The sequence below is a fragment of the Massilia sp. LXY-5 genome (assembly GCF_059801075.1).
The window spans coordinates 458,017-681,849 of sequence record NZ_JBNNEH010000002.1 but is presented as its reverse complement, the minus strand read 5'-3'; the positions used below and the strand labels follow the sequence as shown (position 1 = coordinate 681,849).

At 65.2% G+C, this 223,833-nt stretch carries 211 protein-coding genes, 4 tRNA genes and 1 riboswitch (1 of these 216 only partly in view); of the genes, 69 read left to right on the top strand and 146 right to left on the bottom strand.

What is annotated here, in order from left to right:
• From ACI48I_RS06595 to ACI48I_RS06580, 4 genes are all read left to right on the top strand, one after another.
• On the top strand, window positions 1-47 hold the 3' end of the coding sequence (locus tag ACI48I_RS06595) for a DUF3460 family protein (RefSeq protein ID WP_193685137.1). It extends 154 nt beyond the left edge of the window; the window shows 47 of its 201 coding nt (coding positions 155-201); the start codon falls outside the window, past its left edge; the stop codon is at window positions 45-47.
• A 12-nt stretch (window positions 48-59) separates the two neighbouring features.
• The gene (locus ACI48I_RS06590; protein WP_498573680.1) at window positions 60-935 is read left to right on the top strand and encodes a segregation and condensation protein A; all 876 of its coding nucleotides are present in this window, start codon (window positions 60-62) and stop codon (window positions 933-935) included.
• Between the two features lie 37 nt (window positions 936-972).
• On the top strand, window positions 973-1,812 hold the full coding sequence (gene panC / locus ACI48I_RS06585) for a pantoate--beta-alanine ligase (RefSeq protein WP_193685135.1): 840 nt from the start codon (window positions 973-975) through the stop codon (window positions 1,810-1,812).
• A gap of 143 nt (window positions 1,813-1,955) precedes the next feature.
• On the top strand, window positions 1,956-2,732 hold the full coding sequence (locus ACI48I_RS06580; protein ID WP_227496405.1) for a PilZ domain-containing protein: 777 nt from the start codon (window positions 1,956-1,958) through the stop codon (window positions 2,730-2,732).
• 41 nt (window positions 2,733-2,773) lie between these two features.
• Here ACI48I_RS06580 and ACI48I_RS06575 read toward each other — a convergent pair whose 3' ends face one another.
• The 15 genes from ACI48I_RS06575 to flhD all read right to left on the bottom strand — a co-directional run bounded on the left by ACI48I_RS06575 (window position 2,774) and on the right by flhD (window position 15,334).
• A complete protein-coding gene (locus ACI48I_RS06575; protein WP_498573679.1) occupies window positions 2,774-3,979 on the bottom strand; it encodes an EAL and HDOD domain-containing protein in 1,206 nt (401 codons plus the stop codon).
• Between the two features lie 66 nt (window positions 3,980-4,045).
• Window positions 4,046-4,693 (bottom strand): protein phosphatase CheZ, encoded by a 648-nt coding sequence (gene cheZ, locus ACI48I_RS06570; protein ID WP_193685133.1) that lies wholly within the window; start codon window positions 4,691-4,693, stop codon window positions 4,046-4,048.
• 2 nt (window positions 4,694-4,695) lie between these two features.
• Window positions 4,696-5,088, bottom strand: coding sequence for a chemotaxis response regulator CheY (gene cheY / locus ACI48I_RS06565; RefSeq protein ID WP_192052371.1), 393 nt, complete (start codon window positions 5,086-5,088; stop codon window positions 4,696-4,698).
• Between the two features lie 135 nt (window positions 5,089-5,223).
• Complete coding sequence (locus tag ACI48I_RS06560) at window positions 5,224-6,285, bottom strand: protein-glutamate methylesterase/protein-glutamine glutaminase (protein WP_498573678.1); 1,062 nt, start codon at window positions 6,283-6,285, stop codon at window positions 5,224-5,226.
• A 29-nt stretch (window positions 6,286-6,314) separates the two neighbouring features.
• A complete protein-coding gene (cheD, locus tag ACI48I_RS06555) occupies window positions 6,315-6,917 on the bottom strand; it encodes a chemoreceptor glutamine deamidase CheD (protein WP_193685131.1) in 603 nt (200 codons plus the stop codon).
• A gap of 20 nt (window positions 6,918-6,937) precedes the next feature.
• Entirely contained in the window at window positions 6,938-7,792 is an 855-nt protein-coding gene (locus tag ACI48I_RS06550) for a CheR family methyltransferase (RefSeq protein ID WP_498573677.1), read from the bottom strand.
• A 63-nt stretch (window positions 7,793-7,855) separates the two neighbouring features.
• Window positions 7,856-8,350, bottom strand: a complete 495-nt coding sequence (locus ACI48I_RS06545) for a chemotaxis protein CheW (protein WP_193685129.1) — start codon at window positions 8,348-8,350, stop codon at window positions 7,856-7,858.
• 47 nt (window positions 8,351-8,397) lie between these two features.
• On the bottom strand, window positions 8,398-10,539 hold the full coding sequence (cheA, locus tag ACI48I_RS06540; protein WP_193685128.1) for a chemotaxis protein CheA: 2,142 nt from the start codon (window positions 10,537-10,539) through the stop codon (window positions 8,398-8,400).
• Window positions 10,540-10,584: 45 nt separating this feature from the next.
• On the bottom strand, window positions 10,585-10,950 hold the full coding sequence (locus tag ACI48I_RS06535; protein WP_193685127.1) for a response regulator: 366 nt from the start codon (window positions 10,948-10,950) through the stop codon (window positions 10,585-10,587).
• Window positions 10,951-11,003: 53 nt separating this feature from the next.
• Window positions 11,004-11,552 carry a chemotaxis protein gene (locus tag ACI48I_RS06530; protein WP_193685126.1) on the bottom strand — a complete coding sequence of 183 codons (549 nt, stop codon included), beginning with the start codon at window positions 11,550-11,552 and terminating at the stop codon, window positions 11,004-11,006.
• Window positions 11,549-12,511, bottom strand: coding sequence for a flagellar motor protein MotB (gene motB / locus ACI48I_RS06525; protein ID WP_193685125.1), 963 nt, complete (start codon window positions 12,509-12,511; stop codon window positions 11,549-11,551). Before motB ends, ACI48I_RS06530 begins: the two co-directional genes overlap by 4 nt.
• 44 nt (window positions 12,512-12,555) lie before the next feature.
• Entirely contained in the window at window positions 12,556-13,416 is an 861-nt protein-coding gene (gene motA, locus ACI48I_RS06520; RefSeq protein WP_498573676.1) for a flagellar motor stator protein MotA, read from the bottom strand.
• A gap of 143 nt (window positions 13,417-13,559) precedes the next feature.
• Complete coding sequence (locus ACI48I_RS06515) at window positions 13,560-14,318, bottom strand: class I SAM-dependent methyltransferase (protein ID WP_498573970.1); 759 nt, start codon at window positions 14,316-14,318, stop codon at window positions 13,560-13,562.
• A gap of 12 nt (window positions 14,319-14,330) precedes the next feature.
• A complete protein-coding gene (flhC, locus tag ACI48I_RS06510; RefSeq protein WP_193685123.1) occupies window positions 14,331-14,915 on the bottom strand; it encodes a flagellar transcriptional regulator FlhC in 585 nt (194 codons plus the stop codon).
• Window positions 14,916-15,016: 101 nt separating this feature from the next.
• The gene (gene flhD / locus ACI48I_RS06505) at window positions 15,017-15,334 is read right to left on the bottom strand and encodes a flagellar transcriptional regulator FlhD (RefSeq protein WP_047826184.1); all 318 of its coding nucleotides are present in this window, start codon (window positions 15,332-15,334) and stop codon (window positions 15,017-15,019) included.
• A gap of 618 nt (window positions 15,335-15,952) precedes the next feature.
• Between flhD and kynU the strand changes: the two genes are divergently transcribed.
• Genes kynU through ACI48I_RS06485 form a run of 4 tightly spaced genes read left to right on the top strand, consistent with a single transcriptional unit; the run spans window position 15,953 to window position 19,808 of the window.
• Window positions 15,953-17,209 carry a kynureninase gene (gene kynU / locus ACI48I_RS06500; protein WP_498573675.1) on the top strand — a complete coding sequence of 419 codons (1,257 nt, stop codon included), beginning with the start codon at window positions 15,953-15,955 and terminating at the stop codon, window positions 17,207-17,209.
• Between the two features lie 7 nt (window positions 17,210-17,216).
• Window positions 17,217-18,059 (top strand): tryptophan 2,3-dioxygenase, encoded by an 843-nt coding sequence (gene kynA / locus ACI48I_RS06495; protein WP_498573674.1) that lies wholly within the window; start codon window positions 17,217-17,219, stop codon window positions 18,057-18,059.
• A gap of 52 nt (window positions 18,060-18,111) precedes the next feature.
• Window positions 18,112-18,657 (top strand): RBBP9/YdeN family alpha/beta hydrolase, encoded by a 546-nt coding sequence (locus tag ACI48I_RS06490; RefSeq protein WP_498573673.1) that lies wholly within the window; start codon window positions 18,112-18,114, stop codon window positions 18,655-18,657.
• A gap of 41 nt (window positions 18,658-18,698) precedes the next feature.
• The gene (locus tag ACI48I_RS06485) at window positions 18,699-19,808 is read left to right on the top strand and encodes an acyltransferase family protein (RefSeq protein WP_498573672.1); all 1,110 of its coding nucleotides are present in this window, start codon (window positions 18,699-18,701) and stop codon (window positions 19,806-19,808) included.
• Between the two features lie 331 nt (window positions 19,809-20,139).
• On the opposite strand, the gene htpG is transcribed toward ACI48I_RS06485, so the two are convergent.
• Both htpG and ACI48I_RS06475 read right to left on the bottom strand, forming a co-directional pair.
• A complete protein-coding gene (gene htpG / locus ACI48I_RS06480) occupies window positions 20,140-22,059 on the bottom strand; it encodes a molecular chaperone HtpG (RefSeq protein WP_498573671.1) in 1,920 nt (639 codons plus the stop codon).
• A gap of 70 nt (window positions 22,060-22,129) precedes the next feature.
• Window positions 22,130-22,918 carry a hypothetical protein gene (locus ACI48I_RS06475; protein WP_193685117.1) on the bottom strand — a complete coding sequence of 263 codons (789 nt, stop codon included), beginning with the start codon at window positions 22,916-22,918 and terminating at the stop codon, window positions 22,130-22,132.
• Between the two features lie 298 nt (window positions 22,919-23,216).
• On the opposite strand from ACI48I_RS06475, the gene ACI48I_RS06470 reads away from it, so the two are divergent.
• The 4 genes from ACI48I_RS06470 (at window position 23,217) to ACI48I_RS06455 (ending at window position 28,300) form a co-directional block, all read left to right on the top strand.
• Window positions 23,217-24,851: a methyl-accepting chemotaxis protein gene (locus ACI48I_RS06470; protein WP_498573670.1), complete on the top strand. Its 1,635-nt coding sequence runs from the start codon at window positions 23,217-23,219 to the stop codon at window positions 24,849-24,851.
• Window positions 24,852-24,969: 118 nt separating this feature from the next.
• Window positions 24,970-25,431 (top strand): RidA family protein, encoded by a 462-nt coding sequence (locus ACI48I_RS06465; RefSeq protein ID WP_136218632.1) that lies wholly within the window; start codon window positions 24,970-24,972, stop codon window positions 25,429-25,431.
• Between the two features lie 115 nt (window positions 25,432-25,546).
• Window positions 25,547-26,740: an aminotransferase-like domain-containing protein gene (locus tag ACI48I_RS06460; RefSeq protein WP_498573669.1), complete on the top strand. Its 1,194-nt coding sequence runs from the start codon at window positions 25,547-25,549 to the stop codon at window positions 26,738-26,740.
• 201 nt (window positions 26,741-26,941) lie between these two features.
• Window positions 26,942-28,300: a diguanylate cyclase gene (locus ACI48I_RS06455; RefSeq protein WP_193685114.1), complete on the top strand. Its 1,359-nt coding sequence runs from the start codon at window positions 26,942-26,944 to the stop codon at window positions 28,298-28,300.
• Here ACI48I_RS06455 and ACI48I_RS06450 read toward each other — a convergent pair.
• Entirely contained in the window at window positions 28,297-29,862 is a 1,566-nt protein-coding gene (locus ACI48I_RS06450; protein ID WP_498573668.1) for an FGGY-family carbohydrate kinase, read from the bottom strand. The genes ACI48I_RS06455 and ACI48I_RS06450 overlap by 4 nt on opposite strands.
• A gap of 152 nt (window positions 29,863-30,014) precedes the next feature.
• On the opposite strand from ACI48I_RS06450, the gene dapC reads away from it, so the two are divergent.
• The 3 genes from dapC (at window position 30,015) to ACI48I_RS06435 (ending at window position 33,326) form a co-directional block, all read left to right on the top strand.
• The gene (gene dapC / locus ACI48I_RS06445; RefSeq protein WP_193685112.1) at window positions 30,015-31,238 is read left to right on the top strand and encodes a succinyldiaminopimelate transaminase; all 1,224 of its coding nucleotides are present in this window, start codon (window positions 30,015-30,017) and stop codon (window positions 31,236-31,238) included.
• Window positions 31,239-31,256: 18 nt separating this feature from the next.
• Window positions 31,257-32,081, top strand: coding sequence for a 2,3,4,5-tetrahydropyridine-2,6-dicarboxylate N-succinyltransferase (dapD, locus tag ACI48I_RS06440; RefSeq protein ID WP_193685111.1), 825 nt, complete (start codon window positions 31,257-31,259; stop codon window positions 32,079-32,081).
• A 105-nt stretch (window positions 32,082-32,186) separates the two neighbouring features.
• On the top strand, window positions 32,187-33,326 hold the full coding sequence (locus tag ACI48I_RS06435; RefSeq protein WP_498573667.1) for a PilT/PilU family type 4a pilus ATPase: 1,140 nt from the start codon (window positions 32,187-32,189) through the stop codon (window positions 33,324-33,326).
• Window positions 33,327-33,338: 12 nt separating this feature from the next.
• On the opposite strand, the gene ACI48I_RS06430 is transcribed toward ACI48I_RS06435, so the two are convergent.
• On the bottom strand, window positions 33,339-33,644 hold the full coding sequence (locus ACI48I_RS06430; RefSeq protein ID WP_193685109.1) for a hypothetical protein: 306 nt from the start codon (window positions 33,642-33,644) through the stop codon (window positions 33,339-33,341).
• Window positions 33,645-33,843: 199 nt separating this feature from the next.
• On the opposite strand from ACI48I_RS06430, the gene ACI48I_RS06425 reads away from it, so the two are divergent.
• Genes ACI48I_RS06425 through ACI48I_RS06410 form a run of 4 tightly spaced genes read left to right on the top strand, consistent with a single transcriptional unit; the run spans window position 33,844 to window position 38,293 of the window.
• Window positions 33,844-34,200: an ArsC family reductase gene (locus ACI48I_RS06425; protein WP_193685108.1), complete on the top strand. Its 357-nt coding sequence runs from the start codon at window positions 33,844-33,846 to the stop codon at window positions 34,198-34,200.
• On the top strand, window positions 34,197-35,351 hold the full coding sequence (gene dapE / locus ACI48I_RS06420) for a succinyl-diaminopimelate desuccinylase (protein ID WP_193685107.1): 1,155 nt from the start codon (window positions 34,197-34,199) through the stop codon (window positions 35,349-35,351). Before ACI48I_RS06425 ends, dapE begins: the two co-directional genes overlap by 4 nt.
• Window positions 35,352-35,387: 36 nt before the next feature.
• Window positions 35,388-36,278, top strand: a complete 891-nt coding sequence (gene prmB, locus ACI48I_RS06415) for a 50S ribosomal protein L3 N(5)-glutamine methyltransferase (RefSeq protein WP_193685106.1) — start codon at window positions 35,388-35,390, stop codon at window positions 36,276-36,278.
• A 17-nt stretch (window positions 36,279-36,295) separates the two neighbouring features.
• Window positions 36,296-38,293: an ATP-binding cassette domain-containing protein gene (locus ACI48I_RS06410; protein WP_193685105.1), complete on the top strand. Its 1,998-nt coding sequence runs from the start codon at window positions 36,296-36,298 to the stop codon at window positions 38,291-38,293.
• 54 nt (window positions 38,294-38,347) lie between these two features.
• On the opposite strand, the gene ACI48I_RS06405 is transcribed toward ACI48I_RS06410, so the two are convergent.
• The 3 genes from ACI48I_RS06405 to ACI48I_RS06395 form a co-directional block, all read right to left on the bottom strand.
• Window positions 38,348-38,824 (bottom strand): chemotaxis protein CheW, encoded by a 477-nt coding sequence (locus ACI48I_RS06405; protein ID WP_193685104.1) that lies wholly within the window; start codon window positions 38,822-38,824, stop codon window positions 38,348-38,350.
• Between the two features lie 91 nt (window positions 38,825-38,915).
• The gene (locus ACI48I_RS06400) at window positions 38,916-40,802 is read right to left on the bottom strand and encodes a flagellar assembly protein A (protein ID WP_498573666.1); all 1,887 of its coding nucleotides are present in this window, start codon (window positions 40,800-40,802) and stop codon (window positions 38,916-38,918) included.
• A 210-nt stretch (window positions 40,803-41,012) separates the two neighbouring features.
• Window positions 41,013-41,438: a hypothetical protein gene (locus ACI48I_RS06395; protein ID WP_193689165.1), complete on the bottom strand. Its 426-nt coding sequence runs from the start codon at window positions 41,436-41,438 to the stop codon at window positions 41,013-41,015.
• A gap of 218 nt (window positions 41,439-41,656) precedes the next feature.
• Between ACI48I_RS06395 and ompR the strand changes: the two genes are divergently transcribed.
• The 5 genes from ompR to ACI48I_RS06370 all read left to right on the top strand — a co-directional run bounded on the left by ompR (window position 41,657) and on the right by ACI48I_RS06370 (window position 45,696).
• Window positions 41,657-42,418, top strand: a complete 762-nt coding sequence (gene ompR, locus ACI48I_RS06390) for an osmolarity response regulator transcription factor OmpR (RefSeq protein ID WP_193688995.1) — start codon at window positions 41,657-41,659, stop codon at window positions 42,416-42,418.
• Window positions 42,419-42,453: 35 nt separating this feature from the next.
• Entirely contained in the window at window positions 42,454-43,788 is a 1,335-nt protein-coding gene (locus ACI48I_RS06385) for a sensor histidine kinase family protein (protein WP_193688994.1), read from the top strand.
• 35 nt (window positions 43,789-43,823) lie between these two features.
• A complete protein-coding gene (locus ACI48I_RS06380) occupies window positions 43,824-44,789 on the top strand; it encodes a threo-3-hydroxy-L-aspartate ammonia-lyase (RefSeq protein WP_498573665.1) in 966 nt (321 codons plus the stop codon).
• Window positions 44,789-45,160 (top strand): RidA family protein, encoded by a 372-nt coding sequence (locus tag ACI48I_RS06375; protein ID WP_498573664.1) that lies wholly within the window; start codon window positions 44,789-44,791, stop codon window positions 45,158-45,160. The genes ACI48I_RS06380 and ACI48I_RS06375 overlap by 1 nt, the downstream gene beginning before the upstream one ends.
• Before the next feature lie 137 nt (window positions 45,161-45,297).
• Window positions 45,298-45,696, top strand: coding sequence for a DUF4124 domain-containing protein (locus tag ACI48I_RS06370; RefSeq protein ID WP_498573663.1), 399 nt, complete (start codon window positions 45,298-45,300; stop codon window positions 45,694-45,696).
• A gap of 41 nt (window positions 45,697-45,737) precedes the next feature.
• On the opposite strand, the gene ACI48I_RS06365 is transcribed toward ACI48I_RS06370, so the two are convergent.
• The 4 genes from ACI48I_RS06365 to ACI48I_RS06350 form a co-directional block, all read right to left on the bottom strand.
• A complete protein-coding gene (locus tag ACI48I_RS06365) occupies window positions 45,738-48,698 on the bottom strand; it encodes a putative bifunctional diguanylate cyclase/phosphodiesterase (RefSeq protein ID WP_498573662.1) in 2,961 nt (986 codons plus the stop codon).
• A 115-nt stretch (window positions 48,699-48,813) separates the two neighbouring features.
• Complete coding sequence (locus ACI48I_RS06360; RefSeq protein WP_498573661.1) at window positions 48,814-49,611, bottom strand: N-acyl amino acid synthase FeeM domain-containing protein; 798 nt, start codon at window positions 49,609-49,611, stop codon at window positions 48,814-48,816.
• Window positions 49,612-49,773: 162 nt separating this feature from the next.
• Window positions 49,774-50,634 carry a PhzF family phenazine biosynthesis protein gene (locus ACI48I_RS06355; RefSeq protein WP_498573660.1) on the bottom strand — a complete coding sequence of 287 codons (861 nt, stop codon included), beginning with the start codon at window positions 50,632-50,634 and terminating at the stop codon, window positions 49,774-49,776.
• A gap of 123 nt (window positions 50,635-50,757) precedes the next feature.
• Window positions 50,758-51,681 carry a pirin family protein gene (locus ACI48I_RS06350; RefSeq protein WP_498573659.1) on the bottom strand — a complete coding sequence of 308 codons (924 nt, stop codon included), beginning with the start codon at window positions 51,679-51,681 and terminating at the stop codon, window positions 50,758-50,760.
• Between the two features lie 468 nt (window positions 51,682-52,149).
• Here ACI48I_RS06350 and mntP point away from each other — a divergent pair, with 468 nt between their 5' ends.
• Complete coding sequence (mntP, locus tag ACI48I_RS06345; RefSeq protein WP_498573658.1) at window positions 52,150-52,725, top strand: manganese efflux pump MntP; 576 nt, start codon at window positions 52,150-52,152, stop codon at window positions 52,723-52,725.
• Window positions 52,726-52,756: 31 nt separating this feature from the next.
• On the opposite strand, the gene ACI48I_RS06340 is transcribed toward mntP, so the two are convergent.
• Entirely contained in the window at window positions 52,757-53,230 is a 474-nt protein-coding gene (locus ACI48I_RS06340) for a VOC family protein (protein ID WP_498573657.1), read from the bottom strand.
• Window positions 53,231-53,351: 121 nt separating this feature from the next.
• Entirely contained in the window at window positions 53,352-54,254 is a 903-nt protein-coding gene (locus ACI48I_RS06335; RefSeq protein WP_193685095.1) for a LysR family transcriptional regulator, read from the bottom strand.
• 98 nt (window positions 54,255-54,352) lie between these two features.
• Here ACI48I_RS06335 and ACI48I_RS06330 point away from each other — a divergent pair, with 98 nt between their 5' ends.
• Together ACI48I_RS06330 and dkgB are read left to right on the top strand one after the other, a co-directional pair.
• Window positions 54,353-55,564: an MFS transporter gene (locus ACI48I_RS06330; RefSeq protein ID WP_498573656.1), complete on the top strand. Its 1,212-nt coding sequence runs from the start codon at window positions 54,353-54,355 to the stop codon at window positions 55,562-55,564.
• 20 nt (window positions 55,565-55,584) lie between these two features.
• Window positions 55,585-56,385, top strand: a complete 801-nt coding sequence (gene dkgB, locus ACI48I_RS06325) for a 2,5-didehydrogluconate reductase DkgB (protein ID WP_193685093.1) — start codon at window positions 55,585-55,587, stop codon at window positions 56,383-56,385.
• Between the two features lies 1 nt (window position 56,386).
• Here dkgB and ACI48I_RS06320 read toward each other — a convergent pair whose 3' ends face one another.
• Window positions 56,387-57,085 (bottom strand): glutathione S-transferase, encoded by a 699-nt coding sequence (locus tag ACI48I_RS06320; RefSeq protein WP_498573655.1) that lies wholly within the window; start codon window positions 57,083-57,085, stop codon window positions 56,387-56,389.
• Between the two features lie 278 nt (window positions 57,086-57,363).
• Here ACI48I_RS06320 and ACI48I_RS06315 point away from each other — a divergent pair, with 278 nt between their 5' ends.
• Window positions 57,364-58,335: a DUF535 family protein gene (locus ACI48I_RS06315; RefSeq protein ID WP_193685087.1), complete on the top strand. Its 972-nt coding sequence runs from the start codon at window positions 57,364-57,366 to the stop codon at window positions 58,333-58,335.
• 89 nt (window positions 58,336-58,424) lie between these two features.
• Window positions 58,425-58,522, top strand: a riboswitch (TPP riboswitch).
• Between the two features lie 90 nt (window positions 58,523-58,612).
• Window positions 58,613-60,763, top strand: coding sequence for a TonB-dependent siderophore receptor (locus ACI48I_RS06310; RefSeq protein ID WP_193685086.1), 2,151 nt, complete (start codon window positions 58,613-58,615; stop codon window positions 60,761-60,763).
• 9 nt (window positions 60,764-60,772) lie between these two features.
• Here the strand turns inward: ACI48I_RS06310 and ACI48I_RS06305 are convergent, their stop codons facing one another.
• Window positions 60,773-61,309 carry an AAA family ATPase gene (locus ACI48I_RS06305; RefSeq protein WP_193685085.1) on the bottom strand — a complete coding sequence of 179 codons (537 nt, stop codon included), beginning with the start codon at window positions 61,307-61,309 and terminating at the stop codon, window positions 60,773-60,775.
• Complete coding sequence (pnuC, locus tag ACI48I_RS06300; RefSeq protein ID WP_498573654.1) at window positions 61,306-61,914, bottom strand: nicotinamide riboside transporter PnuC; 609 nt, start codon at window positions 61,912-61,914, stop codon at window positions 61,306-61,308. Before pnuC ends, ACI48I_RS06305 begins: the two co-directional genes overlap by 4 nt.
• Window positions 61,915-62,153: 239 nt before the next feature.
• Between pnuC and ACI48I_RS06295 the strand changes: the two genes are divergently transcribed.
• Window positions 62,154-64,112: an alpha/beta hydrolase family protein gene (locus tag ACI48I_RS06295; RefSeq protein WP_498573653.1), complete on the top strand. Its 1,959-nt coding sequence runs from the start codon at window positions 62,154-62,156 to the stop codon at window positions 64,110-64,112.
• 138 nt (window positions 64,113-64,250) lie between these two features.
• Here the strand turns inward: ACI48I_RS06295 and ACI48I_RS06290 are convergent, their stop codons facing one another.
• Window positions 64,251-66,386 carry a S46 family peptidase gene (locus tag ACI48I_RS06290; protein WP_498573652.1) on the bottom strand — a complete coding sequence of 712 codons (2,136 nt, stop codon included), beginning with the start codon at window positions 66,384-66,386 and terminating at the stop codon, window positions 64,251-64,253.
• A 165-nt stretch (window positions 66,387-66,551) separates the two neighbouring features.
• Between ACI48I_RS06290 and ACI48I_RS06285 the strand changes: the two genes are divergently transcribed.
• Entirely contained in the window at window positions 66,552-67,583 is a 1,032-nt protein-coding gene (locus ACI48I_RS06285) for a bile acid:sodium symporter family protein (RefSeq protein ID WP_498573651.1), read from the top strand.
• Window positions 67,584-67,948: 365 nt separating this feature from the next.
• Here the strand turns inward: ACI48I_RS06285 and ACI48I_RS06280 are convergent, their stop codons facing one another.
• The 10 genes from ACI48I_RS06280 to ACI48I_RS06235 form a co-directional block, all read right to left on the bottom strand.
• Window positions 67,949-68,467, bottom strand: coding sequence for a PEP-CTERM sorting domain-containing protein (locus ACI48I_RS06280; RefSeq protein ID WP_498573650.1), 519 nt, complete (start codon window positions 68,465-68,467; stop codon window positions 67,949-67,951).
• Between the two features lie 238 nt (window positions 68,468-68,705).
• Window positions 68,706-68,873, bottom strand: a complete 168-nt coding sequence (locus ACI48I_RS06275; RefSeq protein ID WP_498573649.1) for a hypothetical protein — start codon at window positions 68,871-68,873, stop codon at window positions 68,706-68,708.
• Between the two features lie 54 nt (window positions 68,874-68,927).
• Complete coding sequence (locus ACI48I_RS06270; RefSeq protein WP_498573648.1) at window positions 68,928-70,295, bottom strand: efflux transporter outer membrane subunit; 1,368 nt, start codon at window positions 70,293-70,295, stop codon at window positions 68,928-68,930.
• A 47-nt stretch (window positions 70,296-70,342) separates the two neighbouring features.
• Entirely contained in the window at window positions 70,343-73,576 is a 3,234-nt protein-coding gene (locus ACI48I_RS06265; RefSeq protein ID WP_498573647.1) for an efflux RND transporter permease subunit, read from the bottom strand.
• On the bottom strand, window positions 73,573-76,671 hold the full coding sequence (locus ACI48I_RS06260) for an efflux RND transporter permease subunit (RefSeq protein ID WP_498573646.1): 3,099 nt from the start codon (window positions 76,669-76,671) through the stop codon (window positions 73,573-73,575). The genes ACI48I_RS06265 and ACI48I_RS06260 overlap by 4 nt, the downstream gene beginning before the upstream one ends.
• Before the next feature lie 28 nt (window positions 76,672-76,699).
• Window positions 76,700-78,070 (bottom strand): efflux RND transporter periplasmic adaptor subunit, encoded by a 1,371-nt coding sequence (locus tag ACI48I_RS06255; protein WP_498573645.1) that lies wholly within the window; start codon window positions 78,068-78,070, stop codon window positions 76,700-76,702.
• 268 nt (window positions 78,071-78,338) lie between these two features.
• Window positions 78,339-80,207 (bottom strand): signal peptide peptidase SppA, encoded by a 1,869-nt coding sequence (gene sppA / locus ACI48I_RS06250; protein WP_498573644.1) that lies wholly within the window; start codon window positions 80,205-80,207, stop codon window positions 78,339-78,341.
• A 28-nt stretch (window positions 80,208-80,235) separates the two neighbouring features.
• Complete coding sequence (locus tag ACI48I_RS06245; protein ID WP_498573643.1) at window positions 80,236-81,705, bottom strand: sodium:solute symporter; 1,470 nt, start codon at window positions 81,703-81,705, stop codon at window positions 80,236-80,238.
• A 173-nt stretch (window positions 81,706-81,878) separates the two neighbouring features.
• Entirely contained in the window at window positions 81,879-82,310 is a 432-nt protein-coding gene (locus ACI48I_RS06240; RefSeq protein WP_227496400.1) for a hypothetical protein, read from the bottom strand.
• A gap of 109 nt (window positions 82,311-82,419) precedes the next feature.
• Entirely contained in the window at window positions 82,420-83,913 is a 1,494-nt protein-coding gene (locus tag ACI48I_RS06235; protein ID WP_498573642.1) for an NYN domain-containing protein, read from the bottom strand.
• A gap of 390 nt (window positions 83,914-84,303) precedes the next feature.
• On the opposite strand from ACI48I_RS06235, the gene ACI48I_RS06230 reads away from it, so the two are divergent.
• Window positions 84,304-85,956, top strand: coding sequence for a phosphoethanolamine transferase (locus ACI48I_RS06230; protein WP_498573641.1), 1,653 nt, complete (start codon window positions 84,304-84,306; stop codon window positions 85,954-85,956).
• 131 nt (window positions 85,957-86,087) lie between these two features.
• On the top strand, window positions 86,088-87,431 hold the full coding sequence (locus tag ACI48I_RS06225) for an ATP-binding protein (RefSeq protein ID WP_498573640.1): 1,344 nt from the start codon (window positions 86,088-86,090) through the stop codon (window positions 87,429-87,431).
• A 43-nt stretch (window positions 87,432-87,474) separates the two neighbouring features.
• Here the strand turns inward: ACI48I_RS06225 and ACI48I_RS06220 are convergent, their stop codons facing one another.
• Window positions 87,475-87,894, bottom strand: a complete 420-nt coding sequence (locus ACI48I_RS06220) for a DUF1810 domain-containing protein (RefSeq protein WP_498573639.1) — start codon at window positions 87,892-87,894, stop codon at window positions 87,475-87,477.
• 61 nt (window positions 87,895-87,955) lie between these two features.
• Between ACI48I_RS06220 and ACI48I_RS06215 the strand changes: the two genes are divergently transcribed.
• From ACI48I_RS06215 to ACI48I_RS06195, 5 genes are all read left to right on the top strand, one after another.
• Complete coding sequence (locus ACI48I_RS06215; RefSeq protein ID WP_193685071.1) at window positions 87,956-88,171, top strand: DUF3820 family protein; 216 nt, start codon at window positions 87,956-87,958, stop codon at window positions 88,169-88,171.
• A gap of 145 nt (window positions 88,172-88,316) precedes the next feature.
• A complete protein-coding gene (locus ACI48I_RS06210; protein ID WP_498573638.1) occupies window positions 88,317-88,712 on the top strand; it encodes a response regulator transcription factor in 396 nt (131 codons plus the stop codon).
• 20 nt (window positions 88,713-88,732) lie between these two features.
• Complete coding sequence (locus tag ACI48I_RS06205) at window positions 88,733-89,785, top strand: HEAT repeat domain-containing protein (RefSeq protein WP_498573637.1); 1,053 nt, start codon at window positions 88,733-88,735, stop codon at window positions 89,783-89,785.
• Window positions 89,782-91,215 carry a glycosyltransferase family 2 protein gene (locus ACI48I_RS06200; RefSeq protein WP_193685068.1) on the top strand — a complete coding sequence of 478 codons (1,434 nt, stop codon included), beginning with the start codon at window positions 89,782-89,784 and terminating at the stop codon, window positions 91,213-91,215. The genes ACI48I_RS06205 and ACI48I_RS06200 overlap by 4 nt, the downstream gene beginning before the upstream one ends.
• Window positions 91,212-92,873 carry a hypothetical protein gene (locus ACI48I_RS06195; protein ID WP_498573636.1) on the top strand — a complete coding sequence of 554 codons (1,662 nt, stop codon included), beginning with the start codon at window positions 91,212-91,214 and terminating at the stop codon, window positions 92,871-92,873. The genes ACI48I_RS06200 and ACI48I_RS06195 overlap by 4 nt, the downstream gene beginning before the upstream one ends.
• 20 nt (window positions 92,874-92,893) lie before the next feature.
• Here the strand turns inward: ACI48I_RS06195 and ACI48I_RS06190 are convergent, their stop codons facing one another.
• Window positions 92,894-95,212 (bottom strand): ATP-binding protein, encoded by a 2,319-nt coding sequence (locus ACI48I_RS06190; protein ID WP_498573635.1) that lies wholly within the window; start codon window positions 95,210-95,212, stop codon window positions 92,894-92,896.
• A 133-nt stretch (window positions 95,213-95,345) separates the two neighbouring features.
• Here ACI48I_RS06190 and ribA point away from each other — a divergent pair, with 133 nt between their 5' ends.
• The 3 genes from ribA (at window position 95,346) to ACI48I_RS06175 (ending at window position 98,516) form a co-directional block, all read left to right on the top strand.
• Entirely contained in the window at window positions 95,346-95,996 is a 651-nt protein-coding gene (gene ribA, locus ACI48I_RS06185) for a GTP cyclohydrolase II (RefSeq protein WP_498573634.1), read from the top strand.
• A gap of 110 nt (window positions 95,997-96,106) precedes the next feature.
• Window positions 96,107-97,540, top strand: a complete 1,434-nt coding sequence (locus tag ACI48I_RS06180; RefSeq protein WP_498573633.1) for a S1 family peptidase — start codon at window positions 96,107-96,109, stop codon at window positions 97,538-97,540.
• Window positions 97,541-97,550: 10 nt separating this feature from the next.
• Window positions 97,551-98,516: an FHA domain-containing protein gene (locus ACI48I_RS06175; RefSeq protein ID WP_193685063.1), complete on the top strand. Its 966-nt coding sequence runs from the start codon at window positions 97,551-97,553 to the stop codon at window positions 98,514-98,516.
• An 85-nt stretch (window positions 98,517-98,601) separates the two neighbouring features.
• Here ACI48I_RS06175 and ACI48I_RS06170 read toward each other — a convergent pair whose 3' ends face one another.
• From ACI48I_RS06170 to ACI48I_RS06155, 4 genes are all read right to left on the bottom strand, one after another.
• Entirely contained in the window at window positions 98,602-99,216 is a 615-nt protein-coding gene (locus ACI48I_RS06170; protein ID WP_193685062.1) for a phasin family protein, read from the bottom strand.
• A gap of 264 nt (window positions 99,217-99,480) precedes the next feature.
• Window positions 99,481-100,035, bottom strand: coding sequence for an NADPH-dependent FMN reductase (locus tag ACI48I_RS06165; RefSeq protein ID WP_498573632.1), 555 nt, complete (start codon window positions 100,033-100,035; stop codon window positions 99,481-99,483).
• A 77-nt stretch (window positions 100,036-100,112) separates the two neighbouring features.
• Window positions 100,113-100,418, bottom strand: a complete 306-nt coding sequence (locus ACI48I_RS06160; protein ID WP_498573631.1) for a hypothetical protein — start codon at window positions 100,416-100,418, stop codon at window positions 100,113-100,115.
• Window positions 100,418-101,668: an MFS transporter gene (locus ACI48I_RS06155; RefSeq protein WP_407943902.1), complete on the bottom strand. Its 1,251-nt coding sequence runs from the start codon at window positions 101,666-101,668 to the stop codon at window positions 100,418-100,420. The genes ACI48I_RS06160 and ACI48I_RS06155 overlap by 1 nt, the downstream gene beginning before the upstream one ends.
• Window positions 101,669-102,046: 378 nt before the next feature.
• Here ACI48I_RS06155 and ACI48I_RS06150 point away from each other — a divergent pair, with 378 nt between their 5' ends.
• Window positions 102,047-102,277: a hypothetical protein gene (locus ACI48I_RS06150; RefSeq protein ID WP_498573630.1), complete on the top strand. Its 231-nt coding sequence runs from the start codon at window positions 102,047-102,049 to the stop codon at window positions 102,275-102,277.
• 82 nt (window positions 102,278-102,359) lie between these two features.
• Here ACI48I_RS06150 and ispF read toward each other — a convergent pair whose 3' ends face one another.
• The 23 genes from ispF to ACI48I_RS06035 form a co-directional block, all read right to left on the bottom strand.
• A complete protein-coding gene (gene ispF, locus ACI48I_RS06145; protein ID WP_193685058.1) occupies window positions 102,360-102,869 on the bottom strand; it encodes a 2-C-methyl-D-erythritol 2,4-cyclodiphosphate synthase in 510 nt (169 codons plus the stop codon).
• 7 nt (window positions 102,870-102,876) lie between these two features.
• A complete protein-coding gene (ispD, locus tag ACI48I_RS06140; RefSeq protein WP_193685057.1) occupies window positions 102,877-103,590 on the bottom strand; it encodes a 2-C-methyl-D-erythritol 4-phosphate cytidylyltransferase in 714 nt (237 codons plus the stop codon).
• The gene (locus ACI48I_RS06135; protein ID WP_498573629.1) at window positions 103,587-104,279 is read right to left on the bottom strand and encodes a hypothetical protein; all 693 of its coding nucleotides are present in this window, start codon (window positions 104,277-104,279) and stop codon (window positions 103,587-103,589) included. The genes ispD and ACI48I_RS06135 overlap by 4 nt, the downstream gene beginning before the upstream one ends.
• A gap of 4 nt (window positions 104,280-104,283) precedes the next feature.
• The gene (locus ACI48I_RS06130) at window positions 104,284-104,841 is read right to left on the bottom strand and encodes an NUDIX domain-containing protein (RefSeq protein ID WP_193685055.1); all 558 of its coding nucleotides are present in this window, start codon (window positions 104,839-104,841) and stop codon (window positions 104,284-104,286) included.
• Between the two features lie 31 nt (window positions 104,842-104,872).
• Window positions 104,873-105,193, bottom strand: coding sequence for a DUF2818 family protein (locus tag ACI48I_RS06125; protein WP_193685054.1), 321 nt, complete (start codon window positions 105,191-105,193; stop codon window positions 104,873-104,875).
• Window positions 105,194-105,200: 7 nt separating this feature from the next.
• Window positions 105,201-106,703, bottom strand: coding sequence for an NADH-quinone oxidoreductase subunit NuoN (gene nuoN, locus ACI48I_RS06120; RefSeq protein ID WP_193685053.1), 1,503 nt, complete (start codon window positions 106,701-106,703; stop codon window positions 105,201-105,203).
• 15 nt (window positions 106,704-106,718) lie between these two features.
• Entirely contained in the window at window positions 106,719-108,221 is a 1,503-nt protein-coding gene (locus ACI48I_RS06115) for an NADH-quinone oxidoreductase subunit M (RefSeq protein WP_498573628.1), read from the bottom strand.
• Between the two features lie 22 nt (window positions 108,222-108,243).
• Window positions 108,244-110,355: an NADH-quinone oxidoreductase subunit L gene (nuoL, locus tag ACI48I_RS06110; protein ID WP_498573627.1), complete on the bottom strand. Its 2,112-nt coding sequence runs from the start codon at window positions 110,353-110,355 to the stop codon at window positions 108,244-108,246.
• Between the two features lie 36 nt (window positions 110,356-110,391).
• Window positions 110,392-110,700, bottom strand: coding sequence for an NADH-quinone oxidoreductase subunit NuoK (nuoK, locus tag ACI48I_RS06105; RefSeq protein WP_056333562.1), 309 nt, complete (start codon window positions 110,698-110,700; stop codon window positions 110,392-110,394).
• Entirely contained in the window at window positions 110,697-111,362 is a 666-nt protein-coding gene (locus ACI48I_RS06100; protein ID WP_498573626.1) for an NADH-quinone oxidoreductase subunit J, read from the bottom strand. Before ACI48I_RS06100 ends, nuoK begins: the two co-directional genes overlap by 4 nt.
• Window positions 111,363-111,383: 21 nt before the next feature.
• Window positions 111,384-111,872 (bottom strand): NADH-quinone oxidoreductase subunit NuoI, encoded by a 489-nt coding sequence (gene nuoI, locus ACI48I_RS06095; RefSeq protein WP_193685049.1) that lies wholly within the window; start codon window positions 111,870-111,872, stop codon window positions 111,384-111,386.
• Window positions 111,873-111,886: 14 nt separating this feature from the next.
• On the bottom strand, window positions 111,887-112,972 hold the full coding sequence (gene nuoH, locus ACI48I_RS06090) for an NADH-quinone oxidoreductase subunit NuoH (protein WP_498573625.1): 1,086 nt from the start codon (window positions 112,970-112,972) through the stop codon (window positions 111,887-111,889).
• Window positions 112,972-115,308 carry an NADH-quinone oxidoreductase subunit NuoG gene (nuoG, locus tag ACI48I_RS06085; protein WP_498573624.1) on the bottom strand — a complete coding sequence of 779 codons (2,337 nt, stop codon included), beginning with the start codon at window positions 115,306-115,308 and terminating at the stop codon, window positions 112,972-112,974. Before nuoG ends, nuoH begins: the two co-directional genes overlap by 1 nt.
• Before the next feature lie 21 nt (window positions 115,309-115,329).
• Window positions 115,330-116,625 (bottom strand): NADH-quinone oxidoreductase subunit NuoF, encoded by a 1,296-nt coding sequence (gene nuoF, locus ACI48I_RS06080; protein WP_193685046.1) that lies wholly within the window; start codon window positions 116,623-116,625, stop codon window positions 115,330-115,332.
• Complete coding sequence (gene nuoE / locus ACI48I_RS06075; protein ID WP_193685045.1) at window positions 116,622-117,110, bottom strand: NADH-quinone oxidoreductase subunit NuoE; 489 nt, start codon at window positions 117,108-117,110, stop codon at window positions 116,622-116,624. Before nuoE ends, nuoF begins: the two co-directional genes overlap by 4 nt.
• 20 nt (window positions 117,111-117,130) lie before the next feature.
• Entirely contained in the window at window positions 117,131-118,384 is a 1,254-nt protein-coding gene (locus tag ACI48I_RS06070) for an NADH-quinone oxidoreductase subunit D (protein WP_193685044.1), read from the bottom strand.
• Window positions 118,384-118,977, bottom strand: a complete 594-nt coding sequence (locus tag ACI48I_RS06065) for an NADH-quinone oxidoreductase subunit C (RefSeq protein ID WP_193685043.1) — start codon at window positions 118,975-118,977, stop codon at window positions 118,384-118,386. Before ACI48I_RS06065 ends, ACI48I_RS06070 begins: the two co-directional genes overlap by 1 nt.
• 16 nt (window positions 118,978-118,993) lie before the next feature.
• Window positions 118,994-119,473 (bottom strand): NuoB/complex I 20 kDa subunit family protein, encoded by a 480-nt coding sequence (locus ACI48I_RS06060; RefSeq protein ID WP_056333529.1) that lies wholly within the window; start codon window positions 119,471-119,473, stop codon window positions 118,994-118,996.
• A 3-nt stretch (window positions 119,474-119,476) separates the two neighbouring features.
• A complete protein-coding gene (locus ACI48I_RS06055) occupies window positions 119,477-119,836 on the bottom strand; it encodes an NADH-quinone oxidoreductase subunit A (protein WP_193688989.1) in 360 nt (119 codons plus the stop codon).
• A 242-nt stretch (window positions 119,837-120,078) separates the two neighbouring features.
• Window positions 120,079-120,163 (bottom strand) — tRNA-Leu (locus tag ACI48I_RS06050).
• A 249-nt stretch (window positions 120,164-120,412) separates the two neighbouring features.
• Entirely contained in the window at window positions 120,413-120,880 is a 468-nt protein-coding gene (secG, locus tag ACI48I_RS06045) for a preprotein translocase subunit SecG (protein ID WP_498573623.1), read from the bottom strand.
• A 70-nt stretch (window positions 120,881-120,950) separates the two neighbouring features.
• Complete coding sequence (tpiA, locus tag ACI48I_RS06040) at window positions 120,951-121,697, bottom strand: triose-phosphate isomerase (RefSeq protein ID WP_498573622.1); 747 nt, start codon at window positions 121,695-121,697, stop codon at window positions 120,951-120,953.
• Window positions 121,698-121,803: 106 nt separating this feature from the next.
• Window positions 121,804-122,784, bottom strand: coding sequence for an NAD(P)H-quinone oxidoreductase (locus ACI48I_RS06035; protein ID WP_498573621.1), 981 nt, complete (start codon window positions 122,782-122,784; stop codon window positions 121,804-121,806).
• Between the two features lie 280 nt (window positions 122,785-123,064).
• On the opposite strand from ACI48I_RS06035, the gene ACI48I_RS06030 reads away from it, so the two are divergent.
• Window positions 123,065-124,438: an SGNH/GDSL hydrolase family protein gene (locus tag ACI48I_RS06030; protein WP_498573620.1), complete on the top strand. Its 1,374-nt coding sequence runs from the start codon at window positions 123,065-123,067 to the stop codon at window positions 124,436-124,438.
• 153 nt (window positions 124,439-124,591) lie between these two features.
• On the opposite strand, the gene ACI48I_RS06025 is transcribed toward ACI48I_RS06030, so the two are convergent.
• The 3 genes from ACI48I_RS06025 to ACI48I_RS06015 all read right to left on the bottom strand — a co-directional run bounded on the left by ACI48I_RS06025 (window position 124,592) and on the right by ACI48I_RS06015 (window position 126,003).
• On the bottom strand, window positions 124,592-125,158 hold the full coding sequence (locus tag ACI48I_RS06025; protein WP_498573619.1) for a DUF6438 domain-containing protein: 567 nt from the start codon (window positions 125,156-125,158) through the stop codon (window positions 124,592-124,594).
• A 127-nt stretch (window positions 125,159-125,285) separates the two neighbouring features.
• Window positions 125,286-125,543, bottom strand: a complete 258-nt coding sequence (locus ACI48I_RS06020; RefSeq protein WP_193685037.1) for a hypothetical protein — start codon at window positions 125,541-125,543, stop codon at window positions 125,286-125,288.
• Window positions 125,544-125,616: 73 nt separating this feature from the next.
• Window positions 125,617-126,003, bottom strand: coding sequence for a hypothetical protein (locus tag ACI48I_RS06015; protein ID WP_498573618.1), 387 nt, complete (start codon window positions 126,001-126,003; stop codon window positions 125,617-125,619).
• 319 nt (window positions 126,004-126,322) lie between these two features.
• On the opposite strand from ACI48I_RS06015, the gene budC reads away from it, so the two are divergent.
• Complete coding sequence (gene budC / locus ACI48I_RS06010) at window positions 126,323-127,084, top strand: meso-2,3-butanediol dehydrogenase (protein WP_498573617.1); 762 nt, start codon at window positions 126,323-126,325, stop codon at window positions 127,082-127,084.
• A 50-nt stretch (window positions 127,085-127,134) separates the two neighbouring features.
• On the opposite strand, the gene ACI48I_RS06005 is transcribed toward budC, so the two are convergent.
• From ACI48I_RS06005 to ACI48I_RS05995, 3 genes are read right to left on the bottom strand one after another with little or no spacing between them, the layout of a single operon-like run.
• Entirely contained in the window at window positions 127,135-127,602 is a 468-nt protein-coding gene (locus tag ACI48I_RS06005) for a GNAT family N-acetyltransferase (protein ID WP_498573616.1), read from the bottom strand.
• The gene (locus ACI48I_RS06000) at window positions 127,602-128,222 is read right to left on the bottom strand and encodes a tetratricopeptide repeat protein (RefSeq protein WP_498573615.1); all 621 of its coding nucleotides are present in this window, start codon (window positions 128,220-128,222) and stop codon (window positions 127,602-127,604) included. The genes ACI48I_RS06005 and ACI48I_RS06000 overlap by 1 nt, the downstream gene beginning before the upstream one ends.
• A 53-nt stretch (window positions 128,223-128,275) precedes the next feature.
• Window positions 128,276-129,043, bottom strand: coding sequence for a GIN domain-containing protein (locus ACI48I_RS05995; RefSeq protein WP_498573614.1), 768 nt, complete (start codon window positions 129,041-129,043; stop codon window positions 128,276-128,278).
• A gap of 368 nt (window positions 129,044-129,411) precedes the next feature.
• Here ACI48I_RS05995 and ACI48I_RS05990 point away from each other — a divergent pair, with 368 nt between their 5' ends.
• The 4 genes from ACI48I_RS05990 (at window position 129,412) to ACI48I_RS05975 (ending at window position 133,784) form a co-directional block, all read left to right on the top strand.
• Window positions 129,412-130,845, top strand: coding sequence for a M16 family metallopeptidase (locus tag ACI48I_RS05990; RefSeq protein ID WP_498573613.1), 1,434 nt, complete (start codon window positions 129,412-129,414; stop codon window positions 130,843-130,845).
• Window positions 130,846-130,856: 11 nt separating this feature from the next.
• Window positions 130,857-132,275, top strand: a complete 1,419-nt coding sequence (locus ACI48I_RS05985; protein ID WP_498573612.1) for a M16 family metallopeptidase — start codon at window positions 130,857-130,859, stop codon at window positions 132,273-132,275.
• A gap of 102 nt (window positions 132,276-132,377) precedes the next feature.
• Window positions 132,378-133,505 carry an acyltransferase family protein gene (locus ACI48I_RS05980; RefSeq protein ID WP_498573611.1) on the top strand — a complete coding sequence of 376 codons (1,128 nt, stop codon included), beginning with the start codon at window positions 132,378-132,380 and terminating at the stop codon, window positions 133,503-133,505.
• 30 nt (window positions 133,506-133,535) lie between these two features.
• Window positions 133,536-133,784, top strand: coding sequence for a hypothetical protein (locus ACI48I_RS05975; protein ID WP_193685028.1), 249 nt, complete (start codon window positions 133,536-133,538; stop codon window positions 133,782-133,784).
• 9 nt (window positions 133,785-133,793) lie between these two features.
• Here the strand turns inward: ACI48I_RS05975 and ACI48I_RS05970 are convergent, their stop codons facing one another.
• From ACI48I_RS05970 to rpsO, 9 genes are all read right to left on the bottom strand, one after another.
• Window positions 133,794-134,759 (bottom strand): hypothetical protein, encoded by a 966-nt coding sequence (locus tag ACI48I_RS05970; protein WP_193685027.1) that lies wholly within the window; start codon window positions 134,757-134,759, stop codon window positions 133,794-133,796.
• 208 nt (window positions 134,760-134,967) lie between these two features.
• Window positions 134,968-136,857 (bottom strand): hybrid sensor histidine kinase/response regulator, encoded by a 1,890-nt coding sequence (locus tag ACI48I_RS05965; protein WP_193685026.1) that lies wholly within the window; start codon window positions 136,855-136,857, stop codon window positions 134,968-134,970.
• A gap of 12 nt (window positions 136,858-136,869) precedes the next feature.
• Entirely contained in the window at window positions 136,870-138,204 is a 1,335-nt protein-coding gene (locus ACI48I_RS05960) for an ATP-binding protein (RefSeq protein ID WP_498573610.1), read from the bottom strand.
• Entirely contained in the window at window positions 138,201-139,244 is a 1,044-nt protein-coding gene (locus tag ACI48I_RS05955; RefSeq protein WP_498573609.1) for an ATP-binding SpoIIE family protein phosphatase, read from the bottom strand. The genes ACI48I_RS05960 and ACI48I_RS05955 overlap by 4 nt, the downstream gene beginning before the upstream one ends.
• Entirely contained in the window at window positions 139,232-139,699 is a 468-nt protein-coding gene (locus ACI48I_RS05950; protein WP_498573608.1) for an ATP-binding protein, read from the bottom strand. The genes ACI48I_RS05955 and ACI48I_RS05950 overlap by 13 nt, the downstream gene beginning before the upstream one ends.
• Window positions 139,696-140,055 (bottom strand): STAS domain-containing protein, encoded by a 360-nt coding sequence (locus ACI48I_RS05945; RefSeq protein WP_193685023.1) that lies wholly within the window; start codon window positions 140,053-140,055, stop codon window positions 139,696-139,698. The genes ACI48I_RS05950 and ACI48I_RS05945 overlap by 4 nt, the downstream gene beginning before the upstream one ends.
• A 17-nt stretch (window positions 140,056-140,072) precedes the next feature.
• Window positions 140,073-140,939 carry an STAS domain-containing protein gene (locus tag ACI48I_RS05940; RefSeq protein ID WP_193685022.1) on the bottom strand — a complete coding sequence of 289 codons (867 nt, stop codon included), beginning with the start codon at window positions 140,937-140,939 and terminating at the stop codon, window positions 140,073-140,075.
• Window positions 140,940-141,300: 361 nt separating this feature from the next.
• A complete protein-coding gene (gene pnp / locus ACI48I_RS05935; RefSeq protein ID WP_193685017.1) occupies window positions 141,301-143,403 on the bottom strand; it encodes a polyribonucleotide nucleotidyltransferase in 2,103 nt (700 codons plus the stop codon).
• Between the two features lie 184 nt (window positions 143,404-143,587).
• Window positions 143,588-143,857 (bottom strand): 30S ribosomal protein S15, encoded by a 270-nt coding sequence (rpsO, locus tag ACI48I_RS05930; RefSeq protein ID WP_192055423.1) that lies wholly within the window; start codon window positions 143,855-143,857, stop codon window positions 143,588-143,590.
• Between the two features lie 186 nt (window positions 143,858-144,043).
• Here rpsO and ACI48I_RS05925 point away from each other — a divergent pair, with 186 nt between their 5' ends.
• A complete protein-coding gene (locus ACI48I_RS05925) occupies window positions 144,044-144,532 on the top strand; it encodes a hypothetical protein (protein WP_498573607.1) in 489 nt (162 codons plus the stop codon).
• A gap of 3 nt (window positions 144,533-144,535) precedes the next feature.
• Here the strand turns inward: ACI48I_RS05925 and ACI48I_RS05920 are convergent, their stop codons facing one another.
• On the bottom strand, window positions 144,536-145,396 hold the full coding sequence (locus ACI48I_RS05920) for an alpha/beta hydrolase (RefSeq protein ID WP_498573606.1): 861 nt from the start codon (window positions 145,394-145,396) through the stop codon (window positions 144,536-144,538).
• Between the two features lie 99 nt (window positions 145,397-145,495).
• Here ACI48I_RS05920 and ACI48I_RS05915 point away from each other — a divergent pair, with 99 nt between their 5' ends.
• Window positions 145,496-146,206: a hypothetical protein gene (locus tag ACI48I_RS05915; protein ID WP_193685014.1), complete on the top strand. Its 711-nt coding sequence runs from the start codon at window positions 145,496-145,498 to the stop codon at window positions 146,204-146,206.
• Window positions 146,207-146,392: 186 nt separating this feature from the next.
• Here the strand turns inward: ACI48I_RS05915 and ACI48I_RS05910 are convergent, their stop codons facing one another.
• The 10 genes from ACI48I_RS05910 to ACI48I_RS05865 all read right to left on the bottom strand — a co-directional run bounded on the left by ACI48I_RS05910 (window position 146,393) and on the right by ACI48I_RS05865 (window position 157,444).
• Window positions 146,393-147,937: a 2-isopropylmalate synthase gene (locus ACI48I_RS05910; protein WP_193685013.1), complete on the bottom strand. Its 1,545-nt coding sequence runs from the start codon at window positions 147,935-147,937 to the stop codon at window positions 146,393-146,395.
• Window positions 147,938-147,995: 58 nt separating this feature from the next.
• Window positions 147,996-148,865: a CDP-diacylglycerol--serine O-phosphatidyltransferase gene (gene pssA, locus ACI48I_RS05905; protein ID WP_498573605.1), complete on the bottom strand. Its 870-nt coding sequence runs from the start codon at window positions 148,863-148,865 to the stop codon at window positions 147,996-147,998.
• Window positions 148,866-149,009: 144 nt separating this feature from the next.
• Window positions 149,010-149,777, bottom strand: coding sequence for an SIMPL domain-containing protein (locus ACI48I_RS05900; RefSeq protein ID WP_498573604.1), 768 nt, complete (start codon window positions 149,775-149,777; stop codon window positions 149,010-149,012).
• A 121-nt stretch (window positions 149,778-149,898) separates the two neighbouring features.
• The gene (gene ilvC / locus ACI48I_RS05895) at window positions 149,899-150,930 is read right to left on the bottom strand and encodes a ketol-acid reductoisomerase (RefSeq protein ID WP_498573969.1); all 1,032 of its coding nucleotides are present in this window, start codon (window positions 150,928-150,930) and stop codon (window positions 149,899-149,901) included.
• Window positions 150,931-151,056: 126 nt separating this feature from the next.
• Entirely contained in the window at window positions 151,057-151,548 is a 492-nt protein-coding gene (gene ilvN, locus ACI48I_RS05890; RefSeq protein WP_193685009.1) for an acetolactate synthase small subunit, read from the bottom strand.
• The gene (locus ACI48I_RS05885) at window positions 151,548-153,278 is read right to left on the bottom strand and encodes an acetolactate synthase 3 catalytic subunit (protein WP_498573603.1); all 1,731 of its coding nucleotides are present in this window, start codon (window positions 153,276-153,278) and stop codon (window positions 151,548-151,550) included. The genes ilvN and ACI48I_RS05885 overlap by 1 nt, the downstream gene beginning before the upstream one ends.
• A gap of 545 nt (window positions 153,279-153,823) precedes the next feature.
• A complete protein-coding gene (locus tag ACI48I_RS05880; protein WP_498573602.1) occupies window positions 153,824-154,702 on the bottom strand; it encodes an ABC transporter permease in 879 nt (292 codons plus the stop codon).
• Entirely contained in the window at window positions 154,699-155,532 is an 834-nt protein-coding gene (locus ACI48I_RS05875) for an ABC transporter ATP-binding protein (RefSeq protein ID WP_498573601.1), read from the bottom strand. The genes ACI48I_RS05880 and ACI48I_RS05875 overlap by 4 nt, the downstream gene beginning before the upstream one ends.
• Before the next feature lies 1 nt (window position 155,533).
• Entirely contained in the window at window positions 155,534-156,538 is a 1,005-nt protein-coding gene (locus tag ACI48I_RS05870; RefSeq protein WP_498573600.1) for an ABC transporter substrate-binding protein, read from the bottom strand.
• Window positions 156,539-156,553: 15 nt separating this feature from the next.
• Entirely contained in the window at window positions 156,554-157,444 is an 891-nt protein-coding gene (locus tag ACI48I_RS05865; RefSeq protein WP_498573599.1) for a TauD/TfdA dioxygenase family protein, read from the bottom strand.
• A gap of 222 nt (window positions 157,445-157,666) precedes the next feature.
• Here ACI48I_RS05865 and ACI48I_RS05860 point away from each other — a divergent pair, with 222 nt between their 5' ends.
• Genes ACI48I_RS05860 through ACI48I_RS05845 form a run of 4 tightly spaced genes read left to right on the top strand, consistent with a single transcriptional unit; the run spans window position 157,667 to window position 159,924 of the window.
• On the top strand, window positions 157,667-158,236 hold the full coding sequence (locus ACI48I_RS05860; RefSeq protein ID WP_193685003.1) for an RNA polymerase sigma factor: 570 nt from the start codon (window positions 157,667-157,669) through the stop codon (window positions 158,234-158,236).
• The gene (locus tag ACI48I_RS05855) at window positions 158,233-158,643 is read left to right on the top strand and encodes a DUF3619 family protein (protein ID WP_193685002.1); all 411 of its coding nucleotides are present in this window, start codon (window positions 158,233-158,235) and stop codon (window positions 158,641-158,643) included. Before ACI48I_RS05860 ends, ACI48I_RS05855 begins: the two co-directional genes overlap by 4 nt.
• Complete coding sequence (locus ACI48I_RS05850) at window positions 158,640-159,395, top strand: DUF3106 domain-containing protein (RefSeq protein ID WP_193685001.1); 756 nt, start codon at window positions 158,640-158,642, stop codon at window positions 159,393-159,395. Before ACI48I_RS05855 ends, ACI48I_RS05850 begins: the two co-directional genes overlap by 4 nt.
• On the top strand, window positions 159,382-159,924 hold the full coding sequence (locus ACI48I_RS05845; protein ID WP_498573598.1) for an RDD family protein: 543 nt from the start codon (window positions 159,382-159,384) through the stop codon (window positions 159,922-159,924). Before ACI48I_RS05850 ends, ACI48I_RS05845 begins: the two co-directional genes overlap by 14 nt.
• A gap of 134 nt (window positions 159,925-160,058) precedes the next feature.
• Here the strand turns inward: ACI48I_RS05845 and ACI48I_RS05840 are convergent, their stop codons facing one another.
• From ACI48I_RS05840 to ACI48I_RS05785, 12 genes are all read right to left on the bottom strand, one after another.
• Window positions 160,059-160,805 (bottom strand): rRNA pseudouridine synthase, encoded by a 747-nt coding sequence (locus ACI48I_RS05840; protein WP_498573597.1) that lies wholly within the window; start codon window positions 160,803-160,805, stop codon window positions 160,059-160,061.
• The gene (gene ltaE / locus ACI48I_RS05835) at window positions 160,805-161,836 is read right to left on the bottom strand and encodes a low-specificity L-threonine aldolase (RefSeq protein WP_498573596.1); all 1,032 of its coding nucleotides are present in this window, start codon (window positions 161,834-161,836) and stop codon (window positions 160,805-160,807) included. Before ltaE ends, ACI48I_RS05840 begins: the two co-directional genes overlap by 1 nt.
• A gap of 6 nt (window positions 161,837-161,842) precedes the next feature.
• Complete coding sequence (locus ACI48I_RS05830) at window positions 161,843-162,736, bottom strand: class I SAM-dependent methyltransferase (protein ID WP_498573595.1); 894 nt, start codon at window positions 162,734-162,736, stop codon at window positions 161,843-161,845.
• On the bottom strand, window positions 162,723-162,917 hold the full coding sequence (gene iscX / locus ACI48I_RS05825) for a Fe-S cluster assembly protein IscX (protein WP_498573594.1): 195 nt from the start codon (window positions 162,915-162,917) through the stop codon (window positions 162,723-162,725). Before iscX ends, ACI48I_RS05830 begins: the two co-directional genes overlap by 14 nt.
• Window positions 162,918-162,929: 12 nt before the next feature.
• Window positions 162,930-163,271, bottom strand: a complete 342-nt coding sequence (gene fdx, locus ACI48I_RS05820) for an ISC system 2Fe-2S type ferredoxin (RefSeq protein ID WP_193684995.1) — start codon at window positions 163,269-163,271, stop codon at window positions 162,930-162,932.
• Between the two features lie 45 nt (window positions 163,272-163,316).
• Window positions 163,317-165,206 (bottom strand): Fe-S protein assembly chaperone HscA, encoded by a 1,890-nt coding sequence (hscA, locus tag ACI48I_RS05815; protein ID WP_498573593.1) that lies wholly within the window; start codon window positions 165,204-165,206, stop codon window positions 163,317-163,319.
• Between the two features lie 130 nt (window positions 165,207-165,336).
• On the bottom strand, window positions 165,337-165,852 hold the full coding sequence (gene hscB / locus ACI48I_RS05810) for a Fe-S protein assembly co-chaperone HscB (protein WP_193684993.1): 516 nt from the start codon (window positions 165,850-165,852) through the stop codon (window positions 165,337-165,339).
• Window positions 165,853-165,859: 7 nt separating this feature from the next.
• Window positions 165,860-166,183 (bottom strand): iron-sulfur cluster assembly protein IscA, encoded by a 324-nt coding sequence (gene iscA / locus ACI48I_RS05805; protein WP_193684992.1) that lies wholly within the window; start codon window positions 166,181-166,183, stop codon window positions 165,860-165,862.
• Window positions 166,184-166,212: 29 nt separating this feature from the next.
• Window positions 166,213-166,599 carry a Fe-S cluster assembly scaffold IscU gene (gene iscU / locus ACI48I_RS05800; RefSeq protein WP_498573592.1) on the bottom strand — a complete coding sequence of 129 codons (387 nt, stop codon included), beginning with the start codon at window positions 166,597-166,599 and terminating at the stop codon, window positions 166,213-166,215.
• 40 nt (window positions 166,600-166,639) lie between these two features.
• Window positions 166,640-167,896 (bottom strand): IscS subfamily cysteine desulfurase, encoded by a 1,257-nt coding sequence (locus tag ACI48I_RS05795; protein WP_193684990.1) that lies wholly within the window; start codon window positions 167,894-167,896, stop codon window positions 166,640-166,642.
• Between the two features lie 13 nt (window positions 167,897-167,909).
• Window positions 167,910-168,389 carry a Fe-S cluster assembly transcriptional regulator IscR gene (iscR, locus tag ACI48I_RS05790; protein WP_498573591.1) on the bottom strand — a complete coding sequence of 160 codons (480 nt, stop codon included), beginning with the start codon at window positions 168,387-168,389 and terminating at the stop codon, window positions 167,910-167,912.
• Window positions 168,390-168,682: 293 nt separating this feature from the next.
• Window positions 168,683-169,453 carry a uracil-DNA glycosylase family protein gene (locus ACI48I_RS05785; RefSeq protein ID WP_193684988.1) on the bottom strand — a complete coding sequence of 257 codons (771 nt, stop codon included), beginning with the start codon at window positions 169,451-169,453 and terminating at the stop codon, window positions 168,683-168,685.
• A 150-nt stretch (window positions 169,454-169,603) separates the two neighbouring features.
• Between ACI48I_RS05785 and ACI48I_RS05780 the strand changes: the two genes are divergently transcribed.
• Entirely contained in the window at window positions 169,604-170,050 is a 447-nt protein-coding gene (locus ACI48I_RS05780; RefSeq protein WP_193684987.1) for a CBS domain-containing protein, read from the top strand.
• A gap of 45 nt (window positions 170,051-170,095) precedes the next feature.
• On the opposite strand, the gene maiA is transcribed toward ACI48I_RS05780, so the two are convergent.
• Window positions 170,096-170,740: a maleylacetoacetate isomerase gene (gene maiA, locus ACI48I_RS05775; RefSeq protein WP_498573590.1), complete on the bottom strand. Its 645-nt coding sequence runs from the start codon at window positions 170,738-170,740 to the stop codon at window positions 170,096-170,098.
• Window positions 170,737-171,777 (bottom strand): fumarylacetoacetate hydrolase family protein, encoded by a 1,041-nt coding sequence (locus ACI48I_RS05770; RefSeq protein ID WP_498573589.1) that lies wholly within the window; start codon window positions 171,775-171,777, stop codon window positions 170,737-170,739. Before ACI48I_RS05770 ends, maiA begins: the two co-directional genes overlap by 4 nt.
• 97 nt (window positions 171,778-171,874) lie before the next feature.
• Between ACI48I_RS05770 and ACI48I_RS05765 the strand changes: the two genes are divergently transcribed.
• The 3 genes from ACI48I_RS05765 to ACI48I_RS05755 all read left to right on the top strand — a co-directional run bounded on the left by ACI48I_RS05765 (window position 171,875) and on the right by ACI48I_RS05755 (window position 174,060).
• Window positions 171,875-172,795 carry a LysR family transcriptional regulator gene (locus ACI48I_RS05765; protein WP_193684984.1) on the top strand — a complete coding sequence of 307 codons (921 nt, stop codon included), beginning with the start codon at window positions 171,875-171,877 and terminating at the stop codon, window positions 172,793-172,795.
• Between the two features lie 89 nt (window positions 172,796-172,884).
• Window positions 172,885-173,454: a gamma-glutamylcyclotransferase gene (locus ACI48I_RS05760; RefSeq protein WP_193684983.1), complete on the top strand. Its 570-nt coding sequence runs from the start codon at window positions 172,885-172,887 to the stop codon at window positions 173,452-173,454.
• 156 nt (window positions 173,455-173,610) lie between these two features.
• Window positions 173,611-174,060, top strand: a complete 450-nt coding sequence (locus tag ACI48I_RS05755; RefSeq protein ID WP_193684982.1) for a hypothetical protein — start codon at window positions 173,611-173,613, stop codon at window positions 174,058-174,060.
• 105 nt (window positions 174,061-174,165) lie between these two features.
• Here the strand turns inward: ACI48I_RS05755 and ACI48I_RS05750 are convergent, their stop codons facing one another.
• The 5 genes from ACI48I_RS05750 to ACI48I_RS05730 all read right to left on the bottom strand — a co-directional run bounded on the left by ACI48I_RS05750 (window position 174,166) and on the right by ACI48I_RS05730 (window position 179,153).
• Entirely contained in the window at window positions 174,166-175,293 is a 1,128-nt protein-coding gene (locus ACI48I_RS05750; protein ID WP_193684981.1) for a PA0069 family radical SAM protein, read from the bottom strand.
• 106 nt (window positions 175,294-175,399) lie between these two features.
• Window positions 175,400-176,023 carry a tRNA-uridine aminocarboxypropyltransferase gene (locus ACI48I_RS05745; RefSeq protein WP_193684980.1) on the bottom strand — a complete coding sequence of 208 codons (624 nt, stop codon included), beginning with the start codon at window positions 176,021-176,023 and terminating at the stop codon, window positions 175,400-175,402.
• 29 nt (window positions 176,024-176,052) lie between these two features.
• On the bottom strand, window positions 176,053-176,619 hold the full coding sequence (locus tag ACI48I_RS05740; RefSeq protein ID WP_498573588.1) for an NADPH-dependent FMN reductase: 567 nt from the start codon (window positions 176,617-176,619) through the stop codon (window positions 176,053-176,055).
• Between the two features lie 81 nt (window positions 176,620-176,700).
• A complete protein-coding gene (locus ACI48I_RS05735; RefSeq protein WP_498573587.1) occupies window positions 176,701-178,914 on the bottom strand; it encodes a hybrid sensor histidine kinase/response regulator in 2,214 nt (737 codons plus the stop codon).
• Window positions 178,914-179,153, bottom strand: a complete 240-nt coding sequence (locus ACI48I_RS05730) for a hypothetical protein (RefSeq protein WP_498573586.1) — start codon at window positions 179,151-179,153, stop codon at window positions 178,914-178,916. The genes ACI48I_RS05735 and ACI48I_RS05730 overlap by 1 nt, the downstream gene beginning before the upstream one ends.
• Before the next feature lie 51 nt (window positions 179,154-179,204).
• Between ACI48I_RS05730 and ACI48I_RS05725 the strand changes: the two genes are divergently transcribed.
• Both ACI48I_RS05725 and ACI48I_RS05720 read left to right on the top strand, forming a co-directional pair.
• Window positions 179,205-180,473, top strand: coding sequence for a dienelactone hydrolase family protein (locus tag ACI48I_RS05725; RefSeq protein WP_498573585.1), 1,269 nt, complete (start codon window positions 179,205-179,207; stop codon window positions 180,471-180,473).
• 132 nt (window positions 180,474-180,605) lie between these two features.
• Window positions 180,606-181,787: an esterase/lipase family protein gene (locus ACI48I_RS05720; protein ID WP_498573584.1), complete on the top strand. Its 1,182-nt coding sequence runs from the start codon at window positions 180,606-180,608 to the stop codon at window positions 181,785-181,787.
• Here the strand turns inward: ACI48I_RS05720 and ACI48I_RS05715 are convergent.
• Window positions 181,751-182,707 (bottom strand): pyridoxal-phosphate dependent enzyme, encoded by a 957-nt coding sequence (locus tag ACI48I_RS05715; RefSeq protein WP_193684975.1) that lies wholly within the window; start codon window positions 182,705-182,707, stop codon window positions 181,751-181,753. The genes ACI48I_RS05720 and ACI48I_RS05715 overlap by 37 nt on opposite strands.
• Before the next feature lie 13 nt (window positions 182,708-182,720).
• Window positions 182,721-184,625, bottom strand: a complete 1,905-nt coding sequence (locus tag ACI48I_RS05710) for a hybrid sensor histidine kinase/response regulator (protein WP_498573583.1) — start codon at window positions 184,623-184,625, stop codon at window positions 182,721-182,723.
• A 245-nt stretch (window positions 184,626-184,870) separates the two neighbouring features.
• Between ACI48I_RS05710 and ACI48I_RS05705 the strand changes: the two genes are divergently transcribed.
• Window positions 184,871-187,138 carry an ATP-binding protein gene (locus ACI48I_RS05705; RefSeq protein WP_498573582.1) on the top strand — a complete coding sequence of 756 codons (2,268 nt, stop codon included), beginning with the start codon at window positions 184,871-184,873 and terminating at the stop codon, window positions 187,136-187,138.
• 19 nt (window positions 187,139-187,157) lie between these two features.
• Window positions 187,158-187,613 carry a response regulator gene (locus ACI48I_RS05700; RefSeq protein ID WP_498573581.1) on the top strand — a complete coding sequence of 152 codons (456 nt, stop codon included), beginning with the start codon at window positions 187,158-187,160 and terminating at the stop codon, window positions 187,611-187,613.
• A gap of 22 nt (window positions 187,614-187,635) precedes the next feature.
• Here ACI48I_RS05700 and ACI48I_RS05695 read toward each other — a convergent pair whose 3' ends face one another.
• Window positions 187,636-189,309, bottom strand: a complete 1,674-nt coding sequence (locus tag ACI48I_RS05695; protein ID WP_498573580.1) for a response regulator — start codon at window positions 189,307-189,309, stop codon at window positions 187,636-187,638.
• A 170-nt stretch (window positions 189,310-189,479) separates the two neighbouring features.
• On the opposite strand from ACI48I_RS05695, the gene ACI48I_RS05690 reads away from it, so the two are divergent.
• Complete coding sequence (locus tag ACI48I_RS05690; RefSeq protein ID WP_193684970.1) at window positions 189,480-189,773, top strand: hypothetical protein; 294 nt, start codon at window positions 189,480-189,482, stop codon at window positions 189,771-189,773.
• Between the two features lie 72 nt (window positions 189,774-189,845).
• Window positions 189,846-191,375, top strand: a complete 1,530-nt coding sequence (locus ACI48I_RS05685) for an amidase (RefSeq protein ID WP_498573579.1) — start codon at window positions 189,846-189,848, stop codon at window positions 191,373-191,375.
• A 135-nt stretch (window positions 191,376-191,510) separates the two neighbouring features.
• Here ACI48I_RS05685 and ACI48I_RS05680 read toward each other — a convergent pair.
• A tRNA-Asn gene (locus ACI48I_RS05680) sits at window positions 191,511-191,586 on the bottom strand.
• Between the two features lie 125 nt (window positions 191,587-191,711).
• Between ACI48I_RS05680 and purT the strand changes: the two genes are divergently transcribed.
• Complete coding sequence (gene purT / locus ACI48I_RS05675) at window positions 191,712-192,923, top strand: formate-dependent phosphoribosylglycinamide formyltransferase (RefSeq protein WP_498573578.1); 1,212 nt, start codon at window positions 191,712-191,714, stop codon at window positions 192,921-192,923.
• A 41-nt stretch (window positions 192,924-192,964) separates the two neighbouring features.
• Here the strand turns inward: purT and ACI48I_RS05670 are convergent.
• From ACI48I_RS05670 to ACI48I_RS05660, 3 genes are all read right to left on the bottom strand, one after another.
• Window positions 192,965-193,040, bottom strand: a tRNA-Asn gene (locus ACI48I_RS05670).
• A gap of 85 nt (window positions 193,041-193,125) precedes the next feature.
• On the bottom strand, window positions 193,126-194,472 hold the full coding sequence (locus ACI48I_RS05665; protein WP_498573577.1) for an MFS transporter: 1,347 nt from the start codon (window positions 194,470-194,472) through the stop codon (window positions 193,126-193,128).
• 89 nt (window positions 194,473-194,561) lie between these two features.
• Window positions 194,562-195,095: a 2,4'-dihydroxyacetophenone dioxygenase family protein gene (locus ACI48I_RS05660; protein WP_193684966.1), complete on the bottom strand. Its 534-nt coding sequence runs from the start codon at window positions 195,093-195,095 to the stop codon at window positions 194,562-194,564.
• 154 nt (window positions 195,096-195,249) lie between these two features.
• Between ACI48I_RS05660 and ACI48I_RS05655 the strand changes: the two genes are divergently transcribed.
• Both ACI48I_RS05655 and ygiD read left to right on the top strand, forming a co-directional pair.
• Complete coding sequence (locus ACI48I_RS05655) at window positions 195,250-196,158, top strand: LysR family transcriptional regulator (protein ID WP_498573576.1); 909 nt, start codon at window positions 195,250-195,252, stop codon at window positions 196,156-196,158.
• Between the two features lie 99 nt (window positions 196,159-196,257).
• Entirely contained in the window at window positions 196,258-197,127 is an 870-nt protein-coding gene (ygiD, locus tag ACI48I_RS05650; protein ID WP_498573575.1) for a 4,5-DOPA-extradiol-dioxygenase, read from the top strand.
• A gap of 6 nt (window positions 197,128-197,133) precedes the next feature.
• On the opposite strand, the gene ACI48I_RS05645 is transcribed toward ygiD, so the two are convergent.
• From ACI48I_RS05645 to ACI48I_RS05635, 3 genes are all read right to left on the bottom strand, one after another.
• The gene (locus ACI48I_RS05645) at window positions 197,134-198,219 is read right to left on the bottom strand and encodes an acyl-CoA dehydrogenase family protein (protein ID WP_498573574.1); all 1,086 of its coding nucleotides are present in this window, start codon (window positions 198,217-198,219) and stop codon (window positions 197,134-197,136) included.
• Window positions 198,220-198,280: 61 nt separating this feature from the next.
• A tRNA-Asn gene (locus ACI48I_RS05640) sits at window positions 198,281-198,356 on the bottom strand.
• Between the two features lie 53 nt (window positions 198,357-198,409).
• Window positions 198,410-199,621 carry an amino acid aminotransferase gene (locus ACI48I_RS05635; RefSeq protein ID WP_498573573.1) on the bottom strand — a complete coding sequence of 404 codons (1,212 nt, stop codon included), beginning with the start codon at window positions 199,619-199,621 and terminating at the stop codon, window positions 198,410-198,412.
• 115 nt (window positions 199,622-199,736) lie between these two features.
• On the opposite strand from ACI48I_RS05635, the gene uvrB reads away from it, so the two are divergent.
• Complete coding sequence (gene uvrB / locus ACI48I_RS05630) at window positions 199,737-201,842, top strand: excinuclease ABC subunit UvrB (RefSeq protein ID WP_498573572.1); 2,106 nt, start codon at window positions 199,737-199,739, stop codon at window positions 201,840-201,842.
• A gap of 192 nt (window positions 201,843-202,034) precedes the next feature.
• On the opposite strand, the gene ACI48I_RS05625 is transcribed toward uvrB, so the two are convergent.
• From ACI48I_RS05625 to ndk, 20 genes are all read right to left on the bottom strand, one after another.
• Window positions 202,035-202,496 carry an RES family NAD+ phosphorylase gene (locus ACI48I_RS05625; protein ID WP_498573571.1) on the bottom strand — a complete coding sequence of 154 codons (462 nt, stop codon included), beginning with the start codon at window positions 202,494-202,496 and terminating at the stop codon, window positions 202,035-202,037.
• Between the two features lie 128 nt (window positions 202,497-202,624).
• The gene (locus tag ACI48I_RS05620; RefSeq protein ID WP_498573570.1) at window positions 202,625-203,062 is read right to left on the bottom strand and encodes an FKBP-type peptidyl-prolyl cis-trans isomerase; all 438 of its coding nucleotides are present in this window, start codon (window positions 203,060-203,062) and stop codon (window positions 202,625-202,627) included.
• 74 nt (window positions 203,063-203,136) lie between these two features.
• Window positions 203,137-205,185 carry a hybrid sensor histidine kinase/response regulator gene (locus ACI48I_RS05615; RefSeq protein WP_498573569.1) on the bottom strand — a complete coding sequence of 683 codons (2,049 nt, stop codon included), beginning with the start codon at window positions 205,183-205,185 and terminating at the stop codon, window positions 203,137-203,139.
• Window position 205,186: 1 nt separating this feature from the next.
• Window positions 205,187-205,783, bottom strand: coding sequence for a MarC family protein (locus tag ACI48I_RS05610; RefSeq protein ID WP_193684959.1), 597 nt, complete (start codon window positions 205,781-205,783; stop codon window positions 205,187-205,189).
• A 160-nt stretch (window positions 205,784-205,943) separates the two neighbouring features.
• A complete protein-coding gene (locus ACI48I_RS05605; RefSeq protein ID WP_193684958.1) occupies window positions 205,944-206,483 on the bottom strand; it encodes a phosphoribosyltransferase in 540 nt (179 codons plus the stop codon).
• Window positions 206,484-206,510: 27 nt separating this feature from the next.
• Entirely contained in the window at window positions 206,511-207,827 is a 1,317-nt protein-coding gene (locus ACI48I_RS05600; RefSeq protein ID WP_498573568.1) for an adenylosuccinate synthase, read from the bottom strand.
• Window positions 207,828-207,830: 3 nt separating this feature from the next.
• The gene (locus ACI48I_RS05595; RefSeq protein WP_498573567.1) at window positions 207,831-208,985 is read right to left on the bottom strand and encodes an ATP phosphoribosyltransferase regulatory subunit; all 1,155 of its coding nucleotides are present in this window, start codon (window positions 208,983-208,985) and stop codon (window positions 207,831-207,833) included.
• Window positions 208,986-209,392: 407 nt separating this feature from the next.
• Window positions 209,393-210,265: a protease modulator HflC gene (hflC, locus tag ACI48I_RS05590; RefSeq protein ID WP_193684955.1), complete on the bottom strand. Its 873-nt coding sequence runs from the start codon at window positions 210,263-210,265 to the stop codon at window positions 209,393-209,395.
• Window positions 210,265-211,572 carry an FtsH protease activity modulator HflK gene (gene hflK / locus ACI48I_RS05585; RefSeq protein WP_193684954.1) on the bottom strand — a complete coding sequence of 436 codons (1,308 nt, stop codon included), beginning with the start codon at window positions 211,570-211,572 and terminating at the stop codon, window positions 210,265-210,267. The genes hflC and hflK overlap by 1 nt, the downstream gene beginning before the upstream one ends.
• 6 nt (window positions 211,573-211,578) lie before the next feature.
• Window positions 211,579-212,808 (bottom strand): GTPase HflX, encoded by a 1,230-nt coding sequence (gene hflX, locus ACI48I_RS05580; protein ID WP_498573566.1) that lies wholly within the window; start codon window positions 212,806-212,808, stop codon window positions 211,579-211,581.
• Between the two features lie 5 nt (window positions 212,809-212,813).
• Window positions 212,814-213,050, bottom strand: a complete 237-nt coding sequence (hfq, locus tag ACI48I_RS05575) for an RNA chaperone Hfq (protein ID WP_019141241.1) — start codon at window positions 213,048-213,050, stop codon at window positions 212,814-212,816.
• A 186-nt stretch (window positions 213,051-213,236) separates the two neighbouring features.
• A complete protein-coding gene (der, locus tag ACI48I_RS05570) occupies window positions 213,237-214,580 on the bottom strand; it encodes a ribosome biogenesis GTPase Der (RefSeq protein ID WP_193684952.1) in 1,344 nt (447 codons plus the stop codon).
• Between the two features lie 9 nt (window positions 214,581-214,589).
• Window positions 214,590-215,744 carry an outer membrane protein assembly factor BamB gene (bamB, locus tag ACI48I_RS05565; protein WP_193684951.1) on the bottom strand — a complete coding sequence of 385 codons (1,155 nt, stop codon included), beginning with the start codon at window positions 215,742-215,744 and terminating at the stop codon, window positions 214,590-214,592.
• A gap of 78 nt (window positions 215,745-215,822) precedes the next feature.
• The gene (locus tag ACI48I_RS05560; protein WP_193684950.1) at window positions 215,823-216,488 is read right to left on the bottom strand and encodes a YfgM family protein; all 666 of its coding nucleotides are present in this window, start codon (window positions 216,486-216,488) and stop codon (window positions 215,823-215,825) included.
• Between the two features lie 46 nt (window positions 216,489-216,534).
• The gene (gene hisS, locus ACI48I_RS05555) at window positions 216,535-217,872 is read right to left on the bottom strand and encodes a histidine--tRNA ligase (RefSeq protein ID WP_498573565.1); all 1,338 of its coding nucleotides are present in this window, start codon (window positions 217,870-217,872) and stop codon (window positions 216,535-216,537) included.
• A 143-nt stretch (window positions 217,873-218,015) separates the two neighbouring features.
• Window positions 218,016-219,278 (bottom strand): flavodoxin-dependent (E)-4-hydroxy-3-methylbut-2-enyl-diphosphate synthase, encoded by a 1,263-nt coding sequence (gene ispG / locus ACI48I_RS05550; protein ID WP_498573564.1) that lies wholly within the window; start codon window positions 219,276-219,278, stop codon window positions 218,016-218,018.
• An 85-nt stretch (window positions 219,279-219,363) separates the two neighbouring features.
• On the bottom strand, window positions 219,364-220,371 hold the full coding sequence (locus tag ACI48I_RS05545) for a RodZ domain-containing protein (RefSeq protein ID WP_193684947.1): 1,008 nt from the start codon (window positions 220,369-220,371) through the stop codon (window positions 219,364-219,366).
• Between the two features lie 7 nt (window positions 220,372-220,378).
• The gene (gene pilW / locus ACI48I_RS05540) at window positions 220,379-221,200 is read right to left on the bottom strand and encodes a type IV pilus biogenesis/stability protein PilW (RefSeq protein ID WP_227496392.1); all 822 of its coding nucleotides are present in this window, start codon (window positions 221,198-221,200) and stop codon (window positions 220,379-220,381) included.
• Entirely contained in the window at window positions 221,197-222,366 is a 1,170-nt protein-coding gene (gene rlmN / locus ACI48I_RS05535; protein ID WP_193684946.1) for a dual-specificity RNA methyltransferase RlmN, read from the bottom strand. Before rlmN ends, pilW begins: the two co-directional genes overlap by 4 nt.
• 85 nt (window positions 222,367-222,451) lie before the next feature.
• Complete coding sequence (gene ndk / locus ACI48I_RS05530; protein ID WP_193684945.1) at window positions 222,452-222,865, bottom strand: nucleoside-diphosphate kinase; 414 nt, start codon at window positions 222,863-222,865, stop codon at window positions 222,452-222,454.
• Window positions 222,866-223,120: 255 nt separating this feature from the next.
• Between ndk and ACI48I_RS05525 the strand changes: the two genes are divergently transcribed.
• Window positions 223,121-223,807, top strand: a complete 687-nt coding sequence (locus ACI48I_RS05525) for a Bax inhibitor-1/YccA family protein (RefSeq protein WP_498573563.1) — start codon at window positions 223,121-223,123, stop codon at window positions 223,805-223,807.
• The last annotated feature ends 26 nt before the right edge of the window (window positions 223,808-223,833 follow it).

The following is a 223,833-nucleotide window of genomic DNA, read 5'->3' as shown; positions in this document are numbered from 1 at the left end:
AATCGCGCCTGCGCCAGAACGCCTATCCGTACCAGAACAAGTTCTAAAGACCAACAGGCATGCTGCCGGAGCAGGCCGCGCCGGAAGCGCCGGCCGACCCTATCCTCGACGAAGGCGCCTTGCCGCCTGATGCCGCCGGCCTCGACGATGCCGCCGCGGCCGCGATTGCGCGCCTGTACGGCGAGCCGCTGCTGCGCATGCCGAACGACCTGTACATCCCGCCCGACGCCCTCGAGATCTTCCTCGACGCCTTCGAAGGCCCGCTCGACTTGCTGCTCTACCTGATCCGCAAGCAGAACTTCAACATCCTCGACATCCCGATGGCGCAGGTGACCCTGCAATACCTGGAATATGTCGAGCAGATCCGCAAGAGCAACCTGGAACTGGCTGCCGAGTATCTGCTGATGGCGGCGATGCTGATCGAGATCAAGTCGAGGATGTTGCTCCCCAAGAGGCAGGACGACCTGGTCGAAGACGCCGGCGACCCGCGCGCCGAACTCGTGCGGCGCCTGCTCGAATACGAACAGATCAAGATCGCCGCCCTGCAACTGGGCGCACTGCCGCAGGAAGGACGCGATTTCCAGCGCCCTTCGCTGACCGTCGAGCAAAGCCTGACGCCGGTCTTGCCGCAAGTCGATCCGCACGACTTGCAACGCGCCTGGCTCGACGTTTTGCGACGGGCGAAATTGACCCAGCACCACCGGATCGGGCGCCAGGAATTGTCCGTGCGCGAGCACATGTCGGCGATTTTGCGTACCCTGCAATCGCAGCGCTTCGTCGAATTCGGCGAGCTGTTCGCGGGCCAGGAGACGGTGCCGATCATCGTGGTCCACTTTGTCGCCCTGCTCGAGCTGGCCAAGGAAACCCTGGTCGAAATTACGCAAGCCGAACCGTTCGCGCCCATTTACGTGCGCCTGGCATACTCGCCGGCATGAGCCGAGTGCGAGCCCAACACTTTACGCATCCACACACATGAAAATCATTACCACCATTGACGAACTGCGCGACCAGATGCGCGGCCAGCTGCGCACCGCTTTCGTGCCGACGATGGGCAACCTGCACGAAGGCCACCTTTCGCTGATGCGCCTGGCGCGCAAGCACGGCGACCCGGTGGTCGCTTCCATTTTCGTCAACCGCCTGCAGTTCGGCCCGAACGAAGACTTCGACAAGTACCCGCGCACCTTCCAGGCCGACGTCGAGAAGCTGGAAAAGGAAGGCGTCTACGTGCTGTTCGCGCCGACCGAGAAGGATTTGTATCCCGAGCCGCAGGAATACCGCGTACAGCCGCCTGACACCCTCGGCAACACCCTGGAAGGCGAGTTCCGCCCGGGCTTCTTCGGCGGTGTGTGCACCGTTGTCACCAAGCTGTTTTCCTGCGTCCAGCCACGCGTGGCCGTATTCGGCAAGAAGGATTACCAGCAGCTGATGATCGTGCGTAACATGGCGCGCCAGTTCGCGATGCCGACCGAAATCATCGGTGCGGAAACCTTCCGTGCGGAAGACGGCCTGGCCCTGTCCTCGCGCAACATGTACCTGTCGCCGGAAGAACGCGCCGAGGCCCCGGCCCTGTACCAGGGCCTGAATTTCGTCGCCAACGAGATCCGCGGCGGCCACCTCGACATCTTCTCGGTCGAGCGCGAAGCGATGGCGCAGCTGTCCGCACGCGGCTGGAAGCCGGACTATATCTCCGTGCGCAAGCGCATCGACCTGCAACCGCCGTCGGCCGGCGACCTGGCCCAGGGCACGCCCCTGGTCGTGCTCGCCGCTGCCAAGCTGGGCACCACGCGCCTGATCGATAATCTCGAAATCTGAGTCCCGCCTGAGGCGGCGGCGCAACGGCGGCGCTGACATTCTGCAAACAAGTATTAACTTTTTGCAACACGCGGCACGACCGTTTATACTGGCACTTGCCCGGCGCTCTGCCGGGCAGATTTTTCGCCGCAAGGAATGCCGCCGTGACCGAAGTTCTGACCGAAAACGCACCCCGTCCGCCCCGCAAGGGTTCGCCCCGTCCCAGCGACGTCCTTGACCGCATCGCTGCGACCGCGTCGCCGCACGAGATGCGCGATCCCTTCGACATCGGGGAAACCTTTACCAGCCTGGCCGAGTCCGGCGAAGCGCTGACGATTTATCCGGGCACCCTGGGCGAGCCGATGCTGGCGCGGATCGAATTCGTGCACCCGGAAGAGCCGCATTTCACGCTCGACATCGCCGGCGGCCTGCCGCTGCCTGCGGGCCGCGCCACCTTCGTCGCGGCACTGGGCGGCAACGCCAAGCTCCAGTTCGAGCTCGAAGGCGACTGGATCCCGACGCCTGGCGCATCGAACCTGGTGCCGGCCGTGTTTCCGGAAATGTGCCTGGTCCTGAACCGGCGCGCCGCGCCCCGTCTGGAGACCCCGGTCAACGGCAGCTATGCCGCGACCTTCACCCTCATGAACAAGCAGTTCGAGCTGCCCTTGTGCGACTATTCCGTCGGCGGCGTCGGCTTGCGCGCTACCCCGGACCAGGCGGCGGAACTGTATCTGGGAAGGAAGCTGAAGAGCGTGCGCCTGCAGCTGGGACCGGCGCTGGCGATCGTGGCCGACCTCGAGATCCGGCTGCTGCGGCCTTTCCGCAGTTTCCTGCTGGGCGAACAGGTGCAAGTCGGGTGCAGCATCAGCAATATCGAGATGCAGATGCAGCAGACGCTGCAGCGGTTGGTGACCTCGAACCGGGGACGCTCGGCGGCGTAGGCGGCTTCGCGCGGCGGCTCGGCATGCCCACGCGTTCGCAGTTACTGCGTCACCGCCTGCGCCCACGCGAGCGCCGACAGGTGCGCCTTGTTCACCTCCAGCGGGCTGATATCGAGCGACCCCGCCAGCGCACCGACCAGGTTCGAGCTCAGCTCGCAGGCTTCCGCCAGCGCCAGGTACGGCCCGTACATGCCTTCGCGCGACATCAGCGCGCGCACCACTTCCGGCGGCAGCGGGATGGTCTCCAGCACTTCCTTCATCGGCAGCCCGAGCAGGCGGTCGAGCAGCGAGAACATGCCGGCGACGAACAAGTTCTCGCCCTCGCCCTTCGGCAGCGCATGCAGGCCCAGCAGTTCGGTGAGGCGGCCGCGCACGACGGCCGTTTCCATCAGCACCGGCGAGTAGCCGCTCGCGCTGGCGCTGGCCAGCAGCAGGGTCAGCCAGCGATACAGGGGCGCGTAGCCCATCAGGCTGATCGCCTGGCGGATCGACTGCACGTCGCGCCCTGCCCCGAAGCCGGCCGAATTGATGTTGCGCAGCAGTTTATAGGTCAGCGCCGGGTCGCGCTTCAGCACGCTTTCCAGCTTGGGTATGTCGTCGTTGTTCTGCACCATCTGCATCAGCTGCAGGATGATGGTCTGGGTGGGATTCAGGCCCTTCACCGCGTTGCCGGGGCGCGGGGTCAGGTGCAGCTTGCCGACGAAGGCGTCCAGACCGAGCGCGGCACAGGCGTCGTAGTCGATCCAGTTGGTGACCGGACGGCCGACCATGCGCAGCGCCGCTTGTTTTGCAGCCGCATAGCTGCGCGCCTGGGCGGCGACGTCGATGCCCGAGAAGCGCATCTCGACGTGCGAGGCGTAAGGCGCGAGCGCCGGGGTCAGGTGCTTGACGTCGAGGCCGCGGATCGAGATGCCGACGCCGCCGGCGCGCAATCCCTGCACGGCGGCGCGGGTGCTCGGATCCATCAGGTAGCGCGCCTGCAGGCTCAGCACGGTGCGCTCGGGCGGCAGCGAGAATAACGCGTCGGTGGACAGCATGGCCGGGACGGCGTCGAGGAAGAGCTGCTTGTCGCGCAGCAGCCAGCCGTGCTCATCGTCGTTCACGTGTTCGGCCACGAAAGCGACCAGCTGCTCGAGCTCGGCATCCTGCACTGCCTGGCCGCCCTGCTGCCACAGTAATTCGTAGCCGATGACGCGCTGCGCGGGATCGAGCAGCGGTTCGCGAACAATATAGTTGGTGTGATGCATGAAGTGACCGCGGCCGAACAAAGGCGAACAATGGCGGCCTGGGCCGCCAGCGACGCCGGGTGAAACTTAGAAGCCCAGGCTGTCGAGCAGGTCGTCGACCTGGCCCTGGTTCGCCACCACCTCGACGTTGCCCTCGGGCTTGATCTGCGGGCCGTTCAGCAGGCCATTGTCGAGTTCGCGCCTGATCTCGCTCGGGGCGAAATCGACGAGCACCTGCACCAGCTGCTTCTCCAGGTCCTGGGCGATCGAGGTGATCTTGCCGATCACCTGGCCGGTCAGGTCCTGGAAGTCCTGCGCCAGCATGATGTTCATCAGCTCGGCACGGGTGGCGGTCGCGGCACGTTCGTTCTCGGCCATGACCGCGATGCTGCGCTCGGCCAGCGCGCGCCAGTCCGTTTCGCCGGCACTGCCCTTGTCGAGCAAGGCCTGCCAGGCGCTGCGCAACTCGGCGCTACGGCTTTCCACCGCGTCCTGCAGGGGACCAGCCGCATCGGTGGCGTCGAGCACGCGCTTGGCGGCTTGCTCCGACAGGCGGGCAACATAATCGAGCCGGTCGCGGGCATCCGGGATGTCGCTTGCCGCTTTTTCGACCAGCTTGTCCAGGCCGAGGCCGCGCAGGCTGTCGTGCAGCGCGCGCGTCATGTGGCCGACCCGGATCAGGACTTCATCGTTTGCAACACCATCCAATGCAACTCCGGCGATCGGCTCGAGCATGATCAGGCCTTTTCCATTTTCTCGAAGATCTTGTTCAGTTTCTCGTCGAGCGTGGCGGCGGTGAATGGCTTCACCACATAGCCGCTTGCGCCGGCCTGGGCCGCCGCGATGATGTTTTCTTTCTTCGCTTCCGCGGTCACCATCAGCACCGGCAGCTTGGCCAGGGCGGGATCGGCACGGATGTTTTGCAGCATGGTCAGACCGTCCATGTTGGGCATGTTCCAGTCGGACACCACGAAGTCGAATTGTTCGCTGCGCAGCTTGGCCAGCGCCATGACGCCGTCTTCCGCTTCGTCGACGTTGGCGTAGCCCAGTTCCTTCAACAAGTTCCGGACGATGCGGCGCATCGTCGAGAAATCGTCAACCACCAGGAAACGCATCTTTGGATCAGCCATGAATTACTCCGTTGTTTCTTTTACTGAGGTTAGTGTGGCTTGAGTCGCTGCAACAAGCAAGGCTCAAGAATAGCATTTTTGTTGCCGTACGGCGATAAAACCGAGAGGAAAAGCTGCGATTCGGCGCGATCCGGATCAAACGCGCAACGCTCTTCCGCCGTGCGCCGCCAGGTGGCCGAGCACCAGTCCGGGCAAGGCCGTCAGCGGCGCCACTTCGTGGGCGGCGCCGATCGCAATCGCCTCGCGCGGCATGCCGAAGACGACGCACGAGGCTTCGTCCTGGGCGAAATTCTGGGCGCCGGCGTTTTTCATCTCCAGCATACCAGCAGCACCGTCCTTGCCCATGCCCGTCAGGATCACGCCCACCGCATTTTTACCGGCGGCCGATGCAGCCGAGCGGAACAGCACGTCCACCGACGGCCGGTGGCGATTCACCGGATCGGTCTGCTCGATCCTGGTCATGTAGTTGGCGCCCGAGCGCGCGAGAAGCAGGTGCGAATGCCCCGGCGCAATATAGGCGTGGCCGGGCAGCACGCGTTCGTTGCCGGCGGCCTCGCACACGGTGATCTTGCACAGCGAATCGAGACGGCGCGCGAACGAGGTCGTGAACCCTTCCGGCATGTGCTGGGCGATCAGGATGCCGGGGCAGTCCGAGGGCATCTGCATCAGGAATTCGCGGATCGCTTCCGTGCCGCCGGTCGAGGCGCCGATGATGATCAGCTTTTCCGACGAGGTCAGCGGGCTGCGCAGCTGCGGCAGCGCCGTGGTGGCAAGCGGGCTGGCCACCGTGCGCTTGACGCGGGCGCGCGCCGCGGCGCGGATTTTATCGGTGATCAGCTCGGTGTACTCGCGCATGCCGCTGCCGATCGAGATCTTCGGCTTGGTGACGAAGTCGACCGCGCCGAGTTCGAGCGCGCGCATCGTGATCTCCGAACCGCGTTCGGTCAGCGAGGACACCATCAGCACCGGCATCGGGCGCAGGCGCATCAGCTTTTCGAGGAAGTCGAGGCCGTCCATCTTCGGCATCTCGACGTCGAGCGTGAGCACGTCCGGATTGTGTTTCTTGATCAGTTCGCGCGCGACGAGCGGATCGGGCGCGGTGGCCACGACTTCCATGTCGGCTTGCGAGTTGACGATCTCGCTCATGACACTGCGGATCAGGGCCGAGTCGTCGACGATGAGGACCTTGGTTTTCATTGTTGTTTCCTTCGCAGGTCGGGGCAAGATCAGAACAGGTCGATTTCGCCGCCGACGGGCTCCACCTTGAGGCGCTTGGCGTAGTCGAGTTCGCGCCTGGCGACCGTATCGTTCTGGGTTTGCATGAGTTTCTTGACCAATACCTTCCCTGTCCTGGGGAAGAAATACACCTTGCGCGGGTGGATGTCGTTCAGGTCTTCGGCCAGCACCGGGATGCGTTCCGTTTTCAGGAACTGCATCACGAAGGCGGCATTGCGTTCGCCCACGTTCATGGCGGTAAAGCCGCGCAGCACGGCGCCGCCGCCGAAGACCTTGGCTTCCAGGTTCTCGCGCCGCGCGCCGGCCTTCAGCAGGTCGTTGATCAGCACTTCCATCGCGAAGGTGCCGTAGCGCATCGAGGCCGAGACCGGGCTGCCGGCATCGCCGCCGCCGTCGGGCAGCATGAAGTGGTTCATGCCGCCCAGGCCCGTGATGCGGTCGCGGATGCAGGCCGAGACGCAGGAACCGAGCACGGTCACGATCAGCATGTTCTTGCCGGTGTAGTAATACTCGCCCGGCAGGATCTTCGCCGCGTCGCAATCGAAGGTGCGGTCGTAATAGACGTTGGTGGCGAACTGGTTATTCGAATGCATGGTGTTTCCGCTGGTCCCGCTCAGGCGCGGCGCTCATTGAGTTCGTAGACAGTCTTGCCGCGCAGACGCAGCGAGTCGGAAACATAGAGAAAATTCTCGGAGTGGCCGGCGAACAGCAGCGCGTGCGGCTTCATCAAAGGCACGAAGCGCGCCAGGATCTTGCGCTGCGTTTCCTTGTCAAAATAGATCATCACGTTGCGGCAGAAGATCGCATCGAACTGCCCGTTCAGGGGCCAGCTGTCGGCCAGCAGGTTCAGGGGGCGGAAGGTGACCAGCTGGCGCAGTTCCGGGCGCACGCGCGCCATGCCTTCGTGCCGCCCTTTGCCTTTCAGGAAAAAGCGCTTCAGGCGTTCCGGCGCCATCTTCTCCACCCGGTCCATGCCGTACACGCCTTCGCTGGCCGTGGCCAGCACGTTGGTGTCGATGTCGGTGGCGACGATCTGGACCGGCGGCGTGAGCGTATTGAAGGCTTCGCACAGGGTCATCGCGATCGAATACGGTTCTTCGCCGGTCGAGCTGGCCGAGCACCAGATCGTCAGCGGTCCGGATTCGCGCCCGCGCAGCCCGTTGATGTGGTCGGCCAGCAGCGGAAAGTGATGGGCTTCGCGGAAGAACGAGGTCAGGTTGGTCGTCAGCGCGTTGGTGAACGACTCCCACTCTTCGCCCAGGCGCCCCCCTTCCAGGTCGTCGAGGTATTTACCGAAGGAGTGGATGCCGGTCGCGCGCAGGCGCCGCGCCAGGCGGCTGTAGACCATTTCCTGCTTGCTGTCGGCCAGCGAGATGCCGGCGCGGCGGTAGATCAGGGCGCGCACGCGCTCGAAGTCGGCGCGTGTGAAGTCAAATTCCTTGACCGTGTCGGAGGTGTGTAACGGCACTTTGCCTTACCTGTGTGTTCTGCCGGCCGGAGCCGGCGGTTGTTCTGCTCGGTGCCGGGCGTCTTACGCAGCCAGTTTCTGGTCGATCAAGCCCATTTCGCTTGATGACATCAGGCGGTCGATGTCGACCAGGATCAGCATGCGCTCGTCGACCGTGCCCAGGCCGATCAGGTAATCGGTGCTGAAGGCGCTGCCCATGTCCGGGGCCGGCTTGACCTGGTCCGGGGTGAGCGTGGTCACGTCCGAGACGCTGTCGACCACCATGCCCATCACGCGGCCGGCGATGTTCAGGATGATCACGACCGTGAACTGGTCATAGGTCGGGGTGCCGAGATTGAACTTGATGCGCATGTCGACGACGGGGATGATGATGCCGCGCAGGTTGATCACGCCCTTGATGAATTCCGGTGCGTTGGCGATGCGGGTCACGGCTTCGTAGCCGCGGATTTCCTGCACCTTCAGGATGTCGATCCCGTATTCCTCCGAGCCCAGCGTGAACGCCAGGTATTCGTTGCCGGCGCCGTCGTTGCCCTGGGCAGTGATTTGGGTGATGGACATGGTTTTTCCTTAGTGGTTTCAGCTTATTGATTCAATGCATTTTGCAACTATGAGGCCAGCGCCTCGTCGGCCAGCTGGCGCGACGAGCGCACCAGCGCCGCCACGTCGAGGATCAGCGACACGCCGCCGTCGCCGAGGATCGTGGCCCCAGAAATGCCGGCCACCTTGCGGTAGTTCGCTTCCAGGTTCTTGACGACCACGTGCTGCTGGCCGACCAGGTCGTCGATCAGGAGCGCCGCGCGCTTGCCCTCGGACTCCAGGATCACGACGATGCCCTCGCTCGGGTCCTGCACCTTCGAAGCGATGCCGAACACGCCATGCAGTGCGATCAAGGGCAGGTATTCCCCGCGTACCTTCAGCACCCGGCCGCGGCCGGCGATCTCGCGCACGTCTTCGCGGCGCGGCTGCAAGGACTCGACGACGTAACCTAATGGAAGGATATAGATTTCCTCACCGCAACGTATAGTCATCCCGTCCAAAATGGCGAGTGTGAGCGGTAAAGAGATGGAAATCGTGGTGCCGAAACCACGGGCGGAGCGGATATCGACCGAGCCCCCCATCGAAGTGATATTACGTTTGACAACATCCATGCCGACGCCGCGGCCCGAGACGTCGGTGACGACATCGGCCGTACTGAAGCCCGGTGCGAAGATCAGCTGCCAGACCTCGGAATCGCTCATGTTGTCGGACACGGCGAGACCATTCTGCGCCGCCTTGGCCAGGATCCGCTCACGGTTCAGGCCGCCGCCATCGTCGGCGACTTCGATCACGATGTTGCCGCCCTGATGGCCGGCCGACAGGAACAAGCGCCCTGCTTCCGATTTACCCGCTGCTGCGCGCGCGGCCGGCATTTCGATGCCGTGGTCGATCGAGTTGCGTACCAGGTGGGTCAGCGGGTCGACGATGCGCTCGATCAGGCCCTTGTCCAGTTCGGTCGCGGCGCCATGGGTGATGAAGTCGACCTTCTTGCCGAGTTTACTCGCCAGGTCGCGCACCATGCGCGGGAAGCGCGAGAACACGAAGTCCATCGGCATCATGCGGATCGACATCACGGCTTCCTGCAGCTCGCGGGTGTTGCGCGTCAGCTGGGAGACCGAGGACAGCAGGCGCTCGTGCAGCATCGGATCGAGCTTGCTCGAACGCTGCTCGATCATCGCCTGCGTGATGACCAGTTCGCCGATCAGGTTGATCAACTGGTCGACCTTCTCGACCGAGACCCGGATCGAGGACGACTCGGCGCCCTTCTCGTCCTTTTTCGCGGCCTTCTTTTCGATGGCGTCGACGAGGTCCTGCACCTGTGCGGATTTCGCGGGTGCGGCATCGACGCCGGCCAGCGCGCGGATCTGTTCGATCGGCTGGAAGAAGCCGTAGCCGCGCTCGTCGTCGGAGAGTTCGGCCTGCGCGTCCGGCGCATCGTCTGCCGGGTCGAAGAAGCCGTAGCCCTGCTCCTCCTCGATGCGGGCGCGTTCCGCCGCCTCGATCGCGCGCTGCTCGGGCGTCAGTGGCGGCGCTTCGAAAATCTTCAGGTCTTCAGGATCGAGCACGAAGGAGCAGATGGCGACGATGTCGTCCAGGCTCTCGTGGGTGGTGATGACAAGCGCGCTGCGCCCGCCGTCGAGCGGCGTGACGGACACGCGGCCCATCAGTCCCAGTTCGTCGACCAGGGCGTTCACGTCGCGCTGTTCGACGCTCGGCAGCTCGATCTTGTAGCGGTGCGCGCCCTCTCCGGTCTGCGCTTTCGGTTCGGACAGCAGGAAGGATGGCGCCAGGGACGAAGCGAGTGCGGACGCCGCCGGCACCAGGCCTTCGGACAGGTCGTGCAGCACCATGCGCACGTTGGCGACATTGTCCTGGTCGACGTAGGCGCCGTTGCGGTGGCCGTCGAGCTGGTTCTTGAGCGTGTCCTTGGCGGCCAGGAAGGCGTCCACGTGCTGGCTCGTCAAGGCCATCTCGCCCTTGCGGATGCGGTCGAGCAGCGACTCCAGCACGTGCGTCACCTCGCTCATGTCGGTGATGCCGAAGGTCGAGGCGCCGCCCTTGACGGAGTGCGCGGTCCGGAAGATCGCGTTCAGGTCCTCGGCGTCGGGGGCGGCCACGTCGACGCCCAGCAGCAGCCGTTCCATTTCGGCGAGCAGCTCTTCGGCTTCGTCGAAAAAGACCTGGTAAAACTGGCTGATGTCGATCGTCATGGTGAAATCCTGCAGGAACCCGGGTTACGGCGCAGCCTCATCGCCTCAGCCGATCACTTTCTTGACGACTTCGATCAGGCGTTGCGGATCGAAGGGCTTGACCAGCCAGCCGTTGGCGCCGGCCGCGCGGCCCTTCGATTTCATTTCGTCCGAGGATTCGGTGGTCAGCATCAGGATCGGCACCTTCTGGTACTCGGGCAGGCTGCGCAGGTGCTTGATCAGCGCCAGGCCGTCCATGCGCGGCATGTTCTGGTCGGTCAGCACCAGGTCGACGACCTGGTTTTTCGCCTTGTCCAGGCCATCCTGGCCGTCGACCGCTTCCACCACCTGGTAACCGGCGGCCTTCAGGCTGAACGCCACCATCTGGCGCAGCGAGCTCGAATCGTCGACCGCGAGAATTGTTTTAGCCATGTTGTGCTCCTGCTCTTTTCTTGGATTTCTGGGATGTGGGTTGGACGCGACTGTCAGAACAGTTCGATGTCGCCGCTTTCGAGATGCTGTTGTTCGACCGATTTGCGCAGCACGCTGCGCAGCTCGAGCGACTGGATCGCCAGCGCCATGCTGACCTTGCCCAGGCGCTCGACGATTTCGTCGCTGCCCGTGTCGGCGCGAATACCGGCGCCGTGTTCGTCCAGGGTGCCGAGGAATTCGCGCAAGCCGGTCACCCGCTTCAGGGTACGCTCGATCAACTGGCTCGTCATGTCCTGGAACTGCATGCTGGTGATCGCCGTGTTCACGTGGGTGCCGATTTCGCCCGACATCGCCGCCAGCCTGGCGCTGTCTTCCGGCGTGGGGGTGCCGCCCGCGAGCAGGCGGTCGATCGCTTCCTGGCGCGAGCCGACGGCGCTGTGGATCGCCATGAAGCTGCTGGTGAGCTTGTCGACTGCTTCCTCGAGCAGCAATTCGGTCTGCAGCAGGTCGGTCTCGACTTCGCTCAGGTGACGCCGGCCGTGCGCCGAGACGCCCGACAACAGGCGCTTGACGTGCGAACCCAAAATCTTTTTTCTTGTCATTGTGTACTCCTGACGCTTGTTTTACTTCCCTGCGCGGTCGCTTCCACGACGGCCTGGGCCGCCGCCTTGCCGTTCTCTGACGGCACGTCGAGCGTGGCGGCGTCGCGCATGACGGCGTCTTCGGTGCGCTTGTTCATCACGATGATGCTGATGCGGCGGTTGATCGGGTTGAACGGATCGGCGCGGTCGAGCGGCGCGGCTGCCGCCAGGCCCACCACACGCAGGATCTTGTCGTCGGCCAGTCCGCCCACCACCAGGGCGCGGCGCGAGGCGTTGGCGCGGTCCGCCGACAGCTCCCAGTTGCTGTAGCCGGCATCGCTGAAGTACGGGGTCGAGTCCGTGTGGCCCGACAGGCCGATCCGGTTCGGCACGTCGTTCAGCACCATGCCCAGCACGTGCAGGATCTCGCTCGTGTAGGGCTGCAGCGTGGCTTTCGCCAGCGCGAACATCGGGCGGTTCTGCTCGTCCACGATCTGGATGCGCAGGCCTTCGCTGGTGATGTCGAGCAGCAGCTGGTTCTGGTATTTTTTCAGGATCGGGTTGGCCTCGATGACAGCCTCGATCTTCATCTTCAGCGTTTTCAGGCGCTCGCCCTCGGCCTTCTCGAGCGCGGCCCTGGCGTCGTTCAGGTCGTAGGTTTTCTTGTTGGTCTCCATGTCGCCCTTCTTCACCTGGCCGTTGCGGCGCGTGAGGTCGGCGCCGCCGCCCTTGATGACGGACGAGCTGTCGCCGGAACCGGAGCCGCCCGACATCGCCACCTTCAGCGGGTTCTTGAAGAATTCGGAGATGCCTTCGAGGTCGCCCTTCGAGGTCGAGCCCAGCAGCCACATCAGCAGGAAGAAAGCCATCATCGCCGTCACGAAGTCGGCATAGGCGATCTTCCAGGCGCCGCCATGGTGCCCGCCGGCGGTCTTCTTGATCCGCTTGACGATGATCGGGCGCATTCCTTCGTCAGCCATGGCGTTTCCGTGGGGTGGTCGGGTGGAGAGAGATCAGCAAGTTGTTACTTGCTCTTCGACTTCTTGATGTGCTCTTCGAGCTCGGCGAAGGTCGGGCGCTCGGTCGAGTACAGCACCTTGCGGCCGAATTCGACGGCCAGGGCCGGCGCGTAGCCGTTCAGGCTGGCGAGCAGGGTCACCTTCACGCACTGGAACATCTTGCTCGATTCGTCGAGCTTCTGTTCCAGCAGGCTGGCCAGCGGACCGACGAAACCGTAGGCCAGCAGAATGCCGAGGAAGGTGCCGACCAGCGCTTTCGCGATCAGGATACCCAGTTCGGCCGGCGGAATGCCCACCGATTCCATCGTGTGCACCACGCCCATGACGGCGGCGACGATACCGAAGGCCGGCAGGCCGTCGCCCAGCTTGGCGACCACGTGGGCCGGAACCGCGCCTTCGTGGTGGTGGGTCTCGATCTCGTTGTCCATCAGGTTCTCGATCTGGAAGGCGTCCATGTTACCGGAGACCATCAGGCGCAGGTAGTCGGCCATGAATTCGACGATGTGGTGGTCGGCCAGCACCAGCGGGTATTTCGAGAACAGGGGGCTTGCTTCCGGGGCTTCGATATCGCCCTCGATCGACATCAGGCCCTCCTTGCGCACTTTCGAGAGGACGTCGAACAGCAGCGACATCAGCTCCATGTACATTTCGCGCGTGTACTGCGACCCCTTGAACACGGTCGGCAGCGCCTTCATGGTCGCCTTGATCGACTTGCTGTTGTTACCGACAAAGAATGCGCCGACGGCCGCGCCGCCGATCATGATCAGCTCGATCGGCTGGAACAGCACGGCCGCGTGGCCGCCGGCCATGACGAAGCCGCCGAACACCGACGCACAGACAATGACGTAACCAATAATGACTAACAAGAAGGCGCTCCAGAAGGCGGGTCTGCAGACCCCGGAATCCGAGACAAAGTATCTCAGAAAAAATATTTACGTACGGAACTACTGCAGCTGGAACAATAGCTTGAGAATGGCCTATGGGCAAGTAAAAAGGCCCGATTTGTGGCCTAAAAGTGCCAAATGTAGAGAGTTCGACCAGTATCTTGTAGATAGAGCGATATGGTCGGTGGCGCGTCCTGGATGGCGAATTCATAACTCATCAGCATGCTGCCCGGACGCATCTCGCGCCCTGCCTTGCGCCACAGCGCCGTCATGGCCGCCGGCGACAGGTAGGCGAACACGGCGTCGTAATCGGAAAAATCGAGCGACTCGTAGTCGCCGCGGATGAAGCGGGCGCGACTATTGGTCAGGCGCGCGCGCAGCCAGCTCGCGAGCCAGGGCAAGGGCGCCAGTTCGATGCCGGTGGCCTCGATGTCCGGCCGGCGCCGCGCCAGGTCCATGACCAGGCCGCCGAGGCCGCTGCCGATGTCGATCACGGACACCCTCCTCCCCTGCGGCAGCTGGTCGGCCACCGCCTGCCAGGCCGTCTTGCCCGACGGGTAATACGGCACCTGGGTGCGGAAGGTCGACCAGTACAGGACCAGCATGAACAGGAACACGGCCAGGAACAGCCAGGGCGGCAGCTCGAGTCCGTCGGCTGCGTAGAGGGCAAGCGGAAACAGCAGGCAGATTGCGATCCACCAGGACGCCAGGCGCCAGCGCCAGGTCAGCACGGCGGCAAAGACGCCCTGCAGGATCGCAGCGACAAAATAGGACGGACGGGTGCCGGCACGCGCCAGCAGGTAGACGGCCAGCAGGGTCAGGGGGAAAGCGGCAAGCTGGCAGAGCAGCGCGCGCACGGCCGGCGCGCGCAGGAGCTTGAACATCACGGCACAGGCTTAAGCGTCGCCTGCGGCATCCTGGCGGGACGCAGCCTCGGCGGCGTCGAGCGCGGCGGCATCTTTCGCCTTGCGGGTCTTGCCGGCGCGAGAAGGCATGTGGCACAAGCCGCACAGGTAATCGCGGTTCAGGTCGAAGGTATTGACGACGAACTTGCCCTTGCATTTGCCGCAGGGAGCCAGCGCCAGCATATTGCTCTGGAAGAAACGGACCAGGGTCCAGGCGCGCGTCAGCGAGAGCAGCGGCTCTTCGCCCGGCTCGGCGGGCATCTGTTCGAGGTAGAGTTGATACGCCTTCATCACCGCCTGGACGCCGGAGGCACCGGCGTGTTCGACCAGGAAATTATGGATATTGATGAACAGCGAGGAGTGGATGTTCGGTTGCCAGGTGAGGAACCAGTCGGTCGAGAACGGCAGCATGCCCTTGGGAGGCGACATGCCCTTCAGTTCCTTGTACAGCTTGATGAGACGCTCGCGGGAAAGCGAGACTTCGCTTTCGAGCAGTTGCAGGCGGGCGCCCAGATTGATCAGCTCGATGGCAAGCTGTATTTCCTGCGCTTCAGATACGACGCTTTTTTTACTCATCCCACGGCTCCGGCTTGTGTCCCGGCTATCCTACACTATCAGCTTGAGCTCAGCGGGATTTTACAATGTGTCTCAGCAGAAATAATTAGACTGCCGAACGCTTAAGCAATCTCTTCCGCTGGCTGGCCGGCCATCAGGATGGCGGCGTGCGACTGCGCCAGGGCGCGGTCCTTGCTGTGGCTGGTCAGCATCGACAGGATGGCGGTGTCGTCGAAGCGGAAACGGGCCAGCATCATGTTGCCGCCGGCGAGCTTCAGGATCTGGGCATTGCTCATGCCTTCGATCAGGTCCGCGATGTCGGCCGAGATGCCGAGACGGAAAATGGCGGTGACTTTATCGGCGCGGATCATTTGCTGGGCCAGCATCAGGTAGCTCAGATTCGCGTCCCGGATTTCAGCCATCATGTCGTTTGCAGTCATTTTTCTTCTCCATCCCGTTGAACCTGGCGCTAATGTGTGTTGCCAGTGAGATAGATTCTGACCGTAGAGAAACTTTCGGGAAATCGGACGGACACTGTATTTTGCGTCCGTTAAACGCGGGTATGCCTGTAGGGGTTTGTCTGACAAACCCGGGCTGATGGGGGAGGCGCTCCTATGAAAACAGGAGACTGATGTGTACTGCGAGATGCTCTGAATCAACTTGCCGTTCAGCGCACCGAACTGATCATGTGTTGGTTTACGTCAACCAAATTCAGAACTTTAGGGTCGATTCGAACTTTTTTTCGACCCTGCTACCGGCTTGATGCACCTTTAACGGCAGGTTCCCGAGGAACTTTAGGGTGGTTTTCAAAATATTTTGAATATTTCCGTCACCGTTCTGCTGCCTCTGACTTCTTTACGGCGGCGTTTTCCCGAACTTTAGGGTTGCGAGCAAAATAATTTGAAAAAAGTTCAAAAAATGCGCGACGCTGCCTGGTAGAGCGTGAAAAGATAACAAAGCGTCATCGATAGCCTGCCGCCGGCCGCCTTTTTCTTGTTACACTCCCGCCCCAACGCCACCTGTATAGTCATCCTGCCCCAACCGCTACCCATCCATATATGAGCGAACTCTCGATCACCCGCGCCGACTGCCTCGCGCGCGATGCCCAGGATCCACTCGCGCCGCTGCGCGAACGCTTCGACCTGCCGCCCGACCTCATCTACCTGGACGGCAATTCGCTCGGCGCCCGTCCCCGCGCCGCCCTCGAGCGCGCGCAGCAGGTAGTGGCGCGCGAATGGGGCCGCGACCTGATCACGAGCTGGAACACGGCCGGCTGGTTCGACATGCCGAAGCGCCTGGGCGAACGCCTCGGCCCGCTGATCGGCGCGGCGCCGGGCGAAGTCGCCGTCACCGACACCACCTCGCTGAACCTGTTCAAGGCGCTGGCCGCCGCTGTGCACATGCAGGCACAGGCGAAGCCCGCGCGCCGCGTCATCGTCACCGAGCGCAGCAACTTCCCGACCGATATCTATATGGCCGAGGGATTGACCGAATGGCTGGAGCGCGGCTACCGCGTGCGCCTGGTCGACAGCGTGGACGAACTGCCGGCCGCGATCGACGCCGACTGCGCCATCGTCATGCTGACCCACGTGAACTACCGGACCGGCTACCAGCACGACATGGCGATGCTGACCCGTCACGCGCACCAGAACGGCGCCCTGATCGTCTGGGACCTGGCCCATTCGGCCGGCGCGGTGCCGGTCGACCTGAACGCCGCCGAAGCCGACTTCGCCGTCGGCTGCACCTATAAATACCTGAACGGCGGCCCCGGCTCGCCGGCCTTCATCTGGGTGCCGCAGCGCCACCAGGCGACATTCTCCCATCCGCTCACCGGCTGGTGGAGCCACGCCCAACCCTTCGCCATGGCGCACGGCTTCGCGCCGGCCGACGGCATCGGGCGCGCCCTGTGCGGCACCCAGCCGGTGGTCTCGCTGGCCCTGGTCGAATGCGGGCTCGAAGTGTTCGAAGAGACGAGCATGGAAGCGATCCGCGCCAAGTCGCTGGCCCTCACCGACCTCTTCATCGAGCTGGTCGAAACTACCTGCGCCGACCACCCGCTGGGCCTGGTCACGCCGCGCGACCATGCCCGGCGCGGCAGCCAGGTGAGTTTCACGCATCCGCACGGCTATGCGGTGATGGCGGCCCTGATCGCGCGCGGCGTGATCGGCGATTACCGCGAGCCCGAGATCATGCGCTTCGGCTTCACCCCGCTCTACACAAGGTATGTGGACGTGTGGGATGCGGTGGCGATCCTGAAGGATATCCTCGATCGCGAGGACTACGACGTGGCCGCCGAACGCGGCGCAGTCACTTGAGGGCGACATGGACGACAAACAGAAACAGCCGGCCGAATGGCATGGCGCGAAGATGGATTTCAAGGAGTCGATGAGCTATGGCGACTACCTGGGTTTGAACCAGATCCTGTCGGCCCAGCACCCGCTGTCGCCGAACCACAACGAGATGCTGTTCATCATCCAGCACCAGACCAGCGAACTCTGGGTCAAGCTGATGCTGCACGAACTGCACGCCGTGCGCAGCCACCTGCGCGCGGGCGAACTCGATCCGGCTTTTAAAATGCTGGCGCGCGTGGCCCGCATCATGGACCAGCTGGTCCACGCCTGGGACGTGCTGGCCACCATGACGCCGTCCGAATACACGGCGATCCGCCCCTATCTCGGCGCCTCCTCGGGCTTCCAGTCGCACCAGTACCGCGAGCTCGAATTCATCCTCGGGAACAAGAACGCAGCCCTGCTGGCGGTGCACGAAAAGAATCCGCCGGCCCACGCTACCCTCGACGCCGCCCTGCGTACGCCCTCGATCTACGACGAAGCGGTGGCGCTGCTGGCGCGCAGCGGTTTCACGATCGCGCCCGAACGCCTGGCCCGCTCCCCAAGCGAGCCGACCGCGCACGACGACTCGGTGCAGGCGGCCTGGCTGGCCGTGTACCAGCAGCCGGACAAACACTGGGCCTTGTACGAACTGGCCGAAAAGCTGGTCGACCTCGAGACCGCCTTCCGTTTCTGGCGCTTCCGCCACGTGACGACGGTCGAGCGCATCATCGGCTTCAAGACCGGCACCGGCGGCACGGCGGGCGTCAGCTACCTGCGCAAGATGCTCGACGTGGTGCTGTTCCCGGAACTGTTCGCGCTGCGCACGGCACTGTAAGCGACGCATCATTCGAGCCATGTAGAATGGATTGAATTAACAAGGAGACAGCATGGGTGGCGACGTACTGATTCTTTCCGGCCTGTGGAATTCGGGCCCGCAGCACTGGCAGTCGCACTGGGAAGCGCGCCATCCCGAATGGCGCCGGGTCGCCCACCGCGACTGGAACAATCCCCAGCGGGACGAGTGGGTCGCCGAGCTCGACGCCGCGGTCGCCAGCAGCACGGGCGCGCCGGTGCTGGTGGCGCACAGCCTTGGCTGCATGCTCGCCGTGCACTGGGCTGCCTCCGGCTCGCCCTTGCGCGCGGCCGGCGCCTTCCTGGTGGCGCCAAGCGACGTCGACGCCGCTTCGTATCCGATCGACCCGAACGGCTTCGCGCCGGTGCCCCTCGCCCGCCTGCCGTTTCCCAGCCTGGTGATCGCCAGCACGAACGACGAATTCGTCACGCGCGAACGGGCCCTGGCCTTTGCCGAAGCCTGGGGCAGCCGCTATGTCGAGATCGGCCCGGCCGGTCATGTGAACGCCGACGCCGGCTATGGCGACTGGCCCGAGGGCGAGCGCCTGCTGCTCGAATTCCTCGACCAGCTGCGCACCTAGCCGATCAGGGTATCATGGCCGCTGCACCGCCAGGCATGACCATGACAACCCCGACCGCCCCGCTTCCCCGTCCGCTTCCTCGTTCGTTCTCGCTCTACCTCGACTGCTGCCGCTTCCTGGCGGCGGTGCTGGTCGTCGTCAGCCATGTCGTACCGTATGGCGTGGTCGCGCCCGGCTCCGCCCGCTGGTGGCCGAACCTCGGACGCGAATCGGTGGTGGTCTTCTTCGTGCTGTCCGGCTTCGTGATCGCCTACACGACCGAACACAAGAACGCGAGCCTGCGCGAATACTGCGTGGCCCGCTGCACCCGCATCTATTCGGTGGCCCTGCCCCTTCTGCTGCTCGGCTTTGCGGTGGCCGCCGTGCTTGTCCTGTCCGGCCATGCGACGCTCACGGACTACTACCAGCTGCGCAAACCCTGGCTCTACCTGCCGCTGCACCTGCTGTTCATGGGCGAACTCTGGACCATTTCCGAAACGCCGCCGCTGCTCGCGCCCTACTGGTCGCTCGGCTACGAGGTCTGGTACTACGTCCTGTTCGGCGCGGCCTTCTACCTGCGCGGCACGCGCCGGCTGGTCGTTCTCGGCTCGCTGCTGCTGCTCGTCGGGCCGAAACTCTGGCTGCTGCTGCCGGTGTGGCTGGCCGGCGTGTTGACCTACCACTGGCAAAAGACGCACACGATCGCGCGCCCGCTGGCGCTCGCCGGCTGGTGCGCGACGCTGGCCTTGCTGGCGGCGTTCAAAGTGGCCGACCTGGATGCGGCCTTGCGTGCAGTCGCGCAGGCCAACTGGCCTTTCCCTGGCCTGCCGCTGAAAAGCGCCGACCGCTGCCTGGCCGACTACCTCGTCTGCGTGCTGGTCGTGGTGAACTTCCTGTGCGCGAAGAGTGCGGATTTCGGCGCCTTGTTGCGCGTCGAGCGGCCGGTGCGCTGGCTGGCTTCCTATACTTTTACCTTGTACCTCGTGCATGCGCTGGTGCTGCGGGTGTGGGTGAGCGTGTATCCGCATCGCGCGGCGGATGCGGGCGATGTCGCGCTGCTGGTGGCGCTGATCGCGGGCGCGACCTGGGTGATCGGGCAGGTAAGCGAGCACCGCAAGGGGTGGTTCGAGGGAATGTTCGTGCGCCTGGCAAGCGCCCGCCGAATCGTCTGACCGTAGGGGCCATTAAGGCCATTGGCCTTAATGACGGGTTCACCGGGCATGCCCACGCGGTACGGCGCTCGATCGGAGATATCGCGGAACGCAGCCGTGCGACCGCGTGGGCACAAGTGCCCACCCTACAAAAAAACCGGGTCCTCAGACCCGGTTTTTACAATAAAGACTACGCTTACTTCGCAGACCGTAGGGTTGGCTCTCGAGCCCACGCGGTACGGCGGCCGATCAGAGATGTCCCGGAACGCAGCGGTACGACCGCGTGGGCACAAGTGCCCACCCTACAAAAAAACCGGGTCCTCAGACCCGGTTTTTACAATACAGACTACGCTTACTTCGCAGTTGCCAGCAGCATCTCGTTGAGACGTTTCACGAACGCCGCCGGGTCGCTCAGGCTGCCGCCCTCGGCCAGCATCGCCTGGTCGAACAGGATATGCGACCAGTCGGCAAAGCGCGGGCTGCTCGCGTCTTCGTACTTCAGGCGCGTCACCAGCGGGTGGTTCGGGTTGATCTCGAGGATGGGCTTCGACTCCGGCGCGTTCTGGCCGGCGGCCTTCAGCATGCGCACCAGGTTCGCCGACAGCTCGTGCTCGTCCGCCACCAGGCAGGCCGGCGAATCGGTCAGGCGGTGCGTGACGCGCACATCCTTGGCTTTTTCAAGCAGCGCACCCTTCATCTTCTCGACCAGGTCCTTGTACTGGGTCTCGGTCTCTTCGTGCTCCTTCTTCTCGGCTTCGTCTTCCAGCTTGCCGAGGTCCAGCCCACCCTTGGCCACCGAGGTCAGTTCCTTGCCTTCGAATTCGGTCAGGAAGGACAGCATCCACTCGTCGACGCGGTCGGTCAGCAGCAGGACTTCGACGCCCTTCTTGCGGAAGATCTCGAGGTGCGGGCTGTTCTTCGCGGCGTTGAAGTTATCGGCCGTGACGTAGTAAATCTTGTCCTGGCCTTCCTTCATGCGCGCGACGTAGTCGGCAAACGACACGGTCTGCTCGTCCGACTCGTTCTGGGTCGAAGCGAAGCGCAGCAGCTTGGCGATGCGGTCCTTGTTGGTCGCGTCTTCGCCGATGCCCTCTTTCAGCACCTGGCCGAATTCCTTCCAGAAGATGACGTATTTGTCCTTCGTTTCCTGCTCGTCCGCGTTCGCCAGTTCTTCCAGCATGCCCAGCACGCGCTTGGTCGAGCCTTCGCGAATCACCTTGACGTCGCGCGACTCCTGCAGGATCTCGCGCGAGACGTTGAGCGGCAGGTCGGCCGAGTCGATCACGCCCTTGATGAAGCGCAGGTAGGTCGGCATCAGCTGCTCGGCGTCGTCCATGATGAAGACGCGTTTCACGTACAGCTTGATGCCGCCGCGCTTGTTGCGGTCCCACAGGTCGAAAGGCGCGTGGCTCGGCACGTACAGCAACTGGGTGTATTCGCTGCGGCCTTCCACGCGGTTATGCGTGTAGGCGAGCGGCTCCTGGAAGTCGTGCGAGACGTGCTTGTAGAACTCGTCGTACTGTTCCTTCGTGATCTCGGAACGGTTGCGGGCCCACAGGGCGCTGGCCTGGTTGACGGTCTCGAATTCGTCCTTGAGAACGGTTTCCTTCTTCTCTTCGTCCCACTCTTCCTTCTGCATCAGGATCGGCAGCGAGATGTGGTCCGAATACTTGCGGATGATCGTTTTCAGCTTCCAGTTCGACAGCAGCTCTTCTTCGCCGGCGCGCAGGTGCAGGATGACGTCGGTGCCGCGGCCCGGCTTCTCGATCGATTCGACGCTGTAGTCGCCCTCGCCGGTCGACTCCCAGCGCACGCCCTCGCCCGCCTCGGCACCCGCGCGGCGGGTCTCGACGGTGATGCGGTCGGCGACGATGAAGCCCGAATAGAAGCCCACGCCGAACTGGCCGATCAGGGCCGCGTCGGCCTGCTGGTCGCCCGACAGGCGCGAGAAGAATTCCTTGGTGCCGGACTTGGCGATCGTGCCCAGGTGCGAAATGACCTCGTCACGGCTCATGCCGATGCCGTTGTCCGAAATCGTGATCGTCTTCGCTTCCTTGTCGAAGCTGACCTTGATCTTCAGTTCATGGTCGTTACCGTACAGGGCGTCGTTGTTGATCGCTTCGAAGCGCAGCTTGTCGGCCGCGTCGGAGGCGTTCGAGATGAGTTCGCGCAGGAAGATTTCCTTGTTGGAGTACAAGGAGTGAATCATCAGTTGCAGCAGCTGTTTGACTTCAGCTTGAAAGCCAAGGGTTTCTTTTTCGGCGTGCGCCATCTTGTTCCTCGTGATGTTACGAATTACGGGTTGAACGGATTGCTGCAATATTGGGATAGCGTTACGGTTTTCAAGAGGTTTTCGCGAGCCCGGCCGTGAGGGGCGGCGCCAGCATGCGTCGTGCGACCAGATGCACGACCAGCGCGCAGCCCAGCGCCAGCGCGAACGCGGCCCCGACCGCGCCCTCGCGCAGCTGCATGGCCAGGGTGACACAGAACACGGCAAATCCGAAATACCCGACCACCATGCCGCGCAGCAGGGCCACGGCGCTGCCGCGTCCCGAACCGGCATGGGCGAAGCCGACCAGCACCGTGCTCATCACCGGGAACATGGCGAAGAAGCCGGACAGGCGCGCGCCGAGGTGGGCCGCGCCCGTCGTCACGGCCAGTACCAATGCGGCGGCGGCGAACATGCGCCAAGGGAGGTCGCCGCGGGCCGGGGTGCCGGCCGGACCGGCGGCGTCCTGCGGAAACAGCCGCCTTGCCAGCAGCAACGCGGCCCAGACGAGCACGAAGGCGACGGCAAGCGGCAAGTCCAGCCGCTGCAGCGCGGCGACCGCGGCGGCGTACGCCAGCAAGGCCAGCGCCATCGATCCGGCGACGCCAAAGCGCAGCGCCGCCCATGCGTAAGCAAGGCTGAACACGAGAATCGCCACCACCGCCAGCAGGGTGCCCTGGGCGGCGTTGGCAGCAAAGCCCGCGCCCTGTTCGAGCGTCAGCGTAAACAGGATGGGGCCGGCGACAATCGGGAAGGCCGACAGCCAGCCGGCGACCGCCTGTCCCCAGCGCCGGCCTGCCAGCGTCACGCCATAAATGAGGCAGGGAACGAGCAATAATTTCAGCAGCAGCACGACGTTCATTGACTGTGTCCTTTGGCAGCCGCAGGGCGGCGAGCGCGAATGATACCACCAAGAAATACTAAAGTAACAACAATCGGGCGGTCTCCGGTGCCACTGCGTCCGCAAGAATGACCCGGAAGGCGCGGTGAGCGGTCGGCGATGTTGCGTTCTTGTCTGAGATATCTGCTTGAACGCCTGATCTGCTGGTAACGCACATTTCCATGTGGCAATATACGTCCGCATTTTCAGCACTTCTCAGCACCTGACTCATCCCAAGGCCGACACAACTGCTCGGTTCGTCAATTTTTACTGGTTAATCATGAAATTTTCCGACCTCGATATTGGACCGCGGCTGTACGCCGGTTTCGCCCTGATCGTCGCCATTCTCATCGCGCTGGTGACGACTGCTTACCTCAATTTCACCTCGCTCGAAGCTGCCAACGGCATGAACATCCATACCTATGAGGTCATGGCCGAAGCCAATGCCACGCTCGAGAGCCTGATCAACATCGAAACCGGCCAGCGTGGCTTTTCGCTGACCGGCAAGGACAGCTCGCTCGAGCCGATGACCGCCGGCGTCGCGGCTTTTTCCAGCCACCTGGGCAAGACGCGCGAGCTGACTGCCGATAACGCGGCACAGCAGAAGCGCCTGGCACAACTCGAGCAGGCCCAGAAACAATGGATGAGCGTTGCCATCGAGCCCGCAGTGGCGCAGCGCCGCGCGGTCGCCACCGGCGTGGCCACGCTCGACAACGTGGTCGCGCTCGAGCAGGAAGGCCGCGGCAAGCAGATGATGGATGCGATGCGCGGCCTGATCGCGGATATCGTGGGCGAAGAAGCGGCCCTGCTGCGTGAGCGCGCGCAAACCGCGGGCTCCCTGCATGGCCGCACCGTCGGCGTGCTGATCGGCGGTGGTCTCGTTGCCACCCTGCTGGCACTCGCGATCGCCGCAGTGCTCGCGCGCAGCATCGCACCGCCGCTGCGCGATGCCGTTGCCTTCGCCGAGCGCGTGGCCGGAGGAGACCTGACCGGCCGCGTCGACGTGCGCAGCCGCGACGAAGTCGGCAAGCTGATGACCGCGCTGGGCGACATGAACGCCTCGCTGCTGGGCATTGTGTCGCGCGTGCGGGTCGGCACCGATACGATCGCCACCGCATCGGCCGAGATCGCGGCCGGCAACCAGGACCTGTCCTCGCGCACCGAGCAACAGGCCAGCTCGCTCGAGGAAACCGCGTCCTCGCTGGAAGAATTGACGTCGACGGTGAAGCAGAATGCCGACAATGCACGCCAGGCCAGCCAGATGGCCAACGCGGCATCGGCCGTCGCCAGCGAAGGCGGGGCCGTGGTCGCACAGGTCGTCGAGACGATGAGCGCCATCAATGAGTCGGCACGCAAGATCGTCGACATCACGGGCGTCATCGACGGCATTGCCTTCCAGACGAATATCCTCGCGCTCAATGCCGCTGTCGAAGCGGCGCGCGCCGGCGAGCAGGGCCGCGGTTTCGCCGTCGTCGCCGGCGAAGTGCGCAACCTGGCCCAGCGGGCCGCCAGCGCCGCCAAGGAAATCAAGGTCCTGATTGACCACTCGGTCGACAAGGCCGACGCCGGCAGCAAGCTCGTCGGGCAGGCAGGGGCGACGATGGAACAGATCGTCGTCAGCGTGCGCCGCGTGAGCGACATCATCGGCGAAATCAGTGCCGCCAGCGACGAGCAGCGCCTCGGCATCAGCCAGGTCAACGATGCCATCTCGCAGATGGACACGGTGACCCAGCAAAACGCCGCACTGGTCGAGGAAGCGGCAGCCGCCGCCAGCGCCATGCAGGACCAGGCAAGCACGCTGGCAGATACGGTCGGCGTTTTCGTGATCGAATCGGCCGCGCAGCAAACAGGCCTTGCTGCGGGCGGCGCCATGCGCGCACGCGCACTGCCGGCCCTGCGCCACGAACCGGCCTGATGCCGGAACGCCGTCGTCCGCTTGCGTGCGGGCGGCGGCCCGGCGCCTCCCAATTCTGTGTCCTTCGCGGCTCTCTGGCCGTACAATACCGGCTTCATCCACCGCTACAGAGAACCCCATGTCCGTCTACGACAAACTGAAGGAACTGAACATCACCCTGCAGCAGGCCGCTGCGCCGGCCGCCGCCTACGTCATGTACGTACAGACCGGCAACCTGGTCTTCATTTCGGGCCACATCGCGAAGAACGCGGACGGTTCGGTCAACGTCGGCCAGCTGGGCAAGGACAAGACGACCGCCGACGGCCAGGCCGCCGCGCGTGCCATCGCCATCGACCTGATGGGCACCCTGCAGGATGCCTGCGGCGGTGACCTGACGCGTGTGAAACGCATCGTCAAGCTGATGAGCCTGGTGAACTCGACCCCGGACTTCACCGAGCAGCACCTGGTCACCAACGGCGCCTCGGAACTGTTCGGCGAAGTCTTCGGCGACGCCGGCAAGCACGCCCGTTCGGCCTTCGGCGTGGCCCAGATCCCGCGCGGCGCCTGCGTCGAGATCGAAATGATCGTCGAAGTGGCGTAAAAACCAGGCTTGATTCACGGGGCCGGGCTACCCGCCAGGCCCTTCGCGGGCAAGCTTACCCAGCGCGCCCATCGTGGCCGATCCAGGCCAGCGGTTCATTCTTTATGAGACCAGCATGAAAATCGAGAATCCCAATCCCATCCAGTGGCAGTTTTCCGAGCGCGCGCAAGGGCTGCAAAGTTCCTTCATCCGCGAGATCCTGAAGATCACCCAGCGTCCGGAGATCATCTCCTTCGCCGGCGGCCTGCCTTCTCCCGCCACCTTCCCGGTCGAGCGCATGAAGGCTGCCTACGACAAGGTCCTCTCCGAGACCGGCAAGGTGGCGCTGCAATACGGTCCGACCGACGGCTACGCGCCGCTGCGCGAATGGATCGCGCACTCGCTGTCGACCGCAGGGACGAAGATCCTGCCCGAGCAGATCCTGATGGTGTCGGGCTCGCAGCAGGCGCTCGACTTGATCGGTAAGGTATTGATCGACGAAGGCAGCCGCGTGCTGGTCGAAACCCCGAGCTACCTGGGCGCGCTACAGGCCTTCTCGGTCTACCGTCCGGAGTTCGCTTCGGTCGCCACCGACGACGACGGCCTGGTGCCGTCCTCGATCGAGGGCGTCGCGAAAGGGGCCCGCCTGCTGTATTCGCTGCCGAACTTCCAGAACCCGACCGGCCGTTCGCTGTCCCTGGCGCGCCGCCAGGAGCTGGTCGAGACCTGCGCCCGCATCAAGCTGCCGCTGATCGAGGACGATCCCTACGGCGCGCTGTCGTACTCGGGCGAACCGATGCCGAAGATGGTGGCGATGAACCCGGACGGCGTGATCTACATGGGTTCCTTCTCGAAAGTGCTCACGCCAGGCATCCGCCTCGGCTACGTCTGCGCCCCGCTGCCCCTGGTGCGCCGCCTCGAGCTGGCGAAGCAGGCGGCCGACCTGCACACCGCCCAGCTGACGCAAATGGTGGTGCACGAGGTGGTGAAGGATGGCTTCCTGGACGAGCACATCCCGACCATCCGCACGCTCTACGGCAACCAGTGCCGTGCGATGCTGGACGCGATGGCCGAGCACTTCCCGGCCGGCGTGACCTGGACCAGGCCCGAAGGCGGCATGTTCATCTGGGTGACGCTGCCGCAGCAGATCGATGCCATGAAGCTGCTCGACACGGCCATCGCCGCGCGCGTAGCCTTCGTGCCGGGCGCGCCCTTCTATGCCAACGAAGGCGAGACCAACACCCTGCGCCTGTCCTTCGTCACGGTGCCGCCGGAACGCATCCGCGAAGGCATTGCGATCCTCGGCAAGCTGATCGCGGCCATGCTGTAAGCGGCGTCGGCATCGCCTTTCATGCACGCGGAATAAAACCGGCGTACCCTGGAGACACACTCTTGGTTACGCCGGTTTTTTCACCACACAAGCATTCAATTTCAACAATAAAAACTAGCCTTTGAGCAACAAAGATTACCTTTAGTATTCACATCGGGGTATGATTTTGAACGAAATCAAACTGTCACCGCGCCCACCGCAATGTTCACTCCAGCCCCCGTCCCCGCCGCAACGACGCGCCAGGCCGCCGTCCTGATCGTCGACGACGCGCCCGCCCAGCTTGGGCTGATGCGTTCGATGATGCTGCAGCAGGGCTACCAGACCTTTGTGGCGAACAGCGGCGAGCGGGCGCTCGCGATTGCCCAGCGCGCCCAGCCGGACCTGATCCTGCTCGACATCGTCCTGCCCGGCATGGACGGCATGGAAGTCTGCCGCCGCCTCAAGGCGCACCCGTCGACCTGCAACATCCCCGTCATCTTCATGAGCGCGCGGACCGGGACCGAGGACATCGTCGCCGCCTTCGACATCGGCGCCTCCGACTACATCCCCAAGCCCCTGCGCCTGGCCGAGGTCTGCGTGCGCGTGCGCGCCCAGCTGCAGTTCCGCCGTACCAGCATGTCGCAGCAACAGCAGGCCGAGCGCCTGCGCCTGATCGTCGACAGCATGGACGAAGGCCTGATGGTGATCGAGCCCTCGGGGCGCATCCAGTACACGAATCCCGCCTGCGACCGCTATCTCGGCTATGCGGCGGGCGAGCTGGCCGGCTCCGCGCTCGACGACCTGCTGGCGCCCTCGGTGGCCCAGGAATACCTCGACCTGTTCAGCCAGAGCGTGCGCGACCCGTCGAGCCCGAACGCGCGCGGCGCACGCGAAGTGCTGATCCGCCAGCGCGACGGCATCCTGCGCGCGATGGATTTCACGTTGACGCCGATGGGGGCCGACCAGCCCCTCTTCGTCGCCCTGCTGCACGACATCACCCACCACAAGCAGTCGGAAAACGCGCTGCAGCGCGCGGCCATGGTCGACCCGCTGACCAAGATCGCGAACCGCCGCCACTTCGACAGCTTCCTCGACAAGGAATGGCAGCGCGCGCTGCGCTCGAGCCAGCCGCTGTCGCTGATCGTGCTCGACGTCGACCACTTCAAGGGTTACAACGACAGCCTCGGCCACGCCGCCGGCGACGCCTGCCTGCAGCAGGTGGCGATGGCGCTGCAGTCGCATGCGCTGCGCGCCACCGATCTCGCGGCGCGCTATGGCGGCGAGGAATTCGTGCTGCTGTTCGGCGAGACCGGCTTCGAGGCCGCCTGCGCCCTGGCCGAAACCATCCGCAGCCACATCGAGGCGCTGCACATCCCGAATCCGCGCTCGGCGACCTCGCCCTGGGTCACCGCCAGCCTGGGCGTGGCGACCATCGTGCCGACCCAGCTCGACGACATCAAGGAATTCTTCGTCCACGCCGACCGCGCCATGTATGCGGTCAAGGAAGCCGGCCGCAATGCGGTGCGCGCCGTGAAGACGGGCGTGACCTTCGGCACGATCGCGGCCGTCATCGACGCCTAACAGTGTTCGGGGTAGCCGGTAATAGCCGCGATCTCACGGTAGAGCGGCTGCAACTGGCGGTACATCTCGCGGTACACCTGTTTATAGAGCCGGTCGTAGATCGCGCGGTTGCGTTCGACCGGTTCGAACACGCGGCCCACACGCGTCATCGCTTTCACCGCAGCGCCGAAATCCGGATACAGCCCCAGCCCCACGGCGGCGTCGATCGCCGCGCCGAGGCCCGAGGTCTCGTACACGTGCGGGCGCGCCGTCGGCAGGCCGAAGATGTCGGCGGTGAGCTGCATCGCCGCGTCGCTCTGAGAGCCGCCGCCCGACACTCTGAGTTCCGTGATGCGCACGCCGCTGCGTTGTTCGATGCGCTCCTTGCCTTCCCTGAGCGCGTAGGCCAGGCCTTCGAGGATCGCGCGGTAGACGTGGGCGCGCGTGTGGACATCGCCGAAACCGACGATCGCGCCCTTCGCTTCCCGGCCCGGCACCCGGATGCCGGGCGTCCAGTAAGGCTGCAGCATCAGGCCCATCGAGCCTGGCGGCACCGATTCGGCCAGCTGGTCGAATAACTGTTCCGGCGCCAGGTCGCCGGCCAGGGCGCGCAACTGCTCATGGTGGCCGAACTGCTCCTTGAACCAGTTGACCATCCAGTAGCCGCGAAACACCTGGACCTCGGTGCTGTAGGCGCCGGGAAGCGCCGACGGGTACGGCGGAACGAAAGGCGTCACCTCGACATAGCGGCGGCTGGTGGTGTTGATGGTGGCCGTGGTGCCGTAACTGAGGCAGCCGACATGGGGCTCCACGCAGCCCGCGCCCAGCACTTCGCAGGCCTTGTCGGCGGCCGCGGCGAACAAGGGAGTGCCGGCCGGGATGCCGGTGCTTTCCGCCGCGTCGCCTTCGATCACGCCCAGTTGCGTCCCGGGCGGCTGCAGTTCGGGCAGCATGCGCGCTTCGACGGCCAGCGCCTGCCATTTCCAGTCGCGCTTCGACGCCCAGCGGTGGCGCTTGTAGTCGAAGGGCAGATAGGCGACCTGCGAGCCGCTGGAATCGACGAAGCGCCCGCACAGGCGCCAGTTCAGGTAACCGGAGAGCAGCAGGAATTTATCGGTCGCCTCCCAGACCTCCGGCTGGTGGGCGCGGATCCAGTTGATCTCGGCCTCGCCGCGGAAGAAATCGATGGTCTTGTCGACCCGCGCCAACTTGAAGGCGGCGCGCCAGAAGGGGCCGATCGGCGGCACGGTTCTTGTCCTGCGCTGGTCGAGCCAGGTGATCGCCGGGCGCAGCGGCTTGCCGGCGGCATCCAGGTTGACGACGGTGCCGCGCTGGGTGGTGACGGCCACCGCCTGCACCGCCTCGCGCACCACGCCGGGCTGGGTCCACAGGCCCTGGCAGGCGCGGCAGACGGCCTGCCAGTAGTCTTCCGGCTCGTGTTCGGCCCAGCCGGGCTGCAGGGAAAAATAGGCCTGCAGCGGCACCTGGAATTTGGCGACGATGTTCCCGTGCAGGTCGAACAGCAGCGCGCGCACGCTTTGCGTGCCGTTGTCGATGGCGAGGATGGTGGGTTCGGTCTTCATGCGCTGGTTCGGTCGCCGTGCGGCTGTGACAAATCCGCCATGATAGCCTGCCGCCGCCGGGCTCCTCCAGGCCTGGCAGGGGCGGCTCGCACGGCGCCCGTATTTATCGGCTTATAATGGATTCTTTCGCATCGCGCTGACAGCCAACCGCCGTGAATCCACATCTCGACAAACTCCACCCCTACCCCTTCGAAAAGCTGCGCGAACTCTTCGCCGGCGTGACGCCCAACAGCGCGCTGGCGCCGATCAGCCTCGGCATCGGCGAACCGAAGCACCCGACGCCGCCCTTCATCGAGAAAGCCCTGACGCATGCGGTGGCCGGCCTGTCGAACTATCCCAGCACGGTCGGCGGCGAGCCGCTGCGCGCGGCGATCGCAGGCTGGCTCGAGCGCCGCTACGGGGTCCCAGGCCTCGATCCGGCGACGATGATCCTGCCGGTTAACGGTTCGCGCGAGGCCCTGTTCGCGATCGCCCACTCGACGATCGACGCCAGCCGCCCGGATCCGCTGGTGCTGTGCCCGAACCCGTTCTACCAGATCTACGAAGGCGCGGCCTATCTCGCCGGCGCTACACCGTATTTCGTCAACTCCGACCCGGCGCGCAATTTCGCGCCCGACTACAGCGCCGTGCCCGACGATGTGTGGGCGCGCGTGCAGCTGCTCTACGTCTGCTCGCCGGGGAACCCGACCGGCGCCGTGCTCACGCTGGACGACTGGCGCGAACTGTTCGAACTGGCCGACCGCCACGGCTTCGTGATCGCGGCCGACGAATGCTATTCCGAGATCTATACCGGCGCCACGCCGCCGCTGGGGGCGCTCGAAGCGGCGCACCAGCTGGGCAGGAGTAGCGGCAAGCGCCCGTATGCCAACCTGGTCGTGTTCTCGAGCCTGTCGAAGCGCTCGAACGTGCCGGGCATGCGCTCCGGTTTCGTCGCCGGCGATCCGGCCGTGCTGAAGAAATTCCTGCTCTACCGCACCTACTGCGGCGGCGCGATGTCGCCGGTGGTGCAGGCGGCCTCGATCGCGGCCTGGGGCGACGAAGCCCACGTCCAGGACAACCGCACGCTCTACAAAGAAAAATTCCACCTCATCACCCCGCTGTTGCGCGAGGTGATGGATGTGGAACTGCCCGACGCCGGCTTTTACCTGTGGGCCGACGTGCGCCGTACCGGCCTGTCGGACACCGAGTTCGCACGCCGGCTGTACGCCGAATATAATGTGACGGTTCTACCCGGCTCTTACCTGGCGCGCGACGCGCACGGGACCAATCCGGGCCGCAACCGCATCCGCATGGCACTGGTAGCCGGCGTCGACGAAGGGCTGGAAGCAGCCCAGCGCATCGTCCAGTTCTGCCAGGCCCTCCGCACCGTTTCCTGAAACCGAGATCGACAAATCATGACCCAACAACTCCAGAACATCATCGACACCGCGTGGGAACAGCGCGCGGACTTCAGCCCATCCACCGCGCCGTCCGACGTGCGCGACGCCGTCGCCCAGGTCCTCGCGGGCCTGGATGCCGGCACCCTGCGCGTGGCCCAGAAGGAAGGCGGCGAGTGGATCGTCAACCAGTGGGTCAAGAAGGCCGTGCTGCTCTCCTTCCGCTTGGAGAACAACGTGCCCGTCGAAGGCGGCGGCATGCAGTTCTACGACAAGGTCCCGACCAAGTTCGCCGACTACACCGCCGAAGACTTCGCCAAGGGCGGCTTCCGCGTGGTGCCGCCGGCCGTCGCGCGCCGTGGTTCCTTCATCGGCAAGAACGTGGTGCTGATGCCTTCGTATGTCAACATCGGCGCCTATGTCGATGAAGGCACGATGGTCGACACCTGGGCCACGGTCGGTTCCTGCGCCCAGATCGGCAAGAACGTCCACCTGTCGGGCGGCGTCGGCATCGGCGGCGTGCTCGAACCGATGCAGGCGAATCCGACCATCATCGAAGACAACTGCTTCATCGGCGCCCGTTCGGAGATCGTCGAAGGCGTGATCGTCGAAGAGAACTCGGTGATCTCGATGGGCGTGTACATCGGCCAGTCGACCAAGATCTACAACCGCGAGACCGGTGAAGTCACGTATGGCCGCATTCCGAGCGGCTCGGTCGTGGTGTCCGGTTCGCTGCCCTCCCCGGACGGCAAGTACAGCCTGTACTGCGCCGTGATCGTCAAGCGCGTGGATGCGAAGACGCGCGCGAAGACGGGCATCAACGAGCTGCTGCGCGGGGTGTAAGCTTCACGGCTGATCAGCCGTGCGTTGACGCGTGGGCTCGAGAGCCCACGCGTTACCGCCGCATGACCTGCCTACCATCAAGAGCACCACCCGGGAGAACACCACATGGCCATGGACCGCCTGTTCCAGCTCATGAAAGAAAAAAACGCGTCGGACATGTTCTTCGCGGTGAATTCTCCCGTCCACATCAAGATCAACGGGAACCTCATCCCGATCAACCAGCACAAGCTCGACCCCGACAACATCGATTCGCTGCTGTCGGAAATAACGACGCCCGAGCAGCGGGAAGAACTGAACCGCACGAACGAACTGAACATGGGCATCTCGGTGCCCAACCTGGGCCGTTTCCGCTTGTCCGCCTTCCGCCAGCGCGGCAGCGTCTCGGCCGTGTTCCGCTTCGTGCCGGCCACGATCCCGCCGCTGGGCGAACTCGGCCTGCCGCCGGTGCTGGCCGAACTGATCATGGAAAAGCGCGGCCTGCTGCTGATCGTCGGCGCCACGGGATCAGGCAAGTCGACCACGATCGCCTCGATGCTCGACTACCGCAACGAACAGCGCACCGGCCACATCCTGACGCTGGAAGACCCGATCGAATACCTTTTCAAGAACAAGAAATCGATCGTCAACCAGCGCGAGATCGGCAGCGACGCCCTCGACTTCGAACTGGCCCTGCGCAACAGCCTGCGCCAGGCGCCGGACGTCATCCTGATCGGCGAAATCCGCGACCAGGCGACCATGGGCGCGGCCCTGGCCTATGCCCAGTCCGGCCACCTGGTCGTCGCCACCCTGCACGCGAACAACAGCTACAACGCCCTGAACCGCATCATCGGCTTTTATCCGGTCGAGAACCGCCCCGCCCTGCTGCAGGACCTGGCCTCGGCCACGCGCGCCATCGTCTCGCAGCGCCTGGTGAAATCGAGCGCTGGCGGCACGCGCCAGCCGGCGGTCGAGGTGATGCTGAACACGCGCTACATCGCCGACCTGATCGAAAAGGGCGAACTCAGCGGGATCAAGGAAGCGATGGACAAGAGCCTCTCGCCCGGCTCGCAATCTTTTGAATATGCGCTATTGGCCCTGGTGCAGGCCGGCCTCGTCACGCAGGAAGAAGCACTGGCGAACGCCGACTCGGCAACCAACCTGCTCTGGCTGCTCAACAACGGGCCGGCAAGCAGCCCGGCCGACGACGCCGCCAGGAAGGACGAGCCGCCGGAAACCTCGTTCACCGAGTTCACCCTCAATACCTGAAGCGCTCGATCTTCACCTGCGCTCGACCGTCACCTCGGTCGTGAACGGCAGCGGCTCGAAGCGCAGCTTCAGCCTTCCTTCCTGCGTCACGAACTCGAGCGGCCCGACGGCCACCAGCCGCATGCGTTCGGTGCCGTTCAGCCTGGCCCAGGCACGGTTGCCGCTGCCTTCGATGCGCAGCACGTCGCCATCGGACAGCGGGTAAGTTCCGTAGACCTCGAGCATTTCGGAGGGGGCGATGTAATAGTCCCGCGCGGCAGCGCTCGGTGCGACCAGCAGAGCGAGCAGCGCGGCCAGCGTGACAAGCAATGCTTTCATGGTGTCCTCCAGACTGTCGAGGGCCGCACCATGCGGCCTCTCTGCGTAAGACAGGCGCGCTGCCTCGCGGTTCGATCCGGAACGGCCGTGTGCGACATCGCCGCGCAGGATGGGCCTATGCTATCCTCTCGGCCTTTCCGAACCACCATGCTTGCGGCAACGCTCGTTGCCCTGACTCATTTACGTCCACGTTCCGCCCATGAAAAAGACGCTCTACGGTATTCCCAATTGCGACACCGTCAAGAAAGCCCGCACCTGGCTTGCCGAAAACGGCCACGACTTCACCTTCCACGATTTCAAGAAGCAGGGGCTGGACCGCGAAACCGCGGCGCGCTGGCTCGACGGACTCGATTGGGAAACCCTGGTCAACCGCAAGGGCACGACCTGGAGAAATTTGCCGGACGAGCGCAAGGCGGCCGTGGTCGACAAGGCCTCGGCACTTGAACTGATGCTGGAAAATACGTCCGTGATCAAGCGCCCGGTGCTCGAAGGCGACGGCGCGCTGGCCGTGGGTTTCAGCCCGGACGCCTACACGCGCCTGATGGGGGCCGCATGATCAGGACCTCGCGCACCCAGGCCCTCGCCGCCGAACTGATCGCCCTCGACTCGATCACGCCGCACGACAAGGGTTGCCAGCAGCGCCTGACCGAGCTGCTCGCGCCGCTCGGCTTCGTCTGCGAGAGCATCGTCTCGAACGGCGTGACGAACCTGTGGGCGCGCAAGGGAACCGAATCGCCCGTGTTCGTGTTCGCCGGCCATACCGACGTGGTGCCGACCGGGCCGGTGCAGCAGTGGGCCTCGGAGCCGTTCACGCCGACGGTGCGCGAGGGTAAGCTGTATGGCCGCGGCGCGGCCGACATGAAGACCTCGATTGCGGCGATGGTGGTCGCCTGCGAAGAGTTCGTGGCAAGCCACCCCGACCACAAGGGCTCGATCGCCTTCCTGATCACCAGCGACGAGGAAGGCCCCGCGACGGACGGCACCGTGGTGGTCTGCGAGCTGCTGGAAGAACGCGGCGTCACGCTCGACTACTGCCTGGTCGGCGAGCCGACCTCCTCCCACATCCTGGGCGACATGATCAAGAACGGCCGCCGCGGCTCGCTCTCGGGCCATCTCGTCATCAAGGGCGTGCAGGGCCACATCGCCTATCCGCACCTGGCGCGCAACCCTATCCACCAGGCCGCGCCCGCGCTGGCCGAGCTGGCCGCCGAGGTCTGGGACGAAGGCAACGAATACTATGCGCCGACTTCCTGGCAGGTCTCGAACATCCATGCCGGCGCCGGCGCCAACAACGTCATTCCGGGCCAGCTGACGCTGGAATTCAACTTCCGCTTCTCGACCGCGAGCACGGCCGAGGGCCTGGAAGCGCGGGTGCACGCCATCCTCGACCATCACGGCCTCGAGTACGACCTGGAATGGACCCTGTCCGGCCTGCCCTTCCTGACCCCGAAGGGAACGCTGTCGGACGCGGTATGCGGCGCAATCCGCGCCGAGACGGGCGTGGCCACCGAACTGTCGACCACGGGCGGGACCTCGGATGGGCGCTTCATCGCCCGCATCTGTCCCCAGGTGATAGAATTCGGGCCACCAAACGCCAGCATCCACAAGATCGACGAACACGTCGAGCTGCGCTTCATCGATCCACTGAAGAACATCTACCGCCGCACGCTGGAAAATCTGCTCACCCCCGGCCTGCTGGCCGCTTAACACCAATCCAGAGCCCAGACCACGGGAGAACATGCCATGACCACGACACCTTTCAGCACCCCGCGCGACCTGCTGCGCTACGCCGTCACCCGCTTCAATGCGGCGAAACTGTTCTTCGGCCACGGCAGCGCCGAAGCCTTCGACGAAGCGGCCTATTTGGTCCTGCACACCCTGAAGCTCCCGCTCGACCGGCTCGACCCTTTCCTCGATGCGAAACTGCTGCCGGAAGAAGTGCTGCAGGTGCTGTCCGTGATCGAGCGCCGCACCGTCGAACGGGTGCCGGCAGCCTACATCACGAATGAAGCCTGGCTCGGGACCTATGCCTTCTATGTCGACGAACGGGTGCTGGTGCCGCGCTCCTTCATCGCCGAACTGATCCCGAATTTCTTCAGCCCGTGGGTGACCAACCCCTATGAAGTCGAAAACGTGCTCGAACTGTGCACCGGTTCCGGCTGCCTGGCGATCATGATGGCCGACGTCTTCCAGAACGCCGTGGTCGACGCGGTCGACATCTCGAAGGATGCCCTCGCTGTCGCCGAACGCAACATCCGCGACTATAAACTCGAAGGTCGCGTCAATCCGATCGAGTCGGATTTGTACGAGAACGTCCCCTTTAAAAAATACGACCTGATCGTCACCAATCCGCCCTACGTGAACGCCGATTCGATGGCCAAGCTGCCGCCGGAATACCTGCGCGAGCCGCAGATCGCCCTGCACGGCGGGCTTGATGGCATGGACCTGGTGCGCAAGATCGTCGCCGGTGCCGCCGAACGCCTGACGCCGGAAGGCATCCTGGTCGTCGAAATCGGCAACGAGGCCGAATACGCCGAAGCCGCCTTCGGCCACCTGGGCCTGACCTGGCTCACCACGAGCGCCGGCGACGAGGCAGTCTTCCTGCTCACCGCCGAGCAACTACAGAACGCATAACACAGTAAAGATTACGAATGATCCGCTTCCTGAACGTCAGCCTGATGCGCGGCACAAAGCCGCTGCTGGAAAACGCCGACCTGACCCTGAACCCCGGCGACAAGATCGGCCTGATCGGCGCCAACGGCGCCGGCAAATCCAGCCTGTTCGCGATGCTGCGCAACGAGCTGCACGCTGATCAGGGCGAGATCGATTTCCCCGCCAGGTGGCGCATGGCCTATGTGGCGCAGGAGACCCCTGCGCTCGACCGTCCCGCGCTCGAATATGCGATCGACGGCGACGTCACGCTGCGCCGCCTGCAGGCCGAACTCGAGGAACTGGAGGCGGCCGAACACACCGAGGAGAACGGCATCGCGATGGGCAATGTGCACGGCGCCCTGATGGATGCCGACGCCTACACCGTGCAGTCGCGCGGCGAGCAGCTGCTGCTGGGCCTGGGTTTTACCCTCGACCAGATGCAGCAGCCGGTGGCCAGCTTCTCCGGCGGCTGGCGCATGCGCCTGAACCTGGCGCAGGCGCTGATGTGCCCTTCCGACCTGCTGCTGCTCGATGAACCGACCAACCACCTGGACCTGGATGCGATCATCTGGCTCGAAGACTGGCTGAAACGCTATCCGGGCACCCTGGTCATCATTTCGCACGATCGCGATTTCCTCGACGAGATCGTCAACGTCGTGGTCCACATCGACGAACGCAAGCTGAAACGCTATTCGGGCAACTACTCCTCCTTCGAGCGCCAGCGCGCCGCCGCGATGGTGCTGGCCGCCAGCGCGATGGAGAAGCAGCAGCGCGCGCGCGCCCACCTCGAATCCTTCATCGACCGCTTCAAGGCGAAAGCCAGCAAGGCGCGCCAGGCCCAGAGCCGCATGAAGCAGCTGGCGAAAATGGAAGAACTGGCGCCGCTGCGCGCGGCCGCCGAATTCTCCTTCGAATTCCGCGAGCCGCTGGCCGCCCCGAATCCGCTGCTGGTCATGGAAAAAGTGGACGCGGGCTACCCGATCCTCGACAGCCATGGCGACAAGGTCGGCGCCAAGACCATCGTCAACCACATCGACTTCTCGCTGCAGATCGGCCAGCGCATCGGCCTCTTGGGTGTGAACGGCGCCGGCAAATCGACGCTCATCAAAACCATCGCGGGCGAACTGGCGCCGCTGACCGGCGAATCGACGCTCGGCAAGGGCCTGTCGATCGGTTATTTCGCCCAGCACCAGGTCGAGATGCTGCGCCACGACGAGTCGCCGCTGTGGCACCTGGCGAAGATCGCGCCGACCGTGCGCGAGCAGGAGCTGCGCAACTTCCTCGGCGGCTTCAACTTCCCCGGCACCATGGTGACCAGCCCGATCCGCCCCTTCTCGGGCGGGGAAAAGGCGCGTCTGGCGCTGGCCCTGATCGTCTGGCAGCGTCCCAATTTGCTGCTGCTCGATGAACCGACCAACCACCTGGACCTGGAGACGCGCGAGGCGCTGACGATGGCGCTGGCGCAGTTCGAAGGCACGCTGGTCGTCGTTTCCCACGATCGCCACCTGCTGCGTGCGACGACCGACGAATTCATCATCGTCGCCAACGGCCGCCTGCAGCCCTTCGACGGCGACCTGGACGACTACAAGGACTGGCTGTTCAAGACCAAGCTGGGTAAAGGCACCGACGTGCTGCCGATCCCGAAAGCGGCAGCCGCTGCAGCGCCTGTGGCGGCGCCCGTGGTGGCCGCGCCGCCGGTGCCCCCGGCCGAGCGCAAGGAGCAGAAGCGCCTCGACGCCGAAGAGCGCCAGCGCGTCGCTGCGCTCAAGAAGCCGCTCGAGAACCGCCTGAAGCGGGTCGAGGAGCAGATGGCCAAGCTGAATGCGAAGAAGGCCGACATCGACGCGCGTCTGCTCGATCCGACGATCTACGACGCGGACAAGAAGGACGCCTTGAAGACCCTGGTGGCCGACCAGGCCTTCTGCGTGCGCGACCTGGGGACGCTGGAGAACGAGTGGCTGGAGTTGCAGGAACAGCTGGAAGGATTGGCGGCGTAATGGTGTAGCGCGGGTAATCGAGGCCGATGACCACGATTACCCCCTTATGGACCGTCACGCCACGTGACGGTCGCTGCTCTTCTTGTCGATCGACATCAGCCGGTCGATATCCACCAGGATCAGCCGGCGTCCTTCGGTGACGCCGAGCCCGATCAGGTAATCGATCGCCCCCCCGTCGGTTCCCGGAATCGGCGAAATCTGGTCGGGATACAGCGTCACCACGTCGGTCACGCCATCGACCACCATCCCCATCACGCAGGTCGACAGTTTCAGGATGATCACGTCGGTGGTCGGTGTCGTCACGACCGGGTGGCCGCAAAAGGCGGCGCGCATGTCGACGATCGGCATGATGACGCCGCGCGAGACGGCGACGCCTTCGACGATGGCGCCGTCGGCGGCGAAGCGCTCGAGCGACCTGATGATGCGCAGTTCCTGCACCTTGCCGAAATCGACCCCGTACTCGAGACCGCCCAGCCGGAAGCTGAGGAACTGGTTGGCTGCTGGATGAAACGCCATGGTGTCTTTATGCATGATGGTTCCTTTCGGTAACAGTCACCATGCTAGGGCCTGGCCCTCCTGCCCTCGTTGAGTGCAGTCAATATTTCCTTACACCATTATTACATCAGGGGAGCGCTGGGGCCGCGCCACCCCAGGCGTAGCTGCCGGAGGCCGCGGCGTGCAGCGGCGTGCCCTCATTGCCGCGCAGGCGAGACTTGATCTCGCGCGCCGGCAAGTCGTAGAAACAGGCGCCGTCCGGGTCGAAAGCCAGCTGGCGCACCTGGGTGTCTCCCTGGAGCAGGCGGAGCTTCACTTCGCTGCCCGCGGCGCGTTCAATACGCTGGGCGGTGAAGCGCTCGAGCAGCGCCTTTCCTTCGGCGTGCTCGGCCTCGACTGCCTTGCGCGCGGCCGACACGTCGCCGATCTTCTGCAGCTCGGGACCGACCGCCTGGCCCATCTGCTTGAACTGCTGGGCTTGCGCCGGGGTCAGGCTCATTTCGCCGCTGCGCACGCGTCCGGCGATCTCCAGGTATTTGCGCACCTCGGGCTGGGCGCACAGGTGGGACAGCTCGAGCTTGTGGCGCGTGGCGGCGGCGTCGAATTGCGCCAGGCGCGCGCCGATCTGCTCCAGCATGTCGTCGATGCGGCCGCACTCGGCGCACAGCACATACACCAGCATCTCGCTTTCGCGCCAGGGCGCCGTGCTGTCGATGCTGATGCGGCGCGCGGCCAGTGCGCAGCCTTCGGCATTGCCGATCGAGATCTCGTCGGCCATGATCTCGCAATTGATCGCATGCTCGATGCGCACCCGGGTGCCGGAGATGACGCAGTTCTCGGCGCGCTGCAGCGTCACGGTGCCGGCGCTTGCCTGCAGGATCGCGTTCGCGGTGACACCGTCGACCTGGATGTCGCCGTGCTTGTTGTGGACGCTGCCACCGACCAGGGTGGCGCGCAGGCGCACCATGCCGCCGCGCGAATGGATGTCGCCGTACACGTTGCCGTGCACGGTGATGCCGTTGCCCTCGATGACGCGCTTTTCCTGCACGTCGCCGAATTCCTCGTAGTCGCCGGTGAGCTGCAGGTTGCCGGTGGTCCTGGCGCTGACGCCGTCGCGGCTGACGATCTTGTCGCCGACGGCGATCCGGCGCGTCTTCGGGTCGACGTTCAGGAAACCGGTACGCACGGCGACCAGGAATTCCCCGGCCGCGCTCTTCTCGATGCTGGTGCCCTCGCCCGCGTAGGTCGAAAACTCGAGGTCGCGCGGGGCCGCCGGTTCGATGCGGATGCCCGACAGTTCGAAACCGGGCTTGCCGACCTTGCTCGGCAGCTTTTGCAGCAGGCGCGTGCCACCCTGCACCTGCGGGAAGCGGTTCTGGAAGCACATCAGGTCGAGCTTGCCGTTCGAGAGCTGGCGCGGGGCGTCGCTGCGGTGGATGTCGTCCGAGACCTCGACCACGGTCGCGTCCAGGCCCGCCTCCGGCTCGAGGCGGCGCGCCACCACGACCCGTCCCAGGCCGGGATTGGCGATTCCCGCGCGCACGCCAACGATGTCGATGCCGAAGCGGATGCCCTTGATCCACATGTCGGCCACGAATTCGTCGAAGTCGAGGCTGGTCTGGATTTCCCCTTCTCCGCCCGGCCCGGCCAGGAACACCGGCTCGAAGCAATACTCGGCCTCGCCGCCGGCGATCCTTACCGAGCGGTACAGGCTGCGGCGCTGGGCGTTAAAGGGAACGATGTCGCTCGCGATGCGCACGACGGGCCGGCCATCGGGTCCGGTGGGGAGCGCCGGGCCGCTGTCGTAGATCGCCTTGATCAGTACCGGATAATCGATGCCGGAGAGCACGCTGCCCGAGCGCAGGATGCTGTCGACGGCGGCCAGCACGGTGGTGCCGAGCACGGCCGGGTCGGCATAGATGCCGTCTGGGCGGCGCTGGATGCAATGTTCGGGGCCGGTCGAATCGAACCGGGCAGCCGGTGCGGCGGGAGGTGCAACAGCGGTATCGGACACGTGCGTGCTCCAGGTGATTGAGCGGCCCCTTGACGATGCTTCAAGGTGCGCAAGGTAGGAGCGTATCATGTTGTCACGAATAAATAAATAATCGTTAACAACAATTCTCACCGATTCTCATCAACACGGCCTGGCGTAACACGTGCAGCGCCTGTTCCATGAAAAAAGCCGGGTTGAGCCCGGCTTTCGTTTCGATCACACCCGTGCGGCTCAGCGCCGCTGCGCGTTCGGATAGATGTCCATTCCCGCTTCGTTGATCTGGCGCCGCAGGTCGCGCCGCTCGTCCGGCGTCAGGCGTCCGGCGCGGCGGCCGCCTTCGCGGTTACCCTCTCCCTGCGCCTGGACAGGCTGGCGGCGCTGCTCTTCGTAGGCGCGCTGCTGCTCGCGCACCTGATCGTACATGCGCTGCTCGCGCGGCTGTTCGACTTGCTGGGGCGCCGGTGCCGGGACCCGATCGACGCGGGCCGATGGCGGCGGCGGCAATTGGGCGTCATCGCGCCGGCCATGGTATTGTGCCTGTGCCGCACCGACGCCGGCACAGACGAGCACGCACAGGGCCACACCTTGGCGCGCCAGGCGGGCGAGCCGGCCCTTGGCCTGGGCTGCTGCGTTGGTTTTGTCGAGCGCGTTTGTCATGGTGTTCCTCTTCCGTGGTGCTGGATAAACGGATAAGCTGTGTTGCATTGGTTCCCAGTGTATGTGGAACGAGGATCCGGGATAAGACTGATTGGGTAAAGTTTGTAACACAATGTAATGCCCTGTCTGTAATTCCCAAAATCGGCGCGGACAGAAGTTACCATAGCGATATGAATCTGACAAACTAACAGCATATGAATTCAGCCTCCAACACGAATATGGGCAACGCCTCCGGTACCGCCACGACGGCCACGAATGGCGGCCACAGCGCCAAGATCATGGTCGTCGACGACGACGTGCGCCTGCGCGACCTGCTACGGCGCTACCTGACGGAACAAGGCTTCCAGGTCGTCACGGCCGAAAGCGCGCCGGCGATGAACAAGCTCTGGCTGCGCGAGCGCTACGACCTGCTGGTGCTGGACCTGATGCTGCCCGGCGAGGACGGCCTGTCGATCTGCCGCCGCCTGCGCGGCGCCGGCGACCAGACGCCGATCATCATGCTGACCGCCAAGGGCGAAGACGTGGACCGCATCGTCGGCCTCGAGATGGGCGCCGACGATTACCTGCCCAAGCCTTTCAATCCGCGCGAACTGGTGGCCCGCATCGGCGCCGTGCTGCGCCGCAAGGGTCCGGACGAAATCCCGGGTGCGCCCTCGGAGACGCCGCAGACCTTCGAATTCGGCCAGTTCGTGCTCGATCTCGGCACCCGCACGCTCAAGAAAAACGGCGAGACGGTGCCGCTGACCACCGGCGAGTTCTCGGTGCTGAAGGTGTTTGCGCGCCATGCGCGCCAGCCGCTCTCGCGCGAGAAGCTGATGGAACTGGCCAGGGGCCGCGAATACGAAGTCTTCGACCGTTCGCTCGACGTCCAGATCTCGCGCCTGCGCAAGCTGATCGAACCCGATCCTTCGAGCCCGCTGTACATCCAGACCGTCTGGGGCCTGGGCTACGTGTTCATCCCTGAAGGACAGCCGCGCTAGTGCTCGCATCGATTCCGTCTCCACGCCCGGGCCGCATGAACTGGATGCGCAGCGGGCTGTTCTGGCGCACCTTCTTCCTGCTCTCCCTGCTCACGACGCTGTCGATGGGCTCCTGGATCGGCATGCTCAACGTGTTCCAGCGCGGCCCGCAGGTGCAGCAGACGGCCGAACTGGTGGTCTCGGTGGTCACCATCACCAAGGCGGCGCTGACCCATTCGGCGCCCGACCTGCGGCGCGAACTGCTGCTCGAACTGGTGTCGAACGAAGGCATCCGCATCTTCGCGCTGGAAGACACCGACAAGGTCGATCCGCCGCCGTCGAACGCCCTGATGCCCGAGATCGCCGCCGCCGTGCGCGAAAAACTCGGCCCGCAGACCCGCTTCTCCAGCCGCGTGAACGGCGTGCCGGGCTTCTACATCAGCTTCAACATCGAGGACGACGAATACTGGCTGATGCTGGAACGCGAACGCATCGCGGGCCTGACGCGGGTGCAGTGGTTCGGCTGGGCCAGCGTGGTGGGCATCATGTCGCTGCTGGGCGCTGCCTTCATCTCGAGCCTGATCAACCTGCCGCTGGCGCGCCTGACGGCCGCGGCGCGCGTGATCGCCAAGGGCGAGCGCCCCGCGCCGCTGCCCGAGAAAGGCTCGCGCGAGATCATCGAGGCCAACCGCAGCTTCAACCAGATGGTCGAAGACCTGGCGCAGGTCGAAAAGGACCGCGCCGTGATTTTGGCCGGCATCTCGCACGACCTGCGCACGCCGCTGGCGCGCATGCAGCTCGAACTCGAGATGGCGAGCCTGTCGACGGATGCGCGCGAAGGCATGCAGTCGGACATCGCCCAGATGGACGCGATCATCGGCCAGTTCCTCGACTACGCCAAGCCGACCGAAGCCTCCAGCTTCGTGCCGGTGGAAGTCTCGCACCTGCTGGCCGACTGCGCCCAGCATGCGACCCGCCTGCCCGGCATGCGCGTATCGACCGACATCGAAGACGACGTGCAGGTGCTCGGCAACGAGATCGACCTGCGCCGCGTGATCAACAACGTCGTCGAGAACGCGCGCCGCTACGGCCGCACCCCGGGCGAGGAATTCACGCAGCTCGATTTCGCCTGCCACGTGCGCACCACGGCCCAGGGCCGGCGCGCGGTCGTCGAGATCGCGGACCACGGCCCCGGCGTGCCGGACGACCAGATCAACCAGCTGCTGAAACCCTTCACGCGCCTGGATACGGCGCGCGGCCAGGCGAACGGCGCGGGCCTGGGCCTGGCGATTGTCGAACGCGTCGTCAGCCGCCACAATGCGGAGCTGACGGTACGCAACCGCGAAGGCGGCGGGCTGCTGGTGCAACTGGCGCTGCCCCTCGCCTCCTGATCATTCTCCCGCTCTTTATTCCCATGACCGAATCCATGCTCCAATACAGCGACGTCGAACAGGCCGCCGCGCGCCTCGCAGGCGCCGCCCACCGCACGCCGGTACTGACCTCGACCACCGCCGACGCCCGCACGGGCGCCAGGCTGTTCTTCAAGTGCGAGAACTACCAGCGCATGGGCGCCTTCAAATTCCGCGGCGCCTTCAATGCCATCGCGCGCTTCACGGACGCCCAGCGCGCGGCCGGCGTGCTGACCTTCTCGTCGGGGAACCACGCGCAGGCGATCGCCCTGTCGGCGCGCCTGGCCGGCATCCGCGCCACCATCATCATGCCGAACGACGCGCCGGCCCTGAAGGTCCAGGCGACGAAGGAATACGGCGGCGAAGTGATCTTCTACGACCGCTACACGGAAAACCGCGAAGAGATCGCGAACCGCCTGGCAGCCGAGCGCGGCATGACCCTGATTCCGCCCTACGACCATCCGGACGTGATCTGCGGCCAGGGCACGGCGGCCAGGGAACTGTTCGAAGACGTTGGGCCGCTCGACATCCTGCTGGTGCCGCTCGGCGGCGGCGGGCTGCTGGCCGGCAGCGCACTGGCGGCGAGCGGCTTGTCTCCCGATTGCAAGGTGATCGGCGTCGAGCCGGAAGCGGGCAACGACGGCCAGCAGTCCTTGCGCAAAGGCGAAATCGTCCACATCGGCGTGCCGAAGACGATCGCCGACGGCGCCATGGTGACCCATGTGGGCGAGCACAATTTCGAGGTGATCCGGCGCCGCGTCGACGACATCGTGACGGTGACCGATGCGCAGCTGGTCGAGACCATGAAATTCTTCGCCGAACGGATGAAGATGGTCGTCGAACCGACCGGTTGCCTGGGCGCGGCGGCGGCCCTGTGCGGCGTGGTGCCGGTGGCGGGCAAGCGCGTCGGCGTGCTGATCAGCGGCGGCAACGTCGACCTGTCGCGCTTTGGCGAGCTGGTGACGCGCGAGCTGGTAGCCTGATGGAATTCATCCAGTCGGCCGAACTGCCGCCGCCCGCCGGACACTATTCGCAGGCGGTGGCGGCCGGCGGCCTGGTCTTCCTGTCGGGCATCCTCCCGGCCCGGGATACCGTCGCCCAGGATGCCTTCTTCGAGGTGCAGTGCGATTCGGTCTTCGCGCAATGCGAGCAGGTCCTGCGCGCGGCCGGCTGCAGCTTCAACGACGTCGTGCAATGCACGGCCTACCTGGCGGGCGTCGATCACTGGCCTGCCTTCAACAACATCTACGCGCGCGTGTTCGGCGAGCACAAACCCGCACGCGCGGTGGTGCCGGTCCCTGGCCTGCACTACGGTTATCTGGTCGAGATCCAGCTCGTTGCCCAGCGCCCCTGAGCCAATGTCGCCCGCCATCTACCGCTGAGCGAGCTCATGCGTGGTTTTTTTGACAATATCCGCGCACCGTGCAGCACCTAACAGAGTAAGGCAGTCTCGACTGGGACAATGGGTCCATCATATCGATGGAGGACGCCATGAAACGCCTGGCCTCTCAGCTGACCCTGGTTTTTACGGCAATCGCCGCCGCTCCTGCCGCACTGGCGGGTTCCGAGATTCTGAAATGCGTCGATGCCGGCGGTCATGTGACGCTGACCGACCAGCCTTGCGAAGGCGGCTCCCAGGCAACGCGCCTGGTCAGCGTCGCAGGTAGCGAGAGCACGCAGCCCGCCGCCGACGCCCGTTCGCCGGCCGTGCAGCGCTACGAGGCGCCGCACGCCCTGCAGCGCCAGCAGGCCTGGCGCCCGCGCGTGGCCGAGGCCAGGACCGACCGCCCGCTGGCGCGCGACGTCGCCACGCTCAAGGCAGCGCGTGCCCAATTGCTGGTGATTGATGCCGACCGTCACGCCCGTCCGACCCTGGCGACGATCCAGTAGGCCTGGTGGGCACGGGTGCCCACCGAACCGCGCCCCAGGAATCAATGCAGCTTCATGATCCCATGCAGATCCAGCGCGGCGCCGCGCCCCAGCGTCGGCAACATCTCGATCAGTTCCGGATCCTGGATGAAGCTGGCCGACGAGGCGGCGGTCAGCATGCGCTCCGGCGGCTGCGAGCGCGCCACGGCCCAGCCCTGTACATAGTCGACGCCGATCTCGGCCAGGGTCTGCACGGTGGCGGCATCCTCGGCCCACTCGGCGATCGTCTTCATGCCCAGATTCACCGCCAGGCTGACGATGGCCTCGACGATCGCCACGTTCGCCGGGTGCGCATTGATGTTGACGACGAACTGGCCGTCGATCTTCAGCACGTCGGCCGGGAGTTCCTTCAGGTAGGAGAAGGAGGTGTAGCCGGCGCCGAAGTCGTCGAGCGCCACTTTCACGCCGAAATTGCGCACCTGGTCGATGAAGCGGCGCGTGTTGTCGAGGTCGTGCAAGGCGACGCTCTCGGTGATTTCCATGCACAGGCGGCTGGCCACGTGCACGTGGCGGGCCAGGATCTCCAGCGTATCGGCCACGAAGCGCTCGTCATTGAGCGACGCGCCCGACAAATTCATGCAGACGAACCGGGTATGCGGCAGGCGCGAGATGTTTTCGGCGATCCAGCCCAGGGTCGTGGTCAGCACCCAGCGGTCGATCACGCTGGCGCGTCCGCACTTCTCGGCCGCGCCGATCAGCGGGCCGGCCGGCAGCACGCGGCCGTCGAGCCCGCGCATGCGCAGCAGCACCTCGAAATTCAGCGACTCGCCCGGATTCTTCAGCGACATGATCGGCTGCATTTCCAGGAACAGGCCGTCGGTCGCGTTCGGCCCCTGCAGGCGCGCCACGAGGTTCAGCTCGGCTTCGCGCTCGTGGAAGGCGGCGGCATTGCGTTCGTACACGACCAGGCCGTCGCTTGATTCCTTGGCCGAGCGGCAGGCGCGGTCGGCGGCGGAGATGGCATCCTTCATCGGCATCCCGTTCGACACTTCGATCAAGCCGACCGAACCGCGCACGTGGAAGGCCTTGTCGCCGACCCGGTATGGCGTGCCGCCGATACGGTCGACAATGCCGCGGCAGATCAGCGAGGCCAGCGGGATGGCCGTGTCCGGCATGACGATGACGAATTCGTCGCCGCCGACGCGGCCGATCTGCTGGCCGCCGGCCAGCATCATCGCCATGCGCTCGCAGACTTGTTTCAGCACTTCGTCGCCGGCGCCATGGCCGAACAGGTCGTTGATCAGTTTAAAACGGTCGAGGTCGATGTAGGCGATCGCCATCGGCTTGCCCGCCGCCAGCGAGGTGGCCGCGCCCTCGAACATCTTCTCGATGCCACGCCGGTTGAAGACCTTGGTCAGCGGATCGTTGTTGGCCATGAAGCGCAATTGCTCGGTGGCCTTGTGCTTCTCGGTGACGTCCTGCAGCACGCCTTCGATGCGTCCGCGCGCCAGGGTAGCGCTGACCAGGAAGCGACGGCTGCCGTCGCGGTTGGCGATCTCGAGCTCGGCATCGCTGCGGCCATGCACCTGCTCATGGAGCTCCATCCAGACGTTTTCGCTGAAGAAATGGCGCCAGGCGGTACGGCCGAGCTCGAAACTGTCCGCGCCCAGCATCTTGCGCAGCGCCGGATTGGCACTCTGGAAGTGGCCGTACATATCCAGGGTGAACAGGCCGACCGGCATCGCCTCGTAGGCATGCTCCAGCTTTTGCTGGGCTTCCTCGCGCTTTTCCGTTTCCGCGCGCATCTGCTCGGCCACCGCGAGCGCGGCCAGCAGGCTCGAGGCCAGGGCCGCCGTCACGCTGTTGATCACGCCGATGACTTCGTGCATGCCGAGCGCCGCCGAGACGATCTCGGCCAGCGAGGCGACGAAGGTCAGCGCGAACGAGGCGGCGAACCAGGACGCGACCCGGTTGCGCGATTCGACGATCACCTTGAACAGGCCCACCGTCATCATCGACAGGCAGCAGGCGCAAATCACCCACAGCATCGGTAAATAGACGCGGTAAGGAACCAGCACGGCCGCCGCCAGCATCGGCAGGCACAGCCACTGCATGACGCGCATCGGGGCCGCATAGCGCAAGTCTTCCAGGCTTTCGCGCAGCAGGGTCTGGTACAGGGTGAGCGTCGCGATGCCGTACAGCGTGATCGTCACCGAGCGCGAGGTCAACAGCCAGTCGGCGGGAATGCTCTGCCCCAGCCACTGGATGTCCCAGCCGGCCGAGAGCGCGCCGATGCGCAGGTTCAGGATCAGCCAGCCCGAGAACAGCACATACAAAGGCTGGCGGTTGATCAGCGCGGTCAGCAGTACGAACAGGGCCAGCACGATCATGCCGCCGTCGAGCAGCCCCGACTTGCGGTGATATTGCTCGACCGACAAGGCGAATTGTTCGGATGGCCATTGCGCCACGCTCAAACGGGCGGGACCGGCGAAGGTGCCGCTACACAAAACTTGCGACGGCAGGCGCGCCATGCGCAGCGCGAAGCCGGCTTTGACCGGATCGATCGCGCCGGTCGCATGGCTGCGGCTGGCCTCGCCCAGGGGGCGGAGGGTTGTGGCGTCCCAGCAACGGATCGACAGCGCGTGGCGCGAGGGGAATTCGATGACGTCCTGTTCGACCGAGGCCGACATCGGCGAAAAACTGAACCAGACCGGACGCTCGCTGAGCTTGGTGTCGAAGCCGGGCACGGGCGGCTGGGTGCCGATCTGCGCCAGGATCGCCGCCGGGCTCGGGCCCGGGACGGCGGCCGGCTCGGCTTCGCCTCGCTGCTGCAGCACGCGTAGCGGCAGCCCGGCAGGCTCGGTCACGTTGTACTGGTTATGCCAGAACAACAGGGCGATCACGGAAAACAGGCCGATGCCGATCGGTATCAGGTAATACGCGAATACGCGCAGCACCCGCTCCATGGCCAGGTTGGCCATGAGGGAAACTGGACTGCGTGTCGGGTCGGAGGATTTGGGCATGGGCAATATCACAAGCAACTCAAAAACTGCGGTGGAAGCTTCCGCAGTCTGATCAAGCGCAAGGATACAGCTTTAGCGTGATGCCGTCATGCAATATCGCTGATGAGCTCGAAGCTCAGGCGAATGCCAGGCCCTGGTGGCCCGCGCCGGCGACTGCTGCCGGGGCACGTTGCGGGAAGCGCACGCGGGTCAGGCGCGGCTCGACCTTCGGGCCGACGTCGATGTCCGGATGCTGGGTATCGAAGAAGAACTTGTACAGCGGATGGCGTGCCGCGGCCCAGCGCGCCTCGAAGGTCTCGATCTCGAAGGCCATCACGCGGTGCTCGATGTTGCCGACGTGCGCCAGCGGAATCGCGCCCTGCCCCGGGAACACGTCCGAGAACAGCAGCTGCTCATACTGGCGCGCCACGGTCGGGCGGCCGGTGGCGACCGACCACTCGATATCGTTTTGCTGGCAATACTTGAAGCAGGCCTTGATCAGTGCCATCTTGACCATGCGGCCGGTGCGGCCTTCGTCGATGCCGAGGCGGGTTGCCTCGACCAGGCGGCGGCCCTGCAGCCAGTCCGGCAGCTCGACCGATTCTTCCACCCCCAGCGGACGGAACAGGTTGGTGCGGATGCGCGTGCTGCCCATCGGCGAGCCGTCCAGCTTGGACTCGGCCAGCAGGACGATGGTGTCGCTTTCGTAGTCGGCCGCTTCCGGCAGCGCCAGGGTGCGTGCAAACTCCGGTACGTGGCGTGCGTAGGCGGCGTGGCGGATGCGCACTGCCTTCAGCAGATCATCCTCGGTTTCGACGCGGCGAATCGTGAACGGCAGGCGCTCGATCGCTGGCTGCGTGCCCTGTTGACCACCGAAAGGGCGGATCGCATCAGCGTTTCCTTGGGCGGTTGGGTTGGCTTGGCACAGCTCCATGATCGATAACTCCTTGAATGTTGGGGGAAAACACTTGACTTGTGACAATTATCAATCTTTGGAGAAATATCTAACTGTTGAGCAAGCGGGCTTTTCCCCCTTAATTCAAATTTCATAACAATTAAGAGTCAGTACAACAAGCCACAGGCCGTCTTGTCGTACTTACATGCGCTGCAAGGACCTGGCCGTGCCCGAGACCCGGATCGATCCGCCCGCCTCCGCTCCGATCTCGGCGCGCAGGCGCGAGCGCATGCCCATGTCTTCGCCCTGCACGATGTCGATGGCGCCGCCATGCGGCCAGTCGAGGTCGCGCAGGTAGCCCGCCAGTGCCGCGGTGCCGGCGCCGGTGGCCGGGTCCTCGTAGACGCCGCCGGAGGCAAATGGATTGCGCGTATGGAAAAGCGTGGTGCTTTCCGCGAACACCAGCACGACGGTGACGATGCCGAGTTCGCGCATGAACTGCCGCCCCGCGTCGAGCTCGTAGCGCATGGCCGCCAGCAGCGCGCGGCTGCGCAGCGCCAGCACCAGGTGTCCTGCCCCGCCATGGGCCAGGGCCGGCGGGATGCGCGGATCGAGGTCCTCGGGCTGGTACCCGAACAGGGCCAGCGCGCGCGCGACGACCGCCTCGGGAGCGGGTGCGCTGCGGGTCGGCGGCGACTGCAGCGCGGCCGAGGTCAGCACGGTGCCGCCGGGCTGGATGCTGCGCCGGCCCTCGACCGTGATGGCGGCATCGTTCAGCGCCAGCGGATAGACGCCGTCGCCATGGCTGGCGGCCAGCGCGGCGCCGAGCGCGATGGTGGCGTGCCCGCAGAACGGCACCTCGGATTCGGGAGAAAAATAGCGCACCCGCCAGCCATCGCCGAGCGGCGCGGCGAAGGCGGTCTCCGAGTAGCCGATTTCGTGGGCGATGCGCTGCATCGTGGAGTCGGGCGGCAGGGCGTCGCCGATCCAGACCCCGGCCGGGTTGCCGCCCTGCTGGCCGTCGGAAAAGGCGGCGATGCGCTGGACGTCGGCGGCGTTCATGCTGCCACCTTCGCGTCTGGCTGGTCGATCAGGTTGAGAATCCGGCGCACGGCTTGCTCCTTTGATATGGATGAGCCCTGGATCATAGCGCGCCGGTTCCAGTCTTGCTGGAGGGGACTTATTTCAAGGATAACGTACGGGCTTACCCTGTGACTCCGGCAATGGGATGAATTCGGTTTCGCCCGGCACCTGGGGAAAGGCGCCGGCCTTCCAGTCGCGCTTGGCCTGTTCGATGCGGTCCTCGGAACTGGCGACGAAATTCCAGGACAGGAAGCGCGGCCCATCCATCGGCTCGCCGCCGAGCAGCATGATGCGTGTCGGCCCTGGCCCCGGAGCGCCCAGCATCACTTCGGCACCGGGCTTGAGCACGACCAGCTGGCCGGGCTCGAACACGCCGTCGCGTCCCAGGTCGAGGCGGCCTTCGACAATATAGATCGCCTGTTCCGGGTATTCCGGCGGCATCGCGATGCGCGCCCCGGCTTTCAGCCTGACGTCGACATAGAACATGTCCGACAAGGTGCCGACCGGCGCGCGCCGGCCCCAGAAGCTGCCGGCCACGACGCGCGCTTCGACGCCCTCCGCTTCGATGAAGGGCAAGGCGCCGGCTTCGATGTGGGCAAAGGCGGGATCGGTTTCCTCGTGTTTCGAGGGCAGCGCCACCCAGCATTGCAGGCCGAACAAATTCGACCGCCCCTGGCGCAGCAGGCTGTCGGTGCGCTCCGAGTGGACGATGCCGCGCCCGGCCGTCATCCAGTTCACTTCACCGGGCCGGATCGCCTGCACGCTGCCGAGGCTGTCGCGGTGCAGGATCTCGCCGTCGAACAGATAGGTGACGGTGGCGAGACAGACGTGCGGATGGGGCCGCACGTCGAGGCCGCGCCCGGGCTCGAACACGTGCGGGCCCATCTGGTCGAGGAAGACGAAGGGTCCCACCATGCGCCGCTGGCGGCTGGGCAGGGCGCGCCGTACCTGAAAGCCGTCGCCCAGGTCGTGCGTGGGCGGCACGATCACGATGTCGAGTGCCGAGGGGTCGTCGTGGTGGTCCAAATTGTTCTCCTGAAATGGATTCGGTGCCGCCGGCTGCCAGCTGTCGAAAGCGCCGCGGCGGTCATGCTGCGGTCCAGTCTACGTGGCGATGCAATCTTGTGCAAATGCTCACGTGTGCGTGCATGGACCCTAATTGCTGAGCTTTTCCATCCGGCCTCGGTTACAATACCGCCATCCATTGGGGAGTAGCCTGCTTCCGCCACGTCAGTGCGCAGGAAGTTCCCGTATCAACATACTCGGCGCTTATTTATACCTTGCGCGCCGTGGTACGGGCAGCCGCTCGAGCGTGTGAAAAAATCGTCAGGGCAAGGCGCATTGTCGAAGACAGTACGTAAGTACGGCGAGACGATGCAACGCAGCCATGGCGATTTTTTCACACGCTCTTCGGTTGGCAAGACCTTTGGCATGTCCGCGTGCGTGTTCGGGCCGCGCGGGCCTGCCTCTGCGTTCGCCCGACGGAAAGACCCCATGAATTTCGTAGCTACCGCCTCCCTCGCCCTCGCCATGTCCACCGACGCTTTCGCCGCCGCCGTGGGCAAGGGCGCGGCATTGCAACGTCCGCACCTGCGCGAGGCCCTGCGCACCGGCGCCATCTTCGGCGTCATCGAAGGCCTCACGCCCCTGCTCGGCTGGGTGCTCGGCAACGCTGCTGCCCCCTATGTCGAAGCCTGGGACCACTGGATCGCTTTCGTGCTGCTGGGCGCGCTCGGCCTGCGCATGATCCATGAGGGCTGGGGCGAACCCGAGCTGGAAGAAGAAAAGCCGAACAGCCACTCCTTCCTGCGCCTGGCCGTCACCGGCGTGGCGACCAGCATCGACGCCCTGATCGTCGGCGCCGGCCTGGCCTTCATCGACGCCAACATCTTCGTGGTCGCCGCCGCGATCGGCTGCGCCACCTTTATCATGGTCACGCTTGGCGTGATGCTGGGGCGCGGTCTGGGCGCCCTGGTCGGCAAGCGCGCCGAGATCGTCGGCGGCGTGGTGCTGATCGTGATCGGCAGCCTGATCCTGTACGAGCACCTGCACGCGGCGGGCACGGTCTGACTGTGAGCTCAGGCGCGCCCGCAAAAACCGCTCAGGCGCAGTCGGTCCCCATCGCCTTCATCGCCTCTTCCATTTCCGCGGGCGACACGTCGCGGATATGCGTGGCCATCGACCAGCGGTGGCCGAAAGGATCGTCGAGCTGGCCGTAGCGGTCGCCCCAGAACATGTCGGCCAGTTCCATGCGCACGGTGGCGCCGGCCGCCCTGGCGCTGTTCCAGATCTCGTCCACATTCGGCACCGACAGGTGGATCGTCACCGGGCTGCCCTTCAGGCTCAGCGGGCTGTGGGAACCGTAGTCCGGGAATTCGTCGGCCAGGAACAGGGGCGAGTCGCCGATACGCAGCTGGGCATGGCCGATTTTCCCGTCCGGCATCGGCGAGCGCATGACTTCGATGGCGCCGAAAGCCTTCTTGTAGAACTCGATTGCCTCTGCACAATTGGCGCAGACGAGATGGGGGGTGACCGTGTGCATGCCCTCTTCGACCGGTTTGACCTCGGAATTCATGGCGCTGTTCCTTTCAGGATGGATGGATAGTCATGGGTTTTTATACAGTGCTGCCGTATGAGCGTAGCGCCAGTTGGAAGTTCGTGCAATGAGAATCCATGCTGCGCTGCGCCAGGCCGCATCAGGACCGGCCGCCCAGCACCGCTTCCAGTTCGCGCGCCAGGAAATCGACCAGCGCCGCCACGCGCGGCGCCAGCGCACCCTGTTTGTAGAAGACGGCCCAGACCGGCTGCGACCATGCCAGGGTCGCTTCCTCCAGTACCGGGACCAGCCGCCCCGCGGCCTGGTCGGCGCGCGTCAGGAACTCCGACAGCGCGGCGATTCCTGCGCCGGCGAGCGCCAGGTGGCGCACCGTCTCGCCGCTCGATGCGGTGATGCCTGGGGCGATCGTATAGCCCTCGGCTCCCGCGTGCGCCAGCGGCCAGGTGTTCAGGGTCGCCGGCTTCGAAAAGCCCAGCAGGCGGTGGCGCGCCAGTTCCGCCACGCTGCCGGGCCTGCCATACCGTTCCAGATAAGCGGGGGCGGCCAGCACCTGCACCCGGCTGCTGCCGAGACGGCGGGCGTTCAAGGTCGAGTCCGGCAAGGTGCCGATGCGAATCGCCATATCGGCGCGCTCCTCGATCAGGTCGACCACCGTCTCCCCGCTCGTCAGCTCCAGCTGCACCAGCGGATAGGCGTCGAGAAAGGCCGGCACCAGCGGCGCCAGCAGATGGTCGAGCGTGGGCGTGGCCGCGTTCACGCGCACCAGGCCCGAGGGCTGGGAGCGGCGCGCGGCCGCCTCGGCCTCGGTACTGGCCAGGTCGGCCAGCAGGGTGCGCGTCCGCTCCAGAAACCAGGCGCCCTCGTCGGTGAGCTGCAGGCGGCGCGTGGTCCGGTGCAGCAAGGTCAGGCCGAGATGCTTTTCCAGGCGCGCGATCGTGCGCGAGACGCCCGAGGGCGTCTGGTCGAGGCGGACGGCGGCGCCGGAAAACGACCCCGTATCCATGACGGCGGCAAATGCAATCAGGGCGTCTACGTCGATCATTATTGACTCCCAAGCAAAAGTATATTGTACGGCAAGGGATTTTTCTCCGGCGGCGACTCCTTCAGACTGCGTGCCTGTCCCCCATTTCTGGAGAAATCATGCCACTCGCCCTGTGGGCGCTTACCCTGAGCGCCTTTGCCATCGGCACCACCGAATTCGTCATCGTCGGGCTGATTCCCGACGTGGCCGCCAGCCTCGGCGTGTCCGTCCCTTCCGCCGGCCTGCTGGTGAGCATGTATGCGCTCGGCGTTGCCGTCGGCGCGCCGCTGCTGACCGCCCTCACCGCCCGCGTCCCCCGCAAGAAGTTATTGATCGGCCTGATGCTGCTGTTCACCGCCGGCAACCTGGTCGCCTCGATCGCGCCCGGCTACGGCGCCCTGATGGCCGCGCGCGTGCTGACCGGCCTCGCGCACGGCGTGTTCTTCTCGATCGGCTCGACCATCGCCACCAGTCTGGTGCCGAAGGAAAAGGCGGCCAGCGCGATCGCCCTGATGTTTACGGGCTTGACCGTTGCCCTGGTCACCGGCGTGCCGCTGGGAACCTGGATCGGGCAGCAATTCGGCTGGCAGTCGACCTTCCTGGCGGTCGCCGCGCTGGGCATCGTCGCGATGATCGGCAGCGCGCTGCTGGTTCCCGCCAACATCGCCGGCGCCAAGCCGGCCAGTCTCGGCAGCCAGTTCGCCGTCCTGAAACAGCCGCGCCTGCTGCTCGTGTATGCGATCACCACGCTCGGCTATGGCGGTACATTCATCGCCTTCACCTATCTCGCGCCGATCCTGCAGGACGTGGCCGGCTTTGCACCGGGCAGCGTCAGCCTGGTGATGCTGGTCTATGGCGTGTCGGTGGCGGCCGGGAATATCTGGGGCGGACGCCTGGCCGACCGGAAGGGCCCGGTGCGCGCATTGCAGATCGTGTTCGCGCTGCTGGCCGCCGTACTCGCCGTCCTGAGCTTTACCGCGCCGCATCCGGTGCTGGTCGTGGCCACCGTGCTGGCCTGGGGCGCGGTCGCCTTCGGCAACGTGCCGGCCCTGCAGCTGTATGTCGTACAGCGCGCCGAGCGCGACGTGCCGCATGCGGTGGACATGGCCTCGGGCCTGAACATCGCCGCCTTCAACCTCGGCATCGCGCTGGGCGCTTGGGGCGGCGGCATGGCCATCAAGCACCTCGGCCTGATGGCGACGCCGCCGATCGGCGCCCTGGTCGTGGTCGGCGCGCTGGCACTGACCACGCTGGCGGGCCGGCTCGACCGGCGCGACTCGTCCGATGCCGGCCGCACGCAGGCCGCCGCCAAGGAAGCGGAACTCGTTTAATTTCTGAAAAAGGATCCATCATGCACATGCCCCTCATCGGCGCCGGCACCTTCCGCCTGCAAGGCCAGGCCGCCATCGACAGCGTCGCCAACGCCCTCGACCTCGGCTACCGCCACATCGACACCGCCCAGATCTACGGCAACGAGGCTGAAGTCGGCCAGGCCCTGGCGGAGAGCGGCGTGCCGCGCGGCGAGGTCTTCGTCACCACCAAGATCTGGACCGAACACCTGGCCGGCGACGCCCTGATCCCCAGCCTGAAGGAAAGCCTGCGCAAGCTGCGCCTCGAACGGCTCGACCTCACCCTGGTCCACTGGCCGTCCCCAAGCCGCGCGGTGCCGGTGGCCGAATCGATGGCGGCGCTGCTCGCAGCGCGGGACCTGGGCCTGACGCGCGCGATCGGCGTCTCGAACTTCACGATCCCGCTGGTGAAGGAAGCGATCGATGCAGTCGGGGCGGCGAACATCGCCACCAACCAGGTCGAACTTCATCCTTACCTGCAGAACCGCACGGTGGCCGCCTTCGCCCGCGAACACGGCATTCCCCTGACGGCCTACATGCCGCTCGCCTATGGCAAGGTACTCGCCGACCCGGTCATCGGCAGGATCGCGGCGCGCCGGAACGCGACAGCCGCCCAGGTCACGCTGGCCTGGCTGCTGGCGCGGGGCTACACGGTCATCCCGTCCTCGACCCGGCGCGAGAATTTGGCGAGCAACCTGGCGGCGCGCGCACTGGTGCTGGGAACGGAGGACCTGGCCGCCATCGACGCACTCGATCGTGGCGAGCGTCTGGTCAGCCCGGACTTCGCGCCGGATTGGGATTGATTCAACTGTCGAGTTCCGGATAGCGCCGGAAAATCCCGTCGTCGTTGAACGGAATCCGGCGCGGCGAACGCAGATAAGCGGCGATGCGCGGACGCGCCGTAACGCGCCGCCGCAGCGCCTCCAGGTTCGGATGCTGCGCCAGCGCGCGGGCAGTCGCTTGCGGGAATGCGTAGGCCAGCCCTTCCAGCACCTGGAACAGCGAGAGGTCGGCATAGGTGAGCTCAGGACCGAGCAGGTAATCCTTCTCGCCGAGGACGCGGCTGAAATAGTCGAAGAATTTCGGGATGCGCGCCGACGTGAAATCCTGCGCGCGGCGCAGCGCTTCCTCCTTCTGGTCCTCGTAGTACAAACCGCTGCCGACCGGATGGTGCGTGTCGTGGGCCTCGGCGACCAGGTCGGCGATCGTCAGCTGCAACTGATGCGTCCACAGGCGCCCCGCCGGCTCCCGCGGCGCCAGGCCGTGGCGCTCGCCCAGATACAGCAGGATCGCCGCCGTCTGGCCGATCGTCATGCCGTCGGCACGCAGGAATGGCGGCGCGAAACTGGGCGTCGGGCCTTCCTTCAGCGCTGCCATCAGCGCGTCCGTGCCGCCCGGCCCGCGCGCCACGTCTTCGTAATCCTCTCCCGCTTCCTCGAGCGCCAGCCGGACGAATTCGCCCCGTCCCTGGATGCCGGGCCAATAGAACAGTTCGTATGCCATCGCGTCCTCCTCTGCCTGGGAAAGGCAGTATGGAGCAGAATTTGGCGAGGCAGCGCGCGCGCCGTGCTAATCTTGCAATTGGGAATGTAGATTTTCGACAAGAAAAGCAGACTTGGGAACAGGACACGATGCTGACGATGCGTACGCAAGACGGGGAAGAGCCTGTCCAAAATATTGCTACAGAGAATTTGTTTCCATTGAGCAATCTCACCGCTGGACCCGGCAGGCTGGGACACCATGAAGCTGTCCGCAACCCGCCGTCTACCACGGAGCGTTCCATGATCTTCGCTCACCTGACTCGTTATTGGCTGGCCCGCCGCAGCGCGCTGTCCTTCTCGTCCTGGCTGCTGACGGTACTGCGCAGCGCCCGCGTTCTGCGCTACTACCGGGCCCACGCCGCGCTGTGCCGGCTCGACGTCTACCGCAACCACGTGATGCGCGCGCCGAACGACGACCCCTTTCACCACCTGAGCCACCGCGGCTACCTGCTGCGGGGTCTGAGCGCACGCCAGCGCGTGCAATGCGTGCTGTCGCACTACCGCTTCGAAGAGGCGACCTTCGACGCGGCCTACAAGGCGGCCGTGTATGCCGAGGGCGGCCTGACCCTGTGGCAGCACGGCGTCGGCGAACACGCCTTCCTGATCCGGCTCGAGATGGCCTCGCGCATGAATGCCGAGGGCGACCTGACGATCGCGCTGATCGCCGACGGCAAGGTGCTGCACCGCCTGTCCTTTTCGTGGATCGACGCTGCGATCGCCGGCGTGCCGGCAGCGGCCGGGCCTTCGCTCGTACCTTTCATCGCGCGCAACCAGGGCCGCTGGACCGACTCGGGCGAGGCCTTCGACGCCTTCGAGACCGGCTTCCCGAACAATTCGCCGAGCTTCTTCTGCTTCGCGGCGATGCAGGGCCTGGCGCAGGCGGTCGGCCTGGAGCAGGTCCTGGCCGTGAAGGCCACCTCGCATATCGCCTGGGATCCGGAGGAGGTCAAGCAGTTCGTGAATGCCTATGACGGCTTCTGGAAGATCCTGGGCGGCGTCGAACTGCCCGGCAGGGCCTGGCTGGTCGCCCTGCCCTTCTACCTGAAACCGCTGGCCGACATGCCCTCGAAGCACCGCAAGCGTGCCGCCCAGCGCCGCGAATACTGGCGCGCCATCGGCGAGAGCACGCGCGCGACGCTGCAGCGCCACCTGCTGCATGCGCGCTCGCATCACGAGCATGCGGCGCCGTTGCGGGAGACGGTGGGGGTGTAGGCAAGCCACAAACCCTGGGGCGGACCCGCCCGGCCACCGAACTGGCCATTGGCAGAACCACCACGCTTTTCGCCACCCGTGTTACACTGCTGCCTCGCTAGGGGTCCTGGAACGTTGTTCCGGGTGAGAGATACCCTTCGTACCTGATCTGGATAATGCCAGCGAAGGAAAGCGCGCCAAGCAGTTCACACCTTGTTTGCCCTTCCCCCACGTTGGCTCCGGCTTTTCCAAAAAAGCAGTGCGCCCTCCAATGTGGCGCGCGAAAGCGAGCAAACCAATGAAACCCGTCTTCAAGCATTCCCTCCTCGCCTGTGCCCTCGCGCAGGTATTCGCCGTCCAGGCGCAAACCGCGGAACCGGCGCCGGTCGCCTCGGTGCTGGTCACCGGCAGCAAACCCGCCGCCGACCGCGCCGCCATCGGCAGCTTCGCCGACCTGCCGCTGATGGACGTCCCGGCCTCGGTGGTCGCCATCGACCGCAGCCAGATGCAGGCCCTGTCGATCCGCTCCGCCAGCGAAGCCGTGCAATACGACGCCTCGGTCGGCGACGCCTACAACGCGGTCGGCTATGCCGAGCAGTTCTCGGTGCGCGGCTTCAAGCTGAACACCAATTCGGGCTACCGCAAGGACGGCATCGCCATCCCCGGCGACACCCAGATCCCGCTCGAGAACAAGGAGCGTGTCGAGCTGCTCAAGGGCGTGGCCGGCCTGCAGGCTGGCCTGGCCGCGCCGGGCGGCGTGATCAACTTCGTGACCAAGCGCCCGACCGACACGCCGCTGCGTTCGGTCACGGTGGAAGCGCGCGAGCGCGGCACCCTCCACGCAGAAGCGGACATCGGCGGGCGTTTCGACGACAAGCGCTTCGGCTACCGCATCAATGCCGCCGCCGACCGCCTGCGCTCCTACGTGCGCGGCGCCGACGGCGAGCGCCAGTTCGCCTCCGGCGCTTTCGACTGGCAGATCACGCCGGACGCCCTGCTGCAGCTGGACATGGACTTCCAGCACAAGGAGCAAATCACCGCGCCCGGCTACCAGCTGACCCGCGGCACCGACCTGCCGGCGAACGTGTCGCCGAAGCTGCTCCTCAATGCCCAGCCCTGGACCAGGCCGGTCGACACCGACAGCGCCAACTTCGGCCTGCGCTTCGCCTACCGCCTGAACGCCGACTGGAACGCCACGGTCAGCGCCAACAAGCACTGGTTCAAACGCGATGACTTCACCGCTTTCCCCTACGGCTGCAGCAACGAGGGCGATGGCTACTATCCGGGCTACTGCGCCAACGGCGACTACGACGTCTACGATTACCGGAGCGTGGGCGAGCGCAAGACGCCGTTCGGCGTGCAGGCCCAGTTGCAGGGACACCTGAATACGGGCGCCCTGCGGCACCTGCTGACGATCGGCACCAGCTACGCCGAGCGCCACAACAGCGGGCGCGACTATTTCTACAACGAGCTCAATCACCCGTATTTCTACGAGTACGCCGGCTACAGCAACATTCACCAGCCGCTGGTCACCGATCCGGCGCCTGGCGATCCGATCCTCAGCCCGCGCTACGAGCGCTTCCGCGACCGCGAACGCGCCGTCTATGCGCAGGATATCGTCACCCTGTCGCCGGAACTCAGCGTGCATGCCGGCCTGCGCTACGTGAAGATCGACAGCGCCCAGCGCTTGCAGGCGGACCTGCCATGGGCGAACGACAAGGCGTCGTTCGCGCTGCCGAACGTCTCGCTGGTGTACAGCCCGGCCAGGAACTGGAATGTCTACGGCACCCTCGCCCACGGCCTGGAATCGGGCGGCGTGGCGCCGATGGAAACGACGAACGCGAACCAGGACCTTGGACCAAACCGTTCGAAGCAGCTCGAGTTCGGCGTGAAGGGCATCGCGGGCGAAGGCGTGTCGGTCAGCGCCGCCGTCTTCCAGATCACCTCCGGACTGGAATATACCGATGCGACCAACACTTTTGTGCGTAACGGCCAGCGCAATCACCGCGGCCTGGAGCTGTCGGCCCAGCGCGCCTCGAACGGCCTGGCCTACGGCGCCTCGCTGCTGGCCCTGCGCGCACGCCAGGAAGACACGGGCGACGCCACCCTCGACGGCAAGCGCGTGACCAACGTGCCCGACCTGAAGACGACCGTCTGGGCCGAGTATGCGCTGGCAAGCGTCCCCGGACTGAAAGTGAACGGCCAGTGGCAATACGCAGGCAAGAAGACCTTCGATCCGGCCAACACGATCGATGTGCCGGGCTATCACGTGTTCGGCCTCGGCGCGGCCTATGGCATGAAGATGGGCACGACGAACGTCACCCTGCGCGCGCGCGTCGACAACCTGTTCGACAAGTTCTACTGGCGCGACGTCACCCAGGACCTGGGAGGCTACCTGTTCCCGGGCGCACCGCGGACCTTCCGCCTGTCGGCGCAGGTCGATTTCTGAAGTCGGCTTTTAAAGTGCATCCAGCGGCGCCAGCACCCTGAGCGCCGCCTCGACCTGCCGCAGCCTGTGCGGCAGGTCGCCTTCCACCAGCACGAAGCGGATGCCGCGTTCGTCCAGTTCCCGCTCCACCATCCCGAAGACGCGCTCGCGCACCTCTTCCGAGTCGCGCATCAGGCCGTCCGCTATCCAGGGCGTGTCGGGCGCCGTCACCAGCGTCAGCGCGTAGTCGTGCGTGGCCGCCAGGCGTTCGAGCCCGGCGTCGACCCTGCCCCAGTAGGCGCGGCTGTAGAGCGCCGTCATGAGCGGCGTCGTGTCGCAGAACAGGAAGCGGTTCGCGCGCGCCGCGGCTTCGTCCTCGCGTGCGCGCTGGGTGCGGGCGATCCCGTACTGGTCCGTTTCGAAGGGCACGCGCCCGTGGGTATCGACGAATTCGCGCAGGTATTCGGGCACCCAGAGCGTGCCGTAACGCTGCGCCAGCGCCTGGCACAAGGTCGACTTGCCGGACGACTCGGCGCCCAGCACGGCGATGCGGCGCACGCCGCTCATGGCTGCACCTGCCGGGCTTTCGCCAGATTGCCCCAGGCGACCAGGCCGCGCGCCGCCAGCACCACGAAGACCGCGTACAGCACCGCCGTCACATGCAGGTCCTTGTAGACATACAGGCCGACATACAGCACGTCGACGGCCAGCCACACATGCCAGTTCTCGACTTTTTTACGCGCCAGAAGCACCGTGCCGGCCAGGCTGCCGGCGGTGAGGAAGCCGTCCATGTGGGGGACATCGGTGTTTGTGTACGCCTTCAGGAACCAGGACAGCACGATGAAGCCCACGGCCCAGCCAGCCAGGGTCCAGGCCCAGCCGGCGCGGTTCAGACGCGTGACCACCAGCCGCGCGTCGCCCTCGCCGGCACCGCGCAGCCACTGCCACCAGCCCCAGACCGAGGTCGCGATGAAGACCAGCTGCAGGCCGCTGTCGCCATACAGGCGCGCGTCGAAGAACACGACCGCATACGTGGCGGAGGAAGCGATCGAGAACAGCCAGGCCCAGTGATTCTGGCGGATGTTGAGCAGGACGGTGACGACTGCGAGGACGAAGGAAATCAGTTCGAGCGGGGTGGTGGCGAAGCCGAACAGGGCGAAGGTATCGTTCATGCGTGGGACGCGCCGGCCCGGGCTGCGTCAGGTCGCGCGGGGCATGGCGGCAGGAGGAAAAAGGCGGTGCTCATCGGGCTGGCGAGTATGCACGCACAATCGCGAATATGCAATGGAAGGAGCATGTAGCCCCGGTACTACGTGTTGTCAAAAAGAATTTTGTATATTGAAATATATTGATATACTGAAACACTTCTATGGTTTTTATTTTATCCAGATCCACACATCAGGAGACGTTCATGCGTATGCATCTAGCGGCCATTTGCGCAGCCTTGCTGTGGGTCGTACCGGTCCTCGCCGACGCGACTGTTCCCCTCGCGGACTTCGTCCACGAAGACCAGTTTTCGCAGCCGCGCCTGTCGCCGGATGGCAAGCATGTGGCGATTACGGTGCGCCTGCCCAGCGGCGACCGTTTCATTCCGGTCCTCATGATGTATACCGTCCCGGAAATGAAAATGACCGGGGCGATCCGCATGAAGGCTTTCGAGGTGCCGGCGAACTATTTCTGGGTCAGCCCGACCCGGCTCGTCGTTGCCAAGGCGCGCGAATTCGGGTCGCGCGAGGCGCCGCAGATGACCGGTGAGGTAGTCGCGGTGGAACTCGACGGCAGCAAGCAGGCATACCTGTTCGGATACGACATGTTCATGTATTCCAAACAGGGGGAACGCTACGGTGACGACCATGCCTACGGTAGTATCGAGGGCATGTCGAACAAACGGGATGGGCATGTCTTCGTCGGCAGCTACGCCTGGCGCGGAAAGAACAGCCTGTTGTACGACATCGACTCCAACAAGTCCACGCGCAAGCTGGTGGCCGACCTGCCGGTGCAGGATCTCAGCTTCGTCTTGCAGCACAACGGCACGCCGCGCTTCGCCACCGGCGTCGACGACCAGTCCCGTGCCGTCGAATTCCGTTTCGACGATGCCAGCGGCCGCTGGAACAAGATCGAGAAGCGCGATTTCCGGCGTTACCACCCATTCCAGTTCAGCGCCGACGATCGCGAGTTCATTGCGAGCTACTCGGTCCACGGCGAGCCTGACCAGCTGGTGCGGGAAGACCTGGCGACCGGCAAGCGCAGTATCCTGTTCCAGGACGCCGTCGGCAGCGTTGGCGGCACGCTGTATACGAGCGATTCGCTGCCCTTCGCTGCCTACTCTGCCGTCGGCATCCCCAGCCTGCGCTACTTCGACGAGAACGGCGCTGACGCGCGGCTGCACAAGGAGCTCAGCGCCCAATTCCCTGGCGAGTACCTGAACTTCATCGACTACAGCGACGACGGCAAGCTCCTGCTGTTCAGCGTAAAAAGCGACCGCGACCCGGGGAGCTATTATCTGTTCAACCGTGAGACGATGAAGGCCGACATGCTGTTTTCCGCGATGGAGAAAATCGACCCGGAACAGATGGCCGAACGACGCCCGATCAGCTTCCGGGCACGCGACGGACTCGAACTGCACGGCTTCCTGACCATACCGCGCGGCACCGGCGCAGCCAAGCCACCGATGGTCGTCCTGCCGCACGGCGGTCCGCACGGTCCCTACGACAACTGGTTCTTCGACGAAGACGCGCAATTCCTTGCCAGCCGCGGCTATGCCGTCCTGCAGGTCAACTTCCGCGGCTCGGGCGGGCGCGGGCTGAACTTCCTGGAAGCGGGTTATCGCCAGTGGGGCACAAAGATCATCGACGACCTCGTCGACGGAACGCGCTGGGCCATCGCCCAGGGAATGGCAGATGGCGAACGCGTATGCGCCTACGGCGCAAGCTTCGGCGGCTACGCTTCGATGATGCTCGCGGCGCGCGAGCCATCGCTCTACAAGTGCGCGGTCGGCTACGTAGGCGTGTATGACCTCAAGCTGCTGGCCAAGCCGCAGAACAATCGATACGACACAGTCAAGACGAGCGCCTTCCGCAAATACATCGGCGACGACAAGGAGGAGCTCGACCGCAATTCACCAGTGACGCTGGCGGCCAGCATCAAGGCGCCAGTCTTCCTCGTCCACGGCGGGCAGGACAAGCGTGCCGTCGTGGACCATGCCCATGCCTTGCGCGCTGCATTGACCGCCGCCGGCCGCCCACCGGAATGGTTCCTTGCTCCGAACGAAGCTCACGGCTTCTACGACACGGCCAACCGCACCGCCTTCTACGAAAAGCTCGAGGCCTTCCTCGGCAAGCATATCGGTCCGGGAGCGGCGCCGAAGTAAGCTTGCGCATCGCGCAGCCGATGGCAGAAACCGCGGCCCTGGCGCTGCGGTTTTTTTGGCGCCGGCGGCGGCCGCCCTGGCATAAAAAAACCGCGCCCCGGATCTCCGGGGCGCGGTTTTAACGGTCCATCTGCCCGCTTACTTCTTCGGGTATTTGATCGTCATTTCCTTCAGCAGGTTGTCGGCATGGTCGACTTCCTTCATCACCCACAGCATGTAGCGGATATCGACGTGGATCGCGCGCGTGATCGCGGTGTCGAAGTACCAGTCCTTGGTGATCGACTCGTAGGTCGAGTCGAAGTTCAGGCCGACCAGTTCACCGCGCTTGTTCATCACGGCCGAACCGGAATTGCCGCCGGTCGTGTCCGCGCTCGACAGGAAGTTCACCGGCACCGTATTCAGCACCGGATCCTTGAACACGCCATAGCGCTTCGCTTTCACCGCTTCGGTCAGCGCTGCCGGAACCAGGAACGGGTCCTTGTCGGTCGCCTTCTCGAGGATGCCCTCGACCGTCGTGAACGGTCCCTTGACCAGGCCGTCGCGCGGTGTGTACGGCGCCACGGTGCCGAAGGTCACGCGCAGCGTCGAATTCGCGTCCGGATAGACCGGCTTGCCCTGCGACTTCTTGTACGCGATGACGGCCGCCATGTACTGCGGAATGGTGCGATCGAGGTTGCCGTCGACTTCCTTGCGGCGTTCGTCCAGATTGGTCGCGACCTCGTTCAGGCGCACCGCGAGCACGATGAACGGATCCTTCGATGCGCGGAAGGCGTCGACGTCCTTGCCGATCCAGGCCAGGCGTTTGTTGGTGTCGGCCAGTTCGGTCGACTGGTACAGGGAACCCAGGCTATTCGCGGCCGGCAGCAGCGCGTCCAGCCCTTGCGGGCGCAGCTTCGGATCGATCTTCGCATAGCGGTTCAGGGCAGCGGCATAGCGCGCCTGGTCGACGCCCGGCACGAAGGACTGCTCCAGGCGCGTCAGGCGGGCCTTGATGAAGGAGAGGTCGCGTTCCTGGTAGCCGGCTTCGCGCTCGGCGTCCGGCTTCTGGCGTTCCTGGGCAAGGCGGTACAGGGTGCGCGCGCTTTTCAGCAGGTCGCTATGCGAGGCTTCCGCATAGGCGGCCTCTTCGCGCGAGAGCGCCATGTCGGCGGCGATCACGGCGTCGAGGTCGGCCAGCAGTTGCGGACCGCTTCCATTCTTTGCATACCAGGCACGGAACTCGGCGTCCTGCACGTCCTTGATGGCCGCGACGTCCTTGCGCGCGAAACCGTCCATCAGGCCCTGCGTCTTTTTCAGCACGTTGTTCAGGCTTTTCGCGACGCTGGCGTAGCGCACGTCCCAGGCAGGATTGCCCTTGGTAGCCTCGGCGATCACGGCCAGGTCGGCGGTAATGGTGGCCGCTTTGGCCGGGAAGTCGGTGTCGCGCGCGAAGCGGATCTCGGACGGCAGCTTGTAGCGGCTGGTGCGGCCCGGGTAGCCGGCCAGCAGGATCGGATCGCCGTTCTTCAGGCCTTCGGCGGAGACGACCAGATAATCCTTCGACTTGTACGGGACGTTGTTCGGCGACGGATCGGCCGGGCGGCCGTCCGGGCCGACATAGGCGCGCAGGAAGGAATAGTCGCCGGTCTGGCGCGGCCATTCATAATTGTCGATGTCGCCGCCGAAGTTGCCGATCTTGTCCGACGGTGCGTACACCAGGCGCACGTCGCGGATCATCAGCTGCTTGATGCGGTAGTACTCGAGGCCGCGGTGGAAGGCCGGCACCGAGCAGCGGTAGGCCTTGTCGCTCTCGCACTCGGCGATCAGGGCCTTTACGCGCGAGGAAATCGCTTCGTTGCGCTGGCGGCCGGTCAGGTTCGCGCCCAGGCCCTTCAGCACGCGATCGGTCACGTTCTCGACCTTCTCGGTAACGTAGACCAGGGTGTTCGGACCGCCCGGCAGTTCCTCGGCGCGGGTTTTCGCCAGGAAGCCGTCGACGATGTAGTTCTTTTCCGGGGTCGAATTGCGCTGGATCGCACCATAGCCGCAGTGGTGGTTGGTGACCACCAGGCCGTCGGGCGAGACGAAGGAGGCCGAGCAGCCGCCCAGCGACACGATCGCGCTCATCGGATGCTTCGACAGGTCGGCCAGTTTCTCGGCCGGCATCGTGATGCCGATGCGTTTCAGTTCGGATTTCAGCTGCGGCAGCTGGTGCGGCTGCCACTGGCCTTCGTCGGCCAGGGCATGACCGGCGACGCCCAGGAGAGCGACGGGAAGAACGATCGATTTGAACAAGACAGACCCCGAATGATGAGTAAAAACAAGCCGGGAGTATAGCCCGGTTGGGAAGAGCGGGAAAACGATTTTTTGGCGTCGATACCCGCGTTCCGCGCACGCCGCGGCACGCCGCCATGCTTGAGGCTAGAATGGCCATTCACCGACGTTCCCGCCCGAGATCCCATGCGCAGCCTTGCCACTTCTGTCTCCACCCTCATGCGCCGCCTCGCGCTCGACGCCTTCACCATCGGCCTGATGGTCATGGTCCTGCTGGCGAGCCTGCTGCCGGCCAGCGGCCAGGCCGCCCTCGTCCTCGGCGACGTCACCACGCTGGCAATCGGCCTGCTGTTCTTCCTGCACGGCGCCAAGCTCTCGCGCGAAGCGCTGGTGGCCGGCCTGACCCACTGGCGCCTGCACCTGCTGGTGCTGTCCGCGACCTTCGTCATGTTCCCGCTGATGGGACTGGCCATCGAACCGCTGGCGTTGAAGCTGCTCACGCCGGAGCTGACGATGGGGATCCTGTTCCTGTGCGTGCTGCCGTCCACCGTGCAGTCCTCGATCGCCTTCACGGCGCTGGCGCGCGGGAACGTCGCGGCGGCCGTCTGCAGCGCCACTGCTTCGAACTTCCTCGGCATCTTCCTCACGCCCCTGCTGGTCGGAACCCTGGTGCTGCAGGGTGCGCAAAGCGCCGGGGGCTCGGGCCTGGCGCAAATCTGGAAAATCGTCGAGCAGCTGCTGCTGCCCTTCCTGGCCGGCCAGCTGCTGCGCCCCTGGATCGGCGCCTTCATCGACCGCCATAAACCCGTGCTGCGCTATGTCGACCAGGGCTCGATCCTGCTGGTGGTCTACATGGCCTTCAGCGAGTCGGTCAACGAGGGCTTGTGGCAGCACATCTCGGGCACGGCGCTGGTCGTGCTGAGCGTGCTGTCCTGTGTGATGCTGGCGATTGCCCTCGGCCTGTCCGTCTGGACCAGCCGCCGGCTCGGCTTTTCGAAAGAAGACGAGATCACGATCGTGTTCTGCGGCTCGAAGAAAAGCCTGGCCAGCGGCGTGCCGATGGCCAAGGTGCTGTTCGCGCCGTCGGCGCTGGGGATGATCATCCTGCCGCTGATGCTGTTTCACCAGATCCAGCTGATGGTGTGCGCGGTGCTGGCGCAGAAATGGGCGCGGCGGGCGGAGGAGCCGCAGGCCGTGCCGGAGCAGGTACGGCAATAAGCTCGCGCCGCGCCAGGCGCGGCGCAGCACATCCTGATCGGACACGCCGGGCTGCCCGTTCTCGGCGGGCCGCTCGTCAAGCGACGAGAGCAGAACCAGGGAAAGGGAGGAACGTTTGTCACGGTACAAACAGTTGCGTGCGCAACTGTTGCGCAGTGTCATGGCGTCTGGAACCGGTCATCCATTGTGCATCTCGCGTGGCGATTTCATCGGCCGGACGATCACGCGCGACGAGCCTTCGCGGCGCGCGGGCGCCGCAACGTGGTGTGCGGCGCGCAGAAGTGGGCAGCATCATGTTCGTCCTGGCTGACCTCATTACCGTGCCCCTTCCAGCGTCGTACTACCGGCTGGGAAGCAACGCCTTGTTACGCGCTGCGGCGCTTCATGGATGCGTACAGCAGCCCCAGGCCGGTGAGCAGCATGGCACTGGACGCCGGCTCAGGCACATCCGCAGGCGCGGCGTCGAGGTCCGTCACCGTCAAGATATAACGGCCCGAACCCAGGCGAGGGGGCTGGGTCATGGCAAACGTGCCGAGCCTGAAAGTCGGGCCGGTTTCAGGACCGGTGTACAGCTGGGGGCCGTCGGTAACAAGCAGGAAGCCAGGGCGATCATAAGCGTCGATTTCCAGCCCACCGGCATATTTCGCGTTGTAAAACCAGATGCCGGCGCGATCGGAGGACGACCCTTGAAAACGGCCCTGAACATTCTCCACGAGGAAGGCGTCTCCCATCCAGCTCTCATCCGGTACAACAGTGGAATCGAGTTGCCAGCTGGCCGTGTAATCGCCGGTGAGGTCGAACTGGTACATACCCGCATTGACTACCCCGGCCGACAGCAGCATGGCAACGGCAGCGGCACTTTTCAAACGTTTGATCATATTCATTGAACTCTTCTTGCCCCATGTGACAGGTCCTGGATCTGGACCATTGATTGGATGTCCGGGCAATCGGAGTCATGCTTTTTCGTAGCACCCGGCGTATATCAAGTCTGCAGGACGCACAAAAGCAGGAATTGTGCCTAGGAAAAATTGACAATAGAAAACAAATAGTTAAAGCTTTCCACGGCGCAAAATTGTTGCTGGCGTAAAATTCTTCGACAGTGTGTAGCGGTTACCGGACCAGTCAGTCAGGTCCTTCCGGTTCGATCGTGAGCGGCGGCTCGGTTGGAGCCGCGGGCGCATCGACGATCAGCAGCGTGCGCGAGACCTCCTGCGTGGCCTTCTGCTGCACGACCTGCACGGCCACTGCGCGCCCGTCGATGACGGGCTTGGGATGGCGGAAGAAGAACATGACAGTCCCGGCTAGAGTAGTTGACAACCCAAGCTTGGTACGAATGGCGCTAATTCAAGGCTGGCTGCCCGCATGCCAGCCGCCGCCGAGCGACTGGATCAGGGCCACCGCCACCGTCTGGCGGTCGCTTTGCACCTGCACCAGCGAGCGGCGCGCGCTCAGGGCCGTGACCTGGGCCTGCACCACCTCCGTATAGCCCACCTGCCCCGCCCGATAGCGGTTCATGATCTGCTGCTCGACCAGGTCGGCGGCCTCCGAGGCCTGGCGCCGCAGGTCCTGCTGCTGGGCCAGCACGCGGGTGGCCGTGAGCTGGTCTTCGACGTCGCCGAAGGCCGTCAACACCGTCTGCCGGTAGCGCGCGACGGCCGCCTGGTGGCGCGCCTCGGCGCCGGCGACGGCGGCGCGCGTGGCGCCGGCGTTGAAGATAGCCTGCGCCGCAGACAGGCCGAAGGACCAGGCCGCGTTCGAGAGCTTGAACAGGTCGCCCACGCGGCTGCCGCTCGTGCCGAGCGAGCCCGATAAACCGATGTTCGGGAAGTATGCAGCGCGTGCGACGCCGATCTCCGCGTTCGCGGCGGCGACCTCGCGTTCGGCGGCGGCGATGTCGGGACGGCGCTGCAGCAGCGTGGCCGGCACGCCGACCGGCACGTCCGGCACCGTCACGCGCCAGTCGGGGAGCGGCGCCAGCGCGAATTCGCTCGGCGCCTTGCCGACCAGGATTGCGATCGCGTGCTCGAACTGGGCGCGCTGGCGCCGCAGCGAGAGTTCGTCGCTCTTCGCTGTGGCGAGCTGGGTCTGGGCCTGCAGCACGTCGGTACGGGCGGCGATGCCGGCGTTGAAGCGATTGGTCGTGATCTGCAGCTCGCGCTCGTAGCCGGCGATCGTGCGTTCAAGCAGGGCGCGCTGGGCGTCGAGCGCGCGGATCGTGAAATAGTTCGAAGCCAGCTCTCCCTGCGCCGAAAGGCGCGCGCTGGCGAGATCGGCAGCGCTGGCCTCGGCGCCCGCCTGGGCGCTGGTGACGCCGGCGCGCAGGCGGCCCCAGACATCCGGCTCCCAGCTGCCGCCCAGGTTCAGGCGATAGCGGTTGTCCGCTCCCTGCCCGCGTACGCCGGAACGGTCGGCGCCCAGGGTCAGCGAGAGCGACGGGAACAGGGCGGCGCGCTCCTGCTGCACCGCCGCGCGCGCGGCCGCGTAGTTGGCGACGGCGGCGGCCACGTTCTGGTTCGAGACCTCGACGCCGGCGACGAGCGCATCGAGGGCCGGATCGCCGAACAGCTGCCACCACGGTCCGCGCTCGAGCGCGTCGGCAGGCGCGGCCGGCACCCAGCCCTCGAGCTCCTTGAACGCCACGGGTTCGGGCGTGGCCGGGCGCTGGTAGGCGGGGCCGACGGCGCAGCCGGCAAGGCCGAGGGCAAGGGCCATGGAAAACGCGGTCAATCGGAACGGCTTGGATTTCTGCATACAGGGTCTCATCGTGAAATGGAAGGCAGGGCTTCGTCTTCGACCGGATGGCGCGCCAGTTCGCGCTCGCCCGTCGTCGGACGGCGCAGCTTGTCGAGCAGGACGTAGACCACCGGCGTGGTCAGCAGCGTCAACAACTGGCTCGCGACCAGGCCGCCGATGATGGCGATGCCCAGCGGCTGGCGCAATTCGGAGCCTTCGCCGAAGCCGATCGCCAGCGGCAGCGCGCCCAGCGCCGCAGCCAGGGTCGTCATCAGGATCGGACGGAAGCGCAGCAGGCAGGCTTCGCGCACGGCTTCAAGGGCCGAGACGCCCTTCGAGCGTTCGAGATCGAGCGCGAAGTCGATGATCAGGATCGCATTCTTCTTGACGATGCCGATCAGGAGGAACACGCCGATCAGGGCGATGATCGTGAACTCCATGTTGAACATCAGGAGCGCCAGCACGGCGCCCACGCCGGCCGAGGGCAGCGTCGAGAGCACCGTGATCGGGTGGATCAGGCTTTCGTACAGGATGCCGAGCACGATGTAGATGACGACGATCGCCGCCAGGATCAGCAGCGGCTGCTCCTTGTTCGATTCCTCGGCCGCGCGCGCCGTGCCCTGGAAGCTGCCGCGCACGTTGGAGGGCATGGCGATGTCGGCTTCCGCCTGCTTGACGGCGGCCTTGCCGTCTTCCAGGTTGGCGCCCTCGGCCAGGTTGAACGACACGGTCGTCGCCAGTTCGCCGTCCTGGTGGTTGACGGAGGTAGGCGTGGCGCTCTCGGCGAAGCTGGCGATGGCGGACAAGGGCACCATCGTCGTGGCGCTGCGGGACAGGGCCGAACCGCCCGAGGCGTCGCGCGTGGCCGTGAGGCTGGATGCCGGCGCCGGAGTGGTATTCGCGCTGGCAGCTGCGGTGGCGGTCGGTTTCGCCGGCACGTACACATCCTTCAGCGCCTCCGGCGTCTGCGCATACTTCTGCGCCACGCCCATGATCACGTGGTACTGGTTCAGCTCATCGTAGATGTTCGCGACCTGGCGCTGGCCGAAGTTGTTGTACAGCGCATTGTCGACGTCGCGCGTGCTGATGCCGAGGCGCGAGGCGGTCGCCTTGTCGATCGAGACGTACATCTCGACGCCGTTCTCGGCCTGGTCGGTGTCGACGTCGACCAGCTGCGGCTGGCGCTTCATGGCGTCGGCCAGCTTGCCGGCCCAGTTTTTCAGGTCGCCGGCGTTGTCGCTTTTCAGCGTGTACTGATAGGTCGAGTTGCTCGATCGTCCGCCCATGCGCAGGTCCTGCACGGGATTCAGGAACAGCGAGACGCCGGTCACGCGCGCCAGTTTCGGGCGCAGGCGCGCGATCACGGCCTGGCCCTTGTCGGTGCGCTCGGATGCGGGCTTGAGGTCGATGAACATGAAGCCGCCCCCTGCCCGGCCGCCGCCGGTGAAGCCGACGACGGTGTTGACCGCCGGGTCGCGCTTGATGATGTTGACCAGCTGGCGCATCTTGCCCTGCATCGCCTGGAAGGAGATGCTCTGGTCGGCGCGGATGCCGCCGCTGATCTGGCCCGTGTCCTGCTGCGGGAAGAAGCCTTTGGGGGCCGCCGAGAACAGGTAGACGTTCAGGCCGATGACGAACACGAGAATGACCATCACCAGCGCCATGCTGCCCAGCGCCCAGTCGAGCGAGCGCTCGTAGACGCGATGGATCCAGTCGAAGCCGCCTTCCGCCCAGCGCGCCAGGCGGCCCGGCGGACGCTCGATGGTATGGCCTTTCTTCAGCAGCCAGGCGCACATCATCGGCGTGGTGGTCAGCGAAATGACGAGCGAGATCATGACGGCTGCGGACAGCGTCACCGCGAATTCGCGGAACAGGCGTCCGACCTGTCCGCCCATGAACAGCAGCGGAATGAAGACCGCCACCAGCGAGAGGCTGATCGAGAGGACGGTAAATCCCACTTCGCGCGCGCCGACCAGCGCCGCCTGCATGCGGTCCATCCCGGATTCGATATGGCGCGCCGTGTTTTCCAGCACCACGATGGCATCGTCGACGACGAAGCCGGTGGCGACCGTGAGCGCCATCAGCGACAGGTTGTTCAGGCTGAAGCCCAGCATGTACATGACGCCGAAGGTCCCCAGCAGCGAGACCACCGTGGCGACTGCCGGGATGACGGTGGCGCGGGCGCTGCGCAGGAACACGCTCACCACCAGCACCACCAGCAGGATCGAGACCATCAGCGTGAATTCGATCTCGTGCAGCGAGGAGCGGATCGAATTGGTGCGGTCCGAGGCCACCTGCAGGGTCACGTCGCCCGGCAATTGGGCCTGCAGCGAAGGCAGCAGCGCGCGCACGCCGTCCACCGTTTCGATGACGTTCGCCGCCGGCTGGCGCGTGATCAGCACGATGACTGCCGGCTCGCCGTTGAACAGGCCGAGGGTGTTGATGTTTTCCGGGCCGTCGATGACGTCGGCCACGTCCTGCAGGCGGATCGCGGCGCCGTCGCGCCAGGCGACGACGAGACCCCGGTAGTCGGCGGCGCTGCGGCCATTCGTTGGCGTATCGGCCTGCGAATAGATCTGCAGGCGGTTGCCGTTGCCCTCCAGCGCCCCTTTCGGGCGGTTCGGATTGCTCGACTGGATGGCGGCGCGCACATCCTCGGCCGAGACGCCGTAGCGATTCAGCGAATAGGGATTGAGTTCGACGCGCACGGCAGGCAGCGAGCCGCCGCCGATCTCGACTTCGCCCACGCCCGGCACCTGGGCCAGGCGCTGCTGGACGATGTTCGAGACCGCGTCGTAGATCTGGCCAGGGGTGCGCGATTTCGAGGTCAGCGCCAGGATGATCACCGGCTGGTCCGACGGATTGGCCTTGCGGTAGGTCGGGTTGCTGCGCAGGGTGGACGGCAGGTCGGCGCGTGCGGCATTGATTGCAGCCTGCACTTCGCGCGCAGCCGAATCGATCTTGCGGTTCAGGTCGAACTGCAGGCTGACGCGGGTCGAGCCGCTGCCCGAGTTCGAGGTCATCTCGTTGACGCCGGCGATCGTGCCCAGCCTGCGCTCGAGCGGCGTCGCCACGCTGCTGGCCATGGTCTCCGGGCTGGCGCCGGGCAGCGAGGCCGAGACCGAAATCGTCGGGTAGTCGACCTGCGGCAGCGGCGAGACCGGCAGCACGAAGAAGGCGGCAATGCCCGCCAACGCCAGCCCGATCGTCAGCAGGACGGTCGCGATCGGGCGCTGGACGAAGGGCTTCGACAGGTTCATGCGCCGACCTCACGTGGCCTGGCGGGCGCCTTGCCGCTCCAGCGGCGCGAAAGACGATCGAAAGCGAGATAGATCACCGGCGTGGTGAACAGCGTGAGCAGCTGGCTGAGGATCAGGCCGCCGAAGATGGCGAGACCCAGGGGACGCCGCAGCTCGGCGCCCTCGCCCCAGCCGAACATCAGTGGGACCGCGGCGAACAGGGCGGCGAGGGTCGTCATCAGGATCGGGCGGAAGCGCAGCAGTGCCGCCTGGCGGATGGCGTCGAGCGGGGATTTTCCCTGGTCGCGTTCGGCCTCGATCGCGAAGTCGATCATCATGATCGCGTTCTTCTTGACGATGCCGATCAGGAGAATGATGCCGATGATGCCGATCACGCCCAGGCCCTGCCCCGTAACCCACAGCGCCAGCAAGGCGCCCACACCCGCCGAAGGCAAGGTCGAGAGGATGGTCAGCGGGTGGATATAGCTCTCGTACAGCACGCCCAGCACGATGTAGACGCAGACCACGGCGGCCAGGATCAGCCACAGCTGGTTCGACAGCGAGTTCTCATACGCACCGGAAGCGCCGAGGAAGGTCAGCGTCACCGAGGGCGGCATCCTGATGTCGGCGGCTGCGGCGCGGATCGAATCGACGGCCTGTCCGAGCGAAGTCCCGGTGCTGGTGTCGAAGCCGATGGTCGTGGCCGGGTATTGCGCCACGTGGGTGACCTGCAGCGGGGCCTGCTCTTCGCGGATCGTCGCCACCGCCGACAGCGGGGTCGGCTCGCCGGAACTGGTGCGCAGCTGCAGGCGGCCGAGGGCGGCCAGCGACATTGCCTCGTCCTGTTGCGCTTCCAGGATCACGCGGTACTGGTTGGTCTCGGTAAAGATGGTCGAGACGATGCGCTGCCCGAAGGCGCTGTAGAGGGCGTCGTCGATGCTGGACGCCGTGATGCCGAGGCGCGAGGCGGTGTCGCGGTCGATGTGGACGACGGCGGCCGCACCCATCGCACCGGCGTCGGTGGTGACGTTGCGCAGCTGCTTCTGCCGGGCCATGCGATCGACGAGCTTGCGCGCCCATTGGGTGACGGTGGCATTGTCGGCGCCTTCCAGCGACACGCGGTACTGGGTCGGGCCGCTTTCGGCGTCGATGGTCAGGTCCTGGGTCGGCTGCAGATACAGGGTCAGGCCGGCGACGTTCGCGACACGCCGCTTCAGGCGGGTCATGATCTCGTCCGGGTCGCCGTCGCGGTCGCGCTTTAAATTGATCAGCATGGTGCCGGCGTGGAGCATCGTGTTGTTGGCGGCGTCCACGCCCACGTTCGAGGCCAGCGATTCCACGGCCGGATCGTCCAGGATGGCCTTGGCCGCCGCCTGCTGCATCTCGGCCATGCGCGCGTAGGAGATCGCCTGGCGCGCTTCCACCCGCGCCTGCAGCTGGCCCGTGTCCTGGGTCGGGAACAGTCCTTTCGGGATCACTACCCACAGCAGGGCCGTCAGCGCCAGCGTGGCCAGGGCGACGATCAGGGTCAGGCCCTGCCTTGCCAGCACCCAGTCCAGGCCGCGGTCGTATTTGTGGATCACGCGGTCGAAGAAGGCCTGCGTCTTTTGCGCCAGGCGGCCCGGCTTTTCTTCCTCATGGCTGCGCAGCCAGCGCGCCGACATCATCGGCACCAGGGTCAGCGACACCACGGCGGAAATCAGGATCGTGATCGCCAGCGTCACCGCGAACTCGCGGAACAGGCGCCCGACCACGTCGCCCATGAACAGCAGCGGGATCAGCACGGCGATCAGCGAGACCGTCAGCGAGATGATGGTGAAACCGATCTGCGCCGCGCCTTTGATTGCCGCGGCCATCGGCTTTTCGCCCTCCTCGATATAGCGCGCGATGTTCTCTATCATGACGATGGCGTCGTCGACCACGAAGCCGGTGGCGATCGTCAGCGCCATCAGCGACAGGTTGTTCAGGCTGTAGCCGAGCAGGTACATGACGCCGAAGGTGCCGATCAGCGAGATCGGCACAGCCAGGCTGGCGATCACCGTGGCGCGCACGCTGTGGAGAAAAGCGAAGATCACCAGCACCACCAGCGCCACGGCCAGCAGCAGCTCGATCTGCACGTGTTCGACCGAGGCGCGGATGCCGGTCGTGCGGTCGGAGAGCACGTCCAGGCGCAGCGAGGCCGGCAGGCTGGCCTGCAGTTCCGGCAGGCGCTCCTTGATGGCGTCCACGGTGGCGATGACGTTCGCGCCCGGCTGGCGCTGCACGTTCAGGATGATGGCCGGCTTCAGGTTGGCCCAGGCGCCGAGGCGCACGTTCTCTGCGCTGTCGACGACCTTCGCCACGTTATCCAGGCGTACGGGAGCACCATTGCGGTAGGCGACGATCAGGTTCTTGTAATCGTCGACCGTCACCAGCTGGTCGTTGGCATTGATCGCGTAGGCGCGGGTCGGGCCGTCGAAGCTGCCCTTGGCGCTGTTGGCGTTGGCCGCCGTGATCGCGGTGCGCAGCGAATCGAGGCCCATGCCGTAGGACGCCAGCGCCTCGGTATCGGCCTGGATGCGCACGGCCGGACGCTGGCCGCCCGAAAGCGAGACCAGGCCCACGCCCGAGACCTGGCTGATTTTCAGGGCGAGGCGCGTATTCACCAGATTCTGGATTTCGGTGAGCGGCACCGTGTCGGAGGTGATCGCCAGGGTCAGCACCGGCGCGTCGGCAGGGTTGACCTTGGCGTAGACCGGCGGCGCCGGCAAATCGGCCGGCAGCAGCGAGCCGCCGGCATTGATCGCGGCCTGCACTTCCTGTTCGGCCACGTCGAGCGTCTGGCCGAGGCCGAACTGCAGGGTCACGATCGAGACGCCGGCGGCGCTGGTCGAACTCATGCGAGACAGGCCCGACATCTGGCCGAACTGGCGCTCCAGCGGCGCGGTGACCGTGCGCGCCATGACCTCGGGACTGGCGCCGGGGTACAGGGTCTGTACCTGGATGGTCGGGAAGTCGACCTGCGGCAGCGCGGACAGCGGCAGGAATTTGTAGCCGACCAGGCCGGCCAGCACGATGGCCAGCATCAGCAGGGCTGTCGCAACCGGGCGGCGGATGAAGGGGCCGGAGGGGCTCATGAGCGGCCCCCACCGCCGACGGCGGCACTCATTGCGCTGCTCCCTCGCGCTGGCGGCGCGGACGTTCGCCCTGCGCGCCCTCGCCGGCACGTCCGCCTTGCCGTCCACCTGCCCCGCCCTGCGGCCGGTCACCCGGCAGCGTCACTTTCGCGCCGTCCTTCAGGCGGTCCGCACCTTCGGTGATCACCTGCTCTCCGGCCTTCAGCCCGGTCGCCACCTGTACCTTGTCGCCCGTCGCCTGCCCGCGCGTCACGTTACGCAGCGCCACCGTCTTCTCCTGCGGATTGAGTACGTACACGAAATCGCCGTTTGCCCCATGGCGCAGCGCGTTGACCGGAACCACGACGGCGCCCTCGATCGTGCGCACTTGCAGGCGCAGGTTGACGAACTGGCTAGGGAACAGCTTGTTGTCGGTGTTCTCGAAACGCGCCTTGGCGCGCACGGTGCCGGTCTGGGTGTCGACCTGGTTGTCGAGCGCGGCGAAGCGGCCGGTGGCGAGCGTGGCGCTGCGGGTGCGGTCGAGCGCGATCGCCGGCAGCCTGGCGTTCTGGGCAATGCGGCCCTGCAGTTCCGGCACCTGGTCCTGGGGCACCGCGAATTCGACGTCGATCGGCGAGAACTGGGTGATCACGGCGATGCCGTTGGCGTCGCCGCTGGACACCAGGTTGCCGATGTCGACCGTGCGCAGGCCGACGCGCCCGGAGATCGGCGCCTTCACCTGGGCATAGCTCAGGTTCAGCCGCGCCAGGTTCTCGGCCGCGGTGTCGGTCTTGACCGTCGCCTGCAGCTGTTTTACAAGGGCCGCCTGGGTATCGACTTCCTGGCGCGCAATCGAGTCCTGTTCCAGCAAGGTACGGTAGCGCGACAGCAGCAGGCGCGCATTTTCCAGCTGGGCTTCATCGCGCTGGCGCTGCCCGGTGGCCTGCAGGAGCGCGATTTCCGACTGGCGCGGGTCGATCGTGGCCAGCACCTGCCCGGCGCGCACGACCTGGCCTTCCGTGAAGTTGATCTTCTGGAGCACGCCCGAGACCTGCGGCCGCACCGTGGCCACCGCCGCCGGCGTCACCGTGCCCAGGGCCTCGAGCGTTACCGGGATGTCGACCTGTTCGGCCGTCGCCACGCCCACCGTGGTGGCCGGCGCACCGCGGCGTCCCCCGCCTCCACCAGGACCGCGAGCACCGCCTCCGCTACCCGCTGCCGCTCCTGCCCCGCCGCGCGCACCCGCGGCGGCGCCGGGGCCACCTGCGGCTTGCGGCGGCGTGCGATGGGTCAGGTACCAGGCCAGCGCCGCCAGCGCCGCCATGGCCAGCACGGCGATGATGCCGCCGATGACCTTGCTGCGCTTCCTGGTACGCGTATCGGGACTGGGGGTCTTGTTCGGGGAAACGGTGGAATCCATGCTCATCCTTGATAGTCGGCTTGCTGAATACACAAGTAATCAGCTCGGAATGTAGCACGCCCCACCGCAAGGATATGTTTCGTAACGTACATAGCGCGGCCGTCAAGAAACCCGGCTGGCGGCCGTGCCGGCACGGCCTTTACACCGCTTTACACCATAGGAGGAAGTAGGCAGGAGATGGACGAAAAAAAGGCGCCGGATGTCCCGGCGCCCTTCCTGCAGTTTGTAACAGCCGATACAAATCCGCTACATGGATGAAGCTCCGGCACTATGGCAGCTCGCACAGGCAGTGCGTCACGGCCGCGAACGGCTTCTTGCCGTCGGCCAGTTCCGACAGCCAGCCCAGGTCTTTCGCGGCCCCGGCCACGGCGCCGGCCGGCAGCGCCGCTGGCAGCACACCCTGCAGCATGCCCAGCTTGACCTCGATCTTGATGGCCTGGACGCTGGACACGCCCAGCAGCGACAGCACGCGCTCCAGGCTGGAACCCGGACGCTGGACATAGGCGACGCGGAAGTCGTCCTTCAGGTGCGCGCGCCTGGCGGCCGAACGCAGCGCGTCGCCATAGCTGCCCAGGCGGTCGACCAGGCCGCGTTCCTTCGCCTGGGTGCCGGTCCAGACCCGGCCCTGCCCCACTTCGTCGATCTTCGCCTGCGTGGTCTTGCGTGCGGCGGCGGCCTTGGTCGTGAACTCGCGGTAGACGTTGTTGATGCTGGACTGGACCAGTTGGGCGAAGCGCGGGTCGAGCGGGCGCAGGGGGTTGTAGGCGTCCGCCAGCCAGGTGGTCGTCACGCCGCCCGTGCGCACGCCCAGCTTGTCCGCGACCTTGTCGGCCGTCGGCAGGATCGCGAATACGCCGATCGAGCCGGTGACGGTCGAGGGGTCGGCGATGACTTCATCGGCCGCCATCGAAATCCAGTAGCCGCCGGAGGCCGCGACGTTGCCCATCGAGACCACGACCGGCTTGCCGGCCGCGCGCGTGAGTTCCAGTTCGCGCCGGATCAGTTCCGAGCCGTAGGCGCTGCCGCCGGGCGAATCGACGCGCAGCACCACGGCCTTGATCGCATCGTCCTCGCGCGCGCGGCGGATCATGTTGGCGGTCGAGACGCCGCCGACCACGCCCGGGCCGCCTTGTCCATCGGTGATTTCGCCGGCGGCGACGATCACGCCGACCGCGTCGCCGAAGGCCTTCTGCGGATTGCGCCCGAGGTAGTCGCCGTAGGAGACCTGGCGGAAACTCTTGGCCGACTCGTCGTAGGCGCCGCGCTTGATCATCAGCGCGCGCACTTCGTCCTTGGTCTTGATGCCGTCGACCAGTTTGAGGTTCAGCGCCACCTGCGCCGCATTGCCGCCGGCCGCTTCCATCAGCTGCGGCAACTGCTCGATGCCGCGCGCCACGGAGCCCGGCGCCAGCTTGCGGTTCTTCTCGACGGTGGCCGTGTAGCCGTTCCACAGCGCGCCGTAGAGGAAGGTGTCCGCTTCCAGCGCCGCCTGCGAGGGGCCGTTGGCGATATAGGGCTCGGCGAAGCTCTTATAGGTGCCGACCTTCATCAGGTTGACCGTCACGCCGAGCTTGTCGAGCGCGTCGCGATAGTAGTTGCGGCGCCGGCCGAAACCTTCGATCAGGACCATGCCCATCGGGTGCATATAGACTTCGCTGGCGTGCGAGGCAAGCAGGTAGCGCTTCTGGTCGAAGTTGCCGCCCCAGGCGATGACCGGTTTGCCGGCCGCCTTGACGCGGTCGATCGCGGCGCCGGCTTCGTGCAGCATGGCCAGGCCGCCGCCGTCGAGTTCGTCCAGCAGCAGGTAGACGCTGCTGATGTTCTTGTCCTTCGCGGCCGCATCGAGCACGACCAGCAGGTCGCGCAGCTCGACCGTGCGGCGTACCTCGCCGCCGACATTGGCCAGCAGGGCGTCGCGCAGGCCGCCGCTGTGCTCTTCGACCAGGTCGCCGCGCAGCTCGAGCACCAGCGCCGTTTTCGAGGCGAGCGGCTTGGTGCCGCCGCCGAACATGGTCACCAGCAGGACGATGACGATGAGCAGGAACAGCGCGTTGAGCACGAAGCGGCGGGTGGCATCGAGGCCGCGCCAGAACATGCCGACACCGCGACGCAGGGAAGTGAGAGGCTTGAAGGACATCGGAACTCCGCTAAATGAAGGGGGGACGTCAGGCAGTAACCGTCAGCTTGTTCGCCGTCTCTTTGTGAGAGATCGCAAACAGGCCAACGAATACGAGTATGCCATTGACCATCAACAGTTCAAGTCCCAGCCGATAGCTGCCGAGCAAATATTGCTGATAGAACTCAAGGATGGCGCAAAGAACCGGCGCGCCGACCGTCACGAACGGCACCAGCCGGTCGGTCAGCGTGCGTTTGGTGAGCATGCCGAAGGCGAACAGGCCGAGCAGCGGACCATAGGTGTAGGCCGCCAGTTTCAGGATCACGCCGATCATGCTCGGCTCGTCGACCGCCTTGAAGCCCAGCACCAGCACCAGGAACAGCAGCGCGAAGCCCAGGTGGACGCGGCGGCGCAGGCTTTCCTGGCCCGCCACGTCGAGATCCTGGCGGCGCTTGATGCCGAGGATGTCGATGCAGAAGGTCGAGGTCAGCGCCGTGATGGCACCGTCGGCGCTCGGGAACAGGGCCGAGACGAGCGCGATCAGAAAGATGATCTGCACGGTGGCAGGCAAGTGGCCCATGACGACGGCCGGGAAGATCTTGTCGCCGGTGGCCGTGACGCCGGCCAGCGGCGCGTACAGGTAGAGCAGCCCGCCCAGGAACAGGAAGGCCGAGAGCACGACCACCAGCACCAGGGTCAGGCTCAGCAGGTTCTTTTGCGAGTCGGCCAGGGTTTTCACCGAGATCGTTTTCTGCATCATTTCCTGGTCCATGCCCGTCATCGTCAGCACGATGAAGATGCCGGCCACGAACTGCTTCCAGAAGAAGTTCGGGCTGTCGACATCCATCGTGAAGATGCGCGACAAGCCTTGCGCGCGCATGGTATCGAGGCTTTGCGGGATCGACATGCCGAGTTCGCCCAGCAGGAACCAGACGCAGGCGAACAGGCCGAACAGCATGCAGGTGGTCTGCAGGGTATCGGTCCAGACGATGGTCTTCACGCCGCCCTGGTAGGTGTACATCAGGATCATGGCCAGGATCACCAGCGTTGTCAGCCAGAACGGGATGCCGAGGCTGTCGAGGATGATGGCCTGCAAAATATTCACGACCAGGTACAGGCGCGCGGTCGAACCGAGCAGGCGCGAAACGATGAAGAATCCCGCCCCGCTCTGGTAGGCGCGGCGCCCGAGGCGCACGTCGAGATAGTGGTAGATCGAGGTGAGTTTCAGGCGGTAATACAGGGGCAGCAGGATGTAGGCCACCGCGACATAGCCGAAGACATAGCCGATCAGGATCTGGCCATAGCCGAAGGCATCCTTGCCGACCGCGCCGGGTACGCTGATAAACGTTGCGCCCGACAAGGTGGTGCCGACCATGCCGAAGGCGACCAGCATCCAGTTGCTGCTCTTGTTACCGATGAAGAAGCTGTCGTTGTTGGCGTTGCGGGAGGTGGCCCAGGCGACGCCCAGCAGGAGCGCGAAATAGCCGATGAGGATGCAGAAGAGAAGAACCGGGGACATGTGTTTCCGTGGGTGTTGATGTTTCGCCCAGCAATATACACCCAGACGGGGGAACGGACCATCAACGCTTCGTAGGGTGGGCATTCATGCCCACGCGGTGATAGTCAGCCGCGAGATCAGCGAGCACGAAAGCGCAGCCGACGCGTATCACCGCGTGGGCACGAGTGCCCACCCTACGCCTCCTCTCCCTCCACCCGTTCGAACGGCCCGATGCAGGTCTCCATCGTCTCGTCGCTGCACATCAGGAACAAGGCCCCCGACGGGTGGAAGCGCACGAAATTGGTCGCCTGGGTGCCGACCTTCATGATCTCGCCCGAGCAGTCCTTCTTGCCGTTGTCCTTCACGATGCGGTCCTCTAACTTGTAGAAGCCCTTGACGCTCGGCTTGTCGGGAATCCGGTATTCGCTTTCGGAGACTTCTTCCTTGCTGGTGACCAGGGTGGTGCCGTCGCCGCGGAAGCGGTAGGTTTCGACGCAGTGGAGTTCGGGCAGCGCCAGGCGCCAGATGCCGAGGATGGGGTGGGTCGCCAGCGGCGCGGGTGGCGCCGCCTGGACCGAAGAAGCGAGGGCAACGAGGGACATCAGCAATCCGGCAAGCGCACGCATGACAGCTCCTTCCACCACGGTTGTACCACCAATCGGTCAGACCGCAGGATGCGGGACCGGTTGCCCGTCCCGCACCCGCTTGCTGCCGGGCCCTTCTCCGGCTTCCCTGCTACGCTGCCTTCGGCTTGGCCGGACGGCGGCTGCGCGCGGCCGGCTTGCGTGCCGGACGAGCCGCGCCGCTGCGGACCGGCCTGGCGCCCTCGGCGACATTGCCGTTCACGTCGTCCTCGTGGACATCGTCCTCTTCCAGCTCGCTGTCGGCAGCATGACGGACATCGCTGGCCTCGATCCTGGCAACCGGCGCCGTGATCTCGGCCACCGGCACCTGCGCAGCCGGCGCGTCGGCCTGGCCAGATTCAGCCGCAGCCTCCACGACCGGCGCCGCCGCCTTCTTCGCGGCCGGCTTGCGTGGTGCGCGGCGACGCTCCTTCTTGGCGGGCGCCGGCGCTTCTTCCAGCACGGCCGGCTCGACGGCGGCGATCACTTCTTCCAGGGCAGCCGGCGCGGGCCAGGCCTCGGCCCCTTCGTCCACGGCCGGCTCGCTCACTGCTTCGCCCGGCCCTTCATCGGCTTGCACCGCCTCGACCGCCTCGTCCGGCGTCACCGCCACGAACGGCGCCTCGCCGCGCGCGCTCTTGCGGCCACGGCCGCCGCGGCCGCGCTTGGTCTTGCCTTCTTCCTTCGCCTCGCCTGGCGCGGCTGCCTCGTCGCCTTCGGCATGCGCGTCGGTGCCGGCCATGATGGTCTCGGCCATGCTCAAGCCCTCGGCCGGCTGCGCGGCGTTGGCGCCGCTGGTGCGGTAGACGTAGGTCCCGGATTTTTCGTCGCGGCCGAATTCGAACAGGCCGCGTACCTGCGCTTCTTCCAGCAGGTTGCCGAAGGTGCGGAAGCCGTAATACACCTCCGAGAATTCCGGACGACGGCGTTTCAGGGTGTCCTTCAGCAGCGAGGCCCAGATCTTGCCGGTGTCGCCGCGTTCCGAGACCAGCGCGTCGAAGGTCTCGACCACCATTTCCAGGGCCTGCGTCTTGCGCGCCTCGAGTTCTTCCTTGCGGCGGTCGTCGCTCGGGCGCTTGTTGTTCTGCGGGGCGGCCTTGCGTTCGTCGCGCTTGGCGGCGGCGCGGCGCACTTCGCGTACCAGGTCGTCGTAGAAGATGAATTCGTCGCAGTTGGCCACCAGCAGGTCGGACGTCGACTGCTTGACGCCCACGCCGATCACCTGCTTGTTGTTCTCGCGCAGTTTCGACACCAGCGGCGAAAAGTCGGAGTCGCCGCTGATGATCACGAAGGTGTTGACGTGCGACTTGGTGTAGCACAGGTCGAGCGCGTCCACCACCAGGCGGATGTCGGCCGAATTCTTGCCCGACTGGCGCACGTGCGGAATCTCGATCAGTTCGAAATTCGCTTCGTGCATCGTCGACTTGAAGCCCTTGTAGCGGTCCCAGTCGCAGTAGGCTTTCTTGACCGTGATGCTGCCCTTGAGCAGGAGGCGCTCGAGCACGGGCTTGATGTCGAATTTTTCGTAGTTCGCGTCGCGCACGCCGAGTGCGACGTTCTCGAAATCGCAGAACACCGCCATGCTGATGTTATCGGATGAAGCCATAGTTGTTATTTTCAGTAATTGGGAAGGACAGACACTCCGCGGATTATACGCACAACATCGGTTTGTCCCGCGCATGGCGCGGCATCGGCGGCACGAAATGCATGCCGTCTCTTGAAAACCTGTCCATGCCAAAAAATATTCTTCAATATGGAATATGCATATACAGCTCAAGCGTATACACTTGCCGGCGCGAAGTGAGTTTGTTCCTGCAATGCAATCTTTCAATCCGGAAGCTGGTATTGCGGTTCGACGCTACAACCATAGAGACAGAAGCCTGCATGAATCCATCGAAGCACATCGACGTTCGCCTGCTCAACCTCTTCCCCGGCCGGCCTTCCCGCGCCGGCAGACTCGCCTGATCCGCGCACCCTCAGCCGCACGCTCCAGGCCATGACTTCCTGCATCCACGAACGCGTCGTGCACGCGACGCCGCGCCTGCGCGCGCAGGCCGCGCTGCGCAACCTGGCGCCGCTCCTGCTGCCGATCTGCGCCCTGAGCTTCGCCATATTTGCGGGCCACGACGGCACGCGCGTCTGGCAGATGCTGGTGCTGGCGCTGCCGATCTGGTTCTGGCTGTGGTGGCCCTGCGCGACGCGCGGACGGCGCCTGGCGCAGGCCATCGTCTGCTTCGCCGCCGGCCTGGCCTTCGTGATCGACGGCGCCGTGCGCGGCTTCCTGCTCGCGGCCTACGATGCGCTGCCCAACAGTTCGATGGTGCTCAGCGCCGTGGCCAACACCACGGGCGACGAGTCGATGGAATTCGTCAGCATGTACTGGCGCGACCTGCTGGCCTGGTCCGGCTTCGCCCTCTTGTGCGGCACGCTGCTGGCCTGGGGCCTGGTGCGCTGGTGGCGTTCGCCGCCGCGCGTGCCGGAGCCGCGCGGCTGGACCATCGTGCTTGCGGCGCTGATACTGGCGCTGATCGTCGGCGCCTTCGCCAGCAAGCCCACGCGGCGCCATCATCCGCTGCTGTTCTGGCCCCAGTGGTCGCAGGACGTGACGCAATTGCGCCAGGAATGGGCCAGCCTCGGGCGCCAGCGCAGCGAACTGCTGGCCAGCGCCACGGCGCTCGCGCCGACGCTGTCGAAGAACGGTCCCGACACCCTGGTGCTGGTCATCAGCGAGAGCATGAACCGCAGTAACCTCGGCAGCTACGGCTACCAGCGCGCCACCTCGCCCGCCCTGTCCGAGCGCCAGCGCCTGCTCGGCGACCAGCTGCAGGTGTTCCGCCACGCCTGGTCGGTGAATGCCTCGACCGTGCCGGCACTGCGCAACCTGTTCTACTTCGGGTCCCCGGAAGCGCATTCGCGCGTGCACCTGCTGGCGCTGGCGCGGGCCGCCGGCTACCGCACCTTCTGGATCAGCAACCACAACGACCTCGCGATCGAGCAGGAACATGCGCGCCTGGCCGACAGCGTGCAAATCCTGAACAACATGCCGGGACGCGGCTCGCGCGCGCTGGACGGCCAGGTGCTGCCGGCCGCACGCGCCGCGCTGGCCGACCCGGCGCCGCGCAAACTGATCGTCCTGCACATGCTCGGCCTGCATCCGCACTACCGGATGCGCCACCCGGACGGCGCCAGCCCCTACGCCCACGCGCTCGACCGCGTCGACGCGCGCCTGCGCAGCGAAGGCCGCCCGGCCTGGCTGCGCGAACTGCGCAACGACTACGATTCGGCCGTGCGCTACCACGACAGCACGGTAGCAGCCACGCTCGACCTCTCGCGCCAGGCGGCGGGCAAGCAGACCTGGGTCTTCCTGTCGGACCATGGCCAGGAGGTCGGCCACACGACCGACCGCGCCGGCCACAGCGCCACCACGCCCGACGGTTACCGCATTCCGCTGATGCTGTGGAGTTCCTTCGCCGACCCGGCGCCGGGCCAGGCCCTGACGGCGCCGGTGCGCGGCGACTGGTTCGGTTTCAGCCTGGCGCGCCTGCTCGGCATCGAATGGCGCGGCGCGCATCCGGGACGGGACGTGCTCGATGGGCGTTATCGGTGGCAGGCGCCCAGCTTGCCGTTGACGATCGATTTCGGGACCTGAGGCCTGGAGAATCTGCCAACCAAGCTTGCCGAACCGAGTATAATTCCGTCCAGAAATAGTCATTGCGACTATCCTTCCCGTGGTTCACGGCTTCCTCTTCGCAGAGCCTCCCAGGCAACCACCCATACCGCATGATTGAAAAAATACTGTCCCTTGGTGTCAATACCGAGTTTGACGTTATTGCCGCGCGCCAGCGGGCGCGTCAGATTGCGGAGGCCTGCGGCTTTGGCGCCCTCGACCAGGCGCGCATCAGCACCGTCGTGTCCGAGCTGGCCCGTAACATCTATAACTATGCGCGTACCGGCTCGGTGTCGTTTGCGGTCAGCGGCGCAGTGGCGCCTCAAAAACTGCTGATCACCCTGGAAGACCGGGGCAGCGGAATCGCCGACCTCGAGCTGATCCTCGCGGGGAAGTACCGTTCGACCTCGGGCATGGGCCTGGGCATCCTGTCGGCGCGGCGCCTGATGGAAGATTTCGACATTGCCAGCAGCGCCGCCGGCACCCGCATTACCGTCGGCAAGCCCTTCCTTGTGCACACGCCCTTCATCGGTGCCGACACCTTCCGCGCCGTCGTGGCGAAGTTCGAGGCCCTGCCCGACCAGGCGGCCTTGTCGGAAGCACGCCATCAGAACCGTGAGCTGACCGATGCCCTGAGTGCCTTGCAGGCGCGGCAGGATGAGCTGCTGCTGGTGACGACGCGCCTGGAGGAACGAAATCGCAACATCGAGGCGCTCTACGATCTGCTCGACGATAAAGCCGTCGCATTGCAGCAGGCGGATCGCAGCAAGAACGAGTTCCTGGCCACGCTCAGCCACGAACTGCGCGGCCCGCTGTCGGCGGCCGGCATGGCCGCCACCCTGCTCCAGCCGGCAGGCGTGAGTTCCGAGCGCGCCAACCAGATGGGTGAACTGATCGGCCGCCAGGTCGCGCACATGAGCAGGCTGGTAGAGGACTTGCTGGACGTCTCGCGCGTCAGCCGCGGCCTGGTGCAGCTGGAGCAGGCCCCGGTGGAACTGGCCGCGATCGTGGCCGCGGCCGTCGAGCAGATGCAGTCCCTGGCGGACCGCAAACACCACCGCATCGAACAGCAACTCGGGACGACCCCCTTGCTGGTGCTGGGCGACCGCACGCGATTGATCCAGGTGCTGAGCAACCTCCTCGGCAACGCCATACGCTATACCGCAAGCGGCGGACACATCCGCATCGCACTGGAACAACGCGGGCCGATGGCGGTGCTGCTGGTAGCGGACAACGGCAAGGGCATTACAGCCGAGCTGATGCCGCGCCTGTTCGATCTCTACGCGCAGGGTGAAGTGTCGTCGGACCGCACCGACGGCGGCCTGGGACTGGGCCTGGCCCTGGTGCGCAACCTGGTCGAGGCGCACAAGGGAAGCGTGGCCGTGGACAGCGCCGGAGAAGGAAAAGGGAGTGTGTTCACTGTGCAATTACCTCTGCACATAGAGGCGAGCCTGTAGGCGCCGGCCCATGTGCAGGCTTGCGAAAGCGCGTCGCGTCTTTCTAGAGCCGGTCGAGCGTCGCGCTATCGGGCCGCCCGTCGAAGAACTCGTCGAGACAGGTCTGGAACACGGCTTCGTCGGGCGCGACGTCGTTAAACAGCGTCATCGAGGAATGGAATTTGCGGTCGTCGGGACTGTCGAAGATCTCGCCTATCGTCTTGTCGCGGTGCGATGCAACGAGGCGCGCGCATTCGCGCAGGCGCGGCCCGAGCACGGGATGCGCCAGGTAGGCGGCGGCTTCGTCCCCCGATCCGATCGCATAGGTGCGCGCCATCTCGCTCTGGCCCAGTCCGGCAATCTGGGGAAAGACGAACCACATCCAGTGGGTGCGCTTTTTGCCCGTGCGCAGCTCGGCCAGGACTTCGGAATACACGGGATCCTGGGCGCTGACGAAGCGGTCGAGGTTGAATTCATTGTCCATGGCGATCTCCCAAGAATACTTATGCTACCTCTTTCGCCGTTTTTGCTAAAGTGGCGCCACCATGACACCCGAACACCTGCTCCTGCTGCTGACACGCGAAATGCCCTACGGGAAGTACGAAGGCCGGAAAATCGCCGACCTGCCGGGCCATTACCTGGGCTGGTTTGCGCGAGAAGGCTTTCCGCGCGGCGAACTGGGCGAGCTGCTGGCCCTGATGTACGAACTCGACCATAACGACCTGCGCGCCCTGCTCGATCCGCTGCGGGGTGCGCGCTGAAGCCAGGCTTGCTCCCCTGACCGTTGCTGCTTAGCAACGATCAGCGGCCTCGACCGGCCTTGTCCCGCTCGCCGGCCACATCGAATGGCGCCCCGGGCGCGGGGCCTGGCTATAATCGGCTTCATCCCCTCCTTACCGACACTGCATGCAACCAGATCCGGCCACCGTCCCCACTGTCCTCGTCGTCGAGGACGACGAACATATTTCGCAGGTCCTGCGCTTCATGCTGGAACGGCAGGGTTACCAGGTCGTACACATGGCCGACGGGCGCGCCGCGTCGCAGCACGTCGCCACCTCGAATCCGCCGGCCCTGGTCCTGCTCGACGTGATGCTGCCGTATGTCGACGGCTTCGAGATCGTGGGGCAGATCCGGGCCAGGGACAGCTGGCGCGATGTGCCGGTGCTGATGCTGACCGCCAAGAACACCGAGCGCGACACCGTGCGCGCGCTCGACGCCGGCGCCAGCGACTTCGTCATCAAGCCCTTCCAGCCGCAGGAACTGCTGGCACGCGTGCGCCGCTATCTCCGCCCCAGCGCCTGACGGGCGCGAGGACAGCCCAGTTGACCTTGGCCCCCCATTCCGACCCCTTCGTCGCCGCAGCCATCTGGACCGGCTTCGCGGCGCTGATCCTGACCTTGCTGCTGGCCCTGCAGATCATCGCCATGCGCATGATGCTGCGCCGGCGCCAGCGCAGCGATGCGCGTGCGCTGAGCCGCTGGCGTCCGCTGCTCAACGCCGCCATCGTGGGCGAGATGCCGGCCACCCTGCCCCCGCTGCGGCGCGGCGAACGCCTGCCCTTCCTGCGCCTGTGGGCGCACCTGCAAGGTTCGCTGCGCGGCGAAGCCAACGAGGCGCTGAACGAAGTCGCGCGCCGTCTCGGGATCGACGCCTATGCGCGCGGCCTGCTGGGACGCGGCAGCCGTCCGGCGCGCCTGCTCTCGGCCCTGGTGCTGGGCCACCTGCACGACCTCGATGCCTGGCCCGGCCTGCTGCGCATGGCCGGACAGCCGGACAATACGGTGTCGCTCACGGCCTTGTGGGCGCTGGTGCGGATCGACCCGCAGGCCGCAAGCGACTACATGGTGCCGCTCTTTATCGCGCGCGAGGAATGGGCGCTGTCGCTGGCGGCCGGCATCCTGCAGCAGGCGACCGAACCGGCGGCCCGTGCGCTCACGCGCCTGCTGCCGCAGCTGGGCGAAGACAAGCTGCCGCGCGCGCTGCGCATCGCCGAGGCGCTGCACCTGGCGCTGCCGGCCGGCGTGCTGAAGTCGGCCCTGGACAGCGGGTCGATGCCGGTCGTGATCGCCGGCCTGCGCGGCGTGCGTACGCCCGAGACCCTGCCGGAGGTGCGCGCCCTGCTGGCGCACGAGGACTGGCAGGTGCGGGTGCAGGCCGCGCGCGCCCTGGGCCGGGTCGGCGAACGCGGCGACGCCGAGCGCCTGGTACAGCTGCTCGGCGACCGCGAATGGTGGGTGCGCTACCGCGCCGCCGAGGCCCTGCTCGAACTGCCGGCGCTCACGCGCGCCGACCTGGAGGCCTTGCGCGCCTCCCTCACCGACCGCTTCGCCGCCGACATGCTGTCGCAGGCGATGGCCGAAAGCGCTTCCGTATGAATACCTATCATGTCGTCATCACCTTCGTCACCTGGTTCGTGCTCTGCTTTTTCGTGGCGCTCAACGGCGGCTACCTGCTCCTGAACCTGTTCTCGCTGCGCGCCCTGCACAAGCGCGGCCAGGAGCAGTTCCTGGGCGACCTGCCGCGCGCCTATTCCGGCCTGGAGCCGCCGGTCAGCATCCTGGTCCCGGCGTATAACGAAGAGGCGACGATCGCCGCCTCGATCCGCTCGATGCTGCAGCTGACCTATGCGGAATTCGAGATCGTGATCATCAACGACGGCTCGAAGGACGCCACCCTGGACGTGTTGAAGCGCGAGTTCGCGCTGCTGCCCTTCCCGGAAGCTTACCGGCGCACGATTCCGACGAAAGAGGTGCGCCAGATCTACCGCTCGACGCGCTACCCGAACGTGCGCGTGATCGACAAGGTCAACGGCGGCAAGGCCGATTCGCTCAACGCCGGCATCAACGCCTCGCGCTATCCGCTGTTCTGCGGCGTCGACGCCGACTCGATCCTGCAGCGCGACAGCCTGGCGAAGGTGACGGAACCTTTTCTCCGCGACCCGACCATGGTGGCTACCGGCGGCACGGTGCGCGTCGCCAACGGCTGCGAGGTCTCCGGCGGTTTCCTGACGAAAGTCGGCCTGCCGCGCAGCCCGCTGGCGCTGTTCCAGGTCGTCGAATACCTGCGCGCCTTTCTCTTCGGGCGCCTCGGCTGGTCAGCGCTGAACGGCATGCTGATCATCTCCGGCGCCTTCGGCATCTTCCGCAAGGACGCGGTGGTGCTGGCCGGCGGCTACCGGCCCGACACCATCGGCGAAGACATGGAACTCGTGGTGCGCATGCACCGCACGCTGCGCGCAAAGCGCCAGCCCTACCGCATCGAGTTCGTGCCCGATCCGGTGTGCTGGACCGAGGCCCCGGAAGACCTGGCGACCCTGAAAAACCAGCGCGTACGCTGGCAGCGCGGCCTGGCCGAGAGCCTCAGCGCCAACTGGGGCCTGATGTGTTCGCGTAACGGCGGCGTGGCCGGCTGGGTCGCCTTTCCGTTCATGCTGTTTTTTGAATGGCTCGGGCCGGTGATCGAACTGGGCGGCTATATCTTCATGGTGTTCGCCTTCCTCACCGGCGCGATTTCGTGGGAAGCCTTCGGCGCCTTCCTGTTCGTGGCGCTGGGGCTGGGCATCCTGCTGTCGGCCTCCGGGCTGCTGCTGGAGGAGATGTCCTTCCACCTCTACCCGCGCGGCAAGCAGCTCTTGATGCTGGGACTGGTCGTGATTCTCGAGAACTTCGGCTACCGGCAACTGAATACCTGGTGGCGCCTGGTCGGCCTGTGGCGCTGGGCGCGCGGGAAGGAATCGACCTGGGGCGCGATGAAGCGCAAGGGCATCGGCGAGGAAGCCGCCGGCGTGCCTCCACCTTCGGCATGAAACGGCTGCTGGTGGCCCTGGCGATCCTGATGTCATCCTCCGCCCACGCCGGCACCCTGCACCTGTGCCCGGCAGCGGGGGCGCCGCAGGACGGCGTGCGTGCCACCCTCCCCGACGGCACGGTCCTGGTCGCGAACGCGGCGCCGCAGCTGCCCGGCTGCCGCGCCACCAGCCTCGGGCTCGACGCGGCCCTTGTGGACAGCCTGTACCCGCTGCCCGCCGGCGACACGCCGGCACGCACCATCCTGCTCTACGGCGCGGCCGGCAAGGTCCCCTTCCGGCCGGCGAACCACGACCTGCCCCAGCCGGATCGCCCCGGCACTGCGCCGCAACGGCACTCGATGCCGCTGCACGCCAACCTGCTGAAAGAGGCGCGGGTGCGGCCGTTCGGGGTCGAGGAGCGGGTGCGCATCGAGCACGCGGACGGCAAGCTGCGCCTGGTGTGCGGGCCCGGCCAGCGTGCCGCCGGCGTGCTGGTCGACGGACCGTGGCAGCTGCCGCTCGCGGACCTGCGCCTGGCGGCGCGCTACAGCGCCAGCGGCGATTTCGCCCTGCAGGCAGCGGACGATTCGTCGGAGGCGCGCGAAGCGTCGTACCCGCTCGGCGCGCTCGCCGCCACAGGGCGCGAAACGGTGCTGGCCTTGCCTGCTCGCCTCGAGCGTGCCAGCTGGCGCCAGTTCGTGCTCTTGTGCCCCTCGGGCGCTGCCACCCTCACGCTCGAGCACCTGGCGCTCGAACCGGTCGCCGGCAAGCCGCAGCCGCGCGCGGCCTGGATCTGGGAGCGCACCCAGTGGAGCGATGCGCCGGACGCGCTGCTCGCCTGGGCCGGGCGCGAGAAGATCGGCGAACTGTTCATCGTGGTGCCGCTCGACGGCCCGGCGGTACGCGAACCGGACAGGCTCGCCGCCTTCTTGCGCCGCGCCCACCGCGCCGGCATTGCGGTGACCAGCGTCGAGGGCGATCCGCACATGGTACTGCCTGCGCAGCGCGCGGCCACCGTGGACCGCGCCCGCGCCTATGCGGCGTACAACCGCGCCGCCGCGCCCGAGGAGCGGCTGCGCGCCATGCAGTTCGACGTCGAACCCTATCTGCTGGACGACGCCGTGCTCGACCCGGCCGCGCGCGAGCGCGAATACCTGGCGATGGCCCGCGCGCTGCACGCCGCGGCCGCCGGCACGCCGCTCGAATTCGTCGTGCCTTTCTGGTGGTCGGACAAGCGCGCGCTGCTGGACGGCCTGGCCGCGGCCGCCGATGGGCTGGCCGTGATGGATTACCGTACCGATCCGGACCAGATCGTCCGCTTCGCCGTGCCCTTCCTCGACTGGGGCCGGCTGCACGGCAAGCGCGTGCGCATCGCGCTGGAGGCGGGGCGCGTGGCGCCGGAACTGCAGCGGCGCTATGTGCGGGCAGACGCCGGCGAAGCGGGTTCGCTGCTGCTGGCCCGCGCCGGCGATACGCAGGTGCTGGTGCTGCTGCGCCAGCCGGTGAAGACAGCATCCGGCACCCTCTTCCTCCTCTCCGGCGAACGCACGCTCGACGGCGGCGCCACCAGCTTTTACAAGGACCGCGCTCGCCTGCGTACGCTGCTGCCGGGGCTGGAACGCGATTTTTCCGCCTGGCCCAGTTTCGGCGGCGTTGCCCTGCACGGCTGGCGCTAGATTCAGGCGCGCCTTCGGTGTTACGCCGGCGGCAGGTCGACGTGGAAAACGGTGCCCTGCCCCTGCTGCGTCTCGAAACTGATCTGCCCCCCGTGTTCTTCGACCAGGCTCTTGCTGATCGACAGGCCCAGCCCCGTGCCGCCCTTCTGGCGGGTGTCGGCGCCGTCGGCCTGGGCGAAGCGCTGGAACACGCGCGGCCGGAAGGCCGGCGGGATGCCGGCGCCCTGGTCGCGCACCGACAGGCGTGCGCCGTCCGCATGCCGGCACAGCGCCAGCGTCACGGCCCCGCCGCGCGGCGAGAACTTGACCGCATTCGACAGCAGGTTCGTCAACACCTGCACCAGGCGGTCCTGGTCGATCGTCGCCGACAGGCCGCGCGCCGCCTCCTCGCAGTCGAGCTGGAGCCTGACGCCCAGTTGATCGGCATAGGCCTGCATGCCGGCCAGCGCATGTTCGGCCACCGGCAGCAGCGGCTGGGCGTGGCGCTCGAAGTGCATGCCGCCGGCCTCGATCTTCTGGATGTCGAGCACGTCGTTCACGAGGCGCACCAGGCGTTCGCAGCTCTCGTTCGCAATCCGCACCAGGCCCGCCACATCGGGCGGCAGGTCGCCGGCGATGCCGTCGGCCAGCATCGACAGCGAGGCGCGGATCGAGGTCAGGGGCGTGCGCAGTTCGTGCGAGACGGTGGCCACGAACTCGCTTTTCAGCTGCTCGACTTTCCTGCGCTCGGAGATATCGTGCAGGAAGACGGCGAAGAAACTGCCCTCGCCCCCTTGCGCCAGGCCCGCCGTCATCTCGATCGGGAACTCCACGCCCTGGCGGTCGATCACCACGCGCTCCACGCGGCGCTCCAGCAGCGGGCTGTAGCCGGTGGCGCGCACCATCTCGATGGCTTTATGGGTGCTGGGGCGGAAGCGCTCGGGCACGATCAGTTCCGGCATCGGCCAGCCCAGCACCTCGGCACGCTTCCAGCCGAACATGCGCTCGGCGGCGCTGTTCCAGTCCGTGACCAGGCCGCGCATGTCGACCCCGACGAAGGCATCCTGGGCCGCCTCGACGATGGCACCGATGCGCTGCTCGCTGGCGCGCACCGCGACCAGGGCGCGTTCGAGTTCGCGGGTGCGGTCCTCGACCCGCGCCTCGAGGCTGGCGTTCACGTCCCGCAGTTCGTGGCGGCGCCGGCGCAGGTCGCTGAGCAGGGCGTTCAGGGTCGCCGACAGCGTCTCGACCTCGACATAGCTGCCCGCGCCCGAGGCCAGCTGGACGTTCTCGCCGCCGCGAATGCGCTCGGCCTCGCTCACCAGCCGCCCGAGCGGGCGCGTGATGTAGCGCGCCAGCACCACGCCGACGATCGAGAACAGCGCCGCCAGCGCCAGCCCGCTGACCAGGGCGCGCCGGCGCAGCGCCTTGGCAGGCGCGTAGGCTTCCAGCTCGGCCTGGCGCACCAGCACGGTCCAGCCGAGGCCCGGATAGTCCTCGAAACCGTGGCTGCGGCTGAAGCCGACGAGATAGGAGGTGCCGTCCGGCCAGCGCTCGACCAGGTAGCCGGCATCCTGGCGCTGGGCCGCGCGCAGGCTGGCGAGATCGAGCGTCTTGCCCTGCAGGCCGGCGGGGCCGAGCAGCACGCTGCCGTTGCTGCCGACGATCAGGGCGTCGACCTTGCCGCGCGTGGCCAGCGGCGCGATCACCGAGCGCTCGATCGAGCGCGCCCATTGCCAGGACAGGTGGGCGCCGAGCACACCCAGCGTCTTGCCCTGCGCATCCTTGTAGGGGAAGGCAAGGTCGACGAAACGGCGCGGTTCGCCGTCCTGGCGCGGCAGCAGTTTCGCCAGCAGCAGCGCCTCGTGCACGTCGCCGACGTAGATGCCCTTCTGCGCGTTGCGGAACCAGGGCCGCTGCGACACATCCGCGCCCTCCAGCAGGCCGCCGGCGGCCACCTGCACCCGTCCGTCGAGGCCGGCCATGCCGATCCAGTCGTAGAAACCGTAGGACTCGCGGATGCTGTCGAGCACGGCGCGGCGGTCGGCCAGGGCGTTGCTGCCTGGCGCCAGGTCGCGCCGCTGCGCCAGCAGCTTGACCTCGCGGTAGCGCGTGTACATGCCGCGGTCGAGCTTGTCCGCGGCCTGCACCGCCAGCTCGCGCAGGCCGTTGCCGATGCTGGTCTCGATTTGCCCGGTGGCCGCCACGTCGACCACCTCGACCATCAGCACGGTGAGGATGATCGACAGCAGCGAGAAGGCCAGCGCCAGCCAGGTACCGAGGCCGCGCCGTGCCGGCCTGCGGCTTGCGGGCGCGGGATCGCTCTGCTGTTCGGGAAGGGAGGTCGGGGAACGGTCCATGGGCATCGGATGATTTACTCTGGTGCAAGAGTAACATGCGGACGATGCCCGCAGGCCGGCGCCGCCATCGAATGCACGGCCGCGGCCGATTTCTCTTATACTTACCGGTTACATCCACCGTAACAGAAACAGCATGTCCAATACCGCCACGCCCGCCGCTCCCCTGCTCGACTATGTCACGTCCTGCGCGCTGCCCACTCCCTGGGCCCAGTTCACGCTGCACGCCTTCGTCGAGCATTCGACGGGCAAGGAACACCTGGCGATGGCGCTGGGCGATATCGACAGCGGCGAGCCGGTGCTGGCGCGCGTCCACTCGGAATGCCTGACCGGCGACGTGCTGTTCTCGCAGCGCTGCGATTGCGGCGCCCAGCTCGAGGGCGCCCTGAAACGCATCTCCGCCGAAGGCCGCGGCGTGCTCCTCTACCTGCGCCAGGAAGGGCGCGGGATCGGCCTGGTGAATAAAATCCGCGCCTACCGCCTGCAGGAAGCCGGCGCCGACACGGTCGAAGCGAACCTGCAGCTCGGTTTCCACGCCGATGCCCGCAACTACGAACTGTGCCTGCCGATGCTGGAGCAGTTCGGCATCAGCCAGGTCAAGCTGATGACCAACAACCCGCGCAAGATCGACGCCCTGACGCGCCTGGGCATCGAGGTGACGGAACGGGTACCGCTGCTGGTGAACCGGAATGCCTTCAATACCGGCTACCTCGACACCAAGCAGGCCAAGCTGGGCCACATGATGAGCCCCCAGGCCGCGCTGGTTCCCGAGGATGGCGAACTGTAAGGTTCTGCACGCAAATTAGTGGCAAGATAGCAGTACCGACTTCTGATACGGACTGCTGACTGTGCAGGGCGGCATCGCCCGGGCGATGCCGCCTGCGCCTTGCCACTGCCATGAAACTTGCCGCCAGTCTCCTGTTGACTTGCTGTCTCGGCGCTGCCCTTGCCGCCCCGGCGGGCGAGCGCGCGGCAGCACGTTCCCAGTCCACCTCGCCAGCGCCGGCAACGGCCGCCCCGGTGCCGCCCCTGGTCGTGCCGCCGGCCACGCCGCCCGGCACCACGCCGAGCGCCCCCGGTCCCGGCGAACTCGATACCACGACGCCCCTGCCGCCGCCCTCCTCGGCGGCGCAGCAACTGTATTCCTCGGCCCAGGCCGACCTGCTGCAGATCCGCATGCTATTGCGCAACGGACGCACCCAGTCCACCGTCGGCTCGGGCTTCATGGTGGGAACGAGCAACCTGGTGCTGACGAATTACCACGTGGTTTCGCAGATGGCGCTCGATCCCGAGGTGTATGCGGGCGAGTTCGTCGACACCGACGGCAAGCAGGGGCCGGTCGAATTGCTGGCGGTGGACGTGCTGCACGATCTCGCGGTGCTGCGCGTGCACCGCAACGGCAGCGGTTTCTTCATCGTGCCGGAAAAGCCGGTCAAGCTGATCCAGGGGCAGGACCTGTACTCGCTCGGCAATCCGCTCGACCTGGGCTTCGCCATTTCCGAAGGCGCCTACAACGGCGTGGTCAGCCGCAGCTTCTACGACCAGCTGATTTTCAGCGGCCCCATCAATTCGGGCATGAGCGGCGGACCGAGCGTGACGGCGAGCGGTACCGTCGCCGGGATCAATGTCTCGAAACGGCGCGACGGCGAAGCGGTCAGCTTCCTCGTGCCGGTGAAATATGCGCAGGAATTGCTGCGCCGGGTGGCCAGCCAGCCGGCGGCCCCGAAGGACTTCAATCCCCTCATTGCCGAGCAATTGCTGGCGCACCAGCGCGCGATGGTCGGGCGCCTGCTCGACACCCCCTTCTCGATCAAGAGCATGGGTCCCTACCGGGTACCGGTGCGCGAATCCGGCCAGGTGCGCTGCTGGGGCCGCTCGAACTTCATGGCCGAGGCCTCCTTCAGCTCGGACACCCTCAGTTGCGCGATGGAGTCGGCCATCTATGTATCGGACACCCAGCAGACCGGCCAGGTGTCGATGAGCCACCACTACCTGCGCTCGGCCAGCCTGCATCCGCTGCGCTTCGCGGCCCTGGCCAGCAGCCAGTTCGGCGTCGACCGCCTGGGACGGGCGCGCGACGTGCGCCTCACCAGCCCGCGCTGCAGCGAACGCTTCGTGCATTCGAACACGCTGCCGCTGCGCGCCGTCACCTGCGTGCGCGCCTACCGCAAATTCCCGGGGCTGTACAACTTCACGCTGCTCACCGCCAGCACCGACAATCCGCAGGCCAGCCTGCAAAGCCGGCTCGACGTGTCGGGCGTGTCGTACGATAACGGCATGCGCGTGGCCCGCGCTTTCCTCAGCGCGCTCGGGCGCAGCGGAAAGTTATGAGTAATACCGTATGAAGGGGCCGTGGTTCATCGAAACCCTCGCCCGCAACGGCGACGTGCTGCACCGCCATCGTGTGGAGAAACTGCCGATCCGCATCGGGCGCGGCTACGACAACGATTACATCCTCGACGATCCCTATGCCGCCCCGCATCACGCGCAGGTCGACGCCGGTGAAGACGGCGCCCTGCTGCTGCGCGACCTCGGCACGCGCAACGGCGTGGTCCATGCGGGCAAGCGCAGCGAGCGGCTCGCCCTCGGCGGCAATACGGTCGTACGGCTGGGACACACCACGCTGCGCATCCGCGCCGCCGACTTCCCGGTGCCGGCCGAACTGCGCGACCGCACCATGCACGGCTGGGAAGGCGCGCTGCCGGGCATGGCGGGCACCCTGCTCATCGCCATCGTGGCGCTGTTTACGATGTGGCTGGCCGATACCCAGGCGTATCGCCCGTTCCGCTACCTGCTGGCGCTGGCCTACGGCCTGGGCGCCGGCCTGGTCTGGAGCGGCCTGTGGGCCTTCGGCAACCGCCTGTTCGGACGCCATGCGCGGCTCGGCCGCCACCTGTTCATTTTCGGCTGCGGGGTGGCGGCGCTGATGCTGTACCAGCTGGTCTCGAGCGCCATCGGTTACGCGTATTCGATCGAACTCTTCACCCGCTACGGCTCGCATGTCGCGATCGCGCTGGTGGCGGGCATGGTGTATTTTCACCTGGCGACCGTGAAGCCCGAGCCGCGCCGGCGCCACGCGCTCACCTGCGCGGCACTGGCACTGCTCGGTTCGGGACTGGTCCTGATCAGCAACGAGCAGCGCAATGGCCGCCTGGCCGACGAACTGTACATGTCGGTGCTGCTGCCGCCGGGGATGCGCGCCACGCCCGATTCCAGCGTGGACGAATTCATGACGGACGTGGCGGCGATGAAGGAAAAGCTGGACCGCGAGCGGCGCGACAGGGATGGTGGCGGCGAGGCCGGATGAGTTCACCCGGCCGCCGGCGGAGTTGGCCAGACCCCGCCGCCGCCCTTTCCTGCCCGCGACGCATCACGTAGCCGGCATGGCCCTGTCAGGCCCCGGGCGTGCCCTTCCCGGCCGGGGTGTCCGGACGCTGGCTGCTTCCGCCCTGGCTTGCCCCTGCTCCGCTGCTTTGCATGCTGGCGCCGGCGCCGCTGCTTTGCATGCTGGCGCCCGCGCCGCCATTGCCCTTGGCGCGGTCATGGCCGTTGCCGGTGCTGAAAGGATCGACGAAACGCTGCAGCGTGTCCTGGCCCTGGCGCAGGCCGCGCTGGGTTTCTTCGGAGGCGTTGCGTGCCACCTCGTCGGCCAGCTCGCGCGCGGTACGGGTCGTGTTCTGCACGTGCTGTTCGGTCACGCGCGCGAGCTCGACCTGGGCGTCGGCCGCCACGCGCGAGATGTGCTGCTGGTAGGCGCGCAGCTTTTCGGTAGCAGGCTGGGCACGCGATGCGGCCGCGCTCAGTACTTCGGTCTGGCGGTCGGCCGTCAGGATCTGCTGGCTGGCCAGCGCCGTTTCTTCAAGCATCGTCTGGACCAGCTGGATGTTCAGGTTGCACATCTGCTGGAAGGACTGGAACAGCGATTTCGACATGTCGTTCATGAAGGCGGTCTGCGCGTCCAGGTGGGTGCGCACTGCCGGAGTTACCGATTGGGAAAATGGATACATTCGTTGCCTCATTCATGGGTAGTGGTTATAGGAGTAGTCCGGCGCACGGCCCATGGGCCCGCGCCGGTATCGCCGGCGGCGCCCAATCCCGGAACAGGGTGGGCGTCTTCCGCGCGAAGCCTCAAGGCTAGGGCAGTACGATGTCGTCCGTTTGCGCTCGGTCAAACGTGCGCCGATGCGAAATTGGAGGGAAGAAATGAAAACGGCCCCGTCACCTGCGCGGCACTGCGCAGGCGACGGGGCCGTGAAGGCTGTGGGCCGGGATCAGCCGGCGTGACGCTCGACCCAGGCGGCGAAGGTGTCGACGAAGGTCTGCAGGAAGGCGCGCAGCGACTCGTCCTTCAGGTGCTCGCCATCGAATTTATCGGCGATACCGCCGAGATAGGCTTCCGGCGCCGGCATCGCAGGCATGTTCAGGAAAGGCAGCGTCTGGCGCAGGTGGTGGTTGGCGCCGAAGCCGCCGAGCGCGCCCGGCGACTGGCTGACGATGGCGCAGGGCTTGCCGCTCCAGGCGGCCTTGCCGTAGGGGCGCGAGCCGACATCGATCGCGTTCTTCAGCGCGCCCGGGATCGAGCGGTTGTATTCCGGGGTGATGAAGAGAACGCCGTCCGCCGCGCGGATACGCTCGCGGAAGGCCGTGTAGGCCGCCGGCGGGGTCTCGGTGTCGATGTCCTGGTCATACAGCGGCAGGTCGCGGATCTCGACCACTTCCATGTCGAGCTTGCCCTCGGCCAGCTGGCTCATCACCTTGGCCAGCTTGCCGCTGTACGAACCCTTGCGCAGGCTGCCCACCACGATTGCGATTTTTTTCGATGCCATGCGATCCCCTCTTCCTTGTTTACAAAATCATGATGTTAACCAATTTCACTTGATCACGTACGCACGGCCCGGCCCGCTCATATGCGGCCGCGCCGAAATGCTGCGAGGAATTTACGGGCCTGCGCCGCGCTCAGCACCTGCACCGGATCGCCATGCCAGGCGAACAGGAAGGGCTCGCCGCCGAGGCGGTCGGTCAGCTTGGCGTTGAGCAGGAAACGGGTGCCGGCCGGGTACTTCGCCGGATCGCTCAGGGCGCGCGCGCACTGCACCCGCATCGAGGGCGCAAAGGCCTGGCCCGGCATCGGCCGGATCTGCAGGCGGCCGGTGCGCGCGTCAAGCACCGAGTGGACGGCGACCTCGCGGTAGGCCCAGGGATCGCGCATCAGGCCTTCGCCAGCGGCGCGCCGGCGCGCACCACCGGCGCTTCGCGGATCGGCAGGTTGACCAGGGCGGCTGCGAGCGCCAGCGCGATGTCGGCGTACCACATCCAGCTGTAGTCGCCGAAACGGACAAAGGACAGGCCGCCCAGCCAGGCGCCGAAGAAGCCGCCGATCTGGTGCGACAGCAGGGTCAGGCCGAACAGGGTCGCCAGGTAGCGCGTGCCGAACAGTTTGCCGACCAGGCCGGCGGTAGGCGGCACCGTCGCCAGCCAGGTAAAGCCGAGCGCGGCCGCGAGGATATAGAAAGTCCAGGCGGTCTTCGGCGCCATCAGGTAGACCGCGATGATCAGCGCACGGCTGAAGTACATCAGGGCCAGCAGGTTTTTCATGCGATAGCGTGTCGACAGCGCGCCGGCACTCAGGCTGCCGGCGATATTGAACAGGCCGATCAGCCCCAGCGCCGTGCCCGCCACGCCGACCGGCAGGCCGCACAGCGCCACTTCGCCCGGCAGGTGGGTCACGAGGAAAGCGATATGGAAACCGCAGGTGAAGAAACCGGCGTGCAGGCACAGGTAACTGCGGTCGCGCAGCGCTTCGCGCAGCTGCTGGGTCAGGCCGATGCCCACGACCGGGGCCGCCCCCGCCGCGGCCACCGTCGGCTGCGTGGCCTTGCGGCCGCGCATCAGCCAGGCCAGCGGAATGGTCAGCAAGGTGGTGGCCGCCATCGTGAACATGGCGATGATCCAGCCGGGTCCGGCGATCAGGAATTGCATCAGCGGCGAGAACACGAACTGGCCGAAGGAGCCGCCGGCATTGATGAAGCCGGATGCAAAGGGCCGGCGCGCGGGCGGCAGGCGCTGGGCGGTGGCGCCGATCAGGATCGAGAAGCTGCCCGCCCCGGCGCCCGCGGCCGAGAGCACGCCCATGGTCAGCAGCAGGCCCCATTCGGAACTGACGAAGGGCGTGGCCGCCAGTCCGCCGGCCAGCAGCAGCGCGCCCAGCACGATCACGCGCGCCGGGCCGTACTTGTCGGCAATGGCGCCGAAGACCGGCTGCGAGGCACCCCACATGAACTGGCCGATCGCCAGCGCGAAGCTGATCGAGGCCACGCCCAGGCCGGTGGCCGTGTTCAGCGGCGACAGGAACAGGCCGGTCGTCAGGCGCGCGCCCATCGTAATCATGAGGATCGCGCTGGCGGCAAGGATCAGGAGCCAGGCGGCGCGTGGCGACATCTCGGTGTGGGTGTTCATCATCATCCCGTTTTATTTTTGCCGCGTGCACACGCATGCGGATTGGAATGAGAGTTTAACAACGAAACGCGGGCTTTGCTGGAGCCCCCTGCTTATGGCTGCCCGGTGTCCGGTATGGCTGTGCTGATATCGGACAAACGGATAGCGGGATCGAAAATGGAACTGGGCGATCCAACGATACGTAGCGGCCATGCCGTCCGATGGCCAGCCCCCTATTGGCACCCTCGGCCCATCTCACCAGAAAGCTTCACCCATATGCACGAGCAAACAACAAGGGCAGCCGTGACGAGAAGACCACAGGCTGGTTCCGCGTATGCCGGTCCAGGTGGTCCGCCGCGCGATCCGATTGACACCGCTTTACGACGCGGAGACGATGACAACATGGAACCGAGAATCGCAAGGCTGGAAGGATTTGCCGACGAGTGCCGCCGCGACCTGCGTTGCGTGGATGTGCGCCTGACGAAGATCGACACCGTGACCGACGGGCTTGCCAGCCACTCGGCGATAAAGGCCGACGTCGCGCAGCTTGAGTCCACGCTGATCAAGTGGTTTCTTGGCACCGCCACGGCCATTGCCGGGCTGGCGTTTGCGGCTGCGAAACTCCTGCATTGAGTGTCGCAGCACCGGCCCGACGGCAACGACCCTGTACCTGCGGGGAGCGAGGTGCCGGACATTCCGGCGCCGGTCGGCGCGCTTACGCTGCCCGGATCAGCATCGCCACCGCTTCGGCCGCCATGCCCTCTTCCCGGCCCAGGTAGCCGAGCTTTTCGTTGGTCTTGGCCTTGATGTTGACCTGTTGCGGCGACACGCCCAGGTCCTCGGCGATGCGCGAGACCATGTGCGGAATATGCGGCGCCATCTTCGGTTGCTGGGCGATGATGGTGGCGTCGACATTGCCGATCGTGTAGCCGGTGGCGACGACGCGCGTCGCTGCTTCGCGCAGCAAAACGCGCGAGTCGGCGCCGGCGAACATCGGGTCGGTGTCGGGGAAATGCTTTCCGATATCGCCCAGGGCGGCGGCCCCGAGCAGCGCGTCGATGATCGCGTGCAGCAGCACGTCGGCGTCGGAGTGGCCGAACAGGCCCAGGCGATGCGGGATGGTCACGCCGCCGACGATGAGTTTGCGCCCTTCGACCAGGCGGTGGCAGTCATAGCCGGTGCCGATGCGAAATGGCGGGGTCGGGTTATAGGATGCGAGTGCCATGGTGTGCTTACAATAATTCGGGTTGGGCCGTGGCCAGGTACATTTCGGCGATGCGCACGTCCGAAGGCAGCGTCACCTTCATGTTGCGCGGATGGCCTTCGACGAGCTTCGGCGACAGGCCGAGTGCTTCGACGGCGGAGGCGTCGTCGGTGATCTGGTTCGGGTCGCGCGCGGCCGACAGGGCCTCGCGCAGCAGCTTGTAGCGAAACATCTGCGGCGTCTGGGCCAGCCACAGGCCTTCGCGCGCAACGGTACTGAGGGTACCGAGTTCGCCGCCGATGCTGCGCTTGACGGTGTCGACCACCGGCAGGGCCAGCAGGCCGCCGACCGGGTGTTCGCCGGTCGTCGTGATCAGCTTCTCGATCAGCGCTTCGTCGAGGCCGGGGCGGGCGGCGTCGTGCACCAGCACCCAGTCGTTCTCGCGCAGCGTCGGCGCCAGGGCCGCGAGGCCGTTGCGCACGGATTCCATGCGCGTTGCGCCGCCGCAGCGCAGTACGGTCACGCCGTGGCTGGGCACGATGCTGTCGATGATGGGGTCGTCCGCACTGACCACGACATACGTGTGCGCGATCAGTTCGCTGAACAGGAAAGCATCGATGGCATGGCGCAGCATCGGCTTGCCGCCGATTTTCAGGTATTGCTTCGGTCCGCTCGCGGCCATGCGCGCCCCGACGCCGGCGGCGGGGATCAGGGCGAAATAGCGTGGTGCCTGGGAATTCATGTTCTTCGTTTACTCTTTGCCGGTCTAATAAGAGACTGTACCTCACCTGCGCAAACTTTGCCGAGACGCGCGTACTCTTGCGGCGTGTCGATTGCGGCCTGTAAACGCTCCACTTTCGCCATCTCGTTTTTGATGAACGGCATCCAGCCGGTGTCGACTTCGCGCTGCAACAAATTGCGTACCTGGCCCGCCGGGGCGTACAGCGGCTTGCCCTGGAAGCGGCGCGCCAGCGCGTCGCCGACGACCTTCTCGGCCTGCGGCAGGTACTTCAGGTAGACATCGAGATGGCGCATTTCGTGCGCTAGGATTTCGCGGTAGGAGCAGGTGCCGGGGGCGAACTCGCGCCCGACGTACACGACGATGGGCAGGTAGCTCAGCTTGATGTCGAGCCGCGGCGCCACGCATTCGTAGCCGGTGGCCGGGTCGGTGAGCATGCGGCCCTCGACCTTGACGCCGACCCGGGATTCGGTGCGGGTCAGCCCCAGCACATAACTGCCGGGCGCGCGCTCGCCCTTCATGGCGGAGAGCCCGTGGAAGGAATAGCTGTTGTCGACCCGGTAGCCGTTCTGGTTCGAGCGCATGACCGAGACGCTTTGTCCGATCGTGTCCTCGCAGCGCGCCTGGAAGGCGGTGCGCGCGCTCGCCGGGGCGAGGTCGAACATCAAGGACAGCGCAAACAACCATTTCATGGCTTCAGGCGGGCGACCAGGTCCCGTCCACGATCTTCTCGAGCCAGAAGGCGCCGATGATGGTTTTTACGTCGGTCACCTGCCCCGCCTTGACCATCTCCATCAGTTCCGGCACGGTGGCGGTAAAGGTTTCGAGGAACTCGCCTTCGTCGAGCTTCGCTTCGCCGGCGGTGAGGCCGCGTGCCAGGTACAGTTCCAGGTGTTCGTCCGAATACGCGATCGCATTGTGGATGGTGCAGACGAAGCGCCAGTCGGTCGCCGTATAGCCCGTTTCCTCTTCCAGTTCGCGCTTGGCGCAGGCGAGATGGTCTTCGCCCGGATCGATTTTACCGGCCGGGAATTCGACGAAGACGCGGTCGTTCGGATAGCGGAACTGGCGTTCGAGCAGCACGCGGCCGTCGTCCAGCAGCGGCAGGATCACGACCGCGCCTGGATGGCGGATGTATTCGCGGTGCGAGATGCTGCCGTCAGGCAGTTGAATGCGGTCGCGCGAGACTTTGAGGAACTTGCCGTCGTAGGCAACTTCGCCGTCGAGGCGGATTTCCTTCAGATGCGAATCCATGGGACTCCTGTGTAGAGCGTTGATCGGACAATCAGCGGCGCTTACGCAGGTACCTTACAACGAATCCCGGAAACGCCAGCACGAGGAACAGGCAGCCGGTGACCGCATAGAATTCCCAGCCCTGGGCAAACACATTGCCGATGCGGGATTCGAGCAGGTAGCCGACGAGGCCGACGAGGAAGTATAGAACAAGGAGCTCGAGCAGGCGCGCAAGGAAGGGCTTGGTGCGCGCCTGGCCGGTTTGCGCTGGCTTCAGGGAAACGAAGCCGAACACGCGCTCGTTCGCAAACGGAAGGTTGGCCGCGATGAACGCGACGGCAACCACGATCCAGCTTGCGAACGAGACGTCCATCAGTCGATCAGGACTTGAGGGTCAGCTGCATCGCGTGCAGGCAGACCGCCAGCAGCGTACCCGGCATCAGGCCCAGCAGGACGACGGCGATACCGTTCACCGACAGCACGACACGCATGTCGAACGGGGTGGCGATCGCACTGGTATCGGCGGCTTCGTCGAACCAGATCGTCTTGACGATGCGCAGGTAGTAGAACGCGCCGATCAGCGAGAACATCACCGCGACCACCGCCAGCCAGACGGCGCCGGTATTCGCGATGGCCTGCAGCACTGCCCACTTGGCCATGAAGCCCATCATCGGCGGCACGCCGGCCAGCGAGAACATCAGGATCGTCATGACGACTGCGAACCATGGCGCGCGGCGGCCCAGGCCCTTGAAGTCGGCGATCTGCTCGGCTTCGAAGCCCGAACGCGCCAGCATCATGATCAGGCCGAAACTGCCCAGGGTCGTCAGCACATAGGTGATCGAGTAGTACATCGCCGAGCTGTAGGCGGCGCCCATGTTCGAACGGTCGTCGCCGACCACGCCGGCCAGCATGCCCAGCAGCACGAAGCCCATCTGTGCAATGGTCGAGTACGCCAGCATGCGCTTGATGTTGGTCTGGGCGATTGCGGTCAGGTTACCGATGGCCAGCGACAGCACGGCCAGCACCAGCAGCATCTGCTGCCAGTCGTAGGCGAAACTGCCCAGGCCTTCGACCAGGATGCGGATCACCATGGCGAACGAAGCGAGCTTCGGCGCACCGCCCAGCAGCAGGGTCACTGCCGTCGGGGAACCCTGGTAGACGTCCGGCACCCACATGTGGAAGGGCACCGCGCCCAGCTTGAAGGCCATGCCGGCCACCAGGAACACCAGGCCGAACACGAGGATCGTGCTGTTCGCGCCGGTCGAGGCGGCGGCGGCGATTTGCGGCAGGTTCAGGGCACCGGTGGCGCCGTAGATCATCGAGATACCGTAGAGCATGAAGCCCGAGGCCAGCGAACCGAGGATGAAGTATTTCATCGACGCTTCGGTCGAGGTCGCGTGGTCACGGCGCAGGGCCACCAGCGCGTACAGCGACAGCGACATCAGTTCCAGGCCCAGGTAGATCGACAGCATGCTGTTACCGGAGATCATGATCATCTGGCCCAGCATCGAGAACAGCGCGAGCACATAGAACTCGCCGCCCAGGTTACCCGAGAGCATGCCGCGATCCGTGGCGTACTGGCGCGAATACACGAGCGTGATACCGACCGCGAGGTAGGTGAACAGCTTCAGCAGGTCCGACATCGGATCGGCCACGTACATGCCGTTGAAGGTGTAGACGGTGGCGCCGTTGACGAAGTCCGAACCGGTGATGACCGCGCAGCCGGCCACGGTCAGCAGCGACAGGTAATAGGTCACGTTGCGGCGCGTGCCCTTAAGGTACATGTCGATCAGCAGGATCGCGGAAGCCGCGATCAGGAGAAATACTTCGGCGTAGACCGGCACCAGGTTGGTGTCGATAGCCGGCAATAAAGTGTTATTCATGGCGTTGAGTTCGATTTAGTGTGGCAGCTTGCTGACGGACACATGCTGCAGCAGATCGGCCACCGAAGTTTGCAGGGTCTCGGCAATCGGCGCCGGATACAGGCCCATGTACAGCGTGGCGATTGCCAGCACCGCCAGGATCGCGAATTCGCGCTTGTTCAGGTCGACCAGTTCGGCGACGTGCTTGTTGCCGATCGGACCGAACACGACGCGCTTGACCATCCACAGCGAGTAGGCGGCGCCCAGGATCAGCGCGGTGCCCGATGCCAGGCCGGTCCAGAAGTTGAACTGCACCGAAGCCAGGATGACCATGAATTCGCCGATGAAGCCCGAGGTGGCCGGCAGGCCGGCATTCGCCATCGAGAACAGCACGGCAAAGGCGGCGAACTTCGGCATCGTGTTGACGACCCCGCCGTAGTCGGCGATTTCACGCGAGTGCATGCGGTCGTAGAGCACGCCGATGCACAGGAACATCGCGCCCGACACGAAGCCGTGCGAGATCGACTGCATCAGGCCGCCCTGCACGCCCATCTCGTTGAAGATGAAGAAGCCGAGGGTGACGAAGCCCATGTGGGCGATCGACGAATAGGCGACCAGTTTCTTCATGTCCTTCTGGACCAGCGCGACGAGGCCGATGTAGATCACGGCGATCAGCGACAGCACGATGACGACCGGCGCCAGGTAGTGCGAGGCGTCCGGGGTGATCGGCAGCGAAAAACGCAGGAAACCGTAGGCGCCCAGCTTCAGCATGATCGCGGCCAGCACGACGGAACCGCCGGTCGGCGCTTCCACGTGGGCATCCGGCAGCCAGGTGTGCACCGGCCACATCGGCACCTTCACGGCGAAGGCCATGAAGAAGGCGATGAAGATCAGGATCTGTTCCTTCATGCCCAGCGGCTGCATGTGCCATTTCTGGATGTCGAAGGTGCCCGAGACGTTGTACAGGTAGATGATCGCGACCAGGGTCAGCAGCGAGCCGAAGAACGTGTACAGGAAGAATTTAAACGCCGCGTACACGCGGTTCGGGCCACCGAAGACGCCGATGATGATGAACATCGGGATCAGGGTCGCTTCGAAGAAGAAGTAGAACAGCAGGCCGTCGAGCGAAGCGAACACGCCGATCATCAGGCCCGACAGCAGCAGGAAGGAACCCATGTACTGGGAAACGCGTTCCTGGATCACTTCCCATGCCGCCACGATGACGATGATGTTGATGAAGGCCGTCAGCGGAATGAACCACAGCGACAGGCCGTCGACACCGAGACGGTAGAAGATGTTGAAGGCGCCGATCCAGGGCGTGACTTCATAGAACTGCATGCCGTGGGCGGCATTGTCGAAGTGCGTGATCAGCGGAATCGTCGGCAGGAAGCTGACGACCGCGCCGACCAGCGACAGCATGCGGGCAAAGCCCGGGTTCTTGTCGCGCCCCACGGCGAGCACGAGCACGCCGAACAGGACCGGGAGCCAGATTGCCAGGCTCAGGTAAGGAGGAAATGTAGAGATCGTGGACTGCATCATTTGTCTTTTTCTTTGCCTGTGATTAGCGCCAGAACGGGAAGAAATACACCAGGGTCGCCATGATGCCGACGATCATCACAAACGCGTAGTGATAGATGTAACCAGTCTGGAAGGTGCGGGTCATCAGCGAGAACCAGCCGACCAGCTTGGCCGAACCGTTGACCAGCAGGCCATCGATCAGCGCGCGGTCGCCTGCCTGCCACAGTCCGGTACCGACGGCGCGGGCGCCGCCGGCAAACACGGCCTGGTTGAACTTGTCCATGTAGTACTTGTTGTCCAGCAGCGTGTGCAGGAACTTGAACTTGTTGTAGAACCAGGCAGGAACGCGCGGGTTGACCATGTAGCAGTAGTAGGCCAGGACCACGCCGGCCAGGGCCAGCCAGAACGGAGCCGAGGTCAGGCCGTGGGTGGCCATGCCGACCGCGCCGTGGAATTCTTCACGCAGGACTTCCATCGCAGGGTGGTTTTCGCCGACCGTGATGACGCCCTTGAAGAAGTCGCCATGCAGCATCGGACCGATGGCCAGGAAACCGATGATCACCGACGGGATCGCCAGCAGCACCAGCGGCAGGGTCACGACCCATGGCGACTCGTGCGGCTTCTGGCCCGGGGCCAGGCCGTGGTGGCCGTGGTCTTCCTCGTGCTGCGGCTCCGAATCGTGGCCAGCCAGCGGATCTTCGATGCCATGGCCATGCTTGTCATGGGCGTGCGCATCGTGTGCATGGTGGTCATGATGGTCGTGAGCATGCGCCTTGCCGAAACGCTCTTCCCCGTGGAACACCAGGAAGTACATGCGGAAGGAGTAGAAGGCGGTGACGAAGACGCCAGCCAGCACGGCGAAGTAGGCGAAGTGCGCACCCGGGATGTTCGACGCGTGCACCGCTTCGATGATCGAGTCCTTTGAATAGAAACCGGCGAAGAACGGGGTACCGATCAGGGCCAGCGAGCCAAGCAGCGAAGTGATCCAGGTGATCGGCATGTACTTGCGCAGGCCGCCCATGTTGCGCATGTCCTGGTCGTGGTGCATGCCGATGATGACCGAACCGGCGCCCAGGAACAGCAGTGCCTTGAAGAATGCGTGGGTCATCAGGTGGAACACGGCGACCGAGTAGGCCGAGGCGCCCAGGGCCACGGTCATGTAGCCCAGCTGCGACAGCGTGGAATAAGCGACCACGCGCTTGATGTCGTTCTGGATGATGCCCAGGAAGCCCATGAACAGCGCGGTGATGGCGCCGATGACGATGACGAACGAGAGTGCGCCGTCCGACAGCTCGAACAGCGGCGACATGCGCGCCACCATGAAGATGCCGGCGGTAACCATCGTCGCGGCGTGGATCAGTGCCGAGATCGGGGTCGGGCCTTCCATCGAGTCAGGCAGCCAGACGTGCAGCGGGAACTGCGCCGACTTGCCCATCGCGCCGATGAACAGGCAGATGCAGGCGGCGGTCAGCAGCGGCCAGCCGATGCCGGGCACGGTCATGGCGACCAGCTTGTCCGCTTGCGCGAAGGTTTCGCCGTAGTGCATCGTGCCCGAGGCGGCCAGCAGCAGGCCGATACCGAGGATGAAGCCGAAGTCGCCGACGCGGTTGACCAGGAAGGCCTTCATGTTGGCGAAGATCGCGGTCGGACGGGTGTACCAGAAGCCGATCAGCAGATACGACACCAGGCCCACCGCTTCCCAGCCGAAGAACAGCTGCAGGAAGTTGTTCGACATGACCAGCATCAGCATCGCGAAGGTGAACAGCGAGATGTACGAGAAGAAGCGGTTGTAGCCGTCGTCTTCCGCCATGTAGCCGATCGTGTAGATGTGCACCATCAGGGAGACCGAGGTCACCACGCACATCATCATTGCCGACAGCGCGTCGATCTGGAAGCCGACCGCCAGTTTGATGGTGCCGACCTGCATCCAGGTGTAGATATCCTGGTTGAAGGTGGCGCCGTCCAGTACTGCCATCAGCGTCATCACGGAGATGACCAGTGCGATCGCCACGCCCAGGATGGTCGCCGTATGCGACACCTTGCGTCCGACCACGTTACCCAAAAACTTGGTACCCAGCAGGCCGGCGATTGCCGATCCTGCCAGCGGCGCCAGCGGCACCGCAAGTAAGAGTGAGGAAGAGAGTTGCCCCGCCATGTTGAACCTTAATCGTTATTGTTTAGCCGAGACCGATCAGCCCTTGAGGCTGTCGAGGTCTTCCACATTGATCGTGTCCAGGTTACGGAACAGGACCACCAGGATCGCCAGGCCGATCGCCGATTCGGCGGCCGCGACGGTCAAAATGAAGAACACGAAGATCTGGCCCGCCGCATCACCGAGGTAATGCGAGAAGGCGATGAAGTTCAGGTTCACCGCCAGCAGCATCAGTTCGATGGCCATCAGCAGGATGATGATGTTCTTCCGGTTCAGGAAGATACCGACGATCGAGATCGCGAACAGGATCGCGCCCAGGACCAGGTAGTGTGCGAGCGATAAAGTCACGAGTTCTGCTCCTTGTTCTGCGCCGAGGCTGCAGCCGCGGCTGCAACGGATGCCTCGTCGATGGCGCGCTGGTTCACCGACTCCATCTTGACGATGCGCAGGCGGTCGTTACGCTGGACGCGCACGGCGGCGCCCGGGTCGATGGCCTTGCTGTCCTTGCGCTTGCGCAGGGTCAGCGAGACGGCGGCGATGATACCCACCAGCAGGATCACGGCGGCGATCTCGAAGCCGTAGATGTATTTGGTGTAGATCAGGCGACCCAGCTCTTTCGTGCCGCCGATGTTCAGCGCGGCCGCTTCCGGCGTCTGGGTAAAGCCGCTGTAGCCGTTCCACAGCACCAGCGCCATTTCGATGACGACCACGGCGCCGATCAGCAAGGCCAGCGGCAGGTAGCCGAGGAAGCCTTCGCGCATGCGGTCGATATTAATGTCGAGCATCATGACGACGAACAGGAACAGCACCATGACGGCGCCGACATAGACCAGCACCAGCACGATGGCGAGGAACTCGGCCTTCAGCAGCAGCCAGATGCCGGCGGCGTTGAAGAAGGCGAGCACGAGGAACAGCGCGGCGTGCACCGGGTTCTTCGCGGTGATGACGCGCAGCGCGGACAGCACCATTACGGCCGCAAAGACGTAGAACAACACAGTTGTGAATTGCATGACTGAGGGTACCTTTTCTTGTTAACGGTACTTGGCGTCGGCCGCGCGGGCGGCAGCGATGTCGGCTTCGTAACGGTCGCCCACGGCCAGCAGCATCTCTTTGGTGTAATAGAGATCGCCGCGCTTTTCGCCGTGGTATTCCAGCACGTGGGTCTCGACGATCGAGTCGACCGGGCAGGACTCTTCGCAGAAGCCGCAGAAGATGCACTTGGTCAGGTCGATGTCGTAGCGCGTGGTACGGCGGGTGCCGTCTTCGCGCTGCGCCGACTCGATCGTGATGGCCATGGCCGGGCACACCGCTTCGCACAGTTTGCAGGCGATGCAGCGCTCTTCCCCGTTCGGGTAGCGGCGCAGCGCGTGCAGGCCGCGGAAGCGGTTCGACATCGGCGTCTTTTCTTCCGGATACTGCACCGTGATCTTGCGCGACAGGGCGTACTTGCCCGTCAGGGCCAGACCCTTGAACAGTTCGGACAGCATCAGGCTGCCGAGGATTTCTTTAATTCGGTTCATTTGAATGCGCTTCCTTACTTCCAGATATTCCAGGACGTCTGCATGACGCCGGCGACGAGCACCAGCCAGACCAGCGTGATTGGAATGAAGACTTTCCAGCCCAGGCGCATGATCTGGTCATAGCGGTAACGCGGGAAGGTGCCGCGGACCCAGACCATCATCGAGACCAGCAGGAACATCTTCACGAACAGCCAGAAGAAGCCGCCGAAGGCGCCGCCGAATTCCAGGATCGCGAACGGTGCGTGCCAGCCGCCCAGGAACATGATCGATGCCAGGGTCGCGATCAGGATCATGTTGGCGTATTCGGCCAGCATGAACATCGCGTAGGACATGCCCGAGTACTCGACCATGTGGCCGGCGACGATCTCCGACTCGCCTTCCACCACGTCGAACGGATGGCGGTTGCATTCGGCCAGGCCCGAGACGAAATAGATGACGAACAGCGGCAGCAGCGGCAGCCAGTTCCACGAGAACAGGTTCAGGCCGTGACTCGCAGCCATGCCGACGGCCTGGCCGGCGACGATGTCCGAGAAATTCAGGCTGCCCGAGACCATCAGCACCACGACCATCACGAAACCCATCGGGATTTCATACGAAATCATCTGGGCCGAGGCGCGCATGGCGCCCATGAACGAGTACTTCGAGTTCGAAGACCAGCCGGCGATGATGATGCCGTAGACTTCGATCGAGGTGATCGCCAGCAGCAGCAGCAGGCCTGCGTTGACGTTGGCCAGCGCGGCGTCCGGGCCGAAAGGCACGACCGACCAGGCGGCCAGCGCCGGCATGATCGTCATGATCGGGCCCAGCACGAACAGCTTGGTGGTGGCTTTCGCAGGGATCACGATCTCCTTGAGCAGCAGCTTCAAGGCATCGGCGATCGGCTGCAGCAGGCCCAGGGGACCCACGCGGTTCGGACCGACGCGGATCTGGATCCAGCCGATCAGCTTACGTTCCCACAGGGTGGCGTAAGCGACCAGGCCCATCAGCGGCAGCAGCACGCACAGGATCTTGATCACGGTCCAGATGACAGGCCAGACTGGTGCGATCGGGCTGGTCGCGCCGAGCGTGTAGAAATTATCGATAAAACCGGGCGTTGCCATTACTTGCCCTCCCCTGCTTTTTCAACGGTGATGGCGCCGAACATCGCGCCGAGACTAGCGGTGGCCGGATGCGCGGCGGCGACACGCACGACGTTCCCCGGCAGGCGGGCGTCGATGTCGGCGACCAGCAGCGCGCTGCCATTGCCTTGCGTGACCTTGACGACGTCGCCGGCGACCACGCCCAGCTTTTCAGCCAGCGCCTTCGGCAGGCGAGCCAGCGGCTGCTGGCCGTCGGCCGTACGCAGCAGCGGTTCCGAACGGCGCGCGATGGCGTCGGCGAAATAGATCGGCACGTCGGCCAGGCGCTGGAGCGAACCCGACTCTTCCGAGCGCGAAGCCGCCGACGGGGCCAGCTTGGCCACGTTGTTCAGCTTGCCCGACAGATCGGTCACACCCTTGCCCAGCGCTTCGTCGCGGATCGATTCGGCGGTGTCGTAGTCAAAACCTTGCAGGCCGAGCAGGTTGCCCAGCACGCGCAGCACTTTCCAGGCCGGACGGGTCTCGCCCAGCGGTTTCACGGTGCCGTTGAAGCTCTGTGCACGGCCTTCGCAGTTCACGAAGGTACCGGCGGTCTCGCTGAACGGCGAGATCGGCAGCAGCACGTCGGCGTAGTCCATGCCATGCTTGAACGGCGACATGGCGACGACCATCTCGGCACCGGCCAATGCGGCGACTGCCTGCTGCGGATTCGCAGCGTCCAGTTCCGGCTCGGCGTTAAGCAATACATAAGCTTTCTTCGGTACGCTGAACAGGTCGACATTGCTGGTGGCGCCCACCAGGTAGCCGCCGACCGTGTTCGCCGCCTCGACGAAGGAGCCGAATTTGGCGCCGACGGCATTGGCGATCCACTGCGCAGCCGCGTGGATCTGCGATGCCTGCGGGTGGTGCGATGCGGCGTTACCCAGCAGCACGGCGCCCGGCAGGTCGCCGTCGATGGCAACCAGCGAAGCGGCGATGGCTTTCGCCACGTCGCCTGCCTGTACGTTCTCGAAGCCGCTTGGCGCCGCGACGTTCTTGGCGGCGGCAACGGCGGCCACGACCTCCGACAGCACGGCCAGCCAGTCGGTCGGCGCGGCGATCAGCTTATTTGCGGTCGGGATCAGGTTGTCCTCGTCCGAACCATGCAGGATCGACAGCTTGGCGCCGGCCTTGACGGCGGTACGCAGGCGGGTCGCGACCAGCGGGTGGTCCTTGCGCAGGAAGGAACCGATGACGAAGGCGCGCTTCAGGGTCGACAGCTCGGCGATCGGCATGCCCAGCCATGGGGTGACGGAACCGTCCAGGGCGAAATCGCTCTGGCGCAGGCGGAAGTCGACGGCATTCACGCCGAAGCCGCGCATGGCTTTGTTCAGCAGGAACAGTTCTTCGACGGTCGAGTGCGCGGTCGCAACGGCCGCGATGCTGTCCGCACCGTGCTCGTGGCGAATGTTGCGCAGGCCATGGGCCACGTATTCCAGCGCCGTCTGCCAGTCGGTTTCCTGCCACTGCCCGCCCTGCTTGATCATCGGATTGATCAGGCGGTCGGCATTGTCCAGGGCTTCATACGAGAAGCGGTCCTTGTCCGACAGCCAGCATTCGTTGATGTTCTCGTTTTCCAGCGGCAGCACGCGCATGACTTTGCCGCCCTTGACCTGGACGATCAGGTTGGTACCGAGCGAATCGTGCGGCGAGACCGACTTGCGGCGCTGCAGCTCCCACGGACGTGCGGAATAACGGAAAGGCTTCGAGGTCAGTGCGCCGACCGGGCACAGGTCAATCATGTTGCCCGACACTTCAGAGTCGACGGTCTTGCCGACGAAGGTCGTGATTTCCGAGTGCTCGCCGCGGCCCAGCATGCCGAATTCCATGACGCCGGCCACTTCCTGGCCGAAACGCACGCAACGGGTGCACTGGATGCAGCGGCTCATCTCTTCCATCGAGATCAGCGGGCCGGCCTCTTTCGGGGTCACGACGCGCTTTTCTTCGTTGTAGCGCGACTCGCCCTTGCCGTAACCGACAGCCAGGTCCTGCAGCTGGCACTCGCCGCCCTGGTCGCAGATCGGGCAATCGAGCGGGTGGTTAATCAGGAGGAATTCCATCACCGACTTCTGCGCCGCCACAGCCTTGTCGCTGTGGGTGCGCACGATCATGCCCGGCGACACAGGCGTGGCGCAGGCAGGCATCGGCTTCGGTGCCTTCTCGACTTCCACGAGGCACATGCGGCAGTTCGCTGCGATCGACAATTTCTTGTGATAGCAGAAGTGCGGGATATAGGTCCCGAGTTTGTTTGCGGCGTCCATCACCATGGAACCTGGTGCGACTTCGACTTTTTTGCCGTCTAATTCAATTTCAACCATTTGATCGTTACCTGACCTGGCTTAAAGGTATGCGGGCACCAAGCATTGCTTGTGCTCGATGTGATGAATGAATTCCTCACGGAAGTTCTTGATCATGGCTTCCACCGGCATCGCGGCGGCTTCGCCGAGTGCGCAGATGGTGCGGCCCTTGATGTTGAACGCGACATTGTTGAGCAGCTCGATGTCTTCCGGGCGGCCCTGGCCGTTTTCGATGCGGTGGACCATGCGGTACAGCCAGCCCGTGCCTTCACGGCAAGGCGTGCACTGGCCGCAGGATTCTTCGTAGTAGAAGTAGGACAGGCGCAGCAGCGACTTGACCATGCAGCGCGTTTCGTCCATGACGATGACGGCGCCCGAACCCAGCATCGATCCCGCTTTCGCGATCGAGTCGTAGTCCATGTCCGTTTCCATCATGACTTCGCCACGGATCACCGGTGCCGACGAACCGCCTGGAATCACGGCCTTGATCTTCTTGCCGCCGCGCATACCGCCGGCCAGCTCGAGGAGTTTGGCGAACGGGGTGCCCAGCGGGATCTCGTAGTTGCCCGGACGCTCGACGTCGCCCGAGATCGAGAAGATCTTGGTGCCGCCGTTGTTCGGCTTGCCCATGCCCATGTAGTTCTCGGGGCCGACGTTCATGATGAACGGCACGGCCGCGAAGGTCTCGGTGTTGTTGATCGTGGTCGGCTTGCCGTACAGGCCGAACGACGCCGGGAAAGGCGGCTTGAAGCGCGGCTGACCCTTTTTACCTTCGAGCGACTCGAGCAATGCGGTTTCTTCGCCGCAGATGTAGGCGCCGTAGCCGTGGGCCGCATGCAGCTGGAAGTTGAATTCGCTGCCCATGATCTTGTCGCCCAGGAAGCCGGCGGCACGCGCCTCTTCCAGCGCTTCCTCGAAGCGCAGGTATTCCTGGAAGATCTCGCCGTGGATGTAGTTGTAGCCCACGGTGATGCCCATCGCGTAGGCGCCGATGGCCATGCCTTCGATCAGCGCATGCGGGTTGTAGCGGATGATGTCGCGGTCCTTGAACGTGCCCGGCTCGCCTTCGTCGGTGTTGCAGACGAGGTATTTCTGGCCAGGGAACTGGCGCGGCATGAAGCTCCACTTCAGGCCGGTCGGAAAACCGGCGCCGCCGCGGCCGCGCAGGCCCGAGGCCTTCAGGTCGGCGATGACCTGCTCTTGCGTAATGCCGCCCTCGAGGATACGGCGCAGTGCGGAATAGCCGCCGCGCTTGACGTAGTCTTCGAGATGCCAGTTTTCGCCGTTCAGATCCTTCAGGATCAGCGGATTGATGTGACGGTCGTGCAGGCTGGTCATTGCTTCGCTTCCTTCAGTTCATCCACCAGGGCGTCGATTTTCTCGTTGCTCATGAACGAGCACATGCGGTGGTTATTCACCAGCATGACCGGCGCGTCGCCGCAGGCGCCCATGCACTCGCCTTCCAGCACGGTGAACTGGCCGTCTTCGGTGGTGCCGCGGAACTCGACGCCGAGTTTTTGCATCAGGTGGTGCGCGGCGCGCTCGCCACCGGACAGCGCGCACGGCAGGTTGGTGCATACGGTGATCTTGTGCTTGCCGACCGGGCGGGTGTTGTACATGTTGTAGAAGGTCGCCACTTCCTGCACGGCGATGGCCGGCATGCCGATGTAATCGGCGACTTCCTGCATGGTGTCGGGCGACAGCCAGCCCAGTTCGACCTGGGCGTGGGCCAGCGCGGCCATCACGGCCGACTGGCGCTGGTCGGCCGGGTACTTGGCCAACTCGCGATCGATTTTTTTATAGCACTGCTCGGATAACAACATAATCTTTCTGCCTTGTGGACTTATCGGTCAATGGAGCCGAAAACGATGTCTTGGGTACCGATGATCGTGACGGCGTCGGCGATCATGTGTCCGCGTGCCATCTCGTCCAGGCTCTGCAGGTGTGCATAGTCGGGCGTGCGGATCTTCAGGCGGTACGGCTTGTTGGCGCCGTCGGAAACGATATAAATGCCGAACTCGCCCTTCGGGTGCTCGACCGCGGCATAGGCCTCGCCCGGCGGGACGTGGAAGCCTTCGGTGAACAGCTTGAAGTGGTGGATCAGCGATTCCATGTTCGACTTCATCTCTTCGCGCGCAGGCGGGACGATCTTGTGGTTGTCGATCATCACCGGACCCTGGTTCGCGCGCAGCCAGGTAATGCACTGCTTGATGATGCGGTTCGACTGGCGCATCTCTTCCATGCGGACCAGGTAGCGGTCGTAGGAGTCGCCGTTGGTGCCGACCGGGATATCGAAGTCGAGCTTGTCGTAGACGGCATAAGGCTGCGTCTTGCGCAGGTCCCAGGCCACGCCCGAACCGCGCAGCATGGCGCCGGTGAAGCCCATCGCCTTCGCATCTTCCGGCGAGACGACGCCGATGCCGACCGTACGCTGTTTCCAGATACGGTTGTCGGTCAGCAGGGTTTCGTATTCGTCGACATAGCCGTCGAAACGCTTGGTAAACGACTCGATGAAATCGAGCACCGAACCCTGGCGGTCTTCGTTCAGCGCGTCGATCGCCTTCTTCGAGCGGATGATCGATTCCTTGTGCTTCGGCATGAAGTCCGGCAGGTCGCGATACACGCCGCCCGGGCGGTAGTAGGCCGCGTGCATGCGCGCGCCCGACACCGCCTCGTAAACGTCGAACAGGTCTTCACGGTCGCGGAAGGCGTACAGGAAAGGACCCATCGCACCGATGTCGAGCGCGTGCGCGCCCAGCCACATCAGGTGGTTCAGCAGGCGCGTGATCTCGTCGAACATGACGCGGATGTATTGCGCACGGATCGGCGCTTCGACGCCGAGCAGCTTTTCGACGGCGAGGACGTAGCCGTGCTCGTTGCACATCATCGACACGTAGTCGAGGCGGTCCATGTACGGAACCGACTGCAGGTAGGTGCGGGTCTCGGCCAGCTTCTCGGTGCCGCGGTGCAGCAGGCCGATGTGCGGGTCGGCGCGCTGGATCACTTCGCCGTCGAGTTCCAGCACCAGGCGCAGCACGCCGTGCGCTGCCGGGTGCTGTGGACCAAAGTTCAGGGTGTAATTCTTAAGCTCAGCCATTATTTCATCCCGTAGGTTTCTTCGCGGATCACGCGCGGAATGTTTTCACGCGGCTCGATCGTCACGGGTTGGTAGATCACGCGCTTCTGCTCGGGGTCGTAGCGCATTTCGACATAGCCCGAAATCGGGAAGTCCTTGCGGAACGGGTGGCCGATGAAGCCGTAGTCGGTCAGGATGCGGCGCAGGTCGCCGTGACCGTCGAACAGGATGCCGAACAGGTCGAAGGCTTCGCGCTCGTACCAGTTGGCGGCACGCCAGATCGGGGTAATCGATTCCACGATCGGCATTTCGTCGTCAGGGCAGAACACGCGCACGCGCACGCGCCAGTTGTTCGCCAGCGACAGCAGGTGGGTAGTGACTGCATAGCGCGGGCCGTCATACGTGCCTTCGCCATACTGGGAATAATCGACGCCGCAGAGGTCGATCATTTCTTCGAATGCGAGGGTCGGATCGTCGCGCAGGGTCTGCATCGCCTTGATGTAGTCGGCGGCCTTGACCACCACGGTCACTTCGCCGAGCGCGGCCGAAATGGCGGCGCCCTCGCCCAGTGCTTTTTCCAGGGCGAGCTGGAGGACTTCGAGTTTTGTCGTCATGGTGAATCCGGCAGTGTTAACGCGCGATGGTGTTGGTGCGCTTGATCTTGTTCTGCAGCTGCATGATTCCGTACAGCAGAGCTTCAGCCGTCGGCGGGCAGCCCGGCACGTAGACGTCGACCGGCACGATGCGGTCGCAGCCGCGCACCACCGAGTACGAGTAGTGGTAGTAGCCGCCGCCGTTGGCGCAGGAACCCATCGAAATGACCCAGCGCGGCTCGGCCATCTGGTCATAGACCTTGCGCAGCGCCGGCGCCATCTTGTTGCACAGCGTGCCGGCGACGATCATCACGTCGGACTGGCGCGGCGATGGACGGAACACAATGCCGAAGCGGTCGAGGTCATAGCGGGCTGCGCCCACATGCATCATCTCGACCGCGCAGCAGGCCAGGCCGAACGTCATCGGGAACATCGACCCGGTGCGTGCCCAGTTGATCAGCTTATCGGCTGTGGTGGTAATGAAACCTTCGTTTAGAACGCCTTCATGAATAGCCATGGCTTATTCCCAATCAAGGGCACCTTTCTTCCAGATGTACCAGAAGCCGACGATGAATTCGGCGATAAACACCATCATCGTGACGAAGCCGGCCCAGCCCAGTTCACGCATGGAGACGCCCCATGGGAAGAAAAATGCCGTTTCCAGATCAAACAAAATAAAGAGAATCGCGACCAGATAGTACCGGACGTCGAATTTCATGCGCGCGTCTTCGAAGGCTTCGAAGCCGCATTCATATGGGGAGAGCTTGGCAGCGTCAGGGCGCTGTGGCCCGAGCAGATAGCCGAGCACCTGGGGAGCAACGCCGACACCGACGCCGATCAGGATGAAGAGAAGAACGGGGAAGTAATTTTCGAGGTTCACGATGGAGCCTATTTGAACGATCGCGTTAATGAAACCACTGCATGCCTGCAGCGCCGTATCGCGCAATCCTGGCTGTAAAGCACTTGCCCGTAAATAAATGTGTTTTTGGCTGGCAAAACTCACATGCATTTCCGGCCAAGGACTTAGCCTGCCACCAGGACCGTACGACTGATCCTCGTAAAAAAGCCAGCTCAGGCATGAGAGCAATTGCTCGTTTGCCCTTGCTGGCTTTTTCTGTATCTTGGTGCCGACGGCGAGACTCGAACTCGCACAGCTTGCGCCACTACCCCCTCAAGATAGCGTGTCTACCAATTTCACCACGTCGGCTGGAGACCAGTATTCTACCCTGCTTTAGCACCTTTTTTCAATGCTCAAATTGATGCATCGCAAGAAAAAACAGGGAATTTCTCAAACTTTCTTTCACTAGCCTGTCGAAAGGCGGGGCGAAAGCAGTTCAAGATCCAGACCAGCGCCGAGGTCGCGGCGCGGCTGGGGCAGTTCAAGGGAACGACGATCTTGCGACCGCCCGCGCAAGCGACTCGAAGAGCCCGCTCGCGCAAACAAACGAAACGACGATTACTTCTGCGTTGCCGGAGCAGCCGGGGTCGGCTGCGGGGCCGGTGCCGGCGATACGGTGGCAGGCACGGTCTCGGCAGGACCCGGCGGCACGTCGGCCGTCGGCGCGGCAGGAACACCCGCGGTCGGCGCAGGCGCATCGGCCGGTGGCGTCGTCGTTGCCGGCACACCCTTGGCCGGTGCCGCCATGCGCTCCATCACGCCGCCGCTTGGCACTGCGCCAGGCGTACGGTTGTTGCCCATGTAGGCCAGCGACAGGGTCGCGGCGAAGAAGATGGCTGCGGCCACCGCGGTCGATTTCGACAGGAAGTTCGACGAACCGCTGGCGCCGAACAGGCTGCCCGATGCGCCGGAACCGAAGGCGGCGCCCATGTCGGCGCCCTTACCGTGCTGCAGCAGCACCAGGCCGATGATGGCCAGCGCCGAGATGACCTGCACGACAACCACAAGATTGAACAACACGTTCATTACAGTTCCATTCCAAGTTTAACTACGTTGCAAATTCTGAATTTCTACGTCGTCGCTTATGCTGCCGCTTTTACGCTGCATCGATGATGGCGAGGAAGTCCGCCGCCTTCAGCGCCGCACCACCGATCAGGCCGCCATCGATATCGGCCTGCGACATCAATTCCTGCGCATTGTCCGGCTTCATGCTGCCGCCGTACAGGATCGCGACCTTCTCCGCTGCACCCGCGCTGCGCTCGCGCAGCTGGCCGCGCAGTTGCGCATGCACTTCCTGCGCCATCGCCGGCGTTGCCGTCTTGCCCGTGCCGATCGCCCAGACCGGTTCGTAGGCAACCACGATCCGCTCCACGGCATCGCCGTCCAGCAGTTCCAGCACGGCCGACAACTGCTTGCCGACCACTGCATTCGTCTGTTCCGCTTCGCGCTGCGCGAGCGTCTCGCCCACGCACACGATCGGGGTCAGGCCGGCGTTCAGTGCCGCCAGCGCCTTCTGCGCCACGTGCTGGTCCGTTTCGCCGTGGTAGGCGCGGCGTTCCGAGTGGCCGACGATCACATAGCGGCAGGCGAAATCGACCAGCATCGAGGCGGCGACTTCACCCGTGTAGGCACCGCTGGCGTGGATCGACACATCCTGCGCACCCCAGGCCAGCTTGCTGCCGGCGAGCGTATCGGCGCATTGCTGCAGATACGGTGCGGGCACGCAGACGGCGGCGTTTGCCTTGCCGTTGCCGAGTCCCTCGACAATTCCAGCGAGCAGCGTCGCGTTATTCGCGCGGCTGCCGTTCATCTTCCAGTTACCTACGACGAGTTTGGGACGCATATTACCCCACAGTCAAATAACCCGCTATTCTAGCTGCCGTTCAGGGGGCGGTCAAACAATGGCTGGGCTCGCGTATTGAAAAGACGTCAATGGAATCGTCCCCGCCCTACACCACCTGCAACACGATCTTCCCGACGTGCGTGCTCGACTCCATCAGCGTATGCGCCGCTGCCGCCTGCGCCAACGGGAATACCTTGTAGATCACCGGCTTGATCTTCCCCTGCTCCAGCAACGGCCACACCCGTTCGCGCAACTTCTGCGCAATCGCCCTCTTGAATGCCACCGGCCGCGGCCGCAAGGTCGACCCGCTGATCGTCAGGCGCCGCCGCAGCACCTGCGACAGATCCACATTCGCCTTCGCTCCACCCAGCAGCGCAATGATCGCAATGCGCCCATCGTCCGCCAGGCAATCGATCTCGCGTTCCACATAATCGCCGGCGACCATGTCGAGCACCACATCGACGCCGCGGCCAGCGGTCAGTTCCTTGACGACCGCAACAAAATCCTCGTCCCGATAATTGATCCCGCGCTCGGCGCCGAGTTCTTCGCAGGCGCGGCATTTGTCGGTGCTGCCGGCGGTGGCGAACACGCGGTGCCCCATTGCCGTGGCGAGCTGGATCGCGGTGACGCCGATGCCGGAGGTTCCGCCCTGCACCAGCAGCGTCTCGCCTTCACTCAGGCCCGCGCGGTCGAACACATTGCTCCAGACGGTGAAGAAGGTCTCCGGCAAGGAAGCGGCTTCGACCATGCTCAAACCGGCAGGCACCGGCAGGCATTGCGCCAAAGGCGCTGCGCAATACTCGGCATAGCCGCCGCCCTGCACCAGCGCGCAGACCATGTCGCCCTTCGCGAAACCGCTGTCGCCGAGGTCGCCGTCGACGATCTCGCCCGCCACTTCCAGTCCCGGCAGGTCGGATGCACCAGGCGGCACCGGATACTGGCCGAGCCGCTGGAACACGTCGGGCCGGTTGATGCCGGCGGCATGCACCTTGATCAGGACTTCGCCCGCCTTCAATTGCGGCGTCGGGCGCTCGCACAGCTGCAGGACTTCCGGCTTGCCCGGCTGGGTGATTTCGATTGCACGCATGGTCCGCTCTCCCTTGAGAAAACAACAATTGTACGTCAGCGCCACCGAGCCCGTTTGTGACGCACTCAGTTCCTGATTTGTTGCTTTGCGGAGACTTTATTGAGACTTGCTGTGCTCAAACGCAAACAAATTCCTTGACGCATCAGCTTTGTGAGGAACTGTAGAGCTGGCACAACGAACTCGTCCGTGACCACCTTGCCTGCCCTACCCCGGCCGCATAGATTGGAGGACGCGCACTCAGCAATGAGCCGTTCCTGCCAACCACCGAAGGAGCACGATCATGCATTCGATGTCTGCTGCCCTGTCCGATTTTGCCCGCCGCACCGCTGCCGCCTTCTCTCGTCCCACGCCCGCCAACCGTCCGCGACGCGGCATGCTGCTGGGCGGCGTTGCGCTGGCCATTGCCCTCGCCCTGCCCGGCCACCAGGTCCGGGCCCAGGACTGGCCGACCGAGCACTGGACCGGCACCTGGGGCGCGGCCCCGGCCGGACCGCCGTCGCCCGCCAACCTGCAGACCTTCACCGACCAGACGGTGCGCCTGATCGTCCACACCAGCATCGGCGGCAACCGCGTGCGCATTCGCGTGTCCAACGAGTTCGGCACCACGCCCTTGACAGTCGGCGCCGCCCGCATCGGCCTGCGCGCCACCGGTTCCGACGTCGCGCCAGGCACCGACCGCGCCCTCACCTTCAGCGGCAATGCCTCGATCACGATTCCGGCCGGCGCCCCGGTCCTGTCCGATCCGGTCGAACTCAACGTGCCGGCGCTGGCCGACCTCGCGATCAGCCTCTACCTGCCGGGCACGGCCGAGGCGAACACGATCCACAACATTGCCTCCCAAACGAACTACGTCTCGCTGCCGGGCAATTTCACCGCAGCCGCCACCCTCCCCGTGCAGCGCACGATCACCTTCTGGCCATTCCTGACGGAGGTCGACGTGGACAGCGCCGGCCCCTCGATCGTAACCCTGGGCGACTCGATCACGGACGGCACCCGCAGTACGATCGACACCAATAACCGCTGGCCCGACTGGCTGGCCCGCCGCCTGCAGACCGTGCGCGACCCGGTGCTTGGGGTCAACGGCCGCCTGGGCGTGGTCAACCGCGGCATCAGCGGCAACCGCCTGCTGAGCATCAACCCGGCCAACCTGCTGTCGGGCCGCGGCATCCTCGAGCGTTTTGATCGCGACGTGCTGGCCACCGCCGGCGTGCGCTACATGACACTGATGATCGGCATTAACGACATCGGCAACAGCCCGGCCACCAATCCGATTCCCGCGGCCGACCTGATCGCCGGCTACCGCCAGGTCATCGCACGCGCCCACGCCAGGGGTATCGCCGTGTTCGGCGCCACCCTGACGCCCTTCGAAGGTGCGGGCTACTACTCGCCCGAGAAGGAAGTCGTGCGCGCGGCGGTGAACAACTGGATCCGTTCGAGCGACGAGTTCGACGGCGTGATCGACTTCGACCTCGCCACGCGCGATCCGTCGCACCCGACCCGCTTCCTGCCGGCCTATGACAGCGGGGATCACCTGCACCCGAACGACCTGGGCTACCAGGCGATGGGCAATGCGGTGCCGCTGACGCTGTTCCGGTCGCTGGGGGCTGCGGGGGTGAAGGCGGTGCAGAAGAAGTCTGCTGCCACCGTCGAGTGAGGGATGCGAGCCGCCAGTCGAGCTGGCGGCTCCGCCCGGCTTATTTGGCGATCAGCACCAGGAAGGTTGGCGCCCCATCGGTGGCCCCAGGGTTCTGGATACTATTGCAATTTCCTGATTGCTACAACGGCGACTGCGTGCCGCGGCCCGAGGCTAGGTCGACGGCGCGACCGCCTCGCCATCCGGCCGACGTAGCTTCTTGCGCTGCTCGAGCAGCGCCCCTGTGCCCGTGACCTGGTCGATGGCCTTGATCAGTGCACTCATGCGCGCGCTCGGGATGGCGGGGCCGACACAGCCGGCGTAAAGCACGACGCTTTTATTGCGCTGCCCATGGTCCCGGGTCACGTGGAAACTGAGGGTCGACATATCGGTGATCGCGCCTTTGCATCCCTCGTCCCCGTCCTGGTAGCTATCGCGCATCTCATCGACGCGCGCGTCGCGCAGCGCCTGTGCGATCTGCGCCAGGCCGCGCCTGTCGATGCGGGATTCATGCGGGCCGCCCGTACGCTCGAAGTCCGGGCCGGAATGACGCACCCGTCCGTCGGATGCAATCTCGAGCTCGAAGACGGAGCAGTCGAACAGGCAGGCCGATTGCTCGAACGTGAGCGTATCGAAGTCCGTGAACGGCTCCGGCGCCTTGGGCTCGCGCGAGCCGGCGTTCGAACACCCCGCCAGCAGCGCGGCCAGCGTGAGGATGGTCCGTGTGCGTGCTGATCTCATGGAAGTATTCCGAGTATGTTCGGCAGATTCACTGGCCGTAGTCCCTTGAAATATACATGCCTTCGCTTGCGAAGGAAAAATGCTACACAACTGGTGCGTCTGCTTCCGACCCAAGGCGGGCAGTCAGCTAGACGGGATCCAAATCTGAAGGGAACCGACTAGCTTCCAGCCACTCTTCAGGGTTAAGGCCGTTGGCTTTATCCCGGCGGTGCCATGCGCGGTTTAAATGAGAGAACACGTGCCCGAGCTGTATCCGCAGATCAGCCTCGTCGAAGTCTTCTGTCCCGTTCATATCAGAAATCAGAGCGGCTAGATGCTCATACGCATCGTCAAGTTCATACATCAGCCCGGCCCACTCGACCGGCGCGCTTTTCTGGTTTATCAATGTCACTCCAGTACGTTTGGACTGTCATCTTCTCGGAGCGTGTCGGACGTCCGCTTCTGGGCCGAGTGCGGACCTATTCCGCAGGCTCCTTATACAGGTCCATGATTGCGGCATCATTTGCCTCGCTCGCCTGCTTTAGAGCGAAGCCTTGCAGCCGCATGCGCTTCTTCATATCTCGTACTTTGGCGACTAGTTCCGGGCTTGCGCAACCCGCCTTCCTGAAATAGCTCACCCTTGCTTCTACTTTATCGGCGCTCTGTTTCGAGCGTTTCTCTTCGTCGAAAAGCTGCTGGTCGTGAGGGCTCAACACCGTGTCGGACGAGAGCTTCCATAGCTGATTCCAGTAATTCTGCTCGGCCACTGTGAAAAGCTTGCATCTTTTGCCAGCGAACATGACGGCGTCGTACTCCAATCCCTGCTCGACCAGGGTTGGAAGAGCGACCTTGGTCTGCGTGAACATTTCTGCTGGTGTAGGCGCAGTGGGCTGCGCGGACACGGGTGTCGCAGCGCTTGATGCGAGCGCTGCCCAGACAGGTAGTACGGTAGTCAAAATTCTGCGCATACCTCTCTCCATGACTGACCTGACTTCATGATTGCAAGCCAGAGGTTGTTATACGGTTGCCTACGAGCACTGAAAACCTGTGTTTTCGCGACCGTGATATCGTCAAATTCGCGTTCTGGGGTGCCAGTGATTACGCTCCGCTTTCGCAAGCGCATTATTGTCGCTTTCGCTTTTTGTGCGCCAGTGAATCCATCTTGACCGACATAAAAGGAACAGCATGAACCGTTTTAAAGAAAAAACCGTACTCGTCACCGGCGCCGCGTCCGGCATCGGCCTGGCGACCGCCCGCCGCTTTCTCGATGAAGGCGCCCATGTCGTCATGCTCGACATCGACGAAGCCAGCCTCAAGAAAGCCGCCGCCGGACTGCCGCAGGACCGCGTCCTGGTACAGGTCGGCGATACCGCCGACAAGGAAACGGCAACCACCGCAGTCAAGGCGGCCGTCGACCGTTTTGGCGGGTTGCATGTCCTGATCAACAACGCCGGCATGGCAACCGAAGGCAACATCATGAAGACCAGCGAAGAGGACTTCGAACGCGTCATGGCGGTCAACGTGACCGGCTACTTCCACATGGCCAAGGCGGCGATGCCGGAACTCGTCAAAGTCAAAGGTTCGATCGTCATGACCTCCTCCGTCTCGGGACTCGGCGGCGACTGGAATACCTTCGCCTACAACACCTCGAAGGGCGCGGTCAGCAACATGGTGCGCGCGATGGCGCTGGACGCGGGCAAGGATGGGGTGCGGGTCAACGCGGTCAATCCGAGCTTCACGAAAACCGGCATGACCGAGGATATGCTGAAGGACGCCGAACTGGTCGCCAAGTTCAAGGAACGCATGCCGCTCGGCGCGCCCGAAGATCCGGAAGGCGTTGCGGCAGTCATGGCCTTCCTCGCGAGCGAGGATGCGCGCCTGATCACCGGCGTCAACTTGCCGGTGGATGCGGGTGTGACGGCGTCCAACGGACAGCCGCCGATGTAAGGATTTCTCCGCGGGGTACTTGTGCAATACCTGATGGCCGCAACGCCAGTTCAGCTGGGCGCCCTGGCGCCCGGTCGCATGACCAGGAAATTGCCTTCGTCCGCGACCAGCGCCCACCCTTCCCGCTCATAGAAGCGTCGCGCCGCCGTATTGGTGCGGAACACGCGCAGGTAGAGGCCACGCCCGCGCGCCTTGCTCTCCGCCAGGATCGCCGACAGCAGGCGCGCGCCCACACCACATGAGCGCGCTGCGGGATCCAGTATCAGCATGCTCAGGTAGTCCTCGTCCGCTTCCCTGTCGATCTGCAGGTAGCCGGCAACGCGGCCGTCCAGCTCGACCACCCGCGTCGACATGGCAAGGAAGGCCTGTTCGAAATAGGCCTGCTGCCAGTCGGCGTCCCATCCCCAGATGGTCTCGATATGCTGCCGCAGCGCTTCTTCGTACAGTTGCCAGATGGCGGGCTTGTCGTCGTCGCGGGCCGGCCGCGCGGAAACGAAGGGGCTTATGTTGTCGCGCATTAGCCCCCACCCGTCTTCGACTGCGTCGGCAGCGGCGTCCCCACCTTCCACGTGCGCGACAGCGCCTGCGCCTCCTCGATCTGCTCCTGCGTCATCGTCTTGGCGATCGCCGCGCGCTGCCCCACCGCATTGTGGTTGCCGCCCGCCGCGGCGAGATTCCACAGCATATAGGCAATTACCGGGTCGCCGGGCACGCCGGCGACGTGGTAGCGGTACATCAGCCCCAGCGCATGCTGCGCCTCGCCATGGCCCTGCTCGGCAGCGCGGCGGAACCAGTTGACGGCCAGCTTCTGGTCCTGCGGCACGGCGTTGCCCGTGTAGTACATGGCGCCGACGACATATTGCGCGTCGGCCTTGCCCTGCTGCGCGGCCTTCAGGTGCCACTGGAAGGCCTGCTTGTAGTCGCGCGTGACGCCGCGGCCCATGTAATACATCAGGCCCAGCAGGTGCTGGGCCTCGGCATTGCCGGCGCGCGCCAGGGGCGCGATCTCTTTCAGCGCCTGCGCGTAATTGCGCGCGTTGTACGCGCTCGCCCCTTCGGGGAAACCTGCCAGTGCCGTACCAGGGGGGCCGAGACTCAGGCCAAGCGCCAGCAGGATCGCTACAGTAATTTTTTTCATTGTCTCGTGCGTGGATCGGTCTTGTCGCCTACCTTGTTTGCTCCGAAATTCGCTTATTTCCAGCTGACCTTGCCCAGTCCGTCGACGCTCACCCGGCGATTGAGCGGCTTGCCGTAGACTGTGACCGAACCCATGCCCGACAGGTTCAGGTTGGCGCTCTGGTGCGCGGTCACCGTGGCATTGCCCAGGCCCGACAGTTCGAGCGTGACGCTGTCGGCCGAAAAGGCCTGCCCGTCCAGCCCGCCCAGTCCGCCCAGCTCGGCCTTCAGCGACTTGCTGCGCCCGGCCAGGGTCACGTAGCCGGCGCCCTGCAGGTCGAGCGTGATGCGTTCGCTGTTCATGCCGGACAGCTTCATGCTGCCGACGCCGCCCAGGCTGGCGCTGATGATGCGAAAGTCGGCGTTCACGTTCATCGATCCGGCGCCGTCGAGCGACAGTTCCAGCTCCTCGCCCTTGAAGCCCGTGATCTCGGTGCTGCCCACGCTTTCGGAACTGACTTCGCGCAGGTTCGGCAGCACCATGTCGGCGCGCACCCCGTTCCTGCGCCCCATGCGCATCTCGTGCATCTCGGTGCCGATCACGACCGTGTCGCCGCTTTGCATGGTCGTCATCTGCGCGATCCAGCGCGGGTCGCCGGAGAGCACGAGCGAAGCCGGGCTGCCCTGGCGCACCCGCAGGTCGACCACGCCATCGATCTTGATACGCACCACGCGCGCATCGAGCGGGCGCGTTTCGGTGGTGGTATCGGGCGCGGCCGTTGCCAGGCGCATCAGCGCCAGCATTCCGAGGGCCGCGAGGCCGAACTTCAAGAATTTGTTCATGTGCTTCTCCGTGTTCCGATCCGATGTTCCTGTCCGGACCGCGCATCCGTACTGACGATCGCGGCCAACTTACCAGCAAGCCCTGCCGGGTTCCAGAAAAATGTGAATTCCCGACAATTTTTATACAGTTTGGCAATGAGTTCACTATAACGACCGACCGGCCGCGCCCGGCCCGGATTGCGACAGACTGCAGATTTGCGGGCCTGGACGACAAATTGCAGGGCTCGCCGGCTTGCGCTAAGTCAACATACATACGCAAAAAAGATTACGTTTTGGCATTCCCTTGCGCTAAGATGAAATGCTCCTTTCGCGTGCCCGCGCGGGGAATTTCATTCGACTCAGCCATTCATTTGAGGTCATCAATGCGCATGCGCCAACTTCCCGTCCTGCTGGCCGGGCTCAGCTTGTCCGCCGCCGCCTTAGCTGCTCCAGCTTCGGCAACGGGCGACAAGTGGGACCTGCCGGTCGCCACCAAGAAACTCGACAACGGCCTGACCGTCATCGTCACCGAAGACCACAGTTCGCCCACCGTCGGCGTCTCGGTCGTGTACCACGTCGGCATGCGCCTGGAGCCGAAGAACCGTACCGGCTTCGCCCACCTGTTCGAACACCTGATGTTCCAGGGGACGCCGAACGCGCCGAAGGGCGTGTTCGACAAGACCATCACCGGCGGCGGCGGCCGCAACAACGGCTCGACCCGCGCCGACTTCACGAACTACATCGAGACCGCGCCGGCCTCCTCGCTCGAGCCGATCCTGTGGCTGGAAGCGGACCGCATGAAGACGCTCGACTTCAACAAGGACACGCTGAAGAACCAGCAGGACGTGGTCAAGGAAGAGATCCGCGTGAACGTGAAGAACCAGCCCTACGGCGGCTTCATGTGGATCGACATCGGCCAGCACGCCTTCCAGAAATGGGAGAACAACCACGACGGCTACGGCAGCTTCGAAGACCTCGAGGGCGCGAGTCTCGACGACGTGCGCGCCTTCCACCGCGACTACTACGGCCCGAACAACGCGGTGCTCGCGATCGCCGGCGACGTGACCCCGGCCCAGGGCTTTGCCCTCGCCCAGAAATACTTCGGCGCCATCCCCGCGCGCCCGGTGCCGAAAGGCGGCGACTTCAGCGAGGGCCTGAACAAGGTCGAAAAGCGCGTCCAGCAGGGCGACGCGCTGGCCCAGGTGCCGGCGCTGGCCGCCGCATGGAAGATGCCTGAACGCGGCAGCCGCGACCAGGCGGCGATGGCCGTCCTCGGCGAACTGCTGGCCGGCGGCGACGCCTCGGTCCTGTATCAGGGCCTGGTGAAAGGCCGCGAACTGGCGCTGAATACCGACGTCCTGTTCGGCCTCACCAGCCCGTGGGAATTCGACGGCCCGACCCTGTTCACCGTCTACACGATGTACAAGCCGACGACGAATGCCGACACCATCCTGAACGCGATGGACGAGGAGATCGCGAAGATCGTCAAGGACGGCGTCGACGCGGCCACCCTCAAGCGCGTGAAGACGCGCATGCTGGCCGACTGGAACAACGGCCTGGAGAGCTTCATCAGCCGCGCCGACACCCTGGCGCGCCTGCAGACCCTGTGGGGCGACGCCAACGTCGTCAACAAGATCCCGGGCTGGATCGAAGGCGTGACATCAAGCGACATCCAGCGCGCGGCCTCCACCTACCTGGTGAAGAACAACCGCACCGTCATCGACCGCAAGCCGATCGCCATGGTGGACAAGGTGGACGTGATCGGCACACAGACCGCGCCTGCCGGCGCACAGACCAAGCCGCTTGACGGCGCACGGAAATAAGGAGCGCATCGATGAAAAAACTGATGCTGACACTGGCGATCTCGATGATGTTTGCCCCTGCCGCCTACGCGGCGGATGCGCCGGCGACTGCCAAGGCAGGCGCGATGCCGGCCTACGGCAAGGACAAGCCGATCCCGACACCGAAAATCGTCAAGAAAACCCTCGCCAACGGCATGACCGTCTGGGTCGTGCCCCGTCAAGGCCTGCCGCGCGTGGACTACGTGCTGGCCGTGCGCGGCGCCGGCTATGCCGCCGACGACAGCGCCCATCCGGGCTTTGCCAGCCTGCTGGCCGGGATGATCAACGAAGGCAGCGCCAGGCGCGACTCGCGCGCCATCGCCGAAGCGGCCCAGGGCATGGGCGGCTCGGTGGCGGCCGGCTCGTCCTCGGACGGCATCTCGGTCCAGGCCAATGCCGTCGCGTCGCAGGCGGGGGCGATGATGTCGCTGCTGGCCGAAGTGGCGCGCACGCCGAGCTTCCCGGCCAAGGAAGTCGAGCTGGCCAAGGCCAACGCGCTGCAGGCCCTGCGCGCCGCCGAGGCCACCCCGCGCTTCCGCGCCGAGCGCGCGATCAACGCGGCCGTCTACGGCGAACACCCCTACGGCCACACCCAGCCGACGGAAAGCGCGATCAATTCGGTCACGCAGGAGCTGCTGCGCACCGAGCACGCGAAGCGCTTCCGTCCGGATCGCGCCCTGCTCGTGATCACCGGCCGCATCGGCGAAGCCGAGGCCATGAAGCTGGCGCAGGCCGCCTTCGGCGACTGGAAGGCGGAAGGCCCGGCACTGGCCGAGACCGCACCGGCGCCGCGCGCGGCCAACCCGGCGCGCATCCTGCTGCAGCGCGCCAACAGCGTGCAGTCGACCATCCGCGTCGGCGGCCCCGGCATCCAGGCCAGCGCCGACGAACAGGTGCCGCTGCGCCTGGCCAGCACCATCCTCGGTGGCGGCTTCTCGAGCCGCGTCAACATCAACCTGCGCGAGCAAAAGGGCTATACCTATGGCGCCTCGGCCGGCGCGCGCATGAACCGTGTCGGCGGCGCCATCGTCGGCGGCGCCGACGTGCGCAACGAAGTCACCGGTGCCGCATTGACCGAATACTTCAACGAGTACAAGCGCATCGGCAGCGAGCTGGTCCCGGCGGACGAGATGACGATGAACAAGCGCTACGTCGCTGGCGGCTACCTGATCAGCAACCAGCTGCAGGGGGCAGTGGCCAACACCCTGGCGCAGAACTGGCTGATCGGCCTGCCGCCGGAATTCCTCGGCCAGTACGTGCCGCTGATCCAGAAGGTCACGCCGCAGCAGGTGCGCGAGGTGTCGAAGAAGTATTTCGCACCGGAGGCGCAGTCGATCGTCGTGGTCGGCGACCCGGCCGCGGTCAGCGAGCAGCTCAAGCCCTTCGGCGAGTTCAAGGTAAGCGAGAAGTAAGACCGTTTGTCCGGACCGATGCCCGCCGCGTGCGGGCATTTTTTTATGAGCGCATTGCCTGCCCTTGTGCGGCACGACGCATTCCCACACCTCATCGACTCCATGACCGCAAGCCCTCCCGTCCTGCGTCCCGGCACGCATGCAACGCTCCAGGCGCCGCGCAACTTCGGCATCGACTGCCTGCGCGGCCTGGCCATCCTGCTGGTGATCGTCCATCACCTGGCCCTGCCCTTTCGCCTGCCGCTGGCGCCCAGCCTTGCCGGCGCATGGCTGCCCAAACGCCTGGTCGATGCCCTCAGCTTCAACGGCTACGAGGCCGTGTTCGTCTTTTTCGTGATCTCGGGCTTCCTGATCGCGACCCGCATCATCGAGCGCGATGGCGACCTGGGGCGCGTCGGCCTGCGCCGGTTCTACCTGGCGCGGGCGCGCCGCATCCTGCCCTTGCTCATCCTGGCCCTGGCGCTGCTGACGCTCCTGGCCTGGCTGGGCGTGCCCGGCTTCGCGCCCGAGGAAGGACGGCAGAGTATCAAGGGACTGCTGGGGTCTGCCCTGAGTTTCACCTTCAACTGGTACGAAGGCCGTACCGGCTGGGCGCCCGCAGGCTGGGACGTCCTCTGGTCGCTGTCCATCGAAGAGGCCTTCTACCTGGGCTTCCCCCTGCTTTGCCTGGCGCTGCCGCGGCGCGTCCTGGTCGGCGTGCTGCTGGCCTGGGCGCTGTGCCTTGGACCTTTGCGCTCGCTTGTTCCCGCCGCCGACGAGGTCTGGCGCGAAAAGGCCTACCTGCCCGGCATGGCCGCCATCGCCTGGGGCGTGCTGGCCGCCATGCTCGCCTGCCGCTGGCGTCCGGCGCCGCGCGATGCGCGCGCACTCGCGCTCTTCGGCGCCTTCTGCATCGTGCTGGTCCTCGGCTGGTCCGACCTCGTGCACCGCCATCTGTTCAAGTCCGGCCTGTACGTCCTGTGCGTGGGCAGCTGCTTCCTGCTGCTGGCCTTGCGCGCGCATCCGCCGGCGCCGCGGCGCGGCCTGGGCTGGCTGGCGCGCATGGGTGGCCTGAGCTATGAGCTCTACCTGTCGCATATGTTCATCGTACTGGGGACCGTCGGCCTGTACCGCGCGCTGCTCGGCGAGCTGCAGACCTGGACCTTCGTCGTCTACCTGCCGGTGCTGCTCTGCTGCCTCGCCCTGGCGCTGATCCTGGAACGGATAGGCCGCGCGCTTCCGAAACGGTAAAATGGCGGTTTCCCTCTTCACGCCCTCCCCATGGAACCGATCGACCAGCGTTACCTCGTCCAGCAAAACAAACTCGCCGACGACGGCAAGAAGCCGCCCGTGTTCGCCAAAGTCATGCGCAGCAAGGAGGGCAAGTTCGAAGGCGTCTCCTTCATCAAGAACAAGGAAAAGGCGACCATCATGACGATCGCCGAAGCCCAGGAAGTCATCGACTGGGCCGGCCGCAAGAAGGAAAACGCGCGCGAGTATGCGACGAAAATCATCTGCCTCGGGCAGTAATATGCCTGCTTAGTGCACGAGTGCGCCGCCCTGCGTACGGCGCAGGTCGCACAACACCTGGCGCACCGGCAGGTGCCATTGCAGGTCCGTGTTCGTGTGGTGCCAGGCGTTCTTCGCGTGGTACTCGACGGGGATCGCGCAGTTCGAATTCATCGCCCCGAACCAGTCCAGCTCTCCCATCACGTCGATGATCCTGCGGTAGCGCGGCGGCATGGCGATCGCCGCCGACATCGTGATGATCGCGAGGTCGTCCAGCCCCTCGTCGGCGCCGTCGTCGCGCAGCGCGTACAGCGCTTCCGAAATCACCAGGTTGCCCTTCGAGTGCCCGACCAGGAGCGAGAAATGCGTGCCGGGATCGGCCAGCAGCGTGCACAGCGTGCGCGTGTCGAGGCTGGTGCGGGCGAGGTTCATCGAGGCGGGCATGCTTGCCATCGGATCCCATGCCCGGCCGCGAAACAGGTCGTCGACCTGCTCGAAGGCGTGGCGCATGCGGTTCAGTGTGCCGAACCAGAACCAGCCGCCGGCGGCCTCGGTGACGAGGTCGGCGAGGCCGTAGCCGGAGACCAGCGCCGCCACCGGTTCGCCGAAGGCGTCGGCCACATTGCGGGCAAAGGCGGCCGTGCCGAGGGCCGAGCTGCCGACGCCGGCCACGGTCAGGATGCGCGTGCCGGCCCCGCCGGCTGCGAGGAAGTCGGGGACGGTCGCGCACAGGCGCAGCGCGCCGGCGCCCGAGGGCGGCACGATCAGGAGCGTGCCCTCGCGCGCAAGCCAGGGCGCGACCGTACCGGCCTCGGTGGGCGTGACGACGCCGATGTCGTAGAAGATGCCGTCGAGGACGGCGTTGCGGCGCCGGTAGCCCTCGAGCATCGCTTCGCGCCAGGGCGCCCTGGCCTGGACCACCTCGGCCGGCGTGTTGCGCTTCAGTTGGACGGACGCGAGGACGAGCGGCGCGTTGTGCCTGGTTGTGTCGGGCATGGTATTCCCTCCCCTGCGCTGGCGCGCGTGTGGTCTTCGTAAGAACCTGGGGGAAGGCGGAAGTTCGCGGCTGGGGTGGTTTTTTGGTGACGGCCGGGTAAATTTGGACACGCAGGACGCGTGGGCTCAAGAGCCCACCCTACGGTGCTCGGCCGTTGCAGGGTGGGCATTCGTGCCCACGCGGTGCGGCGCCTGCCTTATCGGGACATCAGCCGCGCAACGCCTTCTCGAGATCCTCCAGCTCGGCCGGTTTGACCAGGTGCGCATCGAAGCCCGCTTCCTGCGCGCGGCGCCGGTCTTCGGGCGAGCCGTAGCCGGTGTGCGCGACCAGGCGGATGTGGGCCAGCTGCGGGTTACTCTTGATCATGCGCGCCAGCTGGTAGCCGTCCGCGCCCGGCAAGCCGATGTCGAGCACGATCACCTGCGGCCGGTGGGCCAGCGCCAGCGTCTCGATCTGGCTGGCGTCCGACGTGGTCCAGGTCTCGTGCCCCATCTCGGCCAACAGGAAGCCCATCATCTCCATGGCGTCGACGTTGTCGTCGACCAGCAGCACGCGCAGGCCGGCGGCCGCGCCGCCCTGCTCCTGTGCGGAACCCACGGCGCACTCGTTGCCCGTCGTGCGCAGCACCGGCAGCTCCACCGTAAAAGTGCTGCCCATGCCGATGCCGGGGCTCTCGGCGCGCAACTGGCCGCCGTGCATCTCGAGCAGGCGCGAGACCAGCGACAGGCCGATGCCGAGGCCCTCCGGCGCGCGGTCGGGCGGCACCGCCGCCTGGGCGAACATGCCGAAGATGCGAGGCAGGTTGTCCTCCGCTATGCCGATGCCGTTGTCGTGGACCGAGATGTGGACGTTCTCCCCGTGCAGCGTGACGGCGAGCGTGATTTCTCCGCCCTTCGGAGTGAACTTGGCGGCGTTGTGCAGCAGGTTGCCCATCGACTGCGCCAGGCGCACCGGATCGCCCGCGACCCAGACCTGGCAGTCCGGCTGGCGCACCTCGAGCTTGTGCGCGCGCGCCCCGATCAGCGGCCCGGCGGTTTCGAGCGCCTGTTCGATGACGGCGCCGAGATTGACCTCTTCGCGGCGCAGCACGATCTTGCCTTCCGAAATACGGGCGACGTCGAGCAGGTCGTCGACCAGGTGCGCCAGATGGTCGACCTGGCGCAGGATGACTTCGCGCGCATGCGCGTGACGCCCGCCCGCGTTCTCGCCGCCGACGCCGAGCAGCGTGGCCGCGTTGCGGATCGGGCTCAATGGGTTGCGCAGTTCGTGCGCCAGCGTGGCCAGGAACTGGTTCTTGTTGGCGTCGGCCGCGCGCAGGAGCGCTTCCATTTCCTTGCGCGCCGAGATGTCGCTCGTGATCCGGGCCACGCGGTACACCTCGCCGCGCGCGTTACGTACCGCGAAGACGCGGTCACGCACCCAGCGCATCGCGCCGTCGGGCAGCATCAGGCGGAATTCCTCGTCATAGTGCGGCTGGGTCGCCAGGATCGCCCAGCGCCCCGCCAGGCGCGCGCGATCGTCCGGATGCACGACCTCGAGCCAGCTTGCATGGTGGCGCTTGAGCGTATCCACGCTGCGGCCCCAGATCGTCGCGTAGGCCGGGCTGACATAGGCCAGCACGCCGTCCGGCGCCGAGAACATCCAGAACACGTCTTCGATGTTGTCGGTCAGCTGGCGAAAGCGCTCTTCTCCCTCGCGCAGCGCGTCCTGGGTCTGGCGCATGCGCAGCAGCGCGTTGACGTTGGCAATGAGCTCGTCGGACTCGATCGGCGCGGCCAGGTAGTTGTCGGCGCCGCCTTCCAGGCCGCGGATCTTGTCGGCGCGCCCGGTCAGCGCGGCCGAGGTCTGCAGCACCAGCACGCAGTTGGTGTCGGGGTCGGCCTTGATGCGCCGGCAGACCTCGATGCCGTTGATGTCGGGGAGCTTTACGTCCAGCAGCACCAGCGCCGGATTGTCCTCGCGGACCATCGCCAGCGCGTCGGTGCCGTTCGCCGCTTCGATCACCTTGAAGCCGGCGCTATGCAGGATGCGGGTCTTGGCGTAGCGCGCGCCATCGTTGTCGTCGACGTTGAGGATCAGGGGTGGATGTGCAGTCATGTTTCGGTTTCGTCAAGCGTCTGGCGGCGACGGATGGGGGAATTGACGCGGCAGCGTCAACATGAAAGTCGAGCCGACACCGGGACGGCTGGTGACGTCGACGCGCCCGCCCAGCAGTTCGGCGAGGCGCCGGCACAGCGGCAGGCCCAGGCCCGTGCCCTTGCTCTTTCGCTGCAGCGGGTTTTCCACCTGGGTGAACTCCTCGAAGATGAGCTGCAGGTGCTCGGCGTCGATGCCGATGCCGGTATCGGTGACGGCGAAGGTCAGCATGTCGGACCCGGGATCGTGCGCCGCGCTGACGCGCACCGAGCCCTGCTCGGTGAACTTGAGCGCGTTCGAAATGAAGTTGCGCAGGATCTGGGACAGCATGCCCTCGTCCGATTCGAAGGCGTCCTCGATGCCGCCGTTGTCGAACACCAGTTCGACCCGATCGGCATCGACCAGGGGGCGCATCATGCCCTTCAGTGCGCGGAACAGGTTCTCGACCACGACCGGCTCCGGATGCGCCTCCACGCGTCCCGCTTCGATCTTGGCGAGGTCCAGCAGGTCGTTGACCAGTTCCGACATATCGGTGGCGGTGCGCTCGATCAGGTAGACCTGGCGCTCCTGCTCTTCGGTCAGGTCGCCGTCCATGCGGTCGAGCAGGAGTTTCGACAAGGCGCGGATCGAGGACAGCGGCGTGCGCAGCTCGTGACTCGTATTCGAGAGAAAGCGCGACTTCATCTCGTCCGCGCGGCGCAGGTGCTCGGCCTTGTCCTCGATCTCCGCATACAGGGCGACGATGCCGCGGTTGGTGTCTTCCAGTTCGCGCGTGAGCGACATCAGATCCTCCTGGCGTTCGCGCAGCTCGGCCAGGGTCTCGACCAGTTCGCGGTTCTGCTGCTGCACTTCCTCCCACGAGTTGCCGGCCGGCGCGGCGGCCAGTTCGCTGGCGATCTGCGCCAGGCGCGTCGGGCTGACCGGCAGCTGGGGCGGCAGCGCCTTCTGCATGCGGATGGCCGGACCGGCGCCGCCGCCGTCGGCGACGCAGGTGTCCATCAGGCGGTGCGCCGTGACCAGCGCGGCGTCGGCAAGCGCCGCCGCTTCGGTATGCGCCGCGGGTGCCTGTGCGGCGCTGACCGTCACCTCGAGCTGCTGGCGCGTTTGCTGGTCGTGCAGCACGAAGGTGGCGCGCGCCTTGACGCCGGCATGGCAGGCGGCACGCGCCACTTCCGACACGGCGGTCGCGATGCGCACCTGGTCCTGCTTGGCAAAGCCAAGCATGCTGGAAATCTGGCGCGCGCGCTGGCGCACCAGCACCACATCCTTGTCGCTCTCGAGGGCGACGGCCAGGATGCGCTGGCTCATTGCTGTCCCCCCGCGCGCCCCTCGCGGCGGCGCACCACCAGCACCATCGCATCGTCGCGGCGGCGGATGAAGTCGCGCATCAGCATCGCGGCCACCAGCGCCGGACTGCGCGCCAGCAGGCCCGGATATTTATCCAGGTCCCACTGGGTCTGGAGCCCGTCCGAGTGCATGACGACCAGGGCGCCGGGCGGACAAGGCGCGCTGAATTCCTGCACCTTGCGCATGTTGTGGCCGACGATACCGTTGTGCGACACCAGCGCGCGCCGCGCGTCGCCGTCAATCACATAGGCGCCGATGTTGCCGATGCCGGCAAAGCGGATCGTGTCGTTCTCGAAATCGATGCGCGCCGCTGCCAGCGCCGCGCCGCGCGTGCTGCGCAAGGCCTCATGCGCCGCGTCCACCAGCTGCCCCGGTTCCGAAGCGGGCAGGCGCGCGAGCTGCCGGAGTGCCGCCTGCGCCGCGGCCGCGGCCTGCGGACCGTGGCCGAGGCCATCGGCCGCGATCAGGGTCGCGCCGGTGGCGTTGCAGGCCACGCCCCAGCCGTCGCCGCACTCGTCCTCGCCGGACAGCGGCACCGTCAGCGCGCCGACATCGACCCGGCACAGGCCGGGCGCGGCTTCGTCGCGCCACAGGCGCATGAAAAACAGGGCCCCGTTGCCGGGCGTCGAGTAGACGTCGAATTCGTCGGACAGGCGGCGCAGCGCCCCCAGCCCGGTACCCGAGGTGCCGGCCGTGGACATGCCGTCGCGCAGGCAGGCGTCGAGGTCGGCGATGCCGGGGCCGCTGTCCACGGCCAGCACGTCCACCCCGGGCACGCCTTCGGACTGGGCCACGTTCAGGTAGAGCATGCCTTCACCGGCATGCTTGAGCAGGTTGGTGCCGGCCTCGGTGACGATCAGCGCCAGCGTGCCGGCGCGCGGTTCGTCGAAACCGAGTTCGATCGCCAGTTTCTGCCCGGCGCGCCGGGCAGCGGCGATGTCGCTGGCGTGCACGATCGGGTAGGCATGCTGGGTGTTCAGGGAACTGATCAGCGTTTCCATTTTACGACCGCGATTGCGGTCCCCTCTCCGGAACGGGTGTCGATCTCGAATTCGTCAACCAGGCGCTTCGAGCCGCCCAGGCCGAGGCCCAGGCCGCCGCCGGTGGTATAGCCGTCGCGCAGTGCCATGTCGAGGTCGGGAATGCCGGGACCGGCATCGACGAACACGAGGCCGACGCCCTGGCGCAGGCCGTCGGCCAGCTTGTCCAGGTGCGCGGCGCCGCCGCCGCCGTACTTGATCGTATTCCTCGCCAGTTCGCTGGCCGCAGTGATCAGCTTGGTCTGGTCGACCAGCGACAGCCCGATCGCGACGGCGCGCTCGCGCACCTGCTTGCGCAGGCCGACCACGTCCTCGTCTCCGCGCAGCGGCAGGCTGACGCGCTCGACGCGCCGCCTGGCGTAACGCTCCAGCAAATCGGTCTCGAATCCAACTGCGGAATCAGTCGCAGTGCTCATCTATTCAGGTTCTTTCCGAGCAGGGTCATGCCCTTCTCGACGTTCAGCGCGGTTTTCACGCCATGCAGGGTCAGGCCGAGCTCGACCAGGGTAATCGCGACGGCCGGCTGCATGCCGACCACCACCGTCTGGGCGTCGAGCACGCGCGCCATCGCCGCCGTGTTGCTGATCATACGCCCGATGAAGGAATCGACCAGGTCGAGCGCCGAGATGTCGATCAGCACGCCTTTGGCGCTATCGCGCACGATACGCTCGGTCAAATCGTCCTGCAAGGTCATGGCAAGGCGGTCGTGCATGTCGACCTGGATGGTGACCAGCAGCAGGTCACCCATCCGCAGGATAGGAATGCGTTCCATCGTCGTTCCGATTCGTATTAGTTCTTGTTGGCGATGGTGACCGAGGCACCGGTACGTTCGAGGGCGACCAGGAAGGCGTCGGCCAGGGTGGCCTTGGTGACGACGTCTTCCAGGTTCACGCCGAGGTGGACGATGGTCTGGGCGATCTGCGGACGGATGCCGCTGATGATGCAGTCGGCGCCCATCAGGCGCGCGGCGGCGATCGTCTTCATCAGGTGCTGGGCGACCAGGGTGTCGACCATCGGCACGCCGGTGATGTCGATGATGGCGATCTCGGCGCCGGTGTCGACGATCTTTTGCAGGATGTTTTCCATCACGACTTGCGTGCGTGCCGAATCCAGCGTGCCGATCAGCGGAAGCGCCAGGATGCCGTTCCACAGTTTCACCACCGGGGTCGACAGTTCAAGCAGTTCCTGCTGCTGGCGCACGATGATCTGGTCCTTCGCCTTCTGGAACACTTCGATCGTGTACAGGCCGAATTTATCCAGCAGCGAGCTCACCGCCCAGGATGCGCCGGCCAGCACTTCCGGCTCGGTCGCGAGACCTGCGGTCAGCTGGACGAAGATCGGCTGCTTCAGCGAAAACACGAAGGTCGCCGTCTCGCTCGGGCTCGAACCGCTCTTGGCGCGGCTGGACGAAATCTCGGTCAGCAGGTCGCGCACTTCGTCCCAGGACCGGTGTTCGATGTTTTCCAGTTCGCCGCCACGGGTGCCGGCCGCGAATGCCGCCAGGAATTGCTGGCAATGCGTGCGCAGCAGTTCGCGCGAGCTGCTGGTGCCGCGCACCATCAGGGTGTCGAGCTGGGAAATCCACTGCGAGCCGATTTCGGCCTCGTGTTCCTGGATGAGCTGGCTGATGCGGGTGGCGTTGTCTTTCGTCGTCATCGATGGGTCCTAGGTTTGGTCGTCGGTATCGTGGATGCGTTCGATTTCGAGACGAACTGCTCCACCATTGGGGAATTATTAACTATAACACTTATTGCTATATTTCCAGATGACAGTTGAGCGGTGCGCGGGGTGCTTTGCAGCCGGCGGTGCGTGGCTGGAGACCTAGGGTGGGCACTTGTGCCCACGCGGTACGGCTTGGCCGACTATGCTCGGCCGTTCTCTGATGAATCCGTTGATCAACCGGCGTACCGCGTGGGCACGAGTGCCTTTCGTGGCCCGGCCCACCCTGCATAAAAAAACCGCCAGGCTCACGCACTGGCGGTTTTTTGATTTCAGCAGCGGCGAACCGCTCCGTGAATTACTGCGCCGCAGCTTCCGCCGGATCCGCAGCCTTCATCGACAGCTTCAGGCGACCACGCTCGTCGGTCTCGAGGACCTTTACGCGTACTTGCTGGCCTTCCTTCAGGTAGTCGGCAACGGCGTTCACGCGCTCGTTGGCGATCTGCGAGATGTGCAACAGGCCGTCTTTGCCCGGCATGACCTGCACGATGGCGCCGAAGTCCAGCAGTTTCAGGACGGTACCGTCGTAGGTCTTGCCCACTTCAACCGAGGCGGTCAGCTCTTCGATGCGGCGCTTGGCTTCCTGGCCGGCGGCGGCGTCGACCGAGGCGATGGTCACGATACCTTCGTCGGTGATGTCGATCTGGGTGCCGGTCTCTTCGGTCAGCGCGCGGATGACGGCGCCGCCCTTGCCGATGACGTCACGGATCTTCTCAGGGTTGATCTTGATCGTGATCAGGCGTGGAGCGAAGTCCGACAGTTCGGTTTTGACGCTCGGCACGGCTTTCTGCATCTCGACCAGGATGTGCTGGCGGGCTTCCTTGGCTTGCGCCAGTGCCACCTGCATGATCTCCTTGGTGATGCCCATGATCTTGATATCCATCTGCAGCGCGGTGATGCCTGCGGTGGTACCGGCGACCTTGAAGTCCATGTCGCCCAGGTGGTCTTCGTCACCCAGGATGTCGGTCAGGACGGCGAACTTGCCGCCTTCCTTGATCAGGCCCATGGCGATGCCGGCGACGTGCGCCTTCATCGGCACGCCGGCGTCCATCAGTGCCAGGCAGCCGCCGCAGACCGATGCCATCGACGAGGAACCGTTCGATTCGGTGATTTCCGACACCAGGCGCACCGAGTAGCTGAAATCTTCAGGGTTAGGCAGGGCTGCGACCAGTGCGCGCTTGGCCAGGCGGCCGTGGCCGATTTCGCGGCGCTTCGGGGTGCCCACACGGCCGGTTTCGCCGGTGGCGAACGGAGGCATGTTGTAGTGCATCATGAAGTCGTCGGTGTACTCGCCCATCAGCGCGTCGATCTTCTGGCTGTCACGGGCGGTGCCGAGGGTCGCGATGACCAGCGCCTGGGTTTCGCCGCGGGTGAACAGGGCCGAACCGTGGGTACGCGGCAGCACGCCGGTACGGATCGAGATCGGACGCACGGTGCGGGTATCGCGGCCGTCGATGCGTGGCTCGCCGTCCAGGATCTGCGAACGCACGACCTTGGCTTCCATGTCGAACAGGATGTTGCCGACTTCGGCTGCATCGGCGGCGACGCCTTGCTCCGACAGGGCTGCCATGACTTCCGACGACAGCGACTTCAGCTTTTGCTGGCGCGCCGACTTTTCGCGGGTCTGGTAGGCGTCGCGCACTTTGGCGGCAGCCAGCTCGGTCACCTGGGCGATCAGGGCTTCGTTCTTGGCCGGTGCATTCCACTCGACTTCAGGCTTGCCGCCTTCTTCGACGAGGGCGTGGATCGCGTCGATCACGGCGCGCATCTGGTCGTGGCCGAAGACGACCGCGCCCAGCATGATTTCTTCGGACAGCTGCTGCGCTTCGGATTCGACCATCAGCACGGCCGTTTCGGTACCGGCGACGACGAGGTCCATCTGCGAGGTTTTCAGCTGGGTGGTGCTCGGGTTCAGGATGTACTGGCCGTTGGCGTAGCCGACGCGGGCGGCGCCGATCGGGCCGTTGAACGGGATGCCGGCGACGCACAGGGCGGCCGAGGCGCCGATCATCGCAGGGATGTCCGGATCGATTTCAGGATTGACCGACAGCACGTGGATGATGACCTGGACTTCGTTCAGGTAGCCTTCCGGGAACAGCGGACGGATCGGACGGTCGATCAGGCGCGAGGTGAGCGTTTCTTTTTCGGAAGGACGGCCTTCGCGCTTGAAGAAACCGCCCGGGATTTTACCGGCAGCATACGTTTTTTCGATGTAATCGACGGTCAGCGGGAAGAAATCCTGGCCTGGCTTGGCGTCCTTGCGTGCGACGACGGTAGCCAGCACCACGGTGTCTTCGACCGACACCAGGACGGCGCCGGAAGCCTGACGGGCGATTTCACCGGTTTCCAGGGTGACGGTGTGTTGGCCGTACTGGAAGGTCTTCGTAACTTTATTAAACATTGGTAATCCCTTTCTATTTGCCGACAGATTTTCAGGAGCTGTCGTTCACCTCACCGCAGACGGTCTCAAGGACCGCCTTTACTACGCGTCTTTACAACAAAAACAACAAACGCTCAAACAAAAAATGCCCGCGACAGTCGAACTGACGCAGGCATTTCGTGACTTAAGCCGTCTGGCGCAAAAATTACTTACGCAGGCCGAGCTTGGCGATCAGGTCGCGGTAACGGTTCAGGTCCTTGCTCTTCAGGTAAGACAGCAGGCTCTTACGACGGTTGACCATCATGATCAGGCCGCGGCGCGAGTGGTGGTCTTTCTGGTGGGCTTTGAAGTGGCCGTTCAGTTCGTTGATGCGTGCGGTCAGCAGTGCGACCTGGACTTCCGGCGAACCGGTATCGTTCTGGCCACGTGCGTTGTCGGCGATGATTGCCGACTTGTTGATGTTTTCTACGGACATGATGTTACCTTTCACATGCGGTGCAAGAGTCGCAACCCAGCGCACCGTGATTTGATTAAAAAAACCTGCCCTTGCGGACAGACCCGCCAGTATATGCGAAAACGCCTGGCGTCACCAGCGTTTGCTGCCGCCGGTTTCGGGCATCATGGCGTTATCAAGCAGATGTCGAGGAATTTCATGCACACCATGGCAAGAATGGCAACGCTGTGCGCGGTACTGGTTCTCTCCGGCTGCGCCGTGTTTCGGGAGCCGCCCGCACTGGGCGAGCCGGTCGCAAGCGTCACCGCCAGGCTGGGACAGCCGACCGGGATCTACCCGCTTCCCGACGGCGGCCAGGAGCTCGAATACGCAACTGCCCCGTTCGGCCAGTTCACCTGGATGGCGCGGATCGGCGCGGACGGCCGGCTGGCGTCGTACGAACAGGTGCTGACGGGGGAAAAATTCGCGACCATCAAGGTCGACCAGGCCACCAAGGCCGACGTCCTGCGCATCATCGGCCGCCCGGCCGAGCAATCGCGCGTGCGGCTGCACAATTACGAGGTCTGGTCCTATCGCTACAAGGAAGCGGGCGTCTGGAATTCGCTGATGCACGTGCATTTCGACGAGCAGGGCATCGTGCGCCAGATGATGAACGGGCCGGATCCGATGTTCGAGGTGCGCGACCGGCGCTGGTAAATCCTAGCGTCCGCCGTCACTGCGGATAAACGCCTCGACCGCGTCGAGCGTCGGCGCCAGCCGTTTCAGCGAATTGGACAGTGAAGCAACCAGGGTCGTGTGGCTGACGCCGTCGTAATACACCTCGCGCACCGGCACGTGGGCGGCGCGCAGGCTTGCCGCCAGGCCGCCGGTATTGCGGGCCGGGTCGACCAGCTTGTCCTTGCTGGCCGCGATCAGCAGTGCCGGCGGCGCCAGCGCGCTGACGTGGCGCAGCGGCTGCGAGTCGGGTGGCGTCTCGGGTGCATTGAAGACGGGTTGCGTCGTGCGGTTTTGTACCGGCAGGAAGTCGTAGGGGCCGGCCAAGCCGATCCAGCCGCGCAGCATGCTGCGCGTCATTCCCTGGTGTTCGAGCCAGCGTGGATCGAGCGCCAGCATGGCGGCGTTGTAGGCGCCGGCGCTATGGCCCATCAAAAAAATGTTCTTCGGATTGCCGCCATGGGCCGCGATCTGGCGCACGGTCCAGGCCACGGCGGCGGCGCCGTCGTCCAGGAAGTCGGGGTAGCGCACCTGCGGGTACAGCCGGTAGTCCGGGATCACGACCACGAAGCCGCGCGCGGCCAGGGCGCGGCCGACGAAGGCATAGTCCTGGCGCTTGCCGCTGACCCAGTTGCCGCCGTAGAAAAAGACGATCACCGGTGCGTCCTGGTTCCCCGCCGCCGGACGGTAGACGTCGAGCATGTTGCGCGGATCGGCGCCGTAGCGCAGCGCCGGCATGGCCTGGACGGCGCCGCCGGGCGACACGGCGTTCACGACCGAGAGCGGCGAGCAGGCGGCTAGCGCACCGGTGAGCAGCACGGCCGCACCATAGATGAGTTTGTTCATGCGCCGAGTATAGGGACCCGCGGCGCGGCGTGTCGCACATGAGCATGCATATGCGTTTGTTTCCACAGAGGCAAGAAGTACACCTATACTTCAGCCACCATGGCAACTGCACAACCGTTCCCGCAACCGCGCTCGCTGACAGCCATCGGCGTGTCGCTGGCCGTGCATGTGCTGCTGGTCGGCGCGTGGCAGCTGTCGCGGCCGGTGAAGTGGCAGGACGACGACGAACCGCAGCGTGTGCAGTTCCTGCGGCTGTTGCCGGCACCGGAGGCCATGCCCGACCGCCCGGACCGCGTGCCGCCCTCGCCTGCCCCGGCCACAAGGCAGCGCGCAGTGGAAACGCGGCCGCAGCGGGTCGAGCCGGCGCAGGCCGTGCCCACACCCGGGACGATCGCCCTGCCCGCGCCGCCAATGGCCGACGCTGCGCCGGCGCCATCGTCTACCGACCTGCTGCGCGACGCCAGGGCCGCCGTTGGCGCCATCGATCGCGCGCTGCGTGCGGAGAATCCGGCGCGCGGCATTCAGGCACCGGTGGAGACGCGGCAGATGAAACTGGAAAAAGGGATTGCCCGGGCGGCCGAGCTGGCGCCCAACAAGTGGTACCAGGCGCCCAAGGTCGAAGAGATCCTCGACCCGGGCGGGTATGGGCGCAGGCGTTACCGCGTCGTCGGCGCGGCCGGCACCTATTGCGTGACCTACGAATCGAATCACGCGCCCGACGGACTCGATACCATGCGGGATGGGATCAAGCCGAAGTTCACCAATTGCGACGAGGACGAGCAGCCGGCGACGAAGCAGAAGTGGAAGTGAAGCTCTGAAGGCTTCCTTGCCGATCGCGTGGGGCTGTTGCCTGTGCGTCAGGGGTATGTTGAATCCGCGTGGGCATGGAATGCCCACCCTACGAGACTGCTGTCGTCGACCGTAGGGTGGGCACTCATGCCCACGCGGATCATGCAAACCGATAGCGGCGCAGCCAACAGCCCCGCGACCGCCGCATCAAAGCTGCGGGTGCGCCTTTTCCACCTTCGAGTGCAGCTTGTTCAAGCCCGACAGATACGCCTTGGCCGAGGCCACGACGATGTCCGGGTCCGCGCCCACGCCGTTCACGATCCGCCCCTGGCGCGAGAGCCGCATCGTCACCTCGCCCTGGGACTGGGTGCCGCCGCTGATCGCGTTGATCGAGAACAGGATCAAATCCGCGCCGGTCTTGGCCTCGCTCTCGATGGCGTTCACGGTGGCGTCGACCGGCCCGTCGCCCGAACCTTCGCAGGCAAATTCCTTGCCGTCGATCTGGAACACGACGCGCGCATGCGGCAGTTCTCCGGTCTCGGAGCGCTGCGACAGCGAGACGAAGCGGAAGTACTCGCCTTCCTGCGCGTGGTCCTCGGCCGAGACCAGGGCCATGATGTCCTCGTCGAAGATCTCGCTCTTGCGGTCGGCGAGCTCCTTGAAGCGGGCGAAGGCGGCGTTGACTTCGGCTTCCGATTCGAGCTCGATGCCCAGTTCCTGCAGGCGCGCCTTGAATGCGTTGCGGCCCGAGAGTTTACCGAGCACGATTTTATTCGCATGCCAGCCGACGTCTTCGGCGCGCATGATCTCGTAGGTTTCGCGCGCCTTCAGGATGCCGTCCTGGTGGATGCCGGAGGCGTGGGCAAAGGCGTTGGCGCCGACCACGGCCTTGTTCGGCTGCACTGCGAAGCCGGTGATCTGCGAAACCATTTTCGAGGCCGGCACGATCTGCGTGGTGTCGATGCCGAGGGTAAGCTTGTAGTAGTCGGCGCGGGTGCGCAGCGCCATGACGACTTCCTCCAAGGCCGTGTTGCCGGCGCGTTCGCCGAGGCCGTTGATCGTGCATTCGATCTGGCGCGCGCCGCCGATGGCGACACCGGCCAGCGAGTTGGCCACCGCCAGCCCCAGGTCGTTATGGCAGTGCACCGACCAGATGGCCTTGTCGGAATTGGGCACCCGTTCGCGCAGGCGGCGGATGGTTTCGCCGTAGACTTCGGGCGTGGCATAGCCGACGGTATCCGGGAAGTTGATGGTGGTCGCGCCTTCGGCGATCACGGCTTCCAGCACGCGGCACAGGAAGTCCTCGTCCGAACGGCTGCCGTCTTCCGGGGAGAATTCGATGTCGTCGGTGTGGTTGCGGGCGAAGCGTACGGCGAGTTTCGCCTGCTCCAGCACCTGTTCCGGCTCCATGCGCAGCTTCACCTTCATGTGCAGCGGCGAGGTGGCGAGGAAGGTGTGGATGCGCTTGCGCTCGGCGGGCATCAGCGCTTCGGCGGCGCGCGCGATGTCGCGGTCGTTGGCGCGCGAGAGCGAGCAGATGGTCGACTCGCGCACCACGCTGGCAATCGCGCGGATGGCCTCGAAGTCGCCCGGCGAGGCGGCCGCGAAGCCGGCTTCGATGACATCCACCCGCAGGCGTTCGAGCTGGCGCGCGATGCGGACTTTTTCGTCCTTGGTCATCGAGGCGCCCGGCGATTGCTCGCCGTCGCGCAGGGTCGTGTCGAAAATGATGAGGCGGTTCGGGTCAAACATGAGGAGCTCCAATGCGCTTGTTGATCAACGAGCGCCGGCCGGACCCCTCGGTGGGACCCTAGCGGCGCTCGACTTTATCGTTCTCGATCGGATCGTCGGTCGGGATGATGCTGACCCGCTTGCCCTTGGCGCGCTGGATCGCGAACACCACATAGCCCGACAAACCGTACACTACAAAAATCGGCCACAGCACGACGGCCGGGGCGATCGCCACCAGGGCCAGGCCCAGGGCGATCAGGAACACCACGATGAACGGAACCGACTTGCGGAAGTTCACGTCCTTGAAACTGTAAAACGGCACATTCGACACCATCGTCAGGCCGGCGAAGACCGCGATGCACCAGCTCACCCAGTCGACCTGGCGCGCGCTGATGTTGATGTCCGGGTCGCTCATCATCATGATGAAACCGACCACCAGCGCCGCCGCCGCCGGGCTGGGCAAGCCCTGGAAGAAGCGCTTGTCCACCACCTCGATGTTCGTGTTGAAGCGCGCCAGGCGCAGCGCCGCGCCGGCGCAGTACACGAAGGCGGCGATCCAGCCCAGCTTGCCCAAACCGCGCAGCGCGTACTCGTAGATCACGAGCGCCGGCGCCGCGCCGAAGGACACCATGTCCGACAGACTGTCGTACTGCGCCCCGAATTCCGACTGCGTATTCGTCAGGCGCGCAATGCGCCCGTCCAGCCCGTCCAGCACCATCGCGATGAACACGGCCCAGCAGGCGTGCTCGAAGCGCTGGTTCATCGCCATCACGATCGCGTAGAAACCGCAGAACAGCGCGCCGGTCGTAAAGGCGTTCGGCAATAAATAAATGCCGCGCCCGCGGGGGGCGCCCTTGTCTTCCGCCCGCCGGCCGAAGCGCTTCAGGCGGGAAAATCGTGGCGCGCGGGGCGCTGTTCCATTTTTCTTACGTCGTGGAAAGGCTGGCATAAAGTTCCGTATTCAAGGTGATCGCGCTCGCTGGCGCCGTTTCCACCATTATAGGGGCGGGAACGGCATGTTAGCGAACGGATACTATTGGAATCCATAACGGCAAACACCTCGGTTTACCGGGAGGCTTATTTCGGATTCCCTTTATTTGAACTTCACCTTGCCTACCAGACGCATCTGCAGCGTCGTTTCTCCTGGTTCAAAACTTGGTTCGGCCGCCGCATCCGCCGAAGCGGGCGCCGCGGCGCGCATCATCATTTTCTCGCTGCGGTCCCCGCCATAATTTCCGGTTCCTTCGAAGTCGACCGTATCGAGCACCGCATCGGCCGGCTGGCGTCCCATCGCGCGCGCAATCGAGACGATGCGCTCGTTCAGGTTGCGGTAAGTCGCGGCGATCCGCTGGTCGTCCAGCATCTTCTCGGTTGCCGGGGCCAGGCCGAAGTTGATGCCGTTAATCTGTAACACCTTCTGCGCCGCGGCCGCCGTCTTCGGCAGCTCGGCCAGATTCGTCGTCTTCACCTCCAGGTACTGCCCGACGCGCCAGCCGCTCGGCACCGGCTTCACGGGCGTACGGCTCGCCGGCATCGGCACCGGCGGCTCGGGGTAGACCGGATAGGTGTAATAGCCTTGCGTTTTGAGTTCCGCCTTCGGATCGGCACGGCGCACGATCTCGGTGCCTTCCTTCATCTTGCGGTTCACGCGCGACGCGGCCGCAGCCTTGTCCTTGTCGAATTCCTCGACGGCGAAAACGACCGTTGCCTGGTCGTTCGCGTGGCGCACTTCGCCGTTGGCCGGCACGATGACCATCGTGCCCGCGGTGGATGGTGACGATGCGGGCGCCGGCAGCGTTTGCGCGCCGGCGTGGGCTGCCAGCACGAGGCCGGCGACGAGGATCAGTTTTGGCAGGGACATGGTTTCTCCGGTTTAAGTAGGGGCCTACTTATACGATACCGCCGTGCTTCCATCCATCGTGATTTTGTAATGGAAAGTTGCACTTCAGATCGCCCGGTGACGAAACCTGTCCCTTACCGCATCAGTTCTTCGACTGGTCGACGAGCTTGTTTTTCGCGATCCACGGCATCATCGCGCGCAGCTTGGCGCCGACTTCCTCGATCTGGTGCTCGGCCGTCAGGCGGCGCCGCGAGATCAGGGTCGGGGCACCGGCCTTGTTCTCGAGGATGAAGCTCTTCGCGTACTCGCCGGTCTGGATGTCCTTCAGGCACTGGCGCATCGCCTCTTTCGTGGCCGAGGTCACGACCTTCGGGCCGGTCACGTACTCGCCGTACTCGGCGTTGTTCGAGATCGAGTAGTTCATGTTGGCGATGCCGCCTTCATAGATCAGGTCGACGATCAGCTTGAGCTCGTGCAGGCACTCGAAATAGGCCATTTCAGGCGCATAGCCCGCTTCGACCAGGGTCTCGAAACCGGCCTTGATCAGTTCGACGGCGCCGCCGCACAGCACTGCCTGTTCGCCGAACAGGTCGGTCTCGGTCTCTTCGCGGAAGTTGGTCTCGATGATGCCGGCACGGCCGCCGCCGTTGGCCATGGCGTAGGACAGCGCGACGTCGCGCGCGGCGCCGGATTTATCCTGGTAGACGGCGATCAGGTGCGGCACGCCGCCGCCCTGGCGGTAGGTGCCGCGCACGGTGTGGCCAGGTGCTTTCGGCGCGATCATGATGACGTCGAGGTCGGCGCGCGGCACGACCTGGCCGTAGTGGACATTGAAGCCGTGGGCAAAGGCCAGGACGGCGCCCTGCTTCGCGTTCGGCTCGACGTTTTCCTTGTAGACCTGGGCGATGTTCTCGTCCGGCAGCAGGATCATGATGATGTCTGCGTTCTTGACCGCTTCATCGACTTCGGCGACCTTCAGGCCGGCCTGCTCGACCTTGTTCCAGGACGCGCCGCCGCGGCGCAGGCCGACGGTGACGTTGACGCCCGATTCGGACAGGTTCTGGGCGTGCGCGTGTCCCTGCGAGCCGTAGCCGATGATGGCGACGTTCTTGCCTTTGATGAGGGAGAGGTCGCAGTCTTTGTCGTAGAAAACTTTCATGGTCTTGTCCTGTATGTTTTGGAGTTGTTTGGTTTTGCCACGCTAGTGGCTGTTCATTTGGGCGGCTATAGGCTGCTCGGCGTTCCCGCGTGGGCACAAGTGCCCACCCTACGAAGTCAGGTGATCGGGGCGGAGCCCCGATCAGACCTTCAATATTCTCTCGCCGCGGCCGATGCCGGAGCCGCCGGTACGGACGGTCTCGAGGATGGAGGTGCGGTCGATCGAATCGATGAAGGCGTCGAGCTTGCTCTTGGCGCCGGTCAGTTCGATCGTGTAGCTCTTCTCGGTCACGTCGATGACGCGGCCGCGGAAGATGTCGGCGGTGCGCTTGATTTCCTCGCGCTCCTTGCCGACCGCCCTCACCTTGATCAGCATGAGCTCGCGCTCGATGTGCTGGCCTTCGGTCAGGTCGACCACTTTCACGACCTCGATCAGGCGGTTCAGGTGCTTGGTGATCTGCTCGATGATGTCGTCCGAGCCGGAAGTCACGATCGTCATGCGCGACAGGGTCGCGTCTTCGGTCGGCGCCACGGTCAGGGTTTCGATGTTGTAGCCGCGGGCCGAAAACAGGCCCACCACGCGCGACAGGGCGCCGGCTTCGTTCTCCAGGAGAACCGAGATGATGTGTCTCATTACAGGTCCTCCGATCCGAGCAGCATTTCAGACAGGCCCTTGCCGGCCTTGACCATCGGCCAGACGTTCTCGCTCTGGTCGGTGATGAAGTTCATGAACACGAGGCGGTCCTTCATTGCGAAGGCCTCCTTCAGCGAGCCCTCGACATCGGAGGGCTTCTCGATGCGCATGCCGACGTGGCCATAGGCCTCGGCCAGCTTCTCGAAGTCCGGCAGCGAATCCATATAGGACTCGGAATAGCGCGAACCGTAGTCGATCTGCTGCCACTGGCGCACCATGCCCAGGAAGCGGTTGTTCAGGAGGATGATCTTCGGCGTCAGGTGGTATTGCTTGCAGGTGGCAAGCTCCTGGATGCACATCTGGATCGAGCCTTCGCCGGTGACGCAGGCGACCGTCGCATCCGGGTTCGCCATCTGCACGCCCATCGCGTACGGCAAGCCGACACCCATCGTGCCGAGACCGCCGGAATTGATCCAGCGGCGCGGCTTGTCGAAGGGGTAGTACTGGGCGGCCCACATCTGGTGCTGGCCGACGTCGGAGGTGATGAAGGCGTCGCCTTTCGTCACTTGCCACAGCTGCTCGATGACCGATTGCGGCTTGATGACGAGGTCCGAGCTCTCGTACTTCAGGCAATCGCGGCCGCGCCACTCGTCGATCTGCTTCCACCAGGCGCGCAGCGGTTCCGGATTGGCGCGGGCAGCGCCTGCGGCATCGAGCTGGGCCAGGAATTCGGTCAGCACTTCCTTGACGTTGCCGACGATCGGGATGTCGACCTTCACCCGCTTCGAGATCGAAGACGGGTCGATGTCGATGTGGATGATCTTGCGCGGATGGCTGGCGAAGTGCTTCGGGTTGCCGATCACGCGGTCGTCGAAGCGGGCGCCGATCGCGATCAGGACGTCGCAATGCTGCATCGCCATGTTCGCTTCATAGGTGCCGTGCATGCCCGGCATGCCCACAAAACGCTCGTCGCTCGCGCGCGAACCGCCCAGGCCCATCAGCGTGTTGGTCACCGGGGCGCCGAGCTTGTCGACCAGGCGGTTCAGCTCCTGCGAGGCATTCGCGAGAATGACGCCGCCGCCGGCATAGATCATCGGGCGTTCGGCGCTTTGCAGCAGCTGGACGGCCTTGCGGATCTGGCCCGTGTGGCCCTTGTCCACCGGTTTGTACGAGCGCATCTCGATTTCGCGCGGATACTCGAACATGCACTTGTGCATGCTGATGTCCTTCGGGATATCGACCAGCACGGGGCCGGGACGGCCGGTACGGGCAATGAAGAAGGCCTTCTTGATGGTGGTCGCCAGTTCCTTGACGTCCTTGACCAGGAAATTGTGCTTGACCACGGGGCGGGTGATGCCGACGGTGTCGCATTCCTGGAACGCATCCTGGCCGATCGCATGGCTCGGCACCTGGCCGCTGATCACCACCATCGGAATCGAATCCATGTAGGCGGTGGAGAGGCCGGTGACGGCATTGGTGACGCCCGGACCGGAGGTGACGATGGCGACGCCGACCGTGTTCGAGCTGCGCGAATAGGCGTCGGCCGCATGGACGGCTGCCTGCTCGTGGCGCACCAGGACGTGCTGGAATTTGTCTTGCTGGAAGATGGCGTCGTAGATGTACAGCACTGCGCCGCCAGGATAGCCAAAGACGTGTTTCACGCCTTCCTCGGCCAGGCAACGGACGACTATTTCAGCGCCCGTGATGGGGACTGATGTTTCGTTATTCATGAACCATTCCTTTCAAAACCCAGAGGGAGATTGATCGGATGCTCTTTCCTAACGAGGTGCGATTTGCCCCACAGCGCCTTCAGCTTCCCTTCTTTCTGCGGTCACGTCGAACTCCCGGATATCAATCGATACCCTTTGGAACGGCGCTGGGCGCAACTCGTTTGGCTGAGTGTCTGTAGCGGCTCGACGCATCTCTCGCGCTTGTGGCACGGGTTGGAGCAAACTGCCTACAAATGAAAGCGTGTCATGCTGTTCCAGGCCTTGTGTGCCGGTCAGACTGACGGTGAAGCTTTGGGGATGCAAAGCGTGAGGAACACCTTACTGCGTTGCACCATTTTGGTCAAGATAAAAAATAGAAAAGGTCAGATGCATGGTTTTGGTGCGCAGCGGGGCGTAGGGGTTAGTACGTATTTTGCGGTGCAATGATGAGTTTCATTGTGCGGATGTGCGGATAATGAACCGCGTGGGCACGAGTGCCCACCCTACGAAAGGCGGTGCACCGTAGGGTGGGCTCTTGAGCCCACGCGGCCGTACTTATGCACTCGTTAGCGCTCCATCCCCCACCGCCGCACGGTCACCCGCTCCAGCGTCTGAAACACAACATGCTCCACCGCCAAGCCGATAATGATCACCGCCGCCAACCCGGCAAACACCTTATCGGTGAACAGCTCGTTCCGGCTCTGGAAAATGAACCACCCCAACCCACCCTGCCCCGACGTGGTGCCAAACACCAGCTCCGCCGCAATCAGCGTACGCCATGCAAACGCCCAGCCAATCTTCAGTCCCGACAGAATCGCCGGCAGCGCCGCCGGAATTAGGATCTGCAGCACCAGCCGCAAGCCACCAAGCCCGTAATTACGCCCCGCCATGCGCAGCGTCTCCGGCACCGCGCGAAAGCCCGCGCAGGCGTTCAGGGTCAGCGGCCACAGCACCGAATGCATCAGCACCATGATCAGGCTGCCTTTGCCCAGGCCGAACCACAGCAGCGCCAGCGGCAGCAAGGCGATCGCCGGCAGCGGATTGAACATCGAGGTCAGCGTCTCGATCAGTTCGCGCCCGAGCCGGTTCGACACCGCCAGCCAGGTCAGCAGGAAAGCGCCCGCGATGCCCATCAAATAGCCCTGGGTGAGTGTGGCGAACGAGACGCCGATATAGCCGACCAGCTCGCCCGATGCCAGGCCGTCGACCAGCGCCCGCCCCGTCTGCAGGGCGGTCGGCAGCAGCAGGTCGTTGCCGTACCAGCGCGCCACTGCTTCCCAGATCGCGGCCAGCACCAGCAGGATGCCGGCCTTGCGCAGCCAGGCAAGATTGGCCAGCGGCGCGAACGCTGCCGCAGACTGCTGCTGTTGAGGGACAGGACCGGCAGGCACGGCCAGCGCCAGTTCGTATTCCGGGCGAATCGGCGGATGCTTGAGCGCGTTCATGAATGCACCGCCAGGGCCTGGTGAGCCGGCGCCACACGCACTGGGGTTTCGCCAAAGAGGAGACGGTGAATGCGTTCGTTCGCCGCCTGGAACTCCGCGCTGCCTGCGCTGCCGAGGTCGAACTGGTGGCTGTTGAGTTCAGCGCGTACGCGGCCAGGATGGGGGCTCAGCAGCAGGATGCGGTTGCCCACGACCAGCGCTTCCTCGATCGAGTGGGTCACGAACAGCATCGTGAAACCGATTTCTTCCCACAGGGTTTGCAGCTGTTCCTGCATGGTGCGCCGGGTGAGTGCGTCGAGCGCGGCGAAGGGCTCGTCCATCAGCAAGATGTCCGGCTGCATGGCCAATGCGCGCGCGATCGCGACCCGCGCCTTCATCCCGCCCGACAGGGTATGCGGATACGCCTCGGCGAAGCGCGCCAGGCCGACCTTGCCCAGCCAGTGGCGGGCGCGCTCGCGTGCTTCCGCCTTCTTCATGCCGCCGGCCAGCAGCGGGAACATGACATTGTTCTCGACTGTCTTCCAGGGCGGCAACTGGTCGAATTCCTGGAACACGACGATGCGGTCCGGTCCCGGTCCGGTGATCGGCTTGCCGGCCAGACGCAGGCTGCCCGCGCGCGGCGTGATGAAGCCGCCCACCGCTTTCAGCAGCGTCGACTTGCCGCAGCCCGAAGGCCCGAGCAGGACGAAGCGGTCGCCGCGGTGGACGTCGAAGCTGACATCCTCGGTGGCGCGCACGACGCCCCGGTTACCCGTGTATTCGAGCGTCACGTGCTCGGCGCGCAGCAAGGGAGCTGTCGGCGGCACGACCTGCAAAGGAGGTGTTTTCATCTCAGCTTCCCGAGGCGAGCGCCGGATGCTCGAAGAAGTAATCGCGCCAGCTCTCCGGCTTCTTCTTGATCGCACCCACCTGGTGCAGGAACTGGGCCAGGCCCAGCGTATTTTGCGGCGCCACCTTGAACTGCACCTTCGGATCCTTGATCACTTTCACCAGCAAGGCGCGGTCGATACTGCCCTTGTTCACGCGCAGGTAGGCGTCGGCCACCGCTTCCGGATTGGTCGAGGCCAGTTGCGCCGCCTCCACCAGGGCGTCGAGGAAGGCGCGGTAGGTTTTCGGGTTTTCCTTCACATATTTTTCAGTGGCGTAGAGCACGGTCGACGAGGCCGGCCCACCCAGCACCTGGTAGGAATCGAGCACGATCTTCGCCTTCGGATTGCCGGCCAGCTCCTGCTCCTGGAACGGCGGATTGGCGAAGTGGGCGTTGATTTCGGTGCCGCCGGCGATCACGGCGGCGGCCGCGTCCGGATGCGGCACGGCTTGCGTCAGCGGATCGAGTTTCTTGTACTGGGCCTGGCCCCATTGCTTGCTGGCCGCCAGCTGCAGCAGGCGCGCCTGTACCGAGACGGTGACGGCGGGCAGCGCGATGCGGTCCTTCGGCCCGAAGTCGGCGATCGTTTTCACGGCCGGGTTCGTGCTGATCAGGTAATAGGGGAAATTGCCGAGCGAGGCGACGGCGCGCACGTTCTGCTTGCCGTTCGTACGGTCCCAGATCGTCAGCAAGGGGCCGAGGCCGGCGCCGACCACGTCCACCGAGTTCGACAGCAGCGCATCGTTCACGGCCGCGCCGCCCGACAGCTTGACCCAGTCGACGTCGATCTCGACGCCCTGCTTCTTGCCGTGCTTTTCGATCAGCTTCTGGTCCTGCGCCACATTCAGCAGCAGGTACACCACGCCGAACTGCTCGGCGATGCGGATCTTGCCCTCGGCGTGGGCGGCAGGTACGGCGGCGACCAGGGAGGCAGCGACCAGCGCGGCAGCGATTTTTTTAATGTTCAATTGTTTTCTCCTGGTTCAGAACGGGACATCGCCCGCGATCGTGGTGCGGTACAGCTTGCGGCGCTGCTCGGGCGGGCAACCGGCGGCCAGGTGCAGCAGGGAACGGTTGTCCCAGAACACCATGTCCTGCGGCTTCCACTGATGGCGGTAGATGAATTCCGGCTTCGTCGAATGCTCGAACAGCGCGTCGAGCAGCTCGCGGCTGCGCGCTTCCGGGATGTCGAGGATGCGGGTCGTGAAATGCTCGCTGACGAACAGCGCCCGCCGTCCCGTTTCCGGATGGGTGCGCACGACCGGCTGGCGCACCGGCACCACTTCGTCGATCTGGGCCTGGGTGAGCGCGGGACGCCATGGGTTCAGCTTGCGCAGGTCTTCGTAGCGCGCCAGGTAGCTGTGCTCGGCCTGCAGGTGTTCGACTTCGCGCTTCAGTTCTTCCGGCAAGGTCTCCCAGGCCAGGTGCTGGTTCGCGAACAGGGTGTCGCCACCGTCGGCGGGCAGCTCCTGCGCGTGCAGCATCGAGCCCAGGCTCGGCACCGCTTTATAGGACAGGTCGGAATGCCAGTAGTGGCCGGCATCGCCCAGGCCGATCGGCTCGCCGTTCTCGCGGATATTCGAAATGACCAGTACCTCCGGCTGCGTGGGCAGCTGGAACTGGCGCAGCACGTGGATCTGCAGTTCGCCGAAGCGGCGCGAAAAGTCCACCTGCTGGGCCGGGGTGATATGGGTATCGCGAAACACGAGTACGTGGTGGTCGAGATGGGCGCGGTGCACGCGCGCCAGGTCGGCGGTATTGAGCGGACGCGTGAGGTCGAGGCCGAGCACCTCGGCGCCGAGCGGGGCGTTGAGGGGGCGGATGTCGAAGTCCTGACGGAAGGTGGTGTCGAGAGGCAGGGTATCGAGAGGCATGATGATCTGAGCTGAGTCAATGTTGGGTTCAGGTTAGCCAGCCGCTGCCAGCCCGACAACGAATCATTTCGAGGATCGTCATGCGTTTTTTGAAATCCCGGCTGCGCCACCTTGGTACGACACTGAGCAATTACTGTGCATACAAGAGCAATTTTTGCTACGATTCGTGGGTTTTCCATAAAGCACCAGCTACGTACCGGTGCGTATCACCCTCCTCGGCGCATGGCGACAGACAAAGAACTAGGCGACTTCCTCGAGAATGTCGAACGGCGGGCGTTCAAGCAGGCCGTGTACGCGGTGCGCAAGGACGAAGCGGCGCTCGACATCGTGCAGGACGCGATGATCAAGCTCGCCGAAAAATACGGCGACAAGCCGGCCGCCGAATTGCCGATGTTGTTCCAGCGCATCCTGCAGACCACCATCCTCGATTACTTCCGCCGCGAAAAGGTCCGTAACACCTGGGTCAGCCTGTTCTCGGGCCTCGGCCGACGCGGAAACGACGATGAGGACTTTGATATACTCGATGCGTACGAAGCGGAGGAAGGAACGGCTGCGGCCGAGTCCAGCATGGATCAGGTCGAACGCGCCCAAACCTTGCACCTGATCGAAGCGGAGATACAAAAGCTCCCGGCGCGTCAACGCGAAGCCTTCCTTATGCGTTACTGGCAGGATATGGACGTGGCCGAAACGGCCGCGGCAATGGGATGCTCGGAGGGCAGTGTCAAAACGCACTGTTCTCGCGCTACGCATACCCTTGCCGATGCCCTGCGGGCCAAGGGAATAAAATTATGAATACCGACGACATCAACCTGGCGTACAAGCTGCGCCATGCCCTGAACGAAAACCTCGACGCGCTGCCGGCTTCGACGACCGAGCGCCTGGCCGCCGCGCGCGCGCTCGCGCTGTCGCGCAAGAAGGCCGATGCGCCGGTCGAAGTACAAGCAAACAAGCGCAAGACGCGCCGCTTCTTCGATGTCGACTTCCATTTCTCCGGGGCTGGACTCGGCCGCCTCGGCGTGGCCATCCCGCTGCTGGCGCTGGTGGTCGGCCTGGGCGGGCTGTACCAATACGAACAGCAGCAGCGCATCGCCGAACTGGCCGAGCTCGACGCCGCCGTGCTGGCCGACGAACTGCCGCTGACGGCCTACCTTGACCATGGCTTCAATGCCTATCTGGAGTCGCAACAGCGCCGCCAATGAGGACACCCCCTTCCAAGCCACGCCGCCTCGGCTGGATTGCCGCGGTGGCGGTGGTGCTGGCCGGTCTCGCGGCCTGGGTCGTCTGGCATAACGCAGGAAACGACGGCCCTGGCGCCATCCGCAGCGCAGCCACGTCCACCGGCACGCCTGGCGCGCCCGCCAGGAGCGCGCCGACCCTCGGCCAGCCGCTCTGGCGCGAGCTGTCGCCAGCCCAGCAGGTCGCACTGGAACCGCTGCGTCCCGAATGGGATGCGATGGACAGCGTGCGCAAGAAGAAATGGCTGGAGCTGTCGCGCCGCTTCGCGTCGATGAATCCGACCGAACAGGCACGCGTGCACGAGCGCATGCGCCAGTGGATGCGCCTCACCCCGGAACAGCGCAGCCTCGCACGCGAAAACTACACCAAGGCGCGCAAACTGGCGCCCGGCGACAAGGCCGCCACCTGGGAAAGCTACAAGCAGCTCACGCCCGGCGAGAAACAGCGCCTGGCGCAGGCAGCGGCGCGCAAGAACGCGGCCGCCGCCGGCCCGCCGGCGCCGGCCAGCACGATCGTGACCCCGACTCCCTGCCCCGCCGGCACCACGCGCCGCGGCGCGACCTGCATGTCGCTGGAGGCGCCGGCCTCGATCCCGACTGCCCCGGCGATCACCCAGCCCGCACCCGGTCCCGTGACGCCGCCGGCTGCCACTGCCCCGGCGGCGCCTGCCGCCCAACCCGCCGCCGCACCTGCCTCGTCGAATGCAAACGGATAACGAAGTCAATGCGGTCGTCACTGCGCCTTCCGTGATCGGCACGCCGACCGTCAGGCGGCGCATCGTCGCGATGGTCTACGAAGCCTTTCTCCTGATCGCGGTCGAAGCACTGGCCGTCTTCATCTATATTTACGCCACCGGCAACCGCCAGTCGCCCGGCTACCGCGCCGGCTTGATGGTGTTCCTGTTCCTGGTGACGGCGGCGTATTTCGTCCACGCCTGGAGCGGCAGCGGTTTTACGCTGGCCATGAAGACCTGGCGCATCAAGGTGGTGAAGGTGGGTTGTGCGAAGGTGCCTTTTAAAAATGCGGCACTGCGCTACCTGCTGGCCTGGGGATGGTTTGCGCCGGCGCTGGTGGTCGGCGGCGTGCTCGGCCTGCACCAGTTCAAGGAATGGGCGGTGGTGCTCGTGCTCGGGCTGGTGGCGTGGGGACTGACCGCCTTCCTGGACAAGGACCGGCAGTTCCTGCATGACCGGATTGCGGGGACGCGCTTGATTGCCTTGCCGAAGGTGGGAAAGAAGAAGTAAGCGGCCTCGGAAGCACCGTAACGCGTGGGCTCGGGAGCCCACCCTACGGTGCACCACCGCTGTCACTGCACCGTTGGCCGCCGTGTAACGTAGGGTGGGCTCTCGAGCCCACGCGGTGAAACGTCAGCAGTCCGTTAAAACCGTTCGTAGTCCGTCAGATAGCGCCACTGCCCCGCCGGCAGCCCACCCATCGACATCCGCCCCACCCGCAAGCGCTTGATGTCGGTCACGGTCAGGCCCACCGCCGCGCACATGTGCTCGAGCTGGCCGGGCCGCACGCCCTTGGCGGCGAAGCGCAGGCGCCCCTCGCTTTGCCAGCTGACCTTCATCGGGTTGATCGGCTTGCCGTTGAAGCTCAATCCATGGTTCAGCAGCGCGAGACCGCCCTCCCTGATCCCGCCCGACACCTCCACCACATACTCGTGCTCGACGCGTTCGCCGTCGTCGAGCAGCTTGCGCACGACCCGGAAATCCTGCGAGTAGACCAGCAGCCCGCTCGCATCGGTCTCCAGCGGCGTGCACAGCGTCAGGCGCGCCAGGTGGCGCTTCAGGAAGCGCGGCTGGCCGTGGCCGCCGACGACCAGCGTCTCGGGCGTCAGGCACTCCAGTGCATTCGCGCCGCGCATGCCGACGCCCGCATTCATGCCCTCGGGTTTGTGCAGCAGGATCGTGACCGGCGGCGCTTCCTCGGCGCTGGCGCCGGGCAGCACGGCCACGCTTTGCGAAGGCAGCACGCGCGTGGCCGGGTCCTCGACCACGACGCCGTCGACCGTCACACCGGCGCCGGCGATATACCGCTCCGCTTCCGCCCGCGAGCATTGCACCAGTTCGGCCACACGCTTGGCCAGGCGGATTCCTTCCGCATTCCCCGTGTTGCTCATCAAGCGCGCCAGTTCTGGAAGAAGTTTTTAAAGGCAGCGACGACCTTGTCGACGTCCGCGCGCGAGATGTCCAGGTGGGTCACCAGGCGCGTGCGCGGACCGATCGAGGCGCGGATGCCTTGCTCCGCCAGATGCGCGCTCAGCGGCGCGCAGGCGGCCGCCGGGATGTCCAGCCAGAAGATGTTGGTTTGCGGGGTGCCGACATTCAAAGCGTCGATCTGCGCCAGGCCTTGCGCCAGCAGGGCCGCATGCTCGTGGTCCTCTGCCAGGCGCTTCACGTTATGTTCGAGCGCGTGGTGCGCCGCGGCGGCCAGCACGCCGGCCTGGCGCATGCCGCCGCCCAGCATCTTGCGCCAGCGCTTGCCCTGTTCGATGAAAGCCTTCGGACCGAGCAGCACCGAACCCACCGGCGCGCCGAGACCCTTCGAGAGGCAGACCGAGACGGTATCGAAACCCTTCACCACCTCGCGCAGGCTGATGTTCTGCTTGACCGCCGCGTTGGCGATACGCGCGCCGTCGAGGTGGGTGGCGAGACCTTTCGCATGCGCGAGCGAGGTCGCGGCCGCGATGTAGTCCTGTTTCAATACGCGGCCGCCGATCGTGTTTTCCAGCGCCAGCAGGCGGGTGCGCGCGAAGTGCATGTCGTCGGGCTTGATGTAGGCCTCGATGTCGGAAAGCAGAATCGAGCCGTCCGCCTGGTTGGCGATCGGCTGCGGCTGGATCGAGCCCAGCACCGCGGCGCCGCCGCCTTCGTATTTATATGTGTGCGCTTCCTGGCCGACCAGGTATTCGTCGCCGCGGCCGCAGTGGGTCATCAGGGCGATCAGATTCGTTTGCGTGCCGCTTGGGGCGAACATGCCGGCTTCGTAGCCGAACAAATCGGCCGCGTAGTCCTGCAGGCGGTTGACGGTCGGGTCGTCGGCGTAGACGTCGTCGCCGACTTCAGCGGCGGCCATCGCAGCGCGCATCGCCTGCGAGGGTTGGGTGACGGTGTCGCTGCGCAGGTCGATCCAGGTGTTTTTTTCGCTCATGGTCTCTCAGTCGTTCATTTCGGCTTTGGCTTCGGCTTCAGCTTGCGATGCATAGAAACGCTGGCCCATCTCTTCCAGCCCCAGCGTGGACAGCACTTCCTGCAGGCGCTCGCCCGGACGGCGGCGCGGCAGGTTTTTATAGGTCGCCACGATCAGCTCGTTCTTCATCGAGTGCTCCCAGCCTACCAGCTCGGTGACGGTCACTTCGTAGCCGTGGGCTTCGAGCTGCAGGCAGCGCAGCACGTTGGTCACCTGGCTGCCGAATTCGCGCGTGTGGATGGGACGGCGCCAGATTTCGGTCAGCGGACTTTTCAAGTCCCGGCCCTTATTCTTGCGCAAGACCGAAGCCACTTCGGCCTGGCAGCACGGCACCAGCACCATGTGCTTCGCCTTCTTCTTCAGCGCGAAGTCGATGGCGTCGTCGGTCGCCGTGTTACAGGCATGCAGCGCGGTGACGATGTCGATCGTCTCAGGGAGCTTGCTCGACGTGGTCGATTCCGCCACCGACAGCGGCAGGAAGGACATGTTGGCAAAGCCCAGGCGCGCCGCCAGCCCGGTCGATTTCGCGACCAGCTCGTCGCGCGTCTCGATGCCGTAGATGTGCGAGGCGTCCTCCAGGCCCTTGAAGAACAGGTCGTAGAGGATGAAGCCGAGGTAGGACTTGCCGGCGCCATGGTCGACCAGCGAAACGGCGCCCTTCTCCGCGCGTACATCTTTCACCAGTGGCTCGATGAAGTTGATCAGGTGGTAGACCTGCTTCAGCTTGCGGCGGCTGTCTTGGTTCAGTTTGGCGTCGCGCGTGAGGATGTGCAGTTCCTTGAGCAGTTCGATCGACTGCCCGGGGCGCACCTCTGGTGGAAGTTCCGGCGCCGTGGCCGGTTTCTGGTCAGCGCGCTTCATCGATCCACGCCGCCTGGATGGCTTCCAGCACCCGCTCGCCGCCGCGCGTGCGGTCGTCGTCGAAGCCTTCGAGCTCGACGACCCAGTTATGCAGGTCGACGAAGCGCACCGTGCTCGGGTCGACGTCCGGGTACTTCTCCGCCAGTGTTTCGGCGATTGCCGTCACATCATTCCACTTCATGGCTAGTCCTGATCAGTGGTTCTTTTCGGCCGCGTGGTTGATCGTGTACTTCGGGATCTCGACCACGAGGTCCTCGTCGGCCACGATCGCCTGGCACGACAGGCGCGAATTCGGTTCCAGGCCCCAGGCCTTGTCCAGCATGTCTTCTTCTTTTTCTTCCTGCTCGTTCAGCGAGTCGAAACCTTCGCGCACGATCACGTGGCAGGTGGTGCAGGCGCAGACGCGGTCGCAGGCGTGTTCGATCTCGATGTCGTTTTCCAGCATGACGTCGCAGACGGATTTGCCGCTCGGGGCTTCCAGTACGGCGCCGTCGGGGCAGAAGACCGGGTGGGGCAGGATGACGATTTGTGGCACGTTGTTACCTCATTAATTATTTATATCGTTCGCGGGCGGGTGCGTTCACACTTCGTCCAGCGACTTGCCTGCCAGCGCCTGGCGCACGCTCTTGTCCATGCGCCGCGCGGCGAATTCCTCGGTGCCGTGCGCGAGCGCCTGGACCGCATCGTGCAGCGCGTTCTGGCGCGCGCCCGGCTCCACAGCCGCATCGTTCGAACGTTCGGCCGCATCGCGCACGCCCTGCACCAGGGCCGCCAGCGCTTCCTGCTCGGACGCTTCCAGCAGGTCGGCATCGGTATCGAGCGCCGACTGCGTCGCCAGCAGGATGCGCTCGGCCTCGACCTGTTCTTCGCGCAGCGCGCGCATCTGCATGTCGACCTGCGCCGAGCTGTACGAGTCCTGCAGCATGCGCGCGACTTCGTCGTCGCCCAGGCCATAGGACGGTTTCACCGTAATCGAGGCTTCGACGCCCGAGCGCGTCTCGCGCGCTGCGACCGACAGCAAACCGTCGGCATCGACTTGATACGTTACGCGAATCCGCGCCGCGCCTGCCGCCATCGGCGGGATGCCGCGCAGCTCGAAGCGCGCCAGCGAGCGGCAGTCCGACACCAGCTCGCGCTCGCCCTGCACCACGTGCACCGCCAGCGCGGTCTGGCCATCCTTGAACGTCGTGAACTCCTGCGCGCGGGCGCAGGGAATCGTCGAGTTGCGCGGGATGATTTTTTCCACCAGGCCGCCCATGGTTTCGATGCCGAGCGAGAGCGGCGTCACGTCCAGCAGCAGCCAGTCGTCGCCTGAGGCGCGGTTACCGGCCAGCAGGTTGGCCTGGATCGCGGCGCCCAGGGCCACGACCTTGTCCGGGTCGATGTTCGCGTGCGGGATGGTGTGGAAAAACTCCGATACGGCACGGCGCACGTGCGGCATGCGCGTGGCGCCGCCGACCATCACCACGCCGTCCACGTCTTCGACCGTCACGCCGGCGTCGCGCATGGCCTTGCGGATGGCGTTCATGGTCTTCGCGACCAGGTGTTTCGTGATCTCGGTGAAGGTCTGCGCGGTGATGTTCACGTGCACCAGTTCGCCCGAGTTCAGGACGGCGTCGACCGTCGTCTCGTCGTTGGTCGACAGCAGTTCCTTGGCCTGGCGCGCCTTCACCATCAGGGTCGCCGTGTCTTCTTCCGACAGTGGCGACAGTTTCGCTTGCTCGGTGATCCAGCAGAACAGGCGGTGGTCGAAATCGTCGCCGCCCAGGGCGGAGTCGCCGCCGGTGGACAGCACCTCGAACACGCCTTTCGACAGCTTCAGGATCGAGATGTCGAAGGTGCCGCCGCCGAGGTCGTAGACCGCGTAGACACCTTCGGAGCCGTGGTCCAGGCCATAGGCGATGGCGGCGGCGGTCGGTTCGGACAGCAGGCGCAGCACGTTCAGGCCGGCCAGCTGGGCCGCGTCCTTGGTCGCCTGGCGCTGGGCGTCGTCGAAGTAGGCCGGCACGGTGATGACGGCGCCGACCAGGTCGTCACCGAGTGAATCTTCGGCCAGCTGGCGCAGGGTCGCCAGGATTTGCGCCGAGGTCTCGACCGGGCTTTTCACGCCGGCGACGGTACGGATCTGGACCATGCCTTCGCCGTCGACGAAGTCGTAGGGCAGGTTCTCGGCGTGGGCGATGTCCTTCAGGCCGCGGCCCATGAAGCGCTTGACCGAGACGATGGTGTTCTTCGGGTCGGTGGTGCGGTGGGCCTGCGCCTTGCGGCCGATATGGGCATTGCCGTTGGCGAGGTAACGCACGACCGATGGCAGCAGGGAGCGGCCGTCCTCGTCGCTGAGCACTTCGGGGCTGCCGCTACGGACGGTGGCGACAAGCGAATTGGTGGTGCCCAGGTCGATGCCGACGGCCAGCCGGTGCTGGTGCGGCGCGGTCGACATGCCGGGTTCGGAGATCTGCAAAAGTGCCATGTTCGTGTTACCTGGTTGTTGTTCTGGGTGGTGCGCGGTGGACTCAACATCGCGAAATGCGTACGCCTGTTGAACGCGTGGGCGGGAAACCCGCCCACCCTACGTCCCTTCGGCACACCGCGACGTTGATTTACCCTTCGATCGCTTCGTATGCGTACTGTACTTCGTCCCCGAATTTGTCGAGGAACATCAGCGCGCGCACGCCTTCGGCGGCCTTCGGAAAATCGCCGGCGTCGAGCTGCTTGCCGACCTCGGCCAGCATGGCCTTGCGCTCCATCCGCACCTGCTTGTCCAGGGCGTCCAGCGCGTCGGCGTCCTTCGCCGCGCGCGCGTCGCCGAGTTCTTCGCGCCACTCCATCTGCTGCATCAGGAAAGCCATCGGCATCGCCGTGTTCGACTCGGTCTGCAGGTCGACGCCGTTCAGCTCGCACAGGTAGTGCGCGCGCTTCTGCGGGTTCTTCAGCGTTTGATAGGCTTCGTTCGCGCGCGTGGCCCATTGCATGGCGACGCGTTTTTCCGCATCGGTGGCGTTCACGAAACGGTCCGGGTGGACGCGGCCCTGGACGTCGCGGTAGGCCGCGTCGAGCGCGGCCATGTCGACGTCGAAGCGGGCCGGCAGGCCGAAGAGCTCGAAGTGGTTCTGCATCAGGTTCTTAGATCCGGAAGCTCTCGCCGCAACCGCAATTGTCCTTGACGTTCGGGTTGTTGAAGCGGAAGCCTTCGTTCAGTCCCTCGCGGGCGAAATCGAGTTCGGTGCCGTCGATGTAGGGCAGGCTTTTCGGGTCGACGAAGACCTTCACGCCAAACGACTCGAAGACAGTGTCCTCGGCCGCCGATTCGTCGACGTACTCCAGCTTGTAGGCCAGGCCGGAGCAGCCGGTGGTGCGCACGCCGAAACGCAACCCGAGGCCCTTGCCGCGACGCTCGATGTAGCGGTTGATGTGCTTCGCCGCTTTTTCGGTCAGTGTGATTGCCATGCGTTCCTCTCCAGCTTGGTTCTAGCTAATTATGCAGTTGCGTGCTTGGTCTTGTAGTCGAGGACAGCGGCTTTGATCGCGTCTTCGGCCAGGATCGAGCAGTGGATTTTGACCGGCGGCAGCGCCAGTTCTTCGGCGATCTGCGTGTTCTTGATGGCCAGTGCCTGGTCCAGGGTTTTACCCTTCACCCATTCGGTCACCAGCGAGCTCGAAGCGATGGCCGAACCGCAGCCATAGGTCTTGAACTTCGCGTCTTCGATCAGGCCCTGCTCGTTGACCTTGATCTGCAGCTTCATCACGTCGCCGCAGGCCGGTGCGCCGACCATGCCGGTACCGACGGCGTCATCGCCCTTGTCGAAGGCGCCGACGTTGCGTGGGTTCTCGTAGTGGTCGAGTACTTTGTCCGAATATGCCATGGTAGTGCTCCTTATCTTCTCTTAATGCGTTCCGTACTGATTAGTGGGCTGCCCATTGGATCGTGCTGATATCGATCCCGTCCTTGAACATGTCCCACAGGGGCGACAGTTCGCGCAGTTTGCCGACCTTCGATTTCAGCAGTTCGATCGTGAAATCGATGTCTTCTTCGGTCGTGAAGCGGCCGATGGTAAAGCGGATCGAGCTGTGCGCCAGTTCGTCGCTGCGTCCCAGGGCGCGCAGCACGTAGGATGGCTCCAGGCTGGCCGAGGTGCAGGCCGAACCGGACGACACGGCGATGTCCTTGATCGCCATGATCAGCGACTCGCCTTCGACATAGTTGAACGAAACGTTCAGGTTATGCGGCACGCGGTGTTCCATGTCGCCGTTGATGTAGACCTCTTCGATCTCCATCAGGCCCTTGGCCAGGCGGTCGCGCAGCGCGGTGATGCGCACGATCTCGCTGTCCATCTCTTCCTTGGCGATGCGGAAGGCTTCGCCCATGCCGGCAATCTGGTGCGTCGGCAAGGTACCCGAGCGCAGGCCGCGCTCGTGGCCGCCGCCGTGCATCTGCGCTTCCAGGCGCACGCGCGGCTTGCGGCGCACGTACAGGGCGCCGATGCCCTTCGGACCATAGGTTTTATGGGCGGTGAAGGTCATCAGGTCGCACTTCGTCTTGTTCAGGTCGATGTGCACCTTGCCGGTCGCCTGGGCGGCGTCGCAGTGGAAGATGATGCCTTTCGAGCGGCACAGTTCGCCGATTTCGTCGATCGGCTGGATCACGCCGATTTCGTTATTGACCAGCATGACCGAGACCAGGATCGTGTCTGGACGGATCGCCGCGGCCAGCTGCTCGACGGTGATCAGGCCGTTGTCCTGCGGCTCCAGGTAGGTGGCTTCGAAACCGACGCGCTCGAGCTCGCGCACGGTGTCCAGCACGGCCTTGTGCTCGGTCTTCACCGTGATGATGTGCTTGCCCTTGGTCTTGTAGAACTGGGCCGCGCCCTTCAGGGCCAGGTTGTTCGATTCGGTGGCGCCGGAGGTCCAGATGATTTCGCGCGGATCGGCGCCGACCAGGGCGGCGACGTGGCCGCGCGCCTCTTCGACGGCAGCCTCGGCCGACCAGCCATACATGTGGCTGCGCGATGCCGGATTACCGAACTGCTCGCGCAGGAAGGGGATCATCTTGTCCGCCACGCGCGGGTCGATCGGCGTCGTCGCCGAGTAGTCCATATAGACCGGGAAATGTGGCGCAGTCACGAAGCTCTGCTCGATTTTTTTGTCCAAAGGCGCGTTCATCAGTTCACTCCAGTCATGCTTCAATTTTGGTGGCGGCGGGGGTGCGGTGCACCACCACGACGTTCTGTTCTTTCTGCTTCTGCTGGTCGACCAGGTCTTGCAGGGAGACCGAATCGAGGTAGTCGACCATCTTGGCGTTCAGCGTGGTCCACAGGTCGTGGGTCATGCAGCGGATGCCGCTGGCGGCGTCCGACCCGTGGCAGTTTTCCTTGCCCCCGCATTGGGTGGCGTCGAGCGGCTCGTCGACGGCGATGATGATGTCGGCCACCGTCACCTTTTCCGCCGGACGCGCCAGGCTGTAGCCGCCGCCCGGCCCGCGGATCGATTCGACGATCTCGTGGCGGCGCAGCTTGCCGAACAGCTGCTCGAGGTAGGACAGCGAAATGGCCTGGCGCTGGCTGATGCCCGACAGCGTGACCGGACCCGTACCCTGGCGCAGGGCAAGATCGATCATCGCAGTGACAGCAAAACGGCCTTTGGTGGTCAGACGCATCACAACCCCGGTAATGTTAAAATATTGCCCTTGTTCATTTCGCATCCACTTTTCCAGGTCTTCGGTGCTGAAGCAGAAAGACCGGATTAGTTGAACGATTTAGTCAAGTATAGCAAATTCCGGGGGGCTTGTCTTGGCGGCCCCAAAAACGGCGGACCTGGTTAGCGAGGCTTTTTGGATGCTGCCGCAGGGTGGGCAGCTCCACCCTGACGATCGAACAGACGCGCCGTCCGCGCTGCCCACGCGGTGATACGCGACTTCTGGACGATCGCGCCCGCAATCGAAACCGCCTCTCAGCGCGCCCGCAACAACCCCATCGGCCCGAACAATTCCCGCATCCCCTGGTGCCCGATAAAGCTCAGGTTATACGGATGCTCCGCCAGCACCTGCGGCAAGCCTGCGGTTTCCGGCAGCTTCCTCAACTCCTCCGCAATCTTCCCCCACAGCACCAGCGTCGGGGGCTGGGGCTGCGCGGCCAGCACCGCCAGCACGGTCTGCAAGAACGGCAGCCAGGCGCGCGCATCGATCGCCGGCTTGACGTGCTTGCGAAACACCAGCGCCGCGTTCAGCAAGAGGAATCCCTGCTGCGTGAGGTTGTCCTGTAACTGCGCCAGGGTCCGGATCGAGCCGTTCGACAAGGCCGCGGCCGCCACCGGCGCCATGGCCGCGCCGCCCGTGTCCTCGAGCTGCAGCCGGCCGTCGGCCACCAGCAGCATCTTCATGAAGTTGCGCAGCGAGGTCGCCCGGTTCACCGGCTTCGACAGGCCCGCTTCGCTCCACAGGTCGCCGACCGCGCCATCCATGAAGCAGACGCCGGTCGCGCTCTCGGCGCGCGGATACGGTCCCTCCCCCACCAGCACGTAGCGCACCCGGTCCAGGGGCTGGGCAAACGCGGCGAACAAACGCCCCTGGGTCGGCAAATAATCGTCCGCGGCCAGTGCCGGCAGGTAGCCGGGATTGGCCTGCGCCACTGCTTCCAGGCCGCGCAGCAGATGGGGCCGCCAGGAGGCGTCGGCAAGGGCGAGCGCGTCGATCATGGCGCCGGGGATGGGGGAGCTGTTCATGGCTGGTCGGTTGCGAAAAAGAGGCGAAATTGTAGCCCAGCCCATGCGCAGCGGGTGCATCGGTGCCGTACGTCAAGCTGGCGTACCGGTTTCGCAAATCGAGGCATAGTAATCGCCCATCCACCAACACCCGAACAAAGGAGACAGAACATGCAAACCATCCAGGACATCATGACGCGCGACGTGCAGACCATTTCGCCGCAGGAGACCGTGCAGCGCGCCGCACAGCTGATGGACGAATTGAATGTGGGTGCCATCCCGGTGCTCGATGACGGCAAGCTGGTTGGCATGATCACCGACCGCGACATCACCGTGCGCTCCGTGGCCGTCGGCCAGGCGCCCGGCTCGACGAAGGTCGAGCAGGTGATGAGCACCGACGTGCGCACCTGCACCGCCGGCCAGAGCGTCGACGAGGTGCTGGGGCAGATGGGCGACGTGCAGATCCGCCGCATTCCCGTGCTCGACGAGCAGTCGCAACAGGTGATCGGCATCGTGTCGCTGGGCGACGTGGCGACCAAGCACTCGGCCGACGTCGACCGCACGCTCGACGAGATCTCGACGCCGTCGGAGCCGGACCGTTCGGCGACGAGGCACTGACACCGGACGAGGCGGACGCTCCCGTCCGCCTCCGGGAGCAGCCGCTTACTCGGCGTCCGGCTGCCTGGATGGATGCGCGGCCGCGAAGGCCGGCAGGTCGATGCATAGCGCGTAGATGCGGGCGATGTTCGGGTAGACGCTGATGTCGATCTCGAAACGCTGGGCATTGAACACCTGCGGCACCAGGAAGCAGTCGGCGATCGTCGGCGCGCTGCCGTGGCAGAAGGGACCGGCGGCCGGGTCGCGCGCGAGGTGCGATTCGAGGCCGGCCAGTCCTTCGCGGATCCAGTGGCGGATCCAGTCGTTCTTCTGCTCTTCGCTGATTTTCAGCTCGTGCACCAGGTAGCGCAGGACGCGCAGGTTGTTCAGCGGGTGGATGTCGCAGGCGATGATCTGCGCCAGCTCGCGCACACGGGCGCGGCCCGGCGCATCCTGCGGCATCAGGGGCACGGCCGGGAAGCGCTCCTCGAGGTATTCGACGATCGCCATCGATTGCGTCAGCGTGATGCGCTCGTCCTGGAAAGCCGGCACCAGGCCGCTCGGATTGATGCGCCGGTATTCCTCCTGGCGCTGCTGGCCGCCGTCCTTGAGCAGGTGCACGGGCACCGCGTCATAGCTCAGGCCCTTCAGGTTCAGGGCGATGCGCACGCGGTAGGCGGCGGAGCTGCGGAAATAGGTATAAAGCTTCATTCTTTCCTCTCGTGGGAATGCGCGCCGTGGTAATGCCTCACCTCGTGATCGATGGCGCCGAAAATGCTGGCGCCATCAGGGTCCAGCATCTCGATGCGCACGTTGTCGCCAAAGCGCAGGAATGGCGTCGCCGGGGCGCCGAGTTCGATGGTTTCGTACATCCGCAGTTCGGCCAGGCAGCAGTAGCCGACGCCACCGTTGGCGATGCTCGAGCCATGCAGGCCGCCCTGCTTGTTCGACACCGTGCCGGAACCGATGATGCTGCCGGCGCCGAGCTCGCGCGTCTTGGCCGCATGCGAAACGAGTTGCGCGAAGCTGAAGGTCATGTCCTCGCCCGCGTTCGGCTTGCCGAAGGGCTCGTCGTTGACCGTGACCAGCAGCGGCAGGTGCAGCTTGGAGTCAAGCCAGGCGTCGCCCAGCTCGTCCGGCGTGACCGCCACCGGAGAAAACGCGCTGGCCGGCTTCGACTGGTAAAAACCAAAACCCTTTGCCAGTTCGCCCGGAATCAGGTTGCGCAGCGAAACGTCGTTCACCAGCATGACGAGGCGGATCGCCTTCGCGGCCTCGTCGATGCTCGCGCCCATCGGCACGTCGCCGGTGACGACCGCCACTTCCGCTTCCAGGTCGACGCCCCAGTCTTCGCTCATCACGGCGATCGGGTCGCAGGGACCGATGAAGGAGTCGCCGCCGCCCTGGTACATCAGCGGGTCGGTGTAGAACGAGGCCGGCACCTCGGCATTGCGCGCCTTGCGCACCAGCTCGACGTGGTTGATGTAGGCCGAGCCGTCGGCCCACTGGTAGGCGCGCGGCAGCGGCGAATGGCAATCCATCTCGATGAAGGATTCGGCCTGGTCGGCGCTGCCATTGTTGAGCTTGTCGTAGACGGCCTGCAGGCGCGGCGCGACCGCGTCCCAGTCGTCGAGCGCGGCCTGCAGCGTGCGCGCGATCTTCGGGACGGCCTGGCAGGTGACGAGGTCACGGCTGACGACGACCAGCGTACCGTCGCGGCCGCCGGTCTTGAGTGAAGCGAGTTTCATGGCGAGTTCCTTAGTCCGGGCATTAGTTGCCGCCATTAAAAGTCAAAACGAACTATCATACAAACAATATTTTCCGCCTGATTTATCAGACTATCCTATGAATCCCACCCTGCGCCAGATGCGCGCGTTCGTGGCGCTCGCCAAGACCAATAACTTTACGTCGGCGGCAGCGTCCATGCACGTGACACAATCGGCTCTTTCGGGCTTGATCAAGGAGCTCGAACAGACCCTCGGCGCACGCGTCGTCGACCGTTCCACGCGCCGCATCGTATTGACGGACATCGGCCGCGAGCTGTATCCGCTATTTAGCCAGATGATCGATGATCTCGACGGTGCGCTGGCGAACGTGGCGGACCATACGCAGTTGCGAAAAGGCGTGGTGCGCATCGCCGCGCCACAACTGATGTGCTGCACCCTGGTGCCCGCAGCCGTGGCTGCCTACCGCAGCGGGCAACCGGACATCGATGTCCGGGTCGCCGACAGCCCGGTCGAGAACGTGATCGCGCGCGTGCTCTCGGGCGAATCCGATTTCGGCATCGGACCCGAGCGCGAACCGGCGCCGCAACTGGAAGCGCGCGAGCTGTTCGAGATGCCCTTCTCCCTCGTCTTCCCGCAGGGACACCCCCTGGAGGCGAACGCGCGCGTCACCTGGCAGGACGTCGCGCGTTATCCCTTCATCGCCCTGCAGGGACAATTCACGGAGCGCCTGCTGGCCGACATGCAAGCCCTGCTGCGCGAAGTGCCCCTGAAACCGGCCAACGAAGTCACCTTCATGACGACGGCGCTGGCGATGGTCAGCGCCGGGCTCGGCATCACCGTCTGCCTGCCGTATGCCGAGCCGCTGGTGCAGCTCTACCAACTGCACATGCGCCCGCTCGAGGAGCCCAGGCTGACGCGGCGCTTTTTCGTCTACACGCGCGCCGGACGCTCGCTGTCGCCGGCGGCGCAGAGCTTCATCGATTTCCTGTTTCCGTATGTGGAGGGAAAGCGCAGCGAGGCGCGCATGATGCAAGCATGAATCAGCAGGCGTGAACCGGGGCTCTGCGCCGGCCGCCGCGCTGGGCTAGAATCGACGGATTGCAGATCGTTTCAGCAGGAGTGCCACAGATGTCCCTGAACACCATCGCGATCAACCAGCGCATGGACAAATTCGACGGCCACCATGAAGTCTGGCTGTTCGGCTACGGTTCGCTGATCTTCAAGGCCGACTTCCCCTTCATCGAACGCCGCCCGGCGAGCATCCGCGGCTGGACCCGCCGTTTCTGGCAGGGTTCGCACGACCACCGCGGCACCGAGGCCGCGCCCGGCCGCGTGGTGACGCTGGTGCCGGAAGAAGGCGCCGTCTGCCATGGCATGGCCTACCTGGTCACGCCGGAGGAATTCGCCCACCTCGACCACCGCGAGAAGAACGGTTACCTGCGGCTGGCGATCGATATCGCGTTCGATGACGGCGGCAGCGAAGAGGGACTGGTGTATATCGCGACGCACGAGAACGCGGCGTTTCTCGGCCCCGCGACCGAGCACGAGATTGCGCAGCAGATTGCCGGTGCGGCCGGGCCGAGCGGCCCGAACAGCGAATACCTTCTGGAACTGGCCCGGGCGCTGCGGGCGCTGGGCAAGCATGACGCGCACGTGTTCGAGATCGAGCGCCACCTGATCGACGCGGCCCGATCGTGAGTTTCCAGCCGGCGTCGTGACCCCGGCCCAGGGCGCCGCAGCCTCGCGGCGTCAACTCTTCCGGCACTTTCCTGAACCTTCAGGGTCGAACATCGGTCGTTCGAACAGCTGTCCTCGCGCCAGAGGACGGTCCGATTACGTTCACCAGGAGAGGCCATGTCCATCGACCGTCGCATCCTCGCCATTCTCGGAGCGCGGCTTCCCGCGATCTTCGACCTGATCCCCCGCGGCCCATTGAGTCTCGCCGCACTCAATGCGCAGCTCCTTCCAGCGCACGAACTGGGCGCTGCCATTGCCGCCGAGTTTGCGCATACCGCGTGGCAGGCCGATCGCTTCGGTCTCGACCCCGCGATCGCATTCATGGACCTCGACGATTGGTGCCCTACCCGTCCAAGGCCACCCAGGCTGCCGCCATGGTGGGGGCCACATCGCGGTCTGGGACCGCACCCGGAGCCGTGGAGTCAGGAATCGCATGCCGACTTCCACATCGGCTTTGCCTCCCGGCTTGCCTGGGCGTCGAGCCAGATCGATAGTCCCGCACTGCGCGAATCGTTCGACAAGGCGATCGAGCGCTCCATCGAGGCGATCGATTCCGGCACTCCCTGAAGCCGCAGCGGCACCCGCTATTGCGCATGGTTCGACGCTTTGCGGCGCCCACATCGCAGATACACGCGGGCGCCACGGCGGGTCCGATGGCCCGCCGCCCCCTCGTCAAAACAAATCCAGCTGCGCCGCCCCCTTCGCGCCCGCCTTGCCGGTCGCCGCCGGCACCACCAGCGGCCGCCGGAATTGCGATGTATCGAGCCGCTCGAAACGGCTGCCCAGCTTCCCCAGGCCCAGCCGCTCGACGGTCTTCGTAAAACGCTGGCGGATCAGGTCGGCCCAGACGCCCTCGCCCTGCATGCGCTTGCCCCAGTCGCTGTCGTAATCCTTCCCGCCGCGCATCTCGCGCACGCGGTTCATCACGCGCTGGGCACGTTCCGGGAAATGGGCTTCGAGCCATTGCTGGAACAGCGGATTGACCTCGAAGGGTAATCGCAGCACGACGTAATGGGCGCTGACGGCGCCGGCATCGCGCGCCGCTTCCAGGATGCGCTCGATTTCCGGTTCGGTGACGAAAGGGATGATCGGCGCCACGCTGACGCTGACCGGGATGCCGGCCTCGGTCAGGGTGCGGATCGTGCGCAGGCGCCGCGCCGGGGCGGCGGCGCGCGGCTCCAGGGTGCGCGAGATTTCCGAGTCGAGCGTGGTGATCGTGATCGCGGCACAGGCCTGGCCCTTGGCCGCCATCGGGGCCAGCAGGTCGATGTCGCGCTCGATCAGCGAGGACTTGGTGATCATGCCGACCGGATGCTGGCATTCGCTCAGCACCTCGAGCACCTGGCGCGTCAGGCGCATCTCGCGCTCGCAGGGTTGATAGGCGTCGGTATTCACGCCGATGGCGATGTGCTCGGGCTTGTACCCCGGATGCGCCAGCTCGCGCCGTAGCAGCTCGGCAGCGTTGACCTTGGCGAACAACCTGGTCTCGAAATCGAGCCCGGGTGAGAGGCCGAGATAGCTGTGCGTGGGACGGGCGAAACAATAGATGCAGCCGTGCTCGCATCCGCGATAGGGATTCAGCGAGACCTTGAACGGGATGTCGGGCGAGGCGTTGCGCGAGAGGATGCTCTTTGCGACTTCGTCCGTCACCTGAGTCTTGAAGCGCGGCGCATCGCCGGGCTCGATCCCGGCGTCCCAGCCGTCGTCGAAACCCTCGCGGCCGTTGACCTCGTACCGGCCTTGCATGTTGGATACAGCGCCCCGCCCTTTCGACACCGCGAGCGGACGCGGCGGCAACATTGGCTGCTCGGCACTGTATTCCCGGTCAATTGTTCGTTCGCGCAGTTCCACTGTGCACCTCATACTGTATGTTTATACAGTATGGTACGCCCGTCAGCGCCTGAACTCAAGCGTGCCGTGTGCGCGCCGCGTCCAGGGGCACGAAAGCGGCCTGTTGTTGCACAAAACCGTCAAACGCCTCCAATAAGGGCGCAACGAGCGCCATGTCGCCGCCGACCTGGCCCAGCGCGTAGGCGGTGGCCTCGAGGGTCGAGAGCTGGTCCGGGGCGTGCGCCTTGCGGATGCGGTAGTTCGAGGCCGGCATCTCGCTCAGGGCCAGGCGCGGCAGGCGCTGCAGGGCCGGGGTCAGGTGCAGCATCTTGCGGCTCTTGCGCCAGGTGGCGTCGAGCACCACCAGGCGCAGTTCCCCGGGCGGGGGCAGGCTGGTGGCCGGGGCCGCGGGCGCGTCCGGCGTCTCCGGATACAGCAGCACGGGCCGGCGGCCATCCGCATGCAACAGCGCATCCAGCTCCAGCGGATCGAAGGCTTCGCCGACCGCAAGCCGGCTGCCGGCAACGCACAGGTGCAGCAGGCGCGCGCTGTTCTTGGCGTTCGCCACTTCGAGCGGATGCTGCAGGATCAAGAGCCCGGCCGCGGGCGACACCGGCCGCACCCAGGCGCAGATGCAGGCCGATTGCGCGCGCAGGCAGGCCGCGCAGCCGGCGCGGCGGGGAGGAGAATCGGGCGTCATCGGTCAGCGCGCAAAAGGCGCCGATTGTATCAGCCGGCAGATGTGCGCAGCGGCGCCAGCGCCCCGCTCCAGGCCACCACCTGGTCGAGCATGGCGGTCAAGGACTGACCATGGTGCGCGGCCGGCTTGAAGGTGGCGAAATTCTCGAAGTCAGTGAACAGCGACAGCATCACCTGCCCGCGCACGTCGGCCACCATCAGTTCGCCCATCACCAGGCGCAGGCTTTCGACGGCGCGCACGCCGCCGGCGCTGCCGTAGCCGACGAAACCGGCCGCCTTGTTGTTCCACTCTTTATAGAGGAAGTCGATGGCGTTCTTCAGCGCGCCCGAGGTGCCGTGGTTATACTCGGGCGTAACGAAGACGAAGCCGTCGAACTGCGCGATCTTGTCGGCCCAGGCGATCGTGTGCGGCTTCGAATACTGGCCCATCGAGGGCGGCACCGGCTCGTCCAGCAGCGGCAGCTTGAAATCCTGGATATCGACCAGCTCGAAGCTCGCATCGCTGCGCTGCGACGCCGCGTCCATTACCCAGCGCGCCACGTCGAGCGCCTTGCGCCCCGGACGGGTACTGCCGACTATCACCGCCACCTTGACCATGTCCGTCTCCTCAAGTGAAGAACAACCCGTGCTCATTCTAGTCAGGTCGCGCAGCGGCCGGCGCCGCTTTGCCCCATACAACTATTCCTGCGCGACGAGGCCGCCCAGCAGGCGCACGGCCTGGGCGATGTCGTAGGGCTTGGCCAGGATCGGCACGTCAGGCAGCGCCACCTGGCGCTCGGTATAGCCGGTCGCCAGCACCACCGGCAGCTCGGGCCAGCGCCGGCGCAGGGCGCGCGCCAGGTCGATGCCGCTCAGGCTGCCCGGCATGACGACATCGGAAAACACGACATCGACCTGCAGTCCGGCGTCGAGCAGCGCCAGGGCGGCGTCGCCGCTCTCGGCCATGCGCACCGTAAAGCCGGCCTGGCGCAGGCCGCCGGCGACGGCTTCGCGCACCAGCGGGTCGTCTTCGACGAAGAGCACGCTGCCGCTCTCCTGCCGCAATACCGCCGGCGCCTCCGGGACAGCCGGGGCCGGGGCCGGCGCCGCATCCGCACGCGGCAGGTAGATGTGCACCCGCGTGCCGCGCCCCAGGGCGCTGTCGAGCGTGAGGAGCCCACCGGCCTGGGCCGCGAAGGCATAGGCTTGCGGCAGGCCGAGCCCGGTGCCCTGCCCCGGCGCCTTGGTCGTGTAGAAGGGGTCGAGCGCGTGCGCCAGCACCTCGGGCGACATGCCGGCGCCGCCGTCGACCACGCTCAGGTGCAGGTAGTCGCCGGGCGCCAGGCCCTGCGGCGGCGTGTCCAGGGCGACATTGCGCGCGATGATGCGCAGCACGCCCCCGCCGTCCATCGCGTCGCGCGCATTGATTGCCAGGTTCAGCAGCGCCAGGTCGAACTGCAGCGGTTCGACCGTCACCGGCCACAGGTCGGGCGCGAAATCGGTGTCGACCGCGACCGCCTCGCCCACGCCGCCCCGGATCAGCTGCAGCGCGCTTTCCAGCTGCAGCTTCGGATCGACCGTCAGCAGCCGCCCTTCCTGCACCCGGCCGAAGGAGCCGAGCTGGCCGGTGAGCTTGGTGGCGCGCCCGACGGTGCGCTTGCAGGTGTCGATCAGGCCTTGCAGCTTCGGATCCCTGGCCAGCATCGCGCCCAGCTGCAAAGCGGTGGTCAGGGTTTGCAGCAGGTTGTTGAATTCGTGGGCGATGCCGGCCGTCAGGCGTCCGAGCGATTCCAGGCGCTGGCTTTTGAGCAAGGCGCCCTGCGCCTGTTCGGTGGCGCGGATCGCCTCGTTCACCCGCTGTTCGAGCTCGCGCTGCGAGCGCCGGATCTGTTTACTGGCTTCCGTCATGCGGCGCGCCACGTTGTCGATCTCTTCCAGTCCGTGCGGGTGGTAAGTCACCTCCTCGCCGTTGCCGAGGCGGTCGGCGCAGCGCCCCAGGTATTCGATCGGCGCCGTTGCCCGGTTCGCGAACCAGCGGCCGGCCGCCAGGGCCAGCACCAGCAGCACGGCCATGATCGCGGCCAGGAAAGCGGCGGCCCTGATCGGTACCTGGCGGATCTCGGCCGTGGGAATGCTGATCAACACCTTCCAGCCCGTGTTCGGCACCGTGCTGGCCAGGGCGCGCACCGGGATGCCTTCGAGCGTCTCGCCGTCGAACATCAGGGCGCCGTCGCCAGCGGCGATGCGCCTGCGCGTGTCTTCACGCAGCAGCGTGCCGACATACCGGCCGGGGTCGCGCGAGCGCGCCACGATGCGGCCGTTGCGGTCGGCCACGGAGGCGATCCAGGTGCCCGGGAAATGCTGGCGCACCAGCAATTGCTGGACGATGCCGACGTGCAGGCCCAGCAGCAGGTAGTAGCGCACCTGGCCCTCGATGCGGACCGGCACCTGCATCATGAAGTCGTGGCGGCGCACCGGCGGCGCATAAAAAACATCGGAGACCAGGGTGCCGGCCGCGCCGAAGCGCTCCACCAGCGCCGGCAGGTTCGATGGGTTGCGCCCGGGCACTACGCTGCCGAACGGGCGCCGGGTGTTGAGGACGGTCTTGCCGTCCAGGTCCAGCAGGATCGCCACCGCGCCGACGCCCTCGGCGGCCCGCTGCGCATGCGCATAGAACTCGGCCATGTCGCCGGCGGCCAGCGCGGGCGACGCGGCCAGGGTGCGCAGGATACCCTCCTGGTGCCGCATTTCGTTGTCGATGAGCAACGCGAACGCATGGCCGGTTTCCGCCACGCTGCGCTCCTGGTCTTTTTGCTGTTCCACGTAGACATACGCCACCGCCAGCGCCGCGCCGATGAAGGCGGGCACCAGAATGGCGACCACGAGGAGCAGTAGCCGGTTCCGGAATCGCATCACATCTCCCTATGACGACGGGCGCGTTCTGGGGCGCCCGTTTGCGCTCCGGCAGCGGCCGGAGCGACAGCTGAAAAATCTGCAATATTTCCTTTTAAATCATGCTCCTGCAGGCGTTTGAGGTCCCGTTCAGCCTGTTCAATATGGACATAAATAAACATCTTAACCACACACAAAAATTTAGCTCTGGAATTGCCGAAACGGATATTGCCCTCGACTGTCGAGGTGCCTAGAATCAATTCATTCCGATCAGCAATTCTGTCACACCGGCAGGCATTCCAGAGTCTCCCATGTTTAGAGTTCGCCCCACCGTTCGCAAGATCACCGCCGCCCTGCTCGCCGCCATGGCCATGTTGCCAGGGATCGCGATCGAGCAGGAACTCAAGCTCGACTACCGGATGAACGAGCAGATCGTACAGGTGCCGGCCGGCGATGAAAACCGCGCGATGCTGGAGACGACCGTATTCCGCCCGAACGGTCCCGGACCGTTCCCGCTGCTGGTCATCAACCACGGCAAGGACCCGGGCCGTCCGAGCGCCCAGCCGCGCGACCGCTTTTATCACATGGCCGCGGCGTTCGTGAAGCGCGGCTATGCGGTGATGGTGCCGATGCGCCAGGGTTTCGCCAATTCGACCGGGCGCTACCGCGACCGCGGCTGCGACATGAAGACCAACGGCTACCTGCAGGCCGAGGACATCCGCTCGACCCTCGAGTTCGCACGGGCCCAGTCCTGGGTCGACGGCGCCCACATCGTCGTGGCCGGCCAGTCGTATGGCGGCCTGGCGACAATGGCGCTCGGCACCCAGGACCTGCCCGGCGTGCGCGGCCTGATCAATTTTGCCGGCGGCCTGCGCGACGACAGCGACCGCTGCGCCTGGCGCTCGGCGCTGGTGTCGGCCTTTGCCGAATACGGCGCCAACAGCAAGGTGCCGAGCCTGTGGATGTATGGCGAAAACGATTCGCTGTTCGGGCCCGATCTGGCGAACCGCCTGCACGAAGCCTATGCCCAGGCCGGCGGCAAGGCGCGCCTGGTCGAATTCCCTTCGTTCAAGCGCGACGCCCACGGCATGCTCGCCAGCCGCGACGGCGAAAAGATCTGGCTGGACGACACGATGCGCTTCCTGAAGGGCGTCGGCATGCCGACCGAGGTGCTGTACGACGTACCCGCGCCGCCGACCCCGCCGCGCACCGATTTCGCGAAAATCGACGATATCGAGGCCGTGCCCTTCCTCTCGGAAAACGGGCGCCGCGCCTATGCCGACTACCTGACCAAGATGACGCCGCGCGCCTTTGCCGTGTCGCCGTCCGGCGCCTGGACCTGGGCCGAGGAAGGCGAGGCGCCGGATGCGCGCGCGCTGGCCACCTGCTCGGCCAAGAGCACCCAGCCGTGCAAACTGTATTCGATCGACGACTATGTGGTCTGGAACGGCAACCGCGTCGACGCCGCCGAGAAGGCCAGCATGACGGCCTCGATCGCGGCGCCGGCCGATCCGAACGCGCCGGGCGCGGTGGGTGGCAGCGCCGTACCGGCGGCCAAGGCGGCCCCGACGGCACAATAAGCCTTTCAGTCAAGCCGGCGGCGCACTCATCCGTTGCGCCGCCGGCGTCTTTCTTGCGCGGGCTCGACTTGGCGCAAACGCTGCAGCCCTGCCCGCTCCGACAATGAGGCCATCGCCCCTTCGGAGTGCTCCATGCGCCTGTCCCGGATCCTGTTCGCCACGCTGTTCATGGTGCTAGCCCAGCTGGCCCTGCTGGACGGCAGCGCCCGCGCCGCCAACAACGATCCGGTCGTGCTGGTGCACGGTTTCCTCGGCTTCGGTCCCGACCAGTTTCCGCGCAGCGGCTTCCTGTACTGGGGCGGTTACGGCGACCTCGCCGCCCACCTGCGCACCTACAAGGGCCCGCACACGGTCTTCACCGCCGTCGTCGGCGCGATCGCCAGCAACCGTGAACGGGCGGCCGAACTGTACGCGCAGATCAAAGGGGGCTGCGTCGATTACGGCGCGCGCCACGCGGCGGCCGGCAGCCTCGGGAAAGCGCCCGCCTGCTGGGCGGCCGACCCGCAGCACAATCCGATGGGTTACCCGCCGGCGCTGTATCCGCCCTGGGACGCGGAGCACCCGCTGCACATGATCGGCCATAGCCAGGGCGGCACCACCATCCGCGCCCTGGTCGAACTGCTCGAGCACGGCGACCCGCAGGGCGGCGACGGCGAACTGTACCGGGGCGGCAAGCCGGGGTGGATCCGCAGCGTCACCACCATCTCGGCGCCGCACAACGGCACCACCCTGCGCGACGCCGTGCTCGACATCCTGCCCGATCTGCGCTCGCCGCTGCGCGACTGGCTGCTCGCCGATCTCGCCAACTGGGAACTGGCCCCCGATGGCGCGCGCAGCTTCAATGCCTGGGCGCGCACCTCGCCCCGGGTGCATTATTTTTCGGTCGGCACCCAGGCGACCGAAGCCGGCGCGCCCTGCTGCAACGCCACCGACCGCCGCATCGCGCCGCTCCAGAACCGCCGCTACCAGTACCCGCGCAGCGACATGTTCGCCTATTACAAAACCTATGCCGGGGAATGGATCGTGCCCTCGATGCTGCAGCACGGGATGGGCGGCTATACCCAGGATGGGCCGGGCCGGGTGCGCATCGACAGCAGCTGGTTCGCCAACGACGGCGTGGTCAATACCAGCAGCATGCGCGCCCCCGCCGGGCACCCGGTGCGCGACTTCGACGGCACCCCGGTGCCCGGCATCTGGAATTACCTCGGGACTTACCGCGGCTACGACCACTTCGACGTCCTGGACTGGCCGCACGAGGGACCATCGGCGGAACCGATCTACGAGCGCGTTTCCGACATCCTGTTTGCGCTCTGAACGTTCAGCTGCGCCCCCCACGCCTGGAGCTGCGCCACGGTGGCGGTCGCGCCGCCGCAGACGATGACGAGGACCTTGTCGAACGCGGCCAGCGGGCCGCCGGGACGCCAGGCCAGCGCCAGCGCGGCGCCGCAGGCCGGCTCGACGACGACGCGGTGCTCGTCCATGAAGCGCAGGCAGGCCGCGACCGCCTCCCCGTCCGTCACCACGACCGGCGTGATCGGGTGCGTGCGCGCCAGCGCGAAGGCATGCTCCGACACTTTACGGGCGCCGAGCGAAGTGGCGATGCTGTTGATTGCCGGCAGTTCGATGCGTTCGCCCGCCGCCAGCGACTGCGCATAGGAATCGGCACCTGCGGTCTCCACCGCGAACACGGGCAGGTCATTCCATCCCTGGCGCCGCAGGCCGGCCACCACGCCGCTGAGCAGCCCGCCCCCGCCGACCGAGAGCACGACCGCATCCGGGCGCAGGCCGGCGTCCGCCACTTCGTCGATCATGCCGGCGTGGCCTTCCCACAGCAGCGGATCGTCGAAGGGGTGAATGAAGGCGTCCTGCGGGCCGAGCAGCGACTGCGCGTACGCGTTCGCCTCTTGAAAGGAGATGCCGTGCACGCAGACCTGCGCGCCTTCCCGCGCCAGCAGGGCGCGGGCGCGTCCGCTGGTCGTTTGCGGCACCACGACCAGGGCCGGCAGGCCGAGCCGGCGCGCCGCATGGGCCGCCGCCAGGCCGGCATTCCCGCCGGACGAGGCGACGATGCGGCCTGCCCCGCGTGCGGCATACACTTCACAGGCGTGGCCGATGCCGCGCAGTTTGAAGGAGCCGCTCGGCTGCAGCGCCTCCATCTTCAGCCAGACCTGTTGCCCCGGCCCGGGGTCGAAGGCGTTCGAGGGCAGCAGCGGCGTGGCGATGTGCAACGCCATGGCGAGCGCAGCCTCAGGCGGCCGTGCGCAGGGCGCGCGCCAGGTCCGACAAACGATACGGCTTGCCGACGAAGGCGAAGTCATCCAGGTTCGCGTTCTCGAGGATCAGGGCCGGCAGCGGATAGCCGGAGGCGAGGATGATCTTCACCTCAGGATAGTGCTCGCTTGCGTAGGTCGCCAGCTCGATGCCGTTCATGCCGGGCATGATGACATCGGTGAACAGGATGTCGACCTTACGGCTGGCCAGCAGGCTCAAGGCTTCCGAAGCATTCGAGGCGGTGACGACTTCATAGCCCATGCTGATGTAGAGCGCCGAAGCGACGTCCATCAGGTCGGGTTCGTCCTCGACGATCAGCACCAGCTCGGTCGTATCCTGGTGCGTGCCGCCGTCCTGCCCGGGCGCGGCCGGCAGGAAGATGCTGATCGCCGTGCCTTCGCCGGGCGAGCTGCCGATCACGACTTCGCCGTCGGACTGCTTGATGAAGCCGTAGACCTGCGACAGGCCCAGGCCCGTGCCTTTACCCACTTCCTTGGTCGTGTAGAAGGGTTCGAAGGCGCGTGCCGCGGTCTCGGGCGACATGCCGGTACCGGTATCGGTCACCGTCACCCGAACATAGGGACCCGGCGCCAGGCCACCCACTTCGCGCTCGGCGAGGTCGACGTTGGCCGTCTCGATCTGCAGGTCTCCGCCGTCGGGCATGGCGTCGCGCGCGTTGACGACCAGGTTCAGGATGGCCGACTCGAAGCGCGCGCTGTCGATGACGGTGGTGCGCACCTGCGGCTCGAGCTTGACCGTGAACGCGATCGAGGCGTTCACCGCGCGCCGCAGCACCGATTCGAAACCGGAAATGAGGCGGTTCACGCTGCGCGTTTCAGGCTGCAAGGGCTGCTGGCGCGCAAAGGCGAGCAGCTGCTGGGTGAGCGTGGCCCCGCGCTCGACGGCGCGGCGCATGCTGTCGAAGGTCTTGGCGTCGGCACTGACGCCGCGCCCCAGGCTCAGCACCTCGAGGCCGCTGGCCAGCACCGACAGCAGGTTGTTGAAATCGTGCGCGATGCCGCCCGTCAGCTGGCCGATCGACTCCATCTTCTGCGCCTGGAACAGGGCCGCATTCGCCTCGGCCAGCGCGGCGTCGGCCTTCTTCTTCTCGGTGAGGTCGCGCGTGATCTTGGCAAAGCCGATCAGTTCGCCCATGTCGTCGCGGATGGCGTCGATCACCACGTGCGCCCAGAAGCGGGTGCCATCCTTGCGCACGCGCCAGCCCTCGGCCTCGTAGCGGCCTTCGCGCGAGGCAATGGCGAGCGCCCGTTGCGGCTTGCCGTCGAGGCGGTCTTCCTCGGCATAAAAACGCGAAAAATGCTGGCCCACGATTTCGTCGGCCTGGTAGCCCTTGATGCGTTCGGCGCCGACGTTCCAGTTGCTCACCTCGCCCTCGGGCGAGAGCATGTAGATCGCATAATCGGTCACGCCCTGCACCAGCAGGCGGAAGCGCTCTTCGCTGGCGCGCAGGGCCTGTTCGGCCTGGCGCTTGTCGGTGATGTCGCGCGTGATCTTGGCGTAGCCCAGCAGCGTGCCATGCTCGTCATAGATCGGGTCGATCACGACGCTGGCCCAGAAGCGCGTGCCGTCCTGGCGCATGCGCCAGCCCTCGGCTTCGTACTTGCCCTCGGCCAGGGCCGTGGCCAGCGCGCGCTCCGGCAGGTTCGTTGCGCGGTCCTCGGGGGTGTAGAAGCGCGAGAAGTGCTCGCCCAGGATTTCGGGTGCCAGGTAGCCCTTGAAGCGCTGCGCGCCCGCATTCCAGCTGCTGACGTGGCCTTCCGTATCGAGCATGTAGATCGCGTAGTCGCTGATGCCGGAAATCAGGTACTGGAAGCGCTGCTCTTCGGTCAACGGCTTCCTGGCGGCGGGTCGATTGTTCATTGGGGCAGAGGCTGCGGTGGCGGATAACGCGTCATCATAAACCCAAACCGTCCGCACTGCCCACGCAAACCTTGCCAGAAGATCCACTCTCCTGAAAAAAGGTCAAGCCCCGATCCGCCCAAAAAACTCGCCTTTCGTCTCAGCGTTGCAGGTGCACGAAAACGCCCACAATTGCCCCGTACCACCCCTTGCCTTTCACGCTAGAATACTGCTTTTGCAACCCAGCCGTGCCCCGCTCGCGCCTCATGACTCCACCCTCTTCCGCACCGCTCGACCTGTCCGGCTGTGACCGGGAACCGATCCGTACTCCCGGCAGCATCCAGCCACACGGCTTCCTGCTGACGCTCTCGCAGGAGGGCAAGGTCTTGCAGGCCAGCGCCAACCTGGCGCACTGGATCGGCGTCGAGGCGCAGGCCGCTTGCGGGCAGCCGCTGGCCGAGGTGATCGGCGCCGCCGCCGAAGGCCTGAGCCAGGACCTGCCGGGCGACAAGCTCGGCAACCGCCCGCTCTACCTGTGCACGGCCGCCATCAACGAGCGCCACTTCGACGTGCTCGGCCACGTATGGGACGGCCTGGTCCTGCTCGAGTTCGAAGCCGCTCTGCGCGCCGAACCGCTGGACTACCGCCACCTGTATCCGCTGCTGGGCGACTTCCTGCTGAAGGTTAACGAGAAGCAGTCGGTCGAGTCGCTCGCCGAACTGGCCGCCCACCACGTGCGCATGGTCAGCGGTTTCGGGCGCGTCATGGTCTACCAGTTCGACCGCGACGGCCACGGCCACGTGATGGCCGAGTCGAAGGAAGACGGCTACCACTCGTACATGGGCCAGCGCTTTCCGGCCTCCGACATCCCGTCCCAGGCGCGCGACCTGTACGCGCTCTCGCGCATCCGCCTGATCCAGGACGCGAACTACGTCCCGGCGCCGCTGGTGCCGCCGGCAAACCCGGTGAGCGGGCAGCGCAACGACCTGTCTTTCGCCGCCCTGCGCAGCGTCTCGCCGGTGCACCTGCAGTACATGCGCAACATGGGCACCCTGGCCTCGATGTCGGTCTCGCTGATGGTCAAGGGCAAGCTCTGGGGCCTGATTTCCTGCCATAACGAGACGCCCTGCCCGCTGCCTTTCGAGAAGCGCACGGCCTGCGAACAGCTGGGCCAGGTGCTCGCCCTGTGTATCGAATCGCGCGAGGACGCCAGCGAACTGCAGTTCCGCCTGGAAGTGCGGCGCATGATGGTCGCGATGCTGGGCAATCTCACCAAGGGCGCCGACGTCATCGACAACATGAGCGGCATCTTCCCCGAACTGCTGCGTTTCGCGCGCGCCGGCGGCGTGGCCATCGTGGCCGGCGACCGGGTGCTGACCTATGGCGATACGCCCGACGCCGCGGCCATCGAAGACCTGGTGGCCTGGCTCGAATTGCAGGGTCATGGCAGCGAGATCTATCACACCGACGCGCTCTCGCAGGACTATCCCGGCGCGGCTGCGTTGCGGCGCAATGCCAGCGGCCTGCTGGCCATGCCGATCTCGCGCCTGCACAAGCATTACCTGCTGTGGTTCCGTCCGGAGGTCGTGCACACGATCGAATGGGCGGGCAACCCGCATGAGAAGGAGGCGTCCGGTACGGCGTCCGGCAGCGCTTCCGATATGGCGTCCATTCCGGCGCCGCTGACCCCGCGCACCAGCTTTGCCACATGGCGCGAGGTCATCCACGGCGTCAGCCTGCCCTGGCACGTCGCCGAGATCGAACTGACGGGCGAGTTCCGCAGCGCCCTGCTCGGCATCGCACTCGAACGCGCCGAGCAGATGGCCGAACTGGCCGAGGAACTCGGCCGCGCCAACAAGGAACTGGAAGCGTTCTCGTATTCGGTCTCGCACGACCTGCGCGCGCCGCTGCGCCACATCGTCGGCTTCTCCGACCTGCTGCTGGAGTCCGCCGGCAGCGAAGACACGACCATGCGCCAGCGCTTCCTCACCAACATCAAGGAATCGGCGCGCCTGGCCGGCAAGCTGGTCGACGACCTGCTGAGCTTCTCGCAGATGGGCCGCGCGGCCTTGCGTCCGGTCGAAGTCGACATGTCGAAGCTGGTCGCCTCCTGCATCGACAAGCTGGCCATCGAAATCGGCCAGCGCAATGTCGAATGGGATATCGCGCCGCTGCCGCGCATCACGGCCGACCCGACCTTCGTGCACCTGGCGGTCCAGAACCTGCTGTCGAACGCCATCAAATTCAGCGGCCAGCGCGACCCGGCGCAGATCCGGATCTGGTCCGAACAGGACGCGCAGGAAACGGTGTTCCACATCGCCGACAACGGCGCCGGCTTCAACATGGATTACGTGCACAAGCTGTTCGGCGTGTTCCAGCGCCTGCACCGCATGGAAGACTTCCAGGGCACCGGCATCGGCCTGGCTAACGTGCGCCGCATCGTCGAGCGCCATGGCGGACGTGCCTGGGCCGACTCCGTGCAGGGCCAGGGCGCCACCTTCTCATTCAGTATTCCGCGCAAACTCGCACTCTAATCGCACTACCTAGCCAACCATGTTAAAACCCATCCTGCTGGTCGAAGACAACCCGAACGACCTCGAACTGACTCTGGTGGCACTGGCGCGCAGCCAGCTCGCCAACGAAGTCGTCGTCGTACGCGACGGCGCCGAGGCGCTCGACTACCTGCTGCGCCGCGGCGAATTCGCCGAACGCTCGGAAGGCAACCCGGCCGTCACCCTGCTCGACCTGAAGCTGCCGAAAGTGGACGGTCTGGAAGTGCTGGCGACGATCCGCAAGACGGCCAGCCTGAAGAGCATGCCGGTCGTGATGCTGACCTCGTCGAAGGAAGAACAGGACCTGATCAAGAGCTACGAACTGGGCGTGAATGCCTATGTCGTGAAGCCGGTCGATTTCAAGGAATTCGTGCGCGCGATCGCCGACCTGGGGATTTTCTGGGCAGTGCTGAACGAACCGCCGCCGGGTTCGTTCCGCTATATTCCGCCCAACTGATCGCCGGGGGGGTGCCTGCGGCTCAGGCCGCCGTGGCGCCCGTACTGTTGGCCGCGCATTGCGCGTTGGCCGCTGCGCCGGCATTGCGCCCGGGCCGCAGCAAATGACGGATGCGCGCACTGAGCGCATCCGGATGATACGGTTTCTGCAGCAAATGCACCGAGGCGCTGACCTTGCCCTCGTGCGCCAATACCCCTTCCGCATAACCCGAGGTATATAAAATCTGCGCATTCGGCAGATGCTCGCGCACCGCTTCGCCGAGTTGCAGGCTGCTCACCGGTCCCGGCATGATGACGTCGGTGAACACCAGGTCGATCTGGCGTCCGCTCTCGACCAGCGCAATCGCGCCGGCGGCATCGCAGGCTTCGAGTACCTGGTAGCCGAGCGCGGACAGGATCGCGCAGGTCGAGCTGCGCACGTCTTCCTCGTCTTCCACCACCAGGATCGTCTCCAGGCCGCCGAACAGCGGCACGTCCACATGGGCTTCCGGCTGTGCCGCTTCGGTTTCGCTGCGCGGCAGGAAGATGCGCACGCTGGTGCCGCGTCCGACTTCGCTGCTGAGCACGATTTCTCCGCCCGACTGCTTCACGAAACCATAGGCCATCGACAGGCCCAGGCCCGTGCCCTGCCCGACCGGCTTGGTGGTGAAGAAGGGTTCAAAGGCACGCTGCAGGACGTCGGGCGGCATGCCCTTGCCGGTATCGGCCACTTCGATGACGACATATTCGCCGGGCGAAACACCGGGCGGCAGCATCGCACCAGGGCCGGGTGCGTCGCCGCCCGCGTTGCTGGCCCTGATCAGCAAGGTGCCGTTGCCGCCCATCGCGTCGCGCGCGTTGATGGCGAGGTTCAGTAATACGTTGTTCAGCTGGTTCGGATCGGCGACCGTGCTCCACAGCGAAGGATCGATGTCGGTGACGATGCGCGCATTCGGCCCGAGCACGCGGCGCATCATGTCGTCCATGTCGCGCAGCAGGTGGCCGGGATTGAGGACGACCGCCTGCAGCGGCTGGCGCCGCGCAAAGGCGAGCAGGTGCGAGGACAGCTTGGCGCCGCGCTCGACGCCGGCCAGCGCCATCTCGACACGCGCGCGTCCTGCTTCGTTCAGGCCACCGACGAGTTTCAGCAGTTGCAGATTGCCGCCGATAATCTGCAGCACGTTATTGAAATCGTGGGCCACGCCGCCGGTCAGCTGGCCGATGGCTTCCATCTTCTGCGCCTGGTGCAGGGCCGATTCGCTGGCGGCCAATTGCTGCTGGCTCACGCGCAGCGAGGCAAAGGCCGCATCGCGTTCGCGCCGGGCGACGCAGGCGTCGCTGTGGTACTGGACGCGCGCCACCAGTTCGCGCGGATCGGGCCATTTCACCATGTAGTCGTTGGCGCCGGCGGCAAAGGCTTGCGCCTTGACTTCCGGATCGTCTTCGGACGACAGCATGATGACGGGGATGTGTTCGGTATCGGGATTGGCGCGCAGGCGGCGGGTGACTTCGAAGCCGTCGAGGTCGGGCATGCGCAGGTCGACCAGCACCACGGTGACGTTCAGCTCGCTCGCCAGGTCGGCGGCCCGCGCCGGGCTCGACTCGTAACGCAGTATGTGCTTGACGCAGGTTTTCAGCCCATGCTCGATGATTTGCTGTGCAAAAGGCTCGTCATCGATCAGCAGGATCGAACAGGAATTCGAATCGTCTTCGATCATCGGTATCAAGACCTCGTTTTGCCGACATCGCAGAGGCCAAGTTGCATTTTGTGAAGCGTTGATTCTACACCAATGTGAAAAGCGAGTTCATCAATTTCACTATCGTGCTTGACGCCCCGGGATTCGCCACCACCTTGTATTGACAGCGTTTTTTTGCCGAACGGGGAAGCATGCACGATCCAATTTGCCCCTTGTGCGGTCGCGAACTGGGCACGGTCAACATCGACCGCCACCATCTGGTACCGAAGACCTTCAAGGGCAAGGAACAGTTCCCGATCCACAAGATCTGCCATCGCAAGATCCACTCGGCCTTCACCGAGCGCGAACTGCTGCGCAGCTATCACACCTGGGACGCCCTGCGCGGCCACGAGGAGATCCGCGCCTTCATCGCGTGGGTGGCGAAGAAGCCGCCCGACTTTTATACGCGCACCTACACCTCCAACGACAAGAAGCGCCGGAAATGACGGATTTGATTTTAACTTGACAATATTGCGATAAAGCCATTTCATGTTGGCATACCGTTCACAGGATGCCTCATGGATTTCGCGGATTACCTGCAACACGACGCCACCGCCCTCGCCGCCCTCGTCAAGCACGGCGACGTGACAGCTTCTGAACTGCTCGACCTGGCCCTGGCCCGCAATGCCGAGGTGCACGGACGCATCAATGCCGTGTGCCGGCTGCTCGAACCGCAGGCGCGTGCGCAGCTGGCCCGTTCGCTCGCCGGACCGCTGGCAGGCGTGCCCTTCCTGATCAAGGACGGCGTGCAGGATTATGCAGGCGTACCGACCAGCTTCGGCAGCCGCTCGATGCGCGGCTACGTGCCGACCGAACATGCGGCCGTCGTACGGCGCTACCTGGAAGCGGGCCTGGTCATCTTCGGCAAGACCAATCTCCCCGAGTTTGCCCTGAAGGCCGTCACCGACCCGGTGCTGTATGGGCGCGCCAGCAATCCCTGGAACCTCGGGCACACGCCGGGCGGCTCGAGCGGCGGCGCGGCAGCCGCGGTCGCGGCCGGCATCGTGCCGATGGCGGCGGGCAATGACGGCGGCGGCTCGATCCGCATCCCGGCCGCCTGTTGCGGCCTGTTCGGCTTGCGCGCCTCGCGCGGCCGGGTGTCTTCGGGGCCGGCCATCGGCGAAGTCTGGTTCGGCGCCTCGAGCGAAGGGGTTCTCTCGCGCAGCGTGCGCGATTCGGCCCTGGCGCTGGACATCCTGGCCGGCCACGAGCCGGGCGACCCGTTCGACATCGCCCCGACTGCCGCCCCCTACCGCGAACTCGTCAGGCGCGATCCCGGCAAGCTGCGCATCGGCTTCAGTACCGTCTCGCCGATCGGCACCGAGGTCCACCCCGAAGCGGTGGCCGCCGTTCAGCGTGCCGTGCAACTGCTGCGCGGGCTCGGCCATGAAGTCGAGGAAGCCGCGCCCGAACTCGACGGCGCGGCACTGGCGGAGAGTTTCCTGCACGTGTATTTCGGCCAGGTGCCGGCAATGCTTGCGCGCGGCAAGGCGCTCGGCGCCGGCGCGGGCGACGTCGAGCTGACGGCACGGCTGCTGGCGACGCTGGGCGCGAGCATCCCGGCCGGGCGCCTGACGACCCAGCTGGCCAAATGGAACGAATTTTCGCGCGCGCTGGCGCGCTTCCACGCACGCTACGACATGCTGCTGACGCCGACGCTGGCCCATCCCCCGATCCGCCACGGCGAAGGAGACCCGCCGCGCGGCGAGCAATTCGTGCTCGACCTGCTGCAGCGCAGCGGCCTGCTCGGCATCCTGGCGCGCCTGGGTTTATTGGAAGGCACCGTGAACAAGATCGCGCGCGACAGCCTGCGCTACGTGCCGTTCACCCAGCTGGCCAATCTGACCGGGACGCCGGCGATGTCGGTGCCGCTGCACTGGACGGCGGCCGGGCTGCCGCTGGGCGTGCAGTTCGTCGGGCGCTTCGGGAGCGAGGACAAGCTGCTGCAGCTGGCGCACCAGCTGGAACAGGCGGCGCCGTGGTTCGAGCGGCTGGCGCCGCTGACAACGGAAGGAGTGAAGTCGACAAGCACCCTGGTGCCTGCATGACCTAGGGGTCCTTGAGGCCAATGGCATCAAGGACGGCTTCACCGGGCTCTTGAGCCCACGCGTTGCAGCGTGTGCGTATCGACGCACGTCAACAAACAAAAAAGGCCGCATCTTTCGACGCGGCCTTTCGTATTCTGGCTCCCCGACCTGGACTCGAACCAGGGACCTGCGGATTAACAGTCCGTCGCTCTACCGACTGAGCTATCAGGGAATTGAGGCAACATTATAGCGGGCCAATCCGAGTTTGGCGAGTCCCGGACAAATTTTTCGTCCTTGCACGCCCAAAGCGCGCCTTTGCTATAGTCGCAGCACCCTGCCATCCCACTCCATGACACCATGACCATTCCCCGCATTTTCGGCACTCCCCTCTCTCCTTCCGCCACGCGCGTGATGCTGCTCGGCTCCGGCGAACTCGGCAAGGAAGTCATCATTTCCCTGCAACGCCTCGGCGTCGAAGTCATCGCCGTCGACCGCTACCCGAACGCGCCCGGCCACCAGGTCGCGCACCGCGCCCATGTCATCGACATGACCGACGGCGCCGCCCTCCGTGCCCTGATCGCGCAGGAGCAGCCCGACCTCGTGATCCCCGAGATCGAGGCGATCGCCACCGACACCCTGGCCGAGCTGGAAGCGGCGGGCACGATCACCTGCATCCCGACCGCGCGCGCCACCCAGCTGACGATGAACCGCGAAGGCATCCGCCGCCTCGCCGCCGAGGAACTGGGCCTGGCAACGTCTCCCTACCGCTTCGCCAGCAGCCTGGAAGAACTGGAACAGGCCTGCGCTTTCGTCGGTTTCCCCTGCGTGGTGAAACCGGTGATGTCGTCCTCGGGCAAGGGCCAGTCGAAACTCGACAGCGCGGCCGACGTGAAAGCCGCCTGGGACTACGCCGCCGCCGGCGGACGCGTCGATGCCGGCCGCGTGATCGCCGAAGGCTTTATCGATTTCGACTACGAAATCACCCTGCTGACAGTGCGCTCGCGCGCTGCCGACGGCACGACGCAGACGGGTTTCTGCGAACCGATCGGCCACAAGCAGGTGCAGGGCGACTACGTGGAATCCTGGCAGCCGCATCCGATGAGCGCGCTGGCCCTAGCACGTTCGCGCGACATCGCGGAAAAAGTGACAAGCAACCTCGGCGGCCTGGGCGTGTTCGGCGTCGAGCTGTTCGTGAAGGGCGACATGGTCTGGTTCTCGGAAGTGAGCCCACGCCCGCACGACACCGGCATGGTGACGATGGCGACGCAGGTGCAGAGCGAATTCGAGCTGCACGCAAAGGCTGTCCTTGGCCTGCCGGTCAACACGGCCTTGCGCGCGCCGGGTGCCTCGGCCGTCATTTACGGCCAGCTCGATGCGAAAGGGATCGCCTTCGAAGGCGTGGCCGAGGCTTTGACGGTGCCGGACACCGACATCCGCCTGTTCGGCAAGCCGGAATCGTTCGCGCGCCGCCGCATGGGCGTGGCGCTGGCGACGGCGTGCGATGTGGACACGGCGCGCGAGCGGGCGCTGCTCGCGGCATCGAAGGTCAAGCCGGTGGGCGGCGCGTAAAACAAAAAAGGCCGCATCTTTCGATGCGGCCTTTCATATTCTGGCTCCCCGACCTGGACTCGAACCAGGGACCTGCGGATTAACAGTCCGTCGCTCTACCGACTGAGCTATCAGGGAATTGAGCTTGGCATTATAACTGCTCAGCGGCATTGCGCAAGTCCTGCACGAAACTTCCTGTTGCAGGACTTGCGTATCGTTCACCTCAAGCTACGCGTTTCTCGCGCAGCGCCTTCGCCGGCACGCCGACCAGCAAGGCAATCCCGCCCAGCACCATCAGCGCCGTCACGAAGTACAAGCCGTAGTTGACGCTACCGGTCGCGGTCTTGAACCAGCCGATCACGAAGGGACTGACGAAACCGCCGATCAGGCCCAGGGAATTGATCAGCGCAATTCCGCCCGCCGCGGCCGGTCCCGACAGGTAAGCTGTCGGCATCGCCCAGAACAGCGGCATGGTGGCCAGGATGCCGATCGTTGCGAACGATAGCGCCACCAGCGCCAGCGCCAGGTGGCCGGGCAGCAGGCTTGCCGCCACCAGCCCTGCCCCGCCGAGGAAGGCGGCGCCGGCCGCATGCCAGCGGCGCTCGCGGGTGCGGTCCGAGTGCCGGCTCAGGAGCACCATGCCGATCGCGCCGACGATGTAGGGGATGGCCGTCAACAGGCCGATACGCAGCGGGTCGGCGATGCCGAAGCTCTTGATGATGGTCGGCAGCCAGAACGTGATCACGTAGGTGCCGGCAATGAAGGTAAAGTAGCTGAACGCGAGAACGTAAATCTTCGGGTCGCTCAGCGCCTGGCGCAGCGAGCTGTGGTGCGCCGGACCCAGGTCGTGACGGTCCTGCTGCAGGGTTTCCTCGATGATGTCCTTTTCGCGTGCCGACAACCACCTGGCCTGGCCCGGGCGGTCGGCCAGCATCAACCACGCCATCAGGCCCAGGAAAATGGCAGGGATGCCTTCGATCAGGAACATCCACTGCCAGCCGGCCCAGCCGTTGACGCCGGCCATGTCGTTCATGATCCAGCCCGAGAGCGGCCCGCCGACGATGCCCGCCACCGCCATGCCCGACATGAACAGCGCGATGATCTTGGCACGCATTTTCGAGGGATACCAATAGGTGAAATAGAGGATGATGCCCGGGAAGAAACCCGCTTCGAACAGGCCCAGCAGGAAACGCGCGATATACAGTTGTGTCGGTGTCCGCACGAACATCATGCCGGCCGAGGTCAGGCCCCACAGGACCATGATGCGCAGCAGGGTCTTGCGTGCGCCGATGCGTACCAGGAGCAAATTGCTCGGCACCTCGAACAGCGCATAGCCGAAGAAGAAAATGCCGGCGCCAAGGCCGTAGACGGCATCGCTGAAACCCAGGTCGGCCTTCATCTGGAGCTGCGCGAAACCGATATTGATGCGGTCGAGATAGGCCGCGACATAGCAGATGAACAGGAAAGGGATCAATCGCAGGTTGACCCTGCGGTAAACCCTGGCCTGCTCATCGGGCGCGGCGGCGCCGGGTGCAAGCGGAATCGCCATGCCGGCGGTGTCGGTGTTCATGTTGCTGCTCCTTGTTTTCATCTGATGTGAAACCCGCGGCTTCGGCGGATCTGTCTCCTGTTATCGGGCAAGCGTCGTGGACCGGCGGGCTAGCGGATGAAGCGGCGCACGTAGTCGCTGCCCAGTCCCACGGTCTCATAATGCTTGACCGCCGCTTCCAGCTTGGTGAACACGTCTTCGTAGCCGACCGGCTTACCCTCCTCGTCGAGATAGGTATATGCGCCGGTGACATGGAACAGCGTCATCATTTCGCTGACGTCCTCGGGCACGTACAGCGTGTGGATCTCGCCGGGAATTTCGTGGGCATACGAACCCTCGGTTGCGGTCCAGTCATGCTCGAGGTAGTACCAGCGGCCCTTCAGCACATGCGCGTGGACCGGGCCGTCGTGCCGGTGACGCGAGAGCACGCCGCTTTTCCGCACGCGCAGCACGTTGACGAAATAGCCTTGCGTGACATTCAGGATCAGCGGGCGGAACCAGACGTTGGGCGCCTGCGGCACCCATTCGCGCTCGTCTTCCGGCACGGCGTCCGGCACCACCAGGTCGGCGATGGCGAAGCGGGGAATTGGCTGGGAAAAGCCCTTCAGGCTGCTCGGGTGGGTACGTTCGGTCGACTTGGACACGATAGGATCTCCTTGTTCGTTTGCGCCGTGGCGCGGGCGGTGCCGGGAATACCGGGAAGAGGCCATCTTGCGCTGCGCATCCCGTGCGAACAATGCGATAATCGTCAATGGGCTATGACGAAATTTCACAGGTGGGGCGCAGGTGGCGATACATTTGAGCGAACTCGAGGTGTTCATGGCGGCCGTCGAGGACGGCAATTTTTCGGCGGCCGGACGCCGGCTCGACCTGACGCCCTCGGCGGTGAGCAAGCTCGTCGCGCGCCTGGAAGACAGCCTGAACGTGCGCCTGTTCCACCGCGGCGCGCGCAAGCTGACGCCGACCGAGGCTGGCCAGGTCCTGTACGACGAAGGCCAGGACATCTTCGCCGCCTTGCGCAGCGCCGAAAACGCGGTCAAGACCTGCTCGGGCGAGGTCAGCGGCACATTACGCGTGCATTCGATGGTGACCTTCGCGAAATACCAGCTTGCGCCCGTCATCGGCGACTTTCTCGCGGCTTATCCGAAGCTGCGCGTGGAATTCCACCTCAGCAACGAGCCGGTCGATTTCGTCGAGCAGCGCATCGACGTCTCGATCCAGGGCGGTCCCCTGCCCGATTCCTCGCTGGTGGCACGGCGCCTGCTCGACAGCCCCTGGATCATCTGCGCCGCGCCCGCCTATCTCGACCGGCACGGCACGCCGCAGACCCCGGAGGACCTGGCCCGCCACAACTGCATCAACTTCAGCCACCGCACGCATTGGAATGCGTGGCCGCTCATGGACAAAGGCGAAGCGCGGACGGTCGCGGCCAGGGGCAATGTCGGCGCCAACCAGGGCGACATGCTGCTGCAGCTGGCGCGCCAGGGACTGGGCCTGGTAAGGCTGGCAGAGTTTCACGTGGGCGAGGATTTGCGTAGCGGGCGGCTGGTGCCGGTAATGACGCCCTACCAGCCGCCTGCGGAGCCCCTGTACCTGGTCTACCAGAGCCGCAAGCACCTGGCCCCGCGCGTGCAGGCCTTCCTGGCATTCATGGGAGAACGGTTTACGACAGCTGCGGCGCAGCGCGGGCGGCCTGCCCGGTCATGAAGCGCGCGCGGCCGGCACGAAGCGGCGCAGCTGGCGCTCGACGCCCACGCTTCGTGCTAAATTGACCTGCGCGCAGAACCGACCATCGCGAGGATGTCCATGCAAGAAACCAAGCGCATGCCCGCCGCCTTCATCGGCCACGGCAGTCCCATGAACACCCTGGAATCGAACCGCTATACCGCGGCCTGGCGCGCCTTCGGCGAGAGCCTGCCGCGCCCGCGCGCGATCCTGGTGATTTCCGCGCACTGGTTCATCCACGGCAGCGCCCTGACCGCCATGGCGAGACCGCGCGTGATCCACGACTTCTACGGCTTCCCGCAGGCATTGTTCGACTTCGATTATCCGGCGCCGGGCGCGCCGGAGATTGCCGAGGAGATCGCGGCCGCCGTGCGCCCGGGCTTCGTCGCCCTCGACCGCGACAGCTGGGGACTGGACCACGGCACCTGGTCGGTGCTGGCCCACGTGTTCCCGCAAGCCGATATTCCCGTGCTTCAGCTGTCGATCCATGCTGGCGAACACCTGGCGTATCACATCGAACTGGGCCGGCGGCTCGCCCCGCTGCGCGACAGCGGCATTCTGATCATCGGCAGCGGAAATGTCGTCCACAACCTGCGGCGCATGGACCGCAACATGCTCGATGCCGCCTTCGACTGGGCCGAGGATTTCGACCGCGAAGCCCGGGACATCATGACCGGCGACCCGGCGCAGCTGGGGCGCCTGGCCGATCACCCGGCCTGGCGGCTGGCGGTGCCGACGCCCGAGCACTTTCTGCCGCTCGCCTATATCGCGGGGCTGGCGCTGGCCGACCGGACGCCGGCCAGGGTGCTGGTCGACGGCGGCGTGATGGGCTCGCTCACGATGACCAGTTTCGTGCTTGGTTGCGATGCGCCCGCCCCTGGCGGGGCGGATGCCGGCAGCCCGTCTGCGTCGATTCCTGCAGGCATTCCGCCGGACCAGACGAATATCTGAGCGCGCTTACGGCGTCAGCAGCGCATGCTGCGACGCCGTATGAAAATCGCGCCAGACCCGGTTGATCTCGCTGTCCTCGCGCGCCGCGTACAGGCCGCAGTAGGGATACAAGGTATCGACCGCACGCCGCGCCGCGTTCACCCAGGCCATCGCCAGGGCTTGCAGCCGGTCCGCCTCCTCGGCATCGACCCGGGCGCCGCCTGCAACCCGCTCCCAGGTGGCGTCGAGCTGCAGGTAGAGTTGCGCCCTCGCCTCGTCCAGTCCGCTGCGGGCTGCGTCCAGCACGGCGCGCACGGCCGGCACCGACAGCAGCGCTTCGCCACTACCGAAGCGGTGACGCCGGTGCGCCATCGATTCCTGCGCCAGCTCGACGAAATGGGCGCCCATGCCGGCCAGGTTGGCGGCCAGGGTGACGAAGGCGAAGGCCATGAAGGGGAAGCGGTACAGCGGTCCCTGTTCGCGCGCGCAGGCCGGATCGATCGCGAAGGCGTGGCGCGCATGCACCCAGCTGCTGCGCACCTCGTAGGCGTGCGAGGCGGTCGCGCGCAGGCCGATGGTGCGCCAGTTCGGTACGATGTTGACCATTGCGGCCGGCACCACGAAGGCCGATATGCGGGGCTGGCCGGCGTCGTCGAGCAGCGGCCGGCCGCCTTCATGCAGCACCGCATTGAAAGTAAAATGGGTCGCCATCGGCGCACCGCTGGCATAGTCCCACAGGCCGTCGATGCGCCAGCCCTCGCCGTCGCGCTCGGCAACGCCGGTCGGGGCGCCGCTGCCGGCCAGGCAGACACGCCGGGTCGCCAGGATCTCGCGCGCCAGCTCGGGCACCAGGAAGCCGGCGAACCAGCCGGCGCCGGCGCACAGGGTCACGGTCCAGCCCATGCTGCCATCGAGGCGGGCGATCGCTTCTTCCAGTCGCACCACCCCTGGCAGCGGCAGCTCGAGGCCGCCCAGCGCGCGCGGCGCCAGCATGCGCAGCCAGCCGCGCCGGTGGGCCAGCGCCTGCTGGACCGGATGCAGCCAGCGCGCGGCATCGGCTGCCGCGGCATGGCGGGCAATACGGCGCGAATCACGGCTGGACAAGAGAAGCATGGGGAAAGGCCCTGGAAACGAAAAAGCCCGCTTGAGCGGGCTTTTCGGTCTTGCTGTGTTCTGGCTCCCCGACCTGGACTCGAACCAGGGACCTGCGGATTAACAGTCCGTCGCTCTACCGACTGAGCTATCAGGGAATTGTCTTGCTCTTTGCCACCAAACAAAAGTTCAGCAGCGAAGAGCCAAGATTTTAGAGGACTTTGGCGATTGCGTCAACGACGAGATCGATGTTCTTCGAATTCAGCGCGGCAACACAGATGCGGCCGGTGTCGACGGCATAGATCGACTCCTCGCGCAGCTTGCCGACCTGCTCTTTCGTCAGGCCCGAATAGGAGAACATGCCGACCTGCTCGCGCACGAAGGCGAAGTCGCGGCCCGGGGCTTTTGCTGCCAGCTTTTCGACCAGTGCCTCGCGCATCTGCTTGATGCGAACGCGCATGCCGGCCAGCTCGTCTTCCCACAGCTGGCGCAGTTCCGGCGTCGACAGCACCATCGCCACGACCTTGCCCGAGTGGGTCGGCGGGGACGAGTAGTTGGTGCGCACGACGCGCTTCAGTTGCGACAGCAGGCGCGCCGCTTCATCCGCGCTCGATGCCACAACCGACAGGGCGCCGACGCGCTCGCCGTACAGCGAGAACGATTTCGAGAACGAGTTCGAGACCAGCAGCGGGCCACCGGCGTCGACGAAACGGCCGACCACGGCGCCGTCTTCCGCGATGCCCGCGCCGAAGCCCTGGTAGGCCATGTCGAGGAAGGGAATCAGGCCGCCCTGCTTGACCGCCTCGATCACCTGGCGCCACTGCTCTTGCGTGAGGTCGGCACCGGTCGGGTTATGGCAGCAGGCGTGCAGCAGGACGATCGAGCCGGCATCCATCTTGCGCAGCGAGTCGAGCATGCCCTCGAAGTTCACGCCATGGGTTTCCGCGTCGTAATACGTGTAGTTGTTGACGATGAAACCGGCGCTCTCGAACAGGGCGCGGTGGTTTTCCCAGCTCGGGTCGCTGATGAAGACTTCCGAATTCGGCGAAAAACGCTTCAGGAAATCGGCGCCGATCTTGAGGGCGCCGGTGCCGCCGAGGGCCTGCACGGTCACTGCACGTTTCTCTTGAATTACCGCGCTGCCGGCCCCAAATACGAGCTCCTGCACGGCTTTGTCGTACGCAGCCAGGCCTTCGATCGGGAGGTAGGTGCGTGGCGACAGCTGTTCGATCAACTTCGCCTCTGCCTTCTGCACGCATTGCAGCAGAGGCACCTTGCCGCCATCGTCGTAATAAACGCCGACCCCCAGGTTGATCTTGGCCGGGTTCGTATCGGCGTTGAATGCTTCGGTAATGCCCAGGATCGGGTCGCGCGGGGCCATGTCGATGGCGCCGAAGAGGCTGGCGGAGGCTGTAGAAGTCATCGTGATAAACTGATTTTGTCGGTGGATCGCAGCAGTTGTATAGACAGCGACGCCGCAGCGATATCTCTGCTGCGGTGCCGCAAACGGATTCCCATTCTAGCAAAGGTCTCGAAACATGGCTGATGTATCTATCGCAACCGGTCCGGAACCGACTGTGATCACCTTCCCGAACTCGCCCTTCAAGCTGCACCAGCCTTTCCCGCCGGCCGGCGACCAGCCGACCGCGATCGAAGGACTGGTCGAGGGCATCGAAGACGGCCTGATGTACCAGACGCTGCTCGGCGTGACCGGTTCCGGCAAGACGTACACGATGGCCAACGTGATTGCCCGCGCCGGCCGTCCGGCCATCATCTTTGCGCCGAACAAGACCCTGGCTGCCCAGCTGTATTCCGAAATGCGCGAATTCTTCCCGCAGAACGCGGTCGAGTATTTCGTGTCCTACTACGATTACTACCAGCCGGAAGCCTATGTGCCGCAGCGCGACCTGTTCATCGAAAAGGACTCGTCGATCAACGAGCACATCGAGCAGATGCGCCTGTCGTGCACCAAGTCGCTGATGGAGCGGCGCGACGTCGTCATCGTCGCCACCGTCTCGGCCATCTACGGTATCGGTAATCCGAACGAATACCACAAGATGATCCTGACGCTGCGCCACAAGGATAAAGTGGCCCAGCGCGACATCATTGCGCGCCTGATCCAGATGCAGTATTCGCGCAACGAAATGGATTTTGGACGCGGCACCTTCCGCGTGCGCGGCGACACGATCGACATCTTCCCGGCCGAGCACGCGGAACTCGCGATCCGCGTCGAAATGTTCGACGACGAAATCGAATCGCTGCAGCTGTTCGACCCGCTGACCGGCCGCGTGCGCCAGAAGATCCCGCGTTTTACCGTGTATCCGGGTTCGCACTACGTCACGCCGCGCTCGACCGTGCTGCGCGCCGTCGAGTCGATCAAGGCCGAGCTGAAGGACCGGCTGGAAGAATTCCGCCAGCAAAATAAACTGATCGAAGAGCAGCGCCTGGAACAGCGTACCCGTTTCGACCTCGAAATGATGGCCGAGATCGGCTTCACGAAGGGCATCGAGAACTATTCGCGCCACCTGTCCGGCGCGATGCCGGGCGAACCGCCGCCGACCCTGGTCGATTACCTGCCGAAGGACGCGCTGATGTTCATGGACGAGTCGCACGTGCTCGTCGGCCAGCTCTCCGCGATGTACAACGGCGACCGTTCGCGTAAAACGAACCTGGTCGACTACGGCTTCCGCCTGCCGTCGGCGCTGGACAACCGCCCGCTGAAATTCGAAGAGTTCGAAGGCAAGATGCGGCAGACGATTTTCGTGTCCGCCACGCCGGCCGAGTACGAGAATGCGCATGCCGACAACGTGGTCGAGCAGGTGGTGCGTCCGACCGGCCTGGTCGACCCGGTGATCATCGTGCGCCCTGCCCTTTCGCAGGTCGACGACGTGATGAGCGAGATTAACGACCGCATCAAGAAGAACGAGCGCGTCCTGATCACCACGCTCACCAAGCGCATGGCCGAGCAGCTGACGGAATACCTGAGCGACCACGGCATCAAGGTGCGCTACCTGCACAGCGACATCGAGACGGTCGAGCGCGTCGAGATCCTGCGCGACCTGCGCCTGGGCACCTTCGACGTGCTGATCGGTATTAACCTGCTGCGCGAGGGCCTGGACTTGCCGGAAGTGTCGCTGGTGGCCGTGCTGGACGCGGACAAGGAAGGTTTTCTCCGTTCCGAGCGTTCGCTGATCCAGACCATCGGCCGTGCGGCGCGTAACCTGAACGGCGTGGCGATCCTGTACGCGGACCGCATCACCGACTCGATGCGCCGCGCCATCGACGAAACCGAGCGCCGCCGCGCCAAGCAGATCGCCTTCAATGAGGCGAACGGCATCACCCCGGTGGGCGTGCAGAAGAAGATCAAGGAACTGATCGACGGCGTCTACAGCAATGCCGCGCAGAAGGCCATGGCCGAGGGTGCGTTGGGACTGGAAGAAGCTGCGCAGGTGGCCAAGGTCGAGGCGATGAGCGAGAAGCAGATTTCGAAGGAAATCAAGCGCCTCGAGAAGCTCATGGTGGACCACGCCAAAAACCTCGAGTTCGAGAAGGCGGCGCAGGTACGCGACCAGCTACATGTGCTCAAGCAGCAGGCCTTCGGGGCGCCGGGGGCGGACAACGTGGTGTCGATGTTGGGCAAGTAAGGAACGGCGCTTCGGCGCCGTTTTTCTTTGGCCGGTGTGAAAGTTCGCAGCAGCGCATACGGTGATCCGCGTGGGCATGCCCACCCTACGTTACGCCACTGTTTCATGAACTTGCTACGGGCAGTAGCGCACCGTAGGGTGGGCATTGCCCACGCGTACGCGCCATGAAGATCTGCGCAACGATTCCTGCCCCTAACGCTTGAACATCCTCGGATCAAAACTGAAGCTCCTCGCAATGCTCAATTTGACCTGCTCATACGCATGATGTGCCGGATTGATCACGAGATTCACGCCCTCGCCCACGATCACCGAGGGCACGCGCATATAAAGATGTTCGCGCTTCTTCAGGAAGGCCGTGCCGAACAGCATGGCACTGCCGCCGTCATCGAGTGAATCCCAGCCTTCCGGCAAATCCTCGCGCGCCACGTCCAGCCCGAGTTCGGGATCGTCCGGCAAGTCGATCGCCACCAGCACCAGCGGCTCCTCGTCGACTTCCTCCGTGTGAACGAATTTTTCCAGCACGGCCAGCTCGACCGTCATCGCCGCGTACAGCGCCGGGACGCCCTCGCTATGCCAGTGTCCGCCGCTCTTGCGGGCGCCCTCGCAGCTGCGGTCGAGCGCCGCTTTTTCGATTGCAATTCTCCAGGTTCTCATGGGTCCACAACATGAAATCGGGTGATCTCAGCATACAACGAAGCCCACCGCCCGCCGCGCACGGATCGGCCGCGCCAACAAAAAAAAACGGCCCGCAGGCCGTTTCGTGTCGCGACATCAGACGCGAATTACTTCACGTCGAGCAGCTCGACATCGAACAGCAGCGTCGCGCCCGGCGGGATCGGGCCGGCGCCGCGGGCGCCATAGCCGAGTTCCGACGGAATGACCAAGGTACGCTTGCCGCCGACCTTCATGCCGGCCACGCCCTGGTCCCAGCCCTTGATGACCGCGCCCATGCCCAGCGGGAAGCTGAACGGCTCGCCGCCGACCGAGCTGTCGAACTGCTGGCCGCGTTGCATGGCCGCTTTCGGCTCGTACAGCCAGCCGGTGTAGTGGACCACGACGGTCTTGCCGGCGACGGCTTCCTTGCCTTTGCCGACGGCGGTGTCGATCTTTTGCAGCCCCTGCGCCTGGGCAGCGGGAGCCTTCGGTGCGGCCGGGGCGGCGCCGGCGGCGGCAGCGCTCAGGAACAGGACGAGCCCGAGGGCCGAAATTGCTTGTTTCATCGTTTTACCTTTTTATGGAAGAGAAGCGCACGGAAGTATTGCCGAATGGCGCGCTTCGCACAAGCACTGGAAACTTAAGCCGGATTGCGCTGGACCGATGCCAGGATGCTGCTGACCTGCGCCAGGTCCGCCGGCTTCACCAGATGGTGGTCGAACCCCGCTTCCTCGGCCAGTCTCCGGTCCTCGTTCTGGCCGTAACCCGTCAACGCAACCAGGGTCACGCCGCGCAGTTCGGGCATCGCGCGCAGCTGGCGCGCCAGCGCATAGCCGTCGGTGTCGGGCAAGCCGATGTCGAGCAGCATGACCTGCGGCCGGTCGAGGCGGGCACGCAGTACGGCGCCGCGGCCGTCGTACTCCACCGAGACCGCATGGCCCTGCACTTCCAGCAGCGTTGCCAGCATTTGCGCCGCGTCCTGGTTGTCGTCGACAACCATCACCCGCAGCGGCTGCGCGCGTGCCGCCGGGGCCTCGCCGCCAGTTGCCGCCGGCGCAGAGTGTGCCGCATCCAGGCGCGGCAGGCAGATCTCGAATTCGCTGCCGCGGCCCGGCGCCTCGCTGCGTGCGTCGACGCTGCCGCCATGCAGGGCGACCAGGCTTTTTACCAACGCGAGACCGATGCCGAGGCCGCCTTGCGAACGGTCCGGCGTGCGCTCGGCCTGGGTGAAGAGCTCGAAGATATACGGCAGCACGTCCGGCTCGATGCCGATCCCGTTGTCGGTCACGGTCACCAGCACGCGGTCATCCATCGCGGTCACGCGCAGCATGATCTGGCCGCCGGTCGGCGTGTACTTGGCGGCGTTGTTCAGGATGTTCGACAGCACCTGCACCAGGCGCGTGCGGTCGCCCAGCACGTGTACCGGCTCACCCGAGAGCTGCATCGTCAGCGAATGGCGTTTCGATTCGATCAGCGGGCGCACCTGCTCCAGGGCGCCCGCGACCACGGCGTTCAGGTCGAGCTCTTCCTTCTCCAGCGTGACCAGGCCGCGCGTCACGCGCGAGACGTCCAGCAGATCGTTCACCAGGTCCGTCATGTGCTCGGCCTGGCGCGCGATGATCTCGCTCGCGTTGCGCACGGCCTTGGCGTCGAGGGTGCCCATTTTCAGCAGCTGGGCGGCAGTCGTGATCGGCGCCAGGGGGTTGCGCAGCTCGTGCGCCAGCATCGCCAGGAACTGGTCCTTCTGGCGGTTGGCGGCGCGCAGCTCGTCTTCGACCTGCTTCCTCACGGTAACGTCGCTACCTTCCACAAAAATACCGACCACCTCGCCGGCCGCGTCGCGAATGGGCTGGTAGATGAAGTCGAGATAGCGGCGCGTGAGCGGCATGCCGGGCTCGCGCGCAACGTCGAAGGGCACGGCATGGCCGACGAAGGGCGTGCCGCTCTGGTACACCTGGTCGAGCAACTCGAAGAAGCCCTGCCCCTCGACATACGGCAGGGCTTCGCGCGCCGTCTTGCCGACCAGGTCGGTGCGCCCGATCATCTCCATATAGCTCTTGTTGGTGATCTCAAACATGTGTTGAGGACCACGCAGCACGGCGATGATGCCGGGCGCCTGCTCGAACAGGGTCACAAGGCGCTTGTTTTCCTCGTCGCGGTAGCGCTCGGCCAGCACCTGTCCGGTGACCTCGACGCAGGCGCAATACACACCAGCGATCGCGCCGTCGTCGTCGCGCACCGGCGAATAGGAAAACGTGAACCAGGTCTGCTCGTCATAGCCGTGCCGGTTCATCAGGAGCGGCAACTTTTCCCAGTAGGTGCCCTCGCCCTGCAAGGCGCGCTCGCCGATCGGGCCGATATCGGCCCAGATCTCCGACCAGATCTCGCGAAAGGGCGCGCCCATTGCCGCCGGATGCTTGTCGCCCAGAACCGGGACATACGCCTCGTTGTACAGGAAGGCCTGGTCCTTGCCCCATGCGCAAAACATGGGAAACGCCGAGCCGAGCATCAGCGAGACGACCGTGCGCAACGCCTGCGGCCAGGTCGATGGGTCGCCCAGGGGCGAGCGCGACCAGTCGTGCGCACGCATCAAGGCGCCGACTTCGCCGCCGCCGCTGAGGAAGACGGGCGAGGCCGCGCCGGGGGCGGCGTCCTGCGGGTGTGGGGCGGTGGCGCGCGTATCGCTCATATCACAGGGTCTTCACGAATTCCCGGATACCGCCCAGCAGCATCTCGACTGACATCGCCGTCAGGATCAAACCCATCAGGCGCTCGAAGGCCGTCATCACTTGCGGCCCCAGCTTTTGCTGCAGGCGCTCCGCACTCAGGAACACCATCAGCCACACCACGCCGACCGCGGCCAGCGCCGCCACGTGGACCATGGTCTCGGATATCGTATTCGAGCTGAACAGCAGCACGGTGGCCAGCGCCGAGGGACCGGCCAATGCGGGAATCGCCAGCGGAACAATAAAAGGTTCGCCATGCTCGCTCTTGCCCAGCACGCCGTCGGGATGCGGGAAGATCATGCGGATCGCGATGATCAGCAGGATGACGGCGCCGCCGATGCGCAGCGCGATCGGGCTCAGGTGCAAGGCGGCGAGAAAATGCTGGCCGAAGAACATGAACACCAGCAGCAACAGGAAGGCAATCGCGCACTCGCGCACGACGATGCGCGGACGGCGCTGGACGGGCGTGTCCTTCAGGGCGGTGGCGAACAAGGGGACGTTGCCGAAGGGGTCAGTGACGAGGATAAGCAGGATGAAGGTCTGGAAAAAGCTTTGGGTCATGGGTGTTCTTGTTGTTGGTTTCCCGGCAACGCGGCGATCCCGGCAATCTTAACCGATTCGCACGGTCGTCGTTGCACGATGGGTGCTGGAAAGAAAAAAGGCCGGAGCGCGTTGACGCTCCGGCCTTCATGCGTGTTGCGGCAAGTCTGCCGCGACGCGATTACTTCTCGAACTTCTTCATCCACGCCGACAACTGGTGCGGACGCAGGCCGTCGTAATCCTCGAACGGCTGGTGGATCCACGGGTTGTGCGGCAGGTCTTCCAGGTGGTAGTCCGGCTTGAAGGCCGAGGTGCCCTTCACCCAGATCACGGCCGAGCGGACTTCGGTGACGTCGGCGTAGTTCTCGGTCAGGTGCTCGCGCACCTTCTGCAGGGTCACGCCGGAATCGGCCAGGTCGTCGACCAGCAGGATGCGGCCGGCCAGCGGGCCCTTGGTCATCGTCATGTACTTGGCGATGTCGAGGTTGCCCTGCTTGGTGCCGGCTTCTTCGCGGTAGGAGCTGGTCGACAGGATCGCCAGCGGCACGTCGAAGATGCGCGAGATCACGTCACCCGGACGCACGCCGCCGCGCGCCAGGCACAGGACCATGTCGAACTTCCAGTTCGATTCATAGACTTGCAGGGCGAGGCGCTCGACCAGGCGGTTGTACTCGTCCCACGACACCCACAGGTCCTTGTCGGTCGATACAGGAGTATTCATTTCAGGCATTCCTTTTATTATTGGTGTTCAAGCTGCAAACGGGTGGCGCAGGACGATCGTCTCCACGCGGTCCGGACCGGTCGAGACCATGTCGACCGGAATACCAACCAGTTCTTCGATACGCTTGATGTAGGCGCGGGCGTTGGCCGGCAGTTCTTCCATCGTCTTGGCGCCGACGGTCGATTCGGTCCAGCCCGGCATTTCTTCGTAGACAGGCACGCAGGCGGCTGCCTCTTCGGCGCCGACCGGGAAGATGTCGACGTCGCGGCCGTCGATCTTGTAGCCGGTGCAGAGTTTCAGCGACTCGATGCCGTCCAGCACGTCGAGCTTGGTCAGGCACATGCCCGACACGCCATTGATCTGGACCGAGCGGCGCAGCAGCGCGGCGTCGAACCAGCCGCAGCGGCGGGCGCGGCCGGTCACGGTGCCGAACTCGTGGCCCACGCGCGACAGGTGCTCGCCGACGCCGGCATCGGTCGGCAGTTCGGACGGGAACGGGCCGGAACCGACGCGGGTCGTGTAGGCCTTGGTGATGCCCATGATGTAGTGCAGCATGCCAGGACCGACGCCGGCGCCGGCGGCGGCGTTACCCGCCACGCAGTTCGACGAGGTGACGAACGGGTAGGTGCCGTGGTCGACGTCGAGCAGCGAACCCTGCGCGCCTTCGAACAGCAGGTTGCCGCCGGCCTTGTGGGCTGCGTACAGTGCCGACGAGACGTCGCCGACCATCGGACGCAGGCGCGGCACCAGGGCCATTGCGTCGTCGAAGGTCTTCTGGAAGTCGATCGCTTCGCCGCCCAGGTAGTTCACGAGGACGAAGTTGTGGTACTCGAGGTTTTCCTTGAGCTTCTCGGCGAAACGCTCTTCGTTGAGCATGTCGGCGATGCGGATCGCGCGGCGGGCGACCTTGTCTTCGTAGGCCGGGCCGATGCCCTTGCCGGTGGTGCCGATCTTGTTGACGCCACGCTTGGCTTCACGCGCCTGGTCGATGGCGACGTGGTAAGGAAGGATCACCGGGCAGGCCTCGGAAATCTTCAGGCGCGAGGCGACTTCGACGCCGGCGGCGGCCAGCTTGTCGATCTCGCGCATCACGTCCGGGACCGAGACGACGACGCCGTTGCCGATGTAGCAGGCCACGCCTTCGCGCATGATGCCCGACGGGATCAGCTGCAAGGCGGTTTTCTGGCCGTTGATGACCAGCGTATGGCCGGCGTTATGGCCGCCCTGGAAACGGACGACGCCCGCTGCGTGATCGGTCAGCCAGTCGACGATCTTACCCTTGCCCTCATCGCCCCACTGGGTGCCGATGACAACGACGTTCTTTGCCACGTTTGTATTTGACATCACTTAACCTAAGTTTTTGAGAATCCAATTTCCGTCTTCGAGGACGAGTACGCGGTCGCACTCGAACTCGTCCTGAACATTGTCGTGACCCGGCATGGACTGGATCACGACTTCGCCTGCCTTGCGCAGGTCAGCGATTTTTTCGCGCAGCTCGGGCGCATTGCCCCAGGGGGCGCGGACCGAATGCTTGCGCTCGGCCGTCGGCAGCAGGCGCGCCAGCTCGCGCAGATCCAGCGAGAAGCCGGTCGCCGGACGCGCGCGCCCAAAAGCTTCGCCGACATGGTCGTAGCGCCCTCCCCGTGCCACCGCGTTCGGCAGGCCGGGAACGTAGAGCGCGAACATGGCGCCGCTTTCGTACTGGTAGCCGCGCAGGTCGGCAAGGTCGATCGCCACCTGCGCGCGGCCGATGGCGCCGGCGGCCAGTGCCGCCAGTTCGGCCAGTGCGCGCGTGATGCCCGGCAGCGCCGGCAGCACGTCTTTCGCGCGCGCCAGCACCTCGACGTCGCCGTACAGGTTCGGCAGCGCCATCAGCGCGGCGCGCGTGGCGGGTGCATAGCTGCGGGTGATCTCGTCCAGGCCGGGCGTGTCTTTCGCGCGCAGCAATGCGGTGATCTGGGCTTCGTCGTTCTTCGCGGCGGCGTCTTCGGCCAGCAGTGCGCGCAGCACGCCGACGTGGGCCATGTCGAGGCGCACTTCGGTAAAACCGGCCAGCGCGACCGAGGCCAGCGCCAGTTCCTGAATCTCGGCATCGGCCTCGAGGCCGGCGTGGCCGTAGATCTCGGCGCCGATCTGCAGCGGCTCGCGGGTGGCGTGCAGGCCCGACGGACGGGTATGCAGCACGCTGCCGGCATAGCACAGGCGGGTGATCGAATCGCGGTTGAGCAGGTGCGCGTCGATGCGCGCGACCTGCGTCGTCATGTCGGCGCGCAGGCCAAGCAGGCGCCCGGATAGCTGGTCGACCAGTTTGAAGGTGCGCAGGTCGGTATCTTGCCCGGCGCCGGCCAGCAGCGACTCGACGTATTCGAGCAGCGGCGGCATCACCAGCTCGTAGCCGTACAGGCGGAAGGTGTCGAGCATCTGGCGGCGCAGGTCTTCGATCTTGCGCGCTTCCGACGGCAATACGTCGGCGATATTCTCAGGCAAAAGCCAGTTCGGCATGGGCAACAGCTATGGGAATTGTTAGAAATGAAGCAACAAGGCGCGCCCGTGCAAGACGAAGTCAGCGCCGAATCGGCAATTTTACCCGAAAATGGGATGGCACTGGGGGCGGATGATGGATGAAAGGCTCGGAAGTTGCCGGGTTGCCACTGAAACTGGGCTATACAACAGGGCCGACGTCGCGGCGTTTCGCACCTTGTAACGCGGGGAGTCAGGACTCCACCCTACGCATCTGCAACCGTGCGCCGGGACACCGCCAACACTGATCGAAGGTCCGCGTGGGCACGGAGTGCCCACCCTACCGTGCTGCCGTCCGCAGGGTGGGCTCTCGAGCCCACGCGGTACGGCGTTTGGTCGTTCGAATGGCAAAAAAAAACACCGCGATTAACGCGGCGTTTTCGGATGATTCATTTCGTACCCGGACTTCTGAAATACTTGAAGAACTCCGAATTGGAATCGATCACCATCACGTCCCCATGCGCCTTGAAGCTGGCGCGGTAGGCTTCGAGCGAACGATAGAATTTATAGAACTCCGGGTTCTTGCCGAAGGACTCGGCATAGATCGCCGATGCCTTGCCATCGCCCTCGCCCTTGATCTTCTCGGCTTCGCGGAAGGCTTCGGCCAGGATCACGGTGCGCTGGCGGTCGGCGTCGGCGCGGATCTTTTCGCTTTCGGCGGAGCCGGTCGAACGCAATTCATTGGCTACGCGAACCCGCTCGGCGCGCATGCGGTCGTAGACGGAATTGTTGATCTGCTCGATGTAGTCCACGCGCTTCAGGCGCACGTCGACGATGCCGATGCCGATCTGCTTGGCTTCGGCCACGACCTTGTTCTGCACCGCCTGCATCACGGCGCCGCGTTCTCCGGAGATCACCTGGCGCACGGTGCGCTTGGTAATCTCGTCGTTCAGGGCCGCCTTGATGATCTGCGACATGCGGTTGGTCGCGGCGCGCTCGTCGCCGCTGAAGCTGACGTAGTACAGGCGCGGCTCGACGATGCGCCATTTGACGAAGGCGTCGACCAGGATGTTCTTCTTCTCGGCCGTGATGAAGCGGTCGGCGTCGGGCGTATCCAGGGTCAGGACGCGCTTGTCGAGATAAACGATGTTCTGGAACGGCGGCGGCAGTTTGAAGTGCAGGCCCGGCTCGGAGATGACCTCACGCACCTCGCCGAGTGCGAAGACAATGGCGAAGCGGCGCTGGTCGACCACGAACACGGTCGACGACAGCAGCATCAGGGCAATGAAGCCCGCCACGAAAATGGTTACGAGGCGGCTCATTAACGGCTCTCCCTGTCACGTGAGGAATCGCGCGAACGGCTGTCGCGCTGGCGTACCTGTTCAATCGTCTGCTGCACTTCCTGCGCGGGCGTCGTCGCCTGCTCCTGCTGGTTCGGCTGTTGCTGCAGCTGCACCGGACCCGATCGGGCGCTGCCCGTGGCGGCGTCGTTGGCGGCCACTTGCGCGATCAGCTTGTCGAGCGGCAGGTACAGCATGTTCGACCCCGACTTGGCGTCGACCATCACCTTGCTGGTGCTGCTGAAGATCTGCTGCATCGTGTCGATGTACATGCGGTCGCGGGTGACGCCCGGCGCTTTCGCATACTCGGTGACGACCTGGTTGAAGCGGGCGGCGTTACCGGTGGCGTTTTCGACCACCATCGAGCGGTAGGCTTCGGCGTCCTGCAGCAGGCGGAAGGCGGCGCCGCGGGCACGCGGGATCACGTCGTTGGCATAGGCCTCGCCTTCGTTGCGGGCACGGGCGCGGTCCTGGCCGGCCTTGACCGCGTCGTCGAAGGCGCTCTGCACCTGCTCCGGCGGCTGCACGTTCTGCATGGTCACGTTGGTGATCAGGGCGCCCAGCTTGTAGCGGTCGACGATCTGCTGGATGATGCGGTGGACGTCGAGCGCGACCTTCTCGCGGCCCTCGTACAAAACGAAGTCCATCTTGCTCTTGCCAACCACTTCGCGAATCGCCGTCTCGGCCACCTGGTGCACGGTCGCATCCTGGTCGCGGTTGTTGAAGACCCAGGCGACCGGGTCCTTCAGCGTGTACTGCACCGCGAACTGGATGTCGATGATGTTTTCGTCATCGGTCAGCATCAGCGACTCGGCGCCCTGCTTGTTGCGCACGTTGTCGCGGTAGCCGATTTCGGCGGTGCGGACCTGCGAGACGTTGACGGTTTCGTGGGCCTGGATCGGGGCCGGCCAGCGCCAGTTGAAGCCGGCGCCGGTCGTGTGCGACAGGCGGCCGAAGGTGGTGACCACGCCGACCTGCCCTTCCTGCACGATGAAGGCGCCGCTGGCGAGCCAGATCAGGAGCACGATGAAGCCGATCACGGACGCGGTAATGCCCGCGCCGCGGCCTTCGCCGCGATACGGGCCACCGGCGTCGCCGTTGTTGCCGCGGCTGCCGAACAGGCGGTTCAGGCGGGCATTGAAGTCGCGCCACATCTGATCGAGGTCGGGTGGACCCTCACCCGGACGGCGCCCTTCCTGGGCTTTATGGTCGCTCTCGGGATTTTTGCCCCAGCGCGGATCGTTCAGCGAAAGTTTAATGCCGAAACGTTTTAGTAAGGAAACAAGCATAGGCTTTTATTGGGGCCCGACATGGGTGGAGGTTGGATTACTTTCGCCGTCGTCATCGAGCATCGATGATTCCAGCGCTGCATCGTCCTGCTCTTCGTTTTCAGGGCTCAAGCCTGGCACCGGATTGGCTGGGTAGCTCGCTGCCGGCTTGGCTGCCTCGACAATTGCGTCGCGCAGCAGATCGAGGCCTGCGCCGCTCCTGGCGCTGATAAAAACGCGGCTGATTTTATCATGTTCATCACGTTCGACCCCAGGCTGGAGGTCGGCCGCATCAATCTTGTTCCACACGAGGATCTGCGGAATGTGGTCGGCGCCGATTTCGCGCAGGACCTCGTTGACCTGCTCGATCTGCTCCATGCGGGTCGGCGAGGAACCGTCGACCACGTGCAGCAGCAAGTCCGCGTGGATGGTTTCTTCCAGCGTGGCGCGGAAAGCGGCCACCAGCTGGTGCGGCAGCTCCCTGACAAACCCGACGGTATCGGAAATGACGACGCTGCCCGTCTCGTCGCCGAGATACAGGCGGCGGCTGGTGGTGTCGAGCGTTGCGAACAGCTGGTTCGCGACATACACGCCGGCCTTCGTCAGCGTGTTGAACAGGGTCGACTTGCCGGCATTGGTATAGCCGACCAGCGACACCGAGAAGGTGTTGTTGCGCCCGCGTGCGCGGCGCTGGGTTTCGTGTTGCTTGCGCAGCTTGGCCAGGCGCGTGCGCAAGGCTTTGACCCGCTCGCCGATCAGCCGGCGGTCGGTCTCGAGCTGGGTTTCACCCGGACCGCGCAGGCCGATACCGCCCTTCTGGCGTTCAAGGTGGGTCCAGCCGCGGATCAGGCGCGTGGCCAGGTGCTGCAGCTGGGCCAGTTCGACCTGCAGCTTGCCCTCGTGGCTCTTGGCGCGCTGGGCGAAGATGTCGAGGATCAGGCTGGTGCGGTCGATGATGCCCAGTTCCAGGCGCCGTTCGAGATTGCGCTGCTGCGCGGGGGATAATGCATGGTTGAAGATGACCAGTTCGGCGCCAAGGGCCTTGGCGGCGACGCCGATTTCGTCGGCCTTGCCGCTGCCGACGAAGTAGGCGGGATCGGGGGCATTGCGCTTGGCCGTGATCGTATCGATCGGCTCGGCGCCGGCAGAACTGGCCAGCAAGGCCAGCTCTTCGAGGCTGGCCGTGAAATCGACCGCGCCAAAATCGACGCCGACAAGGACGGCGCGCGTGCTGTTGTTGCCGGGGGCGTCAGCCATCGGCCTTACTCAGCTTCGGATTCGAGGTTGAGATTGACGGCGCGAGCCGGGACAACGGTGGAAATGGCATGCTTGTACACCATCTGGGTCACGGTATTGCGGAGCAGGACCACATATTGGTCGAAGGACTCGATATGGCCCTGCAGCTTGATCCCGTTGACGAGGTAGATCGAGACCGGGACGTGCTCTTTGCGCAAGGCATTGAGGAATGGGTCTTGTAACAGTTGCCCTTTGTTGCTCATAACAGCTCCGTAATGTTGTTGTAGTTTAAAAGTTGGAGGCAAGCGCCTCCATTTCAAGTGCACGGGGCAAGATTCAGCTTTGCGAACGATGGCCTGCGGTTACTGTAACCTGTTTTGCCACTTTTTGTCGTACTGCTATGCTTAAGAAAGCATTAAGCGCGCCGAGCCCGCCTGCCGTCCACCGGTTTAATTCTGCTCCCGGGCGAACGGATTTTTACCGCTGCGCAGTTCGATCCGCAGGGGCGTACCGACCAGGTTGAAGGTTTCGCGGAAATGCTTTTCCAGGTAGCGCTTGTACGGCTCGGTGATGCCGTCGAGCGCATTGCCGTGGATGACGATGATCGGCGGATTCTGGCCGCCCTGGTGGGCATAGCGCATCTTTGGACGCGAGGTGCCCTTGCGCTTCGGTTCCTGCTTCTCGACCGCTTCCTGCAGCGCACGCGTCAGGCGCGGCGTCGACAGGTTGGCGGTGGCGGCGGCATAGGCCGTGTCGACCGAGGCCATCAGCTGCTTGATGCCGGTACCCTTCAGCGCCGAGATGAAACGCGTTTCGGCGAAACCCAGGAAGTCGAGCTTGCGGTCCATGGTGTTCTTGACCTCGTCGCGCTGGTCGCTGGTCAGGCCATCCCACTTGTTGACGGCGACGACCAGGGCGCGGCCCGATTCCAGGATGAAGCCGGCGATGTGGGCGTCCTGCTCGGAAATATCCTGCTGGGCATCGAGCATCAGCACGACCACGTTCGCTTCCGACACCGACTGCAGGGTTTTCACGACCGAAAACTTCTCGATCGCTTCGAACACCTTGCCGCGGCGGCGGATACCGGCCGTGTCGATCAGCGTGTACTGCTTGCCGTCGCGCTCGAAGGGCACTTCGATCGAGTCGCGGGTGGTGCCCGGCATGTCGAAGGCGATCACGCGCTGCTCGCCGACCAGGGTGTTGATCAGGGTCGACTTGCCGACGTTCGGGCGGCCGACCAGGGCGATTTTCACGCCGTGGTCCTGGCTTTCCAGCTCTTCCTCGGCCTCGGGACGCGAAGCGAAGGCCTGGTCCAGCGCTTCGTTGACGAGGTCGGTCACGCCGTCGCCGTGGGCGGCGGAGATGACATAGGGGTCGCCCATGCCCAGCTCATAGAACTCGGCGGTGACCGAGGTGTACTTCATGCCCTCGGACTTGTTCACGACGAGCATGACTTGACGGCCGGACTTGCGCAGGAAGTCGGTGATCGTCTTGTCGTGCGGGGTCAGGCCCTGGCGGCCGTCGACGATGAAGACGACGATGTCGGCTTCGGCGACGGCCTGCTTCGTCTGCAGGGCCATCTCGTACATGATGCCCTCTTTCGCGACCGGTTCGAAACCGCCCGTGTCGATCACCAGGAACGGCCGCTCGCCGATACGCCCTTCGCCGTAGTGGCGGTCGCGCGTCAGGCCAGGGAGGTCGGCCACCAACGCGTCGCGCGAACGGGTCAGGCGGTTGAATAGGGTCGACTTCCCGACGTTCGGGCGACCAACGAGTGCAATTACCGGCTTCATGTAGTTATTCTATTCGACCGCGATGGCGGTCACAGTTCCATTTTGTGTTTGAAAAATCAGGTTCGATCCGGCAACCAGAGGAGTACCGCTGATGGCGCTGCCATCGGTCGCGGCGCGCGCGAGGAACGTACCGTCCTCGCGCGACAGGAAGTGGACATAGCCCTGGTAGTCGCCAACCGCCACGGCACGGCCGTAGGAGACCGGCGTCGACAGGCCGCGGAAGGCGAGTTTATCGTTCTTCCAGGCGCTGGCGCCGCCGTCGCGGTTGAAGGCGTTCAGGGCGCCCTTGTCGTCGGCGGCGAAGACGAAGCGCTGGTCGACGGCGACGCCGACGAGCGAGGACAGGTCGCGCGTCCAGCGCGCCGAACCGCTGGCCACGTCGTAGCAGGCGACACGGCCCTGGTAGGCGGCGGCACAGACGTCGCTTTCGAAGACCGTCGGCATGCCGCCGAGGTCGGTGACGCGCTCGAGTTCGGTAGCACCGCGCGCCGCGCCCACTTCGACTTCCCAGCGCGGGGCGCCGGAAGCGAGCAGGAAGGAGCCGAGCTTGCCGGCCGGCTGGGCGACGATCACGTCGCTGTTGTAGACCGCCATGCCCGGCGCCGTACGCAGGGTCAGGGCCGGGGAAGGACGCTGCACGGTCCATTTCTTCTGGCCGGTAGCGGCGTCGAAGCCGACGATGCGGTTGTCGATCGAACGGGCGACGACGATGCCCTGCGCCACGGCCGGGGCCGAGAGCAGTTCGCTCGACAGCTGGCTCTTCCAGAGCGCCTTGCCGTCCATGTCGAAGGCCATCAGGACGCCGTCGGCGGCGCCGACGACGATCACGTTGCCGTCGGTGCCCACACCTGCGGTCAGGTCGCTGCCGGCCTTGATGCGCCAGACCTGGCGGCCGTCCGCCGCTTCGACCCGCGCGATGTTGCCGTCGGCGCCGGCGACGATCACGGTATTGCCGGCCAGCGCAGGCGAGAACTGGTAACCGCGCGCCTTGCCGATATCGAGTTTCCAGGCGGTGCGCACGGCCATCGTGCCCTTCAGTTCGACCAGCTTGGCGGGCTCGTTGCCCTTCGATTTCGATCCGAACGGATTGAGCGAGCTCAAAGTCGAGCAGCCCGTCATCAAGGCCAGGACACCGACACCAACCAGCTTACGGGTAATACGCATTTTTCTTTTACCTTGTTCGTAGAGAGGCAAAGCCCACGCCGCCTTGCAGCGAGCGTGGGCCGTTACATGGTCGTAGATTTAAGCAGCGGCTTTCGGCGCGGCGGCTGCAGCGGGCGCGGTACCGCCGATGGCTTCCAGCTTGATGCGCACCAGCTGGCTGCCCGGATGCTTCGGACCCATGGCGGCGAGCGCGGCGACGTAGGCGGCGCGGGCATCGGCGATCTTGTTCTGGGCAACCAGCACGTCACCCTTGCGGTCGGCCACTTCGGCGGCGAACTGCGGCAGGAACTTGCCGTCGAGGAGTTTTAAAGCACCGTCGAAATTCTTCTCGTCGAGCAGCACGCCGGCCAAGCGCAGCTGGGCCACCGACTTGTACTCGTCGTTGCCGTTGTCGATCACCCATTGCAGCTGGGTTTTCGCCGTTTTCAGGTCGTTCGCCTCGAAGGCGGTCTTGGCCGCGGTCAGCGCGCTCATCTGTGCGTAGACCGTGCGCTTGAATTTCGACTGGATGTCCGACGCGATGCGCTGGCTCTTGGCATTGTCCTTGGCGGTCAGCGCATCGGTCTGCTCGTCGTACAGCGCCGAAGCCTCGACCGCCTGCTTGCGGGAATGCGAGTTCCAGAAGTTGTAGGCAGCAAAGGAGCCGAGGGCGAGGATCAGTACCCAGGTGATCAGGTTGCCGTACCTGCCCCAGAAAGCTTTAAAGGTAGCAATCTGTTCTTGTTCTTCGAGGTCGTATGCCATGTCGTTCGTCTAATGGTTATCGTGGATCGGTCGGTTGCTGTACTGCTCAAGGATGGTAGTGCACGTGATCGTGGTCGTGGTCGTGGCCACCCACGATCGCGTCGACGATGTGGTCGACGACGGCGTCGAAGGCCACGGTGGCCTGCTGCTGCTCGCCGCTTTCGCCGCGCAGCGATTTCACTGCCGCCACATTGTTCGCCACTTCGTCTTCGCCCAGGATCACGGCGAAGGACGCTCCGCTGCCGTCGGCCTTCTTCATCTGGCTCTTGAAGCTGCCCGCACCCGTCGGCGTTGCGCAATGTAGCACAACATCGAGGCCGGCATCACGCAGGCGCTCGGCCAGGATGAAGGCCTGCACCTGCGCTTCTTCGCCCTGGTGCACCATGTAGACGTCGCACTGGCTCGGCTGGGCCGGCTCGCCCAGGCCCTTCATCAGCTCGATGATGCGCTCGATGCCCATCGCAAAGCCGACGCCCGGCGTGGCCTTGCCGCCGAAGGTTTCGATCAGCGGATCGTAGCGGCCGCCGGCGCAGATCGTGCCCTGCGAGCCGAGTTCCTCGGTGACCCATTCGAACACGGTGCGGTTGTAGTAATCGAGGCCGCGCACCAGGCGCGGGTTGACGGTGAACTGCACGTTGTTGCGGTCGAGCAGGCGCTTGACGCCCTCGAAGTGGGCCCTGGACTCCTCGCCCAGGTAGGACAGCAGTTGCGGCGCGCCGTTCACCATCTCCTGCATGGCAGGGTTCTTGGTGTCGAGGATACGCAGCGGGTTGCTGTGCAGGCGGCGCTGGGCCTCGGGGTCGAGGATGTCGGCGTGCGATTCGAAGTAGGCGATCAGGTCGGCACGGTGGCGCAGGCGCTCCTCGGCATTGCCGATGGAATTGAGTTCCAGGCGCACGTTCTGCAGGCCGAGGTCGTCCCACAGGCGGCGGCACAGCATGATCAGCTCGGCGTCGATGTCCGGGCCGGTGAAGCCGACGGCTTCCGCGCCGAACTGGAAGAACTGGCGATAGCGGCCGCGCTGCGGACGTTCGTGGCGGAACATCGGGCCCTTGTACCAGAGGCGCTTCGGACCGTCGTAGACCATGTTGTGCTCGATCACCGCACGCACCACGCCGGCCGTGCCTTCAGGGCGCAGGGTCAGTTCGTCGCCGTTCATCGAATCGGTGAAGGAATACATTTCCTTCTCGACGATGTCGGTGACGGCGCCGATGGCACGCTTGAACAGGCCGGTTTCCTCGACGATGGGGGTGACGATTTTCTGGTAGCCGTAGCTTTTCAGGATCGTTTCGGCGGTGTTTTCGAACAGCTCCCACAGCGGCGCGTCGGCCGGGAGGATGTCGTTCATGCCTTTGATGGCGACGATTTTTTCTGGTTTGGACATATTTCTTCTACTCTCCGCATTGTGGCGGGGTTGCTTTTCGTAGGGTGGGCATTCATGCCCACGCGGTACGGCGTTCGACCGGTCGGGCGGCCTCACGCGGTACGGTACGCATCGGTACGACCGCGTGGGCACAAGTGGCCACCCTAGGTTTGTTGGCCGTAATTCTTCTTCACGTATTCCAAAACGATGTTCTGGAACTCGTCGACGATCCGCTCGCCACGCAAGGTCGCCACCTTCTGCCCGTCGACGAACACCGGCGCCGCCGGCGATTCGCCCGTACCGGGCAGGCTGATGCCGATATTCGCGTGCTTCGATTCGCCCGGACCGTTCACGATGCAGCCCATCACGGCCACGTTCATCGCTTCCACGCCCGGGTAGGTCTTCTTCCATTCCGGCATCGAGTCGCGCAGGAAGCTCTGGATGTTGTCGGCCAGTTCCTGGAACACGGTCGAGGTCGTACGGCCGCAGCCCGGGCAGGCAATGACCATCGGCGTGAACTTGCGCAGGCCCATGGTCTGCAGGATTTCCTGCGCGACTACGACTTCCTTGGTGCGGTCGCCGCCCGGTTCCGGGGTCAGCGAGACGCGGATGGTGTCGCCGATGCCTTCCTGCAGCAGCACCGACAAGGCCGCGGTCGAGGCGACGATGCCCTTGCTGCCCATGCCGGCTTCGGTCAGGCCCAGGTGCAGCGGGTAGTCGCAGCGACGCGCCAGTTCGCGATAGACCGCGATCAGGTCCTGCACCGCCGAGACCTTGCACGACAGGATGATCTTGTCGCGTGCCAGGCCGACTTCTTCGGCGCGTACGGCGTTCTCGATGGCCGAGGTGATCAGGGCTTCGTACATCACGGCCTGGGCGCTGTACGGGTTCGCGCGGGCCGCGTTCTCGTCCATGATGCGCGCCAGCAGGCTCTGGTCGAGGCTGCCCCAGTTGACGCCGATGCGCACCGGCTTGTCGTGCTTGATGGCGATCTCGATCATCTGGGCGAACTGGGTGTCGCGCTTGGCGCCCTGCCCCACGTTGCCCGGATTGATGCGGTATTTCGACAGCGCCGCGGCGCACTCCGGGTAGTCGCGCAGCAGGATGTGTCCGTTGTAGTGGAAGTCGCCGACCAGCGGCACATCCACTTCCATGCGGTCGAGCTGTTCGCGGATTGCCGGCACGGCGGCCGCCGCTTCCGGCTTGTCCACGGTGAGGCGCACCATCTCGGAACCGGCACGCGCGAGTTCCTTGATCTGGATGGCGGTGCCGATCACGTCGGCGGTGTCCGTATTGGTCATCGACTGCACCACGACCGGGGCGTCGCCGCCGATCCAGACCTTGCGCGCGCCGTGCTGGACCAGCACGCGGCGCGCGGCGCGGCGCGCCATCGGGCCGGAGGGAATTGGCAGGTTCGTAGAAGTCATACTTTGCTCGTTGTCCTTGTTTCAGGGAGCCGCTGGAGCTGGCCGCCCGGCGTCCCGGCGCGCGGCCGGGACCTGTCGTACATGCTTATTTCAGGGTGACGCGCGAGATCGTCTTGCCCGGCACCGGCGGCAGCGCAACGGCGGCGCCGCCCAGCGTCGCCGAGACACCGGCCGGGTTGCCGACGACGAGGGTCGCCGTACCCGGTACTTCGATCGTTTCGGTGCTGCCCGCGCGCACCAGGCGCGAGATCAGGGCCTTGCCGCCCTTGGGACGCACTTCGACCCAGGAATCCTCGCGCACGTTCAGCACCAGGGTGCTGGCACCGGTGGCGGCAGGCGCCGTGGCGGCGGGTGCGGCTGGCGGCGTCGTGCCCGCTGCCGGAGTCGTCGTCGCTCCCGGGGTGCCGGCGGCAGCGCCAGGCGACGTCGCCGCGGCCGGCGGCGTGACCGCAGCCGGTGCGGACTGCGTAGCCGCCGTGCCCGTCGCAGCACCCGCTGCCGGGTTGGCGTCGGCCGGAGCCGGCACCGAGATCAGCGGCACGGCCGGGTTCTGCACCGTATCGGCGGCCGGCGTCGTGGCCGTAGTCGTCTCGACCGGCGCATGCAGGACGGCTTCGTTGTTGGCCGCGGTCTCGCTGCCCGGCAATTTGACCAGGCCGAAATGCCAGGCCGCGCCCGCGGCGGCAGCGACCACCACGACGCCGGCGATCCAGGCCAGCGGCAGGCCGGAGCGCTTGCCATGGGTCGGATAGCGCGAGCGCGAATGCGAGAAAGACGTTTGACGATTGCTGCGCACGGCGCCGGTGTCTTCGGGCACCGGGTTGTCCATCGGGATCATCGCCACGAGCGGGGCCGGATCGAGGCGCAGGATCTTGGCGTAGGCGCGCACGAAACCGCGCGTCACGGCAGGACTCGGCAGGGCCGCATAGTCGCCCGCTTCGATCGCCACCACCTGGCGCACCGCCAGCTTGAGCTGCTCGGCCACCTGCTCGACCGTCCAGCCCATCGCTTCGCGCTGGCTGGCCAGGGTCGCGCCCGGGTGGCCGTGGTGTTGGTTCGAAGTGGCGCTTTGTTCCGTGCGCTCTGAAGTCATTGTCGTCTCACTCATCAAAAGCCCCGCGCTCGTACGCCAGGTATTCGGGCGAGCCCGGGAAGCGCCGCCGCAACTGCGCCACCAGGCTGGCCTCCATCGAGCGTTCGCCCAGTTTACGCTGTACCCGCAAGGCGAGCCACAGTGCATCGGCGGACAGGTTGTCGAGCTTCGACACCTCTGTCAGGCGGTTAACGAAAAAACCGGCGCGCTGATAGTCGCGCCGCTCGAAGTAGACCCGCGCCAGGCCGCTCGAGACGGCCGGCAGGTCGGGGTTGTAGCGCAATGCGTCGAGCAGGTAGCGCTCGGCCGCGTCCAGCTTGCGTGTTTTCAGGCTGCACATGCCTGCGTTCACGAGCGCGCTCACCGGCGTCTTGTAGGTCGGGTTCTTCAGCGCCGCGTCGAACTGGCGCATCGCCTCTTGCGGGCGGTTGGCCGTCTGACACAGGAAGGAGCCGTAGTTGTTCGCCAGTTCCGGGTTGCCCGGCGCCAGGCGCAGCGCGTGCTGGTAATTGTCGTCGGCCAGCGGCACCTGCCCCATGGCCGTGTAGATCAGGGCGCGCATGCCGTAGGCGTCGGCATAGCCGGGATCGGCATTGATCGCCTGCTTGATTTCGTCGAGGGCGATGTCGTACTTGCCCTGCTGGTAGTAGCCGACCGCCAGCTGCAGGCGGATGTTGGCGCGCTTCTCGGTGGCAGTCTGGTCGGAGGCGGTCTTCAGTTCGCCGCCGCCGCTGCCGGCGCCAGTGCCGGCGCAGGCCGCGAGCAGGCACAACGCGCATGCAGCGGCGAAGTGGCGTCCGATCGTCCGGCCTGGCACAGCCTGGTTCAAGAAGGAATCTCCACGATGCGCCCGAAGTCGGCGCCGAATTTCTTCTGGTATTCCGCCATCTTTTCCATGCGCTGGGCGACCTTGGTGCGGTCCTGCACTTCGCCGGCCAGCTGGCCGCAGGCGGCGTCGATGTCGTCGCCGCGCGTCTTGCGCACGGTGGTCACGATGCCGGCGTCCATCAGCACCTGGGCAAAGGCCTTGATGCGCGGATTTTTTGAGCGGAACAGGCCCGACTCCGGGAACGGGTTGAACGGGATCAGGTTGAACTTGCAGTTGATGCCGACCACCGGATCGTTCACCAGCGCGATCAGTTCGCGCGCATGCTCGTCGCTGTCGTTGAAGCCGTCGAGCATGCAGTACTCGAAGGTGATGAAGTCGCGCGGCGCGAATTCGAGATAGCGCTTGCAGGCCGCCAGCAGCTCACGCAGCGGGTATTTCTTATTCAGCGGCACCAGGATGTCGCGCAGCGCATCGTTCGAGGCGTGCAGCGAGACGGCCAGCGCCACCGGGCAATCCTGGGACAGCTTGTCGATGTTGGGCACCACGCCCGAGGTCGACAGGGTCACGCGGCGGCGCGACAGGCCGTAGGCGTTATCGTCGAGCATGAGTTTCAGCGCGGTGACGGTCGGCTCGTAGTTCAGCAGCGGCTCGCCCATGCCCATCATCACGACGTTGGTGATCTGGCGTTCGCCCTTCGGGCCCGGCTCGATGCCCTTGGTACGGCGCAGTTCGAACTCGGCCATCCACAGCTGGCCGATGATCTCGGCCACCGTCAGGTTGCGGTTGAAGCCCTGCTTGCCGGTCGAGCAGAAGCGGCAGTTGACGGCGCAGCCGGCCTGGGTCGAAATGCACAGCGTGCCGCGGTTTTCTTCCGGGATGAACACGGTTTCGACCGCATTGCCGTTGCCGACGTCGACCAGCCATTTGCGGGTGCCGTCGCTCGAGGTGTTGTCGCTGATGATGCCGGGTGCGCGCACCTCGGCACGGGTTTTCAGTTTTTCGCGCAGCGACTTGGCCAGATCGGTCATGTCGTCGAAGCTGGCGGCTCCGAACTGGTGGATCCAGCGCTGCAGCTGCTTGGCGCGAAACGGCTTCTCACCCAATTCGGCGCAGTAAGCGACGAGTTGCGCGGGATCGAAGTCCAGCAGGTTGGTGAGAGTCGTCATGTTGTTCCTAAATACTAAAAAGTGATGCAACCCCGCTCGCCGGGCCTGGGGCATCAGGCGAGCGGTGCGTACTACAGAAAATCGATTACTTCAGTTCTGGGAAGAAGTAGGCGATTTCGACTTTGGCAGCTTCGACAGCGTCCGAACCGTGCACGGCGTTGGCATCGATCGAATCGGCGAAATCGGCGCGGATCGTGCCTTTTTCAGCTTTCTTTGGATCGGTCGCGCCCATCAGGTCGCGGTGCTTCAGGACGGCGTTTTCGCCTTCCAGGGTCTGGATCATGACAGGACCCGACACCATGAAGTCGACCAGGTCTTTGAAGAAGCCGCGCTCTTTGTGGGCAGCGTAGAAACCTTCAGCCTGCTCGCGCGACAGCTGGGTCATACGGGCTGCGACGATCTTCAGGCCAGCTTGCTCGAAGCGGGTGTAGATCTGGCCGATCACGTTTTTTGCAACTGCATCTGGTTTGATGATCGACAGGGTGCGTTCGATTGCCATGTAAAAACTCCAATAAAAAGAAAGGTTTAAATCGAGAAGAAGAGAACTCAATCAACCTTTGATTTTACCATACCTCGCCCCATATAGCCGATATTGCGGCGGTGGAGGCCGAAGTGGTAGAGTGGCGGCGAAAAACCGCCTTGTCAACGTGACCAGCCGCCGGCGGTCTCCTTAGGGATCGCTTAAGGATGGCAATACGCGCGCGGCGCCATGCTATGCTTGAGTGGCAATACATCTTTATCAACCGGAGGCAACATGAATCCCATCCTGCAAAAGCAACCCGCTTACGACGTGGCCGTAGGCCAGGTCACGCGCAACAAAGTCCTGCGCAACACCTTCTGGCTGCTCGCGCTGTCGATGATCCCGACCGTGTTCGGCGCCTACATCGGCGTCGCCACCGGCTTCGCAATGCGCGGCGGCATGGGCTTCATGTTGACGCTGGCAATTCTTTTCGGCTTCATCTTCGCCATCGAAAAGACCAAGGAGTCGGGCCTCGGCGTCGCCTTCCTGCTCGGCATGACCTTGTTCATGGGCGTCATACTCGGCCCCTTGCTGACCCACACGCTGGGCTACCGCAACGGCGGCCAGCTGATCATGACGGCCTTCGGCGGCACCGCCTGCGTGCTGGCCGTCATGGCCACCATCGCCACCAATACCAAGCGCGACTTCTCGCGCATGGGCAGCTGGCTTAGCGCCGGCGTGGTCGTGCTGCTGCTGGCCGGCATTGCCAACATCTTCCTGCAGATCTCGGCACTGTCGCTGGTATTCTCGGTGCTGGCAGTCGGCATCTTCTCGGCCTACATCCTGTACGACGTGCAGCGCATCGTGAACGGCGGCGAGACGAACTACATCACCGCCGCCCTGTCGATCTACCTCGACGTGTACAACATCTTCAGCAACCTGCTGGCCCTGCTGGGCTTCGCGGGCGGCAGCCGCGACTGAGCGGACTGGCCGAAATGAAAAAGCCG

What these genes read in the sequence shown, in the direction of transcription:
- ACI48I_RS06535 (WP_193685127.1), bottom strand. Translation starts at nt 10,950, where the DNA reads ATGGCTAAAACAATTCTCGCGGTCGACGATTCGAGCTCGCTGCGCCAG.
- ACI48I_RS05685 (WP_498573579.1), top strand. Translation starts at nt 189,846, where the DNA reads ATGGATTTCGCGGATTACCTGCAACACGACGCCACCGCCCTCGCCGCC.
- cheA (WP_193685128.1), bottom strand. Translation starts at nt 10,539, where the DNA reads ATGACGATCGACATCAGCCAGTTTTACCAGGTCTTTTTCGACGAAGCC.
- ACI48I_RS06270 (WP_498573648.1), bottom strand. Translation starts at nt 70,295, where the DNA reads ATGGCCCTTGCCCTCGGCCTTGCCGGCTGCGCCGTCGGCCCCGCCTAC.
- htpG (WP_498573671.1), bottom strand. Translation starts at nt 22,059, where the DNA reads ATGGCGCACGCCGAAAAAGAAACCCTTGGCTTTCAAGCTGAAGTCAAA.
- ACI48I_RS05645 (WP_498573574.1), bottom strand. Translation starts at nt 198,219, where the DNA reads ATGCTTCTCTTGTCCAGCCGTGATTCGCGCCGTATTGCCCGCCATGCC.
- ACI48I_RS05615 (WP_498573569.1), bottom strand. Translation starts at nt 205,185, where the DNA reads ATGAGCGATACGCGCGCCACCGCCCCACACCCGCAGGACGCCGCCCCC.
- ACI48I_RS05855 (WP_193685002.1), top strand. Translation starts at nt 158,233, where the DNA reads ATGAATACCGACGACATCAACCTGGCGTACAAGCTGCGCCATGCCCTG.
- cheZ (WP_193685133.1), bottom strand. Translation starts at nt 4,693, where the DNA reads ATGCTCGAGCCGATCGCCGGAGTTGCATTGGATGGTGTTGCAAACGAT.
- ACI48I_RS05620 (WP_498573570.1), bottom strand. Translation starts at nt 203,062, where the DNA reads ATGAAACAAGCAATTTCGGCCCTCGGGCTCGTCCTGTTCCTGAGCGCT.
- ACI48I_RS05970 (WP_193685027.1), bottom strand. Translation starts at nt 134,759, where the DNA reads ATGCCCGACACAACCAGGCACAACGCGCCGCTCGTCCTCGCGTCCGTC.
- ACI48I_RS06280 (WP_498573650.1), bottom strand. Translation starts at nt 68,467, where the DNA reads ATGAATATGATCAAACGTTTGAAAAGTGCCGCTGCCGTTGCCATGCTG.
- ACI48I_RS06310 (WP_193685086.1), top strand. Translation starts at nt 58,613, where the DNA reads ATGAAACCCGTCTTCAAGCATTCCCTCCTCGCCTGTGCCCTCGCGCAG.
- ACI48I_RS06115 (WP_498573628.1), bottom strand. Translation starts at nt 108,221, where the DNA reads ATGATGCAGTCCACGATCTCTACATTTCCTCCTTACCTGAGCCTGGCA.
- ACI48I_RS06560 (WP_498573678.1), bottom strand. Translation starts at nt 6,285, where the DNA reads ATGAAAACCAAGGTCCTCATCGTCGACGACTCGGCCCTGATCCGCAGT.
- ACI48I_RS05975 (WP_193685028.1), top strand. Translation starts at nt 133,536, where the DNA reads ATGGAACCGATCGACCAGCGTTACCTCGTCCAGCAAAACAAACTCGCC.
- kynU (WP_498573675.1), top strand. Translation starts at nt 15,953, where the DNA reads ATGAGCGAACTCTCGATCACCCGCGCCGACTGCCTCGCGCGCGATGCC.
- hisS (WP_498573565.1), bottom strand. Translation starts at nt 217,872, where the DNA reads ATGTCCAAACCAGAAAAAATCGTCGCCATCAAAGGCATGAACGACATC.
- ACI48I_RS05860 (WP_193685003.1), top strand. Translation starts at nt 157,667, where the DNA reads ATGGCGACAGACAAAGAACTAGGCGACTTCCTCGAGAATGTCGAACGG.
- ACI48I_RS05885 (WP_498573603.1), bottom strand. Translation starts at nt 153,278, where the DNA reads ATGAATAACGAAACATCAGTCCCCATCACGGGCGCTGAAATAGTCGTC.
- ispD (WP_193685057.1), bottom strand. Translation starts at nt 103,590, where the DNA reads ATGAATTCCCAGGCACCACGCTATTTCGCCCTGATCCCCGCCGCCGGC.
- ACI48I_RS06460 (WP_498573669.1), top strand. Translation starts at nt 25,547, where the DNA reads ATGAAAATCGAGAATCCCAATCCCATCCAGTGGCAGTTTTCCGAGCGC.
- ACI48I_RS06490 (WP_498573673.1), top strand. Translation starts at nt 18,112, where the DNA reads ATGGGTGGCGACGTACTGATTCTTTCCGGCCTGTGGAATTCGGGCCCG.
- ACI48I_RS06395 (WP_193689165.1), bottom strand. Translation starts at nt 41,438, where the DNA reads ATGACAAACGCGCTCGACAAAACCAACGCAGCAGCCCAGGCCAAGGGC.
- dapD (WP_193685111.1), top strand. Translation starts at nt 31,257, where the DNA reads ATGACCCAACAACTCCAGAACATCATCGACACCGCGTGGGAACAGCGC.
- ACI48I_RS06330 (WP_498573656.1), top strand. Translation starts at nt 54,353, where the DNA reads ATGCCACTCGCCCTGTGGGCGCTTACCCTGAGCGCCTTTGCCATCGGC.
- ACI48I_RS06545 (WP_193685129.1), bottom strand. Translation starts at nt 8,350, where the DNA reads ATGTCCATCACCCAAATCACTGCCCAGGGCAACGACGGCGCCGGCAAC.
- nuoG (WP_498573624.1), bottom strand. Translation starts at nt 115,308, where the DNA reads ATGGTTGAAATTGAATTAGACGGCAAAAAAGTCGAAGTCGCACCAGGT.
- ACI48I_RS06100 (WP_498573626.1), bottom strand. Translation starts at nt 111,362, where the DNA reads ATGCAATTCACAACTGTGTTGTTCTACGTCTTTGCGGCCGTAATGGTG.
- ACI48I_RS06450 (WP_498573668.1), bottom strand. Translation starts at nt 29,862, where the DNA reads ATGAAGACCGAACCCACCATCCTCGCCATCGACAACGGCACGCAAAGC.
- ndk (WP_193684945.1), bottom strand. Translation starts at nt 222,865, where the DNA reads ATGGCAATCGAACGCACCCTGTCGATCATCAAACCAGATGCAGTTGCA.
- ACI48I_RS06485 (WP_498573672.1), top strand. Translation starts at nt 18,699, where the DNA reads ATGACAACCCCGACCGCCCCGCTTCCCCGTCCGCTTCCTCGTTCGTTC.
- ACI48I_RS05765 (WP_193684984.1), top strand. Translation starts at nt 171,875, where the DNA reads ATGAATCCCACCCTGCGCCAGATGCGCGCGTTCGTGGCGCTCGCCAAG.
- flhD (WP_047826184.1), bottom strand. Translation starts at nt 15,334, where the DNA reads ATGACTGCAAACGACATGATGGCTGAAATCCGGGACGCGAATCTGAGC.
- ACI48I_RS05560 (WP_193684950.1), bottom strand. Translation starts at nt 216,488, where the DNA reads ATGGCATACGACCTCGAAGAACAAGAACAGATTGCTACCTTTAAAGCT.
- mntP (WP_498573658.1), top strand. Translation starts at nt 52,150, where the DNA reads ATGAATTTCGTAGCTACCGCCTCCCTCGCCCTCGCCATGTCCACCGAC.
- cheY (WP_192052371.1), bottom strand. Translation starts at nt 5,088, where the DNA reads ATGGCTGATCCAAAGATGCGTTTCCTGGTGGTTGACGATTTCTCGACG.
- ACI48I_RS06275 (WP_498573649.1), bottom strand. Translation starts at nt 68,873, where the DNA reads ATGTTCTTCTTCCGCCATCCCAAGCCCGTCATCGACGGGCGCGCAGTG.
- ACI48I_RS05720 (WP_498573584.1), top strand. Translation starts at nt 180,606, where the DNA reads ATGCGCCTGTCCCGGATCCTGTTCGCCACGCTGTTCATGGTGCTAGCC.
- ACI48I_RS06175 (WP_193685063.1), top strand. Translation starts at nt 97,551, where the DNA reads ATGAAGGGGCCGTGGTTCATCGAAACCCTCGCCCGCAACGGCGACGTG.
- ACI48I_RS06065 (WP_193685043.1), bottom strand. Translation starts at nt 118,977, where the DNA reads ATGACGACAAAACTCGAAGTCCTCCAGCTCGCCCTGGAAAAAGCACTG.
- ACI48I_RS05955 (WP_498573609.1), bottom strand. Translation starts at nt 139,244, where the DNA reads ATGGAAACGCTGATCAGTTCCCTGAACACCCAGCATGCCTACCCGATC.
- ACI48I_RS05605 (WP_193684958.1), bottom strand. Translation starts at nt 206,483, where the DNA reads ATGAATACTCCTGTATCGACCGACAAGGACCTGTGGGTGTCGTGGGAC.
- ACI48I_RS06070 (WP_193685044.1), bottom strand. Translation starts at nt 118,384, where the DNA reads ATGGCTGAGCTTAAGAATTACACCCTGAACTTTGGTCCACAGCACCCG.
- ACI48I_RS05940 (WP_193685022.1), bottom strand. Translation starts at nt 140,939, where the DNA reads ATGACGACGAAAGACAACGCCACCCGCATCAGCCAGCTCATCCAGGAA.
- dapE (WP_193685107.1), top strand. Translation starts at nt 34,197, where the DNA reads ATGATCAGGACCTCGCGCACCCAGGCCCTCGCCGCCGAACTGATCGCC.
- nuoN (WP_193685053.1), bottom strand. Translation starts at nt 106,703, where the DNA reads ATGAATAACACTTTATTGCCGGCTATCGACACCAACCTGGTGCCGGTC.
- panC (WP_193685135.1), top strand. Translation starts at nt 973, where the DNA reads ATGAAAATCATTACCACCATTGACGAACTGCGCGACCAGATGCGCGGC.
- ispG (WP_498573564.1), bottom strand. Translation starts at nt 219,278, where the DNA reads ATGACTTCTACGAACCTGCCAATTCCCTCCGGCCCGATGGCGCGCCGC.
- ACI48I_RS05545 (WP_193684947.1), bottom strand. Translation starts at nt 220,371, where the DNA reads ATGACTTCAGAGCGCACGGAACAAAGCGCCACTTCGAACCAACACCAC.
- ACI48I_RS06160 (WP_498573631.1), bottom strand. Translation starts at nt 100,418, where the DNA reads ATGCGCGATCCCTGGGCCTACCGCGAGGTCGCCGTCCACTCGGTGCTT.
- ACI48I_RS05600 (WP_498573568.1), bottom strand. Translation starts at nt 207,827, where the DNA reads ATGTCAAATACAAACGTGGCAAAGAACGTCGTTGTCATCGGCACCCAG.
- ACI48I_RS05850 (WP_193685001.1), top strand. Translation starts at nt 158,640, where the DNA reads ATGAGGACACCCCCTTCCAAGCCACGCCGCCTCGGCTGGATTGCCGCG.
- ilvN (WP_193685009.1), bottom strand. Translation starts at nt 151,548, where the DNA reads ATGAGACACATCATCTCGGTTCTCCTGGAGAACGAAGCCGGCGCCCTG.
- hfq (WP_019141241.1), bottom strand. Translation starts at nt 213,050, where the DNA reads ATGAGCAACAAAGGGCAACTGTTACAAGACCCATTCCTCAATGCCTTG.
- ACI48I_RS06195 (WP_498573636.1), top strand. Translation starts at nt 91,212, where the DNA reads ATGAAACGGCTGCTGGTGGCCCTGGCGATCCTGATGTCATCCTCCGCC.
- tpiA (WP_498573622.1), bottom strand. Translation starts at nt 121,697, where the DNA reads ATGCGTCCCAAACTCGTCGTAGGTAACTGGAAGATGAACGGCAGCCGC.
- ygiD (WP_498573575.1), top strand. Translation starts at nt 196,258, where the DNA reads ATGCAAGAAACCAAGCGCATGCCCGCCGCCTTCATCGGCCACGGCAGT.
- ACI48I_RS06355 (WP_498573660.1), bottom strand. Translation starts at nt 50,634, where the DNA reads ATGAACGCCGCCGACGTCCAGCGCATCGCCGCCTTTTCCGACGGCCAG.
- ACI48I_RS05695 (WP_498573580.1), bottom strand. Translation starts at nt 189,309, where the DNA reads ATGATCGAAGACGATTCGAATTCCTGTTCGATCCTGCTGATCGATGAC.
- dkgB (WP_193685093.1), top strand. Translation starts at nt 55,585, where the DNA reads ATGCACATGCCCCTCATCGGCGCCGGCACCTTCCGCCTGCAAGGCCAG.
- hscB (WP_193684993.1), bottom strand. Translation starts at nt 165,852, where the DNA reads ATGCAGAACCACTTCGAGCTCTTCGGCCTGCCGGCCCGCTTCGACGTC.
- ACI48I_RS05950 (WP_498573608.1), bottom strand. Translation starts at nt 139,699, where the DNA reads ATGAGCACTGCGACTGATTCCGCAGTTGGATTCGAGACCGATTTGCTG.
- ACI48I_RS05880 (WP_498573602.1), bottom strand. Translation starts at nt 154,702, where the DNA reads ATGAACGCGCTCAAGCATCCGCCGATTCGCCCGGAATACGAACTGGCG.
- ACI48I_RS06305 (WP_193685085.1), bottom strand. Translation starts at nt 61,309, where the DNA reads ATGAGCGGCGTGCGCCGCATCGCCGTGCTGGGCGCCGAGTCGTCCGGC.
- ACI48I_RS05750 (WP_193684981.1), bottom strand. Translation starts at nt 175,293, where the DNA reads ATGTTGCCGCCGCGTCCGCTCGCGGTGTCGAAAGGGCGGGGCGCTGTA.
- ACI48I_RS06150 (WP_498573630.1), top strand. Translation starts at nt 102,047, where the DNA reads ATGGAACCGAGAATCGCAAGGCTGGAAGGATTTGCCGACGAGTGCCGC.
- ACI48I_RS06315 (WP_193685087.1), top strand. Translation starts at nt 57,364, where the DNA reads ATGATCTTCGCTCACCTGACTCGTTATTGGCTGGCCCGCCGCAGCGCG.
- pssA (WP_498573605.1), bottom strand. Translation starts at nt 148,865, where the DNA reads ATGCCAGCCTTTCCACGACGTAAGAAAAATGGAACAGCGCCCCGCGCG.
- ACI48I_RS06385 (WP_193688994.1), top strand. Translation starts at nt 42,454, where the DNA reads ATGAACTGGATGCGCAGCGGGCTGTTCTGGCGCACCTTCTTCCTGCTC.
- ACI48I_RS05745 (WP_193684980.1), bottom strand. Translation starts at nt 176,023, where the DNA reads ATGACGCCCGATTCTCCTCCCCGCCGCGCCGGCTGCGCGGCCTGCCTG.
- ACI48I_RS05795 (WP_193684990.1), bottom strand. Translation starts at nt 167,896, where the DNA reads ATGAACGCGCCTTTGGACAAAAAAATCGAGCAGAGCTTCGTGACTGCG.
- nuoL (WP_498573627.1), bottom strand. Translation starts at nt 110,355, where the DNA reads ATGGCGGGGCAACTCTCTTCCTCACTCTTACTTGCGGTGCCGCTGGCG.
- nuoI (WP_193685049.1), bottom strand. Translation starts at nt 111,872, where the DNA reads ATGAACCGAATTAAAGAAATCCTCGGCAGCCTGATGCTGTCCGAACTG.
- ACI48I_RS06030 (WP_498573620.1), top strand. Translation starts at nt 123,065, where the DNA reads ATGCATTCGATGTCTGCTGCCCTGTCCGATTTTGCCCGCCGCACCGCT.
- iscA (WP_193684992.1), bottom strand. Translation starts at nt 166,183, where the DNA reads ATGGCAATCACACTGACCGAAAAAGCGGCGAAGCACATCAACCGCTAC.
- ACI48I_RS05735 (WP_498573587.1), bottom strand. Translation starts at nt 178,914, where the DNA reads ATGCGATTCCGGAACCGGCTACTGCTCCTCGTGGTCGCCATTCTGGTG.
- ACI48I_RS05865 (WP_498573599.1), bottom strand. Translation starts at nt 157,444, where the DNA reads ATGCCTCTCGATACCCTGCCTCTCGACACCACCTTCCGTCAGGACTTC.
- ACI48I_RS06455 (WP_193685114.1), top strand. Translation starts at nt 26,942, where the DNA reads ATGTTCACTCCAGCCCCCGTCCCCGCCGCAACGACGCGCCAGGCCGCC.
- ACI48I_RS06000 (WP_498573615.1), bottom strand. Translation starts at nt 128,222, where the DNA reads ATGAAAAAAATTACTGTAGCGATCCTGCTGGCGCTTGGCCTGAGTCTC.
- iscU (WP_498573592.1), bottom strand. Translation starts at nt 166,599, where the DNA reads ATGGCATATTCGGACAAAGTACTCGACCACTACGAGAACCCACGCAAC.
- ltaE (WP_498573596.1), bottom strand. Translation starts at nt 161,836, where the DNA reads ATGAGCGAAAAAAACACCTGGATCGACCTGCGCAGCGACACCGTCACC.
- flhC (WP_193685123.1), bottom strand. Translation starts at nt 14,915, where the DNA reads ATGAGTAAAAAAAGCGTCGTATCTGAAGCGCAGGAAATACAGCTTGCC.
- ACI48I_RS05610 (WP_193684959.1), bottom strand. Translation starts at nt 205,783, where the DNA reads ATGACCCAAAGCTTTTTCCAGACCTTCATCCTGCTTATCCTCGTCACT.
- ACI48I_RS05760 (WP_193684983.1), top strand. Translation starts at nt 172,885, where the DNA reads ATGTCCCTGAACACCATCGCGATCAACCAGCGCATGGACAAATTCGAC.
- ACI48I_RS06590 (WP_498573680.1), top strand. Translation starts at nt 60, where the DNA reads ATGCTGCCGGAGCAGGCCGCGCCGGAAGCGCCGGCCGACCCTATCCTC.
- prmB (WP_193685106.1), top strand. Translation starts at nt 35,388, where the DNA reads ATGACCACGACACCTTTCAGCACCCCGCGCGACCTGCTGCGCTACGCC.
- ACI48I_RS06285 (WP_498573651.1), top strand. Translation starts at nt 66,552, where the DNA reads ATGCGCAGCCTTGCCACTTCTGTCTCCACCCTCATGCGCCGCCTCGCG.
- ACI48I_RS05705 (WP_498573582.1), top strand. Translation starts at nt 184,871, where the DNA reads ATGACTCCACCCTCTTCCGCACCGCTCGACCTGTCCGGCTGTGACCGG.
- ACI48I_RS05665 (WP_498573577.1), bottom strand. Translation starts at nt 194,472, where the DNA reads ATGAACACCGACACCGCCGGCATGGCGATTCCGCTTGCACCCGGCGCC.
- ACI48I_RS06360 (WP_498573661.1), bottom strand. Translation starts at nt 49,611, where the DNA reads ATGGAGCTGTGCCAAGCCAACCCAACCGCCCAAGGAAACGCTGATGCG.
- ACI48I_RS05830 (WP_498573595.1), bottom strand. Translation starts at nt 162,736, where the DNA reads ATGAAGCGCGCTGACCAGAAACCGGCCACGGCGCCGGAACTTCCACCA.
- ACI48I_RS05710 (WP_498573583.1), bottom strand. Translation starts at nt 184,625, where the DNA reads ATGAACAATCGACCCGCCGCCAGGAAGCCGTTGACCGAAGAGCAGCGC.
- ACI48I_RS06005 (WP_498573616.1), bottom strand. Translation starts at nt 127,602, where the DNA reads ATGCGCGACAACATAAGCCCCTTCGTTTCCGCGCGGCCGGCCCGCGAC.
- ACI48I_RS06060 (WP_056333529.1), bottom strand. Translation starts at nt 119,473, where the DNA reads ATGGCTATTCATGAAGGCGTTCTAAACGAAGGTTTCATTACCACCACA.
- ACI48I_RS06515 (WP_498573970.1), bottom strand. Translation starts at nt 14,318, where the DNA reads ATGTTCAAGCTCCTGCGCGCGCCGGCCGTGCGCGCGCTGCTCTGCCAG.
- ACI48I_RS06375 (WP_498573664.1), top strand. Translation starts at nt 44,789, where the DNA reads ATGGAATTCATCCAGTCGGCCGAACTGCCGCCGCCCGCCGGACACTAT.
- motB (WP_193685125.1), bottom strand. Translation starts at nt 12,511, where the DNA reads ATGGCTGACGAAGGAATGCGCCCGATCATCGTCAAGCGGATCAAGAAG.
- rlmN (WP_193684946.1), bottom strand. Translation starts at nt 222,366, where the DNA reads ATGACGACTCTCACCAACCTGCTGGACTTCGATCCCGCGCAACTCGTC.
- ACI48I_RS06465 (WP_136218632.1), top strand. Translation starts at nt 24,970, where the DNA reads ATGTCCGTCTACGACAAACTGAAGGAACTGAACATCACCCTGCAGCAG.
- ACI48I_RS05915 (WP_193685014.1), top strand. Translation starts at nt 145,496, where the DNA reads ATGGCAACTGCACAACCGTTCCCGCAACCGCGCTCGCTGACAGCCATC.
- purT (WP_498573578.1), top strand. Translation starts at nt 191,712, where the DNA reads ATGACCATTCCCCGCATTTTCGGCACTCCCCTCTCTCCTTCCGCCACG.
- ACI48I_RS06475 (WP_193685117.1), bottom strand. Translation starts at nt 22,918, where the DNA reads ATGAACGTCGTGCTGCTGCTGAAATTATTGCTCGTTCCCTGCCTCATT.
- ACI48I_RS05740 (WP_498573588.1), bottom strand. Translation starts at nt 176,619, where the DNA reads ATGGTCAAGGTGGCGGTGATAGTCGGCAGTACCCGTCCGGGGCGCAAG.
- ACI48I_RS05910 (WP_193685013.1), bottom strand. Translation starts at nt 147,937, where the DNA reads ATGTTTGACCCGAACCGCCTCATCATTTTCGACACGACCCTGCGCGAC.
- ACI48I_RS06255 (WP_498573645.1), bottom strand. Translation starts at nt 78,070, where the DNA reads ATGGATTCCACCGTTTCCCCGAACAAGACCCCCAGTCCCGATACGCGT.
- ACI48I_RS06210 (WP_498573638.1), top strand. Translation starts at nt 88,317, where the DNA reads ATGCAACCAGATCCGGCCACCGTCCCCACTGTCCTCGTCGTCGAGGAC.
- bamB (WP_193684951.1), bottom strand. Translation starts at nt 215,744, where the DNA reads ATGCGTATTACCCGTAAGCTGGTTGGTGTCGGTGTCCTGGCCTTGATG.
- ACI48I_RS05945 (WP_193685023.1), bottom strand. Translation starts at nt 140,055, where the DNA reads ATGGAACGCATTCCTATCCTGCGGATGGGTGACCTGCTGCTGGTCACC.
- ACI48I_RS05995 (WP_498573614.1), bottom strand. Translation starts at nt 129,043, where the DNA reads ATGAACAAATTCTTGAAGTTCGGCCTCGCGGCCCTCGGAATGCTGGCG.
- ACI48I_RS06165 (WP_498573632.1), bottom strand. Translation starts at nt 100,035, where the DNA reads ATGGCATCGAAAAAAATCGCAATCGTGGTGGGCAGCCTGCGCAAGGGT.
- pnuC (WP_498573654.1), bottom strand. Translation starts at nt 61,914, where the DNA reads ATGAACGATACCTTCGCCCTGTTCGGCTTCGCCACCACCCCGCTCGAA.
- ACI48I_RS05980 (WP_498573611.1), top strand. Translation starts at nt 132,378, where the DNA reads ATGACCGCAAGCCCTCCCGTCCTGCGTCCCGGCACGCATGCAACGCTC.
- ACI48I_RS06245 (WP_498573643.1), bottom strand. Translation starts at nt 81,705, where the DNA reads ATGTCCCCGGTTCTTCTCTTCTGCATCCTCATCGGCTATTTCGCGCTC.
- uvrB (WP_498573572.1), top strand. Translation starts at nt 199,737, where the DNA reads ATGGCTGATGTATCTATCGCAACCGGTCCGGAACCGACTGTGATCACC.
- nuoE (WP_193685045.1), bottom strand. Translation starts at nt 117,110, where the DNA reads ATGTTGTTATCCGAGCAGTGCTATAAAAAAATCGATCGCGAGTTGGCC.
- ACI48I_RS05900 (WP_498573604.1), bottom strand. Translation starts at nt 149,777, where the DNA reads ATGTCCCTGCCAAAACTGATCCTCGTCGCCGGCCTCGTGCTGGCAGCC.
- ACI48I_RS06430 (WP_193685109.1), bottom strand. Translation starts at nt 33,644, where the DNA reads ATGAAAGCATTGCTTGTCACGCTGGCCGCGCTGCTCGCTCTGCTGGTC.
- ACI48I_RS05770 (WP_498573589.1), bottom strand. Translation starts at nt 171,777, where the DNA reads ATGAAACTCGCTTCACTCAAGACCGGCGGCCGCGACGGTACGCTGGTC.
- ACI48I_RS06200 (WP_193685068.1), top strand. Translation starts at nt 89,782, where the DNA reads ATGAATACCTATCATGTCGTCATCACCTTCGTCACCTGGTTCGTGCTC.
- ACI48I_RS05875 (WP_498573601.1), bottom strand. Translation starts at nt 155,532, where the DNA reads ATGAAAACACCTCCTTTGCAGGTCGTGCCGCCGACAGCTCCCTTGCTG.
- ACI48I_RS06190 (WP_498573635.1), bottom strand. Translation starts at nt 95,212, where the DNA reads ATGGACCGTTCCCCGACCTCCCTTCCCGAACAGCAGAGCGATCCCGCG.
- ACI48I_RS05525 (WP_498573563.1), top strand. Translation starts at nt 223,121, where the DNA reads ATGAATCCCATCCTGCAAAAGCAACCCGCTTACGACGTGGCCGTAGGC.
- hflX (WP_498573566.1), bottom strand. Translation starts at nt 212,808, where the DNA reads ATGGCTGACGCCCCCGGCAACAACAGCACGCGCGCCGTCCTTGTCGGC.
- ACI48I_RS05715 (WP_193684975.1), bottom strand. Translation starts at nt 182,707, where the DNA reads ATGGCGTTGCACATCGCCACGCCGCTGCTGCCCTCGAACGCCTTCGAC.
- ACI48I_RS06260 (WP_498573646.1), bottom strand. Translation starts at nt 76,671, where the DNA reads ATGAGCCCCTCCGGCCCCTTCATCCGCCGCCCGGTTGCGACAGCCCTG.
- ACI48I_RS06235 (WP_498573642.1), bottom strand. Translation starts at nt 83,913, where the DNA reads ATGGCTTCATCCGATAACATCAGCATGGCGGTGTTCTGCGATTTCGAG.
- cheD (WP_193685131.1), bottom strand. Translation starts at nt 6,917, where the DNA reads ATGCATTCGAATAACCAGTTCGCCACCAACGTCTATTACGACCGCACC.
- ACI48I_RS06470 (WP_498573670.1), top strand. Translation starts at nt 23,217, where the DNA reads ATGAAATTTTCCGACCTCGATATTGGACCGCGGCTGTACGCCGGTTTC.
- ACI48I_RS05845 (WP_498573598.1), top strand. Translation starts at nt 159,382, where the DNA reads ATGCAAACGGATAACGAAGTCAATGCGGTCGTCACTGCGCCTTCCGTG.
- ACI48I_RS06265 (WP_498573647.1), bottom strand. Translation starts at nt 73,576, where the DNA reads ATGAACCTGTCGAAGCCCTTCGTCCAGCGCCCGATCGCGACCGTCCTG.
- ACI48I_RS06380 (WP_498573665.1), top strand. Translation starts at nt 43,824, where the DNA reads ATGCTCCAATACAGCGACGTCGAACAGGCCGCCGCGCGCCTCGCAGGC.
- hscA (WP_498573593.1), bottom strand. Translation starts at nt 165,206, where the DNA reads ATGGCACTTTTGCAGATCTCCGAACCCGGCATGTCGACCGCGCCGCAC.
- budC (WP_498573617.1), top strand. Translation starts at nt 126,323, where the DNA reads ATGAACCGTTTTAAAGAAAAAACCGTACTCGTCACCGGCGCCGCGTCC.
- ACI48I_RS05785 (WP_193684988.1), bottom strand. Translation starts at nt 169,453, where the DNA reads ATGAACAGCTCCCCCATCCCCGGCGCCATGATCGACGCGCTCGCCCTT.
- der (WP_193684952.1), bottom strand. Translation starts at nt 214,580, where the DNA reads ATGAAGCCGGTAATTGCACTCGTTGGTCGCCCGAACGTCGGGAAGTCG.
- ACI48I_RS05920 (WP_498573606.1), bottom strand. Translation starts at nt 145,396, where the DNA reads ATGAACAAACTCATCTATGGTGCGGCCGTGCTGCTCACCGGTGCGCTA.
- ACI48I_RS05840 (WP_498573597.1), bottom strand. Translation starts at nt 160,805, where the DNA reads ATGAGCAACACGGGGAATGCGGAAGGAATCCGCCTGGCCAAGCGTGTG.
- ACI48I_RS05625 (WP_498573571.1), bottom strand. Translation starts at nt 202,496, where the DNA reads ATGAGAACCTGGAGAATTGCAATCGAAAAAGCGGCGCTCGACCGCAGC.
- ACI48I_RS05635 (WP_498573573.1), bottom strand. Translation starts at nt 199,621, where the DNA reads ATGACTTCTACAGCCTCCGCCAGCCTCTTCGGCGCCATCGACATGGCC.
- ACI48I_RS06410 (WP_193685105.1), top strand. Translation starts at nt 36,296, where the DNA reads ATGATCCGCTTCCTGAACGTCAGCCTGATGCGCGGCACAAAGCCGCTG.
- ACI48I_RS06170 (WP_193685062.1), bottom strand. Translation starts at nt 99,216, where the DNA reads ATGTATCCATTTTCCCAATCGGTAACTCCGGCAGTGCGCACCCACCTG.
- iscR (WP_498573591.1), bottom strand. Translation starts at nt 168,389, where the DNA reads ATGCGTCTGACCACCAAAGGCCGTTTTGCTGTCACTGCGATGATCGAT.
- ACI48I_RS06015 (WP_498573618.1), bottom strand. Translation starts at nt 126,003, where the DNA reads ATGTTCACGCAGACCAAGGTCGCTCTTCCAACCCTGGTCGAGCAGGGA.
- ACI48I_RS05700 (WP_498573581.1), top strand. Translation starts at nt 187,158, where the DNA reads ATGTTAAAACCCATCCTGCTGGTCGAAGACAACCCGAACGACCTCGAA.
- nuoF (WP_193685046.1), bottom strand. Translation starts at nt 116,625, where the DNA reads ATGACCAGCCTGCACGACCGTCACATCAATCCGCTGATCCTGAAGGAT.
- ACI48I_RS05690 (WP_193684970.1), top strand. Translation starts at nt 189,480, where the DNA reads ATGCACGATCCAATTTGCCCCTTGTGCGGTCGCGAACTGGGCACGGTC.
- ACI48I_RS06035 (WP_498573621.1), bottom strand. Translation starts at nt 122,784, where the DNA reads ATGCGTGCAATCGAAATCACCCAGCCGGGCAAGCCGGAAGTCCTGCAG.
- ACI48I_RS06530 (WP_193685126.1), bottom strand. Translation starts at nt 11,552, where the DNA reads ATGACAAGAAAAAAGATTTTGGGTTCGCACGTCAAGCGCCTGTTGTCG.
- ACI48I_RS05725 (WP_498573585.1), top strand. Translation starts at nt 179,205, where the DNA reads ATGTTTAGAGTTCGCCCCACCGTTCGCAAGATCACCGCCGCCCTGCTC.
- ACI48I_RS06295 (WP_498573653.1), top strand. Translation starts at nt 62,154, where the DNA reads ATGCGTATGCATCTAGCGGCCATTTGCGCAGCCTTGCTGTGGGTCGTA.
- ACI48I_RS05985 (WP_498573612.1), top strand. Translation starts at nt 130,857, where the DNA reads ATGAAAAAACTGATGCTGACACTGGCGATCTCGATGATGTTTGCCCCT.
- ACI48I_RS06220 (WP_498573639.1), bottom strand. Translation starts at nt 87,894, where the DNA reads ATGGACAATGAATTCAACCTCGACCGCTTCGTCAGCGCCCAGGATCCC.
- ACI48I_RS06230 (WP_498573641.1), top strand. Translation starts at nt 84,304, where the DNA reads ATGACTTCCTGCATCCACGAACGCGTCGTGCACGCGACGCCGCGCCTG.
- ACI48I_RS05755 (WP_193684982.1), top strand. Translation starts at nt 173,611, where the DNA reads ATGTCCATCGACCGTCGCATCCTCGCCATTCTCGGAGCGCGGCTTCCC.
- ispF (WP_193685058.1), bottom strand. Translation starts at nt 102,869, where the DNA reads ATGGCACTCGCATCCTATAACCCGACCCCGCCATTTCGCATCGGCACC.
- maiA (WP_498573590.1), bottom strand. Translation starts at nt 170,740, where the DNA reads ATGAAGCTTTATACCTATTTCCGCAGCTCCGCCGCCTACCGCGTGCGC.
- ACI48I_RS06320 (WP_498573655.1), bottom strand. Translation starts at nt 57,085, where the DNA reads ATGGCATACGAACTGTTCTATTGGCCCGGCATCCAGGGACGGGGCGAA.
- ACI48I_RS06215 (WP_193685071.1), top strand. Translation starts at nt 87,956, where the DNA reads ATGACACCCGAACACCTGCTCCTGCTGCTGACACGCGAAATGCCCTAC.
- ACI48I_RS06125 (WP_193685054.1), bottom strand. Translation starts at nt 105,193, where the DNA reads ATGGACGTCTCGTTCGCAAGCTGGATCGTGGTTGCCGTCGCGTTCATC.
- ACI48I_RS06155 (WP_407943902.1), bottom strand. Translation starts at nt 101,668, where the DNA reads ATGATGAACACCCACACCGAGATGTCGCCACGCGCCGCCTGGCTCCTG.
- ACI48I_RS05925 (WP_498573607.1), top strand. Translation starts at nt 144,044, where the DNA reads ATGGCAAGAATGGCAACGCTGTGCGCGGTACTGGTTCTCTCCGGCTGC.
- ACI48I_RS05595 (WP_498573567.1), bottom strand. Translation starts at nt 208,985, where the DNA reads ATGCCGAACTGGCTTTTGCCTGAGAATATCGCCGACGTATTGCCGTCG.
- ACI48I_RS05960 (WP_498573610.1), bottom strand. Translation starts at nt 138,204, where the DNA reads ATGAGCCAGCGCATCCTGGCCGTCGCCCTCGAGAGCGACAAGGATGTG.
- ACI48I_RS06425 (WP_193685108.1), top strand. Translation starts at nt 33,844, where the DNA reads ATGAAAAAGACGCTCTACGGTATTCCCAATTGCGACACCGTCAAGAAA.
- ACI48I_RS06225 (WP_498573640.1), top strand. Translation starts at nt 86,088, where the DNA reads ATGATTGAAAAAATACTGTCCCTTGGTGTCAATACCGAGTTTGACGTT.
- ACI48I_RS06135 (WP_498573629.1), bottom strand. Translation starts at nt 104,279, where the DNA reads ATGAAATGGTTGTTTGCGCTGTCCTTGATGTTCGACCTCGCCCCGGCG.
- ACI48I_RS06180 (WP_498573633.1), top strand. Translation starts at nt 96,107, where the DNA reads ATGAAACTTGCCGCCAGTCTCCTGTTGACTTGCTGTCTCGGCGCTGCC.
- ACI48I_RS06025 (WP_498573619.1), bottom strand. Translation starts at nt 125,158, where the DNA reads ATGAGATCAGCACGCACACGGACCATCCTCACGCTGGCCGCGCTGCTG.
- pnp (WP_193685017.1), bottom strand. Translation starts at nt 143,403, where the DNA reads ATGTTTAATAAAGTTACGAAGACCTTCCAGTACGGCCAACACACCGTC.
- ACI48I_RS06340 (WP_498573657.1), bottom strand. Translation starts at nt 53,230, where the DNA reads ATGAATTCCGAGGTCAAACCGGTCGAAGAGGGCATGCACACGGTCACC.
- ACI48I_RS06370 (WP_498573663.1), top strand. Translation starts at nt 45,298, where the DNA reads ATGAAACGCCTGGCCTCTCAGCTGACCCTGGTTTTTACGGCAATCGCC.
- ACI48I_RS06335 (WP_193685095.1), bottom strand. Translation starts at nt 54,254, where the DNA reads ATGATCGACGTAGACGCCCTGATTGCATTTGCCGCCGTCATGGATACG.
- nuoH (WP_498573625.1), bottom strand. Translation starts at nt 112,972, where the DNA reads ATGGCAACGCCCGGTTTTATCGATAATTTCTACACGCTCGGCGCGACC.
- ompR (WP_193688995.1), top strand. Translation starts at nt 41,657, where the DNA reads ATGGGCAACGCCTCCGGTACCGCCACGACGGCCACGAATGGCGGCCAC.
- ACI48I_RS06435 (WP_498573667.1), top strand. Translation starts at nt 32,187, where the DNA reads ATGGCCATGGACCGCCTGTTCCAGCTCATGAAAGAAAAAAACGCGTCG.
- ACI48I_RS06240 (WP_227496400.1), bottom strand. Translation starts at nt 82,310, where the DNA reads ATGCGTGCGCTTGCCGGATTGCTGATGTCCCTCGTTGCCCTCGCTTCT.
- ACI48I_RS06365 (WP_498573662.1), bottom strand. Translation starts at nt 48,698, where the DNA reads ATGCCCAAATCCTCCGACCCGACACGCAGTCCAGTTTCCCTCATGGCC.
- ACI48I_RS06405 (WP_193685104.1), bottom strand. Translation starts at nt 38,824, where the DNA reads ATGCATAAAGACACCATGGCGTTTCATCCAGCAGCCAACCAGTTCCTC.
- ACI48I_RS06575 (WP_498573679.1), bottom strand. Translation starts at nt 3,979, where the DNA reads ATGCATCACACCAACTATATTGTTCGCGAACCGCTGCTCGATCCCGCG.
- sppA (WP_498573644.1), bottom strand. Translation starts at nt 80,207, where the DNA reads ATGTCCTTCAAGCCTCTCACTTCCCTGCGTCGCGGTGTCGGCATGTTC.
- ACI48I_RS05990 (WP_498573613.1), top strand. Translation starts at nt 129,412, where the DNA reads ATGCGCCAACTTCCCGTCCTGCTGGCCGGGCTCAGCTTGTCCGCCGCC.
- rpsO (WP_192055423.1), bottom strand. Translation starts at nt 143,857, where the DNA reads ATGTCCGTAGAAAACATCAACAAGTCGGCAATCATCGCCGACAACGCA.
- hflK (WP_193684954.1), bottom strand. Translation starts at nt 211,572, where the DNA reads ATGCTTGTTTCCTTACTAAAACGTTTCGGCATTAAACTTTCGCTGAAC.
- iscX (WP_498573594.1), bottom strand. Translation starts at nt 162,917, where the DNA reads ATGAAGTGGAATGATGTGACGGCAATCGCCGAAACACTGGCGGAGAAG.
- hflC (WP_193684955.1), bottom strand. Translation starts at nt 210,265, where the DNA reads ATGAGCCGCCTCGTAACCATTTTCGTGGCGGGCTTCATTGCCCTGATG.
- ribA (WP_498573634.1), top strand. Translation starts at nt 95,346, where the DNA reads ATGTCCAATACCGCCACGCCCGCCGCTCCCCTGCTCGACTATGTCACG.
- ACI48I_RS06130 (WP_193685055.1), bottom strand. Translation starts at nt 104,841, where the DNA reads ATGGATTCGCATCTGAAGGAAATCCGCCTCGACGGCGAAGTTGCCTAC.
- ACI48I_RS05780 (WP_193684987.1), top strand. Translation starts at nt 169,604, where the DNA reads ATGCAAACCATCCAGGACATCATGACGCGCGACGTGCAGACCATTTCG.
- ACI48I_RS05965 (WP_193685026.1), bottom strand. Translation starts at nt 136,857, where the DNA reads ATGACTGCACATCCACCCCTGATCCTCAACGTCGACGACAACGATGGC.
- secG (WP_498573623.1), bottom strand. Translation starts at nt 120,880, where the DNA reads ATGAACGTGTTGTTCAATCTTGTGGTTGTCGTGCAGGTCATCTCGGCG.
- kynA (WP_498573674.1), top strand. Translation starts at nt 17,217, where the DNA reads ATGGACGACAAACAGAAACAGCCGGCCGAATGGCATGGCGCGAAGATG.